The following is a 227,585-nucleotide window of genomic DNA, read 5'->3' as shown; positions in this document are numbered from 1 at the left end:
GGGGATCAGGTGCAGCTCACCGACCCCAAGAACAAGCGCCACACGATCACGCTCAAGCAGGACGGCGTCTTCCACACGCACAAGGGCGCCATCCCGCACAGCGACCTGATCGGGCAGCCTGAAGGTTCCGTCGTGCGGTCCTCCGGCGGCACCGCCTACCTCGCCTTCCGCCACCTCCTGCAGGACTACACGCTCGCGATGCCGCGCGGCGCGGCCGTCATCTATCCCAAGGACGCCTCGATGATCGTCGGCATGGCCGACGTCTTCCCCGGCGCCCGGGTGATCGAGGCCGGCGTCGGCTCCGGCGCCCTGACCTGCTTCCTGCTGCGCGCCGTCGGCCCCGAGGGCCACGTGACCTCCTACGAGCGCCGCGAGGAGTTCGCCGAGGTGGCCCGCAAGAACGTGGAGAAGTTCTTCGGCGGCCCCATCGACGACAACTGGCGCCTGGTCCTCGGCGACCTGGTCTCCTCGATCGACGAGGCCGACGTCGACCGCGTCATCCTCGACATGCTCGCCCCCTGGGAGTGCGTCGACGCCGCCGCCAAGGCCCTCACGCCCGGCGGGGTCATCTGCTGCTACGTCGCCACGACGACCCAGATGTCCAAGACCGTGGAGGCCATTCGCGATCACGGGTGTTTCACCGAGCCTCATGCGTGGGAGACCCTGGTTCGCGACTGGCATGTCGAAGGGCTCGCGGTTCGTCCCGATCATCGGATGATCGGCCACACCGGTTTCCTCGTCAGCGCCCGCCGCATGGCAGACGGAGTGACGCCGCCACCGCGACGCCGCCGACCGAAGGGAACCACCGAGGAACTATGACAATTTGGCCACGAGGGTGCGTTGGTGCGTGACACGGGAACAGATCGCCGTGTTCATATGCTGGGAGTATTAAACGCACCATTGGGGATTATTCACCGAATACTGCATGTCACTCGACGAACACTACCCGGCCAGGTTACGGAGGGGCCCGAGATAGGTAAGGTCCTAAGTAGTCGCCCTCGACTGGGAAGGAGGTGACGGGGCGTGGCAGCTCGCGATGATGCTGAGGCTCGAGCCGCGCAGCGCGAACGGGAGGTCGCTGATCTTTCAACACAGGTCTCCTTCCTCCAGGAGGAGATCACCGCGCTGAGGCGGAAGCTGGCCGAGTCACCCCGTCAGGCCAGGGTCCTCGAAGAGCGTCTCCATGAGGCACAGGCGAATCTCGCGGCCGTGACAGGCCAGAACGAGCGCCTGGTGGCCACACTCAAGGAGGCCCGGGACCAGATCGTCGCTCTCAAGGAGGAGGTCGACCGGCTGGCGCAGCCGCCGTCCGGCTTCGGCACCTTCCTTGAAGCCCGAGAAGACGGCACGATCGAGGTGTTCACCGGAGGGCGCAAGCTCCGGGTGAACGTCAGCCCCGCCGTCGACACCGACTCGCTGAGGCGTGGCCAGGAGGTCATGCTCAACGAAGCACTCAACGTGGTCGAGGCGCTCGGCTACGAAGAGGTCGGCGAGATCGTCATGCTCAAGGAACTGCTGGACGAGGGCAAGCGGGCCCTGGTCATCTCGCACGCCGACGAGGAACGCGTCGTGCGACTGGCCGACTCGCTGGTCGGCCAGCCCATCAGGGCCGGTGACTCGCTCCTGCTCGAACCCCGCTCCGGCTACGTCTACGAGCGCATACCCAAGTCCGAAGTCGAAGAGCTCGTGCTCGAGGAGGTCCCCGACATCTCCTACGAGGAGATCGGCGGGCTCATGCGGCAGATCGAGCAGATCAGGGACGCCATCGAGCTGCCCTACCTGCACGCCGACCTGTTCCGCGAGCACAAACTCCGTCCCCCGAAGGGTGTGCTGCTCTACGGCCCGCCCGGCTGCGGCAAGACGCTCATCGCCAAGGCGGTCGCCAACTCCCTGGCCAAGCAGGTCGCGGAGAAGACCGGCCAGTCCGGCAAGAGCTTCTTCCTCAACATCAAGGGCCCGGAGCTGCTCAACAAGTACGTCGGCGAGACCGAGCGGCACATCCGCCTGGTCTTCCAGCGGGCCCGTGAGAAGGCCTCCGAGGGCACCCCGGTGATCGTGTTCTTCGACGAGATGGACTCGATCTTCCGCACCCGAGGCTCCGGCGTCTCGTCCGACGTGGAGAACACCATCGTCCCTCAGCTGCTGTCGGAGATCGACGGCGTCGAGGGCCTGGAGAACGTCATCGTGATCGGCGCCTCCAACCGCGAGGACATGATCGACCCCGCGATCCTGCGGCCGGGCCGCCTGGACGTGAAGATCAAGATCGAGCGGCCCGACGCCGAGGCGGCCAAGGACATCTTCTCCAAGTACCTGCTGGCCGAGCTTCCCCTGCACCCCGACGATCTGTCCGAGCACGGCGACTCTCGCGAGGCGACCATCCACGGCATGATCCAGAGTGTGGTCGAGCGCATGTACACCGAGAGCGAGGAGAACCGCTTCCTCGAGGTGACCTACGCCAACGGTGACAAGGAAGTCCTCTACTTCAAGGACTTCAACTCGGGCGCGATGATCCAGAACATCGTCGACCGCGGCAAGAAGATGGCCATCAAGCAGTTCCTGGAGAGCGGTCAGAAGGGCCTGCGGGTGCAGCACCTGCTCACCGCCTGCGTCGACGAGTTCTCCGAGAACGAAGACCTGCCCAACACCACCAACCCCGACGACTGGGCCCGCATCTCCGGCAAGAAGGGCGAGCGGATCGTCTACATCCGCACGCTGGTCTCCGGCAAGCAGGGCACCGAGGCCGGCCGTTCGATCGACACGGTCGCCAACACCGGTCAATACCTGTAGGGAACCGTCTGGAAAGGGCCGCGCGGCCGTCCGCGCGGCCCTTTCCACGCCCGCGGCGGGGCGCATGCCGGGAGAAGGGCGCGCGACACGCGTCATCCGCCGTACAAGCCGCCTCGATGAGGCGCACACTGGGGCCTGTGACAGTCCGTAAACGGGTGGACGTCCGTGTCGAAGGCGTCGTCCAGGGCGTGGGCTTCCGCCCCTTCGTGTATTCGCTGGCCAGCAGGCTGGGCCTGGCCGGGCGCGTGCGCAACGACGTCGACGGGGTGTTCATCGAGGTCGAGGGCGCTTTGGCCGGGGTCGAGGAGTTCCTGACCGCGCTGGAGCGCGACGCGCCGGCCCTGTCGGAGATCGAGAGCGTCACCGTCGTCAGCGGCGCGCCCGCGGGCCACCGGGGCTTCTCCATCGCCGCCGGCGACCCGGCGGGCCCGCGCCGCGCCCTCGTCCCGGCCGACCTCGCCACCTGCGACGACTGCCTGCGGGAGCTGGCCGATCCGGCCGGCCGCCGCCACCGCTACCCGTTCATCGCCTGCGCCAACTGCGGGCCGCGCTTCACCGTCGTGCGCGGCGTGCCCTACGACCGGCTGCTGACCACCATGGCCGGGTTCGCGATGTGCGCCGAGTGCTCGGCCGAGTACCACGACCCGGGCGACCGCCACTTCCGCGCCGAGCCCGCGTGCTGCCCCGCCTGCGGCCCGTCCCTGCGCCTGCTGGACGCGCGCGGCACCGAGTTGTGCGGCGACCCGGTCGCCGCCTGCGCGACCCTGCTGCGGGCCGGCCGCGTCGTCGCCGTCAAGGGCCTGGGCGGCTTCCACCTGGCCGTGCCCGCCGCCCACCAGGAGGCCGCCGCGGCCCTGCGGGCCCGCAAGCACCGCGCGGAGAAGCCGTTCGCCGTCATGGTCGCCGACCTCGACCAGGCCCGCCGCCTGTGCGCGGTCGACGGGCAGGCCGCCGCGCTGCTCACCGGCCGCGCCCGCCCGATCGTGCTGCTGCCCCGGCTGCCCGGGGCGCCGGTCGCCGACGCGGTCGCGCCGGGCAGCCGCGACCTCGGCCTGATGCTGCCCTACACGCCGCTGCACCACCTGCTGCTCGCAGAACTGGCCGAGCCCATGGTCCTGACCAGCGGCAACGTTTGCGACGAGCCCATCGCCCACGAGGACGCCGACGCGGTCACCCGGCTCGGCGGCATCGCCGACGCCTTCCTCGTCCACGACCGGGCCATCCACGTCCGCGCCGACGACTCCGTGCTGCGTCCGTGGTCCGGCGGGCACACCGTGTTGCGCCGCGCCCGCGGTCACGTGCCCGAGCCGCTCACGCTGCGCCGTCCCGCGCCCCGCCCGGTGCTGGCCTGCGGCGCCGAGCTGGGCAGCACCTTCTGCCTGGTACGCGGCCGGCGCGCGTTCCTGTCCCAGCACATCGGCGACCTGGACGACCAGGAGACCCTGCGGTCCTTCGTCGAGGGCATCGACCACTTCTGCGGCCTGTTCGACATCCGTCCCGAGGTCGTCGCCCACGACCTCGACCCCGGCTACCTGTCCACCAGGCACGCCCTGGAGCTGACCGGTGTCGAACTCGTCGGCGTCCAGCACCACCACGCCCACATCGCCTCCTGCCTGGCCGACAACGGCGAGACGGGCCCGGTGATCGGCGTGGCACTCGACGGGCCCGGCCACGGCCTCGACGGCACGCTGTGGGGCGGCGAGTTCCTGCTCGCCGACCTGGCCTCCTGCCACCGGCTCGGCCACCTGGCCCTGGTCCCGATGCCCGGCGGGGCCGCCGCGGTCCGCCAGCCGTGGCGCATGGCCGCCGCCTACCTGCGCGACGAGCACCCCCACCTGGACGTCGTCCGCCGCAACGCCGCCCACTGGCCCGACGTGCTCGCCCGGACCCGCACCGGGCTCGGCGCGCCCATGACCTCCAGCGCCGGTCTCCTGTTCGACGCCGTCTCGGCGCTGCTCGGCATCCGGGACACCGTCACGTACGAGGGGCAGGCGGCCGCCGAGCTCGAACAGCGCGCCGACCCGTACGAGACCGGCTCGTACGCGGCGACCATCACCGAGGGCGACCTGCTCGTCGTGCACGCCGCCGACCTCGTACGGGCCGCCGCCGCCGACGTCGCGGCCGGGATCGGCCCCGGGGCGATCGCGGGCCGGTTCCACAACGGCGTGGCCGACGCGGTCGTGCGCTGCTGCGTCATGCTCAGGGACGGCACGGGCCTGAACACCACGGCGCTGTCGGGAGCCGTCCTGCAGAACGCGCTGCTGCTCGAACGGACCGTCGAGCGCCTGCGCGCGGCCGGGTTCCGGGTGCTCACCCACACCCGGGTGCCGCCCGGCGACGGCGGCCTCAGCCTCGGCCAGGCCGCCGTGGCCGCCGCCCGCGACCGCTCCTCGTGACACCGGCCCAGGTGTCCGGGCAGGGCGGCCGGCCCGTCCTAGCATGGCGATCATGCACTTCTTCAACCCCGGCCGCACGCCCTACGCCGAACGCGACCGCGAGCTGATCGGCGTCGGGCACGCCCGGCAGGCCCGCGCGCACTTCGCCCGCCATCCGGCCTACCGGCCCACACCGGTGCACACCCTGACCGATCTGGGCGGGGCGGGCACCGTCCACGTCAAGGACGAGAGCGGCCGCATGGGCCTGGGCAGCTTCAAGGCGCTGGGCGGGGCCTACGCCGTGCACCGGCTGTCCGAACGCGACGGCGGCGGCACCACGTACGTCTGCGCCAGCGCCGGCAACCACGGCATCTCGGTCGCGGCCGGAGCCAGGGAGCTCGGCGCGCGCTGCGTCGTCTACCTCAGCCGGCAGGTCCCCGAGCCGTTCGCGCACCGGCTGCGCGCCCTGGACGCCGAGGTCCGCCGCGAGGGCGACGACTACGACGCGAGCCTGGCCGCCGCCCTGCACGCCTCCCAGGAGCACGGCTGGCGCCTGGTCGCCGACACCTCCTGGGAGGGCTACGACGACATCCCCCTGGACGTCATGCGCGGCTACACCGTCCTGTTCGACGAGATCGAGATCCCGCCCACGCACGTGTTCGTGCAGGCCGGGGTGGGCGGGCTGGCCGCCGCCGCGGCCGGGTACACCCGCGACCGGTGGGGCGAGCAGCCCAGGATCGTCGTGGTCGAGCCGGACGGCGCGCCCTGCCTGCTGGAGAGCGCCCGCGCGGGCGAGCCGCTGCACTCGGCAGGGGCACCCACCCGCCTGGGCAGGCTCGACTGCCTCGAACCGTCCCTGATCGCCTTCGACCTGCTGAGCCGCCAGGCCGACCTGTTCGTCACCGTCGCCGACGAGGAGGCCGCCGAGGCCGCCGCCCTGCTGGCCGAGCGTGGGGTGGCCCTGTCGGAGTGCGGCGCGGCGGGGGCCGCAGGGCTGCTCGCCCTCGACCCGGGCACCCGCGAGGCGATCGCCCTCGGCCCGGCCTCGCGCGTGTTGCTGGTGGGAACAGAGGGACCTGTGGAACCAAAGTGATCACAGGGTCGTCAAAAGGGCGTGCACCAAGCTAACCGGCCAAAGCATGCTCGGGGAGACGGCCGGTTGGCCGAACTCGACCTGCTGCGCTTCATCGCCGCCCTGGCGGTCGTCGCCTTCCACTATCTGGTGGCCTTCGCCTCGGTCTGGGGGGCCAGGCCCGCCGCGCTGTTCCCCCCGCTCGCGCCCTTCGCCGGGCTGGGCATCCTCGGCGTCGAGCTGTTCTTCGTCATCAGCGGGTTCGTCATCCTCATGACCGTCTGGGGGCGGGGGCTCGGGGCGTTCGCCCGGTCGCGGCTGGTGCGGCTCTACCCGGCGTACTGGCTGAGCCTCGGCGCCGTGGCGGCCCTGTACGGGCTGACCGGCGCCACCGCGCTGGACCCAAAACTTTCACCACGCCAGTACCTGGTGAACGCCACCATGTTCCAGCGGCTGTTCAAGGTGGCCGACGCCAGCGGCGTCTACTGGTCGCTGTGGGCCGAGCTGCGCTTCTACCTGCTGATCGCGATCCTGGTGATCGTGGGCGTCACGTACGGGCGCGTGCTGGTCTTCTCGGGCGTCTGGCTGGCCGCCGCGCTGGCCGCGAGATTCGTCGGCGACGACGTGCTGAACGAGATCCTCATGCCCGACTACGCCCCCTACTTCGTCGCCGGCATGGCCCTGTATCTCATCCACCAGAACCGCAAGGCCCTGCTCCCGTGGCTGTACGTCGCCGCCGGGTACGCCATGGCCATCCCCGCCGCGCTGGGCCGCGTGCACCGCCGGATCGACGCCGCCGGGTTCAAGAACATGCCCGTCACCGACACCGGCGTGATCGTCACCATCACCCTGATCTTCGCCGCCATGGCCCTGGTCGCCCTCGGCCTGATCCGGCTCAAACCCTCCAGGACGCTCACCGCGCTGGGGGCCACCACTTACCCGCTTTACCTCTTCCATGGGGTCACCGCGGCGGCGCTCATCCCGCTGCTCACCGGCGACCTGCCCCCCTGGGCGGTGGCCCTGGTCACCACTCTGGCCGCCGTCGTGCTGTCGTATCTGATCTACTCCTTTGCCGAACGGCCGATCCAGCGACTACTCAAGCCCCGCAGATCCCCGCAAACCACAACAAGCTCCGCCGTACAGATTGAAAAGGCGTCGGTGCCATAACTCTGTGGCCTCGGGGCACTGTGAAGGGCATAGGCTCGGGCATATAAACGGCGGATAGGCAGATCCGGACGAACAGAGGGTGTTGCATGACGGTGCGTCGGGTGATGGGCATCGAGACCGAATACGGCATCTCCGTACCAGGTCAGCCAGGCGCCAACGCGATGGTGACCTCCTCCCAGGTCGTGAACGCCTACCTGGCCGCCTCGGCGGCCCGCGCGCGCAGAGCGCGATGGGACTTCGAGGAGGAGAACCCGCTCCGCGACGCGCGCGGCTTCGACCTGGCCCGCGAGGTCGCCGATGCCAGCCAGCTCACCGACGAGGATCTCGGGCTGGCCAACGTCATCCTCACCAACGGGGCCAGGCTCTACGTCGACCACGCCCACCCGGAGTACTCCTCGCCGGAGTGCACCAACCCGCGGGCGGCGGTCATCTGGGACAAGGCCGGCGAACGCGTCATGTACGACGCGGCCACCCGCGCCTCGGCGATCCCGTCCAACGCGCCGATCCAGCTCTACAAGAACAACACCGACGCCAAGGGCGCCTCCTACGGCTGCCACGAGAACTACCTGATGCGGCGCGCCACGCCGTTCGCCGACATCGTCCGGCACCTGACGCCGTTCTTCGTCTCCCGGCAGGTCGTCACCGGCGCGGGCAAGGTCGGCATCGGCCAGGACTCCCGCGGCGAGGGTTTCCAGATCAGCCAGCGCGCCGACTTCTTCGAGGTCGAGGTCGGCCTGGAGACCACGCTCAAGCGGCCCATCATCAACACCCGCGACGAGCCGCACGCCGACCCCGAGAAGTACCGCCGGCTGCACGTGATCATCGGCGACGCCAACATGTCGGAGATCTCCACCTATCTCAAGCTGGGCTCCACCGCGCTCGTCCTGGCCATGATCGAGGAGGGCTTCCTCACCCGCGACCTGGCCGTGGAGAACCCCGTCCAGTCGTTGCGGGCGGTCAGCCACGACCCGAGCTGCCGCTACGAGATCCCGATGCGCGACGGCCGCAGGCTCACCGCCGTCCAGCTCCAGATGGAGTACCTGGAGCAGGCCCGCAAGTACGTCGAGGAACGCGGCACCGCCCAGGACGAGATGAACAAGGACGTCCTCGACCGCTGGGAGTCGGTGCTCACCCGCCTGGCCGAGGACCCGATGCAGCTCTCGCGCGAGCTCGACTGGGTCGCCAAGCTGGAGCTCCTGGAGGGCTACCGCACCCGCGACAGCCTGCCCTGGTCCCACCCGAGGCTGCAGCTCGTCGATCTCCAGTACTCCGACATCCGTCCCGACCGCGGCCTGTACAACCGGCTCGTGGCGCGCGGCCGCATGCAGCGCCTGATCAGCGAGGAAGAGGTCGAGCGCGCGGTCGAGCTGCCGCCGACCGACACCCGCGCCTACTTCCGCGGGCGCTGCCTGAGCCAGTACAGCGAGTCGGTGGCCGCCGCCTCCTGGGACTCGGTGATCTTCGACATCCCCGGCCGGGAGTCCCTGCAGCGCGTGCCCACGCTCGAACCGCTGCGCGGCACCAAGGCGCACGTCGGCGAGCTGTTCGACCGCTGCCGCACCGCGGCCGAGCTGGTCGCCGCGCTGACCGGCGGCGGGGAGTAGACCGGGCCCCGGGCCGCCCCGGGGCTCACAGCAGGCCGATCCCGAGCGTCAGCGTGCCCACGGCCAGCGACGCGCCGCCCGCCGCGGTCAGCCAGATCAGCCGGTTGGGCTTGGTGTCGCGCGGCCGCACCACCGACAGGAAGAAGCCCAGCGGCATCAGGATGGGCGCGGCGACGATGAGCGTCCGCGTCAACGCCTTCACGCCGTCCGGAAGGCTCGCCTGGTCCACGTACAGCATCGCGACCAGGCTGAACAGCACCAGGACGCCCGCGTGCGCGTGCCCGGCCCGCCACAAACCCCTGCGGACGGGGTTGTCCAGGTAGCCCGGTTCGTTGCGCATGAGGAAACGCAGCAGCGTCACGCCGCCGAACGCGACGCCGGGGACTGTGATGAGGAGCACACCTGCCGTGCTCAGCGAAGAAGGTGACATGTCGGGATCTCCTTGTGTATAGGTGGATCCATTATTGGATAGGAGTGCTATCCAGTCAAGCCGCCAAGATCGCAGGGTGTTCGACGCGAAATGTCGTCCGGTTCGGGGAAGATATGCCTTAGAGGCAGTCCCCCAAGCGGAGGTAGGACATGGCAACCAAGGACACCGGCGGGCAGAAGCAGACCGGCCGGCGTGAGGCCGAAGTTGAGGAGACCGAGGCCTCGGCGGCGCCGGACGTGCAGGAGCGACAGGAGAAGCTCACTGACGATGTCGACGCGATCCTGGACGAAATCGACGAAGTGCTCGAAGAGAACGCAGAGGAATTCGTGCGTTCCTATGTGCAAAAGGGTGGCGAGTAGGGCCAGTAGGGCCTTGTCCTCACCGCTCTGACCATGGGGAAGGATGAGCCCCGGCCGGCCCGGCCGGGGCTCATTCCTCGGGCACCGCTTGGTCAGGCGCCGTGTAGTCAGGTGCCGTGTAGTCGACCGCCACGCCGAGGAGCCTGACCGGGCGGTCGAGCTCGAAGCGGCCCAGCACGGCGAGCGCCGCCTCCGTCAGCGCGCCGGGATCGGCCGTGGGCGCGGCGAGCGTGGCCTGCCGGGTGCGCGTCAGGAACGGGGCGAAGCGCACCTTGACCGTCACCCGCGCGCAGAGACGCCCCGCCGCCACCGCGTCGCGGGCGACCTGCCCGGCGAGATCGGCCACCTGGCCGGCGATGGCGTCGCGATCGTTGAGGTCACGGGGGAACGTGGTCTCGCAGCTGTGACCGCGGGCCACCCAGGGAGTGGTGACCACCTCGGCCTCGCCCCTGCCCAGAGCCAGATAGTGGTACCAGGGGCCGTTGACCGGCCCGAAGACGCGGGCCAGCGCGGCCGGGTCGGCGGCGGCCAGGTCGGCGACCGTGCGCAGGCCGAGCCCGGCGAGCTTCTTCGCCGTACGGGCGCCGATGCCCCACAGCGCGTCCGTCGGCCGGTCGTTCATCACCTCCGCCCAGTTCTCGCCGGTCAGGCGGTAGATCCCGGCGGGCTTGGCGAACGCCGAGGCGAGCTTGGCCTGGTGCTTGTTGTCGCCGATGCCGACCGAGCAGCTCAGCATGGTGCGGTCGAGCACGACCCGCCGCAGGTCGGCCGCCAGCGCCTCGGGGTCGTCGGCCGTGGCGCCGACGAACGCCTCGTCCCAGCCCCAGACCTCCACGAGCACCGGCAGCTCGCGCAGGGCGGCCATGACGCGCTCGGAGGCGGCCTCGTAGGCGGGCGGGTCGCTGGGCAGGAAGACGGCGTCGGGGCAGCGCCGCAGCGCGGTGCGCAGCGGCATGCCGGAGCGCACGCCGTGCTCGCGGGCCTCGTAGGTGGCGGTCGCGGCGACCGTGCGGGGCTGGGTGGGGTCGCCGGAACCGCCCACCACGACGGGCCTGCCGCGCAGCTCGGGACGGCGCAGCAGCTCGACGGCGGCGATGAACTGGTCGAGGTCGACGTGCAGGATCCAGGACCTGGCCATGGGTCCAGTATGCGGGCCGGGGTCACAGCAGCCGGTCGTCGCGGTAGACCAGGGCGCGGCGCGGCACGGCCCAGCGGGAGGCGCCGAGCGGCGGCTCCTCGCCCTCGGGCACGACGGCCTGGATGAGCGCGTCCGGGGACTCCAGGGTGATGAGGGTGTGGGTGCCCATGTTCTCCAGGACGGAGACGACCCCGGGGAAGGCGTCGGGGCGCTCGGCGGGGGACAGGTCCATGTACTCCGGGCGTACGCCGTACGTCACGGCGGCGTCGTCGTCCGGGGCCAGGCCCTCGGGCAGGGGGCGCAGGGCGCCGGCCACCTTGAGCCCGGAGCCGGTGACCTGGGCGGGCAGCAGGTTCATCGGGGTGGAGCCGATGAAGGAGGCCACGAACGTGGTGGCCGGCCGGTGGAAGATCTCCGCCGGGGTGCCGACCTGGATCATCGAGCCCCTGGACATGACGGCGATACGGTCGGCGAGCGCGAGCGCCTCGGCCTGGTCGTGGGTGACGAACACGGTGGTGACGGCCAGCTCCCGCTGCAGCCGCTTGAGGAAGGTGCGGGCCTCCAGGCGCAGGCGGGCGTCGAGGTTGGACAGCGGCTCGTCGAACAGGAACGCCGCCGGATGGCAGGCGATCGCGCGGGCCAGCGCCACCCGCTGCTGCTGGCCGCCCGACAGCTCGGCAGGACGCCGCAGCAGCAGCTCGGTGAGGCTGAGCCGGGCCGCGACCTCGGCCGCCTTCTCCGCCCGCCGGGCGCGCGGGACCTTCTTGATGCGCAGCGGGTAGGCGATGTTGGCGATGACGTCCATGTGGGGGAAGATCGCGTAGTCCTGGAAGACCATGGCGACGTCGCGCTCGCCCGGCGGCAGCGCGGTGACGTCCTTGCCGTTGATGGCGATGGTCCCGGAGGTGGGGGTCTCCAGGCCGGCGATGCTGCGCAGGAGGGTGGTCTTCCCGCAGCCGGAGGGGCCGAGCAGGGCGAAGAACTCGCCGTCCGCGACGGTGAGCGCGAGGTCGTCGAGCGCGCGTACGCCCCCGGGGAACACCTTGGTCAGGCCGTGCAGGGAGATCAACGCTTGATTCCTCCGTGGAAGCGGAAACCGTACCGCTGGGAGACGAACAGGTACATCAGGACCACCGGCAGGGAGTACAGCAGGGAGAAGGCGGAGATGAGGTCGAGCCTGGGCGCGCCGCCCTCGGTGTAGAGCGTGTAGAGGATGATCGAGCCGGGCGCCTTCTCGGGGTCGCGCAGCAGGATGAACTGGAACAGGAACCCGCCCCACACGCTGGCCAGCGCCCACACGGCGATGGTGGCCAGGCCGGGACGGACGAGCGGGACCACGATGTGCCGCAGGATCTGCAGCGACGAGGCGCCGAAGACCCGGGCCGACTCCTCGTAGGAGGTGGGCGTCTCGTCCATGAAGTCCTTCAGGATGAAGATCGCGGCGGGCAGCAGCCCGGCCGAGACCACCAGGATGACGCCGAGATGGGTGTCGATGAGGCCGAGCCGGGTGGCCAGCTCGAAGATCGGCACCATCGCCGCGGTGCCGGTCACCACGGACGACAGCAGCAGGAGCAGGTAGAGCAGCACGTCGCGGCCGGGCAGCCGCACCCGCGACAGCGCGTAGGCGGCCAGCGCGGACAGGACGACGACCAGCACCGCGGCCCCGCCGCCCTGGATGAGGGAGTTGCGGATCGAGCCCAGCGCGTACGGGTTGTCCAGGACGGCGGCGAAGTTGCGCAACGTGAACTCGGGGATCGACGTGGTGATCGTCGGCGTGTCGTCGAAGGGCGCGCTGGCCAGCCAGAGCATGGGCAGGGCGAAGAAGGCCAGGACGACGGAGACGAAGACGGTCGCGGCCAGCCGTCCGAGCGTATGACGGATCATGCGGGCGGTCCTCCGGCGGCGGCGGCCCGCGTGCGGCGACGGCCGCGCAGCAGCCGCAGGTAGGCCAGGGCGAAGACGAGGTTGATCAGCAGGATGAGGAAGGAGATGGCGGCGCCGACGCCGAGCTGCCCGTCCTGGAGCGCGACGCGGTAGACGTACACGGGCAGGATCTCCGAGCGGCCCTCGGGCCCGCCGCCGGTCAGGACGAACGGCGTGAAGTCGTTGAACGTCCACAGGCTGATCAGCAGCAGGTTCGTCAGGACGTGCCGCCTGATGGTCGGCAGCACCACGTCGCGCAGCTGCTGAGGCACGCTCGCGCCCGCCAGCCGGGCGGTCTCCAGGTGCGAGGGCGGCACGTTCTCCAGGGCGGCCGAGTAGAGCATCATCGAGAACGCGGTGCCGCGCCACACGTTGAAGACGACGATCGACAGCAGCGGGTAGTCCAGCAGCCAGGCGAACCCGGGCGTGTGCAGCAGGGCGTTGAGTGTGCCGTCGTCGCGGTCGAGCAGCGCGAACCACAACATGCCGACCACGGTGCTGGGCAGGATCCACGACAGCAGCACCGCGCCCTCGACGACCCTGCGCAGCGGGCCGGTGCGGGAGCGCAGGATCCAGGCCAGGGCGAACCCCAGCCCGGCCTGCCCGACGACGGCCGAGCCGCCGACGTACAGCAGGGTCAGCCACAGCGAGGACAGGAAGCGCGGGTCGGCGAGCGCGGCGGTGTAGTTGTCGAGCCCGACGACCTGGGGGTCGGCGGCGGCCAGGCCGGTCAGCCGGTAGTCGGTCAGGCCGAGGTAGATGGTCCACAGGGCGGGGAAGAGCAGGAAGACGCCGATCAGGACCAGGGCGGGCAGGACGAACGCGACCGCCCTGCCCCGGCCCAGCCCCGCGGCGTCAGCCGCCGACGTTGGCCGCGCCACCGACCAGTCCCTCCAGCTTGCTCTGGTACGCCGCGGCCGCCTCGTCCGCGCTCCCGCCGCCGACCACGGCCGCGGTGGCCTCCTGCAACGCGGTGGAGACCTGCGGGTAGACGGCCAGGCCCGGACGGTAGGCGGTGATCGGCAGCACTTCGTCGGCGACGTACTTGAGCATGGGGTCGGCGGTCAGCACCTCTTCGTTGACGTCGGTACGGGCGCTGACGCGGGCCTGCCCGGCCAGCTGCGACTTGGTCGCGGCGGCCGAGTGCATGAAGGCCAGCAGTTCCCAGGCCAGTTTGGGGTTCTTGGAGAAGGGGTTGAGCACGCGTACGGCCCCGCCGGACATGCTCACGAAGTCCTGGCCGCGGATGCCGCCGCCGGGCTGTCTGGCCGGGATCTTGGCGTAGCCGACGACCTGGTCGCGGTCGGGCATGGGGGCGACCCCGGCCTTGGGCTCGATGACCGAGCGCCAGAAGTAGTCGCTCTCGGCCAGGATGGCGATCTTGCCGGCGGCGAACTGGGCGAAGGACTTGTCGCGGCCCTTGGCCTCCTGCTGGAGCTTGGGGTCGCCGAGCCCGCTGCCGCCGTAGACCTGCTGGTAGAAGCCCAGGACGTCCTTGACGGCCTGGGAGGCGCCGGTCCACTTGCCCGAGCCGTAGATCTCCGACCCGGCGCCGGCCAGCAGGGGGAGCACGCCCTGCATGGTGGTGGCCTCGCCCATGGCGGTGCCGGCGTCGATCTGGATGGGCGTGGGCACCCCGGCGGCCTTGAGCTTGGCGCCGGCGTCGAGGATCTGCTGCCAGCCGGTCGGCTGCCAGGTCTCGGGCAGCCCGGCCTTCTTGAACAGCGCCTTGTTGTAGAACAGCACGCGGCCGTCGGTGCCCTGGGGCAGGCCGTACTTCTTGCCGTCGAAGATGCCGAGGCCCTGGACGGCCTGCGGGATCTGCGACCAGCCCTCCCACTGCTCGACGCCGGCGCCGCCGACCTCGGTGAGCGGCTTGATGTATCCGGCCTGGGCGAACTCGCCGACCCAGATGCCGTCGAGGTCGATGACGTCGGCCCCGGTCCGGGACTTGAGGTCGAGAGCGATCTTGGTCTTGTACTGCTCGTCGTCCACGCCGTTGCCCTGGAAGAGCACCTTGACGTTCTGGTGGGTCTTCTCGAACTCGGGGATGACCCACTTCTTGATCCAGGCGGCGGACTCGGAGTTCTTGCCGCCCTCGATGGAATTGGCGGTGATGGTGAGGGTGATGCTGCCCCCGGACTGGGTGCCGGAGCCGCAGGAGGTGAGCGTCAGGACGGCGGCGGCCGCGACGAGCGCGGGCCGGCTGGGGAGTCGCAAGTCGGCCTCCTGTTCAGGACGTGCAGACATACCGACAATCGCACGGGGTGTAGCGGGCGTAAAGAAACGATCTGATGAACGGTTCGCCGTGAGCTGATCGTGGGAAGTGCAGACAGCGACGCAACATGAGTAGGGTCGGCCTAGAGACACTGATGTTGGGAGGGAGTCGCGTGGCACCTAACAGGGATCTGCCCGTCGGCCTGGTGGACCAGCTTTTCCGAAACTCAGGGAACTCCTCGTTCACCGAGTTCGTCGGCTCGTACGCGCCCGAGTTGCTGCCGCAGCGTCACCAGGCGCTGGCCACTCCGATCGGCGACCAGGTCCCGCACGCGACGACGATCGTGGCGGCCACCTTCGCGGGCGGCGTGGTGATGGCGGGCGACCGGCGGGCCACGTCGGGGAACATCATCTCGCAGCGTGACATCGAGAAGGTGTTTCGCGCCGACGACTACTCGTGCATGGGCATCGCGGGCACGGCCAGCACCGGCATCGAGATGGCCCGGCTCTACCGCGTCGAGCTGGAGCACTACGAGAAGATGGAGGGCCGCACGCTCTCGGTGGCGGGCAAGGCCAACCGGCTGGCCACCATGATCCGCGGCAACCTCGGCATGGCGATGCAGGGTCTGGTGGTGGTGCCGCTGTTCGCGGCCTACGACCCCGACCGCGACCAGGGCCGCATCTTCAGCTACGACGTGGCCGGCGGGCCCTACGAGCGTGACAGGTTCGACGCCATCGGCTCCGGCTCGATCTTCGCGCGCGGCTCGCTGAAGAAGCTCTACCGCGACGGCGCCTCGGCCGACGACATGGTGATGACGGTGATCCAGGCCCTCTACGACGCGGCCGACGACGACTCGGCGACCGGCGGGCCCGACGTGTCCAGGAAGATCTGGCCGATCGTGTCGGTGATCGACGCCGACGGCTTCCGCAGGCTGACCGATCAGCAGGTGGCCGCCCAGGTCGAACAGATGCTGGAGGCTCGGATGATCTCGCCCGACGGCCCCATCGCCCCGCTGCGCTAGAAAGGACCACTGCCCGTGTCCATGCCTTTTGGATATGCGTCCCCTGAGCAGATCATGCGGGACAAGGCCGACTACGCGCGCAAGGGCATCGCGCGGGGCCGGTCGGTCGTCGTCCTGCAGTACGTCGACGGCATCCTGTTCGTGGCGCCCAACCCGTCGCGGGCGCTGCACAAGATCAGCGAGATCTACGACCGCATCGGGTTCGCCGCCGTCGGCCGCTACAACGAGTTCGAGGAGCTGCGCCTCGGCGGCATCCGCTACGCCGACATCAACGGCTACACCTACGACCGCTCCGACGTGACCGGCCGCGGCCTGGCCAACCTCTACGCCTCCAACCTGGGCCGCATCTTCACCGAGTCGATCAAGTCGCTGGAGGTGGAGGTCGTCGTCGCCGAGGTCGGCGACACCCCCGACGGCGACGCCATCTACCGGCTGACCTTCGACGGCTCGGTCTTCGACGAGCACGGCTTCGCGGCCATGGGCGGCCAGGCCGACGCCGTGGCCGGGCGGCTGAAGGAGCGCTACCGCGAGTCGATGTCGCTGGCCGAGGCCCTGGAGGTGGCGCTGGCGGCGCTCACCGAGCCGGGCGGCGAGCGTCCGCCGGTCGCGCAGCTGGAGGTGGCGGTGCTCGACCGCAACCGCGAGCACCGCAAGTTCCTGCGGCTGACGGGCGCGCGGCTGGAGCACCTGCTCGCCCAGACGACGACGCCCACCACGACGCCCTCCCCGCCGGCGGAGTCCGCCTCGGAGCCGACGACCCCGCCGACGACCCCGCCGGCGCCCCCGACCGGTCCGCCCACGGGCCCTGAGGGCGACGTGGACGACGGGTCAGGGCCGCTGTAAGCCCCGAAGACCACCGCGACAGGGCGGGGGCCGCCACGGCTGCCCCCGCCCTGTTCCGTGCGGGCGGCCGGCGCGCTGTGTGACCTGTATCACTGACGCGACGGTGAACCGTGGGGCGCGAGGTGGGATCTCAGCAGACGTGAACACTTCGATGCGCACCCTCCTCGCCGGCGGCACCGCCGCCGCCGCGCTGCTGGCCTCAGGCGTCGCCACCGCCGCCACCGCCGCCGCCGCCACCGCGTCCGCCACGACCACCTCGGCCACCGCCGCCACGACGGTCACCACGGCCTACCCGACGTACAAGAAGCCCGCGATCTTCGGCACGAGCTTCCAGGCCGACCCCGGCCACGACTTCACCAAGGGCATCCACTCCCGCCACAACGGCATCCTGCGCGGCTGGATCACCGACGTGCGCGACGGCGTCGCCGAGTACGAGCCCATCAAGTGGAAGCGGTCCAAGCAGACCGAGGGCTACTTCGTCGGCCCGCCCGAGGGCGACGTGACGGCCTACGCCTCGCCGATCGCCAAGGACGTCGTCTTCCTGTCCGCCTACGGCTGCAAGCCGGTGATGGCGGCCATGACCGTCGACCGCGACACCGGTCTGGGGGCCAAGCGCTGCCCCGCGTCCGTGCTGGTCAAGCGGCACGACAAGCAGCGGCAGCCGTCCCTTGTCACGGTGTACCAGGGCAAGATCGTCAAGGTGCAGGAGATCTACACCCCGTGACCAGGCTCCGCGCTTCGCGGGGGCGGGCGCGGACCTGGTAAAACCCACCCAGCAAACCTGGCAAATGGGACGTCCGCCGGAAAACACCTGTGAAGATCTCTCCCGATCGCCGATCCGTGGGCATAGTGTGAGGTGATGGATCGTCGCATCTTCGGGCTGGAGAACGAGTACGGCGTGACCTGCACGTTCAGGGGACAGCGCAGGCTGTCCCCCGACGAGGTCGCGCGCTACCTGTTCCGGCGGGTCGTGTCCTGGGGCCGATCGAGCAACGTCTTCCTCCGCAACGGCGCACGTCTCTACCTCGACGTGGGCAGCCATCCTGAGTACGCAACACCCGAGTGTGACAACGTCATCGAACTCGTCACCCACGACAAGGCGGGCGAGCGCATCCTTGAGGGCCTTCTCGTCGACGCCGAGAAACGCCTGCGCGAAGAGGGCATCGCGGGTGACATCTATCTGTTCAAGAACAACACCGACTCGGCCGGCAACTCCTACGGCTGCCACGAGAACTACCTGGTGGGCAGGCACGGCGAGTTCGGCCGGCTGGCCGACGTGCTGATCCCGTTCCTGGTGACCCGGCAGATCGTGTGCGGCGCGGGCAAGGTGCTCCAGACGCCGCGCGGCGCCGTCTACTGCGTCTCGCAGCGGGCCGAGCACATCTGGGAAGGCGTCTCCAGCGCCACCACCCGGTCCCGGCCGATCATCAACACCCGGGACGAGCCGCACGCCGACGCCGAGCGCTTCCGCCGCCTGCACGTGATCGTCGGCGACTCCAACATGAGCGAGACCACGATGCTGCTCAAGGTCGGCGCGACCGACCTGGTGCTGCGCATGATCGAGGCCGGCACGGTGATGCGCGACCTGTCCCTGGAGAACCCGATCAGGGCCATCCGCGAGGTCTCCCACGACATGACCGGCCGCCGCCGGGTGCGCCTGGCCAACGGGCGCGAGGCCTCCAGCCTGGAGATCCAGCAGGAATACCTGTCCAAGGCGCAAGACTTCGTCGACCGGCGCGGCGGCGACGCCATCACCCGCCGGGTGCTGGAGCTGTGGGAGCGCACGCTGCGCGCGGTCGAGACCGGCGACCTCGACCTGGTCTCGCGCGAGATCGACTGGGTGACCAAATACCAGCTCATCGAGCGCTACCGCAAGAAGTACGACCTGCCACTGTCCTCGCCCAGGGTGGCCCAGCTCGACCTGGCCTACCACGACGTCCACCGCAAGCGCGGGCTGTTCTACCTGCTGCAGAAGCGCGGCTCGGTCGAGCGGGTGGCCTCCGACCTGAAGATCTTCGAGGCCAAGTCGGTGCCGCCGCAGACGACCAGGGCGCGCCTGCGCGGCGAGTTCATCCGCAAGGCCCAGGAGAAGCGGCGCGACTTCACCGTCGACTGGGTTCACCTGAAGCTGAACGACCAGGCCCAGCGCACGGTGTTGTGCAAGGACCCCTTCCGCAGCGTGGACGAACGGGTCGACAAGCTCATCGCGGGCATGTGAGGAACGGGCCGGGGTGTGGTGTTTACCTCGGCCCTACCTCGATGTCAGGTAGGGTGACGCGAATCTGACGTCTTTTCCGAGGGAAATCCATGCGCCGCGCTCTGGCCGTACTGGCAGCCGTGCCTTTGATCTTCTTCGCCGCCGCGTGCGGCGACACCGACGCCGGGGCGAACGGAGGCGCCGCCACCAGCACCGGCTCGGCCGGGCTCAAGGTCACCGGGAACGTGGGCGCCAAGCCCACGGTGACCTTCCCCGCCGGCTCGCCGGCGACGAAGTCCTCCTACCAGGTGATCCAGCCGGGCACCGGCCCCGAGGTCAAGACCGGCGACAAGCTGATCGTCAACCTGACCGTCTACAACTGGGACGGCAAGGGCAACGCGATCCAGGGCTCCTCCTACGACACCAAGCAGCCCGAGACGGTGCCGGTCAACGAGCAGCTCCCGAAGGTGCTGCAGGATGGCTTCACCAAGGTCAAGCACGGCGGCCGGCTGCTGGCGGTGCTGGCCAACGACTCGGCGCCGCAGGGGCAGGCCACGGCCGGTACGGAGCCGACCAAGGTGTTCGTGCTCGACGTGGTCGGCGCCCGGCCCGCCGCGCTGAAGGCGGCCACGGGCAAGGAGACCGGCCAGAGCCTCAAGGGTGTCAAGGTGGTCAACCCGGGTGGGGACAAGGCCCCCACGCTGACCACCAAGACCGACGAGAAGCCGTCCAAGGAGCTGGTGGTCAAGACCCTCATCGAGGGCACCGGCGCCAAGGTGCAGCCCAACCAGACGCTCTCGGTCCACTACACGGGCAAGATCTGGGGCACCGACAGCCAGTTCGACTCCAGCTGGGAGCGCGGCGAGCCGGCCGAGTTCCCGCTCGCCAACGTCATCCAGGGCTGGCAGAAGGGCCTGGCCGGGGTGCCGGTCGGCAGCCGGGTCGTCATGAGCATCCCGCCGGACCTCGGCTACGGCGACCAGGCCCAGGACAAGATCCCCGCCAAGAGCACGCTGGTGTTCGTGGTGGACGTGCTGGCGGCCTACTGACGGGCGATCTCCTGACGGGCGTCCCGACGACGCGGTAGCATCTCGTGGCCCGGTGGCCTCTCGCCGCCGGGCCGCTTCGCCGTGGGAGGACCGATGCGCCGCCGTACGATCGTGCCGCCGCTGGTGCCGCTGCTCCTGCTGGCCGCCGGCTGCACGGGTGCGACGGCCGGTGACCTCGACCTGAAGGTGGGTGGCGCGTTCGGCGCCAGGCCCACGATCGTCTTCCCCGCCGGCAGGCCCGCCGCCGATCTGAAGGTCGAGGAGCTGACCACGGGCGGGGGCGACCGGCTGGGCGACGACGACGTCGCGATCGTCCAGTACACCGCGCACGTGTGGGACGGCCGCGACAACCGCCTGGTCGACTCCAGCTTCACCCGGGGCACCCCGGCGGCCTTCCCGGTGGGATCGTTGCTGCCGGGGCTGGACCGGGCGCTGCGCGGCCGTACGGTGGGCAGCAGGGTGATCGCGGCGATCCCGCCGGGGGAGGGCTTCGGCACGAGCCCGCCGAGGGGCGTCGGGCCCGCCGACGACCTGTTCTACGTCGTGGACATCCTGGGCGCCCACCGCAAGGGCGCCTCGGTCAAGGGCGCCGGCGGGTCGCTGGCCGGCGTGCGGGTGAGCGGTGGCGACCGTCCCGGGTTGTCGATCCCGGCCACCACGCCGCCGCGCGCCTTCGCCTCGAAGGTGCTCAGGCGGGGGAGCGGGCGCCCGGCGCAGTCCGGGCAGCTCCTGGTCACCCAGTACGAGGGCGCGATCTGGGCCCGGCGGCGGGTCTTCGACGCCACCTGGCCGGCCGGCCTGCCGAAGGCGTTCAAGATCGGCGACGGCACCGTGATCAAGGGGTGGGACAGGGCGCTGGTCGGGGTGCCGGTCGGCAGCCGGGTGCTGATGATCGTCCCGCCCGCCTACGGCTACGGCGCGCCGGGCCACCCCGCGTACGGGATCAAGGGCTCCGACACCCTCGTGTTCGTCGTGGACGTCCTGGCCGCCTACTGAGGCTCCGTAGACTCCGGCTGTGAGCAGTGACGACGACCTGCAGGCGCTCGGCCTGCTGCACGACCCCGTGCGCCGCCGCCTGTACGAGGCCGTGACGGCCGGCGGGGGCGACGTCGGCAGGGGCGAGGCCGCCGAGGCCGCCGGTGTGTCCAGGACGCTGGCCGGCCACCACCTCGACAAGCTCGTCGAGGCCGGGCTGCTGGAGAGCGGCTTCCGTCCCCAGGACAGGAAGGGCCCCGGCAGCGGCCGCCCGGCCAAGGTCTACCGCAGGGCCAAGGGCGAGCGGACGGTCAGCCTGCCCCCGCGCGACTACGCAACGCCCGCCTCGGTGCTGGCCGACGTGGTGGAGCTGCTGGGCGCCGAGGAACAGGCCGAGCGGGTGGCCCGACGGGCGGGCGCGCGCATCGGCAGGGAGCGGTCCGGCGAGCCCGTCGGCCGCGTGCTGCGCGAGCGCGGCTACGAGCCCTACGACGAGGGCGGCGCGCTGCGGCTGCGCAACTGCCCCTTCCACCTGCTGTCCCAGGAGCAGCCGCTGCTGGTGTGCTCGATGAACCTGGCGCTGTGCCAGGGGCTGCTGGAGGGCATGGGCGAGGACCCGGGCAGGGCGCGGCTGGATCCGAGGCCGGGGGAGTGCTGCGTCTCCCTCTCTAAAACAAATGAAGATTGACATAGAAGCCGCGGTGATGATGTGCTGAGCCCCATGCATCTGGCCCAGCTCAACGTCGCGCACCTGCGCGCGCCCATCGACGCCCCCGAGCTCGCCGAGTTCGTCGACCTGCTCGAACCCGTCAACGCCGTCGCCGACGAGGCCCCCGGCTTCGTGTGGCGGATGAAGGAGAGCGAGAGCGACCCGACCGCCACCGTGGTGCACGACTACGGCGACCACCTGCTGATCAACTTCTCGCTGTGGGAGTCGCTGGAGACCCTCTGGGACTTCGCCTACCGCAGCGTTCACCTGGGCGTGCTGCGCCGGCGCAGGGAGTGGTTCCTGCGCGTGGCCGAGCCGTACATGGTGATGTGGTGGGTGCCCGAAGGGCACATCCCCTCGCTGGCCGAGGGCATGCGGCGGCTGGAACGCCTCAAGACCGAGGGGCCCAGCCCCGAGGCGTTCACGTTCAAGGACTCCTACGACAGCAGCGAGGCCGCCAGCCTGCCCGCCGCCGCCGAGGCCAGGAAGTAGGTCAGGTCCTCCTCCAGGCCCCTGCCCATGGTGGACAGCTTCACGGGCGCGGCGCGCAGCGCCTCGTGCAGGCCGTCCACCGGCACCGGCACCAGCCGGTGCCGCGCCGCCAGCGGCTCGGCCTGGTCGCGCACCCGCTCGCCGAACGCGCCGGGCAGCTCCGGCAGCGCCACGTCGGCCGGCGTCAGCGCGACCCGGCCGTAGGCGGTCAGGGAGTGGTGGGAGAGGCCGACGTGCCGCTCGCGGGCGTCGCCCTCGCTGACCCGCAGCGCCGCCACCGGACGGCCGCGCAGCACCCCGGCGGCGTTGACCGCCTCGCCCGCCGACACCCCCGAGAAACCCCACCGGGTGCCCGTGCCCAGGTTGCCCGGGCCCTGCGCGACGACCGCCACGTCGGCCGCCAGAACGTGCCTGGCCGCCAGCAGCCCCGTGTGCACGGTGACCGTCTCGACGTCGCCGCCGAACGCCTGGCCCGTCGTCACCACCCCGGCCAGCCAGCCGACCTCGCGCAGCCGGGCCGCCGACATCGAGAACCAGGCGGGCAGCGCGCCGCCGTCCTGCATCACGTACGCCACCCGCAGGCCGGGGTCGCCGTCGTACAGGCCGGCCAGGATCGGGGCCAGCGCGGAATGCAGATCGGCCACGATCACCGGCATCCCGGCCAGGTCGTCGGCCTCGCTCAGGACGTCGTGGAACTCGGAATCCTGCTCGTCGGCGCCCAGCACCGTGGCCTGCAGCGGGGTGTAGCGCGCCTTCACCAGGTGGCCCGGTCCCCGCGGATCTTGCGGCAAACGGTTCGGGACGGCCACCACCATGGCGTAACCTCCCGTACCGAGACCCATCGCGAGTGCGGTCGTGTTGAGCAGCACCTCGTCGCCGGGTTCCGGGCGGCCCACCAATGGGGGGTAGGCCAGTGCCCGGCACTCACCTTCGGGGACGGCGACATCCAGCTCCACCGCTCCCGGCCACTCGCGTCGGATCCGGACAACCTCGCCCTTGCGCCATCTGATCACGGGGGCAGGGTAGCGTCGATGAAGGAGGAGTGAGGCAGATGTCGCGCCGTAAGACCGAGCGGTTGCTGAATCTGGTGATCTGCCTGCTCGCCACCCGGCGCCCGCTGTCGGCCGAGCAGATCCGCCAGGCGGTTCCCGGCTACGACCGCGACGGCGACGAGGCGTTCCAGCGCATGTTCGAACGCGACAAGAACGAGCTGCGTGAGATCGGCATCCCCATCGACGTCGTACGCGACCCGTGGGAGGACGAGCCGGGCTACCGCATCGACCCCCAGTCGTACGAGCTGCCGGAGATCACCCTGGAGCCCGACGAGGCCGCCGTGCTCGGCCTGGCGGCGCAGGTGTGGCAGCGGGCCAGCCTGGCCGAGGCCGCCTCGGGGGCGCTGCTGAAGCTGCGCGCCGCCGGCGTGGCCACCGACGAGCCGGTCGGCGGCCCGATCGGCGGCGGCGCCCTGGAACTGCGCGTCGACACCCGCGACCCGGCCTTCCCCGCCCTGTGGGACGCCGTGCGCGACCGCCGCGTGGTGCGCTTCGACTACCGCGCCTCCGGCAGCGAGACCGTGCGCGCCCGCACCGTCGAGCCCTGGGGCGTGGTCAGCCGGCGCGGGCGCTGGTACCTGGCGGGGTTCGACCGCGACCGCGACGCGCCGCGCGCCTTCCGGCTCAGCCGCATCGCCGGCCCGGTCACCGCCGTCGGCCGCCCCGGCGCCGTCGAGGTGCCCCACGGCGTCGACCTGCGGGCCATGGTCGGCTTCCCCGAGGAGCCGATGGACGAGCGCGTCGCCGTCATCCGGGTCCGCCGGGGCGCCTGCGAGGGCCTGCGCCAGCTCGCCAGGGCCGTGCGCCCGCGCGAGGACGGCTGGGACGAGGCCGAGCTGCCCTTCGCCGACCCCGAACGCCTCGCGGGCTGGATGGCCAGCCTCGGCGCCGACGTCGAGGTGGTCGAGCCTCCTGACGCCCGCGAGGCCGTCATCCGCCGTCTGAAGGGAGCCCTGGCATGAGCGGTTCGGCTGACCGGCTGCCCCGGCTGCTGGCGCTGGTGCCGTACCTGATGTCCCATCCGGGGGCCCAGGTCGGCGAGGTCGCCGAGGTGTTCGGGCTGAGCGAGAAGCAGCTCATCGACGACCTGCAACTGGTGTGGATGTGCGGCCTGCCCGGCCACACCCCCGGCGACCTCATCGACGTCTCCTGGGACGGCGGCGAGATCATCATCGACAACGCCGACACCATCGCCAGGCCGCTGCGCCTGGGCGTCGACGAGGCCAGCGCGCTGCTGGTCGCGCTGCGCATGCTGGCCGCCACGCCCGAGCTGGCCGACGTGGCCGCCGGCGACGCGCTGCCGCGCGTGGTGGCCAAGCTGGAGCGCGCCGCGGGCGAGGGCGCGGCCACCGTCAGCAGCCAGGTCGCCTTCGACGTCGAGGCCGCCCCCGACGCCCTCGGCCGGGTGCGCGAAGGGCTGACCGGCCGGCGCCGGCTGTCGCTGCGCTACTACGTGCCGGGGCGCGACGAGGTCACCCCGCGCGAGGTCGACCCGACCCGGGTCGTGGTCGTCGACGGCCGCACCTACCTGGAGGGCTGGTGCTACCGGGCCGAGGCGATGCGGCTGTTCCGGCTCGACCGGGTGCTCGGCGTCGACGTGCTCGACGTGCCGGCCGACCCGCCGGCCGAGGCCGAGCCGATCGACGTCACCCGGGGCGTCTTCCGTCCCTCGCCGACCGACGAGCTGGTCGAGCTGGAGGTCAGCGCCGCCGGGCGTTGGGTGGCCGAGTACTACCCGTGCGAGGAGGTCACCGAGCTCGGTGAAGGACGGCTGAAGATCACGTTGCGGGCGCGTGACGAGGACTGGATCGTCAAGCTCGCGCTGCGGCTGGGCGACACCGGCCGGGTCGTCTCCCCGCCCCGGATGGCCGAGACCGTGCGCGGGGAGGCCGAACGGGCTCTGGCCCTGTACGCTCAGCAGTCATGACGTGGATCTTCTCGGCCGCCGGGCTGGTCCTGGCCGGGCTGGCCGTGCTCGGTTTCGCGGGCGCGAGGGCCGCGGCCGCGGCACGTGCCCTGAAGAGGGAGGTCGCCGCGGCGAAGGCGCGTCTGGAGCCGGGGCGGGCCAGATTGACGCCTCGGGGAGATGAGACCACGGCCCTCGGGGGCGTACCATCGGGGCTGAAGACCGGCACTCGCTGATAAAAGGACGTTTCATGTCGAACCTTGGAGTTCCCGAGCTCCTGATCATCGCAGGCGTGCTCGTCCTGCTGTTCGGTGCCAAGAAGCTGCCCGACGTGGCCAGGGGCGTCGGCAGGTCGCTGCGCATCTTCAAGTCGGAGACCGCCAAGCTCCGCGAGGACGACGACGACACGCCCCACACCACGGTCCAGGCCCAGCCGGCCCCGGCCCCGGCCCAGCAGCCCGCGCCGCAGCCGATCACTCCCGCCCCGGCCCCCGCTCCCGCCGCCGCCCCCGCGCTGTCGGCCGAGGAACAGGCCCGCCAGCTAGAGGAGCAGGCCGCCCGCCTGCGCGCCAGCGCCGCCGCCCAGGCCGACAAGCAAGGCTGACCCCCCTTCCTCCTCCTTCACCCCTGGACTGCGAATGGCGCTGCTCAAACGGTCGAGCGATTCCGGATCGGCCCCCGACCCCGAGGGCCGGATGCCGCTCATGGAGCACCTGCGCGAACTGCGCAACAGGTTGCTCATCTCGGTTCTCGCGGTGGTCCTGGGCATCGTCGTCGGCTGGATCCTGTTCGACCCGGTGTGGGAGGCGCTGCGCGCGCCCTACTGCGAGACGGTGCAGTCGCGCCAGCTCAACGGTCACTGCAGCCTGGTCTACAACGGCATCTTCCAGTCCTTCTTCATCACGCTGAAGGTCTCGGCGATGGTGGGCGTCGTAGTGGCCTCACCGGTCTGGCTCTACCAGATCTGGGCCTTCGTCACCCCGGCCCTCTACCGCAACGAGAAGCGCTACTCGATCGCGTTCCTCGGTCTGGCTGTCCCGCTGTTCGTGTTCGGCGCGGGTCTGGCCTACGTCATCATGGACACCAGCCTCGGCATCCTGCTGAGCTTCTCGCTCGAGGACACCGTCGCGACGATCTCGATCGACGAGTACCTCGACTACGTCCTGATCATGTTGTTGATCTTCGGTGTGTCGTTCGAGCTGCCGTTGCTGCTGGTCTTCCTCAACGTCATCGGCGTCCTGTCCCACGCGACCGTCAAGAAGCACCGGCGTACGGTGATCTTCGCGATGTTCGTGTTCGGGGCGGTCATCACCCCCGGCGGCGACCCGCTCACCATGATGGCGCTGGCCGCGCCGATGATCATCCTGTACTTCCTGGCCGAGCTCTTCATGTACGTGCGCGAGCGCCGCAGGCCCGCCGGTGACGACTTCTCGCACCTGTCCGACGACGAGGCCTCACCCCTGGCGGACGCCCCGCCGGACGCCCCGCCGGACGCCGAGGATTCCGGCGACGCCCGATAGGCGATAGGTTCCGGGCGTGGCCCCCCAAATCGCCCTGCTCGTCAACCCCGCCGCACGCGGTGGGCGCACCCTGCGACTGCTCGAACCCGTCGCCCGCCGGTTGCGGGCCGGCGGCGCCGAGCTGTCGGTGATCGTCGGCGCCGACGCCGCCGACGCCCTCGAACGTGCCTGCACCGCCGTCGCCGAGCGCCCCGACGCGCTGGTCGCCTTCGGCGGCGACGGGCTGGTCCATCTGGCCGTCCAGGCGGTGGCGGGCACCGACGTGCCGCTCGGCATCATCCCGGCCGGCACCGGCAACGACTTCGCCGCCGCCCTGGGCCTGGCCCACCGCGACCCGCTGGCCGCGGCCAGGACCGTGCTGCGGATGCGGGCCCGGCCGGTCGACGCGGCCCGCGTCCGGGCGGGGGAGTCGGAGGAGCTGTTCGCGGGGGTGCTGTGCTGCGGCTTCGACTCGCGCGTCAACGAACGCGCCAACCGGCGTACCTGGCCGCCCGGCAGGGGCCGCTACCTGGTGGCGGTGGCCGAGGAGCTGCGCGCCTTCCGTCCGATCCCGTTCCGGGTCACGCTCGACGACGGCGAGGTGGTCGAGCAGGAGGCGATGATGGTCGCCGTGGCCAACACCCGCTCGTACGGGGCCGGCATGCGCGTGTGCCCCGACGCCTCGCCCGACGACGGCCTGCTGGACGTGATGATGGTCGGCGCGGTGTCCAAGGGCGAGTTCCTGCGCGTCTTCCCCGGCGTCTACCGGGGCACCCACGTGGGCCATCCGGCGGTGTCGGTGCGGCGGGCCCGCCGGGTCACGCTGGAGGCGGCCGACGTGGTGGCCTACGCCGACGGCGAGCGCGTGGGGCCGGTGCCGGTCACCTGCGAGATCCAGCCGGGCGCCCTCCGCGTGATCACTTGATCTACAATGTAAAGGCTGTTCGCCGCGGGCCGAGTGCGCCGGGACGGACCGGAATGGCGATTTCGGTAGGCTGACGGGTATGACAACGCCAGCGGAACGCTACGCGGCCTTCCGTCAGAAGCACGGGGACGACGGAGGGGCGCTGCGATCGTTCCGCGGCCTCTACGACTTCGAGCTCGACGACTTCCAGCTCGACGCCTGCCGGGCCCTGGAGGCGGGCGACGGCGTCCTGGTGGCCGCGCCCACCGGGTCGGGCAAGACGGTCGTCGGCGAGTTCGCCGTCCACCTGGCCCTGGAGCAGGGCCGCAAGTGCTTCTACACCACCCCCATCAAGGCGCTGTCCAACCAGAAGTACAACGACCTGGTCAAGCGCTACGGCACGGCCAAGGTCGGCCTGCTGACCGGCGACAACAGCGTCAACGGCGAGGCCCCGATCGTGGTCATGACCACCGAGGTGCTGCGCAACATGCTCTACGCCGGCTCGGCCACCCTGGCCGGGCTCGGCTTCGCCGTCATGGACGAGGTCCACTACCTGGCCGACCGCTTCCGCGGCGCGGTGTGGGAAGAGGTCATCATCCACCTGCCGGAGTCGGTGCGCCTGGTGGCGCTGTCGGCGACGGTCAGCAACGCCGAGGAGTTCGGCGAGTGGCTGGGCGAGGTGCGCGGCGACACCACGGTCATCGTCGACGAGCACCGGCCGGTGCCGCTGTGGCAGCACATGATGGTCGGCAACCGCATCTACGACATGTTCATGACCGACGACCTGACGCTGCGCATCAACCCCGCGCTGATGCGGGTGACGCGCGACGCCGAGCGGCTCATGGCCGGGCGGCGCGGGCGCGGCGGCTACGGCAAGGTCCACCGCTCACGGCCGCCAGACCGGGCCCAGGTGATCGAGAAGCTCGACTCCGAGGGGCTGCTCCCGGCGATCACGTTCATCTTCTCGCGCGCCGGCTGCCAGGCGGCCGTGCAGCAGTGCCTGCACGCCGGGATCCGGCTGACCACCGACCGCGAGCGCCACGAGATCAGGCAGCTCGTCGACGAGCGCACCGCCCACCTGCCCGACGAAGACCTGGCCGTGCTGGGTTACCTGGAGTGGCGCGACTGCCTGGAGCGCGGCCTGGCGGCCCACCACGCGGGCATGCTGCCGGCCTTCAAGGAGGTCGTCGAGGAGCTGTTCACCCGCGGCCTGGTCAAGGCCGTCTTCGCCACCGAGACGCTGGCGCTCGGCATCAACATGCCCGCGCGCAGCGTGGTGATCGAGAAGCTCGACAAGTGGAACGGCGAGACCCACGCCGACCTCACCCCGGGGGAGTACACCCAGCTCACCGGGCGGGCCGGGCGGCGCGGCATCGACGTCGAGGGGCACGCGGTCGTGCTGTGGCAGGTGGGCATGGACCCGCTGTCGGTGGCCGGGCTGGCCGGCACCCGCACCTACCCGCTGCGCTCCAGCTTCCAGCCGTCCTACAACATGGCCGTCAACCTGGTGGGCCAGTTCGGCCGCGAGCGGGCCCGCACGCTGCTGGAGGAGTCGTTCGCGCAGTTCCAGGCCGACCGGGCGGTCGTGGGCCTGGCCAAGCAGCTGCGCAAGCACGAGGAGGCCCTGGAGGGCTACCAGGAGGCCATGACGTGCCACCTGGGCGACTTCCCCGAGTACGCCGCGCTGCGCCGGCGCCTGTCGGACCGGGAGGCCGAGCTGTCCAAGCAGCGCGGCGCGGCCCGGCGCGCGGCCGCCGTGCGCTCGCTGGAGGCGTTGCAGCCCGGCGACGTGATCCGGGTGCCGGGCGGGCGCAGGGCGGGCCTGGCGATCGTGCTCGACCCCGGCCGCAACCCGCGCGGCTACGGCCCGAGCCCGCTGGTGCTGACGATCGGCAAGCAGATCAAGAAGCTCGACCCGGCCGACTTCCCGGTGCCGGTCGAGCCGCTGGAGAAGCTGCGCATCCCGAAGAACTTCAACGGCCGCTCGCCGAAGGAACGCGCCAACCTCGTCTCCACCCTGCTGGCCAAGATCGGCGACCGCGACCTCGGCAAGCCGGCCAGGGCGCGCGACCACTCGATCGACGACGATGAGGTCGACGAGCTGCGCCGGCGCATCCGCCAGCACCCCTGCCACGGCTGCGACGAGCGGGAGGACCACGCACGCTGGGCCGAGCGCTTCTACAAGCTGCAGCGCGAGACCGAGGGGCTGCGCCGCCGCGTCGAGGGCCGTTCCCACGTCATCTCGCGCACCTTCGACCGTATCTGCGCGGTGCTGGAGCAGCTCGGCTACCTCGACGGCGAGACCGTCACCGACGAGGGCCGCCGTCTGGGCCGCCTCTACACCGAGCTCGACCTGCTGACCGCCGAGTGCCTGCGCGGCGGCCTGTGGGAGGAGCTCGAACCGGCCGAGCTGGCCGCGTGCGTGTCGGCGCTGGTGTTCGAGTCGCGGCAGTCCGACGACGCGCGCCGTCCCAAGATCCCGGCCGGGCGGGCCCAGGACGCGCTGTCGTCGATGATCCGGCTCTGGGGCGAGCTGGAGGGCATCGAGTCCGACCACGGGCTGTCCACGATCCGTGAGCCCGATCTGGGGTTCGCGTGGGCGGCGTTCCGGTGGACCAAGGGCCACAGCCTCGACGCGGTGCTGATGGAGGGCGTGGCCGGCAACGAGCTGGCGGCGGGCGACTTCGTACGGTGGATCAAGCAGCTGATGGATCTGCTCGGCCAGCTCGGGAACGCGGCCCCCGAGGGCAGCAAGATCAGGCAGACCGCGGGCAAGGCGATGGACGCGATGCGGCGCGGAGTGGTGGCCTACTCCTCGCTCACCTGAGTCTCCCCGCTCACCAGAACCTCCTGGCTCACCTGAGCGTGCGGGAATGCCCGGGAAGGGCGGGTGGATCCGGCTGGATCCGCCCGCCCTTCGGGTTTTCCCGATTAGGTGAGAACCAGTTCTGAGTAGCATCTTTGAGCCTTCCGTGACCGCTATTAGCGAATTTAGCGATTTACGGCTCATTTAACGGGCCTTCAGAAGTGCCTTTGTGGCCGGGATTCGCCGGTCAAGTCTTGTATTAACAGCCGAACTTCTGGTGATTTGCGGCGAATTCCGGGGTATCGTCCCTTTTGTCAAATGGAACAGCCATACGGGGGAGGAAGATATGGCTAGCAACCAGCTGACCCAGCCCGGCTTCCAGGAGAACTGGCGCTGCCGTCGCCGCCGGTGGTACCGCCGCCGCTGCTGCAACTACCGCAGGTGGTGGGGCTGGGGGTGGTAGAGCACACCCGTGAGAGCCGGCGGCCCAGCCGCCGGCTCTCCCTTGCGCTCTCCGGCCGCGAACTCGCTCCCGCAGTCTCTATTCGCCGAACCTTTCGCGAGTTCTGGCCGGACACGAAAGGCCTGCGCCGGTTTTTCGCGTGTGGCGTGGTGTTCGCCGTCCTCGCGGCGCTCTGTGAGGTCGCCGCGATCCGCCTGTTCGGGCACATCACCGACGACGTGCTCGCCACCCGGGATCTGGACGCCTTCTGGGCGCCCGCCTTCACCTGGCTCGGGCTCGCCGCCTTCGCCGGGGTGACGTCCTTCGTCGGGACGTACGCCACGGCCTACGGCGCCGAGAGATTCCTGCTGACCCTGCGCGACCGCGTGTTCGCGCACATCCAGACCCTGTCGCCGGACTTCTCGGAGAACCGGCGGCTCGGCGACCTCATGGCCCGGCTGACCGACGACATCCAGGCCATCGAGGAACTGATCGGCTCCGGCCTGGTCAAGCTGTTCACCACCGCGGCCAGCGCGATCTTCTTCGCCGGCGCCGCCTTCTTCATCCGCTGGGACCTCGCCCTCGTCACGATGGCGCTGATCCCGGCGTTCCTGGTCGTCTCGAAGCTCTTCGCGGCCAGGTTCAGGACGGCGGCGGCCCGCGAGCGGCTCAGCAACGGCGCCATGAACAGCGTGCTGGAGGAGGGCCTGGCCAACCAGGCGCTCGTCCAGGCCTACAACCGGCAGGGGGCCGAGTCCGGGCGCCTGCACGGCGAGGGCCGCCACTGGCTGCGCGCCAATCTGTCCCAGGCCTGGCTGTCGGGGCTCTACCAGCCCGTCGTCCAGGTCATCGAGACGATCTGCCTGATCGTCGTCATCGGGTTCGGCGCCTGGGAGATCGTCTCCGGACGGCTCACCCTGGGCGGCCTGCTCGCCTTCGCCGCCTACCTGGCGATGCTCTACCCGGCCGTGCAGAGCCTGGGGGAGCTCGCGCTGACGGTGTCGGAGGCGGCGGCGGGGTCCGACCGCGTGATCGAGGTCCTGCGCGCCCGTCCTCTCGTCACCGATCCCGAGGGGGCGGTGGCGCTGCCGGGCCGGGCCGAGGGACGGGTGGAGTTCGACGGCGTCGGCTTCACCTATCCGGGACGCACACGGCCCGCCCTGCGCGACGTGTCGTTCACCGCCGGGCCCGGCGACCTGATCGTCTGCACCGGGCCCAGCGGGAGCGGCAAGTCGACGCTGGCCAAGCTGCTGCTGCGCTTCTACGACCCGGAGCAGGGACGCGTCCTGCTCGACGGCCGGGACATCAGGGGCCTGACGCGGGAGTCGCTGCGCGACAACGTGGCGATCCTGCACCAGGAGACGCTGCTGTTCTCGGGGTCCGTACGCGACAACATCGCCTACGGCCGGCCGGGCGCCTCGCTCGACGAGGTGATCAGGGCGGCCGAGGCGGCGGGCGTGCACGACTTCGTCAAGCTGCTGCCCCAGGGGTACGACACCCCGGTCGGGCAGCGGGGCCGGCTGCTGTCCGGCGGCCAGCGGCAGCGGATCGGGATCGCCAGGGCCATCCTGCGCGACGCGCCCGTCCTGGTGCTCGACGAGCCGATGACCGGCCTGGACGACGCCACGGTCGCCCAGGTCATGAAGCCGCTGCGGCGGCTGATGGCCGGGCGCACGACCATCCTCATCACCCACGACCTGCGCCACGTGCCGGAGGGCGCGCGGGCAGTGGAACTGGAGCCGGTGCCGCGCGAGGAGCGGATCAGGCTCAAGCGCGTCGGCTCGCTCGGACTCAGGCCGCGCCTGACGGCACCGCCCTGACGGCCCGCCCCGAAGGTGGGCACGCGGGGTCCCACGCGGCCGCCCCTCCTGGCTCCGGCCAGGGCGGGCGGCCGCGCCACGCCGGGCTACCGCCCGGTAGAATCGGAGCCCTCCCTCCGCTTGCCGAAGGCAGGTTCCCCTTGGGCGACGACCACAGCTCCGCCCGGCCGTTACGCGCCGACGCCCGCCGCAACCGCGAGCGGGTCCTGCAGATCGCGCAGGAGGCGCTGGCCGCCGACGGGCTGACCATCTCCCTCGACGAGATCGCCCGCCGCGCCGGGTTCGGGGTCGGCACCGTCCACCGGCACTTCCCGACCAAGGAGGCGCTGCTGGAGGCGGTGCTGCTGGGCCGGGCCGAACGTCTCGTGGCCGACGCCCGCGCGCCGGCCACCGCCGAGGACGCCGGGCGCGCCTTCTTCGGCTGGTTCTGCCGGGTCGCCGAGCAGGCCGCGGCCAACCAGGCGCTGTGCGACCTGCTGGACGGCCGGGCGGGAACGGGCCTGCGTCCCGGCTCGCCCCTGGAGGCCGACTTCGCCGACGCGCTCGGGTGGCTGCTGGCCCGCGCGCAGCGCGCCGGGGCCGTACGCCGCGAGTTGTCCGCCGACGACGTGCGCGACCTGCTGCGCGGGGCCCTGGCCGCCGAACGCCACGCGCGGGCCAGGGGCGCGACCGGGCGGATGGCCGCCGTGATCTGCGACGGCATGCGCGCCGGGGCCGACTGACCGGCCGGTCAAGCCGGTGTCGTCATATGGCTACAGATCGTCACCCCAGGGGCAGTTTCCCGGCTGAACCCGGCGGACATCCCCAAGGCGTAGGAAAAGGATCCACGCGCGTCGCGCCGGGGTCCGGTCAGCTCGGGAGGTAGCCCGTGTTCGCTCTCATCGCCGCCCTGTTCTTCCTGCTCGCCCTGATCTTCGACATCGCCGGCACGGCCGTCGGCAACGTGCTCACCGCGGGCACGCTCACCACCGCCGGGCTGCTGTGCGTCGCCCTCCACCTGCTGGGGGTCGGCGCGGGATGGTCGCCACTCAAGCGGTGAGCGAACGCCACCGGGGGCCGCGCGAGGTCGTCCGCGCGCGGCCCCACGCCGTGCCGCCGTACTCGGCCCTCAGGCCAGGGTGAAGCGGACCTCGCGGGTGGCCGGGTCGGCCTGCGTCAGGCGTACGGTGACCCGCTCGCCCAGGGGCAGGACGCCGTCGCAGCGGGCGATCACGGCCGGCTCGACGAGCTGCACCTGGCCGCCGCCGCGGCGCTCGTCCACGTCGATCACCATCGCCTCGAACGCCTGCCCGATCCGCTCCCGCAGCAGGAACGCCTCCACCAGGTCCACGCAGGCCCGGTCGACCGCCCCGGCGCGGCGGCCGGTCGCCGACATGATGTCGGGCAGCAGCGGCAGCGCGGCCCGTACGTCGGAGGGCACCGGCTCGCCCGCGGCGACCGCCAGGCACACCTCGGTCGCGTACCGGTCCACCAGGCGCCGCAGCGGAGCCGTGACGTGCGCGTACGGCGCCGCCACCGCCGCGTGCTCGGCCAGCTTGGGCGGCGCGCCGTCGAAGGCCGCGTAGCCGGCGCCGCGCAGCAGCACCTTCGACTCCTGGAGGAACGCCGCCTGCTGCGGGTTCTTCGGGTCGAGATCGTGCACGACCTCCCCGTATCCGGCGCCCTCGGGCCACGGCACGCCGAGCGCCTGCGCGACCCTGCGCACCTTGGCCAGGTCGTCCGGCTGCGGCGCGGGCAGCACGCGCAGGATGCCGATCTCGGCGTCCAGCATCATCGAGGCGGCGGCCATGCCGGTCAGCAGCGAGATCTGGGCGTTCCACGCCTCGGCGGGCAGCGGGACGCGGAACTCCAGCCGGTAGCCGCCGTCGTCGTCGCGGACGACCTCCTGCTCGGGCGTGGGCAGGGTGACCCCGCCGCGCGCCCGCTCCAGCCCCAGCCGCAGCGTGCCGATCTCGGCCAGCAAACTCAGAGTGCCGTCGGCGGTGGCGGTGTCCACGGCCGCCTGCACGTAGGCGTAGTCGAGCCGCTCGCGGCTGCGCACCCGGGCGCGCCGCACGTCCGCGCCGACGATCCGGCCGTCGGAGTCGAGGTCGACGCGCCAGACCGCGGCCGGCCGGGTCGCGCCGGGCAGCAGGCTCGCCGCGCCCTCCGACAGCACCTTGGGCTGCAGCGGCACCCTGCCGACCGGCAGGTAGACCGTCTCGCCCCGCGTACGGGCCTCGGCGTCGATCGGGCCGCCGGGCCGGACGAAGGCGCCGACGTCGGCGATGGCGTACCAGACGCGGTAGCCGTCGCGCAGCCGTTCCAGGTGCAGGGCCTGGTCGAGGTCCATCGAGCCCGGTGGGTCGATGGTCACGAACGGCACGTCGGTCAGGTCTTCGGCGTCAAGCCTGGGCACCTGCGCCACCCAGTCGGCCTCGTCGAGCACGGCCTGCGGGAACCCGGCGGGCAGCCGCTGCTCGCGCAGCACGCGGTCGAACCCGTCCTCCAGCCTGGCGGGGATCGGGCCAGGAACCTGAATCATCGACACGCCCACAACCTACTCAAGGCGGGCGTACCGTTACGACTGGGGCGTCAGGTGTGCGTCGAGGCCGGTGATGCGCAGCAGGCGCTTCATGTTGGGCGGGACGTTGGCCAGCCGCAGGTCGGTGTGCCCGCGGGCGGCCTGGTTGTGCAGGGAGACCAGGATGCCCAGCCCGGCCGCGTCGATGAAGGACAGGCCGCTCACCTCGATGACCACGGACATGTCCGGCCGCCGCGCGCGCCCGGCCTCCTCCAGCACGCCGAGCAGGTGGCCGCGGACGGCCTCGGTGGTGGCGATGTCGAGCTCGCCGGACAGGGAGACGGTCACGGTCGTGTCGTGGCGGCTGGTGGTCAGGTGAAGAGAATCCATGTCGGCTCCCCGCTGTTGGTCCGGGCGGGGGAAGTGCTGCTGACTACGGGGACCCGCCCCTGGCCGAAGGCGCCGGATGCCATGGTGCGTCACGCAGCGCTACGGTCTGTTTCCGAAGAGGAGTGTACATGTCCTCCTGTCCGGGCTCGCTGAGCAGGCCCCCCTCCTCTCCACCGCCACCCGGGTGTCCGGAAAGTCCGTACGGCCCGTCACGGTGGGCCCTCGCCGCGCCGCCGGGTAACGTCTCATTTCGCGTGATATTTCATGTGAATTATCGAGATAGAGGAGCGTGACGTGCCCCCCGTCATCCTTTCCGCGGCCGGCTCGGCCCTGGTGCTCGACGACTCCGGCCCCGGGCTGCCGCGGGTGCGGCATTTCGGCGCCGACCTCGGGGCGGTCACCGGCACCGGCCTGCTGCCCGCCTTGCTGTCGCTGACCCCCACGCTGCCGCTGCTGCCCGGCCAGGACGAGTCCTGGTTCGGCCGGCCGGGGCTGTCCGGTGACCGGGCCGGCGAGCACTGGCCGGTGCGCTGGACCGCCGAGGGCGTCGAGACGGAGGCCGAGCCGGGCGCCGGCGGCCGGTTCACGGTCGCCGCCGTGGACGCCGAGGCGGGGTTGCGGCTGCTCAGCGAGCTGGTCATGGACGCCTCCGGCGTCGTCAGGATGCGGCACACGGTGACCAACACCGCCGCCTCGCCGTACCGGGTGCAGGGGTTGACCTGCGCGTTGCCGCTGCCCGCGCGGGCGGGGGAGCTGCTGGACTTCACCGGGCGGTGGGCGCTGGAGAAGGTGCCGCAGCGCAGGGAGTTCGCGCAGGGGGTGTGGTCGCGGGAGAGCCGCCGCGGCCGTACGGGCCACGACGCGACCGGCCTGCTCGTCGCCGGTACGCCCGGCTTCGGCTTCCGCGCCGGCGAGGTGTGGGCCGTGCACGCCGGGTGGAGCGGCGGCCACGTCCACTACGCCGAACGGCTCGTCGAGGGCCAGGCCGTGCTGGCGGCCGGCGAGCTGCTCGAACCCGGCGAGATCACCCTCGCCCAGGACGAGAGCCACACCACCCCGTGGGTCTACTTCACCTGGTCCGGCAGCGGCCTGGACGAGGCGAGCGGCCGCCTGCACGACCACCTGCGCGCCGCCCGCCCGCTCCCGGTACGCCCGGTCACCCTCAACAACTGGGAGGCCACCTACTTCGACCACGGCCTCGACCGGCTGCGCGACCTGGCCGACAAGGCGGCCGCCGCCGGCATCGAACGGTTCGTGCTCGACGACGGCTGGTTCCGCCACCGCCGCCACGACCGCGCCGGGCTCGGCGACTGGTACGTCGACGAGGGGGTGTGGCCCGACGGCCTGCACCCGCTGGCCGAGCACGTACGCGAGCTGGGCCTGCAGTTCGGCCTGTGGTTCGAGCCCGAGATGGTCAACCCCGACTCCGACCTGGCCCGCGCCCACCCCGACTGGATCCTCGCCCGCGCCGCCCGGCCGCCCGCGCTCTGGCGCAATCAGCAGGTGCTCGACCTGGCCCGGCCCGAGGTCTACGACCACCTCCTCGACCGCCTGGACACGCTGACCCGCGAGTACGCGCTCGACTACATCAAGTGGGACCACAACCGCGACCTGGCCGAGGCCGTCCACGACGGGGCGCCCGGCGTGCACGCGCAGACCGCGGCGGCCTACCGGCTGATCGACGAGCTGCGCCGCCGCCACCCCGGGCTGGAGATCGAGTCGTGCTCGTCGGGCGGCGCCCGCGTCGACTACGGCGTCCTGGCCCGCACCGACCGCGTCTGGGCCTCCGACAGCAACGACGCCCTCGACCGGCAGGCCATCCAGCGCTGGACCGGGCTGCTGGTGCCGCCGGACCGCATGGGCTGCCACGTCGGCGCGCCCCACGACCACATCACCGGCCGGGCGCTGCCGCTCGCCTTCAGGGCGGCGACCGCGATGTTCGGCCACATGGGCGTGGAGTGGGACCTGACCTCGGCGAGCCCGGAGGAGCTGGAGGAGCTGGGCGTCTGGATCGCGCTGCACAAGCGGCTGCGGCCGGTGCTGCACGCGGGCCGGGTGGTGCGGGCCGACCACCCCGACCCCTCGGCGCTGCTGCACGGGGTCGTGCTGCCCGAGCGGGCCGTGTTCGCCTGCGTCCAGCTCACCAGCCGCCTCACCGTCAGCCCCGAGCCGCTGCGGCTGCCCGGGCTCGACCCGGCCGCGCTCTACGAGGTGCGCGCCGCGGGGCCGTTGCCGGAGGGCGCGGGGCTGCCGCAGTGGGTGTTCGCGCCGGCGCGGCTGCCGGGCGCGGTGCTGGCCGAGCTGGGGCTGCCCGGCCCCGCCCTGCGCCCGGCCTCCGCGCTGGTCTTCGAGCTCGAACGGGTGACCCCGGCAGCACAGGACTAGCCGAGGTCGTACGGGTGGCCCGGGGGCGGCGGGGTCAGTCGAGGTCCAGGTCCGAGCCGCCGAACCGGTCGCGCAGGAAGCGGCCGTGGTCGCGCAGCGCCTGCTCGTCACCCCGGTGGACGGCGTCGGCGACCTCCCGCAGGCGGCGTCCAGGAGGGCGAGCTGGGCCAGCAGCTCCTCGTGGGCGCTGCGCTCCCGGCCGGCCCGCCGGGTCAGGGCGTACCCGCGCGGCAGGTTCGCGTACGCCTCCAGCCCGGCCGGCAGGGAGCCGCGGATCGTCCGGGACACCACGTGCAGCTGGTCGGGGGAGGCGGCCAGCTGCTCGGCCCGGCCCAGCACGCCCCCGACCACCTCGGCGATCCCCTCCACGGCCGCGTGCACGTCGGCGGGGAAGCGGCCCTCGATCCGGCGCAGCAGCGCGTCGAGGTCCGCCCGCAGCGCCGACGTCCCGACCTCGGCGTGCGAGATCCGCAGCCGCTCGGGCGGGGCCAGCAGGGCGCCCGCACCGTACAGGGCCGCCACGACCACCGGCCAGAACGCGCCCGCCGCCGCGATCCGCGACCACGACACCCGGCCCTTGTCCCAGCCCAGCTCCCGCGCCTTGGCGGGCTTGAGTCCGAGCACCACCGGGGAGCATGGCCGCGCGGCGGCGGGTCGCAGCGGTGGTCTCGGCGGCGTTCTCAGTGACGTTCTCAGCGGCGTTCTCAGTGGGTGGCCGGGCGCCAGGGAGTGTCGGCGGGGGAGGGGCGCCAGGCGGCCCAGTCGATGCGTACGCGGTCGGGCCGGGCCGGGTCCACCTTCACGGGCAGCACCGCCCCCGGGACCACCAGGCCCATGGGGACGCGCGGCAGCGTCTGCCGGTGGGTGACCCGGTAGGCGGGGCCCTCGTCCGGCTGCACCACCAGGCCGAAGCTGACGACGGGCTGGTCGTTGACCGTCATGTGGGTGTCGGCCATCGACTCCACCACGGCCGGCGCGGGAATCCCGGTCGCCAGGAGCCGCTGCCCGTTCCTCGCCATGATCAGGAACGGCACGCCGACCGCGGCCGTGATCAGCGTCGTCCCGGCGATGATCGCCACAGCCAGCAAGGTTCCCGTGGTCACTGTGCTTCCCCAGTTCTGTCCTCCGCCCGGCGCGCGGGCGGCTCGTTCCGTCGGATCTCGAAGGAGTTTCTAGCCGGGACGGCTTGATCACCACTTGATCGCCGGTTGCAGGATCCCGGCGTCTACCTGGTTTATTTCACATGTAAAACACCTGGTAATCTTTTAGGGATGACCAGCGCCCACCGATCCCCAGCCCTGCCGTTCCCGCAGTCCCTGCCGTCCGGGCGTCGGGCGCGCCTGCCCGTACGCGCCGCGCTGCGCCTGGGGCCCGTCGGCGACATCTGGCACAAACCCGCACTCAGCGCCGTCGTCGCCCTCGCCGTCCCGCTGCTCGCCCTCCTCTGGGCCGGGCGGCTCGACCTGGTGCCGTACGCCGCCGCCGGCTCGATGTGCGCCCTGTACGGGCACGGACTGCCGTACGCGGCCCGTGCCAGGGCGCTGGCCTGGGTGGTGCTGGGCATGCTGTCCGGCACGGCGGTCGCGCTGGCCACCTCGGCCCTCACCGACTCGGTCGCCGTACGGGTGGCGGTGGCCGCCCTGCTGGCCGGGCTGCACAAGGCGGCCTGCGACGCCACCCGGATCGGGCCGCCGGGGAACGTCGTGCTCACCTTCGTCGCCGCCGGTGCGGCCTTCGTACCGCAGCAGCTGGGCGACGTGCCCCCGCACGTGGGCCTCGGGGCGCTCGGCGGGCTCCTGGCCTGGACGGTGGGCATGGCCCCCGGCCTCCTGCGCCCCGACGGCCCCGAACGCGTCGCCGTCGCCCGCGCCCTCGAATCCACCGCCCGCCTCCTCCGGACCACACCGGTGACCGGTGACCTCCCCAGGGACCGCGAGGCCCACGAGGTGCACCAGGCGCGTCATGCCGCCGCGGCGGCGGTCAATGCCGCCTGGCAGACGCTCCTGCGCTCCGGCGTCCCCGCCCGGCGCCGCGACACGCTGTCCCGGCTGCTGATCCGCGCGGAGTCGGCCGGCGCGGGGGCCGCCGGGGAGCCCGGTACGGTCCCCCCGGGCACCACTCGGAGGGCCACCGCCGACGAACTGACCGGCTGGGCCCACGACCTGCGCAAAGGCCGCCCGCTGCCGTCCCTCCCCGAGGCCGCGCTGGCCGCGGACGAGCGCGCCGAACTCGCCGGCGTCACGGCCGAACGGGGCGAAGCGGTCGAACGAGGGGAAGCGGTCGCCGCGACCGAACAGACCGAAGTGGCTGAACGGACCGAAGGGGTCATCGCGGCCGAAGGAGGCGGGCCGGGCAACGCGGCAGCGCCAGGGGGAGCGGCGTCCGAGAGGGCGGCGTCCGAGAGGGCGGCGTCCGCAAGAGCCGTGTCTACGGGAGGGCGGCGTGGTGGGTGGGGTGGCGTTGTGCGGGTGGGCGTTGAGGTGGGGAGACGGTGGCGGGTCGTGGCGATGGTGTTCGCCGGGGCCGCCGTGGCCGGGTGGGGGTCGATGGCACTGGGGGTGGGCAGGCCGTACTGGGCGGTGGTGACGGCGGCCGCCGTGTTCGCGGCCAACACGACCCTCTCCTGGAGCCGCGCGATCCAGCGCGTCGTCGGCAACCTGCTCGGGGTCGGGCTGTTCACCCTGGTGGCCCCCGTGACCCGGCTGGGGGCGGTGGCGCTCGTCGTGGCCGTCCTGGCGCTGCAGTTCGCCACGGAGGCGGCCATCACGCGCAACTACTGGCTGGGGAGCGTGTTCGTCACGCCGATGGCCATCCTCATGAGCGAGTTCGCCGGGACCCGTCCGGTGGCCGAGCTGGTGGCCGACCGGTGGCTGGACACGTGCGTCGGCGCGGCGGCGGGGCTGCTGGCCTGCGTGCTGGTCCCCGACAGGCGGGCGGCCCGGCGCGTACGGGCGGGGCTCGTACGCCTGGAGCGGATCCTGGACGGGACGCCGGAGCCGCGGGAACGGGACCGGCTGCGCGCGGCGCTGGTGGAGGTCCGCGACGCCGCCGACGTCGCGGCGGGCGAGTGGTGGAGCGGCGCGCTGCCCCACGAGCGCATCGCCGCCGCAGAACGCGCGGGCCACCGCAGGCTCGCCACCCTGTACGCCTGACCGCTCCGCCACGCCCGCGCGGCGCCCCCGAACCCAGCTCCCTCGGACGCCGCTCTCCGGGACGCCGCTCCCCCTGACGGCCCCGGCGCGTACGATCGGAGCCACCGGAAGATCGGCACGAGGAGAGGACCGAGCACGTGGAGGATGCCGTCGCGAAGGCGTTGCGGCAATGGCGGCAGGTTCTTCCCGACGCCGACCTCGACACGATCGCCGTCATCGGCAGGCTCAACCGCTGCGCCGCGCTCCTGCAGCAGGCCGCCGACGCCCCGCTCGGGCGCGCCGGGGTGAGCCGCCCGGAGTACGACCTCCTGTGCGCACTGCTCCGGGTCGGCGGCGAGCTGACGCCGGGCAGGCTGGCCCGCGAGACGTTCGCCTCGGGAGCCGCGGTGACCAAGCGCGTCAGGCGGCTGGAGGAGATCGGGCTGGTGGCCCGGCGGGTGGACGAGCGCGACCGCCGCGTCGCCCACCTCTCGCTGACCGGCCGCGGCAGGGAGCTGATCCTGCGCCTGCTGCCCGAGCAGCTCGACTACGAGACCGAGCTGCTGGCCGGGCTCCCCCGCGACCGCGAACGCCAGCTCGCCGACCTGCTGGCCGACCTGCTGCTCGTCCTGGAGGGCCGCCTCGGCGGCCTGCTCGGCTGATCCCGTCTCGGGCGAGCCGGGCACCGGTCCTGCCCGCCTGCTCGGCTGATCCCGTCTCGGAGGAGCCGGGCACCGGTCCTGCCCGCCTGCTCGGCTGATCCCGTCTCGGAGGAGCCGGGCGCCGCTCCCGCCCGCCTGTCCACCCCTGTCGGACGAGGGTGGTCCGGGGGGTGAGTTCCGGGTGGCGGACGGACGGAAGAGGCGGGGAGCGGGGTTAGGGTGGCCGCGTGCATATCGACGAATGGCTGCAAGCGATCCCCGCCGCCTGGTTGTGCGCGATGGTCGCGCTCGTGATCGGCGTGGAGAGCCTCGGCATCCCGCTGCCCGGCGAGATCGTGCTGGTCAGCGCCGCCATTCTGGCCGCCAAGGGCGTGGTCAGCCCGGTCGCGGTGGGTGTGTGCGCGAGCGCCGGGGCGATCCTGGGCGACTCGGCCGGTTACGCCATCGGGCGCAAGGGCGGCCGCCGGCTGTTCGAACGGCTGGGCAGGCGCTTCCCCCGCCACTTCGGCCCCCGCCACGTCGCCAAGGCGGAGAACTACTTCCACCGGTACGGCGTCTGGGCCGTGTTCGTCGGCCGTTTCATCGCGCTGCTGCGCATCCTCGCCGGGCCGCTGGCCGGGGCGTTGCGCATGCCGTACTGGCGGTTCGCCCTGGCGAACGTGCTGGGCGGGATCGTGTGGGCGGGCGGCACCACCGCGGTGATCTTCTATCTCGGGCTGGTGGCCGAGAAGTGGCTGAAGGGCTTCTCCTGGGTCGGGCTGGCGGTGGCCGTGCTGTTCGGCATCGGCACCACGCTCTACCTCAAGCGCCGCGCGGCCTCAGCGCTCGATGAGGGTGACCTCGAGGGAGTAGTGCGAGGCCCGGTAGACGTGTGAGCCGTGCTCGACGGCCCGGCCCTGGTCGTCGTACGTCGTCCTGATCATGGTGAGCAGCGGCGCGCCGCGGCGCTCGTCGAGCAGCTTGGCCTCGACCTGGCCGGCGGCGCGGGCCCCTATGCGCTGGTTGGCCACCCGCATGCGCACGCCCGCGCCGCGCAGCAGCTCGTACAGGCCGCGGCCCTCAAGGTCGGCGGGGGAGAGCGGGGCCAGCCCCAGCGGGAGCCAGTTGTGCAGGACGGCGAGCGGCTCGCCGGCGGCGAAGCGCAGGCGTTCGAGGTAGAGGATCTCGGTGCCGGGCTCGACGCCCAGGATGGCCGCCTTGTCCTCCTCGACCGGCCGCGGCTCCAGCACGAGCACCTGCGTGGCCGGCTCCTGGCCCGCGCGGCGCAGGTCGTCGTAGAGGCTGGTCAGCTCGACCGAGCGCTTGACCTGGCCGTGGACCACCTGCGTGCCGACGCCGCGCTTGCGCACCAGCAGGCCCTTGTCCACGAGGTATTGGATCGCCTGGCGGATCGTCGGCCTGGACAGGCCGAGCTTGTCGGCGAGCAGGATCTCGTTGTCCAGCCGGGAGCCGGGCGTCAGGTCGCCACGCCGGATCGCCTCGGCGATCTGCTCGGCCACCTGGAAGTAGAGCGGCACGGGGCTGGATCGGTCCAGGTCGATGGCCAGGTTCGGGGTCATGCTGATCAGCCTAACCGAGGTAAGAATGTCCAGACAAATAGCGGGCGGCGAGCAGCGCGGGCAGCTCGGTGAGCGAGGTGAGGCGGGGGAATCCCTCCGGCGCGGCCTCGGTGCCCAGCCGGTCGATCCACACCGAGGGCATGCCGGCCGCCGCCGGGCCGCGTACGTCGTTGTCGAGGTCGTCGCCCACCAGCAACACCTGCTCGGGCGGCAGCCCGAGGGCCCGCGCCGCCGCGGCGTAGCAGTCGGGGGACGGCTTGAAGTGCCCGCCCAGGCGCTCGCCGGTCAGCACCGGGCCGACGTCGAGGCCGATCGCGCGCATCTTCGCCTCCTGGACGCCCTGCGACCCGTTGGTCAGGATCCCGAGCGTGTAGCCCCTCAGCCCGGCCAGCGCCGGGGCCACGTCGGGGTAGGCGGCCCAGCCGCGCCGGTAGTGCTCGGCGTAGCCGGCGTAGGCCGCCTCAAGGTCGGCGGGCGCCTCGACGGCCAGCTCCCGGCACAGCGCGCGCACGCGGCGGCGGCGCTGCTCCTCCAGCGAGCACTCGCCCGCCTGCCAGGCGGCCAGGTGGGGGATCTCCAGCGCCGCCCACAGCGCCGCGACCTCGGCCAGGCGCGGATGGCCGGGGGCCAGCGCCGACGCCCACGCGATGATCGCGGCGTCGGCCGCGCCGCGATGGTCGAGCAGGGTGCCGTCGAGGTCGAACAGGATGCCCTTGATGGTGCGGCTCACCCGGCGAGCATATCGGCGGCGACGCGGGCGGCCGTCTCGCGCGGCGGGTAGCCCAGGGTCAGGCCGCGCACCGAGCGCGGCGCGCCGGCGAAGCGTGCCTCGGCGTGCTCGCCCAGCACGTAGGCCAGGGCGGGGGACAGGCCGCGGTGCGACTCCAGCGCCGCGACCTCCGCCTCGGCCCGCTCGGCGGGCAGGGCCTCGCGGTAGTCGGCGATCAGGGAGTCGAGGTCGAAGAGCCGTTCGTAGGGCTCGGTGGTGCCCGCCACGACCCTGACGCCCGCGCCTTCGGCGCGCGCCCGGTAGACCAGGCCGGTGCCGCCGCTCCTGGCGAACCAGCGCAGCGCGTCCTCGACGGGCAGGGTGAAGGTGCCGTACGGCTTGCGCCCGTACAGCAGGGCCTCGGCGACCCAGCGGTCGCACCACCGCTCGTCGCGGTACGGCGTCGGCGACCCGGGATCGCAGCTCAGCCCCTGGGCCAGCACCGGGTTCCAGGCCGAGACCAGCGGGCTGCTGAAGCGCGGCATGCGGGGGCCCAGGCAGCGGCTCAGCGCGTAGCCGTACCAGACGGTGACGACCTCGGTCCGCCGCTTGGGACGACGGCGCTCGTAGGCGCCGTTCATCACCTGGCCGTCGGGATGGCGCCAGGGGCCTGGCTCGGTGCCGTCGTCTGCGGGGACACGGGGGGTGCGGTAGTCGGGATTGAGCGTCCACGCGTCCGCCACAGTGTCGGCTCCCTTCGGCGTCGGGGTCGCGGCAAGACCATCAGAGTGACTCATCGTGCAACACCCGTCACGGTGAATCAATGAACCGGGTGTGAACGATGATGTTTGTCATCAGTGGTCCTTGCGGTACTGGCCCGCCTGCCGGATGTGGTCGATCATGACGCGTTCTGCGGCGTCGGCGTCGCCCGCCTCCAGGGCGGCCAGCAGCTCCTCGTGGGCCCGGAGCTGCCGCCCGGCCCGCGCCGGGTCCAGCCACAGCGACGCCTCGGCGGGCACCGGGACGCCGTTGCGCACCGACCTGGCGTGCGCGCCGAGGAAGGCCGGGCCGCCGATGTCCACGATGCTCAGGTGGAAGCGGCTGCTCTGCTCGGCCAGCCGGTCGTGCCGGCCCTGCTCGGCGTCGGCGGTCATCTCGCGGTGCAGGTCACGCAGCCGGGCGAGGTCGTCGGCGGTGATCCTGGCCGCGGCCAGCCGCGCGCCCAGGCCCTCGACGACCGCGCGCAGGCCGTAGTACTCGGCCAGCGCGTCCTCGCCCAGGTCGATGACGGTCGCGCCGTGGTGGGCCTCGTAGCTGATCAGGCGGTCCTTCTCCAGGCGGCGCAGCGCCTCGCGCACCGGCGTGATCGAGACGCCGAGTCGCCGGGCCACGGCTCCGGCGCGCAGGGCGGTGCCGCCGGGGATGCGGCCGCCGCGGATCTCGTCGAGCAGCACGTTGTAGACGTAGTCGGCCTTGCTCATGGGCGGCGTGGGCTGGCTGGCTGTCATGTCCCCAGTCTCTCGCACGGGCCGGTCGCGGCTATGACTTATTTCTTATAACTTACAAACTATGACAAGTCTCGCCGACCTGCGGGTCATCGACGCGGCGACGTTGTTCGCCGGTCCCTCCGCCGCGATGATGCTGGGCGACTTCGGCGCCGACGTCATCAAGATCGAGCACCCGCGGCGCGGCGACCCCTCGCGCGGCCACGGCGCCTCGGTGGACGGCGTCGGCCTGTGGTGGAAGTCGCTGTCCCGCAACAAGCGCACCGCCGCCGTCGACCTCTCCCGCGCCGAGGGCCAGCAGATCCTGCGCCGCCTGGCCGAGCGCTCCGACGTGCTGATCGAGAACTTCCGTCCCGGGACGCTCGAACGCTGGAACCTGGCCCCCGAGGAGCTGCTCAAGGTCAACCCGCGGCTGATCGTGGCCCGGATGACCGGGTTCGGGCAGATCGGCCCGATGTCCGGGCAGCCGGGGTTCGGGACGCTGGCCGAGGCCATGAGCGGGTTCGCGGCCATGACCGGCGAGCCGGACGGCCCCCCGACCCTGCCGCCGCTGGCCCTGGCCGACGGCATCGCGGGCCTGGCCATGTCGTACGCGATCATGGTGGCCCTGCACGCCCGCGCGGCGACCGGCCGCGGGCAGGTCGTCGACCTGGCCATCATCGAGCCCATCCTGGGCCTGCTCGGGCCGCAGATGACCGCGTACAAGGCGCTGGGGGTCGTGCCGCGGCGCACCGGCAACCGGTCCAGCAGCAACGCGCCGCGCAACACCTACCGCACCCGCGACGGCCGCTGGCTGGCGATCTCCACCAGCGCCCAGCCCATCGCCGAGCGCGTCGTCACCCTCGTCGGGCGGCCCGACCTGGTCGAGCAGCCCTGGTTCGCCAGCGGCCACGGCCGCGTCCAGCACGTGGACGAACTGGACGAGGCGGTCGCCACCTGGATCGCCGCCCGCGACGCCGACGAGGTCATCGCCCGCTTCGAGGAGGCCCAGGCCGCCGTCGCCCCCATCTACGACGTCACCGACCTGGCCCGCGACCCGCAGTACGCCGCGCTCGGCACGTTCGTCGAGCTGCCGGACGAGGAACTGGGCACGGTCACCCTGCAGAACGTGCTGTTCCGCCTGTCGGAGACGCCCGGCGAGATCCGCTGGCCCGGCCGCCCGCTCGGCCACGACACCGACGAGGTGCTGGGCGAGCTGGACTACCCGGCCGAGACCGTCGCGGCCCTGCGCGAGGCCGGGGTGATCGCGTGAACGCCCCCGTCACCTGGCTGTACGTGCCCGGCGACCGCCCCGGACGCTTCGCCAAGGCCGCCGCCTCGGGCGCCGACGTGGTGATCATCGACCTGGAGGACGCGGTCGCCCCCGACGCCAAGGACGCCGCCCGCGCCAACGCCGTCGCCTACCTGCGCACGCCCAGGCAGGCCGGGCCGGCGATCCACGTCCGGGTCAACGACGTGACCACCGCGCGCGGCCTGGACGACCTGGCGGCGGTGGGCGAGCTGGCCGACGCCGTACGGCTGCCCAAGGTCGACTCGCCCGCCGCGCTGGACGCCCTCCCCGGCACGGCCCCCCTGTACGCGCTGCTGGAGTCGGCGGCCGGGATCGTCGAGGCCCGCGCCGTGGCCGCCCACCCGCGCGTGGCCGGCGTGGCGCTGGGCGAGCAGGACCTGGCGGCCGAGCTGTCGATCACCGACGAGAACGCCATGAACCACCTCAGGCTGCAGGTCGTGCTCGCCGCCGCCGCCGCGGGCCTGCCACCGGTGCCCATGTCGGTCTATCCCGACATCAAGGACGAGGACGGGCTCGTCGCCTCCTGTCGGGCCGGCCGCGCGCTCGGCCTGTTCGGCAGGACCGCCATCCACCCCGGCCAGCTCCCGGCGATCCGGCGGGCCTTCCGCCCCACCGAGGAGGAGACGGCCAGGGCCGCCGAGATCGTCGAGGCGGCCGAGCGGGCGGGCGCGGGCGCCGGGGCGGTCGCCCTGCCCGACGGCCGTTTCGTGGACGCCCCGATCGTCGCCAGGGCCCGCCGCGTGCTGGACCTGGCCCGGCGACTCGCGACGGCGGACGAGCAGGCGGGTTAGCAGGCGGGTCGGCGGGCGGGCGGGCGGGTCAGCGGGCCGGGTACCAGCGGACCTGCAGCTCCTCGTCCTCCGGGGCCGGGCCGGGCAGGTCGCGGTGGGCGGGCGGCACCCGCAGCGAGTCCATCATCAGCGCCAGGTAGCGGTGGCGGAGCTGGAAGGTGCGCTCCTCGTCGCCGAGCTTGATCGAGGCGATCTGCTCGAACAGCAGCGCGATGTCGGCCACCGTGACGTCGGCCCGCAGCACGCCCGCCTCGACCGCCCGGTGGTGCAGCCGGGTGGCCAGGTCGCCGGCGCGGACGGCGTCGTGGTATAGCTCCTCGGTCGGCTGGAAGGTGCCGGCCAGCTTGATCGTCAGGGAGTTGGTGTCGGCGTCCACGATGCCGCGCAGGTAGGAGGCGAACGCCTCCCAGGGGTCGCCCTGGTCGTCCATCGCCTGCTGGGCCACGGCGACGTAGAGCTTGAGCCCGTCGCCGCACAGCTTCTGCAGCAACGCCTCCTTGCTGGGGTAGCGGCGGTAGAGCGCGCTGATCCCGACGCCCGCCCTCTCGGCCACGGCCGCGATGGGGGCGCCGGGGTCGGCGGTGAAGACCGCCCGGGCCGCCTGGAGGATCAACTCGTCGTTGCGGGCGGCCTGAGCCTTGCGGCCGCTCATGGGTGCGCTGGTCATGCCTTCAGCATACGGGAACGAATGATTCCGTTCTACTATCGGTGGAGATCGAAATGCTGGTCCGTATGTCTATACAAAGAGATCACAGTGCGGTAGAACCAGGCTAGCCCGTTGGTCTTGGAGGTATCCGATGAGACGTACCCCGATCGTGCTGGCGCTGGCCGGCGTACTCGCCCTGACCAGCTGTTCCTCCTCCGCCGAGCAGGGCGCGCAGAGCGCCGCGCCCGGCCCGGCCGCCGCTCCGGCGGCCGGTGGCGGCAACTTCGCCGTCATCACCCACGGCGGCGCCGGGGACGCCTTCTGGGACGTGGTCAAGAACGGCGCCGAGGCCGCCGGCAAGCAGTACGGCGTCAAGGTCACCTACCAGGGCGACGGCGACCCCGCCAAGCAGTCGCAGCTCATCGACCAGGCCGTCTCGGAGAAGGTGGACGGCCTCGTCGTGTCCATGGCCAACCCCGACGCGCTCAAGGAGGCCGTCGGCAAGGCCGTCGCTGCCCGGATCCCGGTCGTGACCATCAACTCCGGGGCCGACTCCTCCAAGGCGTTCGGCGCCATCACCCACGTCGGCCAGTCCGAGGACGTCGCCGGGCGCGGCGCGGGCGAGCAGCTCAAGGCCGCCGGCGTCACCAAGCTGCTGTGCGTCGTGCACGAGGCCGGCAACGTCGGGCTCGACCAGCGCTGCAAGGGCGCCGAGCAGACCCTCGGCGGCACGGTCGAGCGCCTCCAGGTGGACGTCGCCAACCTCGCCGACGTCACCTCCAAGGTCACCGCCAAGCTGCAGTCGGACAAGCAGGTCAACGGCGTGCTCGCGCTCAACCCGGCGGTCGCCGTGGCGGCCCGCGACGCGATCAGGGACTCGGGCTCGCAGGCCAAGCTCGCCACCTTCGACCTGTCGGGCGACGTGGTCGCCGCGATCAAGGACGGCGAGATCCTGTTCGCCGTCGACCAGCAGCAGTACCTGCAGGGCTACCTGCCGATCACGTTCCTGAAGCTCTACAAGGACAACCTCAACACCGTCGGCGGCGGGCTGCCGGTCAACACCGGGCCCGGGTTCGTGACCAAGGACAACGCCGAGCAGGTGGCCAAGCTGGCCGAGGCGGGCACCCGATGATCGGCCGCGAGCACGAGAGGAGCCGCCGATGATCGGCCGCGAGCACGAGAGGAGCCGCCGATGATCGGCCGCCGGGACCGGGAGGGCCGCCGATGACGGCCGCTCCCGCGCGGGCCGACGAGCGGGTCGCCCGGGTCGGCCTGGCCCGCCGCCTGATCGTCCGGCCCGAGCTCGGGGCCGTGGTGGGGCTGGTCGCGGTGTTCGCGTTCTTCGCCGCGCAGTCGGAGGTGTTCCGCTCGCCGGCCGGCGTCGCCAACTGGCTCGACCCGGCCGCCACGCTCGGCATCATGGCGGTCGCGGTGGCGCTGCTCATGATCGGCGGCGAGTTCGACCTGTCGGCGGGCGTGCTGACCGGCACCAGCGGGCTGATCCTGGTCACGCTGGCCACCCGCTACGGGTTCGGCGTCTGGCCGGCCATGCTGGCCGGGCTGGTCGTGGCGCTGGCCGTCGGGTTCGCCAACGGGATGCTGGTGACCCGCACGAAGCTGCCCAGCTTCATCGTCACGCTGGGCACGTTCCTCATGCTCCAGGGCGTCAACCTCGGCGTCACCAAGGCCGTCACCGGGACCGTGCAGGTCGGCGGGCTGCGCCGGGCGTCCGGGTTCGAGGGCGCCGGCGCGGTCCTCGCGGGCACGATCCAGATCGGCGGCACGTCCTTCCGGGTGGCGATCCTGTGGTGGATCGCGATCACCGCGCTGGCCACGTGGGTGCTCATGCGCTCCAGGCCGGGCAACTGGATCTTCGCGGTGGGCGGCGACGAGCAGGCCGCGCGGGCGGTCGGGGTGCCCGCGGCCCGGACGAAGATCGCGCTGTTCATGACCACGTCGGTCGCCGCCTGGCTGGTCGGCTCGATCCTGGCCCTGCGGTACACCTCCGTCCAGGCCAACATCGGCATCGGGCAGGAGTTCATCTACATCATCGCGGCCGTCATCGGCGGCTGCCTGCTGACCGGCGGGTACGGCTCCGCCGTCGGCGCCTCCATCGGCGCGGTGATCTTCGGCATGGCCGACAAGGGCATCGTGTTCCTGGGCTGGGACGCCGACTGGTTCAAGTTCTTCCTCGGGGCCATGCTGCTGCTCGCGACGCTGGCCAACCGCCTGGTCCGGCGCTATGCCGAGGAGGTGCGGCGGTGATCCTGCAGACCCGGGACATCGGCAAGACGTTCGGCTCGGTGCTGGCCCTGCGCGGGGTGTCGATGGGCGTGGCGGAGGGCACGGTCACCTGCGTGCTCGGCGACAACGGCGCCGGCAAGTCCACGCTCATCAAGATCCTGTCCGGGGTGCACCAGCACGACACGGGGTCGTACCTGGTGGACGGGGCCGAGGTGCGCTTCGCCAGCCCGCGCGAGGCGCTCGACCGCGGGATCGCCACCGTCTACCAGGACCTGGCGATGATCCCGCTCATGTCGGTCTGGCGGAACTTCTTCCTCGGCTCCGAGCCGCGCAAGGGCCCGGCCTTCGACGTGGCCAGGGCCCGCCGGGTGGCGGCGGAGGAGCTGCGCGCGATGGGCATCGACATCCGGGACGTCGACCAGCCCGTCGGCACGCTGTCGGGCGGCGAGCGGCAGTCGGTGGCCATCGCCAGGGCCGTGCACTTCGGCGCGCGCGTCCTCATCCTGGACGAGCCCACCTCGGCGCTGGGGGTCAAGCAGGCCGGCGTGGTGCTGCGGTACATCGCCCGCGCCCGCGACCGGGGCCTCGGCGTGGTGTTCATCACCCACAACCCGCACCACGCCTACCCGGTCGGCGACCGGTTCCTGCTGCTCAACCGGGGAACCAGCATGGGCGAGTACGCCAAGGCCGACATCGGCAAGGACGAGCTGACCGCCCTGATGGCCGGCGGCGCGGAGCTGGAGGAGCTGGCCCATGAACTCCGGCGCGAATGAGGGCCGCTTGAGCGGAATTTGACGGAACCGGGCGATCGGATCGAGGTAAGCCCAGGCAGGAACCGGATGGACGACTGACAACCGGGGACGGCCACCATGACGACGATGATCAGCAAGCAGATCGTGCTGGAGAAGGCGGCGCAGGAGTTCGCCGATGCCAACGCCAAGCGCCCCTTCATCTACGAGCTGCCGCCCGAGCAGGGCCGCGAGGTGCTGGAGAAGCTGCAGTCCGACCCGGGCGTGCCCAGGCCGGAGGTGGACGAGGAGTGGATCCAGGTTCAGGGCGGCCCGACGGGCGTCGTGCCGGTGCGCATCGTCAAGCCCAAGGGCGCCACGGGCACGCTGCCGGTCATTTTCTACATCCACGGCGCGGGATGGGTGTTCGGCTCGGCGCACACGCACGACCGGCTCGTCCGCGAGCTGGCCGTACGGACCGGCGCCGCCGTCGTCTTCCCCGAGTACGACCGCGCGCCCGAGGCGAAGTACCCCACGCAGATCGAGCAGAACTACGCCGCCGCCCAGTGGGTGATCCAGCACGGCGCGGAGAAGGGCCTCGACCCCTCCCGCATGGCCGTGGCCGGCGACTCGGTGGGCGGCAACATGTCGATCGTGCTGACGCTGATGGCCAAGGAACGCGGTGACGTGCGGCTGCTCGGCCAGGTGCTCTTCTACCCGGTCACGGACGCGAACTTCGACACCGAGTCCTACAAGCAGTTCGCCACGGGCTACTACCTCAACCGGGACGGCATGAAGTGGTTCTGGGACCAGTACACGACAGATCCGGCGCAGCGCGCGGAGAGCCACGCCTCGCCGCTGCGCGCGAGCGACCAGGAGCTGCGCGGCCTGCCGCCGGCCCTGGTGCTGAACGGCGAGGCCGACGTCCTGCGGGACGAGGGCGAGGCGTACGCGGCCCGGCTGCGGGAGGCGGGCAACGACGTCACGGCGGTGCAGTTGGCGGGCATGGTGCACGACTTCGCCATGGTGGACCTGCTGCGCGACACCAACGCCAACAAGGCGGCCATGAGCCTGGCGGTCGCCAAGCTGCGCGAGTGGCTCAATCCCTGATCTACAGCGTAAAGATACCTGCATTCCGCGCTACCCATACGGTGAGAAAGAACCATATTTCACCGAGACAAAGGAGTACGGAAGCGTGGCACGCGACGCTGTCTGGGCCGTTATTACCGGCATGTACGACGCCTACGCGCGAGGCGACAGGCAGGGCATCGACCGGCTGCTCCACCCGGAGGCCACGATCTGGGACTCGGCCGAGCCCGGCCTGATCACCAGCAGGCGGCAGCTCGACAGAGTGCGCGACGCGCGGCCGTCGGACGGCCCGGCGGAGACCTCCGTCCGGGCCATCGACGAGATCGTGGACGTGTGGGGCGACACCGCCCTGGCCAGGTACCTGCTGCAGGTGGACTTCGAGCACGGCGACCCCGAGCTCGTCCGGACGACGAGCGTGCTGCGCCTGGTGGACGGCGAGTGGAAGATCGTCCACGTGCACGAGAACACGCTCTGACATCGAGTGCGCGGCGCGGTCCGGCGGCCCGGGGCAGTGCGCCGCGCACAGCCGGACCGGCCCCGGCCGGGCGCGGCGCACACCGAGGCGGAAAGGGGAGGGCCCTATGGTGCGGCAATACTCCCCGCCCCCCTCCCAGGAGCCTCGCATGACCGCCACCGACGCACCGACGCTGCCCATCGGGGCGGCGTTCGACCGGATGCCGTTCTCCCGCCGGCACGTGCTCATCGCGCTCGCGCTGTTCATCGCCTTCGTCATCGAGTCGTGGGAGCAGCTCGCCCTGGTCTACGTCTCCGGCGACCTCGGCCCGGCGTTCGGCATCGACGAGGCCGGGATCGGCGTCGTGCTGTCGGCGGTGGCGTTCGGCATGATCCCCGGCGTGCTGGTCTGGGGGCCGCTCGCCGACCGCATCGGGCGCAAGCCGACCGCGTTCTGGTCGCTGCTGGCCTACGGCGTGATCGCGCTCGCCTCGGCGTTCGCGCCGAACATGGCGACGCTGGTCGCGCTGCGCGTCGGCTCAGGGCTCGCGCTGGCCGGGGTCTACACGATCACCTTCCCGCTCTTCCTGGAACTGCTGCCCACCAGGCACCGGGGCCGGGCGGCGGTGTACCTGTCGATCGGCTGGCCCATCGGCATGCTGGCGGCCATCGCCGCCTCGGTGACGCTCGGCGGCCTCGGCTGGCACGTCGTCGTGATCGCCAGCGCGGCGGCCGGGCTGTGGGCGTTCGCGATCAGGGCGTGGGTGCCGGAGTCGCCGTACTGGCTGGCCTCCCGCGGGCGGCAGGAGGAGGCGCGGGCGGTGCTGCGCACCCTGGGCAGCCCCGACGCCGAGGCGACGTTCACGGTGGCCGGAACGGTGGCGAGCGCGCGCGCCGGCAACCCCATGGACCTGCTCCGCGGCCGGCTGGCCCGGATCACCGTGCTCATGCTGGCGCTCAACTTCGTCTTCAACTGGGGCTACTGGGGGCTGCAGACCTGGCTGCCGACGCTGCTGCAGGCCAAGGGCCTGTCGCTGTCGGCCTCGCTCGGCTTCGCCGCGCTCAGCGCGCTGATGATGATCCCCGGTTACGTGAGCGCGTCGCTGCTGACCGGCCGGTTCGGCCGCAAGAAGGTCTTCCTGTTCTACGTCGTCGCGGCCGTGCTGGGCGGCCTGTGGTTCGCCACCGCGAGCAGTCTGACCGGCCTGTACCTGGGCAACTTCGTCCTGTCGTTCTTCAGCCTGGGCGCGTGGGGCGTCTGGAACACCTGGAACGGCGAGTTCTACCCGACCGCCCTGCGCGGCACCGGCTACTCCTGGGCCACGGCCTCCCAGCTCGTGGCCACCACGGTCGCGCCGTCGGCCGTGGGCGCGCTGCTGGCCCACGCCACCGGCTTCACCGCGACGATGCTGGTGATCAACGTGTTCATGGTGGCCACGGCGCTGCTGGCGGTGCCGCTGCCCGAGACCGAAGGGCGCGAGCTGGAGTGATCCTCGGCGTCGCGCTGGACGGGCCGTCGCCGGCGGTGGTGGCCGTCGGCGACGGCACGCCGCCGTCGGGTGCGGTACGCGCCTGCGTGGCGGTCGACCTCGACGGGATGCCGCGCGCGCCGGTGGCCGCGATCCGGGTGGGCGGCCCGTGCCCGCCGGTGCTGCGGCCGGTGGCCGATCCGGGGGTGGCGACGATCGTGCGCGGCGGGCACAGCCTGACCGGCCGCCCGCTGGCGCCGCTGGACACCGACGCGGTACGCGAGTTCGCCGCCGGCTGCGGGCTGATCGACTTCGCCGTGACGGCGACCGGGTCGCCCATGCTGGCCGACCACGAGCTGGCGGTGGCCGCGATCATCGCGGCGGAGGTGCCCGCGGCCAGGATCACGCTCTCGTACGAGTTCGGCCGCCCCGGCCTGCGGGAACGCGAGGCGCACGCGATCAGGAACGCGGCCCTCGGCCCCGAGGCCGGCCGGGTCGCCGACCGGGTGGCGCGGGAGCTGCCCGGGGTGCCGCTGTTCTTCGCCCGGTCCGGCAGCGGCCTGGTGTCGGCGCACTACTTCCGCAGGTACCCGCGGGCCTGCGACCGCGGCGGGACGACCAGCCTGCGCCGCGGCCGGGCCGCGCTGGCCACGGCGGACCCGGCGCCGTTCGAGGTGATCGAGTCCGGCGGCGCGGGCGACGACCTGCTGGTCGCCGCCTACGGAGCCGCGCTCGCCCGCCCCGAGGCCCAGGTGGAGCGCATCGTGCAGGCACGCGGCCGGGCCGAGCTGGACCGGGCGCTGCAGGACGCCAGGGACGAGGCCCTGACCCGCGTGGTCAGCGCCGGCGCCGCCCCCGGCTTCGCCCGCATCGCCGAGACCATCGTCAACCCCCTGTCCTACCTGCCCGACGGCTTCTACCGGGTGCGCGTCACGGCGGAAGGCGCGACGCCGTGACCCGGCTCGTCGGCCCCGATGAGCTGCGCCGCTTCTCGGCGGGGTCGCGGCTGTTCGCCACGGGCGCGGGCGAGTCCTCCTACAGCCTCACCTTCGCCTGGGCGGAGTCGGTGCTCGGCGACGGCGTCGAGCTGGCCGCGGCCGGCGAGCTGGACCCGGGGACGTTGTGCATGGTGGTCAGCCTGGTCGGGTCCACCACCGCGCTCGGCGAGCAACTGCCCGCGGGCGACGAGCCCGTACGGGCGGTGCGGGCGCTGGAGCGGCGGCTGGGGGAGCGGGCCGGGGCCGTGGTGGCGCTCAACCTGGCGGCCGAGAACGCGCTGATCCCGCTGGTCGCCGCGGCGGCCCTGGGCGTGCCGCTGGTCGACGGCGACGGGACGGGCCGGGTGTTCCCGCTGGTGGAGCAGACGACGTACACGCTGGGCGGGCTCAGCGCGACCCCGCTGGCGCTGGCCGGGGCGTCGGGGGAGCTGGTGTTGCTGGAGACCGCGGGCGGCCGGGTGGAGGAGCTGCTGCGTCCCGTCGTGCTGGCGGTGGGCGGGTGGGCGGTGGCCGCCTGTTACCCGATGGCGGCGGGGGACCTGGCCCGGGTGCTGGTGCCGGGCACGGTCAGCCTGCTGCTGGCGGCGGGGGTGCCCGGCGCGCCGCGCTCGGCGGCGGCCCCGTACGGGGTGCGCACGCTGTGCGCGGGCCGCATCCTGGCCGTCGAGGGCAGCAGCGGGCACGGCGCCGACGTGGCCATGCCCTCGCTGCCCTCCAGCATCGTGGTGCAGGAGTCGGCCGGCCTGCGCAGGCTCGTCCGGCTGGAGGCGCACAACGAGATCGTGCTCGCCCTGGCCGACGGGGCCCCGGTGGCGATGGCGCCGGACCAGATCTGCATGATCTCCTCCGCCGACGGCCTGGTCGTGGACGTCGACAAGGCGGCACCAGGCATGGAGGTGGAGGTCATGGTGGTCAAGGCCGCGCCGGTGTGGCACACGGACCGGGGGCTCGCGCTGGGCGGGCTGCGGGCCTTCGGGATCCCGTTCGAGCAGCGGGCGGAGTCGACGTGAGCGGGCTGCGCGAGCCCGGCTGGGAGGCGCCGGTCACGGTGGCGGAGCTGGTCAACACCGGCCCGCTGGCCGGGGCCCGGATGTACGGCGCCGGCGACAACCCCGTGCACCAGGTCCGCATCGTGGACGACCTGTCGGTGTTCGGCGCGGTGGCGCCGCACACGGCGGTCGTGCTGATCGGGGCGGCGGCCGGGGGCGGCTGGGCGGTCGAGATGGCCATGCGCCGGGCCTGGGAGCAGGCGGCGGCCTGCGTGATCGCGCCGTCGGGCGGCCTGAGCGCCGGGTCGGGCGAGGTGCTGGCCGAACGGCTCGGCGTCACCCTGATCTTCGTGGACGAGGATCCGCTGATCGTCGCCGTCCGGGTCGCCTCGGCGGCCTCGCGTCCCGAGGCGGCCCGCACCCAGCTCGTGGCCCGCTGCGCGACCCGGCTGGCCGACGCGGGCCCGTCGGCGCGGCGGGTGCTCGGGGTGCTCAACGCCGAACTGCCCGGCACGTCGGTGGCCTTCCTCGACCGGTACGGCCTGCACGTCGCCGGCCGCCAGAGCGCCGCCCGCGCGCCGGGCGACCACGAGCCGGCCCGGCCGTCGGGGGCCCGCTGGGCGGCCGAGGTCGAGGTGCCCGGCCAGGACGGCCCCGCGCTCGGGACGCTGGTGGCCGCCGGGACGTCGCGCTCGCCCGGCTGGCCCGCGGTCGTGCGGACCGTGCTGGGCCTGGCGGTGGCGCCGCTGGCGGCGTGGGCGGCCCAGGAGCGCCTGCGCGCCTCGCGCGACTTCGCCCTGCAGTCGGCGCTGGCCCGGCGGCTGCTCGCCGAAGGACGGCCCGCCCACGAGCCGGCCGGGGACGGCGGCATCTGGCTGGAAGGAGCACCGGCCGAGGCGGTGGCGCTGGGATGGGCGGTGCGCGGGGCGCTGACGGCCTACCACGTCCGCCCGGTGGGGGCGCTGGCCGACGACGGGCCGCTGGTCCAGGCGCTGGTCACCGCGGCCCTGGGCCAGGTGCCGGTGCTGCGGCGCGGCGAGGGCTGGGCCGGTTGGTCCTCCGCGCCGCCCGGCGAGCTCGCCGAGCACCTGCGGCACTGCGTGCGGGGCATGCCGTGGCCGTGCGCGGCCGGGGTGGGCGCCGCCGTGGAGGGGCTGGAGGCGGTGGGGGAGTCGCTGCTCGGCGCCGAGGCGGCGGCGTTCGTGGCCGGCGCGGGCACGGTGGCCCGCGCCGACCGGATGGGTCCGGCCGAGCTGCTCGGCGCGCTCCCGGCGGGGGTGCTGCGCGCGCCCGCGGCCGTCGTCCTCCAGCCGCTGCTGGCCGTCGACAAGGACGGCACGCTGCTGGTGACGCTGGCCGCCGTCCTGGACGAGGGCGGCGCGCTCAAGGCCGCCGAGCGCCTGGGCGTGCACCGCAACACGGTCACCACCCGCCTGGAACGCATCAAGGCCGCCGGCTTCGACCTGGACGACGCCGCCACCCGGCTGGCGCTTCAGCTCGCCTGTCATGTGCTGCTGCGCTGAGCCGGGCGCGGCGCCCTGAGGTCAGTAGCCCCTGGTGAGACGGACGCCCGCGCCGACCTTGCGCCGGGTCCCGACGCCGTCGAGGAGGTTGCCCGACGAGGCGACCGACATCGACTCGCCCTCGCCCTTGGCCAGCAGGAGGCCGGCCAGGCCCGCGGTCAGCGCCGCGGAGCCCGCCAGAAGGCGCGTTCGTAACGTGATCACGGAAGTCCCCTCGTGAAGATGGTCATGACGGGGACACGGCCTCCCCAGGCCACGCGTGCCCCCGCGTTGTCGATCATCTTCACAGACCGGAGAACAATCCGTGCGATTTTCGGTCGAATGTGGATCAGTTTTCGATCATGCTCTCGGCCAGGTCGGCGGCCCGCGCCTGCGGGGAGCGGCGATCGGCGGGGCCGTAGCCGCCGCCTCCGCCCGACTCGCAGCGCAGCACGTCACCGGCCGACACCGGCAGGGCGTTGACCTTGAGCATCTCGCGCTCGCCCGCCGTGCCCGGATTGAGCGTCACCCGCGGGGGAGCGCCCGCCGCGCCGCCGGCCAGGCCCCACGCGGGCGTGACCGAGCGCTCGAACCACAGCGACAGCGAGGTGTCGCCGCAGAACTCGTACTCGCGCACCACGCCGTCGCCGCCGCGCCACTGCCCGGCGCCGCCGGTGCCCGGACGCAGCTCGTAGCGGCGCACCCGGACCGGGAACAGCGTCTCCAGCACCTCGATGGGCATGTCCCGCAGCGAGCCGTTGACGTTGTTGATCAGGCAGGACTCGCCGTCGCCGCCCTCCCACGCCCCCCAGCCGCCGACCGTGGCCTCCTGGGAGACGTACAGCTTGCCGGTACGCGGGTCCCTCCCGGTGAACTGCACGATCATCGAGTCCCCGTACGAGGCCGCCGCCGCCTTGCCGGGCAGCGCCGGGGCCAGCGCCTTGACCACCAGGTCGATGAGCAGCCCGAGATGGGAGTAGTAGTACTGGCACGCCGCCGGGGCCCGCGCGGCCAGCATCGAACCCGGCCGGGTCTCGACGCTCAGCGGACGGAAGGAGCCCCCGTTCAGCGGCACGTCCCCCGACACCAGCAGCTTGTACCCCACCCGCACCGCCGCCACGGCCTGCGCGGCGCCGCAGTTGACCGGCCCGAGCGCCTGGTCGGCGCAGTCGGTCAGGTCCACGTGCATCGACTCGCCCGACACCGTGACCGTCACCTTCACCGGCAGCGGCGTGTCCAGGTCGATGCCGTCGTTGTCGAGGAAGCCGGACGCCTCGTACACGCCGTCGGGGATCGCGGCGATGGCCCGGCGTTCCATGCGCTCGGTCTGGGCGAAGATCTCGTCCCGGGCGGCCATGACCGTCTCCAGGCCCCAGCGCGAGACGATCTCCCGCAGCCGCCGCTGACCGGTCATCGCGCAGCTCACCTGCGCCCGCATGTCGCCGAGCGTGGCGTGCGGGAAACGCACGTTCCTGGCGATCACCTCGTGCGGGTCGCGGCACGGCCGCCCGCCCGCGTACACCTTGACCGGGCCCAGCCGCAGGCCCTCCTGGAAGATCGACGTGGAGTCCATCGAGCCGCCGGGGTCCTTGGAGCCGACGTCCAGCCAGTGCGCCCGCGAGGCGGCGAACCCGGCCAGCTCGCCGTCGGCGAAGATGGGGCCGTAGACGGTGACGTCGTTGAGGTGGGTGCCGCCGATGTAGGAGTCGTTCAGCACCCACACGTCACCCTCCTGCCACACCTCGCGGCCGTACATGCGCTCGGTCTCGCGGGTGCACACCTCCAGGTTGCCCAGGAAGATCGGCAGGCCGGACGACTGCCCGAGCACGTTGTGGTCGCGGTCGAGCAGCGCCACCGCGCAGTCCTTGGCCTCGTAGATCACGGGCGTGTACGAGCTGCGGATCAGGGTGGTGTTCATGTCCTCGGCGGCCTGCAGCAGGGCGCACCGGATGATCTCGGTCGTCACCGGGTCGATCACTGGGTCGATCATTGGACGTCCACCTTCACGATGAGGAAGCCGTTGTCGTCGACGCCGGCCACGCAGCCCGGCGGGATGACCGTGGTCGCGGTCTCCTCGACCACGATCGCGGGCCCGGCGAACGAGCCGGACAGGCCCGACCGCCGCAACACGGGCGTGCGGTGCACCACGCCGTCGAAGATCACGTCCCGGACGGTCGCGGCCGTCTCCTCCGGCGGTTCGGCGGTCGCGGCGGCGGCGCGCGGGAACGAGCCGAACCCGGTGCTGCGCAGCATGACGAACTCGACCGGCGCCTCGGGGGTGGCGTGGCCGTACCGGCCGGTGTGGGCCTCGGCGTAGCGGGCCGCGACCGCGTCGAGGAAGACCGGCTCGGCGGGCTCGGCGGCGTCGCGCAGCGGGATGGTGAGCGTGTAGTCCTGGCCCTCGTAGCGCATGTCCACGGCGTGCTCGACCCGGCGCCGCTCCTCCGGGACGCCCTGCCCGGCCAGCGCCTCCAGCGCCTCCCGCTCCAATGTCACCAGATTTCGAGACATGTCGCTGCCGTCGAGCGTGCCCTGCGGCCGGAAGTACGGCCGCGTCAGATCCCGGCGCACGTCCGCCTCCAGCATCCCCCAGGCCGAGAACGCGCCCGGGAACCGCGGGACGACCACCTCGGAGATGCCCAGCTCGCGGGCGATGAACACCGCGTGCATCGCCCCCGCGCCGCCGAAGGCGACCAGCGCGAACTCCCGCGGCTCCACCCCGTGCTCGACCGTCAGCGTGCGGATCGCCTGGGCCATCTTGGCGTTGGCCACGTCGCACACGCCCTCGGCCAGCCGCAGCGGGTCCAGGCCCAGCTCCTCGGCCAGCGTGACCACCGCCGCGCCGGCCGCCTCCTCGTCCAGCGTCATCAGCCCGCCCGCGAACCAGGCCGGGTCCACCCGGCCGAGCACCACGTTCGCGTCGGTCACGGTGGGCCGCGTGCCGCCCCTGCCGTAGCAGGCCGGACCGGGCACGGCCCCGGCCGACTCCGGGCCGACGCGCAGCGCGCCCGCCTCGGCGTAGGCGATCGAGCCGCCGCCCGCGCCGATGGTGTGCAGGTTCACGATGGGCATCAGCACCGGGTAGCCCTCGACGCGGGCCTCGGCGCTGACGTCGGGCCGCCCGTTCACCACGAGCGAGACGTCGAAGGAGGTGCCGCCCATGTCCACGCAGATCGCGTTCTCCCGGCCCAGCATGCGGGCCGCGGCGACCCCGCCCATCGTGCCGCCGACCGGCCCCGACAGCAGGGTCTGCAACGGCCGCCGCATCGCGTACGAGGCGTTGACCAGCCCGCCCGACGACTGCATCACGTGCACCGGCACCGGCAGGCCGCGCTCGGCGAAGCGCCGCTCGATCCTGGACAGGTACCCGCGCACGACCGGCCCGGTGTAGGCCTCCAGCACGGCCGAGGAGGTGCGCTCGTACTCGCGCCACTCCCGCGCGACCTCGTGCGAGAGCACCACCAGCACGTCCTCGCCCAGCTCGGCGCGCAGGATCTCGCCCGCCCGCAGCTCGTGCGCCGGGTCGGCGAAGGAGAACAGCAGGCAGACGGCGACGGCGTCGAAGCCCTCCTCGCGGGCCCGCCGCGCGGCCCGCCGCACGGCCTCCTCGTCGAGGGGTTCGAGCTCGCGGCCCCGGTAGTCCAGGCGGCCGCCGGCCTCCATGACGTCCCGGGGTGGCACGAGCGGCGACGGCTTGCGGTAGCGCAGGTCGAACATGCGGTCGCGGTTGCCGCGGGCGATCCGGTAGACGTCCCCGGCGCCCCGGCTCGCCAGCAGCAGCACCCGCGCGCCCTTGCGCTCCAGCAGCGCGTTGAGCCCCTGGGTGGTGCCGTGCACGAAGAACGAGATGTCGGCCGGGTCGTCCACGACCCGGCCGAGCGCGGCGAACACGCCCTCGGCCAGGTCCCCCGGCGTGGTGGGCGCCTTCGAGGCGGTGACGGCCCCCGTGCGCTCGTCGTAGCGGACGACGTCGGTGAAGGTGCCGCCGATGTCCATGGCGACGCGATAGGTCATGCGCCGCACCGTACGCGCGGGACGGCGTCGCGATCATGTGCATCCTGCACAGGGGAGGGGCGCCTCCCGTGCATCCCGCTCAACCCGGTCCCACCGGGGCGGGCGGCCAACGAATCTACAACGTAAAGGAGGTAGCCTGACGGACGTGTCCCAGCCGTACCTCACCCTCGCGGCCGGCGTCGAGCACGAGACCGAGGTGCGCCGCTCCCGGTTCGTCTGCGCGCTGGCCCCCGCCCGCACCGTCGAGGAGGCCGCCGCCTTCATCGCCGCCCGCCGCCGCGAGCACGCCGGCGCCACCCACAACTGCACCGCCTACGTGATCGGCGGGCGGCTGCAGAAGGGCGACGACGACGGCGAGCCCGGCGGCACGGCGGGCACGCCGATGGTCCAGGCGCTGGTCGGCCGGGGGTTCAACGACGTGGTCGCGGTGGTCACGCGCTATTTCGGCGGCGTGCTGCTGGGCGCGGGCGGGCTGGTGCGCGCCTACGGCGGAGCGGTGACAGAGACGCTCGACCTGGTGGAGCCGGTGCGGATGGTCCCGGCCAGGCTGGTGAGCGTCCGGGTGGCCCACGACCAGGCCGGCCGGGTCGAGAACGACCTGCGCGCCTCCCGCTACGCGCTGCGCGAGGTGACCTACGCGGCCGGGGTGACGTTCGCGGTGGCGGTGGGGGAGGACGAGGTGGAGGCGTTCGGCGAGTGGGTGGCCGCGCTGACGGCCGGCCGGGCGCGCGTCGAGGTGGGCGAGGGCGTGCACGTGCCCGGCTGAGGCCGGTCAGCCCTCCAGCGCGTACTGCATGACGCGGAACTTGGCCTGGGCCTCGGCCAGCTCGGCGGCCGGGTCGGAGTCGCCCATGATGCCGCCGCCGGCGAACAGCCGGGCGCGGTTGCCCTCGATCAGCCCCGAGCGCAGGGCGATGCCCCATTCGCCGTCGCCGTGGGCGTCGATCCAGCCGACCGGGCCCGCGTAGCCGGCGCGGTCCATGCCCTCCAGCTCGCGGATGACCTTGATGGCGGTGTCGGTGGGGGTGCCGCCGACGGCGGCGGTGGGGTGCATGGCGGCCACCACGTCGAGGACGGACGCGCCGTCGGCCAGCCGCCCGGTGACGTGGCTGGCCAGGTGCTGGACGTTGGGCAGCACGAGGAGCTCGGGCTCGTCGGGGGTGTCGAGCGAGGCGCAGAGCGGGGCGAGGGTCTGGCGCACGGAGGCGATGGCGCACTCGTGCTCGTGGCGGTCCTTCTGGGAGGCGAACAGCGCGGCGCCGCGGGCGACGTCGTCGGCCGGGCCGGTGCCGCGGGCGGTGGTGCCGGCCAGGACGAGGGACTCGATCTCCTGCCCGGTGCGGCGGATGAGCAGCTCGGGGGTGGCGCCGACGAGGCCGGCCACGGAGAAGGTGTAGCACTCGGGGTAGCGCCGGGCCAGCCGGGTCAGCAGCAGGCGCACGTCGATGGGGTGCTCGGCGGTGGCGAGCAGGTCGCGGGCGAGGACGACCTTCTCCAGCTCGCCGTCGCGGATGCGGCGGGCGGCCCGGGCGACGACGTGCTCCCATTGGGGCGCGGTGAGGCTGCCGTCGCCGTAGCTGATGCGGCCGGGCTCGCGGATGGGGCTGAACGTCTCCAGCGGGGCCTCGCCGACGGTGGTGAGCCAGGCTCGGCCGCCGCGGCGGGCCAGGACGGCCCGGGGGACGACGAGCACCGACCCGGGGACGTCCTCGTCGAAGGTGAAGCTGCCGAAGGCCACGGGGCCGGAGCCGGAGCCGGGGGCGCGTCCGGCGTCGTCGGCGGGCGCGTCGCCGAGGACGGTGCGCAGCCACTCGCGGGCCCAGGCGAAGCGGCCGGGGCCCGGCGGCACGGCGACGCGGGCGGCCTGACCCCATCCCACCAGGCCCTCGCCGTTCCTGATCCAGGCGTAGGGCGCCGTCTTCGGGAGGGATGCCAGCAGGTCACCGGGGTCGCCGACGGGGGTGGTGCGAACCGGTAGCGGGCGGGTTGTTCCGAGCGCGACACTCACTCAACACACTCTATGCGGGAACTGAACACGTTCGACTCGGACCCCCGTGAATGCGGTGTTACTACCCGCCAACCAGGAAAAAACCGGATCTTGACCTGTGATGTGGGCAACCTGGTCGCGTACGGACTGTCAAGCGGTGATAGGAAGACGGTCCTGAAATGGCAGACCTCGCCTGAAGGTCATGGTGCCGTCTTGATCGACTCCCTACCTTGGGGCCATGATCGGTCGTCTGTCCCCTGTCGTCACCGCCGTCCTCGTCCTGGCAGCTTCAGGGCCCGCGCAGGCCGTCGCCGCAGCTCAGCCCGTCCCCGAGACGATGGCGGCGCTGGGCGACTCGATCTCCACGGGCTTCAACTCCTGCGGCTGGTACGTCTCCTGCGCGGCCCGTTCCTGGGCGGCCGGCGACAACGCGGAGGTGGGCAGCCACTACCTCCGGCTGCGGCGGCTGGATGGAACGCTCCACCGCGAGAACTTCGCCGTGCCGGGTTCGACGAGCGCCGATCTGCTCGGCCAGGTGAATCGGGCGATCGAGGCGAAGGCCGATTATGTGACGATCCTCATAGGAGCCCAGGACGCGTGCAAGCGCACCGAGCGGGAGATGACGCCGGTCGCGCTTTACCGTCAGCGGATGGACGCCGCGCTGTCCGCGCTGCGCGCCGGCATGCCGCAGGCCAGGGTGTTCATCGCCAGCGTTCCCGACCTGCGGCGGCTGTGGCAGGTCGGCAAGGACAACCCGCTGGCCCGTACGTTCTGGACCATCGGGAAGGTCTGCCAGACCATGCTGGCCGACCCGGCCTCGACGAAGCGGGCCGACGTCGAGCGCCGGGCCCGGGTGCGGGCGCGGGTGATGGCCTACAACCGGGAGGCGGCGCAGGCGTGCGAGGCCATGGGGCCCTCCTGCGACACCGACGAGGGCGCGATCTTCTCCTTCCCGTTCACGCTCGGCCACGTCAGCAAGTGGGACTTCTTCCACCCCAACCTCGCCGGGCAGAAGGCGCTGGCCGAGCAGACGTTCGAGCACGGGTTCACCTGGGAGGACCCGCGCTAGCGGCACTGCGCGAGCATGGCGTCCTTGTCGGCCCTGGTCACGGGCAGGTCGTACTTGAGCGCGACCTGGGCGAAGCGGGTGACGTACGCGCAGCGGACGCTGCGCTGGGGAGGCAGCCAGCCGGCCGGGCCCGAGGCGTCCTTCTCCTCGTTGGCGCGGCCGTCGACGGGTAACAGGTTGAGCGGGTCGTTGGCGAAGTCGAGCCGTTTCGACATCGGCCAGCGCGGCGCGCCCATGCGCCAGCCGTAGTTGAGCGGCACGACGTGGTCCACCTGCACCTCGTCGGCCTGTGTCTTGTGCCAGGAGATGAGCCGGCCGGTGTAGGGGTCGGTCAGGTCCATGGCGACGACCTCGCAGCTCGACCCGGGCCGGTACTCGACGCCGGTGCCGTCGCGGGCGAGCAGGTCGTCGCGGGTGCGGCAGCCGTTGCGGGCGTAGGGGACGCCGGTGGCGGTGTCGGCCCAGTTCTCGCCGTACCGGCTGCGGGCGTAGCCGGTGTTGGGGCCGCGGCCCTTGACGCGTAAGCGGGCGATGAGGGTGCGCGCTCTCGCCTTGTCGTCGTGGGTGGAGACGGGGGCGAGGCCGGGCAGCGTGCCGCTGGCGTTGCTCAGGGGGCTGGCGGCGGTGGCGGCGGGGCTTTTGGCGGTGCCGACGAAGGAGACGACGATGATCGCCCCGGCGAGCAAGGCGATGACGTCCTTCGTGCTCAAGGAGCCCTCCGTGGTTCCCGTGGGCGAAGTTGTCTAGAGAATTCCCGGCATTCCTGGATTTGACACGGGAAGGCTTCCCTGACTGATCGTCCCCGCGGTGTCGCCTCACCGCTTCCCGGCGTCCCACCTCGCCCGCACTCCCCGTCCCTGCTACGGGAACACGTTGCCGATCGCCGGCGCGGTCGCCCGGATCTCCAGCCCGTGGGGTGGTCCCTCGCGGGGACGTCCCGGGCCGGTGGAGTTCACGGCCCGGGATGACGCCCCTCTAGGTCAGGGGTTCGGCGGCCGCGGTGGCCTCGGCGGGCTCGGGAGCGGGCCGGGGCGGGCGGACGTACGTGCCGTTGCGGCGGGCCACCAGTTCGGCCAGCAGTTCGTCCCACTTCTGGCCCACGGCGTCCACGTCGTAGGTCCGCGCCGTCTCCAGGGCCCCCGCCGCCAGTGACCGGCGCAGCGTCTCGTCCTCGATGACCCGGATGACGGAGGACGCCAGGTTGGCGTTGGTACGGGGCTTGACCAGCAGCCCGTCCACCTCGTCGGTGATCATCTCCTTGGGCCCGTGCGGGCTGTTGAAGCTGACGATGGCCAGCCCCTTGGCCATGGCCTCCAGGATCGTCATCGGGAAGCCCTCGTGCCGCGAGCTGAGCACGAAGATCGACGCCTTCTCCAGCTCGGCCCCCACGTCGCTGGTCGGGCCCGGCAGCTCGACCTTGCCCTCAAGCCCGGCCTCGACGATCTGCGCGGCCAGGTTCTCCTGCTGCGGCCCGGCGCCGAAGATGCGCAGCTTCCAGTCCGGATGCGCGGCGGCGACGGTCTCCCACGCGGTGATCAGCCGGTGGAAGCCCTTGAGCCGGGTCATCCGCCCCACGGCGACGACGACCTTGGCGTCGAGCGTGGACAGCCCGCCGGTCATCGGCGGGACGGCGTTGGGGATGCGCGCCAGCTTCTTCGGCTTCTTCGGCAGCGCGCTGCGGTAGTCGCGCAGGTCGGCCTTGGTGAGGGTGACCAGCGCGTCCATGCGGCGGTACCGCCACTTGATCAGCTTCTGCATCGGCTCGGCCTGGGTGCGCAGGGCCACGTGCTCCTGCCCGATGGTGATCACGCCCGGCTGCGCTAACTGCGCCATGGCCAGGTTGAGCCCGGGACGGGTGGCCATGAGCACGCCGCTGTCGAGCGAGCGGATGTAGCGGGCCAGCTTGTAGTCGGTCCACAGGGTGAAACGGTGGTAGGCCGTCTCCTCCGGAGGCATCAGCTTGCTGGGGAACTTCGACAACATCGCGCGCAGCGGGTCGGCGCTCGGCTTGAGCCGGTCGTCGAGGAACCGGAAGCGCACCCGCTGATCGATCGGGAAGAACGGCTCCTCGGCCTCCTTCAGGATGCTGACGATCTCGACGTCGTGCTTGTCGGCCAGGTAGCCGGCCAGGTTGAACACCGTCCTGATCGTGCCGCCCATGCCGTTGGCGTGCAGGAGCAGGATCCGGATGCGGTCGGTCGACGGGGGTGGCGCGTTGCGTGCCTTGCGGCGGTTGTACCCCCGGTACAACCGGACCATCGCCGACTTCCCCCTGCGTGCCAGTGCGCGCACCTGGACGATCCCCCTTGTGCTCGGTTGCAAGTCGCGAACGCGCGGGACCGGTCGTCAGGCCGCGCGCGGGCGGAGTGCACATGTCATCCCCTGTGCGCTTTCCCCGCCTATGATCTTTAGACGCCGGACAGGTTCCTAAGGTTGCATACCCGGCCGATGCGACGGATCCGGCGTATGTGGCAAATGTTCGGCAAGGAGACTCAGGGCGACGTCGATGGCCCTTTCGAGCTGCGTGTCCACGCCCCTGGCGTAGTCCTGCGGGGTGATGTCCACCTCGATGTCGGGATCGGTGCCGTAGTTCTCCACCTGCCAGCCGACGTCGTCGAAGGCGAAGGAGAACTCCGGCTGCGTGGTGACGGTCCCGTCGGCGAGCCGGTGGCGCGGCCAGATGCCGATCACCCCGCCCCAGGTGCGCCTGCCGACCAGCGGGCCCAGCTTGAGCAGCTTGAAGGTGTGGCTGAAGATGTCGCCGTCCGAGCCCGCCCACTCGTTGGTGATGGCCACCAGCGGCCCGCGCGGCGACTCCGGCGGGTACGGCTCCGGATCCCCCCACCGCGGGTAGTCGTAGCCGAGCCGCCGCCTGGCCAGCTTCTCCAGCAGCAGCGCCGAGACGTGGCCGCCGCCGTTGAAGCGCACGTCCACGATGAGGGCGTGCCGGTCGTACTCGGCCAGGAAGCCCCGGTGGAACTCGCCGAACCCCTCGGTGCCCATGTCCGGGACGTGCAGATAGCCGACCCGGCCGCCGGAACGCTCGTGGCACTCGGCCCGGTTGAGGTTGACCCAGTCGCGGTAGCGGGCCGGCTGCTCGTCGGCCAGCGCGCGCACGGTCACGGTGAAGACCCGCTCCTCGCGCCGCAGGGTCAGCTCGACCTCCTCGCCCGCCTGGTTGACCAGCCGCTCGTTCGGGGTGGCCGCGCGGCCGATGGGCGCGCCGTTGATGGCCAGCACCGCGTCCCCCGGCCGTACGTCGAGCCCCAGCCGGTTCAGCGGCGAGGTGGCCTCCGGGTCCCACACGTCGCCGGTGACGATCGCGTGGACGTGGTAGACGCCGTCGCGGAAGTCCCAGTCGACGCCCAGCTTGCCCTGGCTGTAGTCGGGCCCGGGGCGGTACTCGCCGCCGCTCTCGTAGGCGTGGCTGGTGGCCAGCTCGCCGTGCAGCTCCCACAGCAGGTCGGAGAACTCGCCCCGGGTGGTGACCCGGTCCACCAGCGGCTCGTAGCGCCGGTAGACGGCCGGCCAGTCGACGCCGGCCATGTCCTCGGTCCAGAAGTTCTCCCGCTGCAGCCGCCACGCCTCGCGGAACATCTGCCGCCACTCCGACTCCGGCGCCACCGACACCTTGATGCGCGTCAGGTCGATCCAGCCGCTCTCGCGTCCCGGCGGGTCGTCGTCGTGCTCGGGCACCTCGCCGGCCTTGACCACGCGCAGCCGGCTGCCGGCCCGGTACAGCAGCGTCTTGTGGTCGCGGCCCAGCTCGAACGCGCTGACCCCGTCGGCGAACGTCTCGTTCCTGCCCTTGGCGAAGTCGTACAGGTGCAGGGTGTTCTCGCCCTCCAGCGGGCTGGTCAGCAGCAGCGCCTTGCCCTTGAGCCCGGCCACGCCCTCGTAGCGGCCCTCCGGCAGCGGGAAGGCGGTGACACGGCCGGCCAGCCCGTCCAGGTCCACCCGGACGGCCTCCACCGGCTCGTCCTCCTCCTCGTCCTTGCCGTTGAGCGGGCGCCGTCCGGGCACGAACGGGTCGGGCGCGTCGGCCCGCAGCGCGATCGCGTACGGCCGGGTGCCCAGCGGGAAGCCCAGGTCGAACTGCAACTGGTCGTAGACGGGCGAGAAGACCCGCTGGCCGATGAAGTACAGGTAGCGGCCCTGCGGGTCGAAGGCCGGCATCGAGTCCTTGAGCACCGGCTCGGAGGCGGTCACCGTCCGGCCGGTCTCCGGGTGGTGCAGCTTGATCGCGGTGGTCTGGGCGTTGAGCGGCCCGGCGTAGGCCAGCCACTGCCCGTCGTGCGACCAGGCCGGGTCCTCGGGCGGCCCGTGCGGGTTGCGTTCCACCAGGGTGGCCGCGCCGGTGGCCAGGTCCAGCAGGTGCAGCTCGTGGCGGTGGTTGACCACGGCCACGCGGTCGTGCGCGGGGTCGGGGACCAGCTCGTTGATCCGGCCCAGCCTGGCCACCTCGACGCCGCAGCCGCCCTCGTGGCCCTCCAGGATGACCAGCGTCTCCTCGTCGCACTCGCCGCTGGCCGCGGCGATCAGCCGTACGCCGTCGTTGAGCCAGGTCAGGAAGCGGTAGCGGACGCCGTCCGGCTCGCCGTGCTGGCTGACCGGGCCCTCCCAGTCGGCCATCGCGTACGCCTTGCCGCGCGAGGTGATCGCCAGCGCGCTGCCGTCCGGGCTGAGGGTCGCGCTGTCGAGGTACTCCTCGGCGTCGACGAACCGGCGGTTGCGCTGCGTCCTGGAGCTGGCCAGCCGCACCTCCAGCCGCCTGGGCCCCTCGCCCGGCTCCAGCAGGTACAGGTCGGCGCCGGCGTGGTAGACCAGCCGGTGGCCGTCGCTCGACAGGTTGCGCGCGTAGTAGTCGTCGTGGTGGGTGTGCTTGCGCAGGTCCTGGCCGTCCGGCAGGCACGAGTAGACGTTCCCGACCCCCTCGTGGTCGGACAGGAAGCAGATCCGCCGCTCGCTCCAGCAGGGCGAGGCCAGGTTCCCCGGCAGCCGGATCAGCCGCCTGAACTCGCCGCCGCCGTCGGTGTCGATCCACAGGTCGCCGACCGTGCCGCCGCGGTAGCGCTTCCACCGCGCGGGGTCGGCGGTGTTGCGGCCGAGCACGATCATCCCGTCGGGGCCGTGGGCGATCGAGTTCGCCGGTCCGTACGGCAGCCGCTGCGGCACCCCGCCCGGCGCCACCCGGTGCAGCCATTTGCGCCCGGCGAACGGCTGGGACTGGTCGCTGGCGTAGAGGATGCGGCCCTCGTGGTCCCAGCCGGTGACCGTGCAGCGGGCGCCGTGGAAGGTGACCCGGCGGGCGGCGCCGCCGACGGCCGGCATCACGTACACCTCCTCGGGGCCCTCCTCGCGGCCGACGAAGGCGATCTGGTCGCCGCGCGGGGAGATGCGCGGGTAGCCGGCCTCGGCCGCGCCCGCGGTCAGGCGGAAGGCGCGGCCGCCCTGGGCCGAGACCATCCACAGGTCGTCCTCGGCGGCGAAGACCACCACGTCCTGAAAGACAGTGGGAAAGCGGAGATAGGCCGACATGTGCGCAGCTCCTCCTCCACCGGACAGCCGGGGGCCGCCGGCCCCCGGCTGCGCGATTCACCTCACGGGGGTCATCCCTCGTCGGTCCTTCTCGTTTCCTTCTTGGTCTCCTTGGCCTGCCGGCTGGTCTTGATGGCCTGTTTCTTGGCCTTGCCCGACTTGGTGGCAGGTTTCTTCTTCGTGTCAGCCATCGATTTCCCCCTGAAACGGTTGCGCCCGATTGGCACACTATGGCGGTTAAATACCCATCTATCCCCGATAACCGACATTTCGCCTATCGTGTGCTAATCGGGCGATCGCCGGACGGCCGCGACCACCACACGCCCTCGCCGTGCGACAGGCCCGGCAGCCGCCGCTCGGCCTCGTGCACCGCCGCCGCCGGGATCTCGCCTTCGAGCACCCACGTCTCGGCCCGCCTGCCGGTGCCGTCCAGGGCCGCGCCCAGCCCGGCCAGGGCGGCCGACACGGTGGCGAAGGCGTCGGCGGGCACCTCCAGCTCGAAGCGGTGGCACGGCTCGTACACCCTGGTCCCCGCCCTGCGCAGGGCCTCGGTGAGGACGGCCCGCGCCTGCCCGCGGAAGTCGCCCGCCACCGTGATCGGGGAGGCGTACCCGGTCGCGGTCAGCGTGACCAGCACGTCGGTGACCGGCCACCCCCGCGGCCCCGCGCCCAGGGTGCGCCGCACGCTCTCCTCGATCGCCCGGTGGAAGGCCAGTGGCAGCGAGCCCAGGTCCACCTCCAGCCGGTAGAGCACGCCGCAGCCCGGCGCGGCCGGCTCGACACGCAGGCCCACGGTCGCCATGAACGCGCCCCCGGCCTGGCGCATCTCCTCCCTGGCCGCGCCGGTGCCCGACGGGCGTTCGAAGTAGACCGGGCGGCTGGGCTCGAACTCGGCCTCGACGCCGAAGTCCCTGGCCAGGGTCTCGCCGATGACCTCCTTCTGGACCTCGCCGTACAGCAGGACCGACGTCTCGCCGCCGGCCAGCGTCCGGGTGCCGATCAGGGGATCCTGCTCGGCCAGCGCGACGAGCGCGGCGTGCAGGCGCGGCTCCTGGCCGGGGATCCGGGGGCGTACGACGGTCTCCAGGCTGGGCGGGGTGAAGTGGGCCTGCCCCTCCGGGCCCGGCTCGCCCAGCCGGTCGCCGACCCGGATCTCCGGCACCCCGCGGACCGTGGCGATGTCGCCCGCCACCGCCACCCGCGCCCCTGACCCCACCACGGCCACCCCGCTCGGCCGCCCCTCGTACGCGTGGACGCCCCCGCCGGGCTCCCGGCGCAGGAACGTCACCCGCTCCCGCGCCCGCAGCTCCCCGCCGCGCAGCCGCAGATAGGCCACCTTCTCCCCGGCCCGCCCCCGCTCCACCGCGAACACCGCGCCCGTCGTGGTCGTCGTGGTGCGGTCGGCGGCTTCGTCCGAGCCGGCCGGCGGCTGGGGGACCGCGGGCAGCAGCCGGATCGCCCCCAGCAACTCGGCCACCCCCTGGCCGGTGATCGCCGACCCGAACGACACGGGATGCGCCTCACCCGCCGCGCACTGCGCCGCGAGCGCCCCGCGCACCCGCCCCGCCCCCGGAACCACCCCGTCGACCAGCAGCTCCAGCAGCCCGTCATCCCCCTCTGCCAGAACCTCGGCAGCCTCGGCCTCGCGCGCCTCGACGTCGCGCGCCTCGGCCTTGCGCCCTTCGGCCTCGCCGTTCTCGGCCGCCTCCGCCTTGCCGGTCTCCGCCTCGACGGGCCCATCGGCCCGCACCACCTCCTCCGAGCCGCCGCCCGCCGCCCCCGGGCAGGGCACCCCCCCGAAGGCAGGCGGAGCGAAGGCGAAGGGACGGGTGGCGGCGCCCGGCCCGCCGATGCCGCGAACCGTGTTCAACGGGACCGCCCGCGGCGACAACCATCGTCGGATCTCGGCGAGCACCCCCGCCTCCCGGGCCCCCACCCGGTCGATCTTGTTCACGAAGATCAGCGTGGGCAGCCGCAACCGCCGCAGCGTCTTCATCAGGACCCGCGTGTGCGGCTGCACGCCCTCCACGGCCGACAGCACCAGGACGGCGCCGTCGAGCACGCCGAGCGCGCGTTCGACCTCGGCCACGAAGTCGGCGTGGCCGGGGGTGTCCACGAGGTTGACCCGCAGGTCGCCCATGGTGAACGAGGCGACGGCCGATCGGATGGTGATGCCGCGGCGGCGTTCGATCTCGCCGCTGTCGGTCTGCGTGCTGCCGTCGTCGACGCTGCCGAGGCGCTTGATGGCCCCGGTCTCGAACAGCAGCCGCTCAGTGAGGCTGGTCTTGCCCGCGTCCACGTGCGCGAGGATGCCGATGTTCAGGATGTGCATGAGTGGTGGAGCCCTCGAGAACTCTCGTGCCAATGGGGGGCTGGAAGATCTCTGGGCGGCGCCGCATCTCATGCTCCTGAACGTCGTCCGGCAAGTGCCCGGTCATCCTGTCACCGAGGCGGACCGACCGGCCACCGATTTAAACCGGGTCACAATAGCCGAAGCTGCTCCGGCTCGGCGACCGCGGCGGCGATCGGGCGGGGCGGCACGCGGCGGGCCATGGCGGGGGTGGCCCTGCCGACGCCGTGACGTTCGGCCAGCTCCCTGACCTGGGCCACGACGCGGTCCTGGTAGGAGGCGGGGGCGTAGGCGCCGCGGCCGTACAGCTCCAGGTAGCGCGGCACCAGGCGCGGGTGCTCGCGCCCGAGCCAGCTCAGCCACCACTCGCGCGCGCCGGGCCGCAGGTGCAGGACGATCGGCGCGATGTGGGTCGCGCCGGCCTCGGCGATCTCCTTGACCGTGCGGTCGAGCTGGGCGGGGGAGTCGGTCAGGTACGGCAGGATCGGCGCCATCAGCACCCCGCACGCCACCCCGTTGTCGTTGAGCGTGGCGCACGCCTCCAGCCGCCGGCGCGGGTTGGGCGTGCCGGGCTCGACCTCGCGCCACACCGCCTCGTCGACGAAGCCGACCGACACGCTCGTGCTCACGTCGGTGACCTCGGCCGCCTCGGTGAGCAGGTCGAGGTCGCGCAGGATCAGCGTGCCCTTGGTGAGCACCGAGAACGGGTTCGCGGCGTCGCGCAGCGCGGCCAGGATGCCGCGCATCAGCCGGTAGCGGCCCTCGGCGCGCTGGTAGCAGTCGACGTTGGTGCCCATGGCCACGTGGTGGCCGCCCCAGCGGGCCGCGGCCAGCTCCTTGCGGGCCAGCTCCGCCGCGTTGACCTTGACGACGATCTTCGAGTCGAAGTCGGCCCCGGCGTCGAGGTCGAGGTATTCGTGCGTCTTGCGGGCGAAGCAGTAGACGCAGCGATGCCCGCAGCCGCGGTAGGGGTTGATCGTGTACTCGAACGGCACCCGGCTCGCCCCCGGCACCCGGTTGATGATCGACCGGGCCTGCACCTCGTAGAAGGTCATCCCTCTGAACTCGGGCGTGTCGAACGTACGGGTGACCGCGCCGCGGGCGAACAACGGCACGGCCGGATCGGCCTGACCTGGCCCGGTCAGGCGCAAGTTGTCCCAGCGCATCCCATGATTAGAACAAAAGTTCGAGCGTGATCGCAAACCGAAAGAGGCGGTAATTAGGGGGTCATGCCATGGCTAATGATCTTCATGGTTGGGGAGGAACACGCCACAGAGCTTGCGTTCCGGAGGTGCGTCTATGGCCTGGTCGCAGGACGAGGAGCGAATGCTGGCCCAGATCGAGCAGCACCTCGTCGATGACGATCCACGTCTCGTCGCCCGGCTCGAGTCGTTCAACGAGCGGGCCCGTCGCGGCGAGGCGAGGGCGAAGGGGCAGCCGGGCAGCAGGAGGCCGCGCCGGTCGACGGTCATCATCGTGATCAGCTGGGTGCTCATCGCGACGCTGGTGGCCACCCTGCTGATCATGGTGCTCCAGCACGAGGCCGCCACCGCCGTGGCCCTGGCCGCCTCGCGCTGACCGCTCCCGGATCACGTCCGGATCACGTCCGGATCGCGTCCGGATCCGGTGACGCTCAGGCCGTGCGGACGGTCGGCTCGTGGCGTACCGGGAAGTTGACCGAGGCGGCGATGAAGCACGCCTTGTGGGCGTCCTCGTGCAGGCGGGCGGCGGTCTCGGCCATCTCCGGTGCGGCCACGGTCACCTCGGGGCGGAGCACGACCTCGGTGAAGTGGCCGCCGGCGCCGTTCTCGGCCATGGTGCCCGCCGCGCGGTCGGCGTACGCGGTGACCACGACGCCCGCGTCGGCGCACAGGTGCAGGTACCAGAGCATGTGGCACTGGGAGAGCGAGGCGACCAGCAGCTGCTCGGGGTTCCAGCGGGCCGGGTCGCCCCGGAAGGCGGGGTCGGAGCTGCCCGCGATGACCGGCGGGCCCTCGGCCGACAGGTCGTGGTCGCGGCCGTATATGCGGTAGTCGCTGGTGCCGGTGCCCTTGTTGCCGGTCCAGGTCACGGTGACGGCGTACGTGTGGTGGCGGGTCATAGGGGTTCGTCCTTGCTGTGGGTGACGGCACGGGTGTCGAACACGTGCTCGCGGGCGATGGCCGCCGCGTCCTGCGGCCGGGCCTCGGTGATCGCGGCGAGGAGCTGTTCGTGCTGGCCGGAGACGTGCGCCGGACGGGACGGCGGCGCCAGCGAGCGCAGCGTGGACACCTGGATCTGGTCCCACACGCGCTCCAGGGTGTGCAGCGCGATGACGTTGGCCGCCAGCTCGGCGATCCGCCGGTGGAAGCGGCGGTTGAGCCCGACGGCCTCGCCGAGGCGGCCCTGCGCGGTGGCGGCCGCCGTGGCGTCGGCCACGTCGCGCAGCGAGGCCAGGTCGGCGGGGGCGATGCGGCCCTCGCCCTGACGGACGGCGGCCAGCTCGGCCGTGAGCGCCTCCAGGGCCGCCCGCACCTGGTAGGCGTCCTCCAGCGCGGACGCCTCCAGGGCCACGACGACCACTCCGCGCCCGGCCGGGCGCACCAGCCCGTCGGCCGTCAGCGCCCGCAGCGCCTCGCGGACCGGAGTGCGGCTCATCTCCAGGGTCGCCGCGACCTCCATCTCGGTCAGCCGCGCCCCCGGCGGGTAGGTCCCGTCGAGGATCAGCTCCCGCAACCGGCTCCAGGCCACATCGCTCTGCACGGACGCGACTCTAGCGCTTTGCATACATTGCATGCAATGGATGGCCCTGTGAGCCCGTACGGTCGAGGCAGGAAGACTCAGAGGCCCTTGAGGAAGGTGGCCGCCACCGGGGCCGCGATCTTGCCGCCCGTGCCGCCGCCCTCCACGACCACGGCGAAGGCCACGTCGCCCTTGAAGCCCATGAACCAGGCGTGGGTGTCGAGCTTGTCGCCGGTGCCGAACTCGGCCGTGCCCGTCTTGCCGTGGGTGCCGGCGGGCAGGCCGCTGCCCCGGGCGGTGCCCTTGGAGACGACGGCCGCCATCATGCTGTGCAGTTGCTCCTTGACCCCCTTGGGCAGCGCCTCCTCGCCGGCCTTCTGCTTGAGCGAGGGCACCAGCGTGGGCGGACGCCAGGTGCCGTCGGCGATGGCCGCGGCCACCGAGGCCATCGACAGCGGGCTCGCGGTGATCCTGGCCTGGCCGAAGGACTCGGCGGCCAGCTCGGCGTCGGACTGGGCCCTCGGGAAGCTGGCCTTCGTGGCGGGCACGCCGATGTTGAGCGGCTGGTTGAAGCCGACGCCTTCTGCCGTCTTGAGCAGCTTGTCGGCGCCGAGCCGCTGTTCGGCCAGCGGCGCGAAGGTGGTGTTGCACGAGTGGGCGAAGGAGTCGAGGAACGACAGCGAGCCGAACTCCTCCTTCTCCGAGTTGCGGATCTTCAGCCCGCCCACGGTGGCGTACATCGGGCAGGTGACCTTGTCGCCGGGCGACATGCCGGCCGCCAGCAGGCCGATCGCGGTGACCGCCTTGAACGTCGAGCCCGGCGGGTAACGGCCGTCGAGGGCCCGGTTGAAGCCGCCCTGGTTGTTGACCACGGCCAGGATCTCGCCCGTGGAGGGCCGGATGGCGACCATGGAGGTGGGCTTGGGGACGTCCTTGACCGCGGCCACGGCGGCCGCCTGCGCCTGCGGGTCGAGCGAGGTCTCGACGGGCTTGCCGTCGGTGCCCTCGATCGTGGCGAGCGTCTTGCCGCCGAGCTGGATCTGTGTGGTGGGGGTGCCGGCCAGCCGCTTCTGGAACGTCTCCTGCAGGCCGCCGCGCCCGACGGCCTGCCCGGGCTTGTAGGAGGAGCCGAGCTTGGCGACGTCCTTCTTGGTGGCCTTGTCGAGGTAGCCGACGAGCTGCTGCACCGAGCCGCCGGACGTGCCGGCGTCGATGCGGCCGCCGTCGGCGTCGGTGATCCCGGCCCGTTGCGGCCAGTTCGTCTTGATGCCGAACGTCGCCCCCTGGGTCATCTGCGGGTGCAGCGCGGTGGGCCGCCAGTCGACCTTCCACGCGCGGTCGGCCACCACGAGGTCGATCTGCCCGTCGTAGGACCAGGAGCCGATGTTCTTCAGCGCCAGCGTCGCGGTGTAGGGGACCCGCGCCCGGCCGTCGCCCTCGACGATCTGCCCCAGCTTGACCGTGGCCGACTCGACGCCGAGCGCGGTGCGCTGCTGGTCGTAGGCGGTGAGCTGCTGCGGCGTGGCCAGCTCGGCGGTCATGGCGGTCTTGTCGCCCGCCTGCCAGGCGGCGGCGAAGCGCTGTGCCGTCTCGCCCGGTGTGCCCTTGGTGCGTAGCAGGTAGTAGGCGCCCCCGCCCGCGGCCCCCGCCACGAGCACGGCGGACACCGACACGATCGCGATGGTACGGCCCCGCGCCACTGGTCAGCCCCCTGGTCCTCGACGACAGGTGTCAGAGCCTAGCGGTGATCCATCAGGTCGTCCCATTGGAAGCCTTGTGGCTGGAGGCGTAGGCGGGCACGTACTCCTGCCCGGACAGCTTCTGGACGGCCTCCATGATCTCGTCGGTGACCCGGCGACGGTCGCGCGCCTTGGTGTGGTCGCCCTCGAAGCGCATCGGCTCGCCGATGGAGATGCCGATCTTGGCGGGCCTGGGCACCTTCGACCCGACCGGCAGCACCTTCTCGGTGCCCGTGAGGGCCACCGGCAGCACGGGCGCGCCCGTCCTGAGCGCCAGCCAGGCCACGCCGACCTTGCCGCGGTAGAGGCGGCCGTCGGGGGAGCGGGTGCCCTCGGGATGGATGCCGAACAGCTCGCCGCGCTCCAGCAGCTCGGCGGCGGCGTCGAGCATCGCCTGGGCGGCGTGGGCGCTCTCGCGGTCGATCGGCAGGCTGCCGCCGAGCCGCATGAAGAAGCCGGAGACGGGGTTGCCGTCGAAGTACTCGTTCTTGGCGGTGAACGTGACGTGCCGGGGCAGCAGCGCGGGCAGCAGGAAGGAGTCGAGCACGGAGAGGTGGTTGGCCGCCAGGATGGCCGGGCCGACCCTCGGCACGTTCGCGGCGCCGGTGATGTGCGGCCGGCACATCGCGTGGGCGAGCGGCGCGGCGGCGAACTTGACCACTTCGTACAGCAACGGGCTCTCCTGGATCATGGGCAGTCGGCCTTGCCACCCTAAGGCAGCGGGACGCCCGGAAAGCTTTAAGGCCGATGTGGTGGTCGCCTCCTCGGCGAGATGCACAACACGGTTCCAGCCGAACGGTATTCCGTGAAGGCGGTAATTTGCGGCCCGGGGGACACAGCCACATCGGCATTTCCGAGTTAAGCACAGCCTCTGGCGTTGGAGGTAATCGTGCCCGCCGCATGGGACGCGCGTGACCTGCGCGCCGGGGCTCACGGCCGTGCCGGGCCGTCCGCGAGCAGCGCGAAGGCGTGTTCGGCGGCGCGTACCGCGTCGGCCTCGGCCTCGGGCAGGGGGCGCCCCTCGGCGAGCTGCGCCCAGGTGCGGCGGGCGAGCACCCGCTGCACGGCCAGCACCTGCGCGGCCAGCAGCGTGGCGGTCAGCTCGTCCATGGTCTCGGCCAGGGCCTCGGTCAGCTCGGCCTCGTCCTGGGTCATGTGGTGGAACAGCCGCACGGCCAGGCTGGGGGTGTCGAACACCATGCGGTGGAAGGCCAGCACCTCGGGGTGGTCGTTGAGGCCGGTGACCGGGTCGTGGGCGGCCAGGCCGTCGAGGTAGTGGCGGCGCAGCGCCGCGACCGGGTGCTCGCTTGGGTCTCGTCCGCGCACCACGCGGGCGGCCTCGCCCTTGTGGTCGGCGAACCGGTGCAGGACGAGGTCCTCCTTGGTCGGGAAGTACTTGAACAGTGTCGGCTTGGACACCCCGGCCGCCGCCGCGATCTCGGTCACCGGCACCTCGTCGAAGCCGCGTTCCAGGAAGAGCGCGATCGCCGCCGTGGAGATGGCCTCGTGCACCCGCTGCCGCTGCAGCTCCCGCAGTCCTGTCATGCCTACAGCCTAGCAAAGTGTTAACCTGGTCAATGGCTTAACCGAGTTAACACTTTTGGGGTGTGCATGGGAACGCTCGACGACGAACGGCGTCACCTCGAACGGTGCAGGGCAGGGCTGCGCAGGATGCTGGAGGGCGCGCGCGAGAACGTGATCGTCGGCGAGACCGTGGCCGGTGACCGCTACAGCGCCGAACGGCTCGGCCGCCACCTCAAGAGCCTGGCCAAGGAGCTGAGCGAGGAGCCCGACGGGCCGCCGTTCTTCGGCCGGCTGGACTTCGGCCAGGAGTCGGCCGAGCACCGCGGGCGGTCGTACCACATCGGCCGGCGGCACATCACCGGCGAGCACGGCGGCCCGCCCGTGGTGATCGACTGGCGCGCGCCCGTGGCGCGCGCGTTCTACCGCGCCGGCGCCCGCGATCCCCAGGGCGTCGAGGTACGCCGCCGTTTCGGCTGGTCGGGCAGCACGCTGACCGGCTTCGAGGACGAGTGTCTGGGCGCGGGGGAGGAGGGCGGCGGCGCGCTCCTGGCCGCCGAGATCGAACGCCCGCGCGTCGGCCCGATGCGCGACATCGTCGCCACCATCCAGCCCGAGCAGGACGACCTCGTCCGCGCCGACCTGGACACCACCATCTGCGTGCAGGGCGCCCCCGGCACCGGCAAGACCGCCGTCGGCCTGCACCGGGCCGCCTACCTGCTGTACGCCCACCGCCGGCGCCTCGAACGCTCCGGCGTCCTGGTGCTCGGCCCGAACCGGGCCTTCCTCGGCTACATCTCGGCCGTGCTGCCCGCGCTCGGCGAGGTGGACGTCGAGCAGACCACCCTCGAAGGGCTGCTCGGCGCCTACCCCGTACGGGCCGCCGACTCCGCTGCGGCCGCGGCGGTCAAGCACGACGCCCGCATGGCCGAGGTGCTGCGCCGCGCCCTGTACGGCCGCATCCGCAGGCCCGCCGAGCCCGCCGTGGTGGCCGACGGCTCCTACCGCTGGCGCGTCGGCGAGGACGAGCTGCGCCGCATCGTGGAGGACACCAGGCGGGCCGCGCTCCCGTACGGGGTCGGCCGCGAGCGGGTCAGGGCCAGGATGGTGGCGGCGATGCGCCGGCAGGCCGAGGCCCGCGGCCAGACGTGCAACGCCGCCTGGGAACGCCGGATCGGCCGCGCGGTCGCCCCTGCGCTCGACGCGACCTGGCCCGCCGCCCGCCCCGAGGACGTGCTGCACGAGGTGCTCAGCGCCCCGCCCGAGGGCCTGCTGACCGACGCCGAACGCGCCGCCCTCGCCTGGCCCCGCCCGCCGCGCGGCGTCAAGAGCGCCAAATGGACCGACGCCGACCTGGTGCTGCTGGACGAGCTGGCCTGCCTGCTCGAACGCCCCCGCGGCTACGGCCACGTCATCGTGGACGAGGCGCAGGACCTGTCGCCCATGCAGTGCCGCGCCGTGGCCAGGCGCAGCGAGCACGGCTCGCTGACCGTGCTCGGCGACCTGGCCCAGGGCACCACGCCGTGGGCGGCCGGGTCGTGGCCGGAGCACCTGGAGCTGCTCGGCAAGTCCGGCGGCCGGATCGTCGAGCTGACCACCGGCTTCCGCGTGCCCGGCGTGGTCGTGGAGCTGGCCAACACGCTGCTGGCCGCGCTCGACGCCGACGTCCCGCCCACCCGCTCCTACCGCTCCGACGGCAGGCTGCGGGTCATCGCGACGGCCGGGCTGGAGAAGGGGGTCGTGGAGGCCGTACGGGAGGCTCGCGGGTTCGAGGGGTCGATCGGGGTGATCGCGGCCGACGCGCACGTCGAGGCGATCACGTGCGCGCTCTGGAACGAGGGGCTGGACGTCGGGGAGCGGCTGAGCGTCCTGCCCGCCTCCATGTGCAAGGGCCTGGAGTACGACCACGTCGTCCTGGCCGAGCCGGCCGCCGTCGCCGCCGGGCCGCGCGGCCTCAACCGCCTGTACGTCGCCCTCACCCGCGCGGTCTCCCGGCTCGACGTCGTCCACGCCGAACCCCTTCCCCCTCAGCTTTCCCGCCCGTCATAAGCCCTCTGAAATGGGCAGATGTCTGGACTCGGCGGCTCGACAGGCCCACGGCTCTGGTGTGTGATGTGATTCACTTCACGAGGGAGCCGGAAGATGACCGCTTCGCAAGACCCGCCGCCAGGCGACGACGAGCACACACGTGAAGGGCGCCGGCCGCAACCGCCGCCCTACGGCCGGCCGCCGCAGCAACGGCAGGGCACCCAGATCCTGTCGATCATCGGGTTCGTCAGCGCCGCGGTGGCCATCCTGTTCATACCGATCCTGTTCGGTCTGGCCGGCATCGTGCTGGGCATCGTCGGCCACACCCGTGGCGAGCCCCTGGGCAAGTGGGCCGCCATCGCCGCCGCGGCCTGCATGGTCGTCGGCATGGTCCTCGGCGCGCTGGCCACGCGCGCGCTGGGCTCCTGACCCGCTGTGCCCGCGTGAATCCGCCGTCGCGCGGGCACAGGGAACGCCCCGCGGTGGGAGTCTCCCGTCTGTTCCACCACGGCCCTCCGGGCGGCCGGGCTCGTTCTTCGTCGTGCCTAGCGACGGCCGCGGCCGGCCAGCTTCACCACGGCCGGCACCAGAACGACGAGGACCGCCGGCAGCATGAGGATCACGGTGGAGCCGATGGTCATGACCTGCTCCTCGTTGAGCGGAACATCGCGTTCGTCCTCACGGTGAACCGTCGCTCCTCGCTTCGATGAAGTGTCAAGCCGCCACTCCTTCGCGGGCACGGTTGTCGCTGTGGACCAGTCCGTTCACCTGCCCTGGCCTGGTAGGACATCAGACGGAACCGATATCCCGTCGACACGGCTGTCGCCGCCCGCCTAAGTTGCAGATCATGACAGAGAGCCCCGCCGGCGGTCGGTGCGACTGCGGCGCAGTTGCCGGCCCGCTGGGCGCATGCGTGGACTACTACCACGCCGTCCTCTCTGAGGAGCAGGCCGATCCGCACATGTACAGGTGGCACGCGCCTGTCGTCTGCGCGTATCTCCTGCAGCATCCTGCTGGAGCCCACGAGAAGTACCTCGACGGTCAGTTCCGCCAGTTGCAGCTCTTCCTGGACAAGGGCCTCGACGCGCTGCTTCGCGTGGCGGCTCATCAGGTGGCGCGGAACAATCACAGGGCGCGGGCGGGCTACGACACGAGCCCGTTGGCGGCGTACGAGCCACTCCCGCCGGGCGGACCTCCCGGGCACTTCCGCGCCACGTTCTGCGGGTTGCCGTTCAGGGACGGCAGCTTCGTGTCCGACGGGCACCTGACCTACGGACACCGCATCGAGACCATCGCCGAAGCGACTGTGGACTCCTGGAGATCTCTCCGGGCCTGAGGGCTCATCCCCGGAGGCGGAACGCGTCACGCCCTCGGAGCACCATGGGGGAGATGATCTCCTCTCCTGCCACCGGAGGGATGCGAGGTTCGGGTCGGAGGCGGCAGGGTTCCGGCGGGCCAGGTTCGCGGTCTGGCTCGTCAGGTTCTCGTCCAGTGGGGTTGGGCGACGTCGAACACCCGCTGTTCGCGTCCGCGCAGCGCCACCTCGGCGAACTGCCACAGGATCGCCCCGGTCGGCGCGTGGATCACGATGTCCGGGCCGAGCGGCATCTGCAGCAGCTCGCCCTGCCAGCGCGGCACCCCGGGCGCGAGGAAACGTTCCAGCGGGACCGCGTGCACCGAGGCCACCTCGTGGGCATCCCCCACCGGCTCCTGCCGGCCCCCGAACGCCACCACAGGAGTGATCACGAACCCGGAGTCGGCGACGAAGTCGTCGAGCAGCCCGGCCACCTCCACGCCGGTCACCCCGACCTCCTCGGCCAGCTCCCGCAGCGCCGCCTCCACCGGCTGCTCGCCCTCGTCGAGCCGCCCGCCGGGCAGCGCCCACTGCCCGGGGTTGCGTCCGCGCGCCGCCCTGCGGATCAGCACCGTGTACGGGACGCGCCCGGCGTCCTCCAGCACGCACACCGTCACGGCCGCCCGGCGCACACCTGAGGCGGGCGGCACCTCCCGGCGGTCGAAGGCGGCGAGATGAGCGGTGACCTGCTCGCGCAGCGCGTCGATCGGGGGCAGCATCCCCTCAGGATCTCACGCCACCCCCACCCGGCCACCGCACCGGAACGCGGGACGCCGGAGGCGTCAGGAGAGGCGGGCCACTCCTTCCAGGAGGCGGGACACGTCCGAGTGGTCGTTGTAGTGGACCAGTCCCGCGCGGACGGCGCCGCCCGAGTCGCGCAGGCCCAGGGCGCCGGTCAGTTCCCAGGCGTAGTTGTGGCCGTTCCAGACGTTCACCCCCAGGCCGGCCAGGTGCTCGGCGACCTGGCGCGGGGTGTGGCCGGCGACGGTGAAGTAGGCGGTCGCGGTGCGCCGGGCGGGCTTGCCGTGCAGGGTGACGTGGGGCATCGTCTCCAGGCCGGTGATCAGGCCGGCGAACAGCTCCAGCTCGTGCTCCTCGGCGGCGGCCATGGAGGCGAGGAGACGTTCGCGGCGGGTGCCGGAGCCGGGCACCATGGCGGCCAGGTGGTCGACGGCCGCGGTCACCCCGGCCAGGTCGGCGAACGCGGACGTACCCGTCTCGAACCTCTCCGGCACGGTGTCGGGAGAGGGGCGTAACTTGGCCGGCCGGACCGTCTCCAGCAGGGCAGGGTCGGCCACGACGGCCCCCACGTGCGGCCCCGACCATTTGTAGGCGCTGGTGGCGTAGAGGTCGGCGCCCAGCGCCCGCATGTCCACCGGGCCGTGGGGGGTGGCGTGCACGCCGTCCACGTACAGCAGGGCGCCCGCGCGGTGCGCCAGCTCGGCGATGGCGGGCAGGTCGGGACGGGTGCCGAGGATGTTGCTCGCCGCCGTCACCGCGACGACCTTGGTCCGCTCCCCGATGAGGCCGGCGTACTGGTCGACCGGGAGTTCGCCGGTCACCGGGTCCACCTCGGCCCAGCGGACGGCGGCGCCCGTCTGGGTCCAGGGGCGTACGTTCGCGTCGTGGTCGAGCCTGGAGACCACCACCTCGTCGCCGGGGCCGGTCAGCGCCCTGGCCAGCCGGTACGTCAGCGTCGTCATGTTCGGGCCGAGGATCACCCCGTCGGGATCGCCGCCGACCAGGTCCGCGACGGCGGCACGGCAGGCGGCGACGATCTCGTCCGCCCGGTGGCTGGCGGGAAAGGCCCCGCCCACGTTGCCGAGCCCGGCCCGGTAGGCGCCGGAGATGGCGTCGATCACCGATTGTGGCGTCTGGGTGCCGGCCGCGCCGTCAAGGTAGGCGAAGCCATCAGAAAGCGCAGGATAGGAGGAACGTACGGACTCCAGGGGGAAAGGCATGATAAGTAGATGCTCACCCTCAGAGACCTCAACCGCGCCACCTTGGCCAGGCAGCACCTCCTCGCCCGGCACAGGGGGCAGCCGGCCGACATCGTGCACCGGCTGGCCGGGCTGCAGGCGCAGGAACCGCGGCCGCCCTACCTGGGGGTGTGGACGCGGCTGGAGGGGTTCGTGCGAGAGGACCTGCACGACTCGCTGCACGCCGGCGGCCTGGTGCGGGCGACGATGATGCGGGCCACGCTGCACCTGGTGACGGCGGATGACTTCGCGGCGTTCCGTCCGCTGCTGCGTCCCATGCTGGCGGCCGCGGCGCGCCGGTTCGAGGGCGTCGACTTCGAGGCCGCCGCCGCGGTCGCCGACCGGCTGCTCGCCGACGGGCCGCTCACGTTCAACGAACTGCGGCCCCTGCTGCTGAACGAGTTCCCCGGCGCGGACGAGCGGGTCCTCGGGTACGCCGTGCGCATGATGACGCCGCTGGTCATGGTGCCGACGCAGGACCGGTGGAGCTTCCCTCGCGAGTCCGCCTTCGGCCTGCCCGGCGTCGAACTGGACCCGGCGCCCAGCATCGAACGCCTGGTCGAGCGGTACCTCGCCGCGTTCGGGCCGGCCACGCCCGCCGACGTACAGACCTGGTCGGGGCTGGGCGGGCTGCGGACCGTCATGAAGGGGATGGACCTGGAGAGGCTCGCCGACGAGAGGGGACGCGAGCTGTTCGACCTGCCCGGCGCGCCGCGGCCGGGGGGCGACGTGCCCGCGCCGGTGCGGTTCCTGCCCGACTTCGACAACCTCGTCCTGGGGCACGCCGACCGTACGCGGGTGCTGGCGGACGAGTTTCGGCCGCTCGTCGCGACCAAGAACCTGCGGATCAAGGCGACCTATCTGGTGGACGGGTTCGCGGCGGGGACCTGGCAGATCAAGCGGTCCGGCAAGAAGGCCAAGCTCATCATCAGCCCCTTCGCCGTGCCGACGCCCCTGGACGTCCTGGAGGAGGAGGGACTGGCGCTCCTCGCCTTCGCCGAACCGGACGCCGCCGACTACACCCTCGAACACGCCCCACCGAACTGACCACCCCAAGTACGCCCTCCCTCGGGGGCACTTGCCGCTCCTTGCCCTCGGCTGGTTCATGGACCGTTGGTGCGCTCGTTCCCACCCCACCTTCCTCGTCGGCGGAACTGTCGGTGGCGTGTGGGACCTTGAGAGCGGCGTGATGGGGAGCCGGCCGAAGAGCTCTACGACGACCTCGTCACGGAACGCCTGACCAGGGCCGAGGTGAGCATGGGCCGCATGCCGCGCGGCGGCCGCTGCGTGGCGGCCTCGACGGGGTGGTGTGGGGCGTCTTGTGCCTGCGGTCCAAACGGGATGGGGGGCGGTTTTGTGGGTGGTGGCCCTCATGGGTGCTGTGTTCGTGTCTGGTGACCGCGCGCGTTCGTCCGGAGATCGCCGCAGACGCACCGCCCCGCACAGCACGGCGACATCTGCTCGGTGTGTGCCCTGTCGCAGTCGGGCGTCTTCTGGAGTGCCGTGGGTCGGAGGGGGTGGCCAAGAGGTGACGGGCTTGGGGTGCTGGTCAGGGGGCAGATGCCGGGGGCGGCCCAACTGTGATCGGCGTTCCGTCGAAGCCGCGTTCGAGGAAGCGTTGGGTAGCCTGGTCAGAGACGGCCCTGCCAGGCCCCGCTTCTTCCGTTCCCTCATGCCTTGAAGGTTCCGACGCCTATCGGCCCGCTACGTTCCCCCGCCGGCCCTGCCCGCAGGCCGGCTCAGTCACTGAGCGTCCACCCAACGCGAGCGAGGAGAGAATTTTGTCCCAAGCAGCAGAGGTTCTCGAACTGGACGACACCATCGCCGACGGTGGCACGGCCGTCGGCGCCGACTCGGTCAAGACCTATCTGAAGGAGATCGGGCGCGTCCCGCTGCTCACCGCCGAGCAGGAGATCGAGCTGGCCAAGCGCATCGAGGCCGGCCTGTTCGCCAGGGAACGGCTCGACAGCGACCCCGGCCTGCCCTCCGAGTTGCGTGCCGACCTGGAGTGGATCGCCGACGACGGCCTTCGTGCCAAGCGCCGCATGCTGGAGGCCAACCTCCGGCTCGTCGTCTCCATCGCCAAGCGTTACACCGGCCGGGGCATGCTCTTCCTCGACCTGATCCAGGAGGGGAACCTCGGCCTGATCCGGACGATCGAGAAGTTCGACTACCGGCTCGGCTACAAGTTCTCCACCTACGCCACCTGGTGGATCAAGCAGGCCATCACCCGTGCCATGGCCGACCAGGCCCGTACGATCCGCATCCCCGTGCACATGGTCGAGCTGATCAACAAGGTGGCCCGGGTGCAGCGCCGCCTGCAGTCCGACCTGGGCCGCGAGCCCACCCCCGAGGAGATCGCCGCCGAGACCGATCTCGACGTCGAACGGGTGGCCGAGGTGCAGAGCTACGGCCGGGAGCCGATCTCGCTGAGCACGCCGCTCGGCGAGGAGGGCGACAGCGAGTTCGGCGACCTCATCGAGGACACCGAGGCGGTGTCCCCGGCCGACGCGGTGTCGTTCACGCTGCTGCAGCAGCAGTTGCACAGCCTGCTCGACCAGCTCTCCGAGCGTGAGGCGGGCGTGATCACCATGCGCTACGGCCTGGCCGACGGCAAGCCGCGTACCCTCGACGAGATCGGCCGCGTCTACGGCGTCACCCGTGAGCGCATCAGGCAGATCGAGGCCAAGACCATGTCCAAGCTCCGCCACCCCTCCCGGGCCATGGCGCTGCGCGACTACCTGAGCTGACCGTTCGAGCCCGGGAGCACCACGTGACGCGCTGAGCAGGGGCTCGCCGTGTGGACGTGGAGCGTCACCGCCCTGTCGACCGAACCAACCGCCGCAGCGCCGGCGAGACCAGCGACAGGCGCGACCTCCGTCCACCTTGGCGACGGCCACCCCAGCACCGCGTCACGCCACGGCCCGCCGCCCGGCGCCCGCACGCCCGCGTCCAGGATAACCCGAGGTCAGGGGCCTGGCGCCAGAGGAACCCGAGGCCCGAAGCCGGGGAAGCACGGGCTGCGGGATTGCAGGGGGAGAGCCATAAGGGTGGGAAAGAAGGGGTAAACGGGGGATCATCAGTGAGGCGAGCTCGGAGCGCACCCGATGGGCCGGACCTACTCTGCCCAACGTGAAACGCTCCCGTACGAGCCTCGTCCACCAGGCCGCCTACGCGTTCCGGCACCCCCACAGGATCGCCCCCCACCTGCGCCGGCTGGCCCGCGACGCCTGGTTCAGGCTCCGCACCCACGACCACGTCGCCTACTACCGCGCCGTCATGAGGTCCGACACGGCCCGTGACCCCGAGGGCGCCGTGGGCTCGCACAAGCACCGGCGCTGGCTCGCCCTGGGACGCATGCAGTTCGACTACCTGGTGGAGCACGGGCTCAAGCCCGACTGCCGGATGCTGGAGATCGGCTGCGGGAACCTGCGCGCCGGCCGCCTGTTCATCGGCTACCTGTTCACCGGCAACTACTACGGCATCGACATCTCGCCCGACATCCTGCTGGCCGCCCAGGACACGATTGAGAAGCACGCTTTGCAGGACAAGCTGCCGTACCTGGCGCCGGTGCGCGACCTGCGGCTGGCGTTCCTGCCGGACGAGTACTTCGACGTCGTCCACGCCCACAGCGTCTTCTCGCACTCGCCGATCGAGGTCATCGAGGAGTGCTTCGCCCACGTGGGCCGGGTCATGAAACCGGACGGCTGGTTCGACTTCACCTTCGACAGGACCGAGGGGCAGGAGCATCACGTCCTGCGCGAGGACTTCTACTACCGCACCGAGACGCTGGTCGAGCTGGCCCACCAATACGGGCTCAAGGCGACGTTCATGGACGACTGGGAGCAGGGCCCACATAAACAGTCGAAAATCCGCATCACCCGGCGATAACCTCTCGGAGAGTGAGAGACCTCCGCCTGTTGCCCAAGGCCCACCTGCACGTCCACCTGGAGAGCACCGTACGGCCCGGGACCGTGCGCGAGCTCGGCGGCCCGCCCGAGCCCGAAGGAAGGTTCACGAGCTTCCGCGAGTTCGCCGACCAGCGGGCCAAGGTACGCGACCTGCTGCGCACGCCCGAGCACTTCCGGCGCGTCGCCCTGGAGTTCTGCGAGGACGAGGCCGCCCAGGGCACCCGCTACGTCGAGGTCACCTTCACCGCCGCCGCCCACGGGGAGCGGCTGGGCGCGCCGGAGATGCCGCTGGAGGCGGTGCTCGACGGCCTGGCCGAGGGCAGGCGGTACGGCATCGAGTCCAGGGTGCTGCTCGACCACTCCAGGCGGCGGCCCGTGGAACGGTTGTGGCGGACGTACGAGCTGGCCACCCGCCACGACGAGGTGATCGGCCTCGGGCTCGCGGGCGACGAGGCATATCCGCTCGCGCCCTTCGCCGAGGTGTTCGCCGCGGCCGGGGACGCGGGCCTGCACCTGGTGCACCACGCGGGCGAGGCGGCCGGGCCGGCCAGCATCCGCGAGGCGCTGGACCTCGGCCGCACCGAGCGGCTCGGCCACGGCATCCGGGTGCTGGACGACCCGGCGCTGGTGGCCGAGGTGCGCGAGCGCGGCGTCCCGCTGGAGGTCTGCCCCACGTCGAACGTCCTGCTCGGGCTCGTGCCGTCGCTGGCCGAGCATCCGCTGCCGCGCCTGCGCGAGGCGGGGCTCGCGGTCACGGTCAACACCGACGGCGAGACGGCACTGGCCGACGAATACCAGCGGCTGCGTGAGGTCTTCGGGTACGGCGACGACGTCCTGGCCGAGCTGGCCCGCGCGTCGATCACGGCTTCCTTCGCTCCCGGCGCGCTCAAGACGGACCTGCTGGCCGCCGTCGACACCTGGCTCCACTGACCTGCCCGTTCCGGCGCGCCCGCCAGGTGCGGCGATCTCCGTCACATCGTGGAATAGTTGGCGAATCTACGACCGTTGCGAACGGAGGTGGCGCGAACGCCACGACAGTGGCAGGCCGCGGCATGGATGGTCCGGGGCCGACCGCCCGACCGAAGGAGCAGCGTTTGCGTACCGACCCGGCAGACTTACGACTCAGGACCGCGTCGGCGGTCTATCCCGCGGGCATGCTGGCCTCGCCGCCCCGCACGCTGATCGACATCCTCGACGAGACCACCCGCCGCCACCCCGAGGCGCCCGCGCTGGACGACGGCGCCGTGTGCCTGGACTACCGGTCGCTGCGCGCCGAGGTCGCCCGGGTCGCCGCCGGCCTCGCCGCGGCCGGCGTCGGGCGCGGGTCCAGGGTCGGCGTGCGCATCGCCTCCGGCACCGCCGAGCTGTACGTCTCCATCCTCGCCGTGCTCGCGGCCGGCGCCGCCTACGTCCCCGTGGACGCCGACGACCCGGACGAACGTGCCGAACTCGTCTTCGCCGAGGCCGCCGTGGACGCCGTCCTCACCGGCGGCCCACCCACACGGGTCCGAAAACCGGCACAGGCCGCGGACGCGAAGGCGGCGCAGGTCCGAACGGCGGTGCGTGAAGCGCCCACCCCGGACGACGACGCCTGGATCATCTTCACCTCCGGCTCCACCGGCAGGCCCAAGGGCGTGGCGGTGACCCACCGCTCGGCCGCCGCGTTCGCCGACGCCGAAGCCGGACTCTTCCTCCAGGACCGGCCGCTCGGCCCCGGTGACCGGGTGCTGGCCGGGCTGTCGGTGGCCTTCGACGCCTCCTGCGAGGAGATGTGGCTGGCCTGGCGGCACGGCGCCTGCCTGGTCCCCGCCCCCAGGGCGCTCGTGCGCACCGGCATGGACCTGGCCCCCTGGCTGGCCGAGCAGGGCGTCACCGCCGTCTCGACGGTGCCCACGCTGGCCGCGCTCTGGCCCGCCGCGCACCTCGACGGCATCCGGCTGCTCATCTTCGGCGGCGAGGCGTGCCCGCCCGAGCTCGCCGAACGGCTGGCCGTCCCCGGACGAGAGGTGTGGAACACGTACGGGCCCACCGAGGCGACCGTGGTGGCCTCGGCCGCCCGGCTGACGGGGGAGGGCCCCGTACGCATCGGGCTGCCCCTGGACGGCTGGGACCTGGCCGTGGTGGACGGCGCGGGCGAGCCGGTCGCCATGGGTGAGACCGGCGAGCTGATCATCGGCGGCGTGGGCCTGGCCCGCTACCTCGACCCGGTCAAGGACGCCGAGAAGTACGCGCCGCTGCCGTCCCTGGGCTGGGAGCGCGCCTACCGCAGCGGCGACCTCGTCCGGGCCGAGCCCGAGGGCCTCGTCTTCGCCGGCCGCGCCGACGACCAGGTGAAACTGGGCGGACGCCGGATCGAGCTCGGCGAGGTGGACGCCGCCCTGAACGCGCTGCCCGGCGTCACCGGCGCGGCCGCGGCCGTCCGGACTGCGGGCGGCGGGCACCAGGTGCTCGTCGGCTACGTCGTGACCGGACCCGGCTTCGACGCCGGACGGGCCCGCGAACTGCTGGCCGGCTCGCTGCCCGCCGCGCTCGTGCCCCGCCTGGCCCCCGTGGACGCGCTGCCCACCAGGACCTCCGGCAAGATCGACCGCGACGCGCTCCCGTGGCCGCTGGACGGCCCGGCGGACGCGGCCGACGGCCTGAGCCCGACCGAGGCGCTGCTGGCCGAGCAGTGGGCCGAGATCCTGGGCGTGCGTCCGGACGGGCCCGGCTCGGACTTCTTCGCCGACGGCGGCACCAGCCTGGCCGCCGCCCGCCTGGTCTCCGTGCTGCGGGCCACGCACCCCGACACGGCGGTCGGCGACGTCTACGCGCACCCGACCCTCGCCGGACTGGCGGAGCTGCTGGCCTCCCGAGGCGGGACGCCGGCCCCCGCGCACGCAGAGGCGGCCCCCATGCCCGCGCGCGCCGCGCTGGCGCAGACCGCGCTCATGATCCCCCTGCTCACCGTGGGCGCGCTGCGCTGGGTCGTGCCACTGGCCGCGCTCGGCAACGTGCTCGCCCCGCCGTGGGCGCCGACGTTGTCGTGGTGGTGGGTGACGCTGGGCGCGCTGGCGTTCGTCACCCCCATGGGACGCATGGGCCTGTCGGCGGCGGTCGCCCGGCTGCTGCTGCGCGGCGTGCGTCCCGGCGCCCACCCGCGCGGCGGCGGCGTGCACCTGCGGCTGTGGTTCGCCGAGCGGTTCGCCGAACGGCTCGGCGTCCCCGACCTGGCCGGCGCGCCCTGGATGGCCTGGTACGCCCGCCTCCTCGGCGCCACCGTCGGCCAGGACGCCGACCTGCACTCGCCCCCGCCGATCACCGGCCTGCTCAAACTGGGCCGGGGCGCCTCCGTCGAGCAGGAGGTCGACCTCGCCGGCCACTGGTACGACGGCGACCTGCTGCACGTCGGCGAGATCCGCATCGGCGCGGGCGCCACGGTCGGCTCCCGCTCGACCCTGCTGCCCGGCGCGCGCGTCGGCAAGAACTCGCAGGTCGCCCCCGGTTCGGCGGTCGCCGGGACGGTTCCGTCCGGTGAGCGCTGGGCCGGCGTCCCGGCCTTCCGCCAGGGCAAGCCGCGCCGCTCCCGCCCGGCCGGGCGCGCCGCCCGGTCCCGCCCGTGGGTCGCGCTGTACGGGGTGAGCGCGATCCTGCTCAGCCTGCTCCCGGTGGCCGCCGCCGGCGCCGCGCTCGCCGTCCTGGCGGCCTTCGCCGGGGACGAGCCCACGCTCGGCGGCGCGCTGGCCGCCGCCCTGCCCGCCGTGCCGCTGGCCACGGTCGCCGGAATGGCCGTCTTCGCGCTGGTCACGCTGGCCGGCGTGCGGCTCCTGGGCTTGGGGTTGAACCCGGGGCACCACCCGGTGCACAGCCGCCCGGCCTGGCAGGCGTGGGTCACCGGCAGGCTGATGGCCTCGGCCCGGGTGTGGCTGTTCCCGCTGTACGCCAGCGTCCTGACTCCCGTCTGGCTCCGGGCGCTCGGCATGAAGGTGGGCCGCGGCGCCGAGCTGTCCACGGTGCTCGCCCTGCCCACGATGACCTCCGTCGGCGACGGCGCGTTCCTGGCCGACGACACCATGGTGGCCCCGTACGAGCTGGACGGCGGCTGGATGCGCCTGGCCTCGGCCCGGATCGGCAAGCGCGCCTTCCTCGGCAACTCGGGCATGACCGCCCCCGGCCGCAAGGTGCCCAAGGACGGCCTGGTCGGCGTGTTGTCGGCGACGCCCAAGAAGGCCAAGTCGGGCTCCTCGTACGTGGGCATGCCGCCCATGGAGCTGCGCCGCACCGCCGAGGAGGCCGACCGCAGCAGGACCTACGACCCACCCGCGCGGTTCAGGGCGGCGCGGGCGCTGGTCGAGGTGTGCCGGGTGGTGCCCGCGATGGGCGTGGTCGCGCTGGCCGTCCTGGCCGTGGCGGCCTTCGAGTGGCTCGCCGCAGGATACGGCTTCGCCGTGGCCGCCGCGCTGGGCGGCCTGGTCGTGCTGGCCGCCGGGGTGCTCGCCGCGGCGGTCGCGACGGCCGCCAAATGGGCGCTGGTCGGCCGGATCTCGGCCGGGAACAGGCCGCTGTGGAGCTCGTTCGTGTGGCGCAACGAGCTGGCGGACAACTTCGTCGAGGTGCTGGCGGCGCCCTGGTTCGCCCAGCCGTGGCTGGGGACGGCCCCGCTGAACGTGTGGCTGCGTTCCCTCGGGGCACGCATCGGGCGTGGGGTCACGTGTGAGACGTACTGGCTGCCGGAGGCGGATCTGGTGACACTGGGCGACGGCGCGTGCGTCAACCGGGGGTGCGTGCTGCAGACGCACCTGTTCCACGACCGCGTCCTGAGCATCGACACGGTGACGCTGGAGGCCGGCGCGACGCTCGGTCCCCATGGCGTCGTCCTGCCCGCCGCGCGGGTGGGCGCCGGCACGACGGTCGGGCCGGCGTCCCTGGTGATGCGCGGCGAGGCGCTGCCCGGCGGCAGCCGGTGGTTCGGCAACCCCGTCTCGGCGTGGCGATGACGTCGTACTTCCCGGGGCACGGCGACCACCGGTACGCGGTCGAGCACTACGAGCTGGCGCTGCACTACCGGGTCGCGGCCAACCGGCTCGACGGCACGGCCCGCCTGACGGTCTCGGCCGCCGAGCCGCTCGGCGACCTGGGCCTCGATCTCGGCCACTTCCGCGTCTCGGGCGTCACCGTGGACGGCCGGGCCGCCCGCCACAGCCACGGCCAGGGCAAGCTGCGACTCAGCCTGCCCAGGCCGCTGGCCGCCGGGGCGCGGGCCGTCGTCGAGGTGCGGTACGCGGGCACGCCCGTGCCGGTCCGCAGCCCGTGGGGCGGGCTCGGCTGGGAGGAGCTGACCGACGGCGCGATCGTGGCCGGCCAGCCGATCGGCGCGCCCTCCTGGTTCCCGTGCAACGACCGGCCGGACGACAAGGCGTCCTACCGGATCTCGGTGACGACGGCCCCGGCGTACCAGGTGATCGCGAACGGCGTGCTCACCGCCAGGCGGCGGGCGGCCGGGACCACCACGTGGGTCTACGAGCAGGCCGAGCCGATGGCGACGTACCTGGCCGGCGTGCAGATCGGGCGCTACCAGCTCTCGGAGGTGGCCGGGACGCGGCTGGCCCATCCCGCGCGGCTGGCCGCCCGCGTCCGGCACGACTTCGGCCGGCAGGGCGAGATGATGACGCTGTTCGGCGAGCTGTTCGGGCCCTACCCGTTCAGCGGCTACACCGTCGTCGTGGCCGACGACGATCTGGACATCCCGGTCGAGGCGCAGGGCATGTCGATCTTCGGCAGGAACCACGTCGACGGCGTGCGCGGCTCCGAGCGGCTGGTCGCGCACGAGCTGGCGCACCAGTGGTTCGGCAACAGCCTCACCGTGGCGCGGTGGGCCGACATCTGGTTGCAGGAGGGGTTCGCCACGTACGCGGAGTGGCTGTGGTCGGAGCGGTCGGGCGGCCCGCCCGCGGACGAGCACGCGCTGCGCTGGCATCGCAGGCTCGCCGCGCTGCCGCAGGACTTCGTGCTGGCCGACCCCGGCCCGGTGGCGCTGTTCGACGACCGCGTCTACAAGCGCGGCGCGCTGACCCTGCACGCCCTGCGCCGGGCCGCCGGGGACCAGGTGTTCTTCGCCGTCCTGCGCTCCTGGGCCGAGAGCCGCCGGTACGGCAGCGTCACCACGGAGGAGTTCGCCGCGCACGCCGAGCGGCACGTCCCGGCCGCCGCCCTGCTGACGGCCTGGCTGCGCGACCGGCCCCTGCCACCGGTGGCGGGCGGCACCCTGACCCGCGACCGCGGCGCCTGACGGCATCGCCGAGGCGGCGCTGACCTGGTCGGACGGTCGTCGGGGTGGCGTCGCGGGGACGGGCGCGTTCGCTCATAGCCTGGTCGCATGGTGACCCGGCTCGCTACCTGCAACCTGTGCGAGGCCATGTGCGGCCTCCGCGTCGACCTGGACGGCGACCGGATCACCGGCATCCGCGGCGACGAGGACGACCCGCTGTCGGCAGGCCACCTGTGCCCCAAGGCGGTGGCCCTGCGGGACGTGCGCGAGGACCCCGACCGGCTGCGCCGTCCCGTGGTCCGCACCGCCGACGGCTGGCGCGAGATCCCCTGGCCGGACGCGTTCGACCTGGTCGCCGCCAGGCTGGCCGGGACCCGCCTGGTGCACGGCGCCGACGCCGTGGCCCTCTACCTGGGCAACCCGGTGGTCCACAGCCTGGGCGCGCTGACGCACGCGCCGCCGTTCGCCCGCCTGCTGGGCACCCGCAACCGCTACTCCGCCGCCTCCCTCGACCAGCTCCCGCACCAGTACGTCGCCCGCCACCTGTACGGCAGCCAGTGGCTGCTCCCCGTGCCCGACATCGACCGCACCGCCTACTTCCTGGCCTTCGGCGCCAACCCGGCCGTCTCCAACGGCAGCGTGATGAGCGCGCCCGGCGTCGTCCGGCGCATCCGCGACCTGCGCGCCCGCGGCGGCCGGATGGTGCTGTTCGACCCGCGCCGCACGGAGACCGCCCGCCTGGCCGACGAGCACCACTTCGTCCGCCCCGGCACCGACGCCGCGCTCATCCTGGCCATGGTCGGCCTGATCATCGCCGGGGGAGCCGCCCGTCCCGCGCCCTACGTGGACGGGCTCGACCGGCTGGCGCCGGCGCTGGCGGCGTTCACGCCGGAGCGGGCCGCGGCGGTCACCGGCGTACCGGCCGAGGTGATCACCCGGATCGCGGCCGAGTTCGCCGCCGCCCCCACCGCCGCCGCCTACGGCCGGATCGGCGTGTCCACCCAGCGGTTCGGCACCCTGTGCCAGTGGGGGATCCAGCTGCTGAACCTGGTCACCGGCAACCTCGACCGGCCCGGCGGCACGCTGATGAGCAGGCCGGCCGTCGATCCGGTGGGCAACCGCCTGATCGACCCCGGCCACGAGGGCAGGTGGCGCAGCCGGGTGCGGGGCCTGCCGGAGTTCGGCGGAGAGCTGCCCGCCGCGGCGCTCGCCGAGGAGATCCGCACGCCCGGCGAAGGGCAGGTGCGGACGCTGGTGACCATCGCCGGGAACCCGGTGCGCTCGGCCCCCGGCGGGCACGAGCTGTCGCGGGCGCTGGCCGGACTCGACTTCATGGTCAGCCTCGACTTCTACGTCAACGAGACCACCCGGCACGCCGACGTCATCCTCCCGCCCACCGACCTGCTCGAACGCGATCACTACGACCTGGTCTTCAACCTGGTCGCGGTCCGCGACCACGCCCGCTACACCCCGGCGGTGCTGCCCAGGACGCCCGGCGCCCGGCACGACTGGGAGATCCTGCGCGAGCTGGCCCGGCGCTACCGCCGCCTGGTCCGCGCCGGCTCACTGGGCGACCGGCTCGTGCTGCGGCTCTCGCCGGAGCGGATCGTGGACCTCGGGCTGCGGGCGGGGCCGTACCGGCTGAGCGTCGCGCGGTTGCGCCGCCACCCGCACGGGCTGGACCTGGGCCCGCTCAAGCCCAGCCTGCCGGGCCGGCTGCGCACCCCGGGCCGCCGCGTCGAGGCCGCGCCGCCCGTCCTGCTCGCCGGTCTGGCCCGCGCCCAAGCCGAGCTCCTGGCCCTCGGACAGGCCCGCGACGAGCTCCACGCGTCCGCGCCCGGCGGGCTCCCGGCCGGGCCGCGGGCGGACGGCCTGCTGCTGATCGGCCGCCGTCACCTGCGCGACGACAACTCCTGGCTGCACAACTCCGCCCGGCTGGCCAAGGGCCGCCCCCGCCACCACCTGCTCATGCACCCCGACGACCTGCGCGCCCGCGGCCTCACCGACGGCGCGCCGGTCCGGGTGCGCTCCCGCAGCGGCGAGGTGACGGTGGAGGTCAGCGCGAGCGAGGACGTCATGCCCGGCGTGGTCAGCCTGCCCCACGGCTACGGCCATGACCGGCCGGGCGTGCTGCTGTCGGTCGCGGTCACCCTCGGCGGCGCCAGCGCCAACGACCTCACCGACCCCCACCTCCTGGACGAGCTCACCGGCACGGCCGCGCTCAACGGCGTGCCCGTCACCGTCGAGCCGGTCAGGTGACGGGCACGATCTCGGCGCGGGTCAGGACGCCGTCCTCGACGGTCAGCAGCCCGAGGGTGCCATGCGGCTGGCGGCGGCGGTCGGTGGGGGAGCCGGGGTTGAAGATGCGCAGCCCGTCGCCCGACTCGTCGAGCGGGATGTGCGAATGGCCGAAGACCACCAGGGCGGCCCCGGGGAAGCGGCGGCGCATGCGGGCCAGGCGGCCCTTGGCGGGCCCGCTGTCGTGGATCATCCCGATCCGCAACCCCTCCAGGGTCAGCTCCAGCGTCTCCGGCGCCACCACGTCGGGGCCGTCGTTGTTGCCCTTCACCACGTGCACCGGGGCGTAGGCGGCCAACTCGTCGAGCACCGCGCGCACGCACACGTCGCCCGCGTGCAGGATGACGTCGGCCGTGCGCAGGTGCTCGGCCACCCGGGGCGGGCAGGAGCGCCACCGGCCGGGCGCGTGGGTGTCGGACAGCGCCACCACGTTCATCCGGGTGTCATGCCCGATCCGCGGGCAGATCCTCCAGCCAGGACCGCCAGGCCGGGGCCTGGCCCGCGGGGTCGCCGAACAGCAGATGCATGGCGAGCATGCTGCCGCCGATGCCCTGGACGAACCGGTAGAGGGCGTCGGGCGTGCGGACGCCGACGGACTGGGCGTTGCGGAAGTAGACCACGCCCTGGACCGGCGGCAGGCCGGGCGGCGTGAGCCGGACGGCGTCGCCGGGCTCAAGGGGGCCGCCGAGGGCGGCGTACAGGGACTGCCAGGCGCGCGGCCAGTCGCTCACCGGCGGGCCGGACTCGGTGAGCGGGGTCGCGGCGCGGCCGGCGAAGTGGCCGAGGTACTCCGTCAGCGTCGCGAAGAACAGGGCCAGGCCCGTGGACATCGCCTCGTACTCGTGCTCCCAGTCGTCGCCGGGCAGGAAGCCGCTGGTGACCATGCGGACCATGGTGCTGCCCCGGCCGCGGCCCTCCAGCAGGAACTCGTAGGCCACGAACCGGCCGTCGGAGCCGGGGACGCCGGAATGGGCGAAGCGCTTGAGCGGCTCCTCGGCGGTCACCCTGGACTCGGGCAGCTCGACCCCGGCGAACGCGGTGTGGATCGCGCCGCCCTCGACCTCGTTGCGGCCCATGAACCACGAGTCGATGCCCGGCCCGGTGGTGATGGCCTCCCACACCTGCTCGGGCGTCGCCTCGACCAGGGCATCGAGGGGGATCTCGAACTCGTGCCCCACCTCAGGACGCCTTCTTCACGGACGGGTGCACGGCGACGATCAGCCGATGATCCCGCCCGCCTTCCGCGGATTCGTCATGATATTTGCTGACCAGCGATGTCACGCACTGCGCCAGCTCCTCGGCGAACGCGGCCCGGTCGGCGGCCGAGGCGAAGCGCACCTCGCCGTCGATGGCGAACGTGGCCACCTTCTTCTGCGCCTTGGCCGCGCCGGTGATCAGCGTGCCCACGTCGCGGACGAGCTGCGCCGCCAGGGCCAGCAGCCAGCGCGCCGACAGCCGGTCGGGCGACCTGGCGGGATCGGGCTGCACGGCGGCCAGGGCGGTGGGGGAGATCACGAAGGAGGCGGCCGTGGCCTGCATCACGCGCTCGGTGACGTTGCCCTTCCTGCGCTCCTCGACCAGCTCGACCAGCCCGTGGCGTTCGAGCGTGCGCAGGTGGTAGTTGACCTTCTGCCGGGCCAGGCCCACCTTGGCGGCCAGGGACGTGGCAGAGCCCGGCTCGACCAGCTCGGCCAGCAACTTCGACCGCATCGGGTCGAGCGACGCCTCGGCGGCCGCCGCGTCTTCGATCGCTGCCACTTCGTACATGCCTGAACGATCGCACCGAAAAAAATCGTTGTCAAGCCAGCCCGGCGGCCTTGCCCTCCAGATAGCGCTGCTCAGGCAGACTGAGCGTACGCCGGGCCGCCTCGCGGAAGGCCAGCGCCGCCCCCTCGGCGTCACCCTCCATCTCCAGCAGATGGGCGCGTACCGCGGCCAGCCGGTGGTGCCCCGCGAGCCGGTCGTCGGCGGCCAGCCCGTCGAGCAGGTCGAGCCCGGCACGCGGGCCGTGCACCATGGCGGCGGCCACGGCCTGGTTGAGCCGGACCACCGGGTTGTCCTCCAGTCCCGCCAGCACGCCGTAGAGTGCCAGGATCTGCGGCCAGTCGGTCTCGGCGGACGTGGGCGCCTCGTCGTGCACGGCCGCGATCGCCGCCTGCAACTGGTACGGGCCCAGCGCGCTGGTGGCCAGCGCCTTGCTGACCAGCTCGACGCCCTCCTCGACCAGCCGCCGGTCCCACAACGAGCGGTCCTGCTCGGCGAGCGGGACCAGCGACCCGCCCGGCCCGGTGCGCGCCGTCCGCCGCGCCTCGGTCAGCAGCATGAGCGCCAGCAGCCCGGCGACCTCGCCGTCGTCGGGCAGCAGCCGGCGTACGAGCCGGGTCAGCCTGATCGCCTCGGCGGTCAGCTCGGGCCGCTGCAACTCGGGCCCGGAGGTGGCGGTGTAACCCTCGTTGAAGATCAGGTAGAGCACGTGCAGCACCACGCGCAGCCGTTCGGCCCGCTCCGGCTCCGGCGGCGGCCCGAACGGCACCCCCGTGGACCTGATGCGCTGCTTGGCCCGGCTGATGCGCTGGGCCATCGTCGCCTCCGGCACCAGGAACGCCGCCGCGATCTGCGCCGTGGTCAGGCCGCCCACGGCCCGCAGCGTGAGCGCGAGCTGCGAGGGCTCCGACAGCGACGGATGGCAGCACAGGAACAGCAGCGTCAGCGTGTCGTCGCCGGCCGGCGTGCGCTCCTCGCCCGGCGCAGGCTCGACGAACTCGTCGGCCGGGACGGCGACCGCCGCGCTCTCCTCCCGCCGCCGGCGCGCGCTCTCGCTGCGGAAGTGGTCGATGACCCGCCGGGAGGCGACCGTGATCAGCCACGCCCGCGGGTTGTCCGGCACGCCCTGGTCGGGCCACTGCACGGCGGCGTCGAGCAGGGCCTCCTGGACGGCGTCCTCACAGGCGTCGAACTGCTCGTAACGGCGGACGAGCACGCCGAGCACCTGCGGCGCCAGCTCACGCAGCAGCCCTTCGATCACTCCGCCACCTCGTCGATGACCGGCCGCACCTCCATGGCGCACAGTCGCGCGTCCGGCCAGCGCGCGGCGATCTCGGTGGCCCGCTCGACGCTCGCGCAGTCGACGATCAGATAGCCCGCCAGGTACTCCTTGGCCTCCAGGAAGGGCCCGTCGGTGACGGTGGGCACGCCGTTGCGCACCACCACCGTCTTGGAGGAGGCGGGGTCGCCCAGCGCCTGGCCCCCGGCCAGCTCGCCGTTGGCCTCCAGCTCCGCCATGAGCGCGTCGACCTCGGCCATGACCTGGTCGAAGCCGTCGGCGACGGCCTGCTGGGCGGCCGGGTTGCTGTAGATGAGCAGCATGTATTTCACCTGCCTCATCCTAGGGTTCCGGGAAATCCGGCCGGGTCAGGGCCGGGCAGGTTCGGCGGTGGCAGGGCGGCTTCCGCCGGGTCGGAGGCGTGCGAGACGAGCGGGCCGGGTTGCGGGCCGTCCGGGACGAGGGTGCCGGATGGCTGGTCGTCCGCGACGAGGAGAGCGGGTTGCGGGTCGTCCGGGACGAGGAGGGCCGGTTGCGGGTCGGGCGTGGTCCGCACGCTCATCTGCAGGCGTAACCGGCTGCCCTGCGGGCTCTGGTCGAGTTCGACGTGGTCGCACAGGTGCTGGATCAGCCACAGGCCGAAGCCGAACCCCGCCGAGTGCGCGCGGCCGTGTTCGGCGGCGGCCAGGTGGGCGGCGCTGAGCCAGCCGGCGTCGTCGGCGATCTCCACGGTGACGCCGCCCGCGTCGTTGCGGGCGACCACGGTGCCGGTGCCGCCGCCGTGGTCGAGGACGTTGGTGACCGCCTCGTTGACCGCCAGCACGAAGTTGTCCAGGCGCTCACCGGACAGCCCGCCGCGGCCGGCGTGCTCGCGTACGAGGCGGCGGATGGCGTCGAGGTCGGTGCTGATGGGACGGCGTAGCTCCGGTTCCATGGCCATGGTCTGATCAGTCCTGCCTGGGTGTGGCGTGGCGGGTCACCCGGCTTTCGATGCTTACCGGGCGGGAGCCCGGCAAACCCGCGAAACCGCCCGGGACCGGCGTCCCGGGGCCCGGCCTCGACGAGGGCGGTCACTGGAGGCGGGCGCCGATGACGCACGTGTCGTCGTCGGTGTCGGAGTTGCTGTGCGTGAGGAGGTGGTCGAGGCGCTGTTCCAGGGTGGCCGCGGGCTGCCGGGCGAGGTCCAGGAGCCGCTGCTGGGACTCGTGCAGGTTGACGTCCCGGCGTTCGATCAGGCCGTCGGTGTACATGAGCAGGATGTCGTCGGAGGCGAGCTGGACGTGCGTCTCCTCGTACTCGGCCTCGGCGACCGCCCCGAGCAGCAGGCCCTTGGTCAGGTCGAGCTCCCTGGCCTGACCGTCGCGGACCAGGATGGGCGGCAGATGCCCGGCCCTGGCGTAGCGCAGCACGCGGGTGCGGGGGTCGAACAGCCCGCAGATCGCGGTGGCGGTGACGTTCGCGGTCAGGTGGTGGGCTACCAGGTTGAGCCAGGTCAGGAGCTGGCCCGGCCCGGCGCCGGTGGCGGCCAGGCCGCGCAGCGCGTTGCGCAGCACGACCATGCCGGTGGCCGCCTCGATGCCGTGCCCGGCCACGTCGCCGACCGACAGCAGGATCTGCTTGGTGGGCAGCACGACCGCGTCGTACCAGTCGCCGCCGACCAGGTGCTCCTTCTCGGCCGGACGGTAACGTACGGCGATCTGCAGGTCGAACGCCTCCAGCGGCTCCCGGCTCGGCGGCATGATCGCCTGCTGGAGCTGCAGGGCCAGCCGGTTGCGCTCGGCGGCCTGCTGCTCGGTGTGGGCGAGCTGGTCGCGGGTGGCGGCCAGGGCGACCTCTGTCCAGTGCTGAGAGGAGATGTCCTGGTAGGCGCCGCGGATGGACAGCAGCAGGCCGCTGTCGTCGAAGACGGGCTCGGCGACGACCCTGATGTGCCGTACGGTGCCGTCGGACCGCTGGAGCCGGTAGGCGGTGGAGGCCGGGCGGCGGTGGTGCAGGACGGCGCGGACGAACCGGCCGATGGCCACGGCGTCATCCGGATGGGCGTGCGTGGCCAGGTGTTCGAGCGGGATGGGCGGCTCGTCGGCGGCCATGCCGTACAGGTCGTGGAGCTGGGCGCTCCAGACGATCTCGCCGGTGAGCAGGTTCTCCTCGAAGCCGCCGATGCGCCCGAGGCGCTGGGCGTGCTGGAGCAGGTTGGCGAGCTGGGCGTCCTGGTCCTGGAGCCGCCAGATGAGCAGCACCCCGTCGCCGAGCCGGATGATCGCGATGCCGGCGACGGTGTGCAGCGGGATCTGGTCCACCAGGGCCGTGATCGTCATCTTCTCGGCCCTGAAGGTCTCGCCCGTGGCGTGCACGTGCTCGATCCTGGCCAGCAGCGCCCCCTCCTCGGCGGCCAGCGGGTACGCCTCCAGGAACAGGCTCCCCACGACCTCGCCCCGCGGCCGACCTGCCGGGTCGAGGAAGCGGGGGTTGGCGTGCACGATGCGGAAGTCGGTCAGCCGGCCCTCGGTGCCCAGTTGCGGGCGCAGCACCAGGGCCGCGTCCGGCAGCGCGTCGGCCAGGTCGATCAGCTCGGGCAGCACCTGCGGCTCGTGGACGGCCTGGTCGGTGGTCTCGAAGGTGTGGGCGCACAGGTCGGCCAGCACCTCGATCTGCTTGATGACCCGCGGGTCGGGCCGCGGCATGGCGTGCGGCCAGCCGATCTCCAGCACGCCCAGGATCCGGCCGCCCGTCCCGGCCGGCGCGGTCGCCCGCGCGCCGGAGGTCTGGCGCTGCCCGATCGAGGGCAGGCCGACGGCGGCCAGGTCGTCCAGCCACACCGTGCCGCGGGCCAGCAGCGCGCGGCGGGCCGGCGTGGCCACGCCCGGCGGCACGTAACGCCAGCGCCTGGCCTCCTCGTCGGCCAGCCCCGCGTAGCCGGCCAGGGTGAGCGACGCGTCCGGCCCGGCCTCCCAGATGGCGACGGTCGTGGCGCCCAGCGCGGACAGGGCGTGCTCCAGCAGCGACTGCGCCACGGCCTGCGCGTCGGTGGCGGTCAGCGCCCCGTTCTCGGCGGTACGCAGCCGCACCGCCACCTCCGCCGACTCCTCGGCGCGGGCCGAGCTCAGGAAGTCGCGCGCGGCCTCGCTGATGCGGTCGTGGGCGGCCTGGTTGATGATGTCGGCGGCCAGTTCGAGCTGCGTCACCCCCGCCTGGTCGGCCAGGGTGGCGAGCTGCCTGGCGGCGGCGGCCAGACTGCACTGCAGGCGCTCGACCAGCACGCCCTTGGCCACCTCGACCAGGGCGCGGCCCTCGGCGGCCCGCTGGGCCTCCAGGATCTGGTTGTGCAGGCGGTCGACCGTCGCGGCCAGGCGGCCGAGATTGGGCGGCTCGGGACGCTCCGGCGGCACGGCCGCCGGATCCTGCGGGTGGTGCACTGCGTTGCTCCTTGGGGGGACGGGTCAGGCGCCGAGCCAGTGACGGATGCGTTCGACCAGATGGTCGGCCTCGACCGGCTTGGTCACGTAGTCGCTCGCGCCGGCGGCCAGCGCCTTCTCCTGGTCTCCCGGCATCGCCTTGGCCGTGACCGCGATGATGGGCAGGTCGGCGTACTGTGGCATCGCGCGGATGCGGGCGGTGGCGGTGTAGCCGTCCATCTCCGGCATCATCACGTCCATCAGCACCAGGTCGATCCGCGGGTGGGCGACGAGCGTGTCGATGCCCTTGCGGCCGTCCTCGGCGTGCAGCACGTCGATGCCGTGCACCTCCAGCATGCTGGTCAGCGCGAACAGGTTGCGCGCGTCGTCGTCGACGATCAGCACGGTCCGGCCCGTCAGCGAGGTGTCGATCTCGGCGCCGGTGAGCTGGTTGACGTTCCCGGCCCTGATCAGCGGCAGCACGTCGCCGGGCTGGTCGGCGGTCAGGTGCAGGGCGATGCGCTCGCGCAGCTCGTCGAGGCTGGACAGCAGCTCCAGCGGCTGTCCGCCCTCGCGCGCCTGCAACGGCACCGCCTGCTGGGAGCTGGCCCGCCAGTTGTTGTAGGCCAGCACCGGCACCGAGTTCAGGGCCTGGTCGCCGTCCATGGCCTCCAGCAGGCGGTAGGCGGTCTGGTCGGGCAGGTCGAGGTCGAGCACGATGCAGTGGCAGGGGTCGGCGGCGAGGGTGGCCGCTGCCTCCTGCGCTCCGGCGGCCGTGACGATCTCGATGATCTCGTCCTTGCTCGGCGCCAGCTCCGTCACCACGCTCTCGGCCACGTGTGACAGCAGGCCCTGCGGGCGCTCCTCGATGACGAGCAGGCGGCGGGGCTGCGGCTGGTGGGACCTGGCCGGGGCGGGCGCGTCCTGTCCGGGCGTCGTGGCGCGGGTGGCCCCGACCATGACCGAGGGGTCGGCGATGGCCTTCTTCGGGGAGAGCCCGATGAAGTCCGGCCGGGCGATCGGCAGGTAGAGGGTGAAGACGCTGCCCTGGCCCGGCGTGCTCTGCGCCCCGATCGCGCCGCCGAGCAGGTGGGCGATCTCGCGGCTGATGGACAGGCCCAGGCCGGTGCCGCCGTACTTGCGGCTGGTGGTGCCGTCGGCCTGCTGGAACGCGCCGAAGATGGCTTCGAGCTGCTGGGCGGCGATGCCGATGCCGGTGTCCATGACGCGCAGCGCGATGGCCGCGCCGTGCTGGCGGACCGAGGCGGGCAGCTCGTCCTGGGCGGCCGGTTCGATGCGCAGCTCGACGCTGCCGGTCTCGGTGAACTTGACCGCGTTCGACAGCAGGTTGCGCAGCACCTGGCGCAGGCGCGAGTCGTCGGTCACGACCTCGACGGGGATGCCGGGGGCGTTCGTGATCGTGAAGTCGAGACTCTTCTGCGAGGTCATCGGCCGGAACGTGGCCTCGACGTAGTCGAGGAGCTGGCGCAGCGGCACGCGTTCGGGGTTGATGTCCATCTTGCCCGCCTCGACCTTCGACAGGTCGAGGATGTCGTTGATCAGCTGGAGCAGGTCGGAGCCGGCCGAGTGGATGATCTCGGCGTACTCGACCTGCTTGGCCGTGAGGTTGCGCGTGTGGTTCTGGGCCAGCAGCTGGGCCAGGATGAGCAGCGAGTTGAGCGGGGTGCGCAGCTCGTGGCTCATGTTGGCCAGGAACTCGCTCTTGTACGTCGAGGCCAGCGTGAGCTGGTGGGCGCGGTCCTCCAGCTCCTGCCTGGCCTGCTCGATCTCCAGGTTCTTGGTCTCGATGTCCTGGTTCTGGCGGGCCAGCAGCGTGGCCTTCTCCTCCAGCTCGGCGTTGGAACGCTGGAGCTCCTCCTGCTGCTGCTGCAACTCCTCCGACCGGGCCTGCAACTCGGTCGCGAGCCGCTGCGACTCGGCCAGCAGCTCGTCGGTGCGGGCGTTGGCCACGATCGTGTTGAGGTTGACCCCGATCGTCTCCATGAGCTGGTCGAGGAAGGCCCGGTGGACCGGCGTGAACGCCTGCACCGAGGCCAGCTCGATCACGCCGAGCACCTGCTCCTCGACCACTATCGGCAGCACGACCACCGAGGCGGTCTCGATCGTGCCGAGACCGGTCGAGATCCGGACGGACCCGGAGGAGACGTCCTCGACGGCGATGACCCTGCGGCTGCGGGCGGCCTGGCCGACCAGGGCCTCGCCGAGCCGGAACCTCGTGGGCCTGCCGGGGTCGGCCGGGTAGCCGTAGGCGCTGATGAGCTGGAGCTCGTTCTCCTCGGCCAGGAAGAACGCGCCGTACTGGGCGCTGACCAGGGGGGCCAGCTCGTTCATCACCAGCTCGGCCACGGCCGCCAGGTCGCGGTGGCCCTGCATGAGGCCGGACATGCGGGCGAGGTTGGACTTGAGCCAGTCCTGCTGCTCGTTGGCCGTCGTGGTCTCGCGCAGCGACTTGACCATCGAGTTGATGTTGTCCTTCAGGTCGGCCAGCTCGCCCTCGGCGTCGACCGTGATCGACCGGGTCAGGTCGCCGGAGGTGACCGCGCTGGTGACCTCGGCGATGGCGCGGACCTGGCGGGTCAGGTTGGCGGCCAGCTCGTTGACGTTCTCCGTCAGCCGCTTCCAGGTGCCGGACACGCCCTCGACCTCGGCCTGGCCGCCGAGCCGTCCTTCGCTGCCGACCTCGCGGGCGACGCGGGTGACCTCGGCGGCGAACGAGGAGAGCTGGTCGACCATCGTGTTGATGGTGGTCTTCAGCTCCAGGATCTCGCCGCGGGCGTCGACGTCGATCTTCCTGGTCAGGTCGCCCCTGGCCACGGCGGTGGTGACCTGGGCGATGCTGCGCACCTGGTTGGTCAGGTTGTCGGCCATCGAGTTGACGTTGTCGGTGAGGTCCTTCCAGGTGCCGGCCACGTTCGGGACGCGGGCCTGGCCGCCGAGCTGGCCCTCGGTGCCGACCTCGCGGGCCACGCGGGTGACCTCGTCGGCGAACGCGCTCAGCGTGTCGACCATGGTGTTGATCGTCTGGGCGAGCGCCGCCACCTCGCCCTTGGCCTCGACGGTGATCTTCTGCGACAGGTCGCCGCGGGCGACGGCGGTGGCCACCTGGGCGATGCTGCGCACCTGGCTCGTCAGGTTCGACGCCATGACGTTGACGTTGTCGGTGAGGTCCTTCCAGGTGCCCGACACACCCCGGACGGTGGCCTGGCCGCCCAGGTTGCCCTCGGTGCCCACCTCGCGGGCCACCCGGGTGACCTCGTCGGCGAAGGCCGACAACTGGTCGACCATCGTGTTGATGGTCTCCTTCAGCTCCAGGATCTCCCCACGGGCATCGACCCGGATCTTCTGCGTCAGGTCGCCCTTGGCCACCGCCGTGGTCACCTCGGCGATGCTGCGCACCTGCGCCGTCAGGTTGTCGGCCATCACGTTGACCGACTCCGTCAACGCCTTCCACGTGCCCGACACGCCCTTGACGTCGGCCTGGCCGCCCAGCCGCCCGTCCGTGCCCACCTCGCGGGCGACGCGGGTGACCTCGTCGGCGAAGGAGGACAACTGGTCGACCATCGTGTTGAGGGTGTTCTTCAGTTCCAGGATCTCACCCCGCGCCGAGACCGTGATGCGCTGCGACAGGTCACCCCGCGCCACCGCCGTGGCCACCTGGGAGATGTTGCGCACCTGGTCGGTCAGGTTGCCGGCCATGAAGTTCACCGAGTCGGTCAGGTCACGCCAGGTGCCGGCCACACCCTCCACCTCGGCCTGGCCGCCCAGCTGCCCCTCGGTGCCCACCTCGCGGGCGACGCGGGTGACCTCGTCGGCGAAGGACGACAACTGGTCGACCATCGTGTTGACGGTGTTCTTCAGCTCCAGGATCTCCCCGCGCGCGTGCACGGTGATCTTCTGCGACAGATCGCCCCGCGCCACCGCCGTGGTCACCTGCGCGATGCTGCGCACCTGATCGGTCAGGTTGCCGGCCATCGCGTTGACCGACTCGGTCAGGTCCTTCCAGGTGCCCGACACCGACGGCACGTCGGCCTGACCGCCCAGCCGCCCGTCGGTGCCCACCTCACGGGCCACCCGGGTCACCTCGGAGGTGAACAACGACAGCTGGTCGACCATGCCGTTGAACACCGAGGCGATCTCACCGAGCAGCCCGTCGGCGTCCTCGGGCAGGCGGGTGCGGAAGTCGCCGTCCCTGACCGCCGTCAGCCCGCCGAGCAGCTGACGCAGCCGAAGCTCGCCGACCTCGGCGCCCCCGGACGCGGAACGGGAGCCGCCGGTCATCGCTTCGCTCATGTCACCCTCGTGTCCTACGACGTTGTAAGGACTGTCCCGCGGCGACCTCGCGAACGGCTCCCATCAGGAGACCATGAGCAAGGTCATTGACGGGACAATCGTGGTTGTTGTCCATCCGGATTCTAGAGCCGGTGCCCGTGATCCTCAGCCCGGTGCGCCGGCGTGCGGCGGAGACGCGGACAGGTCACGACGACTCGCGGAGGCTGTCGGGGCGCTGCGTGCCCATCGCGGCCACGGCGTCGCCCACGTCCTCGTGCACGGTCAGCGAGGACCACACGCCGGTGACCTGCAACACGCGCGCGGGCAGCTCCTGCACGGCGGCCAGGCGAAGGACGCCGCCCTGTTCGAGCACGGCGGCGTCGAGGCGTAACAGCACGTGCAGGCCGCGGCTGTCCATGAAGGTCAGGCCGCCCAGGTCGAGCACCATTCCCTCCCCCGGCCGCCGGTGCCGGTCGGTGAAGGACTCCAGCCGCGGTGAGCTGGAGGAGTCGAGCTCGCCCGTCACGGTCACCAGCACGCCACCCGGCAGGTCGCGGCAGGTCAGGGTCAACGGGGTCACGGTGCCTCCGCGAGCCGGGCAGCACGAAGGCCCGTCCGGCCGGAAGGGCAGGCCGACGGGTGCGGGAGCGGACGGAGGAGGTCAGGCATCACGGGCCGGCGGTGGGATCGGCTCAGTCACGTGACCTGCGCGGTCGCCCGCGGGGGCCGGCCACCAGGACTGTGCCGGCTCTCGATCGCCTGGCCTGCGGCCATGGCCTCGCCGCCGTCGCATGGTGGTGCCGCTACGGCCGGAACTCAATCGCGATCATCTCCTCCCGGGCCGCGGCGATCCGTGCTCGCTCCAACCCTTGGCCCTTCGGGGGTCGCGGGTCAGCACGCGCAGCGAAGAATTCGGCTCACTCCCATCCATGGAACGAAACACACACAAGGCGGTCAGTCGCGGCGTGGCCCGGCCGAGGCGTGCAGGGTGTCGCCGGGGGCGCAGCCGAAGGCGGCCCTGTAGAGCTGGGCGAACCGCCCCGGATGGAAGAAGCCCCAGCGGGCGGCGACGGCGGTCACCGTGGTGGTGGCGGGATCGCCGGTCTTCAGCTCGGCGTGCGCGCGGGCCAGCCGGGCCTGGCGCAGGTAGCCCAGGGGGGTGGTGCCGAGGTGCCGGCGGAAGGCGTACTGGAGGGCGCGGGGGGTGACCCGGGCGGCGGTGGCGATCTCGTCGAGGCCGATGGACAGGTCGGCGTGGTCGTCGATGAAGGCCGTGGCGCGGCGCAGCGCCTCGGGCCCGGCGCCGCCGGGGATCGCGGCGGCGCCGGCGTTGGTGGGCAGGGTGGTGAGCACGGTGGCGGCCAGGAGCTGACCGGCGGTGGAGACGACGAGCGGTTCGGCGGCCAGCTCGGGGTCGGCCATGACGCCGTCGCGCAGGTAGGCGAGCGTGCGGCGCAGATGGCGGCCGGCGGCGTGGGAGACCGGACGGTGCCCCACCAGCCGCACCGGCTCGGCCCTGCGGCCGGGCAGCGTGCCGGCCACCTGCTGCAGCAGCGCGGGGTCGAACATGATGATGTCGTAGCGCGAGCGGCGGATCTCGCCGGCGTAGGGCAGGTCGTGCGGGGCGAACAGCACCGTGTCGCCCGGGCCGAAGACGTCGTCCGGCTGACCGGCGACCTGCTGGGCGATGGTCCCGGTCTCGACCGAGCACAGGCACACCTTGCCGAGCGGGTTGACGTCGTAGCTCATCGCGTATTGGAGGTGGAGCCGGTCGATGCTGACCGGGCCCATGACCTGGCGCGAGATCCGGGTGCGGGGGTTCTTCACGTCGGAGCCGATGCGCATCTTGGCGTATGCCTTGCTGAGGAACTCCTCCGTCTGGCCGATGTCACGGCTGTCGAAGACCTCTGGGCCCATCGGACCACCTCTTTCCGGTCGGGGGAGACCGCGTCCGCCGCGGCCCGTGCCGATTCTCCCAGGCGGCTACGACAACGGCCCGGACGGCGGCGACAAGACCCTCTGCCTGGGGCGATCCGCGTTTGGTATACCATTTTCCAGGTGACTTCCTGGACAATCGCCAACGTGCGCCCCTGGGGCGGCGCGCCCGTGGACCTGACCATCGACGGTACCCGGATCACCGGCGTGCTCCCGGCAGGGACGGCCCCGCCCACCGGCGATCCGATCGACGGCCGCGGCCTGCTCGCCCTGCCCGGATTCGTCAACGCCCACGCCCATGTCGACAAGAGCTGGTGGGGGCGGCCCTGGGTGTCGTACGGCGGAGTGGCGACCACGCAGGGCCGGATCGAGCACGAGCGCGCGGAACGCGACCGGTACGGCATCCCGGGCGTCGAAGGGACCGTGGCGGTACTGCGGGAGTTCCTGCGGCACGGCACCACGGCCACCCGCACCCACGTGGACGTCGACCTCGGGGTCGGGCTGCGCGGCATCGAGGCCGTCCGCGAGGCCGCGCAGCGCCTCGGCGGGGCGATCGACGTCGAGATCGTGGCCTTCCCGCAGGACGGCGTCGTCCGCCGGCCGGGCGTGCTCGACCTGCTCGACCAGGCCGCGCGGGCGGGCGCCACCAGCATCGGCGGCATCGACCCGGCGAGCATCGACCGCGACCCGGTCGCCCAGCTCGACGGCCTCTTCGAGATCGCCGAGCGCCGCGGCGTCGGCCTGGACATCCACCTGCACGACGGCGGAGAGCTCGGCGCGTTCCAGTACGAGCTGATCATCGACCGCACGCTCAGGACGGGCCTGCAGGGCAAGGTCACCGTCTCCCACGGCTTCGCGCTCGGCGAGCTGGCCCCCGGACGGCAGCGCGGCCTGCTCGACGACCTCGCCTCGGCGGGCATCTCCTGGACGACGGTCGCGCCGGTGCGCACCGCGCCCCTCCCGTGGCGGGGCATGGCCGAGCGCGGCATCGGCCTCGGCCTCGGCACCGACGGGATCAGGGACCTGTGGTCGCCGTTCGGCGACGGCGACCTGCTGCGCATCGCCCTCGGGTTCGCCCGGCTGCACGGGCTGCGCTCCGACGACGAGCTCACCGCCGCCGTGGAGCTGGCCACGACCAAGGCGGCGCCGTTCGTGCACCGGGACCGGCACGACCTCGTCCCGGGGGCGCGGGCCGACGTCGTGCTCATCGACGCCGAGAACGTGCCGGACGCGCTCGTGCGGGTGCCGCCGCGGGCGCTCGTGGTCGCCGGCGGCCGGGTGGTCGCCCGCGACGGCGAGCCGCTCCTGGAGGCCTGACGATCCCCGTCAGGGGCGGGCGCGGTCGTGTTCCTGCCGGTCCGCGTGCTCCCTGGTGAGGCGGCCGCCGGTCTCCTCGTGCCGGGCGACCAGCTCGCCGACGCGGGCCACGTCGCGGTCGGCGACCGCCTCGTAGAGCTCACGGTGCTCGTCGGCGACGAGCTGGAGGTCGTCGTGCCGGCCGAGCAGCCAGCGCATCCGGCTGCGCAGCACCTGCCCGAGCTCGACCAGCAGGTCGTTGCCCGCGATGGCGGTGGCCGTCTCGTGGAAGTCGGCGGCGGCGCGCCGGGCGCGGATCGCGTCGCCTGCGGAGGCCGCCCGCAGCTCCGCGTCGAGGTCGGCGCGCAGCCGCCGCAGGCCCTCGGCGTCGTGCCGCCGGGCGGCGAGCCGGAAGGTGACGGCCTCGAACGCCGAGCGCACCTCCAGCAGGTCGGCGATGTCGCGGGCGGTGAACTCGCGCACCACGGCCCACGTGCGGGGGCGCAACGTCACCAGGCCCTCGGCGGCCAGGGTGGCCAGGGCGTCGCGCACCGGCACCCGGCTCACGCCGAGCTCGGTGGCCAGATCGCGTTCGACGAGCCTGCTGCCCGGCGGGCGCACGCCGTCGAGGATGTCGTCGCGCAGCCGCCGGATGACGCGTACGGACTCGGGCTCGAACCCGGCTCCTGCCATCATGCCCTCAGTCTCCCATCGGCGCCGCGCCGGACGGGCCGTCCGCCTCCCCGGCGTCCTGCCTGGTGTCGAGGTGTCGCGCCTGCTGCTGGAGGTGGGCGAGCATGACCTTGCCCGCGGGCGTCAGGGCGCGCGCGCCGGGCAGGGTGGCGCCGACCGAGCGGCGTACGGACGGCAGCGGCACCTGGAGTTCCAGGAGCTGGGGGTCGGTCCTGACGAAGAGCGCGGGCAGCGCGGCGATCATGTCCGTGCCGAGCAGCAGGGAGCGGATCGTCAGGATCGAGGTGCATTCGGTGCGGTCGGGCGGCAGCGGCAGCCCGTTGCGGTGGAACACCTGCTCCAGCTCCCGCCGCAACGACGTCTGCTCCAGCGGCAGGATCCAGGGGTAGGCCAGCAGGTCGGTCAGGGCGCGGGCCTGCGCGGCCGGGTGCCCGGCGCGGGCGACCAGCAGCACGGGCTCGTTGTAGAGCGGGATCTGCCGCAGGTCGGGACGGTCCTCGATCGGGTTGAGCCGGCCGAGGATCAGGTCGAGGTCGCCGCCGGTGAGCTGGGGGACCAGCGAGTCGAACGTGCCCTCCTTGACGATCACGGTGATGCCCGGCCGCTCGGCCTTGAGGGCGGCGATCGAGCGGGGGAGCAGCACGTTCGTGGCCGCCAGCAGGGTGCCGACGGTGACCGTGCCGGCCGTGCCGTCGGCCAGGCCCGCGATGCGCTCGCTCGCGCGGCGCAGCTCGGCCTGCACGGCGCGGGCGTGGTCGATGAAGGCCTCGCCGAAGAGGGTGGGCGTGACGCCGCGCGACCCGCGGGTGAACAGCTCCACCCCGAGGATCTGCTCCACCTCCCGCAGCCCCCGGGTCACGGCGGGCTGGGCCAGGTGGAGGTGCTCGGCGGCGCGCAGGACACCGCCCTGCTCGGCGATGGTGGTCACGAGCACGAGGTGCCTCAGCTTGAGCCGGCCGCTCAGCAGGTCCAGCGGACGAGATATCACGAAATCATCATATGACCAGGGCGAACATGCCCTATTTCGCTATGTCGGCGGGAACCGGCTGGTCGCCCAGGCGTTCGGCGTCGTTGCGGGGGATCAGCAGTGCGGCGACCAGGCTGATGACCGTCACCACGGCCAGGTAGGCGGTGATCGACAGAGAGCTCCCGGTGGAGGCGAACAGCGAGGCCGCCACCAGCGGCGTGATCCCGCCGCCCAGCAGCGAGGCGAGCTGGTAGGCCACCGACGTGCCCGAGTACCGGATCGCGACCGGGAAGAAGCTCGCGGTCAGCGTGCCCTGCGGCGCGTGCGTCATGGCCAGCACCGCGCCCATCACCAGCATGAACAGCGCGATGAGCGTCCTGTTGCCGGTGTTGACGACCGGCAGGATCGCCAGGGCGCCGGCCAGCAGCACCACCGAGCCCCAGGCGAAGACCGAACGCAGCCCGTGCCGGTCGCCGAGGTGCGCCCACAGCGGGGCGGTGACCAGCCACACGGCGGCGCCGCCGATGACGCAGCTCAGCAGGAACGTCCGCGACAGGCCGGCCGCGGCCTCGCCGTAGCCGAGGATGTAGACCATGAAGATGTAGGCCAGCGCGCTGTTGCCGATGATCACGCCGATGGTGTGCACCACCTCGCGCCAGTGGTCGCGCAGCACCACCGCGATCGGCAGCTTGACCGGCTTGCGCCGCTCGACCAGGTCGGCGTAGTCGGGGCTCTCCTCGATGCGCAGCCGCAGGTACAGGCCGACCGCCACCAGCACGATGCTGAGCAGGAACGGCACCCGCCAGCCCCAGGCCATGAAGCTCTCCTCGCCCAGCAGCGAGGACGTGCCGAGGAAGACGGCGTTGGCGCAGAGCATGCCCGCCGGGGTGCCCATCATCGGGAACGCCCCGAACAGGCCGCGCCGGCCCTTGGGGGCGTGCTCCATCGTGAGCACCACCGCGCCGCCGAGCTCGCCGCCCAGGCCGATGCCCTGGGCGACGCGCATCACCACGAGCAGCACCGCCGCCCACACGCCCATGCTGTCGTACGTCGGCAGCACGCCGATCAGCGTCGTGCCGATCCCCATGATGAGCAGCGAGACGACGAGCGTGTTGCGCCGCCCGATCCGGTCGCCGAAGTGGCCGAAGACGATGCCGCCGAGCGGGCGGGCGAGGAATCCCACGGTCATGGTGCCGAAGGAGGCGATGGAGCCGGCGACCGGGTCCATCGCGGGGAAGAACTGCTTGTTGAAGACGAGGGCCGCGGCGGTGCCGTAGAGGAAGAAGTCGTACCACTCGATGGCGGTGCCGATGAAGGCGGCCCGCGAGACGCGGCGGGCGGCCAGACGGCGATCTGTGTCCATCACTCTGTGCCTTCCAAATGAGGGTACGGAAGAGGATGCACGCTGGGGGTATGCCAGAACGAATACCTGTTCGGTCGGCAGGCATAGCAGAACCGATATATAACGAAATAAGGATGGTCGGGCGATATTTCGGTATTGGACTGTTATGGCGGGCGATCAGCAGAATGTCGGCCATGAAGCCCGCGCACTACGTCAACGGCGTCTTCACGACGGCGGGGACGGACTTCCCCCTCATCTCGCCCGTCGACGGACGCACCGTCGGGGCCGTCCCCGAGGCGTCCCGCGAGACCGTGGACGAGGCGGTCAGGGCCGCCCGCGCCGCGCTCGACGGCCCCTGGGGAGCCGCCTCCACCGAGGAGCGGTGCGCGTACCTGCGCCGGATCGCCGACGGGATCGAGGCCAGGTTCGAGGAGTTCGTCGAGGCCGAGGCCGCCGACACCGGCAAGCCGCGCGAACTGGCCGCGACGGTCGACATCCCGCGCGCCGCCGGCAACTTCCGCGCCTACGCCGACCTCGCCTACGGCCGTCCCGAGCGGGCGTACTCCACCAGCGTCCCGGCCTGGAGCGGCAGCGGGGAGGCGCTCAACTACACCGTGCGCCGCCCGCTCGGCGTGGTCGCCGTCATCTCGCCGTGGAACCTGCCGCTGCTGCTGCTCACCTGGAAGGTCGCGCCCGCGCTGGCCGCCGGGAACGCCGTCGTGGCCAAGCCGTCGGAGGAGACCCCCTCGACCGCCACGCTGCTGGCCGAGGTGATCGACGCGGCGGGCCTGCCGGCCGGCGCGTTCAACCTGGTCCACGGCCACGGCGCGGGGGCGGCCGGCGAGCACCTGACCGCGCACCCCGGCGTGGACGCCATCGCCTTCACCGGAGCCTCGGCCACCGGCAGCGCCATCATGCGCAACGCCGCCGCGCACGTCACCCCGGTCTCCTTCGAGCTGGGCGGCAAGAACCCGGCCCTGGTCTTCGCCGACGCCGACCTGGAGGAGGCCGTCGAGGGCACGATCCGCTCCAGTTTCACCCACTCCGGCCAGATCTGCCTGTGCACCGAGCGCGTCTACGTCCAGCGCCCGATCTTCGAGGCGTTCACGCGGGCGCTGGCCGAGCGGGCGAGGGGGCTGAGCGGCTACGGGCCGATGATCTCGGCGCAGCACCGCGACAAGGTGCTGTCCTACTACCGGCTCGCCGTCGAGGAGGGCGCGACGGTGCTGGCCGGGGGAGGGGTGCCGGAGTTCGGCGACGTCCGCGACGGCGGCTTCCACGTCGAGCCGACCGTGCTCACCGGCCTGCCGCCGCACGCCAGGACCGTCCGGGAGGAGGTCTTCGGCCCGATCTGCCACGTGGCGCCGTTCGACGACGAGGACGAGGCCGTCCGGCTGGCCAACGACAGCCCGTACGGACTGGCCGCCACCGTGTGGACCACGGACCTGTCGCGCGCCCACCGCGTGGCGCCCCGGATCCAGGCCGGCATCGTCTGGGTCAACTGCTGGAACCTGCGCGACCTGCGCACCCCGTTCGGCGGGGTGAAGGCGTCCGGCATCGGGCGCGAGGGCGGCGAGTACTCGCTCGACTTCTTCTCCGAGCCCGTCAACGTGTGCGTCAAGATATGAGGACAGAAGTGACAGACAACCATCGCGCCGCCGCCGCGCGGCTGCTGGAGGCGTACGCGTCCGGCCGCCCGTGCGAGCCGGTCCGCGACCTGGTCGACGGCCTGGAGGCGGCCTACGCGGTGCAGAGCCTGCTCACCGAGCGCTGGGTCGGCGAGGGCAGGCGGATCACCGGCCGCAAGATCGGCCTGACCAGCAAGGCCGTGCAGCGGCAGCTCGGCGTCGGCTCGCCCGACTTCGGCGTGCTGTTCGCCGACATGGCGGTGCCCGACGGCGAGGAGATCCCCGCAGGGGCGGTGCTCCAGCCGCGCGCCGAGGCCGAGGTCGCGCTCGTACTCGACCGCGACCTGCCGCACGAGCGCCACACGGTCGCCGACGTGATCGCCGCGACGGCGTTCGCGCTGCCCGCGATCGAGGTCGTCGGCAGCCGCATCCGCGACTGGGACATCACCCTGGCCGACACCGTCGCCGACAACGCCTCGGCCGGCCTGTACGTGCTCGGCACCCGCCCGGTCCCGCTGCGCGACGTGGACCTGCGGCTGGCCGGGATGGTCATCGAGCGGCGCGGCGAGCAGGTCTCGACCGGCGTCGGCGCGGCCTGCCTGGGCCACCCGCTGCACGCCGCGGTCTGGCTGGCCGACACGCTGGCCGCGCTCGGCCGTCCGCTCCGGGCGGGCGACACCGTGCTGACCGGGGCGCTCGGCCCCGTCGTCCCGGTGCGGCCGGGCGACGTGCTGGAGGCCCGCATCGACGGGCTCGGCGACGTCCGCGCCGCCTTCGCCGCCGACGACGAGAAGGAGAACCGGTGAACGCGCTCGCGCAACGCCTGGACGAGGCCACCCTGTCCGGCCGCGCCATCCCCCGCCTGACCGACGAGGCCGACCTCGACGTGCCCGCCGCGTACGAGGTGCAGCGCGCCCTGATCGAGCGGCGGCTGGCCCGCGGCGAGCGGATCATCGGCGTCAAGATGGGCTTCACCAGCCGCGCCAAGATGGTCCAGATGGGTGTGGACGACGTCATCTGGGGCTTGCTCACCGACGCCATGCTCGTCGAGTCCCGCCTCGACACCGCCGGCCTGATCCACCCGCGGATCGAGCCGGAGATCGCGTTCCTGCTGGACCGCCCGGTGCGCACCCCCGCCGACGTGGCCTCGGCCGTCGGCGGCGTCGCGGTCGGGTACGAGGTGCTCGACTCCCGCTACGAGGGCTTCAGCTTCACCCTGCCCGACGTCATCGCCGACAACGCCTCGGCCAGCGGCTTCGGCGTCGGCCCCTGGCGCCGCCCGCAGGACGCCGGCGACCTCGGCAACGTCGGCCTGGTCATGGAGATCGACGGCCGCCAGGTCGCCGGCGGCTCGTCGGCGGCCATCCTCGGCCACCCGCTGCGCGCGCTGACCGCCGCCGCCCGGCTGACCAGGGCCGCCGGGATCGAGATGGAGGCCGGCTGGATCGTCCTGGCCGGGGCGGCCACGGCGGCCGTGCCGCTGCCCGCCGGGGCGCACGTACGCGTCGGCGCCGCCGCCCTCGGACACGTGGAGGTGACCACCCGATGAGCGACGACGCGCTGCTGGTCGAGGGCAAGGCCCGGCCCCGCGGCAGGTTCCCGCACGTCAAGCGGGCCGGCGACTTCGTCTTCGTGTCCGGCACCAGCTCACGCCGCCCCGACGGCTCCTTCGCCGGGGCGAGCGCGGACGAGCTGGGCACCACCAGCCTCGACATCCGCGAGCAGACCAGGGCGGTGATCGAGAACATCGCAGACCTGCTGGCCGCCGCCGGAGGCGGCCTGGACGACGTGGTGAACGTGACCGCGTACCTGGTCAGCATGAACGACTTCGGCGGCTACAACGAGGTCTACGGCGAGTACTTCGACGAGAGCGGCCCCGCCCGCACCACGGTCGCCGTCCACCAGCTCCCGCACCCGCACCTGCTGATCGAGATCTCCTGCATCGCCCTCATCCCGCAAAGGAGCCCGGCATGATCCCCCCCTTCAACCTGAACAAGTGGATCGACGAGCACCAGGACCTGCTCAGGCCGCCGGTCGGCAACGCGCAGATCTGGCAGGACGCCGACCTCATGGTGACGATCGTGGGCGGGCCCAACCAGCGCACCGACTTCCACGACGACCCGATCGAGGAGTTCTTCTACCAGCTCAGGGGCGGCATGGTGCTGCGGGTCATGGAGGAGGAGGGCAAGCCGCCGGTGGACGTGCAGATCGGGGAGGGCGACGTCTTCCTGCTGCCGCCGCACGTACGGCACTCGCCGCAGCGGCCGGTGCCCGGCTCGATCGGCCTGGTCGTCGAGTTCGCCCGCCCGCAGGGCGCGCTGGACGCCTTCGAGTGGTACTGCGTCAACTGCCACCGCCTGGTCCACCGCGCCGAGGTGCAGCTCCAGTCGATCGTCGACGACCTGCCGCCGGTGTTCCGCGCCTTCCACGAGGGCGACCGCACCTGCCCCCACTGCGGCGCCGAGCACCCCGGCAAGGACTGGCCCGAGCATCTGCGGCCGGTGGTCCGGTGACCATGATCGACGTGCACGCGCACGTCTTCCCGCGGATCAGCCGCGAGGAGGCGAGGATGCTCGCGGGCGCCGGCGAGCCGTGGCTGCGCGACGGCATGATGATGAGCGGCGAGGACGACTACCGCCCGGTCACGCCGGAACTGTGGGACCCCGGGGCCCGCGTGGCCGCGATGGACCGCACCGGCGTGGACGTGCAGGCGGTCTCCTCGACCCCGCTGCTGTTCGGCTACGCGGCCGACCCGGCCCGCGCCGCCGAGTGGTGCGCCCTGGTCAACGACCGCGTGCTCGACCACTGCGCGCAGGCCCCCGACCGGCTGCTGCCGCTGTGCCAGGTGCCGCTGCAGGACGCCGCCCTGGCCGCCAGGACCGTCACCGAGGCCAAGGCGGCCGGCCACCGCGGCGTGCACATCGGCAACCACGTCGGCCCGCGCAACCTGGACGACCCCGACATCGTCGCCTTCCTCGCGCACTGCGCCGAGCAGGACATGCCGGTGCTCGTCCATCCCTGGGACATGCTCGGCGCCGACCGCATGCGCGGCCACATGATGCCGTGGCTGGTCGGCATGGCGGCCGAGACCCACCTCGGTATCCTGTCGCTGATGTTGTCCGGGGCGTTCGAGCGGCTGCCGAGCTCGCTGCGGCTGTGCTTCTGCCACGGCGGCGGCAGCTTCGCCTACCTGCTGGGCCGGGCCGACAACGCCTGGCACCACCGCGACATCGTCCGCGAGCACTCGCCGCGGCCGCCGTCGGCCTACACCGACCGCTTCCACGTGGACTCGGCCGTGTTCGACCCGCGCGCCCTGCGGCTGCTGGTCGAGGTGATGGGGGCCGATCGGGTCATGCTCGGCACCGACTTCCCGTTCCCGCTGGGGGAGCAGGAGCCGGGCGCGGTCGTGCGCGCCTGCGCCGAACTGGACGACGAGGGCCGCGCCGCCGTCCTGGGCGGCAACGCCGCCGCCTTCTTCGGGCTCGCGGGATGACGGTCGCCGGCACGCCTCTCGGGGCGCTGCGCGGCGTCCGGGCCGGCGGCGTGACCACGTTCAAGGGGGTGCGTTACGCCGCGCCCGCCCGCCGCCTCGCCGCGCCGGAGCCCGCGCGTCCCTGGCAGGGCGTCGCGGACGCCCGCACGCCCGGCCCGCCCGCGCCGCAGCGGCCCGGCCGCATGGCGTGGGTGCCGGGCCTGGAGATCGACCCGGCCACGTCGGCCGAGGACTGCCTGTTCCTCAACGTCTGGACGCCCTCCACCGAGGGGCGCCGTCCGGTGCTGGTGTTCCTGCACGGCGGCGCGTTCGTCTTCGGCTCCGGCGCCCAGGCGATGTACGACGGTACCGCGCTCGCCCGCGACCACGGCCTGGTCGTGGTGACCGTCAACTACCGGCTCGGCCTGCCCGGCTTCTGGCACGGCGACGGCGTCCCGGCCAACCTGGGCCTGCGCGACCAGATCGCCGCCCTGGAGTGGGTGCGCGGCAACATCGCGGCCCTCGGCGGCGACCCGGCGAACGTCACCCTGGCCGGGCACTCGGCGGGCGGAACCTGCGTGCTGGCCCTGATGACGTGCGCGCCCGGCCTGTTCGCCAGGGCCGCGGCGATGAGCCCCGTCCCGTACGGGTTCCGCACGCCCGGCCAGGCCGCCGACTGGACCGCGGCGGCCCGCTCGGCGCTCGGGGCGGACCCGTACGCCGTGCCGCTCGCCGACCTGCTGGCCGCCGAGGAGGCCGCCGTCCGCGCCTGCGGCCCGGCCCCGGACGGCCTGCTGCCCGCCGCGCCCGTCGTGGACGGCGACCTGCTGGCCCGCCACCCGGTGGAGGCCTTCCGCGCGGGCGCCGCCGCGCCGGTCCCGCTGCTGGTGACGACGACGGCCGAGGAGACCCGCCTGTTCAGCGCGATCGGCCAGGACGGCCTGGACACCGGCGCCGTCTTCACCGGCCCCGCCCAGGAGATCGTCGAGGCCCACCACGGCCCCGCCGAGCACCGGATCTGCGGGCACCGCTCGCCGATGAGCCACGGCGGGATCGAGCTGGGCGCCTGCCACCTGGTGGACGTACCCCTCTACCTCGGCACCCACGGGACGCCGCTGACCGGCACTGGCCCGCACGTGGAGGCGCTGGCACGCTCGATGAGCACCGGGTTCGCCCGGTTCTGCCGCGGCGGCGACGGAGAGGGATGAACGGGTCGCGTCGAGCCCCCGGCCGGGCCTTCAGGGCGCCTCGGGGGTGGTGAGGGGGTGGCCGGGCAGGGGCGTCGAGAGGATCATGGTGCTGGACGGCGGGCCGTAGACCGCCAGGCGGTCGATCAGGTCCTCGAAGGCCACCATGGAGACCGCCACGATCCGCAGGATGCTGCACACGTCGCCGGTGACCCGGTGGATCTCGCGTACCTCCGGCCAGCCGGCCACCTCGGGGTCGCGCAGCACGCAGCGCGCGCCGTAGCAGGACATGCGGATGAAGGCCGAGACCGGCCAGCCGGCCTGCACCGGATCGACCGTCGCGTGGTAGCCGGTGATCACCCCCGACTCCTCCAGCTTCCGTACGCGGTCGGCCACCGCGGGCGGGGACAGGTGGATCCGGCGCGACAGCTCCTTGAGGGAGAGCCGGGCGTTGTCCTGGAGCTCGCGCAGCAGCTCCCAGTCCGTCTCGTCCACGATCACACCTTCCGTTCGTAAACCCGATATCGGGATTCATCCCGAAATATAAGTCTATATCGCGATATAGGCGTTCATATGGCATTCCTTCTCCATCTTCCCGACGCCATCATTGGGAGGGCAAGCAACGAGAAAGGCATGCGCGTGGACGCGACGCGACAGTTACCGGCACTGCGGCCGACCACGGCGGAGGAACGCGCCGAGAGAGCCAGGACCACGGGCGGCGCTCCCACCCTGGACTTCGAGACCCGCACCCCCTACGACGCCTACGTCCGCACCGACGTGCTGCACGAGCTGCAGCACCCGATGAGCGACGACGCGGGCGAGATGTCGTTCCTGATGATCACTCAGGTGATGGAGCTGTACTTCAAGCTCATCGCCTTCGAGCTGCGCAACGCGCAGGAGCGGCTGCGGGCCGACGACGTGTGGGCCGCGCTGGACCCGCTGCGCCGTACGGCGCTGCACCTGGAGGGCCTGAACGCGAGCTGGCGCGGCCTGCGCTGGATGACCCCCGCGGACTTCAACCGCTTCCGGGACGAGCTCGGCGAGGCCAGCGGCCTGCAGTCGGCGATGTACCGGCACGTGGAGTTCCTGCTGGGGCTGAAGAACCCGGCCCTGCTGCGCCCGTTCAGACGCCAGGACAGGACCCACCGCGACCTGCTCACGACCCTGGAGTCGCCGAGCCTGTGGGACGACGCCATCGCCCTGCTGGCCCGCCACGGCCACGACCTCCCCCGCGAGCTGCTGGAGCGCGACTTCGCCGCCGAGCACGAGCCGCACCCGGCCGTCGAGCGGGCCTGGGTCGAGGTGTACGGCGACACCGGCCCCGGCAACGCGCTCCGGCTGCTCGGCGAGGCGCTGACCGACGTGGCCGAGCTGTTCGGCGACTGGCGGTACCAGCACGTCACAGCCGTCCGCCGGTCGATGGGCGCCAAGCCCGGCAGCGGCGGCTCCAACGGCCTGGCCTGGCTGGAACGCAGCATGGCGCGGGTGATCTTCCCCGAGCTGTGGTCCGCCCGGACCCACATGTGAAGGGCGGACCACGCGTGATCGACGACTGGAAGCCCGCCGAGCAGGACGCCCTCCGGCGCGACCGCGACGACCCCGGCCACCGCGAGCTCTTCCTGATCCCGCCCGGCGGCGGCGGCCATCCCGAGTGCGCCTACTTCGCCGGCAACTCCCTGGGCCTCCAGCCCCGGGCGACCGCGGCGGAGCTGGCCGAGGACCTGGAGGCATGGGCCCGGCTGGGAGTGGAAGGACATCTGGAGGGGATCCGCCCCTGGCTGCCCTATCACGAGCTGCTCACCGGACCGGCCGCCCGGCTGGTCGGCGCGCTGCCCGAGGAGACCGTGGTCATGAACTCGCTGACGGTCAACCTGCACCTGCTGATGGTCTCGTTCTACCGGCCGCGCGGCGCGCGGACCCGGATCCTCATCGAGGACACCGCGTTCCCCTCCGACAGCTACGCCGTGCGCAGCCAGGCCCGCCTGCACGGCCTCGACCCGGACGAGACGGTGATCCGGCTGCGCGACGGCCAGGAGGTGCTGGACTTCCTGGACCGCGAGGGCGACACGGTCGCGCTGGTCCTGCTGGGCGGCGTCAACTACCTGACCGGCGAGCTCCTGGACATCCCGGCGATCACGGCGGCCGGGCGGGCGAGCGGCGCGGCGGTCGGCTGGGACCTCGCGCACGCCGCCGGGAACGTCCCGCTGGAGCTGCACGCGTGGGGGCCGGACTTCGCCGCCTGGTGCTCCTACAAGTACCTCAACTCAGGGCCCGGAGCCCTCGGCGGCGTGTTCGTCCACCAGCGGCACCTGGGCGACCCGGCGCTGCGGCGGCTGGAGGGCTGGTGGAGCACCGAGCAGGCGACCCGGTTCGAGATGGCGCCGGTCTCCCGCCCGCCGGCCAGCGCCGACGCCTGGCAGATCTCCAACCCGCCGATCCACGCGATGGGCCCGGTACGCACCTCGCTGGGGCTCTTCGACCGGATCGGGATGACCGCCCTGCGGGCCCGCAGCGTACGGCTCACCGGATACCTGGAGAGCCTGCTCGACCGGATCACCCCCACCAGGCCGATCGCGTTGATCACGCCGCGCGACCCCGGCCGCCGGGGCTGCCAGCTCTCCCTGCGCGTGGAGCGCGGCGGCGCGGCCGAGCTGACCCGGCGGCTGCGCCACGAGCACGGCGTGATCGCCGACGCCCGGGAGCCGGACGTCGTCCGCCTGGCGCCGACGCCCCTGTACTCGACCTACCACGACTGCTGGCGCGCCGCCGTCGCGCTGGCCGAGTGCGTCAAGGAGGAGCGATGAACGTCACCGTGGTCGGCGCGGGCCTCACCGGCTGCCTGCTCGCCTGCTACCTGGCCCGGCGCGGCCTCGACGTGACCGTCTACGAACGGCGGCCCGACCCGCGCACCGGCCTCGCGCCGCGCGGCCGGTCGATCAACCTGGCCATCTCCGAACGCGGCCTGGACGCGCTGCGCCGGATCGGCCTGGAGGAGAAGATCATGGCCGACGCGCTCCCGATGCGCGGCCGGATGATCCACCCGGTGCAGGGGCCGCTCGACTTCCAGCCCTACAGCCACGACGGGGTGCGTTCGATCAACTCCATCAGCCGTGGCGCGCTCAACAACACGCTGCTGGACGCCGCCGAGTCCGCGCCCGGCGTGAAGATCTTCTTCGGGCACCGGCTGACCGGCCTCGACCCGGCGACCGGCGCGATGGTCTTCGAGACCGCCGACGGCCCGGTACGCGCGGCGGCCGGCGTCGTGCTCGGCGCCGACGGGGCGAACTCGGCCGTACGGGGCGAGCTGCTGGCCCACCGGGGCATCCACGAGAGCCTGGACTTCCTCGGCCACGGCTACAAGGAGCTGACGATCCCGCCCGTGGACGGCGAGTTCGCCTTCGACCCCGGCGCGCTGCACATCTGGCCGCGCGGCACCTCGATGATGATCGCGCTGCCCAACCCCGACCGCTCCTTCACCTGCACGATGTTCTGGCCGACCGGCGGCACGTCGAGCTTCGCCTCCCTGAGCAGCCCGGCGGCGATCGAACGCCACTTCCGCATCCACTACCCGGACGTGCCCCCCCTCGCGCCCGGCCTGGTACGGGAGTACCTGGACAATCCGGTCGGCCTGCTCGGCACCGTCCGGTGCGCGCCGTGGCAGGCGGACGGCAGGGTCGGCCTGATCGGCGACGCGGCGCACGCCATCGTGCCCTTCTACGGCCAGGGCGCCAACTGCGGTTTCGAGGACGTGACCGTGCTGGACCGGTGCCTGACGGAGACCGGCGGCGACTGGGCCCGCGCGCTGCCGATGTTCGACCGGCGGCGCAAGGACGACACCGACGCGATCGCCGAGATGGCGCTGGCCAACTTCGTCGAGATGCGCGACAAGGTCGCCTCCCCGGTCCACCGGCTGACCCGGAGCGTCGAGCACCGGCTCGAACGCGCGCTGCCCGGCCGCTACGTGTCGCGGTACGAGCTGGTGTCGTTCTCCACGGTGCCGTACACGCAGGTCAGGCGGCGGGTGCGGCGGCAGCAGCTGGCGCTGGCCGGGGCCGGGGCCGCGCTGCTGGCGGCGGGCGCGGCCGGGATCGCGCGGCTGTGGTCCCGACGGCCGGCCCGGAGGTGACGGTGGAGAACCGGGCCGTCCTGACCCGCCCGGCCCCGGGGCCCGTCCGCGCCCTGCGGTACGGGCCGGACGCCGACCAGGTGATCGACCTCTGGCCGGACGAGGGGCCCGTGGTGGCGCTGGTCCACGGCGGGTTCTGGCGCCCGGAGTACGACCGGACGCACCTGCGGCCGATGGCCAACGCGCTGCACCGGGCGGGGTACAGCGTGGCCGCCGTCGAGTACCGCCGCAAACCAGGCGACCCGGCGGCGACGGTCGCGGACGTCCGGGCCGCGGTCGGCCTCCTCCGGCCGTCGGTGGTCGTCGGTCACTCGGCAGGCGGTCACCTCGCCCTGTGCGCCGCGCCGGCCGGGGCCGCCGTCCTCGCCCTGGCGCCGGTCGCGGACCTGCGGCTCGCGGCGCGGCTGGGGCTCGACGACGGCGCGGTGACCGACTTCCTCGGCGGGCCGCCGGACGACCATCCCGGCCTGGACCCCGCCCGGCTGCCGGACCCGCCGGGCCCGGTGGTGATCGTGCACGGCACGGCGGACGGGCGCGTCCCCGTCGGGGTCTCGGAGTCGTACGTGGCGGCTCATCCGGCGACGTCGCTGGTGCGCGTCCCGGGGGCGGGCCACTTCGTGCTCATCGACCCGGAGAGCCGCACGTGGCCGCTGGTCGAGCGGGAGCTGACCGCCCTCCTGCCCGTCTGACCGGCGGTGCGCCCTGCGGCACTCCGACGGCGGGTCGTGGCCGCGGCCGCTGTGCGGGAGCCCAAGCCGGGGACGCCGTTTCTGCCCTGGCGACGAAGCCTGCGGTGCGCCCCGGTGAAAGCCTGTGACGATGACGAACGTCTACATCTCCATCGACATGGAAGGCGTGGCGGGCATCGCCACCATGGACCAGGTCGTCCGGGGCGGACACGGCTACCCGCGGGCGCAGCGCCTGATGACCGCCGAGGCCAACGCCGCCATCGAGGGCGCGTTCGCGGCCGGGGCCGCCGGCGTCCTGGTCAACGACAGCCACGGCACCATGGACAACCTGCTGCACGAGGAGCTCGACCCACGCGCCCGGCTGATCTTCGGCACCCCCAAGCTCGACTGCATGGCCGAGGGCATCTCGGCCGAGCACGACGTGGCACTGTTCCTCGGCTACCACGCCGCCGCCGGGTCGCCGGGCGTGCTCGCCCACACCTTCTCCTCGCACTTCTACGAGGTGCGGCTCAACGGCGCGATCGTCTCGGAAGCCGAGGTCAACGCCTTGCAGGCGGCCGCCGTCGGCGTGCCGGTGGGGCTGCTCACCGGCGACGACGTCATCTGCGGCGTCGCGGGCAAGGTGTTCCCCGGGGTGCGCACGGTCGCCGTCAAGATCGCTCACGGGCACACCGCGGCCGACAGCCTCTCGCCGGTCGAGGCACGACGGCTGATCAAGGAGGCGGCGGCGGAGACCGTGCGCTCGGCCGGTGAACTGAAGCCGGTCGAGCTGCCCGCCGTGCTCGAACTGGAGATCGACATGCCCACCGCCCCCGCCGCCGAGCTGGGCGCGCTGGTGCCGGGCGTGCGCCGGATCGCCGACAAGACGCTCGCGGCCACCTTCACCAACCCGAGGGAGGTGCTCGGATGCGTGACGACCTGCTACCACCTGGCCGCCGATGCCATGATCGCCAGGATGGCCCTGTACGGCAGACCAACCAGATAGCTCTCAGGTTTGCCGCTCCGGACAAGCGTTTTGAAGCCGGACATCCGGATACTTGAGCGATGGATCTTGAGCAGGTAGAACGCGCGCTCGACGCCCTTCCCGGCCTCCGCCCCGGCGGGCCGGGTCTGGCGGTCGGGGTCTACGCCGACGGCAAGGTGCTGCACACCGCGGCGAGGGGCGTGGCCACCGTCGAGTTCGGCGTCCCGATCGACTCCCGTACCCGCTTCGACATCGCCTCCATCAGCAAGCAGTTCACCGCCGCGTGCCTGCTGCTGCTGGCCCGCGACGGCAGGCTGAGCCTGTCGGACGACGTCCGCGGGCACGTCCCCGAACTGCGGCTCGACGTGCCCGTCACGATCGACCAGTGCCTGCGGCACACCGGCGGCCTGCCGGAGTGGTACGGCCTGCAGGCCGTCACCGGCGTCCCGTTCCCCCTGATGGACGAGGAACGCCTGATGAAGATCGTGGCGGGAATGCGCCGGACCACGTTCGAGCCCGGCACCCGCTTCTCCTACTCCAACACCGGCTACGTCCTGGCCGCCGTCGTGGTCCGGCGGCTCACCGGCCGGTCGCTGGCCTACTTCGCCCGCGAGCGGTTGTTCGGCCCGCTCGGCATGGACGACACCGTCTTCCGCGACGACGCCTCCGTCCCGCTGCCGCGCCTGGCCTACGGCTACGACGGCGCGGGCGCGCGGGCCGACACGCAGGAGAGCGCGGTCGGCGACGGCGGCCTGGTGACCGGCGTCGCCGACCTGGCCCCGTGGTTCGGCTTCCTGGCCGACGGCCGGGTCCTGGGCGCCGACGTGCGCGCGGCACTGCTGGACCGGACCGTGCTCGCCGACGGCACCGTCCTGCGGTACGCGCGCGGCATCTGCCACCTGACCGCCGGGAACCTGCCCGCGTACGGCCACGCCGGCGGCATGCACGGCTACGTCGGCAACCTGCTCCACCTGCCGGAGCCCGGCCTCGGCGTGGCCGTCCTGACCAACCACAGCGGCCTGGACCCGGTCGGACTCAGCCTCGGCCTGGCCCGCGCCCTCACCGGCCAGGACCCGGCCCCCCGGCCCGCCCCCGCCCGCCGGGCCGACGCCGAGGCGGCGCGGCCCGCCCTGCTCGGGCCCTGGCACGACCCGGAGACCGACGCCACGCTCACGCTCGAACCCGCCGACGACGGCGGGATCTCCCTGACCGGCGCCAACGACATGGAGCTCGCCCTCGACGACGACGGCCGCTGGTACGCGCAGGTTCCGGCCGGCCGGATCTGGCTCGTGCCGGAGGACGGGCGGCTGCTGCTCGGCCACGACGGGTCGATCCGGTGGCCGCACGCGTACGAGCCGTGCGACCCGCCGGGGGAGGAGCCCGTCCCGCGGGGCGCCTGGCTCAACGACGAGACGGGCGTGCTCGCCGTGATCGACGAGGGGACGCTGCGCGTCGGCCTGACCTTCCAGGCTCCCGTCGCCCCCGCACCCGCCGGGACGTGGCGGGCGGGCCCCTTCACCCTGCGCCTCGACGCGGACGGCGACCTGCTGCTCAGCGGCTTCGGCCTGCTCGGTCTGCGCTTCGCCGCCCAGCCCGAGGGCACCGCCCCCGTCGGCGTCCCCCCTGGCCTGGTCTAGGGCCGTGTCGGCCTGCAGCACGAGCCGGGGTGCGCAGAGTTTGGCTGCCGGGTCAGTGAACGGAGGAGGTCGGGCTTCTGGCGTCCGACTATCCCCCCGCTCATTCACCGAGGTGGTTCCAGGACATCCGCAACCGCGCTCGCCAGGCCCGCGACGGGCGCCCTGCTCCTGCTGGCGACGGGCTGCGCCGGAGCCGCGAGCTCCGGCGTGGCCCCGACACGCTCCGCTGGGCCATGGGGAACGCCCCCAACAGCCTCGACATCGCCCACGGCTTCAACGACGCCTCCACCACCGTGCAGTTCGCCGTCCTCGACACGATGGTGGGCATCGGCCCGGACGGCCGGGTCGTCCCGCGCATCGCCGCGTCCTGGACCCACCCCGACCCGCGCACGTACGTCTTCACCCTGCGCGAGGGCCCGAGGTTCAGCGACGGCACGCCGGTCACGGCCGAGGACGCCGCCTACTCCCTGACCCGCCACCTCGACCCCGCCGTGACCTCGCAGGCCGCCGGCTACGTCACGCAGGTCAAGAAGGTCGAGGTCACCGGCCCGCGCACGGTCGAGGTCACCCTCGGCAAGCCCAGCCCCACCTTTCTGGCCACCGCCGCGCTGGCCTGGCAGATCGTGCCGAGGAAGCTGGCCGGCAAGCCGTACAGCGCGAGGAGGCTGATGCGGGGGAGGAGACGGCCGTCGTACCAGGCGCGTCGAAGCAGTGGTGACCGTTCCGCGGCGCCCGGCTCCGGTGACGCCCTCGTTCAGAACAACTGGGGGTCGATCCAGACGCCCGTCGTGTCGCCGTGGCACTGCTGCGTACTGGTGGTGCTCACCACGATGGAGACCTGGATCGCGTCGCGGACGTCCACGTCCACCTTCTTGACCTGTCCCAGCCCGACCGACTTGCTGAACACCGTCCGCCGGTCGGCCTGGACCGAGAACTTGAGAGGGCGGGCGACGGGCGACGTGTCGGCCACGCCAATTGACGCCGTCAGCCGGGCATATTTTCTGCCGGTCACAAATGTCACGCTGAAATTGTCGTTCAGATAGCACGGCGAGGCGGAAAGCACTCTGTCGTAGGTCTTTCCGTTCACCTGTAAGGGATCCTCTCCCCAACCTTCCTTGTCGTCGTCGGTGATGGCCGGCTGATCGACCAGGGAGAACGACTGTGACTCGGCCGAGGCCGAGGCCGAGGCCGACGGCGACGGCGCCGAGGTCGGCGTGGAAGACCCGGCGGACGGCGACACGCTCGGTGACCTGCTGCTCGTCACCTCCGCGTCCTGGCCGCCGGCCGTGAAGACGACAGTGATCACGGCGGCGGCCACTGTCGCGACGGCCCCGATGACCGCCACGCGAACCGCTTCCGACATGCGAGACTTCTTCGAATCCACCAGCGTAGCCGTATCACAGGTCGTGCCACCGCCGCCTTGATTATCGACAATGCCGAACGCCGGGCCGCGGCCGATCCGCGAGAATGGCATTCCTGCGGTGCGGCCGGTCGAAATTGCCGCCCCTGCCCGCACCGGCGCGTGATGGCGACGTACGCAAGTCCTCCGCCGAGGGTGTGCCGGGCGCCGAAGCGCCGGCGTCCGGCGGCTCGATGAAGTCATGCCGGCGCGACGTCCTGCGTCGACACGGGTTCGCGGATTCCGGCGTCGGCTCTCGCGCCGGCCCGGTTCAGGCTCCGGCGGGGCCGGGGTGGCCGCCGAGGTGCGGCGAAACGCCGGGGCCCGAGTGGTCAGGCGGCGGAACCGGCGTGGTCGGGGCGTTGGGCGGCGTCGTCGGTGCGGGCGCCGGACAGGATGGCGTCGAGCAGGCCGGGGTAGCGGGCCTCCAGGTCATCGCGCCGCAGGACGAGCAGGTTCTCCCGCCCCGAGGGCCGCTGCCAGATGACGCCGCTGTCGCGCAGAACGCGCCAGTGGTGCGTCATGGTCGACTTCGCGGTGATCCCCAGCGTGTTCAGGACGCTGGTGCAGTTGTGCTCGCCCCCGGCGTCGAGGACGCGTACGACGGACAGGCGCACCCCGTTCCCCAGCGCCGACAGCACGTCTTCGATCCGGATCTGGTCACGGTCGGGATGACGGAAAGCCATGGTTCAACTGTACCGCGACTGTCGAACAATCCTTCCGTCATCTGGCATAGTACGACTGTACTTAAATCGTCGTACGGTCGTTTCGTGCGGCGGCGGGCTTCCCCGTGCCCGCTCCCCGGCTCCCTCCGAAGGGCGTTCCATGTCCACACCATCCCCGCTGCCCGCAGCCGTCGCGGACGGCGTCAAGCCGCGACTCGGCTGGACCCTGGCGTTGCTCGCCCTGGCCCAGCTCATCTACGCGCTCGACCTCAACATCGTCTTCGTCGCGCTCCCGCAGATCGGCGCCGACCTGGGCTTCCCCGGCCAGACCCAGCAACTCGTGGTCAGCGCGTACGTCGTCTTCGCCGGCGGCTTCCTGCTGTTCGGCGGCCGGGCGGCCGACCTGCTCGGCCGCCGCCGCGTCTTCGTGCTCGCCCTGGCCATCTACGCGCTGTCCTCGCTGGCCGGCGGCCTGGCCGGTGGTCCCGTCGTCATCATCGTCGCCCGCGCGGTCCAGGGCATCGGCGGGGCGCTGCTGCTGCCCTCGACGCTGGCGCTGCTCAACAGCCTGTTCGCCGAGGGGCCGCAGCGCAACCGGGCGCTGGCCGTCTGGGGCGGCGCGGGCGCCAGCGGGCTGACGATCGGCGCGCTGCTCGGCGGCGTCCTCACCCAGAACTTCGGCTGGCCCGCCGTCTTCTTCGTGAACGTCCCCCTGGCCGGGCTGGTCGCGCTGGCCGCCCTGGCCGTCATCCCGCGCGACCCGGTCAGGCGGGAACGGCGCAGGTTCGACATGCCGGGGGCGCTCACCGTCACCGGCGGATCCACCCTGCTGGTCTTCGCCCTGGTCGAAGGGCCCGAACTGGGCTGGGGCAGCCCTCTGGTCGTGGGCGCGTTCGCGCTGGCAGCCGTACTGCTGGTGATCTTCGCGCTGGTCGAGGGACGCAGCGCGGACCCGCTCATGCCGTTCCGGCTCTTCCGCAACCGCAGCCTGACCGTCGGCATGCTGGTCACCTTCGTCTACATGGCCACGTTCGGCGTCCTGCCGTACTTCCTCACCGTGCTGCTGCAGAGCGTCCACGGTTACAGCGCCCTGGAGACCGGGCTGGCCTTCCTCATCCCCTCGCTGGCCATCGCCGCCGGCACCCAGAGCGGCGAACGCCTGGCCACCCGGATCGGCACCCGTACCACGCTGCTGATCGGCTTCGCCGCCGGCGTCGTGGGGACCGCCGTCCTGGCTCTCGGCTTCGACGCCGACGCCGGGTACGGACTGCTGATCCCCGGCCTCGTCGTCTCGGGCCTCGGCCAGGGCATCGTCTGGACCGCCATGTGGATCGCCGCCGCCACCGGCACCCCCGCCCATGAGCAGGGCGTCGCCAACGGCATCGCCTCCACCGCGCTCAACATCGGCAACGCCATCGGCCTGGCCGTCTTCGCCGTCATCGCCGACGTGGGCACCGAGGGCAAAACCGGTCAGGCCCTTCGCGCCGCCACGGCGGACGGCGAGTTCCTGGTCGTCCTGCTCACCGCGGCGGCGATGATCGCCGGCCTCCTGATCACTCTCACCCTGCCCCGCCGCCGGCGCCGGTCGATCAGTGCTTGTGAGCCTCTTCCAGGGACGCCCCCGCCAGCCGCGCCTTGACCATGCCGGTGAAGGAGGAGCAGGCGAAGACGTTCTCGTGCGGACAGGCCATGCCGTGCGCGATGGCGGTGCGCGCCACCTGGGCCCGGGCGATGCGCTCGTCCAGTTCGTCGAGCTTGCGCCGGTACAGCTCCCGCCAGCCGTCGCCCGGCTCGGACCGGGCCGCGAGAAACGTCCTGACCTCGCGCAACGTGAGGCCGACCTCGCGCAGCAACAGGATCACGGCGACCAGCTCGGCCGCCGACGGCGGATAACGCCGCTGCCCCGAGACGCGCTCCGGCTCCGGGATCAGGCCGAGCTCCTCCCAGTAACGCAGGGCGGAAGTGGCGACCCCGGTACGCTCGGCCAGCTCGCCGATCGTCAACTGCTCACTCATGGGACGTCAAGCATACGTGAGCCCCCTGGATCGGATCATGCCCCCGCCACCGGGCGGATCCGCGGCCTCGGAATTGGGAGGCGCTCGGCGGGCCGGCCATGGGGATCAAGCGAACCCGTCACCGCGTGCGGCACCCCGACCCGCCACCACGACGATGGCCCGCGCGTCGCCTGGGCCATCGTCAGCTCCGGAGCACACCATCGGCCGCCGAGGCGGGTGGCGGCGCTGCGGCGCAGTTGGTGCAGGTCGAGCCCGGCTCACTGCCGGGCATGCCTGGACCTCCGCCGCCCCCACGGCGCGCCGAGCCGCCATGGCACCCGCCGCGAGGGCGACTACGACCTCGATCGGGTCCGACCGAACCGACCATGCCCCGCTCGACGCCGAGCCGCCCTCGCCCGCGGTCTCAGAGTGACCGCCTCCCCATCACCCTGACAGACCGCCCGCGAAGATCGGCGGAACCCTGTCCCGCCACGGCATCGCCCGTTCCAGGTGCGCGGCAACCTGGAACAGCAGGTCTTCGTGCCCGTACGCGGCGGCGAGCTGCACGCCGATGGGCAGCCCGCTCGCGCTCTGCCCCAGCGGCAGGCTGATCGCCGGCTGTCCGGTGGTGTTGAACAACTGCGTGAACGGCCCGAACCCGGACAGTGTCTCCAGCCATCCCCGCAGCGTGTGGCCGGGATCGTCGTACCGCAACGTGCCGTGCGGCACAGGGAGGCGGCCGAGGGTGGGCGTGAGGAGCAGGTCGTATCGGGTGAAGAAGGCCGCCGCCGACCGGGTGATCCGGTTCTGGGCGTCGAAGGCGGCCAGCATGTCCAGCGCGGTGGCCTGCCTGGCCGCCTTCAGGAACTCCCGCGAGACCGCCTCCATCCTGGCCTCGTCGGGCTGCCGTGGCGCGAGCAGGCAGGGGGAGGCGAGCCCGGCGGCCTCGATCAGCCACGCCCTCATGGCGTCCTCCCGGTCGACCGCCGGGCTCGCCTCCTCGACGACGTGCCCGGCCTGCTCCAGCACGTGGGCCGTCGCGACCGCCGCCGCGGCGACTTCCGGGTCCACGTCGGTGCCCATCCAGGAGGTGATGGTCAGCGCGACCCGCAACCGGCCCGGGTCCGTCACGAGCTCCCGCGCGTACGGCCGACGCGGAGGAGGCGCGGTGTACTTGTCGCCGATGCCCGGCCCATGGACCGCGTCCAGCAGGCGGGCGGCGTCGCGGACCGTACGCGTGAGCACGAACTCGTCCGCCATGCCGAGGACCAGCTCACCGGTCTCCGGGCCGCAGGGGCCACGCCCACGGCTCAGCTTGAGCCCGACCAGCCCGCAGCAGGCGGCCGGGATCCGGGTCGAGCCGGCGCCGTCGCTGGCGTGCGCGACCGGCACGGCCCCGGCCGCCACCAGGGCCGCGGCGCCGCCGCTCGACCCGCCCGCGGTACGGCCGAGGTCCCAGGGGTTGCGTACGGGCCCGTAGCGCACGGGCTCGGTGGTGAAGCCGGCGCACAGCTCAGGCACCGTGGTCAGGCCCAGCGTGACCAGGCCGGCGGCGCGGAAACGTGTCATCAGGTCGGTGTCGCGCCTGGCGAGGACGCCGGGATAGGCCCGGCTCCCCAGCGTGAACGGCACCCCTTCGGCCACCGGCCCGTGATCCTTGATGAGGAACGGCACCCCCGCGAAGGGCCCGTCGGCGGCGTGGTCGAGCGCCGGCGAGAACACCGGCAGCGCCAGCCCGTTGACGTGCTCGTCAACCTGCGCCAGCGCCTGGCGGGCGGCCGTCTCGACCTCGCCGGCGCCGGCCTCGCCCGTCCTGATCAGGTCGCGGAGGCCGGTGGCGTCGTACCTGGCGTACTCATGGATGTACATGGAAAGTCCTTCTCCGGGCGCGCTCGGGCGCCCGCACGTCGATCGTCTGAGGGAAGAGTCAGGGAGTTGCCGACAAGGGGGTGACGGCTCCTGGGCCGTCCCCCTGCCGGTGATCGACGTGTTCCTATGCTCGGTACATCACCGGCCATGCTCGCAGTGACCGGCCCGGAGGTCCACCGAGTTTTCCGCCGGGGGGGGGGCAGGCGAAGTGGTCTGAACGCCCGCCAGGGCGGGCTGCAGGCCGCTCGGTGGTGATAGGTAGACAGCGTCATCTCCGGTAGGTATCTTCTCCGGGTCCCGCCCGACCTGTCCGAAACCGGAACCGGCGCCACCTTCGCCGCCGAAAGTGCGCGTCAGGCCAGGTGACCGCACCCCGCATCCAAGGAAGACGCTTCGTGACCGACATCGTCCCGCTGCGGAAGAATGTGCGTTTTCAACTGCTATGGGTCGGCAGCGCGGTCTCCGAGCTGGGGTCGGAGCTCACCAGGCTCGCCATGCCGTTGCTGGTGCTGGCGCTCACCGGCTCGCCCGGGTTGGCGGGCATCGTCGCCGGCGCCCGCACTGTCGCCTTCCTCGCGATCCAGATGCCGGCCGGCGTCTGGGTGGACCGATGGGACCGTCGCCGCACGCTCATCACGGCCCAGGGCCTCCAGGCGATTGCCTCCGCACTGCTGACGGCGCTCATCATCACCGGTCATGTGCAGGTCTGGCAGTTCATCACACTGGCAGTGCTGGACGGGCTGTGCGTCGCGTTCATCGGTCCCGTCCAAGAGACGGCGATCCGCGGCATCGTCCCCACGGGCCAACTGCACAGTGCCTACGCGCAGGAGGAGGCCCGTACCCACGCGGCCGGTCTGATCGGCCCTCCGCTCGGCGGCCTGCTGTACGGCCTGGGACGGGCCGTGCCCTTCGTCGTCGACACCCTCACCTTCATTGCCGCCACGCTCTTCTACGCTCTTGCCAAGGTGCCCCGCCGCCCGGCGGGCGAGCCGCCGACCTCTGCGCGAGATGACGGCGAGCAGCAGCGGCCGATCCGGCCCAGCATGCGCCGGGAAGCGGCTGAGGCCATCGCGTGGCTGTGGCGCCGGCATGGCCTGCGGGAGGTCACCGCAGCGGTGATGATCCTCAACCTGCTGGGCGGAGCGTTCCTCATCCCGCTGATCGTGCTCGTCGGCGAACGCGGCGGTGATGCGCGCGTCACCGGCACGGTCCTGGCCGGCCTCGGTATCGGCGGACTGACCGGTGCGTTGCTGTCGGGCCGCATCAGCAGGCTCCTGCCTCCCGGCAGGCTCCTGCTGGCCGTCGTCACGCTCTTCGGTGCCGCGCTGGCGGCCACGGCACTGCCCTGGGGGGCGTGGTGGCCGATGATCCCGTTGGTGTTCATCACCTTGTCGACGCCCTCACTGAACGTGGTGATGGGCGTGGTGATCGCACGAATGGTGCCGGAAGCGATGCTCGGCCGGATGGGCGCGGTCCTGGGCATGGGCGCGATGGCGCTCAAGCCCCTCGGGCCCGTCCTCGGCGGGGCACTGGCTGCGACACTGGGCGGCGCGGCGGCACTCATCGTGCTGGGCGGGCTGCTCGGCCTGACCGCCGCTGTAGCCGCACTCAGCCCGCAGTTGCGCCACTTCACCGGAGAAGCCTCCACAGCCGGAGACGACATCTCAACCGGCGACAAGGCCCCGCACGCCCCCGCCTAGGCCAGGACCAGCGCCTGGCGCCCTGCAGCGTCTCGCGTTCTTCGGAGAGGGCGGACTTTCGCCAGATCGCCGCTCAGCCAAGGGCACGGTTGACGGCCGCGACGTAGCGGTAGAAGGCTTTCGTACGGTTGGCGGGGTTCTCGACCCAGGCGCGAGCCAGCTTCCCGCCGTCGAAGAACCGCTCCCGCTGGCCCCGGCTGATCTCCAGCTGCACGCCCATGCCTCTGCGGTTCCTGTTTGCGATGTTGCGGGTGCTCGTGCCGCCGATCTCCGTGGGCACGGACGCCGCGACGGGGAACCCGGCGGCGCGCAGCTCGGCCTTCACCTTCTTGATCAACGCCGTGTCTCGTCCACCGACGTAAGTGGTCGCGCCGGTGCCTGCGGCGGCGTGCCAGGAGATGGTGTAGTCGACCCCCGTCACCACCGCGAGCGCCTTGGGTTCGTCGAAGTGCGTGGCGGTGATGTGCAGAGCGCTGTTGCCGGAGGCCTTGATGCCCTCGAACGAGTAGTAGGCGTGCCTGCGGCCTGCAGCCTCGTCGGCGAGCTGCGACGTGGGCGCCTCGATGGCGCCGCCGTGGATGGCGATGTGCGCCACCCGCGCCCCGCGGGGTACGCGCTGGACGCGGCGATAGTCCCTGCCCTCGGTCTCTTGGGCGGAGAGCTGGGCGTAGCCGGCGTAGACATCGCGCGCGCTCACCTGCACCGTGGACACGGCGTGCGCGGCGGGGGCAAGGCCGATCACGAGCAGGCCCGCGACGGCGATGGACAGCGTCTTCTTCACATCAAACCTTCCGACGATCTTCCTGGGCCGCCATCATGCCAGGTACGCGTGACCATCTCGACTCGCGGGATCGCCCCGGACCCCCACCCCGGCCTGCGAACAGCGGTGCTGCAGCAGGTATCGGCTATAGGCGTGTCGCGGTGCGGACGAGGCCGGCGACGGCTTTGGATCTGCTGTGTGGCGGCCAGGCGATGACGGTCGTGACGGCCGGCGCGTCCGGTACCGGCACGATGGCGTGGTCGTCGCGTAGCCGGTCTCGGAGCGACTCGGGTACGACGGCGCAGGCCAGTCCGAGCGCGATCAGTTGGAACAGTTGGGTATGGTCGCGCACCTGCGGGCCGGGGCCGTCCGGATGGCCGCCATCCCGTCGGGGCCAGCGCGGCAGGGGCAGGTCCGTCTGGGCGTTGACCTCGGCTGACGACAGATACGCCCGGTCGGCGAGGGGATGACCCTTGGGCAGGACCACGACCTGCTGTTCGGTGTGCAGATCCTCGGTGTCGAATCCCGCTGTCGTGTCGTAAGGCCGGTGGAGCAGAGCAACGTCGGCACGCCCGGTGCGCAGCAGACTTTCCGGCTCGCCCGGCCCGCACAGCATCACCTCGACTGCCACTGAGCCCGGTTCGGCGGCGTAGGCGTGCAGAAGCTTCGACAGGAGTTCCCTGGACGCTCCGGCCTTGGTGGCCAGGACCACACCGGGCTGGTCAGCCGCGGCGCGGCGGGTGCGGCGCTCGGCGGCTTCGACCGCGTCGAGCGCGAGCCGGGCCTCCCGTAGCAGCACCGAACCGGCCTCGGTCAAGGCGATGGCGCGAGAGGTGCGGTGCAGGAGAACGACTCCGAGCCGCCGTTCCAGCTGCTGGATCGCCCGCGACAGTGGTGGTTGCGCCATCGAGAGCCGTTGTGCCGCACGTCCGAAGTGCAACTCCTCGGCTACGGCGACGAAGTATCGCAACTCCCGCGTCTCCACCGGCTCAGCGTATCCGGCGCTGACCACGGCCGATACCCGTGCGGTATCGCCGCCCACCTGACCGGTCTTGGACGCCCCACCCGAGTCCGCAACATGATCGACGGCATGAGTGAACGGACGATCGCGCTGGTGACCGGCGCGAACAAGGGAATCGGATACGAGATCGCGGCAGGCCTGGGCGCCCTTGGCTGGCGAATCGGTGTGGGCGCGAGGGATCGACAACGCCGCGACACCGCGGTCGAGAAGCTGCGCGCGGCCGGGACCGATGCGTTCGGCGTGCCGCTCGACGTCACCGACGACGAAAGTGTCGCCGCCGCGGCCGAGCTGATCGCCGGCCATGCCGGAGGGCTCGACGTCCTGGTCAACAATGCCGCGATCACCGGCGGTATGCCACAGACACCGACCACGGTCGAGCCCGCGACCGTGCGAGCTGTCGTGGAAACCAACGTGATCGGCGTCATCCGGGTCACCAACGCGATGCTGCCGATGCTGCGCCACTCGGCATCACCGCGGATCGTCAACATGTCCAGCAGCGTCGGCTCGCTCGCCCTGCAAACCACGCCGGGCATCGACATGGGCCGGGTTCCCGCCGCCTACCTGGCCTCGAAGACCTTCCTCAACGCCCTCACCATCCAATACGTCAAGGAACTGGGCGACACCAACATCCTGATCAACTCCGGCTGCCCCGGCTTCACCGCCACCGACCTCAACGGTTTCCAAGGCGTCCGCACACCACAACAGGGTGCGGCCATCGCGATTCACCTCGCAACCCTGCCCGACGACGGACCGACCGGCGGATTCTTCGACGACGCCGGAACGGTGCCCTGGTAACAGCCACACCAGCACGAACCATCCCGTTCTCGACGTCGGCCGCGCATCGCGCGCCACAGGAGAAGCAAGGCAATGACAAAGGCAGTCAGATACGACGAGTTCGGTGGAATCGAGGTGTTGCGGGTCGACGAGGTCGACCGGCCCGTGCCGGAGAGCGGGCAGGTCCTCGTGCGGGTCAAGTCGAGCGGATCGACACCATCGCCGATTTCGCGGCAGCCGCGAAGTACGGAGTCAAGACCGAACCCGGAACCAACGCCAGGCCGGGCGCCGAGGTGCTTGCCGAACCGGCCGCCCTGATCGCCGGCGGACACCTCGAAGCCCCGATCGCCGACGTCTACCCGCTGACGCGGGTCCGCCAGGCCTGCACCGAACTCGAACGCCGACACACCCACGGCAAGATCGTGCTCAGACCCTGACCGGCACCATGCAACGCAGCGCGCTCAAGGCTCTGCCCAGGTGCGGTGAACCGGAGCCCTGAGGCGCGATCGTCCTGGTCCGGCAGGAGGAGAGCGTCGCGGGCGGGTGAACCGCCGCGGCGGGGCCCGTACGCCGGGCTGGGGCCAGAACACCAAGCACCAGGCCCTCATGGAGGCCATCTCCTTCAAGTTCCAGCCCGCCAGCAAGCCCGCCGCCCACGCCTGAACGCTCGGCACGGAAGCTCCCGCCGCCCTTGCCTGAACGCTCGCGCAGGCCCGGAGAGGTGGCCCGCCGGAAGGTGGTGCGGGTGAGGGGGCAGGGCCGGGTGGCGCGGGTGAAGGCGTCGGCTCAGGGGGACGGGGCGGGGGCGGGGCGGGTGAAGGCGCCGGCGGATGCCGCGAGTGCGGTCGTTCGTGCCGCCTGGTCCGGGAGGTCTGGGTCCGGGGGCGTGCGGAGGAGCACCAGGTGGTGGTAGAGCGGCGCGGTGGCGGCCACGAGCAGCCGCCGCGCGTCGGTGTCCGCCGGAAGCTCGCCCCGCTCGACCGCCCGCCCCACGATGACCTCGCACCGGCTGTATCGATCCTCCCAGAGCCGTCGCAGCCCCCGGGCGGCCTCCTCGGAACGGAACGAGGCGGCGATCAGGGCCGCGGCGATCGACGGCTGCGCGGTCAGGGCCGCCTGGTTCTCGTGGTTGAGCGCGGCCAGGTCGCCCAGCAGGGACCCGGTGTCCTGGGGCTGCCAGTCGTCGTCGCCCGTCGCCTCCAGGACGTCGGCGAGCAGGCCGCCGACGTCCCGCCAGCGCCGGTAGACCGTCGCGCGGTGCACGCCCGCGCGGGCCGCGACACCGTCGAGGGTCAGATCGTCGTAGCCGCGTTCCCCGAGCTCGGCGCGGACCGCGTCGAGAACCTGCGTACGGATGCGCCCGGTACGGCCACCCGGACGGCGGCGCGGACCGGACGACGGGCTCTCGGACGTCATCGCTCCCTTTCCCGTTTGCGAGGCGGACGGCGACATGACACCATCTTAATGTACAAGTTGTCGCATTAGTAGCGGCGGAAGGAAAGATCCATGAACGCCCACGTCCCCGCCGACCCCACCGTCGTGCACCCGATGCCCGGCCAGCCGCGGGTGGCGCTGCTGCGGCCGCTGGTCAAGTCCCCGCTGATCGAGGTGGGGGAGTACTCCTACTACGACGACCCGGACGACCCCACCGCGTTCGAGACCCGCAACGTGCTCTACCACTACGGCCCGGAGAAGCTGGTCATCGGCAGGTTCTGCGCGCTGGGCACCGGGGTGCGGTTCATCATGAACGGCGCCAACCACCGCATGGACGGCCCCTCCACCTTCCCCTTCCCCACCATGGGCGGCTCGTGGTCCGACCACTTCGACCTGCTCACCGGCCTGCCGAACCGCGGTGACACCGTCGTCGGCAACGACGTCTGGTTCGGCTACGGCGCGACGGTGCTGCCCGGCGTGCGCATCGGGCACGGCGCGATCATCGGCGCCGGCTCGGTGGTCACCTCCGACGTGCCCGACTACGGGATCGTCGGCGGCAACCCGGCCCGTCTCATCCGCACCCGTTACCCCGCCGAGGACGTCGCCCGACTGCTCGCGCTGGCCTGGTGGGACTGGCCCGCCGAGCACATCACCGAGCACGTGCGCACGATCATGTCGGGCAGCGTCGCCGACCTGGAGGCCGCCGCCCCGGACACCCACCGCACCTGACCCGCCGCCCGGCACGCCGCGCAGAACCCGAAATGAGTGATCGTCCATGTCCAGCCGCCGCGCTCACATCGCCATGGTCGGCATCCCCGCCGTCAGCCACGTCCTGCCCAGCCTGGAGATCGTCCGCGAGCTGGTGGCCCGCGGCCATCGGGTGACGTACGCCAACGACCCGGCGGTCGGCGACCTGATCACGGACACCGGCGCCGAGCTGGTCCCCTGCTCCTCGACGCTGCCGGTCGCCGACAACAACTGGCCCGACGACCCGATCGCGGCGATGAGCCTCTTCCTGGACGACGCCGTCCAGGCGCTCCCGCAACTGCGCGCCGCCTACGACGACGACCCCGCCGACCTCTACATGTACGACATCGGCGCCTACGCCGCACGAGCCCTGGCCGAGCGGCAGGGCCGTCCCCTCCTGCAGTTGTCGCCGACGTTCGTGGCCTGGAAGGGCTACGAGGAGGAGGTGGCGGCGTCGCTGTGGCAACTGCCGGGGGCCGACGCCTACCGGGCCGGATTCGCCCGCTGGCTCGCGGAGTCCGGCGCCGCCACCACCGACGTGGACGCCTTCTCCGGCCGTCCGCCGCACACGCTGGCCCTGATCCCGCGGGCGATGCAGCCGCACGCCGACCGGGTCGACACCGGCACCGTGACCTTCGTCGGCCCCTGCCACGACGCGCGCGGGCGGCAGGACGGCTGGACCCGTCCCGACGGCGCCGCGAACGTCCTGCTGATCTCCCTGGGGTCGGCCTACACCCGGCAGCCGGAGTTCTACCGCCAGTGCCTGGCGGCCTTCGGCGACCTGCCCGGGTGGCACGTCGTCCTGCAGATCGGCAAGTACACCGACGCGGCGGAGCTGGGCGAGATCCCGTCCAACGTCGAGGTGCACCCGTGGGTCCCGCAGCGGGCGATCCTGGACCGGGCCGACGCGTTCGTCACCCACGCGGGCATGGGCGGCTGCTGCGAAGGGCTGCTGGCCGGCGTGCCGATGATCGCCGTGCCGCAGGGCGCCGAACAGTTCGCCAACGCCGACCGGCTCGTGGAGCTGGGCGTGGCCCGCCGCATCGACACCCCGGACGCCACGGGCGAGACCCTGCGCGCCGCCCTGAACGAGCTGGTCGCCGACCCGGAGGTGGCCCGCCGCCTGACGCGTCTGCGGGCCGAGGCGCGGGCCGAGGGCGGCACCGCCCGCGCCGCCGACCTCGTCGAGCAGATGCTGGACTGAGCCGCCGGGCCGTGCGACGAGTGTGGCCGCCGGGACGCCACGTGGTAGGTACTCTCCGCATGGAGTTCTTCTGCTACCACCGTGATCGTCCCGGCTCGGGTGCCCTGCGCGCGGAACTGCTGGAGGCGCACTGGTCCTACATGGACCGCTACGAGGCCGAGCTGATCGCCCGCGGCCCGACCTTCGACCGCGACACCGACGCCGCCACCGGCAGCGTGCACATCGTCGACCTGCCCGACGTCGCCTCCGTGCGGGCGTTCGCCTTCGACGAGCCCAACTACCAGGCCGGGGTCTACCGGGACGTGATGGTACGCCGGTGGCGCAACGTGCTGGGACGCACCATGTGGGAGTTCCCCGGCGGCCTGGAGGGCGGCAACCGGTATCTGGTGCTGGGCCTGGGCTCCGGGCAGCCCGCCGACCTCGTCCCGCCGGCCGACGGCGACGAGCTGATCGCGTACGGGCCGCTGCTGTCCGACGACGGCGCCACCTGGGTCGGCACCGCGCTACTGGTCCGGGCGCCGGACGCGGACGCGGCCCGTGCCGTCCTGACCGCCGACCGGTACGCCGACATCGAGGTGCACGACTGGGGGTTCGGCGGCCGCCGCTGACGACCGCCGACCATCAGGCCGTCAGACGGCCTCGGTGGGCCCGGCGGCTTCGAGCGCGTCGGCCCTGGCGTCCCGGAGCCCTTCCACCACGGTGACGGCCCGGGTGACGTGGTCGTGGACCGTCACCAGCTCCACGGTGCCGGTGATCTCCAGCAGCCGGGCCACCGTGGGCCGGAGGCCCGCCAGGTGCACGTCCACGCCGTGGGCGCGGGCCAGCGTGGCGGCGGCGAGCAGGACCGACAGGCCGGAGCTGTCCAGGAACGCCAGCCGGCCGGCGTCGATGATCAGGTGCTCGTCCAGACTGCGGCGCACCTGGTCGAGGTAGGTCTCCAGGTGGCCGGAGGCGGTGGCGTCAACCTCGCCGGCCACCGTGATCACCGTGATTCCCGGCAGGTAGCTGCTGGCCAGGTGCATCACAACCGCCCCACATCATCCGACAGTCGATCAGGCGAGGCGCTCCGGGCCGCTGCGATGGCCTCGTCCACGCCGGCATGGACGTGCAGCGTGTCCCACACGCCGGTGATCTGGAGGATGCGGGCCGGGATGTCCCGCACGGCGGCCAGGCGCAGGCTGCCGCCCGTGCCGTTGACGTCGTCGTGTGCCCGGACCAGCACGTGCAGGCCGGTGCTGTCCATGAAGGTCAGCTCGCTCAGGTCGAGGATCAGGGATCGGCCGGGTCGATGGGCGTCGCGGATGGCGGACTCCAGGCGATCGGCGTTGGTGGCGTCGAGCTCACCGGAAACCGTGACCAGCACGCCGGCCGGGACCGGCCGGCAGCTCATGTTGAGCACTGACATGGCGGCCTGGTGGCGGCGCTCGGCGCGACGGCAAGGTACGTCTGGGCGACGGACATCTGTTGTTCCCCAAGTGGGCCTGGCCGGTCGGGACGGCATCGAGCCGTCCCATGACCAAGGTTAGGGGCGAAGCTGGTTACAGGAAAGAGGTTTCGTCATAGGATCTTCAGGTAACCGTTCCCGTCCGCCCCGCGGATCGGGGGCGTCCAGGCAGAGAAAGCGGCAGAGGCTGTGCCCGACCCTGAAGAGCACCCGGCGACATGGACGTTCCTGACCCATCACGCCCGCGTGCTGGTGGAGATCGCCCGTGATCCCGACGTGCGGCTGCGCGACATCGCCGCCCGCGTCGGCGTCACCGAACGCACGGTGCAGAACATCGTCTCCGACCTCTACCAGGCCGGCTACCTGGCCCGGGAGCGGATCGGCCGCCGCAACCGCTACAGCCTCGACCTCGACCGGCAGTTCCGCTACCCGACCGAGGCCGGGCTGCCCGTCCGCCTGCTGATCGACATGTTCACCGCCCACGACCTGCCCGGCCAGGACGGCTGACCCGCCGGGGCGGGCGTTCCGAGGGCGCGCGGGGTCGCTAAGCTGCGCGTATGGCGCGGATTCTCCTCCTGCATTCGATGTACGGCCTGCGGCCCGCCGTCCACCAGGCCGCCGACAGGCTCCGGGAGGCGGGGCACGAGGTGCACGTCCCCGACCTGTACGACGGCCGCGTCGTCGACACGCCCGAGGAGAGCATCGCGATCAAGGAGGAGATCGGCAGCGAGGAGCTGCTGAAGCGGGCCATCGCGGCGGCGGCCCCGCTGTCCGGCGACGGCCTGGTGTACGCGGGCTTCTCCCTCGGCGCGGCCATCGCCCAGAACCTCGCCCTGGGCGACGAGCGTTCCCGTGGGCTGCTGCTCATGCACGGCACCTCCGACATGGCCGAGGACGCCGCCGCCGACGACCTGCCGGTGCAGCTGCACATCGCCGACCCCGACTTCTACGAGCCGGTCGACTGGCTCAACGCCTGGTACCTCCAGATGCGCCGGGCGCGGGCCGACGTTGAGGTCTTCCGCTATCCGGGAGTCGGCCACCTGTTCACCGACCCCGGCCTGCCCGACCACGACGCCCCGGCGGCCGAACGCGCCTGGGCCGTCGCCCTCGACTTCGTCGCCGGCCTATGACCCCTGCCAGAGCCGTGATACGACCCCGGCCGCCACGGGTAGTGGCCGGGGATGAGGTTCGGGGGCTGGGAAGTGCGACCGCTGGGCGGCTGGATGGGCTGCCTGGCGATGATCCTGATCTCGCTGCTGCTGTCGATCGTGCTGACGGTCGTCGTCAACTGGCTGCGCTGACCAGCCCCGCGGACGTCAGGCCAGCGGCGTGACGTCGAGCCGTCCGCCGTCGCACACCTGGCCGGCGTCGAACGGGACGTTCACGTACGACTGCTCGTCCGGCGGGATGACCAGCAGGCGGGCCGCGCTCGGGCAGCGGGTCTCGTCGCCGGTCTCGACGACCGTCCAGTGCAGCGTCGTACGGGCGCTGCCGCCCGGCTTGACGGTCACCTGATGCTTGGCCCCGGCGGTGCGGCGCACGCGGGTGCGGAGGGCGTCGCCCTGCTTGTCGATCATGATCAGGCCGGGGTGGCCGTACAGGGTGCAGGTGGTGCGTGAGCTGTTGGTGAACACCAGCGGCGCGTTCCGGTTGCCGGCGCCGGCGTCGATCGTGCCCAGGCGCACCTGGAGCTGGGCGGCCGAGCAGCGGCGGACGGGGGCGGACCGGCCGGCCAGCGCCGGCGCGGCCCCGCCCGCCAGCAGCAGCCCGGCCACGAGCGTGGCGGTGGTGAAGCGTCTCATGTTGTGTTGGACGCGGGAAACGCGGCGAAAGTTATGGCCGGCCGTCACCTCGTCCGTTCACGGTTGGTGACGACGCGGTCCCCGGCGGCGGGAAGGCCGTGATCAGCAGGCGCCGGCCGCCCTCGTGCAGGCCGTCCCAAGGGAACCAGGTCTAGGGCACGCGGATGCGGTGGCGGCGCACGGGCACTCACACCCAGGACAGGCGGCCGAAGGCGCTCACCCTCCTGAAGGGCCGCGTACTTGATCAAACAGTGGGAAACCAGAACGGAGGGGGTCCGGTGGGACCCCCTCCGCTCCGGCCCTCAGTCACCCCCCGGGTTGCGGGGCACTGGGCGGATCGTCATCCGATCCGCTGCCATAGAGCCGGTACGACGTCGGGCGTCCAGTCCGGTTGCGAGGTGTGGGCGATCACGCAGCGGTAGCGGACACCCTGGTAGGTGACCTCGTCGCCGGCGTTGTAGGCGTGCCATTCCTGCCACGTGTCACCGCCGCCGCCGTTCACCGTCAGCGAGAACGACGTGCCGTGGCCGGCGGCGCCGTTCGCGTTGAGGGTGATCGTGTACGTCTGCGCCGGCGTGCCGGCCGACGTGGTCACCGTCACCGTGGACGACTCGCCCGAGTTGATGGACGACGGGCTGAACGTCACGGTCGCGCCCGGCGGCACGCCGTCGGCCGCCAGCGTGAGCGGGATCGGCCGGCCGGTGGTGACCTGCGTGCTCAGCGTGGTGGTCGCCGTCCCGCCCGCCTGGACGGTGGCCGACGACGGGTCGGCGGCGACGGTGAAGTCGCCGGCCGGCGTGCCGCCGGTGACCGTGAGCGCGTAGCTCGCCGTCTGCGTCTGGGCCGTGCCGGCGGCCGTCACCGTGATCGGGTACGTGCCGTTCTTCGCCGTCGAGGCGACGGTGAAGGTCAGCCTGGACGACTGGCCCGACTGGATCGTGGCCGGGTCGAAGGCCGCGGTGACGCCGTTCGGCAGCTTGGTGGCCGACAGCGTGACCTGCTGGGGCTGCCCGCCGGTCGTCGCCGTGTTCACCGTGGTGACCGCGGTGCCCCCGGCCGTAGCGGTGCCCGCCTCGGGGTCGAGCCGGACGGAGAACGCGTCCGGGTCACCCGGCCGGGAGACGGTCAGGGTGTAGTTCGCGGTCTGCGTCTGGGCCGTGCCCTGGGCGATCACCTGGACGGTGTACGTCCCGGCCGCCACGGTGGACGCCGTCGCGATCGTCAGAGCCGACGACTGGCCCGACTGGATGGTGGCCGGGTTGAACTGAGCGGTCACGCCGGCCGGGAGCGTCCCCGTCCTGAGCTGGACCTGCTGGGCGTTGCCGCTCGTGGTCGTGGTGGTCAGCGTCGAGGCGGTGCTGCCGCCCGCGTCCACCGACCCCGAGGCCGGGCTGAGCGCCAGCGAGAACTGGTCGAGGATCGGCCGGTTGACGGTGAGCGAGTAGTTCTGCGTCTGCGTCTGGGCCGTGCCCTGCGCGATCACCTGCACGGTGTACGCCCCGGGAGCCGCGTTCGCCGCCACGTTGAGGGTCAGCGTGGAGGACTGGCCCGACTGGATGGTGGCCGGGTTGAACTGCGCGGTCACGCCGGCCGGGAGCGTCCCCGTCCTGAGCTGGACCTGCTGGGCGTTGCCGCCGGTCGTCACCGTGGTCAGGGTGGTGGTGGCCGAGCCGCCCGGGTCGGCAGCGCCGGAGCCGGGGCTGACCTGCAGCGAGAAGGTGTCCGGGTTGGCCACGCAGCTCGGGTCGCCGGTGGCCCGGACGCTCACGGCGTCCCAGGCGGCCTTGACCGCGTTGAACTCCACGCAGCTGTTCGGGAACAGCGACTTGGCGGCGTTGAGCGAGGCCACCCGCGCCTTGGCGTGGGTCCACGGCTGCGTCTTGGCCTGCAGCGTGCCCATGAAGATCTTGCCGGCCTTCTGGATGCCGATGCCGGTCACGGATGAGGGGCCGCCGGAGCAGATCGGGCTGGAGGGCTTGCCGCCGCCGGGGTTGTTGCCCTCGGCCAGCAGGTAGAACCAGTGGTTCTGCGGCCCGGCCGCCGCGTGCACCTCGGTGTTGGGGATCGAGGAGCTGTAGCAGTTGGGGTCGCCCACCTGGGACGGGTTGTACATGTACCGGATCGGGCCGTTCCCGACGAGGTTGACCTCTTCGCCCACCTGGTAGTCCGGCGGGTCGTTCGGGTTGTTGGCGTAGGCCTCGGTCAGCGCGCCGAAGATGTCGCCCGTGGACTCGTTCAGGCCGCCGACCTCGTTGTTGCCGTTGTCGCCACCGGGGGTGTTGGTGAAGACGGAGTGGCCGAACTCGTGGCCGACGACGTCCATCGGGGTGGCCTGCTGGTTGCCGGCCTGGTTGTGGCCGAAGGTGGTGTACGAGCCGTTCCAGAACGCGTTGACGTCGTTGAGGCCGACGCGGATGGGGAACGAGCGGCCGTTCCCGCTGTGGCCGTTGCGGCCCAGCCAGTCCCGCAGCATGTTCCATTCCATCTGGGCGGCGTACAGCGCGTCCACGCAGGCCGTCTCCAGGTCGGTGCCCGACCCGTTGCCCCAGGAATCGGTGCTCTTGGTGTAGGCCGTCCCGCCCTGGCCGCCGCACTGGAGGCCGGGCCTGGTGGCGTCCACCATCCGGTACGAGCCGGCGGAGCCGCTGGTGTCGATCGTCACCGTGCCGTCGTAGAAGCCGCGGCCGGTGCCCTCGTGCACCTTGTCGAACTTGTCGATCAGCGAGCCGGAGCGCGCGTCCACGAACACGTCGAGGACGCTGGGCCTGCCGGTGGCCGTCCGCCCGGTGACCTGCACCCGCCAGGCCAGCCTGGGCGTGGCGGTGGTCGCGTGGACGACCAGCTCGGCCGGGGTCAGCTCGTCCACGTCCGGGAGGAGGGCTCGGGCGGTGGCCGCGGCCTGCCCGCCGGTCACCGACGGCTCGACGCCGATCTTGATCTTGGCGGTCTGGCCGGTGACCACCTGCTGGATCACCTGTCCGGCCCGGTCGGTGCCGACGACGACCTCGCCGCCGTAGACGGGCAGGCCCTTGTACGTGCGTTCGTAGGTCAGATATTGCAGGCCGTAGGTTCCGGCGATGTTGGCCGACAGAGTGAAGGCGTCGCCGGAGCCCTTGTGCAGGCGTCCGGCGTCGGCGGCGAGTGCCGCGTCGGCGTTCACTTTCGCGCGGTCGCGCGATTTGGGGTCCGCGGGGGCGAACGCCGGTGGTTCGGCCTTGGCGATGGTGGTCGCCGCGGTGGATAAGTGCGCCTTCGACGTGGCGCCGGCGGCGCCCGTCATCGGGACGGTCAGGGCCGCCGCCGCCAACACGGCGATCGCGCCTGACTTGAACGTGCTGTTCACTCTGGGTGACTCCTCTCACATGTCCCCGGGGGGTGTGGGGATCGAAGGAGCCCTTTGGCTGGGGCTTGCTTAAAGTTGCCACCCAAGGTCGTCAGGCGAACAGCTCACAACTTTCCATAACGCCACGGTATGCCGGGTGCACCGGGAGATCCGGGTTCGCAAATCCTTGATCTTCATCAAACGGACGCTGATATCCTCCGAAAAAGGGCGGGCTCGAAGGGCGGTGGGCGCACGGTGGCCAAGGCTAGGGGCGTCCTGCTGCCCGCCTACGTGGCCGCGGACGAGTCCGCGTCGATGGGGCCGTACCACCACGCGCGGGCCGAGACGACGGTCCAGGTGGCGACCCGCCGGGAGTTCGCCTTCGTGGCCCTGCCCAGCGCCGACATCGGCACGGCGATCGCCGAGTTCTTCCACGCGCTGACGGCCGGCCTGGTCGCCTCCGGCCGGGCCATGGCCCAGGGCGACCCGCAGCTCGTGGTGAACCGGCCCGAGCAGTTCCGGCTGGCGATCGACGAGGTCTGACACCGCGTACGGACGCAGGAGGGCACGTGCAGCACGCACCGGAGCAGGCAGGCGGGATCCGCGTCTGGGAGCGGGTCGTGGTCGACGTGCCCGGCCCGGAGTTCGAGCCGGCGCCGCCGCGCCCGCAGGGAGGCACGTGCCCCGACGCCGAGTGCGACGGGTGGTCCACCCCCGAGATGACGCTGCGGTCGGCCTCGGTCCGGGGCGAGCGGCACCGCTACTACCGCCAGCCCCGCCAGGACGCCGCCTGCGCCGTGCTCCACGAGCAGACCGGCACCGTGGTGTTCGCCGTGGCCGACGGGCTGTCCGGGGCGTCCGCCTCGACGGTCGGGGCCTCGGAGGCGTGCCGCGCGGCGGTGTGGGCCGTCCACGCCCAGCTCGACGAGGGCCGTGCGGCCCCCGATCTCGTGGCGGTCCTCCGGCACGCGGCCGGGACGCTGCACCGGCAGGCCGCGGCGATGTTGCGGCGGGAGCCCGACCTGGCCCAGGTCGAGGAGTTGCTGGCCACCACGCTCGTGGCCGGCACGGCCCGCGCCGGCGCGCACGGCGTCGAGGTCTCGCTGATCCGCGTCGGCGACTCCGGCGCCTGGGCGCTCGACCTGGCCGGATCCCGGTTCCTGCCCCTGTTCGAGCTGAAGACGGACGGCGACGTGGTTCCCACCTCGGTCACCGCCCTGCCCAGGGTGCCCGAGCGGCCCGAGCGGTGGTCCGGCACGCTGGCGCCCGGCCAGGTCCTGCTGGTGGGCACCGACGGCTTCGGCGATCCGCTGGGAGACGGGGACGGCCAGGTGGGCGCGCTGTTCGCCGCGCACCTGGCCGCGCCGCCGTCCCCGCTGTGGCTGGCGCACCTGCTCGACTTCTCCCGGGAGACGTTCGACGACGACCGGACGCTGCTGGCCCTGTGGCCGAGGGGCGCGGCCCGATGAGCGGCACGGACCGGGCGGACCTCGTCCTCGGCCGGCGTCTCGGGCAGGGCGGCCAGGGCACGGTCCACGAGGTGCCCGGCCGCCGCATCAACGGCCAGTGGGACGTCGCCTACAAGGAGTACGACCCCGCCGTCCTGCCCCACCTCGACGCCGGCGTCCTGACCGAGATGGCCGGGCTGATCGGCCGGCTCCCCGGATGGGACGCCGCCTGGCTGTGCGACAAGACCGCCTGGCCCGCCGAGGTCGTCGAGTCCGGGGGCGAGGTCCGCGGCTTCCTCATGCGGTCGGTGCCCCACCGGTTCTCCGTCGGCCTGCGGACGCTGTCGGGGACCGAGCGCCGGCCGGCCACGATGGAGTTCCTGCTCAACGACGACGCCTACGTCGGCGGCATCGGCCTGCGGATCAGCGACCGCGACCGCCTGCTGCTGCTGGCCGACCTGGCCGACACGCTCGCCCGCCTGCACGCGATGGACATCGTCGTCGGCGACCTGTCGCCCAAGAACCTGCTGTTCGCCACGGAGGGCTCCCCGGAGTGCTTCCTCATCGGCTGCGACGCGATGCGGCTGGCCGGGGCGGAGGCGTTACCGCAGATGGAGACGCCCGACTGGCAGATCCCCGCCGACGAGCCCAAGGGCACCCCGCAGGGCGACGCCTACAAGTTCGCGCTGCTGGCCGTCCGGGTCCTCGCCCGCGACCAGACCTCCACGGACCTCGGCCGGCTGGCCGCCGCCGGCCCCGGGCTGGCCGACCTGGCGGCGGCGGCGCTCCACGGGCCGGCCGACCGGCGGCCTGGTCCGGAGCGGTGGGCGGGGGAGCTGCGGCGGGCCGCGTCGTCGGCCTCGACCGCGCCCACCCTCGTACCGCCGCCGGGCCCGATGCGGCCGGGCCCGATGCGGCCGGGCCCGATGCCGTCGGGCCCGATGCCGTCGGGCCCGATGCGGCAACCTCCCATGCCGCCGCCTCCTTCCGGGCCCATCCCGCCGCCTCCCTCCGGGCCCGCGGGGCCGCCCCCGCCCGGCACCGGCCTCAGCACGGGGATGAAGGTCGGCCTGGGGGCCGGCGTCGGGGTGATCGGCGTGGTGCTCGCCGTGGTCGGCGCGGTGGCGGTGGTCTCGGCGGTGAAGGGGCTCGGCCGGGAGAGCGGGGAGAGCCTGCTGACGGCGGCGTCCTCCGGCACGCCGGCCGTCCCCACGCCCTGGCCGTCGCCGTCCTCCGGCTCGCCGTGGCCCACTGAGCAGCCCACGGAGACACCCAGCGAGACACCCAGCGAGACACCCACTGAGACGCCCACGCTCGACCCGCCCACCGACGAGCCGTTCGACCCCGGCGACCTCGACCGCCAGGACACCGACCCGACCCCGCTCACGCCCGGCGCCCTGCTGCCCGACTCCTTCACCACGGCCAAGGGCGTGCGCTACACCCTCCGGTCGAGCGGCGTGGACAAGTGCCCGGACGCCTACCACGCGGCCAACGTCCGCTCGGTCCTGCGCAAGGCGCGCTGCTCCAAGATGGTCAAGGGCTCGTACGTGAACCCGGGCGCGCCGGCGAACAAGCGGATCATGGTCTCGGTGTGGGTCGTGCCGCTGAAGAACGACGGCCGCGCCGACACCGCGTACGCGCGGCTCGACGACGCCTACGCCGACGCCTGGGGGATCGTGTGCCCGAGGAAGGGCCCCGGCTCCGGGTTGTGCCACTCGACGAGCTGGAGCAGGGCCCAGACCTGGGGATGGGTCGGCTACACCCACCGCTACCTGCTGCACACCATGGCCGTCTACACCAACCGCGCCAACGCCACCAGCACCCGTCCCTGGCTCAAGGACGCCTCCAAGGCGGCGTACAAGGAGATCGGGCCCATGGTCTACCAGGACGGGAACTGACGCGTCAGTCGCGGCGGTTCAGCACCGAGTGGCGGCGCCCGTAGGCGAAGTAGATCACCAGCCCGATCAGGAACCACACGACGAACCTGAGCCAGGTCAGCGGCTCCAGGAACGTGATCAGCCAGATGGAGAAGAGCACCCCGATCGCCGGCACCACCGGCATGCCCGGCATGCGGAAGCCGCGCGGCAGGTCGGGACGCCGGTAGCGGAGCACGATCACCGCCGCGCAGACCACCACGAAGGCCAGCAGGATGCCGATGTTGGTCAGCTCCGCCGCCTCCCTGATCGGCAGGAACCCGGCGATGAGCGCCGAGGCGACGCCGACGATCCAGGTCACCCTGACCGGCACGTGCCGTACGGGGTGGAGCTTGGCGAACCAGGACGGCAGCAGCCCGTCGCGGCTCATCGCGAACCACACGCGGGTCACGCCGAGCATGAAGGTGAACATGACGGTCAGGATGCCGACGATGGCGCCGACCGCGATGACGCCGGCCAGCCCCGACAGCCCGACGGAGGCGAACGCCGAGGAGAAGCCGCTCTCGGGGTCGATGTCCTGGTAGTTCTGCATGCCGGTGAGCACGAGGCAGGCCAGCACGTACAGGACCATCGAGATGGCCAGGGAGTAGAGGATGGCCTTGGGCATGTGCCGCTGGGCGTCCTTCGACTCCTCGGCGGCCGTGCTCATGGCGTCGTAGCCGAAGACGGCGAAGAACACGGTGGCCGCGCCGGTCACCGCCCCGCCGAACCCGAAGGGGAAGAACGGCGTGTAGTTCTCGGTGCGGACGTAGAAGAAGCCCACCACGATCACCAGCAGCACCACCGCGACCTTGACCATGACGACGAACGTCTCGAACCGGGCGGCCGACCGCATCCCGAGGTTGAGCAGGAACGCGATGAACAGGCACAGGATGCCCGCGAACAGGTCGACGACGTGCCCCGGCCCGGTGCCCGGCGCGCCGAGCATCCAGGCGGGCAGGTCGATGCCGAGCTGGCCGAGGAGGAAGCCGAAGTAGCCCGAGATGCCGATCGCCACGACCGCGACGATGGCGGTGTACTCCAGCAGCAGGTCCCAGCCGATGAACCAGCCGACGATCTCGCCGAGCACGGCGTAGCCGTAGGTGTAGGCCGATCCGGCCTTCGGGATCATGCCGGTGAACTCCGCGTAGGAGAACGCGGCGGCGGCGCTGGCGATGCCCGCGATCAGGAAGGAGATCACGACGGCGGGCCCGGCGGTCTGGTTGGCGACGGCGCCGGCGAGCGCGAAGATGCCGGCGCCGATGATGCCGCCCACCCCGATCGCGGTGAGCTGCCAGAGCCCGAGCACGCGGTTGAGTTCACCCTCGTGCTCGGTGGCGATCTGTTCTACCGGTTTGCGGCGGAAGATTCCGGACCCGCCGCCGAAGCCTCGCGCAGACGTCATGGCGGGGTCCTGCCCTGACAGGATGCCCGCCATGCGCATGACGGCGGAAGTCGGACGGGCCGGCCAGGGGGGAGTCGGCCCGTCCGCGACCTAGCCGGCGCGTCCCACGGTGACCCTGGCGCCGGCCTCGGTGGCGTTGCCCGCCCGGTCGACCGCCCGGTACGTGACCGTGTACACCCGGTCCTCGCCGCCGTCCCGCTCGGCGCGCAGGGCGAAGGAGGTGTCGGCGGTGCCGTAGGCGGCACCGCGGACGTCGTCCTCGGCGTCGCCCTGGGAGCTGGTGATCGAGACCAGGGTGACGGTGACCGGCCCGGCGTCGGCCGCCTTCAGCGTGACCTGCACCGGTGCCGGCTTGTGGTTCGGCGGCCACAGGCGGGCGGGGTCCGGCGTGACGGTCAGTGTGGGGGCCGTCGTGTCGATCCGTACGGTGACCGTCCTGGGCTCCTCGACGTTGCCCGCCCGGTCGGCGCTGCGGAAGGCGAGCTCGCTCTCCCCTTCGCGGTCCACCCGCACGGGGGCCGTGTAGGGCTGCCAGGGGCTGTCGCCGAGCCGGTACTCGGTGCGCTCGACGCCGGAGCCCGCGTCGGCGGCGGTCAGGACCACCGTGACGGGCCCGTCCGACCAGCCGGAGGGCACCCCGGACGCGGTCGTCACCGGCGGCTCGCCGTCCTCGGCCCCGGGGGCGGAGTGGATCTTGAAGCCGTCCACGATGAAGTACGAGCCGTCCTTCTTGACGCCCTTGAGCGTGTGCGGGCCCGGCGCCAGCCCGGTCTTGGTGTAGACGACCTTCTGGTACTCCCGGGTCGGGTTGCCGTTGTCGATGGTGGCGTCGAGCTTGCCGTCCAGGTAGAGGTCGACCTTGCCCTCGTCGGAGTTGACCTGGGCGATGTACTCGACGCCGGTGCCGTCGAAGGCCAGCTCGAAGGAGTCGCCGTCGGTCTGGGTGGCGTGCAGGTCGTCGAGGGTCGAGCCGCCGCCGCCGCGCCGGTCGTTCTTCCAGTCCCAGCCCTGGCCGGTGTAGGTGACGCCGGAGACGTTGTCGATGGTCTCCACGCCGTACGCCTTGGTCAGACTCAGGTCCGTCAGCGCCTGCGCGCGCCACACCTTCAGCGGCACGGGCCGCCCGGCGGGCGTGCGGTTGTAGACCTTCCAGAAGCTGTCGCGGTCGGTGACCTTCGTCCCGGCGATCTCCCTGATCACGTCGCCGGTCCGCAGCCCCTGCCCGTGGGCGTGGGACCCGGCCGGGACGGCGGCCAGGAACAGGCCGTCGTAGTCGGTGAGCCCGACCGAGGACTTCACCTCGTCGCTGTGGACCTCGGTGACCGTCGCGCCCATGAGCGGCTCGGCCAGGTTGCCGATCGTCATGCCGGTCTCGGGCTCGCGCCAGGTGAGCGGCGGCGGCGTGGGCGAGCCGGGCTTGCCGAACCCGGTCATCGGGAACGGCTGGAAGCCCAGCGCCAGCGCGGGGGAGCCGGCCTTGAGCGTGTAGTCGAGCTTGGCCGGGTCGGCGTACGGGCTCGGCCCCTCGAACAGCGGGTCGGCGACGACCGAGCGGGTGTCGAGCCCGCGGGCCCGCCAGGCGGAGGTGATGTCGGCGACGGGCTTGCCGTTGTTCCAGAACAGGTTGTCGTCGTAGACGGTCTTGCTGGTGGACGGGTCGCTCTGGATGAAGTCGTAGGGGTCGTCGGTGACGAAGATGTTCTTCTCGACGACGTCGCCGTTGCCCTCGTAGGAGACGTGGAAGTGGCCGCCGCCGTTGACGAAGATGTTGCCGCGCACGGTCCTGAAGAAGCCCTCGCGCAGCTTCACCCCGCCGTTGAGCAGCAGGTTCCCGGTGACCTCGTAGTTGGAGGAGCCGTCGTCGAGGTCGACGTCCCAGTGGGAGGAGTGCCGGATCCGGTTGTGCCGGATCTTCGTCGTCTCCATCGCGTCGAGCTTGGCGTACGCCTTCTTCTGGGCGTCGCCGGTCGTCAGCGGCCAGAACCGGTCGCGGCCCCAGCTGTTGATCGGCCCGTGGTCGGAGGTCTCCTCGACGCAGTCGAAGATGTCGTTGTCCTCGATCACGTGCCCGCCCCACGTGCCGTCGTTGATGTCGACGCAGGCGCGCGGGCCGTCGTGCACGGTGTTGCCGGAGACCGTCACCCGGCGGCTCATCGAGATCTGCACGCCCGAGCTCTGCTTCTCGAACCGGCCGTTGCGGGTCATGTGGTTGCCGCTGATGGTGATGTCGCGCGGGTAGTCCTCGGTCTTCGGGCCCGGCGTGGTGTCGGTGATCGTGCGCCGCATGTCGTCCCAGGTGGACGGCTCGCGGACGGCCGCCGGCGAGCCGACGACCGCGACGTCGCTGGCCCCGGACTCGCGGAACTCGCCGCCGGAGACGACGTTGCCCTCGGCGTACCCGTCCATGAAGACGGCGTTGCCGCCGACCTGGTCGAACCGGGCGTCACGGATGGCGACCCGCTGGGTGTTCTTCAGGTAGACCGCGCCGGCCCGGACGATGGCCCAGTCGCCGAGCTGCAGCTTCTCGTACGGGCGGCTGAACAGCGTGCGGTGGGTCTGGGTGAAGGTGAACCCGGTGAAGGTGAGGTCGTGCACCGGCGAGGAGGGCGAGTCGCCGACGACGCGCACGAGCTCCTCGCGTTCGGCGGTCTCGACGCGGGCCTCGGCCGGGTCGAGACCGGCGGGCGGCTGGAGGTACAGGCGGCCGGCGTCCTTGTCGTAGAACCACTCGCCGGGGGCGTCCAGCTCCTCCAGGACGTTCTCGACCATGCGCTTCTGCGGGTGCAGGCCGTCGCCCCGGTTGTTGTCGCCGACCCACTTCAGGATCGGTTCGCCGCCGTCGCCGACGCCGGTCACCTTGAAGGAGTTCCCGCCCCATTCGCCCTGGTGCAGCCCGCGGACCAGCGCGGTCGTGGGGTTCTTCCAGCGGGCGACCCGTGCGGGGGAGATCGCGTCGGCGGCGTACCCGTCGAGCACGGCGACCTTGGGATCGGCGTTGGGGTAGCGGGCCAGGACCTGCCGCGTGCCGTCGAGGAAGAGCTCGTCGAAGTCGAGGCCCGCGCCGATGTCGGCGACCAGGGTCTCACCCTGGTACGGGGTCCAGGCGGGGGTCAGCCGGCGTCCGCCGCTGAGCACGACCTGCTCGCCGGCGGCCGCCTCGTAGACGGCCCCGGAGTCGGCGGGGGTGAAGGTCAGGGGCGCGGCGAGGTGGTAGACGCCGCCGCGCACCCGTACCCGGGGCGGTTCCGGCGCGTCGGGCAGGGCCGCGCGCACGGCGCGCTGGGCGCGCTCGATCGTCCTGAACGGCGCCGCCTCGGTGCCGGCGGCGGCGTCGTCACCGTCGGGGGAGACGTGGAAGACGGTGCCGGCCGCGTGGGCGGAGGCCGGGGTGAGGGCGGTCAGTCCGGTCGCGGCGAGAGATGCCGCGAGGAACAGCCGCCAGGGCTTGCCATGGCGCACAAGGGCCTCCAGTCGGGGGATGGCCCTCATTGTGGCCAACCCCTCCAGGGAAGGCGATCACGTCAAGGTCACGTTTCATCCGATCTATCAAGGTCTGTAGTCACCGCCTGGGGAAGAAACTGCGCTCGAATCCCTTTTTTGATCTCCTGGTGATCGGATCTCTGTCGCTCGCGCGCTCACGTAGGAATGCGGAAGGAACCTTGCCGCATCACCTCGTACGGTGAAGGGCGACGCACCGAGGAGGAATTCGTGATCGAACTGTCGTGGCCGCAGGTCAGCGCGAGGCGCCTGGAGCGCGCCCACCTGGCCGCCCCCGCCCCCGCCCCCGCCGCGGACAAGGGCCAGGCCGCCGTCGTGGCCGCCATGTGCGGGGCGCACGCCCAGGTCATGTCGGCGGCCGAGCTCTCGATCGCCCTGCGGCTCGGCGGGGTCACCCGCGCCCACGTGCGCGAGGCGTTGTGGGGCGAGGAGGCCCTGGTCAAGACGCACGGGCCGCGCGGAACCGTGCACCTGCTCCCGGCCGCCGACCTGCCCATGTGGCGGGGCGCGCTGTCGTCGATGCCCGCCGGGCCCACCGGACCCGAGGGCGTCCGGCTGACGGCGGAGCAGATCGGCCAGGTCGTCCAGGCCGTCCGCGACGTGCTGTCCGTGGCCGACATGACGATCGACGAGCTGAGCGAGGCGGTCGTCGCGGCCACCGGGCCGTGGGCGGGCGACCTCGTCGTACCCGCGTTCCAGGGCATGTGGCCGCGCTGGCGGCAGGCGATGACCGTGGCGGCGCACCGGGGAGCGTTCGTGTTCGGGCCGGCCAGGGGGCGCAAGGTCACCTACCGCGCCGCGCCGGACGTGCCCGTGCCGGCGGACGGGCGGGCCGCCCTGGTCAAGGCCTACCTGGCCGCGTACGGGCCGGCCACCTCGGCCCAGTTCGCCCAGTGGGCCGGGGCGCCGGGGCGGTGGGCGGCTGAGGCGTTCGCGTCGGTGGAGACCGAGGAGGTGCTGTTCGACGGGCGTCCGGCCCGGGTGCTGGCGGGGGACACGGCGGCGCCGGACGGGCCGCCGCGCGGTGTGCGGCTGCTGCCGTACTTCGACGCGTACCTGATCGCGGGCCGGCCGCGCGAGCTGCTCTACCCCGGCCGGGCCTGGCAGCGGGCGCTGGCCGGCGGGCAGGCGGGCAACTTCCCCGTGCTGCTCGTGGACGGCGAGGTACGCGGGGTGTGGCACCAGCGGCGCTCCGGCAGCAGGATCGACGTCACCGTCGAACCGCTGTGGGGCCTGACCGCCGCCCAGCTTCGCGAGCTCGACGAGCAGGTGGAACGGGTGGGGGAGATCCTGGAGGGCAGGCCGCGCCTGACCATCGGCCAGGTGACCGTGGGCGCGCACGCCTGAGCCTTCCTGGACATAGTGTCCAAACTGGACATAAGATCCGGCACGTGACAGAGACGGATGCCCGCGTGCGGCTGTGGTCGCCGGTGTGCGAGGCGGTGGCGGCGCTGCTGGCCCCGTACGCCGAGGTGATCCTGCACGACGTCCGCGGCGACCGGGTGCTGGGCGTGTGGAACCCGATGTCCGGGCGCGGCCCCGGCGCCCCCTCGCTGCTCGGCGAGCTGGACCGGCTGGACGCCTCGCCCGGCGGCGTCTACGGCCCCTACGAGAAGCTGCTGGCCGACGGGCGGCGGCTGTCGTCGGTGAGCGCCGTGCTGCGCGACCCGGGCGGCGAGCCGTCCGCCGTGCTCTGCGTGAACCTCGACCGCACCCCGCTGGAGCAGGCCGCGGCGCTGCTGGCCGCCTTCGCCGCGCCCTCGGCGCCCCGCCCCGAGGCGCTGTTCGAGCATGACTGGACCGAGCGCGTCCAGCAGATCGTCGGCGCCTACGTCCGCGAGCACGGCCGGCCGGTGGAACGGCTGACCCGCGCGGACCGCCTCGCCGTGATGGCGGAGCTCGACCTGGCCGGGGTCTTCGCCGTCCGGCGGGCCACGTCCGTCGTCGCGGGGGCGTTGCGGACCTCCCGCTCCACCCTCTACGCCCTGCTCGCCGAGCTCAGGAGGAGACGACCTTGACCCGACTGCCCGACTTCCGGCTGGAGGTCTACTTCTCGCGCTGGGAGTTCACCGCCCGGCACCACATGGCCGCCTCCGACGCGCAGACCATGACCATGGCCGACCTGCTCGCCCTGGCCGGCGACGACGACAGGCACGCCTGGGAGACGCTGTCGCTCGGCTACACCGAGACCTTCGGCGAACCCGGGCTGCGCCAGGCCGTCGCGGACACGTACGAGCGGGTCGCCGCGGACGACGTGATCGTCTTCGCGGGCGCCGAGGAGGCCCTGTACCTGGCCATGCAGGTGCTGCTCGGCCCTGGCGACCACGCCGTGGTGGTCACGCCCTGCTACCAGTCCGCCGAGACGGTTCCGGCGGCGTTGTGCGAGGTGACCGGCGTTGCGCTCGACCCCGGCCGCGACTGGGCGCTCGACCTCGACGCCGTGGCCGCCGCCATCCGGCCGAACACCCGCGTGGTGTCGGTCAACTTCCCCAACAACCCGACGGGCAAGGTCATCGGCGCCGCCGACCTTGCCCGGCTGGCCGAGCTGTGCGAGGAGCGCGGCGTCCACCTGTTCAGCGACGAGGTCTACCGCGGGCTGGAGCTCGACCCCGCCCGTACGCTGCCGCAGGCCGCCGACCTGTCGCCGACGGCGCTCTCGCTGAACGTCACCTCCAAGTCCCTCGGCCTGCCCGGCCTGCGCATCGGCTGGATCGCCTGCCGCGACCGCGAGCTGCGCGCCCGCCTCGAACGCGCCAAGCACTACACGACCATCTGCAACTCCGCGCCCAGCGAGATCCTCGCCCGCATCGCGATCAAGGCGCGGGAGACCATCCTGGAGCGCAACCGCGGGATCATCGCCGCCAACCTGCCCAGGTTCGAGGCGTTCTTCGGCGAGTTCGGCGACCTGTTCGAGTGGCGGGCGCCCGACGGCGGCTGCGTCACGTTCCCGCGCTACCTGGGGTCCGACGGCGTCGAGGTGTTCTGCGCCGAGCTGGTCGAACGGGCCGGCGTGCTGCTGCTCCCCGCGGGCGTCTACCGGTCGGAGCTCACGCCCACGCCGGACGACCGGTTCCGCCTCGGCGTGGGCCGCGCCGACCCCGGAGCGGCCCTGGAGGCCTGGGCCTCCTTCCTCAAGGGGCGCTGACCGTCCCGGCGGGCCCCGGCGCGCGGCTCAGCCCGCCTCGACGGCGGCCTCCACGCCGTCGAGCAGCACGGTGAGCCCGACCGTGAACGCCTCGTTCACCTTGTGCTCCAGGTACGGCTCGCCCTCGCCGGGGACGCCGCCCTCGCTCTCCACCCAGGCCACCATGGGGAAGCGGGCCGCGAACCCCGGCGCGACCTCCTCCAGCAGGCGTGAACGGGTGTGCCACCACTCCTCGTCCGACACGCCGGTGGCCGAGGGGGCCTGCCGGGACTCGGCGACCGTCCTGGCCGCGCCGCGGACGAAGTCGAACAACAACGAGACCACCCCGCGCAGCCGGGGCGGGCGCAGGCCGGTCTCGCGCAGGATCGCGACCAGGCTCTCCAGCAGCGCGAACTCGTTGGGGCCGAGCACCGGCCGGGCCTGCGACACCTGGAGCACCCAGGGGTGGCGCTGGTAGAACTCCCACAGGTGCTCGGCCCACGCGGTGACCGCCGCCCGCCAGCCTCCGGCCAGGTCGTGGCCGGTGGGCAGCTCGCCCAGGGCCTTGTCGTACATGAGGTCCACCAGCTCGCCCTTGCTGGGGACGTAGGTGTAGAGGGCCATGCCGGTGCGGCCCAGCCGTTCGCCGACCTTGCGCATGGACAGCGCGGCCATGCCCTCGGCGTCGGCGACGGCGATGGCGGCGTCGACGATGACGTCCACGCTCAGGCCCGGCTTGGGGCCGGGACGCGACTCGACCGGCTCCTCGGTCCGCCACAACAACGCCATCGAACGGCGCGCGTCCCCCTGCCCGGCGAAGACGACCACAGTACCGACACCCCTCTGCCGTGGATCTCTTTACGGCAGAAGATATCAGCGGCCGGGGCCCTGCCCGGGGCCGCCGCGGGGACGCGCCGATCCCGGCACCCTCGCGGGGCGCCGGGATCGAGGTGTGTGAGGGGGCCGGTCCTAGACGCCGACGCCCGCGCCCGGGCCGTAGCCATGGCCGATCCAGTTGCCGTTGCCGCTGCCCGGCCAGTTGTGGCGGTCGTGGTCCTTGTGCTTCCAGCCCCAGCCCTCGTCGTCGGAGTCGAAGCCGTGCTCGCCGCCCTTGCAGGCGTCGGCGTCACGCGTGCCGGCGAACCTGCCCTCCTTCGTGACGTGGTGGTACGTGGAGTCGTCGTTCGTTCCGAGGCTGCAGTTGTCCGGGTACCAGTGCCTCTCGTCGTTCCAGGTGTCCGCGGCGGCCACGCCGGCCATGCTGAACACCGTGGCCGCGACGAGCAGCGCACCGCCGGCGGCGATGAGGTTACCTCTCATGAGCTCCCCCTGTAATCACGAAGTGACATCGGCCATCACTATACGTAGCGATCTTGGACGGCTTCCGCTGCGCCACACCTGGTTTCTCCCAACAGCGGGCCCCCGACCAGCAAACTCCCGGACACCGGCGGCCCCGGCCTGGCAAGGGTTCACGGGCCGCCGGCTCACCGCGCTTCAGGTCACGAACCCGCCGCGCTCAGGCGAAGAACTCGGCCAGCGCCGGCGCGAGCACATCCGGTCCGACGTCGTGGAACCCGCCCGGCAGACGGCGGTGCCGCGCCCCCGGCACGGTCCCGGCGACCGCCACCGTGGACGCGTGCAGACGCTCCGGACTGGCCTGGCTGTCGACGAGGAGCGTGGGCACGGTGACGGCGGCGTACCAGGACAGCACCGCCGCGCCGCCCCTCCTTGACCAGCCTGTCCAGCTCGTCGCCCAGCCCGGCGTCGTCGCCGAGCGGCGGCGGCTCGAACAGCGCCAGCCTGGCCATCGGCACCCCGGCCGCGGCCGCCTCCAGAGCCAGCACCGCGCCGGAGGAGTGGCCGAAGACGCGTACGTCGCCTCCGGCCCGCCCGATCACGGCGGTCAGGTCGTCCACCTCCCGCGCCACGGCGAAGTCCGCGCCGTCGGCGCCGTCGCCGCTGTCGCCCCGCCCGCGCCGGTCATAGGTGAGGACGGTGAAGCCGCGGGCCGGCTCGGCCGCCAGCGGCCCGCCCGGCCCGAGCCGCGGAAGCACATCGCGCCGTCCACCAGGACGACGGCGGGCCCCTCGCCCACCTGGTCGTAGGCGATGCGGGTGCCGTCACCGGAGATGACTGTGTTCATCGTTGTCCCTTTCCGTTCAGTTCCGATGCCCTGCCGACGAACGGAACCCGCCGGGACAGACACCTTCGTTCAGCTGTCTTCAGGAACGAGCAGCACCTCGGCGCCCATCGGCAGGTAACCCGCCGCCAGGAAGGCCCGTACGCTCGCGGCGTTGCCCGGCGCGATCTGCGCCCACAGCGGGCCGGGCGCCAGGTGCCTGGCCGCCGTGGCCAGCGACCTGCCGAGCCCGCGCCCGCGGTGCTCCGGCTCCACCTCGACGGCCGCCTCCCAGCGGCCCGCCACGCCGCGTCCCAGCGTGACCAGGCCGCCGCCGTCGCCCGTCACCCACACGCGCACGGCGTCCCGGTGGCGGCGGGCCCGGACGACCCGCGGATGGTCGCCGGCGGTGAGCTCCTCCAGCGGCAGCGGCGGCGGCCCGGGGAGCGGCGCGGCCGCCGCGAGCAGGTCCAGGTTGCCGGTCCGCCGGCCGGTCTCGGCCTCCATCGCCGTCAGGAACGCCGGCATGAGCGGGGCCGACAGGTCGCCGGCGGGCAGCAGGGCGTGCACCCGCGCCGGATCGACGTCGGCGAAGACCAGCGTGTGGGCGGTGAAGGCGATGATCCCCGCGTCGCGCTCCGACGGCTGGGGCAGGACGGTCACGGTGCCGTCGGGGGCGGGCGGGCGGCCCGCCGCCGCGTCCGCGAGAAGGTCGGCCAAGGTCTCCATGCCCTCATTCCAGCAGAACGATCAGGCGGAGGACGCGCCCTCCTCCGAGGCGGACCGCACGGCGGCCAGGTAGGCGTGGATGGCGTCCCGGTTGCGGGACAGGCAGTCGATGCGCTGCTGGATGCGGCCCGCCTCCGCCTGCAGCAGCTCGGCCAGCTCGGGCGTCAGGCACTCCGGGTGCAGGTGGATCTCGTCCGGCCTGGTCAGGAACGGCAGGATGCGGCGGATGATCTCCGTGGTGAGGCCCGAGTCGAGCAGGCCGCGGATCTGCTGGACCCGGTAGACCGCCGGCTCGGGATAGTCCCGGTAGCCGTTGCCGGCGCGGTCGGGGTGCAGGAGGTCCTGCTCCTCGTAGTAGCGGAGCATGCGCGTCGGCACGCCCGTACGCTGGGACAACTGTCCGATCTTCATGCTTTCCTCGGAGATTTGCCTTCACACTGATGTGAGGGTTTCAGCATAGGCGGCATGTCTCCTGCGAAACTCCCGTGGGCGGGTTTGCTCGCGCTGTTCACGGCGGCGTTCACGGCCGTGATGACCGAACTCCTCCCGGCGGGCCTGCTGCCGCAGCTCGCCGCCGCCCTCGACGTGCCGGAGGGAACGGCCGGCTTCCTCGTGACCGCCTACGCGGTCGCCGCCTTCCTGGCCGCGATCCCGCTGACCGCGCTGCTGCGCGGGCTGCCCAGGCGGCAGGTGCTGGTGGCCGCGCTCTGCGGGTTCGCGCTGCTCAACGCGGTCACGGCGGTGTCGTCGTCGTACCCGGTGACGTTCGGGGCGCGGGTGGGCGCGGGGGTGATGGGCGGCATCCTGTGGGCCATGCTCGTCGGGTACGCCGCCCGCATGGTCCCCGCCGAGCGGCGCGGGCGGGCCATCGCGATCGTCTCGGCCGGGATCACCGTGGCCTTGTGCGCGGGCATCCCGGCGGGGACGCAGCTCGCGGCGGCCGTCGGATGGCGGGCGGCGTTCGGGTCGCTGTCGGCGGTGGCGCTGGTCCTGGTGGGCTGGGTCCTGTGGAAGGTGCCGCCCTTCCCCGGCGAGCCGGCGGCGCGGCGGGTGCCGCTGCGACGGGTCGCGGTGATCCCCGGCGTCAGGACCGTGCTGGCGGTGACGCTCCTGGTGCTGCTGGGGCACCAGGCGATGTACACGTACCTGGCGCTGTTCGCGGAGCGGGCGGGGTTCGGCCGGCCGGGGACCGTGCTGCTGGTGTTCGGCGTGGCCACGGTGGCGGGCATCTGGGTGGTCGGCGCGGTGATCGACCGGCGCTCGCGGGCGACCCTGCTCGCGGTGCTGGCCGCGGTGGCCGCGTCCATGTCGGCCCTTGGTCTGTACGCCGGGTCCGCCGGGGTGCTGCTGGGCGCGGTCGCGTTGTGGGGCATGGCGTTCGGGGGAGCGCCGACGCTGCTGCAGACCGCGCTGGTCGCCGCCTCGGGGCCGGACAACGCCGACGTGGCCACGTCGATGCAGACCACCGTCTACAACGCGGGCATCGCGGCCGGGTCGCTCACCGGCGGGCTGGTGCTGGAGGGCGCGGGGGCGGGCGCGCTGCCGTGGACCGCGCTCCCGGCGGCCCTGGCCGCTCTCGCCGTCGTGGCCGCCGCCCGCCGGCACGCCTTCCCTGCCCCCGGCGGCCTCGCGGTCAGAAGCCGTGCCTCGACAGCGGCGCGACCAGCTCCCGCTCCTCGTACGACAGATGGGACAGCAGTGCGTCGCTGAGCAGGTCGACGGCGGCGCGCAGGTCGTCCAGGCCGCCGGGCTCGCCGACGAAGGCGACCAGCGTCCGGTCCACGCGTTCGATGATCTTGTGGATGGCCTCGTGCTCCTCCTGGAGGCGGTCCAGCACGGGCGCGAGCCCCGGCTCGGCCCGGCGCAGCTTCGGGAAGACCATGCTGTCCTCGCCGGTGTGGTGCATGGTGACGAGCCTGCAGTACGACTCGCAGTACGCCCCCAGCGTCCAGTTGTTCTGCCGCATCGTCATGGTCGCGATCTGCGAACGGGCGGCGCCCGCGTCGATCGTGCCCGCGGCCACCTGCTCGACGAGGTCGCGGAGCTGGGCCAGCTCGGCGCGCAGGTGATCGTGCACGTCCACGAGGTGCTGCCCGGCGGCCTGCTCCGGCGGGGTGTGGCGGCGGCCGGGGTCGGGGTCGGGCGCGGTGGGGCGGGTGGCCTCGTCCCAGACGCGGGTGCCGGCGTGGGTCCCGATGCCGGTCCCGGTGCGGTGTTCCGGCGACGGTTCCGGCGACCGCCCGCGTCCGGCGGCGACCAGCTCGCGTACGGCGGGGGCGGTCTCGGCGGCGAAGCGCTCGATCTGGCGCGCATCCCCGGACATGAGGATGAAGACGCTCACCCCGTGGACGAGGGCCAGCTCGGCGAGCTGCTCGGCGGGCAGCGGCTCGCCCAGGTTGAGCAGCCGCCGCACGTCGGACGGCGACCGTCCGGCCTCCGAGGCGGCCTCGTCGATGACCGCGTTGCCCTCGGCCAGCGCCGTGGTGTCCTTGAAACGGGGGAGCGAGGGCAGCCAGCCGTCGGCCAGCCGCCCGGTGAGCCGGAGCATGCGCGGCTTGTACGCCCCGATCCAGATCCCGATGTCGTGGGCCGGTCGCGGGCCGCGCTTGAGCCCGTCCACCCGGTAGTGCTCGCCGCGGTGGTGGACGCCGCCGCGCGTGCCGGTGTCCCAGATCGCGCGGATGATCCCGATGCCCTCCGCCAGCGCGTCCACGGCCTCGGCCGGCGTGTGCCGGGGGCCGCCCATGGCCTCGATGGCGTCCCAGTACCCGCCCGCGCCGAGCGCCAGCTCGAACCGGCCGTGGCTGAGCAGGTCGAGGCTGGCCGCGGCCTGGGCGAGCACCGCGGGTGGGCGCAGCGGCAGCGGGTGCACGTTGCCCGCCAGCCGGATGCGCTCGGTGCGCGCGGCGACGAAGCTGAGCAGCGTCCAGGTGTCGAGCAGGGCGGGCTGGTAGGGGTGGTCCTGGAAGGTCACCAGGTCGAGCCCGGCGCGCTCGGCGAGCTGGGCGAGGGCCACGACCTCGTCCGCCTGCCCGGCGGCCGGGACGAGGTTGGCGCTGAACATCAGGTCGTGACCGTAGTCGGGCATGAGGGGCTCATCCATTAGTTGGCTGTACGAACTGTTGGTGTCGCGAAGTAAATTTAGTTCGTGCCGCCAACTACTGTCAATTACACTGGTCGCATGGTCGCCACCGAAGCGCCCGGCCTGAGCCTCACCGAGGCGCTCGTCCGCCTGGCGCACCTGGTCCAGCAGGTCTACGGCGAGGTCAGCAGGGAACACGACCTGACCCCGCAGCAGGCCCAGCTCCTGTGCCTGCTGGTCGGCGGGCCCATCGGGATGACCGGGCTGACCCGGGCGCTGCACCTGGAGAAGTCGAGCCTGACCGGGCTCGTGGACCGCGCCGAGAAACGCGGGCTGGTGGCCCGGGTGCGCGACGAGCGGGACCGCCGCGCCTGCCTGATCGAGCTGACCTGCGCGGGCGCGGAGATCGCGGTGCGCGCCCACGACGGGGTGGCGGCCCGCCTGGAGACGCTGGCCGCCGGCCTGCCCACGGCGCACCGCGACCTGCTGGCCGGGGTCATCGGGACGATCCTGGCCGAGGACACCGACCGTACGGGCCGCACCTGGGCCGGCCTGGAGCCCGGCCGCTGATCGGGCCGCTGATCGGGACCGGCCCGGCCTGGTCATAGGTGATCTTCACCCCGGCGACCCGCTCCCGCCGGGGGGTGGGAGCGGGTCGCGTTCGCCACGGGCTCGGCGTCAGGCGTAGTCGGGGGTCATGACGGCGGCCAGGGTCAGGTGCGGGGCGGCCTGCTCCGGGTGGCCCTGGCGGTGGAGGGTGCGGCCGAGGAGGTGGCGGGCGTAGGAGTCGTCGGGCGCGTCGGCGACCAGGCTCTCCAGGGCCGTACGCGCCCGGCCGAGCTGGGCCGAGGCGAAGTACGCCCGAGCCGCCAGCAGCCGCACCCCGCGATCCGTGCCGTGCTCGTCGAGCAGCGGGCGCAGCAGCGTCAGCGCGCCGAGCGGGTCGCGCTGGTCGAGCAGCGACTCGGCGAACCGCAGGCGCTCCACCTCGGCGGGCAGCCGCCTGGCCGGGTGGGCGGCGGCGTCGGTCAGGAAGTCCCTGATCACGTCCGGCGGCTGGGCCCCGGCCAGGGCGCGGTCGCCCGCCACGATGGTCGGCGACGTGCGCACGCCCTTGGCCTTGCCCGTGAGCAGCAGCTCGCGCACCAGGCCGGCGCCCCGCCCGTCCCACGGCACCCCGGCCTCGGCGGCGATCGCCGACAGCACAGCCGGGTCGCCGATGTCGCGGGTCTCGACGAAGTGCGCCGACAACACCCGCTCGACCACGGTCGACTGCCGCGCCGCGCCGCCCGTCTCGTACGCCACGGCGATCAGCCGGTGCGCCTCCAGCGTGTTGGGCCGCCAGGCCGCGCCCCACTGCTGCCCGAGCCCTTCGCCGGCGGCGATTCCGGCCACCCGCACCCGGTTGTCCGCCGGGGACGGGCCGGGCGAGCAGGCCCGCAGCGTCTCCTCGACCATGGGGTCGCGCAGCGCCGCCGCCAGGGGCTCGGCCTTCGCCGGGGCCGACGGATCGATCTGGTACGGCCGCCAGACCATCTCGACCGGCTCGCCCTCCCAGGACGCGAGGGCCTTCTCCAGCCGCCGCTTCCCGATGTGGGCCCATCCGCAGACCACGTCCGCCCAGACTTCGATTCGCATGACCGGCAATCTATGCGACAACTGTCGATTAATCAACATGTGTCGTATAGTGGCGGCGTGAACCCGGAGGATCCGCGCGCGCGGCGTACGCGTGCCCGTCTCAAGGCCGCCGTGCTGGAGCTGGCCGTCCGGCAGGAGCTGGGCAGCATCACCATGTCCGCGCTCGCCCAGCACGCCGAGGTCAACCGCGCCACGATCTACCTCCACTATCCGGACGTCGACGCGCTGGTCACCGACGCCATGGAGGACGCCGTCACCGCCGTGGCGCGGGCGGCCGCCCTGTGCCCGCTCGACGCCCCCCGCGACCGGCCGCCGGCCCCGCTGGCGGAGCTGTTCGACCACGTCGCCGACAACGCCACCCTGTACGAGCGCATGCTCGGCGGCCAGGGCAGCGCCCGCTTCGCCGCCCGGATGCGCGAGCGGCTCACCGAGGAGCTGACCGGCCGGTTCGCCGCGGGCGGCCGCCCGGCGGGGTTCGAGGACGTGCCCGCCGACGTGCACGCCGCCTTCCTGGCCGGGGCGCTCATCGGGGTGATCACGCACTGGGTGTGCGGCGGGCGGCGTGACTCCGCCGCGGCCCAGTCGTTCTGGCGCCTGTTCCGGCCTCCGGTGCCCGGCTGAGCTCCGCTTCCGCCTTGATACGCTGCGTCGCGACATCGCTGGACAGATGGGGGTTCGCCCGCGTCTCGCAGGGGCCGCGCTCCTCGCCCGAAGCGGTCGCCCGCCCCTTCCCGACACCGCCCGACCGCCAGGACGACACGATGACCATCCTCCCCGACGAGCTCAGGACCGCTCTGGACGCGGCCCTGGCCCGCTACGCGCCGCACGACCTGTCCCGCGCGATGGAACAGCTCACCGAGCGCTACCGCACCGGTCCGTCCGCCGCCGCGCCGCACCTGCGCACCCCGGCCGACATCGCGGCCTACGCCGCCTACCGCATGCCCGCCACGTACGCCGCCGCGGGCACGGCCATGCGCCAGGCCGCCGCGATGACCCCCGGCTTCGCGCCGCGGACGCAGCTCGACGTGGGCGGCGGCACCGGGGCGGCGGTCTGGGCGGCCGGGCCGGTCTGGCCCTCGCTGGAGCGCGTCACCGTCGTCGAGCACGACCCCCAGATCATCGAGCTCGGCCGGCGGCTGGCCAGGACCGCGCCCGTACGCGACGTCACCTGGCGGCGGGCCTCGATCGACCCGGGGCTCGACCGGCCCGCGGCCGACCTGGTCACCATGTCGTACGCCCTGAACGAGCTGCCCCCGCAACGGCACGCCGACGTCGTGCGCTGGCTGGCCGGGGACGCGACGATGGTGATCGTCATCGAGCCCGGCACCCCCGCCGGCTACGCCAACATCGCCACCGCCCGGCAGGCGCTGGCCGGCTGCGGCCTGACCGTCGTCGCCCCCTGCCCGCACGACGGCCCCTGCCCGATCCGGCAGGGACGCGACTGGTGCCACTTCTCCGTACGCCTGCCGCGCACCTCCCTCCATCGCCGCGTCAAGTCGGGCACGCTCGGCTTCGAGGACGAGAAGTTCTCCTACGTGGCCGCCGTACGGGGGGAGTGGCCGCGGGCGGCGGCACGCGTCCTGCGCCACCCGCAGAAGCGCAAGGGCATGGTGTCGCTGAGCCTGTGCACCGGCGACGAGGGCCTGCGGGACGTGGTCGTCTCCAAGCGGCAGGGCGAGCTGTACCGGCTGGCCCGCGCCGTCGAGTGGGGCGACGACTGGCCCGCCGCCGACTGACCGCCGCCCGGCGGTAGGGTCGGCGGAATGGATCAGGATGAGGTGCTGGCGCTGTTCGACCGGCAGTCGCGGCGGGAGGCGCGCCCCGACGGGCCGGACGCCAGGGTCGAGCGGGACGGCGACGTGGTCCGCCAGGTCGGGCCGCCGCACGCGTGGAACGGCGTCCTGTGGTCCGGCCTCGACGAGGAGAGCGCCGACGCGGCCGTCGCCCGGCAGGTGCGCTTCTTCGGCGACCTCGGCCTGGGGTTCGAGTGGAAGCTGTACGCCCACGACCGGCCCGCCGACCTGGCGGACCGGCTCCTGGCCGCCGGGTTCGCCGCCGAGCCCGCCGAGACCGTGATGGTGGCCCGGATCGCCGACCTCGACACCGGGGTCGAGCCGCCCGACGGCGTGCGCCTGGTGCCGGTCACCGACGCGGCGGGCGTGGAGTCGCTGGCGAAGGTGCACGAGCTGGCCTTCGGCGCCGACAGCCGCCGTCTCCGCGACCACCTGCTGGAACGCCTGTCCGACGACACCGTCGTCCCCGTCCTGGCGGTGGCCGGCGGCCGGCCGGTGAGCGCGGCCCGGCTCGACCTGCCCCCCGGCACGAGCTTCGCCGGGCTGTGGGGCGGCGGCACGGTGCCGGGCTGGCGGGGGCGCGGGCTCTACCGGGCGCTGATCGCCTGGCGGGCGCGGCGGGCCGCCGAGCGCGGCTACGACTACCTCCAGGTCGACGCCTCCGACCAGAGCCGGCCGATCCTGCTCGGGCTCGGGTTCGTCCCGCTGACCACGACCACGCCGTACGTGCGGTCCTGAGTCCGCCGGTACCCTGGGCACACCCCGTCGTGACAAGGAGAGCGTTGCCCGAGAGGACCCCGCGCGAGCTCGGCCTGCTGGCCGACTGCGAGAGCTGTTTCGGCCTGTGCTGCGTCGCCCTGCCGTTCGCCGCCTCGGCCGACTTCGCCGTCGCCAAGGACGCCGGCCGCCCCTGCGTCAACCTGCGCGACGACTTCCGCTGCGGCATCCACGCGCAGCTCCGGCAGCGCGGGTTCCCCGGCTGCACCGTCTTCGACTGTTTCGGCGCCGGGCAGAAGGTCTCCCAGGTCACCTTCGAGGGCCGCGACTGGCGTGCCGCGCCCGAGACGTCCGGGCAGATGTTCGCGGTGTTCCCGGTCATGCGGCAGCTGCACGAGCTGCTGTGGTACCTCGCCGAGGCGGTGACCCTCGACGCCGCCGCGGAGATCGCCCCCGAGCTGCGGGCGGCGTACGAGGCGACCGAGCGGCTGACCCGCGAGAGCCCCGGCGTCCTGGAGCGGCTCGACGTGGCCGCCCACCGGGGTGAGGTCAACACGCTGCTGCTGCGTACGAGCGAGCTGGTCAGGGCCGGTCGGCGGGGCAGGGAGCACCGCGGGGCCGACCTGATCGGCGCCGACCTCAAGGGCGCCGACCTGCGCGCGGCCAACCTGCGGGGCGCCTGTCTCATCGGCGCGAACCTGCGCGGGGCCGACCTGCGCCTGGCCGACCTGATCGGCGCCGACCTGCGGGGCGCCGACCTGTCCGGGGCCGACCTCACCGGCTGCGTCTTCCTCACCCAGGCCCAGGTCAACGCCGCCAAGGGCACCCCCGCCACGAGGCTGCCCGCCTCCCTGACCCGCCCCGCCCACTGGACGGCCTCCGCCGGCGAGCCGGCGCCGCGCGGCCGGCGAGGCAGGGCCGGATCCCGCGGCGGGCAGGGCCGCCGCGGCTGATCTGAAAGGGACATGTAGTATCCCCTTTCATGCGCATGGGTGAAGGCGTCGAGTGGGGGCTCCACTGCTGCCTGGTGCTGGCGTGGTTGGAGGACGAGGCCCCGCTGCCCACCGGACGGCTGGCGGCGCTCTTCGAGCTGCCGCCCGTCTACCTCAAGAAGCGGCTCCAGGCGCTGGTGCGCGCGGGCATCCTGGCCTCGGTGCCGGGCGCGCAGGGCGGGTTCAGGCTGGCCAGGCCGCCCGCCCGGATCACGCTCATGGACGTCGTGGCCGCGGTCGAGGGCCCGGACGAGGTGTTCAGGTGCACCGAGATCCGGCAGCGCGGCGCGGGGGCCGAGGCGCCCGCCCGCGAGTTCGCCCAGCCCTGCGGGGTCGCGGCGGCCATGCGCCGGGCCGAGCTCGCCTGGCGGCGCGAGCTGGCCGCCCAGACCGTCGCCGACCTCATGGCCGCGGCTCCGGCGAACGCCCCCGACCGCGCGCGTCGCCATTACGAACGCCTTCGCGGCTGAATTCGACCCCCGCCCTCAGGGCGCACACGTGGAAGGAGAATCGGGATGTTGAATGTCCCGAATAAGACGGAGTCCCAGGGGCTCGCCCCGATGCTGGTGCTGGCGCTCGGGACGTTCGCGGTGGGGACGGACGCGTTCGTGGTGGCGGGGTTCCTGCCGGACATGGCCGCGTCGCTGGAGGTCACCGAGGGGGCGGCCGGGCAGTCGGTGACGGTGTTCGCCGCGGCGTACGCGGTGCTGTCGCCCGTTCTGGCCACCGTCGCCGCGCGGGTCCCGCGGCGGGCCCTGCTGGTGGCCGCGCTGGTCGTGCTGGGGCTGGCCAACCTGGGGTCGGCGCTGGCGCCGTCGTTCCCCGTGCTGGTGGTCACCCGGGTGCTGGCCGCGGCGGGGGCGGCGGCGTACACGCCGGGCGCGGGCGCGGTGGCGGCCACTCTGGTGCGGCCCGAGCTGCGGGCGCGGGCGCTGGCCGTGGTGGTGGGCGGGCTGACGGTCGCGACGGCGCTCGGCGTGCCGCTCGGCGACCTGGCCGGCGAACTGCTCGGCTGGCGGTACGCGCTCGGCGCGGTGGCCGTGGCCTGCCTGGCGGTCGCCGCCGGGGTGTACGCCGTCATGCCGGTCCTGCCGGGCGCGCCGCCGGTGCCGCTGCGTACCAGGCTGAACGTGCTGAGGCGGCCGGCGGTGACGGCCATCCTGCCGCTCACCGTGCTCGGGATGGCGGCCAGTTACACGGTCTACGCCTACAGCGTGCCCGCCCTGCGCGCCGTGGGCGTGGACGGGACGGCGGGCATGCTCTTCCTGTACGGGCTCGGCGCCGTCCTCGGCAACCTGGCCGCCGGGTACGCCACCGACCGGTGGGGCGCGCACCGGGTGCTCCCGGCCGCGTACCTGGTCATGGCCGTCAGCCTGGGGCTGCTCGGCTGGACGGCGGCGGCCGGCGCGGCGGCCCTGCCCGGCATGTTGCCCGGCGTGCTCGTCGGCGTGCTGGTCCTGGGGTGGGGTGCGAGCAGTTGGTGCCAGACGCCGCCGCAGCAGCACCGGCTCATCTCCGCCGCCCCTGGGGAGGCGCCGCTGGTGGTCTCGCTCAACTCCTCGGCGATCTACGCGGGGATCGGCGCGGGCACGCTGCTCGGCGGGCTCACCCTGCCGTCGGGCGCGGCCTTCACGTACGGGACCGGCGCGGTGCTGGCGGCCGTCGCCCTGGTGTTCGCCCTGGCCACCAGGAGGACGGGCGGCGCCACCGGCTGACCGGCGCGGCCCCCGCTCGACGCACGCCGGACACGCCGTCCGCGCCGCCGCCCTGCTCGCCCGCCCCGGGCCCTACCTGCTCGCCCGCCCCGGCGCCTGGGCCCGACCGGCGGGCCCGGCGGCCGGAGCGGCGGCTCAGCGCCTGCGGGGCTTGGTCCGCGTGGTCGAGGGGGCCTTCCGCGGCAGCGACTGTCTCGTCAGAGGGCTCGTCGACGGCCCCTCCCAAGGTGCCCCCGCCGCCGCCGACGGCCCCTCCCAAGGTGCCCCCGCCGCCGCCGACGGCCCCTGCCAACGTGTCCCGGCCCCCGCCGACGACCCCTTGCCGCCGCCGGGATCCGCGCCGTCGAGGGACAGGATGCGTCCCTGGAAGGTGGGGTGCTTGGTCTCCCAGTACCGCCAGCCCTCCACCCTGGAGGGCACGTTGGCGATCCCCGAACCGACCTGGAAGTTCCGGCAGGTGCCGAGTACCGACCAAGCCGACCAGCCGATGCGGTAGCCGAAAACGCGGTACCACATATTGCCGTACATCCCTTTACTGATGGTCCGGCTGTATTCGTGGCCGGTGAAAACCATATGCCGCTCTTCGAGGTGCGGCAGCCCCATTTTGCGGAGGTTGCGGACCAGATCACCGGTCGTGATCGAGAATTGCTGCTCGTTCTCCGTCTCCCGGAACGCCCTCACCTCGTATTCCCGCGTCACCGTCACCGTGATGGTCCCGCCGGGACCGTCGATGTAGCGGGTGCGGGGTATGAAGAAGTTCCTCGGCGAGAGGGAATAGATCTTGTAGAAGGTGTGCGGGTCGCAGCGCCCGCCGTCGTCCGCCCGTGCCGCCGGGACCGGGATGAGGACGAGCGCCGTCGAGAGCGAGCCGCGCGCGGCCACTCGCGTCATGGTCCGCCCAAGACGACGCGCTGTCGACTGGGAGGGGTTGATGACGGCTTTTGTTCGCATATCGGGTGAGAACACGTACCGTTCCTTTCGGAATGCAGCCTTTAGTCGCTACCCGAACCCGTAGACCGGAATGCGGCCTTTCCGTACAGCGAGCAGGGCATCTAGACCGGTACGATGTTTACACTTGCCACGAATCGCTCATCGACGCCACACCGAAAGCGCATTCCCGGTGACCGGCAAGTTTCAGTCGTAGAAGTGCCATGGCCCAGGACCGGGCGCGCCTTCTCACATCGAGTAGGCGCCGGAGGCGAGGGCGACGATGCCGACGACGGTCTTCAGGAGCGTCGTTCCGGGGTGCATGGTGATCGCGATGCGGATGTCCTGCTTCTTCCCGGCGAGCCAGACGCCGGGGTGGAGGAAGACGAGCTTCGACAGGACCGTCCAAGGGGCCCAGAAGTGGTACACGGAGAAGCCGCAGCAGGAACAGCTGGAGCGGGAAGAGCACGACCGCGAGGAGCTTGGCGACCAGGCCCTTCGGCCGGGCGGCGGCCGGGGGCCGCGTTGCTGTGTCCATGCCGAGAATCGTGGCCCCGCGAACCGACACGGGCCTGACCGGGCCCTGACGCGGCTTCGAGGGCTCGGGCCGCCCGTGTCAGGCGGTGCTGTCGCCGAGGGACTCGAGCAGGTCGCGAAGGGTGGCGGCCAGTTGTTCGCGCCGCCGTCCGGTGAGCGCCGCCAGCAGTCTCTGCTCGGTCGCCAGGTGGTCGGGCAGCGCGCGGTCGATCAGCGCGAGCCCTTCGGCGGTGAGCGTCACGTGCACGCCGCGCCCGTCGGAGTCGCTGGGCGTGCGCCGCACCAGCCCCCGCGACTCCAGCCGGTCGAGCCGCTGGGTGACGGCCCCCGAGGTGACCATGGAGGCGCGCATCAGGGCGGCGGGGGTCAGGCGGTGGGGCGGGTCGCTGCGCCGCAGCGTGGCCAGCACGTCGAACGAGGCCCGGTCGAGCCCGTGCTCGGCGAACGTACGGCCCAGCTCTGCCTCGATCAGCCGGGACAGCCGGGACAGCCGCCCGATCACCGCCATGGGGGAGACGTCCAGGTCAGGACGCTGGGCGTGCCACTGCCTGAGGATGTAGTCGACCTGGTCAGCCACCTTCGTAGCCTACAAGTGTCTTAGCGGTGAGGAAAATCACCTGGCTGGATCGTCCGGCGTTCGGCTAATTTGTCTTAGTGCTAAGTAATCGAACGGGAACCGTCCTGCTGACCGCCCTCACCCCCGCCATCTGGGGGACCACCTACCTGATCACGACCGAGCTGCTGCCGCCCGGCCGCCCCTTGCTGGCCGCGTTGATCCGGGCCCTGCCGGCCGGGCTGATCCTGATCGCGATCACCCGCCGGCTGCCCGAGGGGAGCTGGTGGTGGCGCGCCCTGGTGCTCGGGGCGCTCAACATCGGGTTGTTCTTCGCGTTGTTGTTCGTGGGCGCGTACCGGCTGCCCGGAGGGGTGGCCGCGACCGTCGGCGCCATCCAGCCGCTGCTGGTCGCGATGTTGTCGGCGGGGTTGCTGGGGGAGCGGGTGACCTGGCGCGTCGCGCTCGCCGCGGCGGCGGGCGTGGCCGGGGTGAGCCTGCTGGTGCTGCGCGCCGACGCCCGGCTCGACCTGCTGGGCGTGGCCGCCGCGCTGGGCGGCGCGGTGGTGATGGCGGTCGGCGTCGTGCTCAGCAAGCGCTGGAGGTCGCCCGCCCCGCTGCTGGCCACCACCGGATGGCAGCTCGCGGCCGGCGGCCTGCTGCTCGCCCCGGTCACGTTCCTCGTCGAGGGGCCGCCGCCCGCGCACCTGACCGGCGCGAACCTCGCCGGGTACGCCTACCTCGCGATCATCGGCTCGGCCCTGGCCTACACCCTGTGGTTCCGGGGCATCCGCGAGCTGTCGGCCACCAAGGTCACCTTCCTCGGGCTGCTCAGCCCCGTCGTCGCCACCGCGCTCGGCTGGCTGGTGCTCGGCCAGCGGCTCACGCTCGCGCAGGTGATCGGCGCGGTCGTCGTGCTCGCCGCCCTCGTCGTGGCGCAGATCCAGCCCGTACGGCACCGCGCCGCGCCGGAGCCGCTGGCCCGCGTGCCCGCCGGCGAGAAGCGGTGATCGCGTCCGCCGCTAGGATCGGGGCGAGGAGGCCGGAATGAGCGTGAAGGCGTACCCCGTCACCGGGCCGGTGGCCGAGCACGGCGAGGGGCCCGTGTGGTCCGGCCGCTGGGGCGGGCTGCGGTGGGTGGACATGCTCGCCGGCGACGTGCTCGCCCTCGACGACTCCGGCGGCGTGCGGCGGCGGCACGTGGGCAAGGTCGCCGCGGCCCTGCGCCCGCGCGTGACCGGCGGCTACGTGGTCGCCGGCGAACGCGAGCTGCTGCTGGCCGACTCCGACGACCTCGACGCGCCGCTGCGCCCGCTCGGCCAGGCGTGGAGCGACCCAGGCGTGCGCATGAACGACGGCGGCTGCGACCCCCAGGGCCGCTTCTACATCGGCAGCATGCCCTACGACGAGACCCCCGGAGGCGGCTCCCTCTACGTGGCCGGGCCGGACGGCGCGCTCAGCCCGGTGCTCACCGGCGTGACCGTCTCCAACGGCCTCGACTTCAGCCCCGACGAGAGCCTGGCCTACTACGCCGACACCGCCACCGGCCGGGTGGACGTCCTCGACCACGACCCGGTGGGCGGGCTCACCGGGCGCAGGCCGTTCGTGACGATCGACCCCGGCCAGGGCGCGCCCGACGGGCTGACGGTCGACGCCGAGGGCGGGGTGTGGGTGGCGCTCTGGCAGGGGTTCGCCGTGCACCGGTACACCCCCGACGGGCGGCTCGACGCCGTGGTCGGGCTGCCGGTCGGCAAGGTCACCGCGGTCACGTTCGGCGGCCCCGGCCTCGACCGGCTGTTCGTCACCACGTCGAGGCTCGGGGTGGACCCCCGGGAACAGCCGGAGGCCGGGGCCCTGTTCGCGGCCGACCCCGGCGTGCGCGGCCGGCCGGTGCTGCCCGCCGCCCTGTGACGAGGGCGCCCGACGGTCAGCGGGGACCGGCACGTTGCCGCCGCCGGACGGAGGCCGCGATACTCCCTGCATGATCGGTCATATCGGCATCAACGTCCCCGACATGCGGGCGGCCAAGGAATACTACGACGCCCTTCTTCCGTACCTCGGCTTCAAGGAGTTCTTCAGCAGCGAGGAGGAGATCGGCTACATGCCGGCGGACGACAAGCCGGGCACGTACCTGTTCCTCTACCCCTCGCTGGAACCCGGCGACTACTCGCGGCACCGCACCGGGCTGCAACATCTGGCGTTCGCGGTGCGCAGCCGGTCCGCGGTGGCCGAGGCGTACGCGCGGGCGGTGGAGCTCGGCTCGGAGGTGCTGCACGAGCCCAGGGAGTTCCCCGAGTACCCGCCGCCCTACCACGCCGCGTTCTGGCTCGACCCGCACGGCGTCATGCTGGAGGCCGTCTGCCACCACGACCGCGACTGACCTGCGCCGATCCAGGTCCCGCGCGGCTGGACGGCCTCCGCCGGGGAAGGTTCCCTGTCGGTGCCGCCGTACGACGTGCGGGCGTGGACCGGTGTGCGATCTTCAGGTACGAGGGGGCGAGGGCTAGCCTGGAGCGTGAGTCCCGCACGGGCCCGGCGGCCGGCCGGGCGTGGACGACGCGCGGCCCGATGTCATGATGTCCCCGACGCTCGACCGGGAGGAAACGATCGTGGGGCCTTTCGCGGGCGGTGGGCTGCCCCCGGACGACGTCGTCGTGGCGGCGTTGCGCGCCGGGGACGAGTCGATGTTCGCCGCGCTCCTCGACACCTGGTCGCGGGGGATGTTGCGGGCGGCCAGGTCCTACGTGTCCACCGACGACTCGGCCGAGGAGGTCGTGCAGGACACGTGGCTGGCGGTCATCGGCGCCATCGACGGGTTCGAGGGGCGCTCCTCGGTCAAGACGTGGGTCTACCGCATCCTGGTCAACACCGCCAAGAAGCGCGGCCTGCGCGAGAGCCGCACCCTGCCGTGGAGCGCGTTCGAGCCGCCCGCCGAGCCGGCCCAGAAGGAGCACGGCCCGACGCCGGAGGGCGCGGTGCTGGCCTCGGAGGCCCGCGGCCTCATCGGGGAGGCGCTGGCCGGGCTGCCGCCCCGGCAGCGGATCGTGATCACCCTGCGTGACCTGGAGGGGTGCACGTCCGAGGAGGTTTGCGAGATCCTGGAGATCTCGGCCGCCAACCAACGAGTGCTCCTGCACCGGGCAAGAGCCACGGTCCGGGACCGGCTCGAAGGCTACTACCAGTCCGTGAAGCGGTCAGAATAGGTTAAACGGTTCAACGTTCAGAGGTGAGGCGGTCAACGTCGTGAAGCGGTTCACGTGCGACGAGCTGGTGGAACTCATCACCGCCTATCTTGACGACGCTCTTGACCAGCCCGAACGCGAGAGGTTCGAGGCGCATGTGGCGTCCTGCGCCGACTGCGGGCGGCAGCTCGGCCGGTTCCGCGAGACCGTCCGGGCCCTGCGCGAGTCCACGCCGGAGCGCAAGCTGTCCGACGGCACGCGCGACCGTCTGATGTCCGCCTTCAGGGCCCGCCGCCATCGGGGATGACGGCCCGGCTCCCGCACAGATGGGTGCGAAAGGGGCAAATTTAAACAGATCGCCAGATTTCATGTAACGCTGGCGGGCCTCGCGGGTCTGTAGACACATGCGCCACGCGATGACCGGCCCGGCGGCCGGCGGGTCCGGCGCCTCGGAAGCGGCCGGCCGGCCGCTCCGGGGCGTGCCGGAGGTGGAGGAGTTCGCACGCCGGTGCTTCGCCCCGGCCCCGGGCGACCGGGTGGGGGCCGAGCTGGAGTTCCTGGTCTTCGACCGGGCGGACCCGGCGCGGCAGGTGCCGATGGACCGGGTCGAGCGGGCCGTCCCGGCGCTGACCGGCGGGAGCCGGGTGACGTACGAGCCGGGCGGCCAGATCGAGCTGTCGGGCCCGGCCGGGCCGCCCGCCGAGGCCATCGGGCGGCTGGCCGCCGACGTCGCCGCCGTACGCGCTGCGCTCGGGCGGGACGGGCTGGTGCTGGCCGGGGTGGGGCTCGACCCGCTGCGCCCGGCCCGGCGGCAGCTCCGCCAGCCGCGCTACGACGCCATGGCCGAGTTCCTGGGCCGCCCGTACGGGCCGCTGATGATGTGCTCGACCGCGTCCGTCCAGGTCAACGTTGACCTGGGGGAGCGGCCGGCGGCCCGGTGGGAGCGCGCCCGGCTGCTCGCGCCGGTCCTGACCGCGGCCTTCGCCAACTCGCCGCTGAGCCGCGGACGACCCTGCGGCTGGATGTCGGGCCGTCAGGCCGTCTGGGAGAACCTCGACCCGACCCGGACCGCCCCCGTCGACGGCTCCGGCGACCCGGCGGCGGCCTGGGCGGCGTACCTGCTCGACGCCCGGCTCATGCTCGTCCGCGAGGACGAGCGCCGCTACCGCCCGGTCGGCGACGGCTCCACCTTCCGCGACTGGCTCGACGGCGCGGGCGAGCGCCCGCCCACCCCCGACGACCTGGCCTACCACGCCACCACGCTCTTCCCGCCGGTCCGCCCGCGCGGCTGGCTGGAGATCCGCTACCTCGACGCCCAGCACCCCGACGACTGGCCGGTGTGCGTCGCGGTCACCCACGCCCTGATCGCCGACGACCGCGCCGCCGACGCCGCCCTGGCCGCCGCCGAGCCCGTCGCCGGCCTGGCGGACGTGGCCGCCAGGTGCGGCCTGACCGACCCCCGGCTCGCCCGCGCCGCCGAGGCCGCCTTCCGCGCCGCCGTCGAGGCGCTGCCCCGGCTCGGCGTGCCCCCCGGCCTGGTCGCCGGCGTGTCCGGCTTCGCCGCCCGGTACGTGAGCGCCGCCCGCTCCCCGGCGGCCGACCTGATGGACCTGATGACCGACCCGGTACGGCGGCTGCCGGCCTGGCTGAGCGGAGAAGGACGGGCATGAACGACATCAAGGAACGCATCGCCGCCGAGCTGACCGCGGTGCGCGACCGTTCGCTGACCTACACCGAGGCCGAGGACGGCCTGCTGCTGCGCCAGCACTCCCCGCTGATGTCGCCGCTGGTGTGGGACCTCGCGCACGTCGGCAACTACGAGGAGCTGTGGGTGCTGCGCGAGGCCGCCGGGATCACGCCGCTGCGCCCCGAGATCGACGACATCTACGACGCCTTCAAACACCCCCGCAAGGACCGTCCCACCCTGCCGATCCTCGGCCCCGACGAGGCCAGGAAGTACATCGGCGGCGTCCGCGGCCGGGTGCTCGACGTCCTGGACGCGATCGACCTGGAGGCGGCCGCGCCGCTGCACCGCGACGGGTTCGTGTTCGGCCTGGTCATCCAGCACGAGCACCAGCACGACGAGACGATGCTGGCGACCTGGCAGCTCTCCCGGCAGCCCGGTCTGGTCCGCGACGGCGACCTGCCGCCGGGCCGCGGCACCGGCCCCGACGAGGTGTACGTCCCGGCCGGCCCCTTCCAGATGGGCACCGGCACCCTGCCCTGGGCCTACGACAACGAGCGCCCCGCCCACCGGGTGGACCTGCCCGCCTACTGGATCGACCGGCTGCCGGTCGGCAACGCCGCCTACGTCGCGTTCGTCGAGTCCGGCGGCTACGACGACCCGCGCTGGTGGCGCCCGGACGGCTGGCGCTGGCGGCAGGAGAGCGGAGCCGCCGCGCCGCTGTTCTGGACCCGCGAGGGCGGCACCTGGTGGCGCACCCGTTTCGGCCGCGCCGAGCCGGTCCCGATGGACGAGCCGGTCCAGCACGTGAGCTGGTACGAGGCCGACGCCTACGCCCGCTGGGCGGGGCGGCGGCTGCCGACCGAGGCCGAGTGGGAGAAGGCCTGCGGTTGGGACCCGGAGGCCGGGCGGGCCCGCAAGTACCCGTGGGGCGACGAGGATCCCCGTCCGGACCTGGCCAACCTCGGTCACCGGGCGGCCCGGCCGGCCCCGCTGGGCGCCTACCCCGCCGGGGCGAGCGCGTACGGGGCCGAGCAGATGGTGGGCGACGTGTGGGAGTGGACCGGGTCGTGGTTCCGGCCCTATCCCGGGTTCCGCAGCTTCCCGTACAAGGAGTACAGCGAGGTCTTCTTCGGGCAGGATTACCGGGTGCTGCGCGGCGGCTCGTGGGCGGCCGACCCGGCGGCGGTGCGGACGACGTTCCGGAACTGGGACTACCCGATCAGACGGCAGATCTTCACCGGCTTCCGCTGCGCCCGCGACGCCGAGCGGGCCTAGATGTGCCGGCACGCCGCCTGGCTGGGCGCCCCGCGCGCGCTGACCACGCTGATCCACGAGCCGGCGCACGGCCTGCTCGCCCAGTCGTACGCGCCCCGGCGGCAGCGCCACGGCACGGTCAACGCCGACGGCTACGGCATGGCCTGGTACGACCCCGCCAGGCCCGAGCCCGTGCGCTACCGCCGCGCGATCCCCATCTGGGCCGACGCCAACCTGCCCGCGCTCGCCGAGATCGCCCGCTCCCGCTGCCTGCTGGCGGCCGTGCGGTGCGCCACGACCGGCATGCCGGTCGAGGAGAGCGCCACCGCGCCGTTCGCCGGGGGCGGCTGGCTGCTCAGCCACAACGGCCGGGTCGAGCGCGACGCGGTCATGGACCTGGCCGACGACCTGCCCGAGAGCCCCTGCGACGCGGCCTGGCTGGCCGCCGCCGTGTTCGCCCGCGGACGGGCGGGACTCGGCCTGGCCGCGGCGCTGGCCGACGTCGTCGTGCGCGCGGGGGACAAGGACCCCGCCGCCCGCCTGAACCTGCTCGCCTGCGACGGCACGGCGCTCGCCGCGACCGTCTGGGGCGACACCCTCTTCTTCCACGCCGACCAGGACGGCGTGTACGTGGCCAGCGAGCCGCTGGACGACCGGCCGGGCTGGCAGGCGGTGCCCGATCGCAGCCTGCTGACCGCCACGCCGGACGACGTACGCGTCCAGCCGTTGTGACCTTCTGAAGGAGGATCCCGTGCCCGTCATCCAGCCGACCGTCCGTGTGATCAACCATCTTGACCCCGGCTACCTGCGGCAGTCGCTCGAACACGACGTCAGGACCGGGTTGACGGCCACGCCGAAGTGGCTGCCGCCCAAGTGGTTCTACGACGAGGCGGGCAGCGACCTGTTCTCCCGCATCACCCGGTTGCCCGAGTACTACCCGACCCGCCGCGAGCTGACGATCCTGCGCACGCGGGCGGCCGAGATCGCCGCGGCCTGTGGCGCGGACACGCTGGTCGAGCTGGGGTCGGGCACGAGCGAGAAGACCGTGATCCTGCTGGACGCGCTCACCGGGGCGGGCACGCTGCGCGCGTACACGCCGGTGGACGTGGACGCCGTCACCCTGGAGGCGGCGGCGCGCCGGCTGGGCGGGCGCCACCCCGGGCTGGAGGTGCGGCCGGTGTGTGCCGACTTCGAGCGGCACCTTCGGCTGCTGCCGCGATCGGGCAGGCACATGGTGGCCTTCCTCGGCGGCACGATCGGCAACCTCGAACCGGCCGCCCGCGAGCTGTTCCTGAAGGAGGTGCGCGGCACCCTGCGGCCCGGCGACACGTTCCTGCTCGGCGCAGACCTGGTCAAGGACACCGGGCGGCTGGTCGCGGCCTACGACGACGCCGCCGGGGTGACGGCCGCGTTCAACAGGAACGTCCTGCGCGTGGTGAACCGGGAGCTGGCGGCCGGGTTCGAGCCGGAGGCGTTCGAGCACGTCGCCCTGTACGACCAGCGCAACGAGTGGATCGAGATGCGGCTGCGGGCCACCCGGGACATGCGGGTGCCGGTCGGCGCGCTCGGGCTGACCGTCGCCTTCGCCGCGGGGGAGGAGATGCGGACCGAGATCAGCGCCAAGTTCCGGCTGGAGCCGCTGGGGGAGGAGCTGGCCGCGGCCGGGTTCACCGTCCTGCGCTCGTGGACCGACCCCGACGGCGACTTCGGGCTGCTGCTGGCCGGGGCGTGATCGCCGAACGCTGGCGGGCCGCGCGCTCGGCCGGACCGCCCGGCCACCTGGACGCGGCCGGCTGCAACGTGCCCAGCGACCGCGTGCTGGCCGCCACGGTCGAGCACCTGCGGCGGGAACGCGAGCACGGCGGGTACGCCGCCGCGCCCGGCCTCACCGCGCCCAGGTCGGCACTGGCCGCCCTGACCGGCGCGGACGCGGCCGACGTCGCCTTCCTGGAGAGCGGCACGGCCGCGATGGCGGCGCTGCTCGGCGGCTGGCGCCTGCCGCCGGGCGCCCGGGTCGGCTTCACCCGGTCGGAGTACGGCAGCACGCTCATGCTGCTGCGCCGCCTGGCCGCCGAGCGCGGCTGGACCCTCGCCGAGCTGCCCGCCGACGACGACGCCCGCCTCGACCTCGACGCCCTGTCCGCCGCCCTGCGCCGCGGCCTGGACCTGGTCACCCTCCCGCACCTGCCCTCCCACCGGGGGACCGCGCAGCCGGTCCGGGAGATCGGCCGCCTGTGCCGGGAGGCCGGCGTGCCCCTGGTCCTGGACGTGTGCCAGTCGCTCGGCCACCTGGACGTCACCGGCGCGACGGCCGCCGCCTACGTCGGCACCTCGCGCAAGTGGCTGGCCGGGCCGCGCGGCGTCGGCTTCCTGATCGTGCCCGGCCTCACCGACGACATGGACGCGGCGGCCCCCACGCTCGGCGGCCACGTGTGGCTGGACGACCCGCCGCGCACCGGGCCGCTGCCCGGGGCCGCGCGCTACGAGAGCGCCGAGTCGGCGGTCGCGGCGCGGGTCGGCCTCGGCGTCGCCGTCCTGGAGCACCACGCCCTGGGGCCGGACGCGGTCCGCGCCCACCTCGCCGAGCTGGGCGCGGCAACCCGGCGCACGCTCGACGGCAGGGGCGGCTGGCGGGTGGTGGAGCCGTACGACGAGCCGACGGCCGTCGTCACCCTCCGCCCGCCCGACGGCGGCGACGCCACCAGGACCGGCGCGGCGGCGGCCGAGGCCGGCCTGCTGGTGGGGGTCGCGCCGGTCGCCCGCGCCCCGCTCGACCTGCGTGAGCCGGTGCTGCGCGTCTCCCCGCCCCCGGGCACCCGGCAGGAGACCCTGGACGCCCTGGCCCGCCTCCTCGACGGGCGCTGAGCGGGAGGCCGAAGAGGGACGTCAGAGCGGAGGGTCGGTCGAGACGCGGGGGTCAGAGCAGGCGGTCGAAGCCCACCGTCAGATGCGCGGGCCCGCGCAGCGACGCGCTGTGCCGGTACGGCGGCGGGTCGGCGGCCAGCTCCGGCCCGACCAGCCTGCTCACCAGCGCGCCCAGCGCGGCCCGCGCCTCGATCCGGGCCAGCGGCGCACCCACGCAGTAGTGGACGCCCCCGCCGAACCCCAGGTGCTGGTTGTCCCGGCGCGCCGGGTCGAAGCGGTCGGCGCCGGGGAAGCGGGCCTGGTCACGGCTGCCCGAGGCCAGCAGCAGAGCCACGTCCGCGCCCTGCGGGATGGTGACCCCGGCGATCTCGATGTCGGCCAGCGTCGTGCGGGTGCGGAACTGCACCGGCGGGTCGTAGCGCAGCACCTCCTCGACGGCCGGCACGATCAGGCCGGGGTCGGCGCGCAGCCGCGCCAGCGCCTCCGGGTTGCGCAGGAACGTCAGCATGCCGTTGGTGATCAGGTTGACGGTCGTCTCGTGACCGGCGATGAGCAGCAGGGCCATCGTCGCGATGATCTCCTGGGGGTCCATGCGCTCGGCCTCGCCGTCGGTGAGCAGCGCCGACAGCAGGTCCTCCGACGGGCGGGCGTGCCGCTCGGCGGCCAGATCGACCAGGTACGCGCGCAGCTCCGGCGCGGCGGCCTCGGCCTGCCGCACCTCCTCCTCCGACAACCCCTCGGGCGGGTCCAGCGTACGGGCCAGCGCCGAGGCCCAGCCGTGGAAGCGCGGCTCGTCCTCCTTGGGCACGCCGAGCAGCTCGCAGATCACCGTGACCGGCAGCGGGTAGGCCAGGTCGTCCACCACGTCCATGGAGTCCTGGCCGGCGCGCCGGTCGAGCAGCTCGGCCACCAGCGACACCACGTGCTCACCGAGCCGGTTGATCCGCTCGGGGGTGAAGTGCCGCATGACGATCCGCCGCAGCCGGTCGTGGTCGGGCGGATCGAGGAAGATGAACGCCGGTTTCCGCGAGTCCTGCCCGTCCTGGGTGTTCTGTCCGGCCATCAGCCTGCCGGAGGCGCCGAACGAGCCGGAGCCGCTCCTGCTCTTGCGCTCGTCGGAGCTGATCCGCGGGTCGTGCAGCAGCGAGACGATCTCGGCGTACGTGCTCACCGCGTACAGGTCGTCCCCCTGGCGGGCGACGGGCGTCTCGCGCAGCCGGGCGTACAGCGGGTACGGGTCCGGGCGGCTCGCCTCGTCCAGGACCTGCGCGAACAGGCTCTGCGTCACCTGGTGGGCCATGGTCGTCCTCCGGCTCTCATTCCAGCGGCGGCGCGGTCAGCGGCGAGCGGGGGTCGCGCTCGCGCGGCACCTCGCGCGCGGTCGGGCCCTGCCCGGTCACCGCGGCCGTCGGGCTGTGGGTGGACTGGCCGTCCACGGCCAGGCCGGCGGGCACCGGGAGCAGCGTGCGCGGCCCGTCGGCGGCCCGCAGGTCGGGCGGGAAGGGCGCGGCCGCCTCGATGAGGTCGGCGTAGGCGGGCAGCGCGCGCGGCGCGTCCACCGCGACCGCCGCCACGCACCGGCCCTGGCGGCCGAAACAGGCCACGAAGCGGCGCTCGGCCACCGAACCCTGCGTGACCACCACCTCGTCGGCGATCGTCGGCAGCCCGACGGACTTGATGCTGACGCCGAACTGGTAGGACCAGAACGCCGGCAGCCCCCGGTGCGGGCGCGGCCGGTCGGCGACCATGTTGTGCGCGGCGGTGGCCGCCTGGCGCACCGCGTTGTCCCAGTGCTCCACGGCCAGCAGCAGGCCGTCGTAGTGCGGGTGCGGCCAGCGTGCCACGTCGCCGGCCACGAACACGTCGGAGGTGACGATCGCGTCGGCGTCGAAGGCCCGGCAGGCGGCGTCGCACACCACCCCGCGCGCGTCGGCCGCCAGGCGCGACCCGGCCAGCCATTCGGTGTTGCGGACGGCCCCGAGCGCCACCACCGCGATCTCGACGGGCAGGACGTCGCCGTCGGACAGGTGGGCCGCGCGCAGCCGGCCGTCCGCGTCGCCCTCCAGCGCCATCACCGTGGTGTTCACCCGCAGGTCCACGCCGTGCCCGCGGTGCAGCTGGGCGGCCACGCTCCCGGCCGCCGCGCCCAGGGCGCCGGACAGCGGGGCCGGGCCGCGTTCGGCGACCGTCACGGCCAGGCCCATCTCGCGGCAGACGGAGGCGATCTCCGAGCCGGTGAACCCGCCGCCGATGACCAGCACCCGGCTCGGCCCGGCGGCGAGCGCGGCCCGCAGACTCGCCGCGTCGTCGCGCCCGCGCAGCGTGAACACGCCGCTCAGGGCCGCCTCGGCGGGGTCCGGCCAGGGCCGCGCCCGGGTGCCGGTGGCGATCAGCACCCGGTCGAAGCCGATCTCGCGCCCGCCGGCCAGGCGTACCTGGCGGGTGCGCAGGTCCAAGCCGGTGGCGGGCTCGCCGAGCAGCCAGCGCGCCCGCAGGTCCTCTGCCATGACGAGCGCGGTGCGCGCGGGCGAGGCGCGTCCGGCCAGCACCTGCTTGGACAGCGGCGGCCGGTCGTAGGGCTCGTACGGCTCGTCGCCGATCAGGGTCAGCTCCCCGGTGAAGCCCTCGGCCCGCAGCGTCTCGGCGGCCCGCAGCCCGGCCAGCGAGGCGCCGACGATCACCGCGCTACGCATGGTCGTCCGGCGAGTAGGCGATCGCCTGCACCGGGCAGGCGGCGGCGGCCTCCCGTACCTGTTCGCGCATCGCGTCGGCGGGGGCGTAGTCGTACTCGAGGGACTCGGCGCCGTGGAAGCGGAAGACCGCCGGCGCCGCGAACACGCACTGGCCGTAGCTCAGGCAGCGGTTCAGATCGACGAGCACTCTCATGTCCGCCACGTTACGAACGGCAGCTCCAGCCACGTTCCAACCTGATCCCAAGTTTTCCTGATTTGCGAAACCTAGGACTCCTAGGATAAAACCTAGGAAGGTTAGGTTTGACACTGCGGAGGTGGATCATGATGGCTCGGGCAGGTCTGACGGCGGACCGCGTGACGGAGGCGGCCGGGGAGCTGGCCGACGAGGCCGGGTTCGACAATCTGACGGTCTCGGCGCTGGCGCGCCGCTTCGGCGTCGCGGACGCCAGCCTCTACTCCCACGTCAGGAACCTCCAGGACCTGCGCGTACGGGTGGCGCTGCGCGCCGCCCGCATCCAGGCCGACGCCCTGACCACGGCGGTCGCCGGCAAGGCGGGCAAGGACGCGCTGGCCGCCTTCGCCGCCGCCTACCGCGACTTCGCCCTGACCCACCCGGGCCTGTACGAGGCCACCCAGCTCCGGCTCGACCCCGAGATCGTCGCCGGGTGCGCCGACGTCCAGCGCATCTTCACCACCACCAACGCGGTCGTGGCCGCGTACGGGCTGCCCGAGCCGGCCCACACCGACGCCATCCGGCTGCTCCGCAGCACCTTCCACGGCTTCACCAACCTGGAGGCCCGCGGCGGCTTCCAGGCCGCCCGCGACGTCCGGCAGTCGTGGGAGGCGATCATCGACGCGCTCGACAGCGCCCTCGGACATTGGCAGGTGTCCCCATGACCGACACGACCTCCCGCGCGACCGCGCCCCCACCCGGCCTCGACCGGCGGCTGCTGACGGTCGCCGGGGTGCTCACCCTCGGCGCGTTCACCGCGTTGCTCGACGGCACCGTCGTCGGCGTCGCCACGCACACCCTGGCCCGCGCGCTCTCCGCCGACCTGGCGGCCACCCAATGGGTGACGACCGCCTACCTGCTCGCCCTGGCCGCGGTCATCCCGGCGACCGGGTGGGCGGCCCAGCGGTTCGGCGCGGGAACGGCCTGGACCGTCTCGCTCGCGGTGTTCCTGGCCGGCTCGATCCTGTGCGGGTCGGCCTGGTCGCTCGGCAGCCTCGTCGCCTTCCGCGTCGTGCAGGGGGCCGGGGCGGGCATGTTGTTCCCGCTCAGCCGGATCATCATCGCCGAGCTGGCCGGGCGCGACCGGCTCGGCCGGATGATGGCGCTGATGGCCGTACCCGCCGTGTTCGCGCCCGTCCTCGGGCCGGTCGTCGGCGGCGTGCTGCTGGAGACGTTGTCGTGGCGGTGGGTGTTCCTGGTCAACGTCCCGTTCGTGGCGGCGGGCGTCGTCCTCTGCCTCCTGCCCGCCCTGTTCCTCCCGTCCTCGAAAGCAGGCACGTCATGAACCCCGTCACCGAGAACGTGATCCGCTCGTCCTTCGTCAACTGCTCCAAGGGCGAGACCCGCAGGCTCACCGTCCCCCGGGGGCTGCCCGAGCTGCCCTGGCCCGACCTCGACTTCCTGGGGTGGCGCGATCCGGGGGCGCCCGAGCGCGCGTACCTCGTGGCCGAACGCGGCGGCGCGCCGGTCGGCGTCGCGCTGCGGCTCGGCCAGGAGGTGCGCAGGAGCTTCACCAAGAGCACGCTGTGCTCGGTCTGCGTGACCCCGCACGCCGGGACCGGGGTCGCGCTGTTCACCGCGCCCCGGGTCGGCGCGGCGGGGCGGCAGGGGAACACGGTAGGCGCATATATGTGCTCCGACCTGGCCTGCTCCCTGTACGTGCGGGAGCTGAAGCAGACCGAGCTGGGCGTCCGGTTCGAGTCGCTGACCGTCCCCGAACGCGTCGCCCGCGCCGCGGCCAACCTGGACGCCTTCCTCGACAAGGTGCTCGACGACACCCTCGCCTGAGGGGGTGAGGGCTGGAGGGGGCGGCGTCCAGCTCGCGCCGCAGGGTGGGAAGGGCCACCCGCGGCGTCGGCCGGTCCGTCTGCGCCGCCGGGACGCACGACGGTCGTCCCGGGCGCCCGACGCCGGCGCGGAACGTCGCCCTTGACTTGGACCCCCGGGAAGGCCGCCCGGTTCCCCGCTTCGGGAACCGGCGTCCTTCCCGATCGGGGGGCCGCCGGGGAGCGGCAAATTGTCGGGCCCGCCTGCGACACTTCCCCGATGCTGATATTGGAACTGTTGCGACCCACGTTGCGGGCCGCGTGGGGGCCCGACACCTGCGACACCGCGGCGCGGGAGGAATGGCGGCCCGGCAACCCCGCCAGAGGGCAGTGCGGGATAACGGCCCTGGTGGTCCACGACCTGCTCGGGGGAGACCTGATCCTGGCCGAGGTGCACGCCGACGGCGTCAAGGTCGGGCATCACTACTGGAACCGCCTGCCCGACGGCACCGAGATCGACTTCACCGCCGACCAGTTCCACCCGGGCGAAGTCGTCGTGAACCCCCAGGTCCAGCAGCGCCCCCCGGACGCGCCGCGCCGGTGCCGCGAGGAGTACGAGCTGCTGCGGCACCGCGTCGTCACCGCGCTGTCCGGCCCGCCGCCCGCCTGATGCGTCATGTGACGCCATAGTGACGTCATCACGGATTGCGATGGCGTCACTTCGCGTGTCATGATGGCGTCATGGACCTTGCCCCGTATGTGGACCAACTCCGGCGCGAGCTCATGCTCGCCGCCGGCACGGGCGGCGAGGAAGCTCGTGCGCTGACCGAACGCCTCGCCGCGACGTTGGCGTCGGCCGCCCGGCTCGCCCTGCTGGAGGCCCTGTCGGCCGCCGCGGACGAGATCACCCAGGACCTCGCGCCCGGCTCGGTCGAGGTGCGCCTGCGCGGGCGCGACCCCGCCTTCGTCGTGACGCCACCGCCTGCCGCCCGCCCGTTCCCGGAGGACGGCGAACCCGTCGCGGGCGTGACCACGCCGCCCGCGCCGCCGCCGCCTCCACCGCCGCCCGCCCCGCCGTCTCCCGACGCCGACGAGGGCGGCACGTCCCGGATCTCGCTCCGGGTCCCCGAGGCGCTCAAGCCGCGCATCGAGGAGGCGGCCGCGCGCGACGGGCTGTCCGTCAACGCCTGGCTGGTCCGCGCCGTCTCGGCGGCCCTCGACCCCGGCGACGCCGCCCGCCGCGCCACCCGGCGCCCGGACCGGCAGAGCGGCAACCGCTACAGCGGCTGGGTGCGCTGATGACCATGCCGACCGACGACAGGGAGACCGGAATGCCGGCCTTCGACACGCCCCGACCCATCGTCGTCCTCCTCGACCTCGGGACCGCCGCCGTCCGCGTCGTCGCGGGCGACCGCGCCGACACCGTGGTCGAGGTCCGCCCGAGCGACGAGTACAACGACGCCGACGTGCAGGCGGCCCGGCACGTCCAGGTCCATCACGCCGACGGCAGGCTCACGGTGGCCGCCGACAAGGAGCAGGCCGCGCCGGTCCTGGGCTGGGGGCTCTCGCTCGGCAAGCTCGTCGAGTCGCCCGCCGACTGGGCGCGTTCGCTGCTGCTCGGCACGGGCTCGGTGGACGTGACGATCGAGCTGCCGGCCGGGTCCCGCCTCGACGCCAGGACACCCGGGAGCGTCTCCTGCCGCGGCCCGCTCGGCGAGGTGACGGTCACCACCACGTACGGCGACATCCGCGTCGAGGAGGCCGGCCGGCTGCGCCTGAAGAGCGCGCACGGCAACATCTCCGTCACCCGCGCCCGAGGGCACGCCGAGGTCACCACGAACCACGGCGACATCCGCGTCGGCGAGATCGACGGCACCGCCGCGGTCAAGACCGCCCACGGCGAGGTGCGCATCGGCGAGGTGACCGGCGAGCTGCGGCTCAACAGCGCCCACGGCGACATCACCGTGGACCGCCCGCTGGCCGGCGTCGTCGCCAAGACCGCGTACGCCGGTGTGCAGATCCACGAGATGTCCTCCGGCACGGTCGTCATGGAGACCACCGGCGGCGGCCTGGACCTCGGCGTCCGGGAGGGCACCGCCGCCTGGCTGGACGTCAGCTCCAGGTACGGCACGGTCGACGTCACCCTCGACCCCGGCGACGACCCCGGCGACGCTGAGCGGATCGTCGAGGTCCACGCCCACACCACCCATGGCGACATCGCCGTCCACCGTTCCTGACGACCGAGGAGACCGACATGCCTGACGCGATCGTGGCCGAGGGTCTGACCAAGAGGTACGGCGACGTGGCCGCCCTCGACGGGATGGACCTGACCGTCCCGGAAGGGACGGTGTTGGGGCTGCTGGGCCCCAACGGCGCCGGCAAGACCACCACGGTGAGGATCCTCACCACGCTCCTGCGACCGGACGCCGGCCACGCCACGGTGGCCGGGTTCGACGTCGTGCGCGACGCCCCCCGGCTGCGCGCCCACATCGGCGCCTCCGGCCAGTACGCCGCCGTGGACGACCACCTCACCGGCGCCGAGAACCTGGAGATGGTCGGCCGCCTCTACCACCTGGGCACCGGGCGCAGCCGCGAGCGCGCCCGCGAGCTGCTGGAGCGCTTCGACCTCACCGACGCCGCCGACCGCCCGGTGCGCGGCTACTCCGGCGGCATGCGCCGCCGCCTCGACCTGGCCGGCGCGCTGGTCGCCAGCCCGCCCGTGCTGTTCCTGGACGAGCCCACCACCGGCCTCGACCCGCGCGCCAGGATCGGCCTGTGGGACGTCATCGCCGAGCTCGTCCGGGAGGGCACCACCGTCCTGCTCACCACCCAGTACCTGGAGGAGGCCGACCGGCTCGCCGACCGCATCGCGGTGGTCGACCAGGGCCGGGTGATCGCGCGCGGCACGGCCGAGGAGCTGAAGGACCAGGTCGGCGGCGACCGCATCCAGCTCTCGGTGACCAGCGCGGCGAACCTGGAGACCGCCGCCCGCGCCCTGGCGCCGCTGGCCCTCGGGGACGTGCAGATCGACGCCGCCGCCCTGCGGATGACGATCCCGGTGACCGGCGGCGCGGCCGCGCTGACCCAGGCGCTCGGCCGCCTGGCCGCCGAGCGGATCCCCGTCCGCGACGCCGGGCTGCGCCGGCCCACCCTGGACGACGTGTTCCTCACCCTCACCGGACGCCAGGCCGACGACAAGACCAAGGAGACCGTCCGATGAACGCCCTCCAGCTGGCCGCCTCCGACGGCCTGACCATCGCCAGGCGCAACGCGCTCAAGATCCGCAGAGCCCCCGACCTGCTGGGCGGCGTGATCATGCTGCCCATCGTGTTCGTGGTGCTGTTCACCTACGTCTTCGGCAGCATGATCGAGCTGCCAGGCATGTCGTACGGCGAGTACCTGCTGCCCGGGATCTTCGTCATGACGATCGTCACCAGCGCGCAGATCACCGGCTACACGCTGACCCAGGACCTCCAGAAGGGCATCTTCGACCGGTTCCGCACCCTGCCGATGTCCCCCACGGCGGTGCTCACCGGCCAGACCATCAGCGACGTGATCATGAACGTCACCAGCATCGCCACCATGGCGCTCGTCGGCCTGCTGGTCGGCTGGCGCGTCCACAGCTCACCGGCGCAGGCGGCCCTCGGGTTCGCGATGCTGCTGCTGTTCTCCTACGCCTTCTCCTGGGTGACGGCCACGGTCGCGCTGGCCCTGCGCACGCCCGAGGTGTTCAACAACATCGCCACCCTCACGTCGTTGCCGCTGGTGTTCCTGTCCAACGCGTTCGCCGACAGCGCGCGCCTGCCCGGCCCGCTGCGGCCGATCGCCGAGTGGAACCCGGTCTCCACGCTCGTCCAGGCCGCGCGTGAGCTGTTCGGCAACACCAGCGCCGCACTGCCCCAGCCCGGCGCCTGGCCGCTGCGGCACGCCGTGCCGATGTCGCTGCTGTGGTCCGTCGTGCTCCTGGTCGTGTTCGTGCCGCTGGCCACGCGGCTGTACAAGAGGGCCGTCAGCCGATGAACATCGTCCCGGGCAACACCGTCTTCGGCAACACCGTCTCGGGCAACACCGTCTCGGGCGTCGACCGCGAGCGCGCGGTCGAGCTGGTCCAGCAGGCGTACGCGGAAGGCCGGCTCGACCCCGCCGAGCTGGAACGGCGGCTCGAACTGGCGCTCACCGCCACTTCCTCGCGCGACCTGGAGCCCATCGTCGCCGACCTGCCCGACCAGGCGGTCCGTCTCGCCTCCACCGGCGGCGGCGTCACGCGGACCGGCGACTGGGAGGTCCCGCGCCGGCTGTGCGTCGACTCCAAGTACGGCAAGGTGCGGCTCGACCTGTCGCGGGCCCACATCCCGTACCCGCGGATCGAGATCGAGCTCCGCCTGGCGTACGGCAGCGCCACGATCATCCTGCCGGTGGGCGCCACGGCGAACACCGACGGGGTGCGTTCCGAATGGGGACGCGTGACCTGCAAGGTCCCCGGCCGTCCCCACCCGGGTCACCCGCACGTCCAGGTGACCGGCGACCTCCCTTACGGCCGCCTCGTCATCCGCCCCGCCCGCCGATGACGTGCCCGTTCCGCCCGGACTGGTTCGTCATGTCGCCCTTGTCGTCCATGGCTGGATTTCTGGGCATCGTAGGGGAAGGCCGGCCGCCGAGGGCTTGTCAGGGGGTTCGCTCGGTCGTGCGGTCTACGGGGTCAGGTGTCTGTGCAGGAAGTCGAGTTGGAGGAGGAGCATGCCCTCGAACACGTCCTCGTCGGAGGTCGGGGCGTGGGAGGCGCCGGACAGCGGGAGGACCTCGTGCGGGCGTCCGGCGGCCAGCAGTGCGGACGACAGGAGGAGCGTGCCCGCCGGGAACACGTTGTCGTCGGACAGGCCGTGGATGAGTTGCAGGGGCCTGGCCAGGGTGTGCGCCTCGACCAGGGTCGAGCAGGCGTCGTAGCGTTCGGGGTGGCGGCCGGGGTGGCCGAGGAAGCGTTCCCGCCAGTGGGTGTCGTACAGGCGCTGGTCGCTGACGCCGGCGCCGGCGACGGCGGCGTGGAAGACGTCGGGACGGCGCAGCACCGCCATGACGGCCAGCGTCCCCGCGAACGACCAGCCGCGCATCGCGACCCGGCGCAGGTCCAGCTCGGTGTGGCGGGCGGCGACCGCGTGCAGGGCGGCCACCTGGTCCTCCAGCACGGGGCCGAACATGTCACCGTGCACCTCGCGCTCCCAGTCGGGTCCGCGGCCCGGCGTGCCGGCCCCGTCGGTGACCAGGACGGCGAACCCCTGCTCGGCGAACCACTGCGAGACGAACATCATCGGCGCCTGCTCGTCGGTGACCCGGCGGGCGGCCGGTCCCGCGTACGGGTCCAGCAGGACGGGCAGCGCCGGGTCACCGGGGCGGTGCCAGGAGGGCAGGTGCAGGTGGCTGCGCAGCCGGCGCTCGGTGGTGACGAGCGACAGACGCCGCAGCCCCAGCACGGGCCGCTGCGCCACGGACGCCACCTCGACCCCGGCCCGCGCGGCCAGCGCCGCCGCCTCGACCCCGGCCGGCCTGGCCCGCGCCGCCTCGGGGCCGGAAGGTGCCCGGCGTTCCACGCGGGTGCGTTCGCCCGGGTGTTCGGCGGTGCGGGTGACGTGGACGAGGGTGCCCGCTCGCCGCGTCCCGCCGTGCACGCCCGGGGTGACGCTGAGCCGCCGGATGCCCGTCGCCGGGCTGTGCAGCCACAGGTGTGTCTGGACGGGGTCGTCGGAGGCGGTGAACAGGACGTCGTCGCCGTCCACGCCGAGGACCGCCTCCAGTTGCAGACCGGGCGGCGTGACCGGGACGCCGTCCACGGTGAGCCGCCGCGTGCCGTCCAGGTCGGCGTGGGCGACCAGGCGGCCGGAGCCCGTACGGGCGGGCGTGCCGGGGACGAGCCGCACCCAGCGCGGATCGTGCTGCTCGGCCAGCAGCCGCGTACGGCCGGAGTCCGGGTCGGCGGCCAGCACCCGGACCGTCCGCTGGTCCCTGCTCTGCACCGCCAGGTACGGTCCGTGGGCGTCCCAGCCCGCCGCCGTCACGTACTCGAAGGCGGTCCGGTCCCAGTCCACCTCCACGCGTCCGCCGTCCGGGCGGGCGATCCAGAGGGTGACGTCGGCGTTGGCGGTGCCGGCCGCCGGGTAGCGCACGGCACGGGGCGGGCGCGCGGGCTCGGAGGGGTGGCCCACGTGCCAGAGCGCGACGCGGGACTCGTCCACCCGGGTCGTCAGCAGGCAGGCGCCGTCGGGCGACCACCAGTAGCCGCGGGTGCGTCCCATGGAGGCGGACGCGGCGTACTCGGCGACGCCGAACCGCACGTCCGGGCCGTCGGGCTCGGCCACGGCGCGATCGTCCGCGCCGTCGGCGCCGATCACCCGCAGCGCGCCGCCGGAGAGGTAGGCGACCAGCCGCCCGGACGGGTCGGGGCGCGGGTCGCGGGCCCCGGCGGGCACCGGGAGCGGGCGGGCGGCGCCGGTGGCCACGTCCACCGCCCACAGCGTGCCCGCCAGGGTGAACACGGCCAGGGTCGTCGCGTCGTCCGTGGCGTAGGAGCCGATCCCGTGGGCGTCGCCGCCGGTCAGCGCGGCGGGGTCGGCGAGCAGCCGTTCCTCGCCCGAGGCGGCGTCCATCGCCCACAGGCAGGTGGCCGGGTCGTCGCCGGCGCGGCTGCGCAGGAACAGCACGGAGGAGCCGTCCGCGGAGACGGTGAAGGCCGAGGGGGCGCCCAGGGTGAAGCGCCTGGTGCGGGCGAACTGCCTGGGCAGGCTGATCTTGTCGTCGTCGTGGTGCGGCATGCGTGCCTGGTTTCCTCTCACTGCGGTCGGGCTTTCGGGCACAGCAAAAAGCGCACACCGTAACGGTGTGCGCCTGGTCTGTGTCAGGTGATCGGCGGGATCTCTCGCGCGGCTCCCGCGGCCGCTTCCTGCTCGCCGGGACGATGCCCGCGGTCGAGCTCAGCGACATTTTACTACATGATCATCGGGCGCGAAGATCCCCGGAGGGCGCCCGCGTCCCGCGAAATCTGCTCTGGTACTGTGACGGTCTCTGGCCGAGATCGTCCTTGGGAGGTGAGACCCATTACCGCTTCGTCAGGCTGGGGCTCCCTTCCGGCACACGTGCGGCCCGCCGGGGCCAGGTGACCGCGGGGAGCGCCCATCGGCATTCCGAAAGGCTCTCCGTGCACTCCTCCCCGATCCCCATGTCCGTCGTCGTCACGCGGCTGCGCGCCGCCGGCTGCGTCTTCGCCGAGGACGAGGCCGAGCTGCTGGTCTCCACCGCCCGTACCGCCGCCGAGCTGGCCGAGATGGTCGAGCGCCGGGCCGGCGGGCTGCCCCTTGAGCACGTCCTGGGCTGGGCCCGGTTCTGCGGGCTGCGCATCGCCGTCGAGCCCGGCGTGTTCGTGCCGCGTCCGCGCACCGAGTTCCTCATCCGTCAGGCCGTCGCGCTGGCCCGCCGGGCCGGCCGGCCGCCCGTCGTCCTCGACCTGTGCTGCGGCACGGGCGCGATGGGGGCCGCGGTCGCGGCGGCGCTGGGGGAGGCCGAGGTGCACGCCGCCGACCTCGACCCCGCCGCCGTGCGCTGCGCCCGGCTCAACCTGCCCGGCGGGCACGTCCACCAGGGCGACCTGTACGACGCCCTGCCCGCTTCGCTCCGCGGCCGCGTCGGCATCCTGATCGCCAGCCCGCCCTACGTGCCCACCGAGTCGGTCGCCCTGCTGCCGCCCGAGGCCCGCCTGCACGAGCCGCTGATGGCGCTCGACGGCGGCGACGACGGGCTCGACGTGGTGCGCCGGGTGATCGCGGGGGCGTCCGGCTGGCTCGCGCCGGGCGGCCACCTGCTGGTGGAGATCAGCGAACGGCAGGCGGCGGCCACCGTCGAGGCCGCCGTGGCCGCGGGGCTGTCGGCGCGGGCCACGGTCTCGGAGGAACTGGACGCCACCGCCGTCGTCGGCACCCGTCCCGCCTGAGGGGTTCTACCGCGGCGACCGGGGGGGGCGGGCAGCGCGGTGCCCGGCGCGCCGGAGCGTGCCGGGCACCGCCCGCGTCCCTTCTTACGGACGCTGCGGGCGGGTGGGGTTGGCGGTGGTCCCCGTGGTGCCGGTGGTGCCGGTGGTGCCGGTCGTGCCGGTGCCCGTGGTGCGGGTGGTGGACATGTGCTCAGCCGTCCCCACCGGGTTGCGGCCCTTGCGCAGGCCCGCCAGCCCCAGCAGCCCGAGCAGCCCCAGCAGGCCCCACAGACCGCCGTTGCCGCCGCCCTCTTCGTGTCTGGTCTCGGTCGGTTGCGGGCTCGGCGTCGCCTGGCTCTGGACGACGGGCGTGTCCGCCACGGCGGTGGCGGCCGGGGCCAGCACCAAGCAGAATGCCATCCCCAGGCCGGTGAGCGTCTTGCGCATGTGGGTTCCCCCGGATCCGGCGGCTCTCAAGGCGGAGAGGCCGCCTGTCGCGCCTCCCGGGCGACGGCCCGGAAGGTTCCCCCGAAATGGAGCGAGAACTCCATACTCGCTGGTAGACCTACCCCCACCCACAGAAACAATCCCCGCAAACCAGGACATACCGCCACGTACGAGACGTGAGGTGTGTCAGGCGATGGCCGCCAGGAGGCCGGTCAGCGCGTCGGCCTGCGCGAGCCCGCTGGACGCCGCGATCTCGTCCAGGGTCTGCGCCGGGCGCACCTCGCTCAGCCGCACGTCGCCGTCCGCCGTGACGGTGAAGCCGTGCACGGCCGGATAGGGCAGGCTGTTGTAGGCCCACGGGGTGGAGAAGTAGTAGGCGCCGGTGTCGTACAGCACGACGATGTCGCCCTCGGCCAGCTCCGGCAGCTCCCTGGCGTGCGCGACCACGTCCCCGGCGAAGCAGCACGGGCCCGCGACGTCCTGGGCGAGCAGGGGGCCGTCCTTGGGGTCGCCCGCCGGGCCGTACGCGCCGACCCGCAGCGGCCAGGCGTCCGGCATGAGCACCGTGCGGGTGGCCACCTGCGCGCCCGCGTGGGTGATCGCCACCTGCCGCCCGCCCGCGTCCTTGGTGTACTCCACCAGCGCCGCGACGAAGCCGTTCTTGGCCAGCAGCGACCGGCCGAACTCGGTGACCAGCGCGTACCGGCCGTCGAACAGCCCGGGGACGGCCGCGCGCAGCGTGGCGACGTAGTCGGCGTAGGTGGGGGCGATCTCGTCGCCGTCGAAGTTCACCGGCAGGCCGCCGCCGATGTCGATGCCGGTGATCTGCCGGACGCCCAGCGTCGCGTTGATCTCCTCGGCCAGCCGGTACGTCTCGGCGATGCCCGCCGCGATCAGCTCCAGCGGGCACCCCTGGGAGCCGACGTGCGCGTGCAGGCGGGTCAGCCAGGGCCGTTCGGCGAAGGCGCGGACCACGGCCTCGCGCGCCCCCGGGTCACGCAGCGCGACGCCGAACTTGGAGGTGGCGGTAGCGGTGCTCATCGCGCCGATCGTCCCGGTGCCGACCTGCGGGTTCACCCGCAGCCCCAGCACCGAGGCGGAGTCCGGCGCGCGCAGCTCGTCGATGCGGCGCAGCTCGTCGAGGCTGTCGGCGTTGACCGCGACGCCCAGCGAGAGGGCCTGGCGCAGCTCCTCGCGGGTCTTGGCGGGGGAGTCGAAGACGATCGTGCCCGGTGCGAACCCGGCGTCCAGCGCGATCCGCAGCTCGCCGGGGCTGGCGACCTCGCACCCCATGCCCGACGCGGCGAGCAGCCGCAGAACGGGGATCAGGGACGCGGCCTTGGCGGCGAAGGTGTGCAGCACGTCCGGAACGTCGCCGAACGCCTCGTGCAGGGCCCTGACCGAGTCCCGCACGCCGGCGGTGTCGAGGAAACCGGCGACGGGCTCACCGGGGCCGAGCGCGCCGGCGCGTACGGCGTGGCGCAGCACGTGGGCGGCGCGTTCGGCGGTGGTGCCGCGGGCAGGGGCGGGCGCCAGCGTGGCACTGCTCTGGATCACGTCCAAGGCTCCTGGATGCATCGGGAAAGAGGGAGTTTCGGAGGGGGGCCAGTCGAGATTCGGGCATGACCGCAGGCCGCGTCTTCATCTGATGGGCCAAAGCCCGCCTCCGGCTTTGTCCGACCGGCCAAGAAAACCCGGAGCCCCAGGTCAGGCGGCCAGGCGGACGGCGAGGGTCAGCAGCAGGCGGGTGTCGGGATCGTCGAGATCGACGCCGAAACGCTCGCGGACGCGGCGCAGCCGGTAGCGCAGGGTGTTCGGGTGCAGGACCAGCCGGCGGGCGGCCCGGCCGACGTCCCCGGCGGCGTCGAGGTAGGCGGCGATCGAGCGGACCAGCTCGCCGCCCGCGGCCAGGTCGGTGCGCACCAGGTCGTACACCGGGCCGCTGCCGCGTTCCCACACCGGGCGGACGGCGTCCAGCACGCGCAGCACGTCCAGGGCCGGGCCGAGGTCGGCCGCCAGGGCGTGGCGCGGGCCGGCGTCGCGGGCGCGCAGGGCCCGTACGACCAGGTCGGCCTCCTCCCGCGAGCCCGTCGCGACCAGCGGCGAGGCGGCCACCGAGCCCGCGCCCACCCACACCGGGGCGGCGCCGGGCGTCGCGGCGGCCAGCCCGTCCAGCTCGCGGGCCAGCCCGAGCACGTCCCGCTCGTCACCGCCGCGCACCGGCACCAGCGCCAGCACCCGCCCGGTCTCCCGCAGCACCCGCACCCCCGTACGGTAGGAGGCCGCGTGTAGCGCGATCACCTCCAGCACCCGCTCCCCGGCCGACCCCGGGGCCGCCGCGCCCTCGCCCGGCGCGTCGGGGCCGGTCTCGGCGATCACGACGGCGCAGCGCAGGTCGGGCGGCAGGCCGAGGGTCCAGGCGTGGGTGCTCATGTCGCCCTCGCCGGTCAGCAGCCCGCGCAGCGCGTGCTCCTCGCGCAGCCGCGCGCCGCTCTCCCGCAACCGGTGCTGCACCAGGTACGGCACCGCCACCTCCGCGGCCCGGCTCAGGGCACTGGCCGCGTTGGGCGAAAGGCTGCGGCCGTCGGCGGCGGCCCAGATGGAGCCCAGCATCTCGCGCCCGCTCCGGATGGCGATGATCAGCCGCTCGGGGGTCTCGCCGTCGGCGGGCCGGTGGATCACCTCGCCGGAGGACCACAGGGTGCGCAGCAGGCCGCTGCGGCGCAGCTCGTCCACCCGCCAGTCGGGCACCCGGCCGCCCAGGATGGTGGAGCGGCGCAGCTCGTCGGCCTCCGGCCCGGTGGCCGAGTGCGCCAGCACGCGGAACTGGGTGTCCTCGATGGTGATCGAGCCGCCGGTGAACTCGGCGACCACCGACGCCAGCGCGGCCAGCCCGCCGCCCGCCGTGGCCTCGGCCATGCGGTCGCCGCGGCCCGCCTCGCCGTAGGCGGCGGCCGAGCGCAGCAGGGTCGCCACGTCGTCCCAGTCGGCCCACTCGGCGCGGGCCAGCAGGGCGATGCCGACCTGCTCGGCCGTGGCGAGCGCGTCGTCGGCCAGGTCCTCGCCGGCCCGCACGACCACCGCCGCGGCGCCGCGCCGCGCCGCCTCGCGGATGGAGGCCGTGGCCGCGCCGGTGGAGTGGAACAGCCCAGCGGCCAGCACGATCCGGCCCGCGTACGAGCGGGCCGGCCCCTCGTCGCCGATGATCATCCCGGACACGTGGACGTCCTGGCCCGAGGGCGCGAGCAGCAGCCGCAGAACGCCGCCCTCGTCGAAGGCGAGCAGCTCGCGGAGGGTGATTTGCCCCCGTTTGTTCATGACGGGGAGCATACGCAGGCGGCGGCACCTGGCAGGCTGGGGGCCATGCGATTCGGCGTACGCCAGTTCGAGCGCCTGGCCTGACCTCCGTGCCACCCGGCCCCCGCCTTTGTGCCGGGTGGCACGTTCCAGGGAAGGCCGGAGGTCAGGCGGTGACGAAGTCCGCGACGACGATCGTGGCGTCGTCCTTCGGGGCCGCGGCGGCCACCTCGTCGTACAGCCGGTCCAGGCAGGCGGCGGGGGACGGGCCGACGGCGAGCAGTTCGGTCAGGCGATGCTCGCCCAGCGCCTCGACCACGCCGTCGGTGACGACGGCCACGCGGTCCCCCGGCCGCAGCGGCACGGTGCCGATCTCGGGGTTCAGTGTGGAGGCCAGGCCGATCGCGCGCAGCAGCGGGCCGTCGCCGAAGGAGTGCGACGCGGTGAGCCGGCGCGGCTTGCCGCCCTTGGAGCAGTGCCAGATCGCGCCGTCGCCCACGTGGGCGAAGCGCAGGCACGGCGTCTCGCCGGGGACGAGCACCAGCAGGTCCAACGTCGTGACCAGCGCCGGCCTGGACGGCGTGCGCAACGCGGCCCGCCGGACGGCCCGATGGGCGGCCTGGGCGCACTCGTCCATGTCCTCCGCCCGCCGGACGGCGTGCGGCGGGCGGGCGGCGACCACGGCGCCCAGGGCCAGGGCGGCCGCCGTGTGCGCGACCTCCGTGCCACCCTGGCCGTCGGCCAGCGCGATCAGCCGCTCCTGGACGACGTAGGCGTCGGTGGGGTGGCCGTGCGAGCCGTCGTACGTGCCGCCCGCGGTCACCAGACGGGGCCGCGCCGCGGGCATGCCCGGCGGCCAGCCCCCGCGGCGGCCGCGTACCGCCATCACGGAGAGGCAGCCGAGCAGAATCGAGATCGAGAAAACAGTCATGATCGTCCCTCCCGTCGCGCGCGACGACACGTGTCCAGTACATCCCTCTTGCGGCGGATGCGACTGACGGCTGATCGGCCGTCGTGGCGGCACGACGGCCGATCAGCCGTCATGTCGCGCGGGGTCCGCGCGGCCCACAGTGAGCAGGGCGGCGAACGCGCACCGGAGAGCCACCGGCCCCCGAGGAAGAGCCATGGAAACAGCCGACCGTCAGCACGGGAACAAGCCTGTTCAAAGTCGATATTGTGAGATCCGTCCTGTGCTCTCTTCGCGGGCGGATCGCACATGGCTCACCCCGGCTCCACGAGTCTCGCCGAGAGGCTCGACACCAGATACGACTCCGCGACCCGGCAGCTCGACAAGGCCGTCGCGCGTACCGCCGCGGGCGCGCGCGGCGCCGTCGGCCTGGTGTCGGTGGTCGCGGCGGCGCTCGGCGCGGTCCCGCCGGTCTCGGTCGCGTGGCTGGCGCCCGTCCTGGCGGCCGGCCTGGTGTGGACCGGGCTGTACCTGCGCCGGCTGCGCCGCGAGGAGCCGCTGCCGCACTGGCTGGTGGCCGGCGACGCGGCGACCACCGTGGCGGCCTGCCTGGCCCAGCGCCACCTCGTGCCCGTCGAGGCGTTCGACGCCGGGTCGAGCTGGATCGCGGGGCTGGTCAGCATGACGATCATCGTCACCGGGGTCACCTGGCGGCCCCGGGTCGCCGTGCCCGCCGGCCTGGCCGTGGCAGGGGCGTACCTGGCCGGGGTGCGGCTCGCGGCGCCGTCCCAGGACGTGGCCGGCACGCTGGGCATCCACCTCGTCCAGCTCCTGGCGATCGCGATGCTGATGACGCTGCTGCGCCGCTCGGCCGCCTCCGCCGACGCGTTCCTGCGCGGGAGCGCGCGGGCCGAGATCGCCCTCATGGTCGAACGCCTGCGCCGCGAGGACGAGCTGCGCCAGGTCGCCAGCATCCACGAGACCGCCCTGCACACCCTGACCATGGTCGGCCTCGGCACCTACGACGAGCCGTCGCCCACCCTGCGCTCCCAGGTGCGCACCGACCTCGCCGCCCTGGAGAAGCTGCGCGACCGGCCACGCCCCGAGGCCGCCCCCATCGCCCTGGACGCCCTGCTCGACGAGGTGGCCGGCCGCGTCCCCGGCCTGGACGTACGCCGCCGGCTGACCCCGCAGACCGTCCCCGGCGACGTCGCCGAGCACTTCGCCCGCGCCGTCACCGAGGCCCTGGCCAACGTCGCGCGGCACGCCGGCGTGGCCGAGGCCGTCCTGGTCTCCAGCAGGCACGACGGCGAGATCCGGGTGGAGGTCGCCGACGCGGGCCACGGGTTCGACCAGGACCGCCTGCCGCCCGACCGGTTCGGCGTGCGCGGCTCGATCCTCGACACGATGAACGCGCTGCGCGGCGGCGGCGCCCGGATCTCCTCCGGCGACACCGGCACGCGGGTGAGCATGTGGTGGCGGCCGTGACCGACGACATCGAGCAGGTCGCCCAGCGCTACGCCCGCTACACCGCGCTCGGCGCGGCCGTCATCGCGGGATTCTGGCACACCGGCTACGACCTCACCGTCACCGTCACGGGCTGGAGCTCCTTCCGCTGGCCGGCGCTCGCCGCGGCCGCCTGGGCCCTCTACACGGCGGTCGGCGTGATCGCGGGGCTGTCCCTCGCGCGCACCTCGCGCGGGCCGGACCGCGTCCTCGGCCTGGCCGTCGCGGCGCTGGCCGCCGACGTCGCGGTGATCGTGGCCTGCCGCCCGCAGGACCTGCTCGGCATCAGCGACTGGGGATGGGGGTCGGTCGGCTGGCTGGGCGTCATGCTGGCCTGGAACCGGCCGCGCTGGCGGGCGGAGCTGGGCGCGTTCCTGGCCGTCAACGCCGCCGTCATGCTGGCCGCGATGGCCGTGGCCGGGACGCTCGACCGGGTCTCGATCGCCAAGTACCTGGTGGTCGTCGTCGGCGGCACCACCATGCAGCTCGGCTACACGGCCGGCTGCGCCCTGCTGCGCGCCCGCGCCGAGGACGCCGTGCTGCTGGCCCGCAGGCTCGCCGCCGACGGCGCCTGGCGGGAGTCGGCCAGGAGCATCCACGCCGACCGCATCCGCCGGTACGCCGCCATCAGGGACGTGGCCGAGTCGCTGCTCCAGCAGCTCGCCGACGGCGCCGACCCCGGCGACCCCAGGGTCCGCGAGGACTGCACGGCCGGGGCCATGCGGTTGCGCCGCCTGATCACCGAACGCGAGGACGTCCCCGACGCGCTGGTGGCCGCCCTGCGCGAGCGCATCGACGCGGCCGAGCGGCGCCAGGTGCTGGTGACCGCGCCGCCGTTCGGCGAGAACCTGCCCGCGCTGCCCGATGGCGTGCGGGAGGATCTGCTCAGGGCGCCCGTCCTGGCGCTGGACGGCGCCCGCTCGCGGGCCAGGGTCACCGTGTCGGCGATGTCGGCCATGGTGAGCGTGGCCGTCGTCGCCGACAACGACGACCTGCCGGTCAGCCCCACCCCGGTGCGCGAGCCCAGCGGGGTCGTGGTCACCTACCAGCGCCAGGGAGGGGAGGTATGGGTCAACAGCATCTGGCAGCGCCCGTGACGGTCGCCCTGGTCGAGGATCACCAGGTGGTGGTGGACGGCGTGCGCTCCTGGTTCGGGCCGGGCAGCGGCGTGGAGCTGGTCGCCCAGGGGCCCACGATCGAGTCGGTCCGCGGCGTGCCCGCCGACGTGCTGCTGCTCGACCTCAACCTCAACGGCACGATGGTCGCCGACCGGGTGGGCGGGTTGTGCGCGGGCGGCCAGCGGGTGATCGTCTTCTCCGAGCACGAGGAGCCCGAGATCGTCCGCGCGGTGCTGGACGCGGGCGCGTCGGCGTTCATCGGCAAGGGACGCGCCACCCGGGAGTCCTGCCTGGAGACGATCATGGAGGTGGCCGCCGACCGGCCGTCCGTGACGCTGCCCATGGCCCAGGCCATCGCCACGGACGAGGGCCCGCACCGCCCCCAGCTGTCGGACAAGGAGCGGGCGGCGCTGCTGTTCTGGTTCCAGTCGATGTCGAAGGCGTCGGTCGCGGCCCGCATGGGCATCAAGGAACGCACCGTGCGCCAGTACATCGACCGGGCCAGGGTCAAGTACGCGGCGGCCGGCCGGCCCGCGCCGACGAAGGAGAAACTGCTCATCTGCGCCATCCAGGACGGCCTGATCCGCCCCGACGAGGTCGGGATCTACACCTCCCACGCCCGCCAGGGCCCGCTCTCCTGACGCCCCGGCCCCTCACCGGGCGAGCCCGCGTGATCATCTCCGGGTTCGTCATGACTTCCGCACGCCCGAGGCGGATGCTAGCTTTCGCCCGTGGAGTCTGAGTACGGCCGACGGCCCGCCGCGGACCTGCCGCGGCAGCCCGCGGCGTTATCCCAGGGCCCGGGCTGACGTGCTCCTCGACGCCGTCTACCTGCTCGCGGCCCTCGCCCTGATCGTGGCCAACGGCGTCTTCGTCGCGGCCGAGTTCTCCCTCGTCACCGTCGAACGCGGCCAGGTCCGCCAGCTCGCCGAGGACGGCGACCGGGGCGCCCAGGGCGTCGAGGCCGCGGTGCGACGGCTGTCGTTCCACCTGTCGGGCGCCCAGCTCGGCATCACCGTCACCTCCCTGCTGCTCGGCGTCGTGGCCGAGCCCGCCATCGCCGACCTGCTCGACCCGCTGCTCGGCGGCGTCCCGGTCGTGCCGGTCGTGCTGGCGATCGCGCTGTCCACGGTGGCGCAGATGGTGCTGGGCGAGCTGGTGCCCAAGAACGCCGCCCTGTCCCGGCCGCTCGCGGTGGCCCGGCTGGCCACGCCGCCGCAGCGGGCGTTCTCGGCGGCGTGCGGGCCGCTGATCCGGCTGTGCAACGCGGTGGCCGACGCGATCGTCCGCCGGCTCGGCGCCGAGCCGCAGGAGGAGCTGGCCTCCGCCCGCTCGCCCGAGGAACTGGGCCTCCTGGTACGCCTGTCCGCCGAGGCCGGCGTGCTCCAGCCCGGCACCGCCGCCATGCTCCAGCGGGCCCTGCGCTTCGGCGGCAAGACCGCCGCCGAGGCCATGACACCCCGTACGGACTGCGTGACCGTGCCGGGCACCACCAGCGTCACCGAGTTCCTCAAGCTGGCCAGGAGCCGCCGCCACCTGCGCATCCCGGTCTGCGGCGCGGAACGCGACGACATCCTCGGCATCGCCAGCGTCCCCGGCGCCTGCGCGGTGCCCCCGTCCGAACGCGACACGACCCAGGTGGCCGCGATCGCCAGGCCCGCCCTCCAGGTGCCGGAGACCCTGCGGCTGGAGGTCGTCCAGGAGCGCCTGGCCTCGGCCCGCGCCGAGATGGCCGTCGTGATCGACGAGTACGGCGGCCTGGCCGGCGTCGTCACCGTCGAGGACCTGGTGGAGGAGCTGATCGGCGACATCGCCGACGAGTACGACCTGCCCGAGGAGCACTCCGACGAGCCCTCGCCCGTGCTGCTCCCGCCGGGCGCCTCGGTGGGCCTGCCCGCGCTGCTGCGCCCCGACGAGGTCGAGGAACGCACCGGCTTCCGCATGCCGGAAGGCCCGTACGAGACGCTCGCCGGGCTGGTGCTCGCCGCGCTCGGCCGCATCCCCGACCCGGGGGACGAGGTGGCGGTGCGCGAGTGGGTCCTGCGGGTGGAGGCCATGCGGGGACGCCGGATCGAGCAGGTCACGCTGACCGCGCCGCGCCAGGCGGGGGAGTGGCCGTGAGCCTCGCCCAAGGGCTGGTCATCGTGCTGCTGCTGGCCGTCAACGGCTTCTTCGTGGGCGCGGAGTTCGCGCTCATCTCCGCCCGCCGCACCCTGATCGAGCCGCGGGCGCGCGAGGGCTCGCGGCGGGCACAGGCCGTGCTCGCCGCGATGAACGCCGTCCCCACCATGCTGGCGGCGGCGCAGCTCGGCGTGACGCTGGCCTCGCTCGTGCTGGGCGCGGTGGGGGAGCCGGTGGTGGCCGGGGCCGTAGGGCCGCCGCTGGCCGCTCTGGGGCTGCCCGAGCGCCTGGCCCATCCGGTCGCCTTCGCGCTGGCCCTGCTGCTGGTGGTCGCCGCACACGTGATCATCGGCGAGATGGTGCCGAAGAACCTGGCGCTGTCGGCGCCCGACGTGGCCGCGCTGTGGCTGGTGCCGCCGCTGTTCGTGCTGGCCAGGGCGACCCGGCCGCTGCTGACGCTGGTCAAGGCCATGGCGGGGGTGGTGCTGCGGCTGCTGCGCGTCCCGTCGGCCGAGGAGGTCCGTACGGTCTACACCTCCGGCGAGCTGCCCGTGCTCATCGAGGAGTCGCGCCGCCACCGCCTGCTCCGCCAGGACGAACGCGACCGCCTGATCGCCACCCTCGCCCTGCACGCCCGCCCGGTCGGCTCGGTGATGGTGCCGATGAGCGAGGTCGTCAGCGTGCCCGAGACCATCGACAGCGCCGGCCTGCAACGGTACGCCGGCCGCCACGGCCACTCCCGCTTCCCCGTGCACGGCGACGACCCCGCCGAGCTGCGCGGCTACCTGCACGTCCTGGACGCCCTGAACGGCCACGGGGCCCGCGAGCCGCTGCCCGTACGCGCCCTGCCGCAGGTGCCCGCCACCGCCACCCTGGCCCAGGTGCTGGCCGTCATGCGCGCCCGCCGCGCCCAGCTCGCCGCCGTCGCCGACGAGTCCGGCCAGGTGCTCGGCGTCGTCACCCTGGACGACGTGCTCGGCGGGATCCTGACTGGCTGACGAAGGGGTCTGTGCGAGATCATGGAGCAGGGCCGCCGCGCGGCCGGGGAACTCGCCGAAGGGCTGCGCTCGTGACGAGGATTTCGCTGATCGTGCCGTGCTACAACGCGGCCAGGACCCTGCGCCTCTGCCTGGAGTCGGTGCTGGCCCAGACCCGCCTGCCCGACGAGATCGTGGTCGTCGACGACGCCGGCTCCGACGGCTCGGCGGCCATCGCCGAGGAACTGGGCTGCCGGGTCGTCCGCCTGCCGGACAACCGCGGCGTGTCGGCGGCCAGGAACGCCGGCGTCGAGCACACGACCGGCGACGTGATCTTCTTCCTGGACAGCGACGTGGCGCTGCGGCCCGACGCGGTCGCCAACGCCGTCGCGGTCCTGGAGGCAGATCCGGGCGTCGGCTGCGTGCACGGCGTCTACGACACCGAGCCGCTCATCGACGACGGCCCGGTGGAGTGGTACCGGCTGCTGCACCAGGTCCACTGGCGGCGCCGGCACCTGGGCGAGGTCAACAGCGTCGTGTTCGCCCTGGCCGCCATCCGCCGCGAGGTGCTGGCCGGCGCCGGCCGGCTCGACGAGAGCCTGCGCGACTGCGAGGACGTCGAGTACAGCAGCCGCCTGGCCGTCCGCACCCGGATCGTGCTGACCGACACCGTGGTCGGCCGGCACGACGAGGGCCACCGGTTCCTGCCCGTGTTGTCGGAGCAGTGGCGGCGGGCGCTGCCGCTGATCCCGCTCGCGCTGGCCACGGCCAGGCGGGGCGCGGCCAAGCCGGAGAACGCCAACAGCCGCGCCGGGATCCTCGCCTGCGCGATGGCGCTGGCCTGCCTGCCGCTCGGCCTGTTCGCGCCGGTGTTGTTCGCGGTGCCCGTCGCGCTGGTCGGGTGGTTCGTGGTGGCCGATCCAGAGCTGCTGCGGTTCGTCCACCGGCAGCGCGGCACCGCCTTCACCGCCTACTTCATGGCCGTGCACCTGGCCGTGCACGTGGTGCTGGTCACCGGCCTGGCCATCGGCTCCCTGCGCGTCCTGCGGGGCAGCCCGGCCTGACCCTCAGGAGGCGGGCGGCTTGAGAGCCGCCCGGTAGACCTCGGCCGTCGCCGCCGCCGCCCGTTCCCAGCTCAGACCCTCCCGGACGAACCGCTCGCCGCGCTCGCCCAGCGACCGCCGCAGCGCCTCGTTCGACATGACCTCGATCACCCCGCGCGCGATGTCGGCCGGGTCCCCGGCCCGGACGAACCGCGCCGCGGGCCGTCCGGGCTCGTCCCCGAGGAAGATCCGCGAGAAGCCGTCGCCGAGCACCGTCGCCCGTCCCAGCGCCATCGCCTCGGTCGCCACCAGCCCGAACGGCTCGAACAGCGAGGGGAACACGCACGCGTCGGCCAGCTCGTAGTACTCCAGCAGCTCGCGGCCCGTGACGAAGCGGCCCGAGGTCAGCACCCGTCCCCGCAACCCGGTCGCGGCCACGATGCGCCGGACGCCGGCCTCGTCGCCCTCCCCGACGATCAGCAGCCGCAGCCCCGGCACGGCGGCGGAGGCCACGCGCATCGCCTCCAGGAGCTGGTAGACGCCCTTCTGACGTTCGATCCTGCCCACGAAGAGCAGCACCCGGTCGCGCTCGGACAACCCCAGCCGTTCCCGCAGCGCCGCCGCGCCCTCGCGCAGCGCGGCCCGGTCGAAGGCCGGATCGGCGACGACCCGCTCGTACGTCCCGCCGAGCGGCACCACGTCGATCGGCGTGTGCCGCCACCCCGCGGCGAGAAGCTGCGCGCGCACCTCCGGCGTGGCCACCACCACCCGCCGCGAGATCCGGGCCAGCCGGCGTTCCAGCGCCGCGAACACGTTCAGCGGGTCGCGGATGGTGCGCTGGGCCGCCACGCCGTACTCGGTGGTGTGCACGTGGAAGACCACCGGCAGCCGCAGCAGGTAGTGGCAGAGCAGGCCGGCCAGGAAGTTCGTCGAGTCGTGCACGGCGACCAGGTCCGGCCGCGTGCCGCGGCGCAGCCGCCGTACGTACCGCCAGTTGCTGGCCACGACCTGCGCCGCCAGCAGCAGGAACTCGGCGCGGCGGGTGCGGTTGAGCCGCCGCCCGCGGGCGCCGGGCAGCCGGACGCGCGGCCGGTGCACGGTGACGCCGTCCACCCGCTCGTCCACGGGCAGGCCGCCGACGTTGAGGGTGTGGACGGTCACCTCGTGGTCGCGGGCGAGGTATGGGCTGATCAGCTCGACGTACCGGCCGAGCCCCGCCGTGACGTTGGGCGGGAACTGGTTGACGACGCAGGCGATTCTCATGAGGGGTCCTTGAGGTAGACACGCGCGGCCGCCACGGCCACGACGGCCAGCAGGAGAAGGTTGGCCAGCGCGAACCCGGTCAGGCCCCCGGCCAGCCCGTGCCACCGGATGCACCAGGCGGGCACGGCCAGTGCGACCGGCGCGCCCGCGAGCAGGCAGCCGACCAGCACGCGGGCGCCGCGCACCCCGTCCATGGATAGCGCCACCGAGTACAGGTTGAACGCCGTGTGCGTCCCGATGCCCAGCGCCGACAGCGCCATCAGCCCCGTCGAGTACGGGTACTCGCCGCCCATCAGCAGGAAGAACACCGTGCTCGCGGCGAAGGAGAAGACCGCCGTCACCCCCGCCACGGCCGGGACCAGCCGGGCGATCCGCCGCATCAGCAGCGGTTTGTCGGCGGTCGCCATCCTGGGCAGCAGCACCAGCAGCACCCCGTCGGTGAACACCACGCCGAGCAGCCGCTTGGGGAAGCCGTTGTAGACCGAGTACACGCCGACGTCGGCCGGGGGCGCCCAATGGTTGAGGAAGATCACGTCCACGCCGAACAGCACGCCGGTCAGCGCGGCGATGGCCGTCACGTACGCGCCGTGCCGGTAGAGCGAGCGGGCCAGCCGTCCAGAGAACGCCCGCGGGCGCACCCCCGCCCCCGCCGTCGCCGCCACCGCGAACGCCACGTTCGTCACGATCAGCGCGACCAGGTACGGCTCGGCGTCCCTGATCCCCAGCACCAGCAGGCAGAAGCAGGCCGCGCCCAGGTAGGCGACCGCGACCGCCAGCCGGAGCCGGGCCACCCGCGCGAACCTGCCCAGCCCCCGCAGGAACCCGTCCGCGAGCTGGTTGACCGTCATCGACACCGCCAGCGCCAGCCCGTAGGCCAGCGTCGGGACGTCCACGTTCAGCGCGGACGTCAGCAGCGGCGCCGCCGCCAGGCCCAGCGCGGCCAGCCCGGCGCTCATCGCCAGCGTCGCCGCCAGCGCCGTCGTGACCAGCGCGGGACGCTCGCCCGGCGCGGCCCTCGGCAGCTCCTGGAGCATGACGTAGTGCAGGCTCGTCAGCATGACCACGGTGACGATCAACGCGATCGACAGCACCACCGTGAAGTGACCGAACGCGCTCGCCCCCGCCCCGCGCGCGACGACCAGCGTGGTGGCCGCCGCGAGGCCGCTGGCCGCCGTGCTCACCAGCGTCGGCCCCGCCGCCCACCGATGGCCCTGGACGAGGCTCGCCGCGCGGCCCCTCAGCCCGGGCACCGCGCGTACGCCCGCCGGGCGAACTCCAGGTCGTCGGCCGTGTTGACGCCGCGCGCCTCGGCCGGGTCGTCCACCGGCACGACCGTCACCGGCCAGCCCTCGGCCCGCGACAGATGCGTCAGGAACGGCAGGAAGTTCACCTCGCCGGTGGCCGCGCCGCGCGCCCCACCCGCCGTGCCCGCCGCGTACCGCTCCCACGCCTCCCGCAGGCCCGCGGTGGCCAGGCAGAACACGCCGATGTCGCTGAGCCCGCCCGGACGGCACTCCTCGCCCTCGCGCGACTGCCGCACCCGTACGAGCTCGCCGCCGGCCAGCTCGTACTCCACGTACGGGTCCTCCATCGGCACCAGCGGCAGGGTCAGCCCCTCGCCCGGATGGGCGGCGACGACCCTGCGCACGGTCCGCGCCGACAGGTTCGCCTGGTCGCCCCAGACCACGAGGATGGTCTCGTACCCGGCCCAGTGCCCGGCCGCGCCGAAGATCGCCTCGCCCATCCCGGTCGGCCGTTCCTGCACGCTCACCGACACCCCGGGCGTCCCGGCCACCAGCTCGCCGAACGGGCCCGCGCCCGCCGGGGACACGACGACGTGCACGTGCCGGGCCGGTGGGCGCAGCCGCCGGTGCAGCACGTCCCACACGGTGACGCCGTCGGCCAGGCCGATCATGATCTTCGGTAGGTCGTGGCCGAGCCGCGTCCCACGCCCGGCGGCCGGGATCACCGCGCACACCCGCCGTTCACTCACCTCGCCGATCACCTCTCCAGCAGGGACACGATGTGGTCCAGGTCCGGTGCCGCGACCGCGCCGGGCGCGGGCTCGGCGGTGTGCACGTGCAGCGTCGTCAGGCCCGCGCCGACGGCCGAGGCCACGCCGTGCGCGGAGTCCTCCAGCGCGACGGCCGCGGCGGGACGCACGCCCCAGCGGCGGCAGGCAGCGCCGTAGAACCCCGGGTCGGGCTTGCTCACCGGCACGTCGTCGGCGGTCAGCACGTCGCGCACCGGCAGCGGGCACGCGGCCAGCACCCGTTCCACCGAGGCCCGGCTGCCGCTCGTGACCAGGTAGGCCGCCCGGCCCGCCGCGTCCAGCGCGGCCAGCAGGCGGCGCGCGCCGGGGAACGGCCGCACCAGGCCCGCCTCGACGTAGGCACGGTAGAGCCGCTGCTTGTGCCGCGCCAGCCGATCGGCCGCCTCCGGGTCGCCGGTCAGCCGGGCGGCCACCGCGGCGGTGCTCGCGCCCGCGTGGTCGGCGTAGCGGAAGGTCTCCAGCGCGGCGGGCGCGTGCTCGGCCAGGGCGTGGCGGAAGGCGGCCTCGTGCGCAGGGGACGAGTCCACCAGCGTGCCGTCGAGGTCGCACAGCCAGACCGTCCAGGGCGGCATCCGGCTCACCCGGCCCGCGCCAGCGGCGTCTCGCCGAGCACCGCGAGCAGCGCCTCGGCCGTACGCGGGCCGCGGTGGGCGCCTGGCCTGGCCGGGTCCTCCAGGTCGGCGCTGATCCAGCGGGCCCCCGCCCACGAGCCCCGGTCCAGCACGCAGGCCGGGACGGCGGGCCCGGCCGCGCCCCGGCCGCTGAGCACGTGCGTGATCGTGGCCCGCTCGTTGCCCGGGTCGCCCAGGTAGGCCAGCGTGCGGTCCACCAGGTCGGTGGCCGTCAGCCCCTGGACGTCGTGGTCGCCGCCGACGTTCACCACGAACACCCTGGCCGCGGCCCGGCTTTCGGACACCGCCTCGGCCAGGCCCGGGGTCAGGTAGCTGGGCAGCAGCGAGGAGTGGGGGGTGCCGGGGCCGTACACGACGAGGTCGGCCTCGGCCAGGGCCCGCAGCGCCTCGGGGTTCGGCGTGACGTCGGCGGACCGGCGCGCCAGCAGCTCGCGCACCCGCCCGGCCGGACGGCCCGCCAGCGCGGCCCGGTCGGCGGCGGTCAGCGGCTCGCGCAGCAGGAACAGCCCGGTGATGGTCCCGGCGTCCTGCGGCGCGACGATGTCGGCCTCGTCGGCCAGCACCCGGCCGTCCTGCTTGAGCGCGACGAGGTAGGCGTTCTCGCCGCCGGTCACGTTCAGCAGCCGCACCGGCGAGCCGAACGTGCGCGCGCACGCCCGTACCGCCGCGTTGAAGTCCTCGCCCAGCCGCAGGTACGCCCCGGCGAACACGAGGTTGCCCAGCGCGCAGTCGGCCAGGTCGAGCCCGCCGGGGCGGGCGGCCAGGCGTTCGGCGACCACCCGTAGTTCCCGCGCCGCTCCCGCCAGGCCCGTCGCGGCGACGGCGTCGGTCAGCTCGTCCAGGGCGGCCGGGGTGGTGCCGGACGGGAGCCGGCGTTCCAGCAGCGTGTGGCGCGGGTCGCCGGGGTCGAGGTGCAGCAGGAGGTTCTTGCGGAAGTCCGACGGGCCCAGCATGCCCGGCAGCCAGCGGCGCAGCGCGCCCGTGGACAGCCCGTTGTCGTAGCCGTTGACCAGCAGGGACAGGCTCGTCCCCGGGGTCCGCAGCAGCGCGCGGGCGATGCTGGCCCCGCCGCGCCCGCCGCCGAACAGGGCCACCGACACCCGGCTCATCGCACCTCCTCCAGCGAGGAGCGGCCCAGCGGGAACGGCGCGAGCGGCGCCCGCAGCACGCCCCGGCGCAGCAGCCACCGGCGCAGCCCGAGGTAGCCGACGAACAGCGCCCGGTCGCGCGCCCCCCGCCAGAACCGCCAGCCCCGGCTGCCGCCGCCCCGCTCGCGGTGCTCGATCGGCAGCTCCTCCCACACGTGCCCCAGCTCGGCCACGCGGGCGGTGATCTCGGTCGAGCAGTTCATCCCCGCCGACTCCAGCGGCAGCGCCCTGAACAGCGGGCCGCGCACCACCTTGAAGATCGAGTTGAAGTCGCGGTAGCGGGTGCGGTGCAGCAGGTTGCTGACCGCGCCGCTGGCCGCCGACCCCCACCGGTACGGCAGGCTGTCGGCCTTCCTGACCCGCGCGCCCGAGAAGGCGGGCCCGCCGCCGGCGTGGATGCGTTCCAGGAACGCGTCGAGGTTGGCGATCGGGAACTGGCCGTCGGAGTCGAGCAGCACCACCCAGTCCAGCCGGGTGCGCGCGACGGCCGCGGCGATGGCGGCCCCCGCGCCCCGGTTGCGCTCGAAGGTGACGACGACGAGCTGCGGGCAGTCCTCCCGCAGCTCCCGCAGGATCTGCCCGGTCGCGTCGGAGCTGCCGTCGTCGCACACGACGATCTCCCACGTGCCCACTCCCGGGTGGTGCTCCAGGTAGTCCCGCCATTCCGTCACCGCGGCGGCGATGTTCTCGGCCTCGTTGTACGCGGGTGCCGCCACGGATACGTCGACGGCCGGCCTGTTCGGCAAGGGGTCACCTCCTCCCGGTGGCGTCCGTGTCGGCGCCGGCCCCGGTCAGGCGCCCGATCCAGCGGTCCAGCGGAAGCAGGTTGATCCCGGCGATGACCGGGACGTGCGCCAGCGTGAACACGATCGCCCCCCAGAACGGGATCGGCCCGCCGGTGAACAGGTTGATGTGCGGGGCGTCGATCCGGTCGGGGATCGCGACCGGGTTGACCACCTGCCACATCACGTCGAGGAAGCCCGAGAACACGATCAGCACCCCGCTCGCCATGATCTTCAGGCACCGGCCCGGCGAGCCGCCCCCGATCCGGTACGCGGCGGCGACCGTCAGCACGATCCCCGGGTAGAGCAGCAGGTACAGGTGCGTGTAGAAGTTGTCGCCCTGGGCCCGCGCGCCGTCGCCGTAGTAGAACCAGCTGATCCTCGGGATGAGATAGCCGGTCAGGAACACGAACGGCACGTACAGCAGCCAGTGCAGGCGCGGCGACACCCAGGGGAAGAACGCGATCGCGCAGCACAGGCAGGCGAAGGCGAGCAGCTTGGCGGCGAGCTGCCAGGCCGCGTCGATCTCGCGGGCGTGCGGGGTGGCCAGCCAGACGAAGGCGAAGCCGGCCGCGCCGACGGCCAGGGCGATCCACCAGATGTGGGCGGCCCAGGGGCGCGGGGCGTCGAGCAGGGGGTCGGGATGGTTCACTACCGGTCCTCGTTGGGCGTCATCGAAGGGTCACGGGAGCGCTCCCAACGCAGTATGTCACCTGTCCCCGCGACGCCCAGCGCAATAGCAGATAACGGACCCACCGGAACTTGCGGACGGGCTGACTAACGGTAGTGCCCGCCTGAAAGTCCAGCTCAACGCCCATGAGCCGGAGGATGGAACGATTCACGGCACGAGTGACCGCAGAGGGCCTGCCTGCGATGTCAAGGGCCGGCGTCGGGATCGGACGAAAGGTCTTCCGTCCGGCGCTTTTTAAGTGAAACTTGGACCGCATTCGGATAAGTGCAGCTCAGAGAGCTTTCCTGGGGGTTGGGAGCGCTCCCGCGACTTCTCATCTTTCGGGCCCGTAATGCCTATTTCGGGCAAGCTGAAACGGTCGGTGAGCTTCCTGGCACGGCCCGGTGGCGGTCGGCCGCGAGCAGGCCCACGGCCAGGTAGAGGCCGCACGCGACGTCCCAGGCCGGGAGCACGTGGTTGACCGGGCCGTCGTGGCCGGCGGAACCGGTCACGTACGGCAGGCCGAGCCCGGTGTTGACCGTGTAGTCCACGGCGGGACGGCCGTCGCGGTGGCCGAGCAGCCGCGCGTACACCAGGTCGGGGCGGCGCGCGGCCAGCTCCTCGTACGACAGCCCGGCCCGCGGCGGCGCGTCGGTGAGCACCGTGCCCGCGGCGACGGCCAGGTCGGCGACCAGCTCGCGCCCCCGCTCCGAACGCAGGTCCACGGTGACCGAGCGCTTGCCCTTGTTCAGCCCCGCCCAGTAGAGGCTGCGGCCGGAGGGGGCGATCGGCCAGCGCCGCGCGTCGGGCCCGCCGCCGACCGGATCGACGCGGACGACCTCCGCCCCGAGCTGGGCCGGCGTCATCCCGCCGAGCGGCGCGGCGACGAAGCTGGACAGCTCCACGATCCGCATCCCGGCCAGCGGTGCGGCATGATCGTCCGGCACGGCCACCTCCACGTCGATCCGCCGATCCTACGCGCGGACGCCGGTCCAAATGATCTCGCCGGAAGTTCTGGTAACAAACATTTCCCGAAATAACCGGTCTGCCCCATTGTCATTAACTGGAATTGTTGGAACATATGGTCTGAGTCACGAGTGAAGTCCAAAGATCGCCTACCGCAAGAAGGTGGCGGCGAGGGGAAAGGGGCAACGCTCATGCGCCAGCGTGCTGTCCGCAACTTGGCCAGGCTGGGCACGGCGCACGCCAGGATCACGCGGATACTGGACGCCGCCGCCGGCGGGAAGAACAACTTCCTCGCCGATCGAGACCTGGTCCGTCATTTCGATCAAGTAACTCCCGTCGCCACCACCGCGGCCCGTGCTGTTCTTGAATACCTGTCGCGGGTGATCCGTCACTTGGCCGCTGTCGAAGGCGTGGACCAGTTCATGATCGTGGGAAGCGGGGTGCCGAACGGCCCGTCGGGCGGCAGCCGCCTGCACGAGGTGGCCCGCCTGACCTCCGCCGGCCCGGACGTCCGCGTCGTGTACGTCGAGAGCGACCCGATGGCCCTGACGCTGGCCCAGGCCACCATCGAGCCCTTCTGCGACCTGGTGCGCGTGGTCGACGGTGACGTGCGGGAGATGGACGAGATGCTCGGGGACCCGGTGGTGCGGACGTTCCTCGACTGGGACAGGCCGATGGCGGTGCTGCTGCTGTCGGCCCACAGCCTTGACGACGAATGCGCCCGTACCGTGATCAAGCGCTTGCGTCACGCCGCCCCCGAGGGCAGCTTCCTCGGACTGCTGCACATCACCTTCGACGGCGTGCCCGCGGAGCTGGCCCCGGCCGTGCGGGGCATGCTCACCATGACGTTGCCCGGCCTGACCGTGCGCACCCGGGAGGAGGTCGCGGACCTGCTGGACGGTCTCGACCTGGTGGCGCCCGGCCTGGTATGGGTGCCCGAGTGGCGTCCGGCCGGGGATGAACCGGCCTGCGCGGACGCCCCCAGCTCCTCCGGCAACTACGGAGCCGTGGCCCGCATCCCCTGACCTCCCACGGGTGGCCCCCGCGACGCAGAACGGCTGCCGCGGGGGCCGAGTCATGTCGGCCTGGGCTCGGGGGCCTCCCGTCATTCATCACCATGTGAAAACCTCGGGTGAGAACCCCTGTAATGGGTAGTGAACACCATCGCTCAGCCGGGCGGCGGTGTCGTCCCTGCTCGTACCGGTTGGGGGTGCGTCACGAGCCGGCCGCTGCTAGGACTTTCCTTTCCGATCGTCGGCGGAGTGATGAATAGGTGGCCCGTTATGTGGAAAAATGTCGGACCAGCGGCTTCGGTATTCCATGGCCGCTCCGCGACACCGCTTGAAGGTGCGGTCATGGACGACTCGGCATGGCACATCGAGGAGGCGTCCCTGGTGCTGGTGGAGGCGACGCTCGACGCCATGGCGGCGCTGGGGGACCTGTCGGTGCCCCGCCTGCGGGTGCTGCTGGCGGTCGACCGGCACGGCCCGATGAACCTCCGCTCCCTCGCCGGCCGCCTGGACATGTCGTTGTCGGCGGCCGGCCGGGTCGTCGACCGCCTGGACACCGCCGGCCTGCTGAGCAGGGCTCCGGCCGCCCACAGCCGCCGGGAGATCCGCATCAGCACCACCCCGGCCGGCCGGGAGGTGCTGGAGCGGCTGCGCGCCGCGCGGCGGCAGCGCATCGGCCAGGCGCTGGAGAAACTGCCCCCGGACGACCGCAGGACGCTCGTCCACGTGTTGCGGCGGCTGACCGAGGCGGCCGACTCCTGATCACCCGATCCGCCGACATATCCCCTTTTTAAAGAAATTTCGGTCGATAGACCTAATGGTGTTTTCGGTGGCGGCGAAAAGTTCTCAGGGAACTAACACATTCCATATGGACACTGTCGCATGCTAGAAACAGTCGTCTGACTGCGCGCATCACTTTCAGTCGATTCGCCGGTGTCCGGGGGCTCGGGAAAGGGCCGCATTCCGGCTGGGCCGGCGCGATACCCACAGCGTCATCTCCACGTAAGGGGGTCATGTGTCGTGCCTGGCGGAATACGCATGCATCTGACACGAGCCGAACGCGCCGCCGACACGGCGGCCGCACGGTTGCTGGCGGCGGGCACCCAGCTCCTGCGCGCCGACACCACGCCCGACCGGCGGGCGGTGTACCGCGGCGAGGACAAGGTCAACGACTCCCCGTACCGGCGTCGATGGGCGCACGACAAGGTGGTGCGCTCCACCCACGGGGTGAACTGCACCGGCTCGTGCTCCTGGAAGGTCTACGTCAAGGACGGCCTGATCACCTGGGAGACCCAGCAGGCCGACTATCCCAGCGTCGGCCCCGACCGCCCCGAGTACGAACCGCGCGGCTGCCCCCGCGGCGCCGCCTTCTCCTGGTACACCTACTCGCCCACCCGGGTGCGCTACCCGCACGCCCGCGGCGTCCTGGTCGAGTTGTACCGGGAGGCCAGGGCGCGCCTGGGCGACCCGGTCGCGGCCTGGGCCGAGATCACCACCGATCCCCGCAAACGACACCGCTACCAGTCGGCGCGCGGCCAGGGCGGCCTGGTCCGGATCGAGTGGGACGAGGCGCTGGAGATCGCGGCGGCGGCCCACGTCCACACGATCATGACGTACGGGCCCGACCGGGTCGCCGGGTTCTCGCCGATCCCGGCCATGTCGATGGCCTCGCACGCGGTGGGCGCCCGGTTCATGTCGCTGATCGGCGCGCCGATGTTGTCCTTCTACGACTGGTACGCCGACCTGCCCGTCGCCTCGCCGCAGGTGTTCGGCGACCAGACCGACGTGCCGGAGTCGGGCGACTGGTGGGACGCGGCCTACCTCATGCTGTGGGGGTCCAACGTCCCGGTCACCCGCACCCCCGACGCCCACTGGGTCACCGAGGCCCGCTACCGGGGCCAGAAGGTGATCGTGGTCTCGCCCGACTACTCCGACGCCACCAAGTTCGCCGACGAGTGGCTGCACCCGCATCCCGGCACCGACGGCGCGCTCGCCGTCGCGATGGGGCACGTCATCCTGCGCGAGTTCTTCGCCGAACGGCAGGCCCCGCACTTCACCGGGTACGTCAGGCGCTTCACCGACCTGCCCTTCCTGGTGGACCTGGAGGAGCACGACGACGGCGGGCTGCGTCCCGGCAAGTTCCTGACCTCGGCCGACCTGGGCGGCCAGGAGGAGATGGCCCGCTGGCGGCCGATGATCCTCGACTCCGCCTCCGGCCGCCCGGTCGCGCCCAACGGCACGCTGGGCGACCGCTGGAGCGCCGAGCAGGGACGCTGGAACCTCGACCTGGGCGACCTCGACCCGCTGCTCACCCTGCACGCGCCCGGCTGCGACAGCGCCGAGGTGGTCCTGCCGCGCTTCGACGAGCCCGGCGTCGTCCGCAGGGGCGTGCCGGTCCGGCGCGTCGGCGACCGGCTCGTCACCACCGTCTTCGACCTGCTCATGGCCCAGTACGGCGTCGCCCGCCCCGGCCTGCCGGGCGTCTGGCCCACCGGCTACGACGACCCCGACGCCCCCGGCACCCCGGCCTGGCAGGAGCGCATCACCTCCACCCCGGCCGCGCAGGCGATCAGGATCGCCAGGGAGTTCGCCGCCACCGCCGAGCGCACCAACGGCCGGGCCATGATCGTGATGGGCGCGGGGACCAACCACTGGTTCCACTCCGACACCATCTACCGCTCCTTCCTGACGCTGCTGCTGCTCACCGGCTGCCAGGGCGTCAACGGCGGCGGCTGGGCCCACTACGTGGGCCAGGAGAAGGTCCGGCCGCTGGCGGGCTGGCAGCAGTTGTCCACCGCGGCCGACTGGGTGCGCCCCTCCCGCCAGATGGCCGGCACGCCGTACTGGTACATCCACACCGGCCAGTGGCGCTACGAACGTTTCTCGGCGGGAACGCTGTCCAGCCCGGCCGGGCCCCGCCGGTTCGCCGGGCGGCACACCGCCGACCTGGTGGCGCAGTCGGCCCGGCTGGGCTGGATGCCCAGCTACCCCACCTTCGCGGCCAACCCGCTCCACCTGGGCCACCTCATCCGCGACAGCGGCGAGGACCCGGCCCGCTGGATCGCCGGCGAGGTGGGGTCCGGACGGCTGGCGTTCGCCTGCGAGGACCCCGACGCGCCGGAGAACTGGCCGCGGGTGCTCACCGTCTGGCGGGCCAACCTGATCGGATCCTCGGCCAAGGGCAACGAGTACTTCCTGCGCCACCTGCTGGGCGCGTGCGACAACGCCACCGCTGAGGAGGCGCCGCCGCCCGACCGTCCGCGGGAGGTCACCTGGCGGGAGGCGCCGCGCGGCAAGCTCGACCTGCTGCTCGCCCTCGACTTCCGGATGACCTCCACGACGCTCTTCGCCGACCTGGTGCTGCCCGCCGCCACCTGGTACGAGAAGCACGACCTGTCCAGCACCGACCTGCACCCGTTCGTGCACGCCTTCACCCCGGCGATCAACCCGCCCTGGCAGGCCCGCACCGACTTCGACATCTTCCACTCCCTGGCCCGCAAGCTGAGCGAGCTGGCCGCCGGCCGCCTCGACGTCGCCCACGACCTGGTGAGCACCGCCCTCCAGCACGACACGCCCGGCGAGATCGCCCAGCCCGGCGGCGGCGTCCCCGACTGGCGCGAGAGCGGCGCGGCGCCCGAGCCCGGCCGCACCATGCCCGCCGTGACGCTGGTCGAGCGGGACTACACCGCGATCGCCGACAAGCTGGCCGCCTTCGGCCCGCTGGCCGAGCGGCAGGGCATGACCGTCAAGGGCGTCACCGTGCGGCCCGTCCCCGAGTCGGCCTGGCTCGCCGCGCGCTGCGGCACGGCCGCCGGCGGCCCCGCCGAGGGCCGTCCGCTGCTGGACAGCGACGTCAAGCTGTGCGAGGCGGTGCTGGCGCTGTCGGGCACCACCAACGGCAGGATCGCCGCCGAGGGCTTCGACCGGCTCGCCGAGCGCTGCGGCCCCGGCTCGGGGCTGTCGGAGCTGGGCGCGTCGGTCGCCGGGCACCGCACGGTGTTCTCCGACACCCAGGACCGGCCGGTGCCGGCCGGGGCCAGCTTCGAGTGGTCGGGCGCGGAGGGGCACGACCGCCGCTACGCGCCGTTCACCATCAACACCGAGCACCGCAAGCCCTGGCACACGCTCACCGGCCGCCAGCACTTCTACCTCGACCACGACTGGATGGCCGAGCTGGGCGAGCAGCTTCCGGTCTACCGGCCGCCGTTGGACCTCGACGCGCTGGGCGAGAGCCTGCCCGCCGCGCCCGACGGCGGCAAGGCGGTGAACGTCCGCTACCTCACGCCGCACTCCAAATGGTCGATCCACTCCGAATACCAGGAGAACCTGCTCATGCAGACGCTGGCCAGGGGCGGGCCCGTCATCTGGATCAGCGTCGAGGACGCCGCCGCCATCGGGGTGGCCGACAACGACTGGATCGAGGCCGTCAACGTCAACGGCGTCGTGGTGGCCCGCGCCGTGGTCTCCCACCGCATGCCGCCTGGCACGGTGTTCATGTACCACGTCCAGGAACGCCTGGTGAACGTGCCCAAGTCGCAGGCCACCGGCCGGCGCGGCGGCGTGCACAACGCGCTCACCAAGCTCCTGGTCAAGCCGACCCACCTGATCGGCGGGTACGGCCAGCTCTCCTTCGCCCCCAACTACTACGGCCCGACCGGCAACCAGCGCGACGCGGTGACCGTCGTCCGCCGCAGGGATCAGGAGGTGCGTTACTGATGCGACCGATGGCCCAGATCGCCATGGTGATGAACCTGGACAAGTGCATCGGCTGCCACACCTGCTCGGTGACCTGCAAGCAGACGTGGACCAACCGGCCGGGCACCGAGTACGTCTGGTTCAACAACGTCGAGACCCGCCCCGGCCAGGGCTACCCCCGGGGCTGGCAGGACCAGGAGCGGTGGCGCGGCGGCTGGCGGCTGCGCCACGGCCGCCTGGTGCCCCGCGCCGGCGGCCGGCTGCGCCGCCTGACCACGCTCTTCGCCAACCCCGACTTCCCCGGCCTCGACGACTACTACGAGCCGTGGACCTACGACTACGACAACCTCATCAGCGCGCCGCTCGGCGACGACGTGCCGACCGCGCCGCCCCGCTCGCTGATCGACGGGCGGCCCACCGCCGTCACCTGGGGCCCGAACTGGGACGACGACCTGGGCGGCGGCCCGGAGCAGCTCGCCGCCGACGTCGTCCTGCGCAAGGTGAGCGACACCGTGCGCCTGGACTACGAGCGGGCGTTCATGTTCCACCTGCCGCGCATCTGCGAGCACTGCCTCAACCCCTCCTGCGTGGCCGCCTGCCCGTCGGGGGCGATGTACAAGCGCATGGAGGACGGGATCGTCCTGGTCGACCAGGACCGGTGCCGGGGGTGGCGCATGTGCGTGTCCGGCTGCCCGTACAAGAAGGTGTACTTCAACCACCAGACCGGCAAGGCGGAGAAGTGCACCTTCTGCTACCCGCGCATCGAGGCGGGGGAGCCGACGGTCTGCTCCGAGACGTGCGTCGGCCGCCTGCGCTACCTCGGGGTCATGCTCTACGACGCCGACCGCGTCGGGGAGGCCGCCTCCGTACCGGAGGAGCGTGACCTGTACCGGGCGCAGCTCGACTGCTTCCTCGACCCCGCCGACCCCGAGGTGGTCGCCGCCGCCGAGGCGGCGGGCATCCCGCACGACTGGCTGGAGGCCGCCCGGTGCTCGCCCGTCCACCAGCTCATCACCGAGTTCAGGATCGCGCTGCCCCTGCACCCGGAGTACCGCACCATGCCCATGGTCTGGTACGTCCCGCCGCTGTCGCCCATCGTCGACGCGCTGGCCGAGACCGGGCACGACGGCGAGGACGCGGGCAACCTGTTCGGCGCCATCGGCTCGCTGCGCATCCCGGTCGGCTACCTGGCCGAGCTGTTCACCGCGGGCGACCCGGCCCCGGTGGAGGCCGCGCTGTGCCGCCTGGCCGCCATGCGCTCCCACATGCGGGCCCGCAACCTCGGCGACGAGCCGGACCCCGGCATCGCCGCCGGGACCGGCCTCTCGGCCGCCGACCTGGAACGCATGTACCGCCTGCTCGCCCTCGCCAAGTACGACGAGCGGTACGTCATCCCCACCGCCTACGTCACCTCCGACCACGCCGGGGACGCCGGATGCAGCCTGGACGCCCCCGGCGGCCCCGGCATGCTCGCCGAGAGCTTCCACAGCGCCCCGGTCACCAAGGACGAACGGCTGCGCGGCCGGGTCAACCTCCTCAACTGGGACGGCAAGGGCACGCCAGACGGCCTCTTCCCGTCCAGGGGCGAGGCGGGCGAGTGAACCGGCACGCGTCCCGCCTGATCCACCAGGCCGCCTCCCTCCTGCTGAGCTACCCGGGGGAGGACTGGACCGCCCGCCTCGACCTGGTACGCGCCGCGCTCGGCGGCGCGGATGGCACGGGGGGCGCCGCCGCGCAGCGCCTGCGCGGCTTCTGCGCCGAGGCGGCGGCCCTGCCCGCGCTCGACGCCGGCGCCGCGTACGTGGCCACCTTCGACCGCAGCGGCCGCCGCACGCTCCACATGACCTACTACGGCGACGGCGACACCCGCAGGCGCGGCGAGTCCCTCCTGGAGCTCAAGACGCTCTACCGCGACCACGGCTGGCAGCCCGGCACCGGCGAGCTGCCCGACTACCTGCCGGTGATGCTGGAGTTCGCCGCCCGCGTGCCCGGCCCCGGCGGCCGGCTGCTGCGCGACCACCGGCCCGGCCTCGACCTGCTGCACACCGGCCTGACCGCCCGCCGCAGCCGCTACGCCGCCGTCGTGGAGGCCGTGCTGCTGACGTTGCCCCGCGCCACGTCCGCCGACCGCCGGACCGTGGACGAGCGGACGGCGCTCGGCCCGCCCGCCGAGCGGGTCGGCCGTACCGTCCTGCCCGAGGTTCCTGGAGGAGTCCGCTGATGAGGCATCTCAACATCGCCCTGTGGGGCGTGCTGCCCTACGTCGTCCTGGTGCTGTTCGCGGCCGGGGCGGCCTGGCGCTACCGCTACGACCGGTTCGGGCTGACCACCCGTTCCAGCCAGCTCCACGAGAGCCGCCTGCTGCGGGTGGGCGGGCCGCTGTTCCACTTCGGGCTGCTGTTCGTGATCGTCGGTCACCTCGTCGGCCTGCTCGTCCCCGAGCGGTTCACCGAGGCCGTGCACGTGACCGAGCCCATGTACCAGCTCAACGCCCTGGTGGTCGGCGGGCTGGCCGGGCTGGCCACCGTGACCGGGCTCGGCGTGCTGGTGTGGCGGCGGCTGCGCGTGCGGGCCGTGCGGCGGGCCACCGGCCGTTCCGACCGCGTCCTGTACCCGGTGCTGGCCGCCGTGCTGCTCGCGGGGCTGATCGCCACCCTGCTCGGGCCGTCCGGCCACTACGACTACCGGCTCGGCGTGTCGGTGTGGTTCCGCAGCCTGCTCGAACTGGAGCCGGACGTGGACGCCATGGCCTCGGCGCCGTTCGTCTTCCAGGCGCACACGCTGCTCGGCCTGGCCCTGTTCGCGCTGTGGCCGTTCAGCCGGCTGGTCCACGCCTTCGCCGCTCCCGTCGCGTACCTGGCCCGGCCGTACATCGTCTACCGCTCCCGCGGTGGCGCCCTGCCCCGATGAGCGCCGAGGCCGCCGCGGACGGTGCGGAGGGAGGCGGAGTCCGGGAGCGGGGGGCGGTCAGGGCGCGGGTGGCGGGCGCGTGCGCGGTCGCCGGGAAGGCCGCGGTGTGCATCAGCGTGCCCGCCCTGGTCGCCTGGCTGGCCCACCAGCCGTTCGTCTTCCCCTCCCTGGGGCCGACGATCTACCTGGTGCTCACCGCGCCGGGGGCGCCCGCCGCCGCCCCCCGCCGTACCGTCGCCGGGCACGCCATCAGCGCCGCCGGGGGCTACCTGGCGCTCACCGTCACCGGGCTGACGCGTACCGCGCCGGACCTGGGGCACATCGACGGCCGCCGGGTGCTCGCCGTCGTCATCGCGCTGTCCTGCACGACGCTGGGCATGCTGGCCACCGACAGCTCCCACCCGCCCGGCGGCGCGACCACGCTCATCGTGGCGCTCGGCTTCCTGCGCACGCCGCTGAATCTGGCCGTCCTGCTCACCGCCGTCGGGCTCACGACCCTCGTCCTGCTCGCGCTGGGACGCCTGCGCCCCTGCCGCATGGTAACTTCGCAGAAGAAGTTACTTCTTGCAGGATTTATCTTCCACAAGAGGGAGAACAGGAAGTGAGGATCGTGTGCCGAACATCCCCGACCCGTCCGACGCCGGGCGGCGCTACCGCCGCTACCTGAGCGCGGTCATGCTGCACGGCCACGCCGGCGCCAAAGCCTGCGGCCTGGGCGCCACCGACCTGTACGCCCTGAACATCCTCGAACTGGCCGGCCCGATGACCCCTGGCGAGCTCGGCACCCGCACCGGCCTGACCACCGGCCCGACCACCCGGCTGATCGACCGGCTGGAGCAGGCCGGGTACGTCCGCCGCGTCCCCGCCCCCGACGACCGCCGCAAGGTGATCGTCGAGCCGGTCGGCAAGCCCGCCCAGCTCGACCAGGTCATGGCCCCCGTCCGGCAGAAGATCGGCGACATCCTCGCGGAGTACCCGGCCGAGCACCTCGACGTGCTCCTCGACTACTTCGACCGGGCCGCCCGCGCCTACCAGGAGGCCGCCGAGCAGCTGCGCTCCGGCTCCTGACCCGGCCCGCGCGCCGGCGCAAGCCCGCGGCGGGTCAGCGGAAGTCGGAGATGCGCAGCACCGCCAGCATGTCCGTCGCCCGCGAGCCGGTCGAGAAGGACGCCTCCACCCCGACCCAGCCGCGGAAGGCCCCCGTGTCGTCGATGATCTGCATCAGCGGCTTGACGTGGGAGTTGCCCGTGTAGCAGAACTCGCCCCGCTCCATCGCCAGGCACGTGCACCAGTGCCACAGCGTGTCGCGGCGGTCGGACTTGGAGATCGTCGTCAGGTAGTACTGGATGGAGCTGACGTTGGCCCGCGTCCCGCCGCCGTACTTGGGGCAGCCGCCCGACTTCTGGCACGCCCCCCGCGAGGACGGCTGCAGGTAGGTCAGGCACGAGGTGGTCGCCTTGCAGGAGCGGAAGGAGGAGTGGCCGAACGGCTGGTTGCCGGAGTTGACCAGCGTGCCGCTCGCCCAGCTCGTCAGGTCCTGCCGCAGCGAGCCGGGGAAGGCCCGCACCGAGCTCATCGCGCGCCGGGTGCCGATCGCGGCGTTGCTGCCGTAACCGTAGCCGTGCGTGGCCAGGCTGCTGCCCTTGAGGTCGAGGCGGGCCAGCTTGCCGTCGGGCGAGGTGCGGACGTACCACTGCTCGGTCCAGGTCTGGGCGATCTTCCACCGGATGGTGAGCACGTTGCCCGCCAGCGTGTACGTCCCCGTACGGGTCTCGCCGGGCCCGCCGGTGTAACCGCCCGCGGTGAGCACCTCGCAGCCTCGCGGGCGCGTCGCGACGCCGCCGGCCTTGGTGGTGCAGCTCGGGTCGGGCACGGTGCCGGTGCGCTGCCTGGCCTTGGGGAAGCGCTGCCACCACAGGTACAGGGCGGCGCTCACCGTGCCGTTCGCGGCGAAGCGGTAGGTGCCCAGGCGCACCCAGTTCTGCCGGGAGGCGGCCTGGAGATGGCCCTGGGAGACGACGAAGGTGGACTTGCCGCCCGGCAGCGGCGCGGCGGCGGCCGTGGCAGTGGCGGTCGCGGTGGTCGCGGTGGTGACGGCGGTCACCGGCTGGACGGGCAGGAGGGCGAGGGCGAGCACGAAAGAGAGGACTGCCGCTGCGGTACGCATGGAGATGCTCCGTAGGCTTGCGGGCGTTGGCCGATCGTCAACGGCCCACCGTATTCCGGCCTGACCGGATCTGTCCTTGAAACGCGGTCAAGAGCGATCTGACACCGCTCGACGTCCGCCCGTGAGGGCCACGCCCTAGGATGAGGGGGTTCCAGATCCCACGAGGAGGTTGATCATGTCGTTCCCACCGCCCGGCATGGTTCTCGGCGACGCCCCGGCGCGCACTTCCTCGCGGGAGGCCGCCACAGGCTGATCCACCGCGTCGAAGTGCTCTTCATGGCCATCACTGGTTCGATCATGAGGAGCCCTGAGTGCTCGAGATCCGCTGGACCGAAGACGGCGAGGCCCGGTCGGCCCGCTGGCGTTCCGAGAACGGCTCGCCGCCGCCCGCGCGCGTGGTGCTCGCCGACGACCGCCTGGCCGCCGCCACCGCGTACCGCCTGGCCTGCGAGGGCACGGCACTGCTGTGGCGCGGCGACTTCCACGCCGCCCGCCGCCTGCTACGCGCCATGACCCGCCGAGCCGACCACCACGCGACCACCAACACCTCACCGGCGACCGACTCCTCACTCGCACACGCCTTCTACCGGCAGCGCCAGGCCCGCTCGCGGCGGGCCGTCACGCTGGGCCGGCTGCTGGTGCCGCTGGACCCGGACCACACCGTCCCGCTGCGGCGCGCCCCCGACGTGCGGCGCGCCTGCGCGGAGGTCTACGGCCCCGGGACGGAGGCGTCGGTGACCTCGCTGCGCGAGCTGCTGGGCATCATCGGTGCGTACGAATGGCGCAGGAAAGGCGTCGAGGTGCCCGCCCTGAACGACCGCATCCACCCCCACTACGGCGTCTTCTCACCGGTGCGCGGCGAGTACGTCGACCTGGTGGCCAGGGCGCCGCTGGTCTCGCGCGCCGGGGCGTTCGACGTCGGCACCGGGACCGGCGTGCTCGCCGCGGTCCTCGCCCGCAGGGGCGTCGAGCGGCTCGTGGCCACCGACCGCGACCCGCGCGCCGTGGCGTGCGCCCGCGACAACCTGCGACGGCTGGACCTGGACGGTCGCGTCGACGTCCGGCACGCCGACCTCTTCCCGCCCGGACGCGCGCCGCTCGTCGTCTGCAACCCCCCGTGGCTGCCGGCCGAGCCCGCCTCGCCCCTCGACCACGCGGTCTACGACCCTGGAAGCCGCATGCTGCGCGGCTTCCTCGACGGCCTGGACGAGCACCTGGAACCCGAGGGCGAGGCGTGGCTGATCCTGTCGGACCTGGCCGAACGGCTGGCCCTGCGGACCCGCGCCGAACTCCTGTCCGCCTTCGCGACAGCGGGCCTCCGGGTCGTGGGCCGTCTCCAGACCCGCCCCCGCCACCCGCGCGCCTCCGACGAGTCCGACCCCCTGCACGCGGCCCGCGCGAGCGAGATCACCTCCCTCTGGCGCCTCCGCCGCACCTGATCCCACCCACTCCCGCCCCCCCCGAAGGCCGGAGCCCGGCCGCACGGAGCGGACCCGCCTGCGGCCGGGGCCGCCTGGTCGCACGGGACGAGCGAGTCCTGCCGGGGCCGGGGCTGCCCGGTCCGCACGGAATCATCGCGGTCCCCCGTGCGGCCCGGACCGTTCGGTTGCACGGGATCTTCACCTGGTGTGCCTGGGATCTGCGAACTTGTCTGGTTGGCTGGGCGCATGATCGACATCGACCCCGCCTCCCGTCCGGACCCGATCGCCTACCTCGACCACGTCGCCTCGACAGACGCCGGCAAGGGCTACAAGCGGCAGGTCCTGGACCTGCTGGACCTGCGGCCCGGCCAGACCGTGCTCGACCTGGGCTGCGGCCCGGGGACGGACCTCGCGGCCATGGCCGACGCCGTCGCCCCCGACGGACGGGTGATCGGCCTCGACCGCGACCCGGTGATGGTCGCCCAGGCCCGAGCCCGCCTGGCCGGACGGCCGCTGGTCGAGGTGCGTCCCGGCGACGTGCACGCGCTGCCGGTCGCGGACGGGAGCATCGACCGGGCCCGTACCGACCGGGTGTTGCAGCACGTGGACGATCCGGCGCGGGTACTGGCGGAGTTCCGCCGGGTGGCCCGTCCGGGGGCGCGGATCGTCATGGCCGAACCCGACTGGGAGGGCCTGCTGATCGACTCGCCGCGCCCGGACGTGGGCCGGACGCTGACCCGGTTCATCGCCACCGAGATGATCCGTCACGGCACGCTCGGCCGCAGCCTGGCCCGGCTGTGCGCGGAGGCGGGCCTCGCGGTGCGGTCGGTGGTGACGGTCGCGCCGGTCTTCCGCGACATCGCCACCGCCGACCAGGTCCTCGGCCTGCGTCGCAACCTGGTCAGGGCCGTCGGCGCCGGGTACCTGGAACCCGGCGCCGAGGAGTGGTTCGACGACCTCGCCTCGCGACCCTTCCTGGCCTCGGCCCTGCTGTTCCTGGTCACGGCCGAGGTGGAGTGAGTGACGTGCCGTCCCTGGCGGTGGCGGAGGCAGGGGGAGCGTCGTGCCTTTCCCCGATGGCGGGCGGGTGGGGGAGGGTCAGGTGATGCGGAGAGGGAGGGTGCGGGGGCCGCGTACCTGGCCCGTCGCCCAGGTGACGGCGTCGGGGTCGGCGAGGGTGAAGGTGGGGATGCGTTGGAGCCAGACGTCGAGGGCGGTGCGGAGTTCCATGCGGGCCAGGTG

The 227,585-nt window shown here is 73.0% G+C and carries 210 protein-coding genes and 3 pseudogenes (1 of these 213 running past the window's edge); 127 read left to right on the top strand and 86 right to left on the bottom strand.

From position 1 onward, the window contains the following. The 6 genes from ACIHAD_RS31370 to dop form a co-directional block, all read left to right on the top strand. A protein-coding gene (locus ACIHAD_RS31370) for a tRNA (adenine-N1)-methyltransferase (RefSeq protein WP_397358267.1) crosses the window boundary here: on the top strand, positions 1–819 show its 3' portion. Its footprint begins 33 nt before the window's first position; the window shows 819 of its 852 coding nt (coding positions 34–852); its start codon lies beyond the left edge, outside the window; it ends in the stop codon at positions 817–819. Between the two features lie 204 nt (positions 820–1,023). Continuing rightward, complete coding sequence (arc, locus tag ACIHAD_RS31365) at positions 1,024–2,787, top strand: proteasome ATPase (protein ID WP_397358266.1); 1,764 nt, start codon at positions 1,024–1,026, stop codon at positions 2,785–2,787. A 137-nt stretch (positions 2,788–2,924) separates the two neighbouring features. Beyond that, positions 2,925–5,183, top strand: a complete 2,259-nt coding sequence (gene hypF, locus ACIHAD_RS31360) for a carbamoyltransferase HypF (protein WP_397358264.1) — start codon at positions 2,925–2,927, stop codon at positions 5,181–5,183. 52 nt (positions 5,184–5,235) lie between these two features. Continuing rightward, the gene (locus tag ACIHAD_RS31355) at positions 5,236–6,255 is read left to right on the top strand and encodes a pyridoxal-phosphate dependent enzyme (protein ID WP_397358263.1); all 1,020 of its coding nucleotides are present in this window, start codon (positions 5,236–5,238) and stop codon (positions 6,253–6,255) included. Positions 6,256–6,321: 66 nt separating this feature from the next. After that, positions 6,322–7,401 (top strand): acyltransferase family protein, encoded by a 1,080-nt coding sequence (locus tag ACIHAD_RS31350; RefSeq protein ID WP_397358262.1) that lies wholly within the window; start codon positions 6,322–6,324, stop codon positions 7,399–7,401. A gap of 86 nt (positions 7,402–7,487) precedes the next feature. Then, complete coding sequence (gene dop, locus ACIHAD_RS31345; RefSeq protein WP_397358261.1) at positions 7,488–9,005, top strand: depupylase/deamidase Dop; 1,518 nt, start codon at positions 7,488–7,490, stop codon at positions 9,003–9,005. Between the two features lie 25 nt (positions 9,006–9,030). Here dop and ACIHAD_RS31340 read toward each other — a convergent pair whose 3' ends face one another. After that, on the bottom strand, positions 9,031–9,435 hold the full coding sequence (locus ACIHAD_RS31340) for a hypothetical protein (protein ID WP_397358260.1): 405 nt from the start codon (positions 9,433–9,435) through the stop codon (positions 9,031–9,033). Positions 9,436–9,584: 149 nt separating this feature from the next. Between ACIHAD_RS31340 and ACIHAD_RS31335 the strand changes: the two genes are divergently transcribed. Next, positions 9,585–9,794, top strand: a complete 210-nt coding sequence (locus ACIHAD_RS31335; RefSeq protein WP_132622197.1) for a ubiquitin-like protein Pup — start codon at positions 9,585–9,587, stop codon at positions 9,792–9,794. Positions 9,795–9,864: 70 nt separating this feature from the next. On the opposite strand, the gene ACIHAD_RS31330 is transcribed toward ACIHAD_RS31335, so the two are convergent. Genes ACIHAD_RS31330 through ACIHAD_RS31310 form a run of 5 tightly spaced genes read right to left on the bottom strand, consistent with a single transcriptional unit; the run spans position 9,865 to position 15,075 of the window. After that, positions 9,865–10,932 carry a DNA polymerase IV gene (locus ACIHAD_RS31330; protein WP_397358259.1) on the bottom strand — a complete coding sequence of 356 codons (1,068 nt, stop codon included), beginning with the start codon at positions 10,930–10,932 and terminating at the stop codon, positions 9,865–9,867. 22 nt (positions 10,933–10,954) lie between these two features. Further along, positions 10,955–12,001: an ABC transporter ATP-binding protein gene (locus ACIHAD_RS31325; RefSeq protein ID WP_397358258.1), complete on the bottom strand. Its 1,047-nt coding sequence runs from the start codon at positions 11,999–12,001 to the stop codon at positions 10,955–10,957. Beyond that, positions 11,998–12,816: a carbohydrate ABC transporter permease gene (locus ACIHAD_RS31320; RefSeq protein WP_397358257.1), complete on the bottom strand. Its 819-nt coding sequence runs from the start codon at positions 12,814–12,816 to the stop codon at positions 11,998–12,000. The genes ACIHAD_RS31325 and ACIHAD_RS31320 overlap by 4 nt, the downstream gene beginning before the upstream one ends. After that, positions 12,813–13,736 carry a carbohydrate ABC transporter permease gene (locus ACIHAD_RS31315; protein ID WP_397358256.1) on the bottom strand — a complete coding sequence of 308 codons (924 nt, stop codon included), beginning with the start codon at positions 13,734–13,736 and terminating at the stop codon, positions 12,813–12,815. The genes ACIHAD_RS31320 and ACIHAD_RS31315 overlap by 4 nt, the downstream gene beginning before the upstream one ends. After that, positions 13,711–15,075 (bottom strand): extracellular solute-binding protein, encoded by a 1,365-nt coding sequence (locus ACIHAD_RS31310; RefSeq protein WP_397358255.1) that lies wholly within the window; start codon positions 15,073–15,075, stop codon positions 13,711–13,713. The genes ACIHAD_RS31315 and ACIHAD_RS31310 overlap by 26 nt, the downstream gene beginning before the upstream one ends. A gap of 170 nt (positions 15,076–15,245) precedes the next feature. Here ACIHAD_RS31310 and prcB point away from each other — a divergent pair, with 170 nt between their 5' ends. From prcB to ACIHAD_RS31270, 8 genes are all read left to right on the top strand, one after another. Further along, positions 15,246–16,094, top strand: coding sequence for a proteasome subunit beta (gene prcB / locus ACIHAD_RS31305; RefSeq protein ID WP_397358254.1), 849 nt, complete (start codon positions 15,246–15,248; stop codon positions 16,092–16,094). A gap of 21 nt (positions 16,095–16,115) precedes the next feature. Beyond that, entirely contained in the window at positions 16,116–16,937 is an 822-nt protein-coding gene (prcA, locus tag ACIHAD_RS31300) for a proteasome subunit alpha (RefSeq protein WP_397358253.1), read from the top strand. Between the two features lie 139 nt (positions 16,938–17,076). Continuing rightward, complete coding sequence (locus ACIHAD_RS31295) at positions 17,077–17,661, top strand: hypothetical protein (RefSeq protein ID WP_397358252.1); 585 nt, start codon at positions 17,077–17,079, stop codon at positions 17,659–17,661. Positions 17,662–17,796: 135 nt separating this feature from the next. After that, positions 17,797–19,155: a Pup--protein ligase gene (pafA, locus tag ACIHAD_RS31290; protein WP_125642647.1), complete on the top strand. Its 1,359-nt coding sequence runs from the start codon at positions 17,797–17,799 to the stop codon at positions 19,153–19,155. A gap of 119 nt (positions 19,156–19,274) precedes the next feature. Next, complete coding sequence (locus ACIHAD_RS31285) at positions 19,275–20,183, top strand: FKBP-type peptidyl-prolyl cis-trans isomerase (protein WP_397358251.1); 909 nt, start codon at positions 19,275–19,277, stop codon at positions 20,181–20,183. A 93-nt stretch (positions 20,184–20,276) separates the two neighbouring features. Beyond that, the gene (locus ACIHAD_RS31280; RefSeq protein ID WP_397358250.1) at positions 20,277–21,179 is read left to right on the top strand and encodes an FKBP-type peptidyl-prolyl cis-trans isomerase; all 903 of its coding nucleotides are present in this window, start codon (positions 20,277–20,279) and stop codon (positions 21,177–21,179) included. Between the two features lie 19 nt (positions 21,180–21,198). Further along, positions 21,199–21,846, top strand: coding sequence for a helix-turn-helix transcriptional regulator (locus ACIHAD_RS31275; protein ID WP_397358249.1), 648 nt, complete (start codon positions 21,199–21,201; stop codon positions 21,844–21,846). Between the two features lie 33 nt (positions 21,847–21,879). Next, positions 21,880–22,359 (top strand): DUF3291 domain-containing protein, encoded by a 480-nt coding sequence (locus ACIHAD_RS31270; protein ID WP_397358248.1) that lies wholly within the window; start codon positions 21,880–21,882, stop codon positions 22,357–22,359. Here the strand turns inward: ACIHAD_RS31270 and ACIHAD_RS31265 are convergent. Further along, the gene (locus ACIHAD_RS31265) at positions 22,305–23,372 is read right to left on the bottom strand and encodes a DUF3866 family protein (RefSeq protein WP_397358247.1); all 1,068 of its coding nucleotides are present in this window, start codon (positions 23,370–23,372) and stop codon (positions 22,305–22,307) included. The two genes, ACIHAD_RS31270 and ACIHAD_RS31265, sit on opposite strands and share 55 nt — an antisense overlap. A 38-nt stretch (positions 23,373–23,410) precedes the next feature. On the opposite strand from ACIHAD_RS31265, the gene ACIHAD_RS31260 reads away from it, so the two are divergent. From ACIHAD_RS31260 to ACIHAD_RS31215, 10 genes are all read left to right on the top strand, one after another. Next, positions 23,411–24,373, top strand: coding sequence for a helix-turn-helix transcriptional regulator (locus ACIHAD_RS31260; RefSeq protein WP_397358246.1), 963 nt, complete (start codon positions 23,411–23,413; stop codon positions 24,371–24,373). Beyond that, a complete protein-coding gene (locus ACIHAD_RS31255) occupies positions 24,370–25,338 on the top strand; it encodes a helix-turn-helix transcriptional regulator (RefSeq protein ID WP_397358245.1) in 969 nt (322 codons plus the stop codon). The genes ACIHAD_RS31260 and ACIHAD_RS31255 overlap by 4 nt, the downstream gene beginning before the upstream one ends. After that, positions 25,335–25,553 (top strand): hypothetical protein, encoded by a 219-nt coding sequence (locus tag ACIHAD_RS31250; protein ID WP_397358244.1) that lies wholly within the window; start codon positions 25,335–25,337, stop codon positions 25,551–25,553. The genes ACIHAD_RS31255 and ACIHAD_RS31250 overlap by 4 nt, the downstream gene beginning before the upstream one ends. Before the next feature lie 14 nt (positions 25,554–25,567). Then, the gene (gene tatA, locus ACIHAD_RS31245) at positions 25,568–25,921 is read left to right on the top strand and encodes a Sec-independent protein translocase subunit TatA (protein ID WP_397358243.1); all 354 of its coding nucleotides are present in this window, start codon (positions 25,568–25,570) and stop codon (positions 25,919–25,921) included. A gap of 34 nt (positions 25,922–25,955) precedes the next feature. Then, a complete protein-coding gene (gene tatC / locus ACIHAD_RS31240; RefSeq protein WP_397358242.1) occupies positions 25,956–26,837 on the top strand; it encodes a twin-arginine translocase subunit TatC in 882 nt (293 codons plus the stop codon). A 16-nt stretch (positions 26,838–26,853) separates the two neighbouring features. Next, on the top strand, positions 26,854–27,741 hold the full coding sequence (locus ACIHAD_RS31235) for a diacylglycerol/lipid kinase family protein (protein WP_397358240.1): 888 nt from the start codon (positions 26,854–26,856) through the stop codon (positions 27,739–27,741). 79 nt (positions 27,742–27,820) lie between these two features. Continuing rightward, a complete protein-coding gene (locus tag ACIHAD_RS31230; protein WP_397358238.1) occupies positions 27,821–30,547 on the top strand; it encodes a DEAD/DEAH box helicase in 2,727 nt (908 codons plus the stop codon). Between the two features lie 588 nt (positions 30,548–31,135). Then, positions 31,136–32,788 (top strand): ABC transporter ATP-binding protein, encoded by a 1,653-nt coding sequence (locus ACIHAD_RS31225; RefSeq protein ID WP_397358236.1) that lies wholly within the window; start codon positions 31,136–31,138, stop codon positions 32,786–32,788. Between the two features lie 140 nt (positions 32,789–32,928). After that, positions 32,929–33,510, top strand: a complete 582-nt coding sequence (locus ACIHAD_RS31220) for a TetR/AcrR family transcriptional regulator (RefSeq protein ID WP_397358235.1) — start codon at positions 32,929–32,931, stop codon at positions 33,508–33,510. A gap of 146 nt (positions 33,511–33,656) precedes the next feature. Next, a complete protein-coding gene (locus tag ACIHAD_RS31215) occupies positions 33,657–33,827 on the top strand; it encodes a hypothetical protein (protein WP_352331507.1) in 171 nt (56 codons plus the stop codon). A gap of 69 nt (positions 33,828–33,896) precedes the next feature. On the opposite strand, the gene ACIHAD_RS31210 is transcribed toward ACIHAD_RS31215, so the two are convergent. Beyond that, complete coding sequence (locus tag ACIHAD_RS31210) at positions 33,897–35,312, bottom strand: RNB domain-containing ribonuclease (RefSeq protein WP_397358346.1); 1,416 nt, start codon at positions 35,310–35,312, stop codon at positions 33,897–33,899. A gap of 36 nt (positions 35,313–35,348) precedes the next feature. Beyond that, positions 35,349–35,681, bottom strand: coding sequence for an STAS domain-containing protein (locus ACIHAD_RS31205; protein ID WP_397358234.1), 333 nt, complete (start codon positions 35,679–35,681; stop codon positions 35,349–35,351). 294 nt (positions 35,682–35,975) lie between these two features. On the opposite strand from ACIHAD_RS31205, the gene ACIHAD_RS31200 reads away from it, so the two are divergent. Further along, entirely contained in the window at positions 35,976–38,066 is a 2,091-nt protein-coding gene (locus tag ACIHAD_RS31200) for an alpha-galactosidase (protein WP_397358232.1), read from the top strand. 704 nt (positions 38,067–38,770) lie between these two features. Here ACIHAD_RS31200 and ACIHAD_RS31195 read toward each other — a convergent pair. Next, positions 38,771–39,169: a DUF3592 domain-containing protein gene (locus ACIHAD_RS31195; protein WP_397358231.1), complete on the bottom strand. Its 399-nt coding sequence runs from the start codon at positions 39,167–39,169 to the stop codon at positions 38,771–38,773. A gap of 168 nt (positions 39,170–39,337) precedes the next feature. On the opposite strand from ACIHAD_RS31195, the gene ACIHAD_RS31190 reads away from it, so the two are divergent. The 3 genes from ACIHAD_RS31190 to ACIHAD_RS31180 all read left to right on the top strand — a co-directional run bounded on the left by ACIHAD_RS31190 (position 39,338) and on the right by ACIHAD_RS31180 (position 42,734). Beyond that, positions 39,338–41,218, top strand: a complete 1,881-nt coding sequence (locus ACIHAD_RS31190) for an FUSC family protein (protein WP_397358230.1) — start codon at positions 39,338–39,340, stop codon at positions 41,216–41,218. A gap of 137 nt (positions 41,219–41,355) precedes the next feature. Beyond that, positions 41,356–41,859: a MarR family winged helix-turn-helix transcriptional regulator gene (locus tag ACIHAD_RS31185; protein ID WP_397358229.1), complete on the top strand. Its 504-nt coding sequence runs from the start codon at positions 41,356–41,358 to the stop codon at positions 41,857–41,859. 227 nt (positions 41,860–42,086) lie between these two features. Next, entirely contained in the window at positions 42,087–42,734 is a 648-nt protein-coding gene (locus ACIHAD_RS31180; protein WP_397358228.1) for a DedA family protein, read from the top strand. Here the strand turns inward: ACIHAD_RS31180 and ACIHAD_RS31175 are convergent. The 4 genes from ACIHAD_RS31175 to ACIHAD_RS31160 all read right to left on the bottom strand — a co-directional run bounded on the left by ACIHAD_RS31175 (position 42,678) and on the right by ACIHAD_RS31160 (position 45,635). Further along, positions 42,678–43,418: a GntR family transcriptional regulator gene (locus ACIHAD_RS31175; RefSeq protein ID WP_397358227.1), complete on the bottom strand. Its 741-nt coding sequence runs from the start codon at positions 43,416–43,418 to the stop codon at positions 42,678–42,680. The genes ACIHAD_RS31180 and ACIHAD_RS31175 overlap by 57 nt on opposite strands. A gap of 10 nt (positions 43,419–43,428) precedes the next feature. Next, positions 43,429–44,148 (bottom strand): HAD family hydrolase, encoded by a 720-nt coding sequence (locus tag ACIHAD_RS31170; RefSeq protein ID WP_397358225.1) that lies wholly within the window; start codon positions 44,146–44,148, stop codon positions 43,429–43,431. Then, complete coding sequence (locus ACIHAD_RS31165; protein ID WP_397358224.1) at positions 44,145–44,870, bottom strand: hypothetical protein; 726 nt, start codon at positions 44,868–44,870, stop codon at positions 44,145–44,147. The genes ACIHAD_RS31170 and ACIHAD_RS31165 overlap by 4 nt, the downstream gene beginning before the upstream one ends. 111 nt (positions 44,871–44,981) lie before the next feature. After that, positions 44,982–45,635: a GntR family transcriptional regulator gene (locus tag ACIHAD_RS31160; protein WP_397358222.1), complete on the bottom strand. Its 654-nt coding sequence runs from the start codon at positions 45,633–45,635 to the stop codon at positions 44,982–44,984. A gap of 61 nt (positions 45,636–45,696) precedes the next feature. On the opposite strand from ACIHAD_RS31160, the gene ACIHAD_RS31155 reads away from it, so the two are divergent. After that, positions 45,697–46,884: a CaiB/BaiF CoA transferase family protein gene (locus ACIHAD_RS31155; protein WP_397358221.1), complete on the top strand. Its 1,188-nt coding sequence runs from the start codon at positions 45,697–45,699 to the stop codon at positions 46,882–46,884. Further along, positions 46,881–47,714: an HpcH/HpaI aldolase/citrate lyase family protein gene (locus tag ACIHAD_RS31150; RefSeq protein ID WP_397358220.1), complete on the top strand. Its 834-nt coding sequence runs from the start codon at positions 46,881–46,883 to the stop codon at positions 47,712–47,714. Before ACIHAD_RS31155 ends, ACIHAD_RS31150 begins: the two co-directional genes overlap by 4 nt. Before the next feature lie 28 nt (positions 47,715–47,742). Here ACIHAD_RS31150 and ACIHAD_RS31145 read toward each other — a convergent pair whose 3' ends face one another. Continuing rightward, complete coding sequence (locus tag ACIHAD_RS31145; protein WP_397358219.1) at positions 47,743–48,381, bottom strand: TetR/AcrR family transcriptional regulator; 639 nt, start codon at positions 48,379–48,381, stop codon at positions 47,743–47,745. A gap of 130 nt (positions 48,382–48,511) precedes the next feature. On the opposite strand from ACIHAD_RS31145, the gene ACIHAD_RS31140 reads away from it, so the two are divergent. From ACIHAD_RS31140 to ACIHAD_RS31100, 9 genes are all read left to right on the top strand, one after another. Next, a complete protein-coding gene (locus ACIHAD_RS31140) occupies positions 48,512–49,492 on the top strand; it encodes a sugar ABC transporter substrate-binding protein (RefSeq protein WP_397358218.1) in 981 nt (326 codons plus the stop codon). Between the two features lie 92 nt (positions 49,493–49,584). Further along, on the top strand, positions 49,585–50,625 hold the full coding sequence (locus ACIHAD_RS31135) for an ABC transporter permease (RefSeq protein ID WP_397358217.1): 1,041 nt from the start codon (positions 49,585–49,587) through the stop codon (positions 50,623–50,625). After that, positions 50,622–51,377 (top strand): ATP-binding cassette domain-containing protein, encoded by a 756-nt coding sequence (locus ACIHAD_RS31130; RefSeq protein ID WP_397358215.1) that lies wholly within the window; start codon positions 50,622–50,624, stop codon positions 51,375–51,377. Before ACIHAD_RS31135 ends, ACIHAD_RS31130 begins: the two co-directional genes overlap by 4 nt. 105 nt (positions 51,378–51,482) lie before the next feature. Further along, positions 51,483–52,442 carry an alpha/beta hydrolase gene (locus ACIHAD_RS31125; RefSeq protein WP_397358214.1) on the top strand — a complete coding sequence of 320 codons (960 nt, stop codon included), beginning with the start codon at positions 51,483–51,485 and terminating at the stop codon, positions 52,440–52,442. 85 nt (positions 52,443–52,527) lie between these two features. After that, the gene (locus tag ACIHAD_RS31120; RefSeq protein WP_397358213.1) at positions 52,528–52,896 is read left to right on the top strand and encodes a nuclear transport factor 2 family protein; all 369 of its coding nucleotides are present in this window, start codon (positions 52,528–52,530) and stop codon (positions 52,894–52,896) included. Between the two features lie 148 nt (positions 52,897–53,044). Beyond that, positions 53,045–54,364 carry an MFS transporter gene (locus ACIHAD_RS31115; RefSeq protein WP_397358212.1) on the top strand — a complete coding sequence of 440 codons (1,320 nt, stop codon included), beginning with the start codon at positions 53,045–53,047 and terminating at the stop codon, positions 54,362–54,364. Then, complete coding sequence (locus ACIHAD_RS31110; RefSeq protein WP_397358211.1) at positions 54,361–55,299, top strand: hypothetical protein; 939 nt, start codon at positions 54,361–54,363, stop codon at positions 55,297–55,299. The genes ACIHAD_RS31115 and ACIHAD_RS31110 overlap by 4 nt, the downstream gene beginning before the upstream one ends. Continuing rightward, positions 55,296–56,351: a DUF917 domain-containing protein gene (locus ACIHAD_RS31105; RefSeq protein ID WP_397358210.1), complete on the top strand. Its 1,056-nt coding sequence runs from the start codon at positions 55,296–55,298 to the stop codon at positions 56,349–56,351. The genes ACIHAD_RS31110 and ACIHAD_RS31105 overlap by 4 nt, the downstream gene beginning before the upstream one ends. Continuing rightward, positions 56,348–57,853 carry a PucR family transcriptional regulator gene (locus tag ACIHAD_RS31100; RefSeq protein ID WP_397358209.1) on the top strand — a complete coding sequence of 502 codons (1,506 nt, stop codon included), beginning with the start codon at positions 56,348–56,350 and terminating at the stop codon, positions 57,851–57,853. Before ACIHAD_RS31105 ends, ACIHAD_RS31100 begins: the two co-directional genes overlap by 4 nt. A 21-nt stretch (positions 57,854–57,874) precedes the next feature. On the opposite strand, the gene ACIHAD_RS31095 is transcribed toward ACIHAD_RS31100, so the two are convergent. The 3 genes from ACIHAD_RS31095 to ACIHAD_RS31085 all read right to left on the bottom strand — a co-directional run bounded on the left by ACIHAD_RS31095 (position 57,875) and on the right by ACIHAD_RS31085 (position 61,846). Then, the gene (locus ACIHAD_RS31095; RefSeq protein ID WP_397358208.1) at positions 57,875–58,057 is read right to left on the bottom strand and encodes a hypothetical protein; all 183 of its coding nucleotides are present in this window, start codon (positions 58,055–58,057) and stop codon (positions 57,875–57,877) included. 124 nt (positions 58,058–58,181) lie between these two features. Beyond that, positions 58,182–59,822 carry a hydantoinase B/oxoprolinase family protein gene (locus ACIHAD_RS31090; protein ID WP_397358207.1) on the bottom strand — a complete coding sequence of 547 codons (1,641 nt, stop codon included), beginning with the start codon at positions 59,820–59,822 and terminating at the stop codon, positions 58,182–58,184. After that, positions 59,819–61,846: a hydantoinase/oxoprolinase family protein gene (locus ACIHAD_RS31085; RefSeq protein WP_397358206.1), complete on the bottom strand. Its 2,028-nt coding sequence runs from the start codon at positions 61,844–61,846 to the stop codon at positions 59,819–59,821. The genes ACIHAD_RS31090 and ACIHAD_RS31085 overlap by 4 nt, the downstream gene beginning before the upstream one ends. 145 nt (positions 61,847–61,991) lie before the next feature. Between ACIHAD_RS31085 and ACIHAD_RS31080 the strand changes: the two genes are divergently transcribed. Further along, positions 61,992–62,612, top strand: a complete 621-nt coding sequence (locus ACIHAD_RS31080) for a YigZ family protein (protein WP_397358205.1) — start codon at positions 61,992–61,994, stop codon at positions 62,610–62,612. 6 nt (positions 62,613–62,618) lie between these two features. Here ACIHAD_RS31080 and ACIHAD_RS31075 read toward each other — a convergent pair whose 3' ends face one another. Further along, positions 62,619–63,854, bottom strand: coding sequence for an isochorismate synthase MenF (locus ACIHAD_RS31075; RefSeq protein ID WP_397358204.1), 1,236 nt, complete (start codon positions 63,852–63,854; stop codon positions 62,619–62,621). A gap of 217 nt (positions 63,855–64,071) precedes the next feature. Between ACIHAD_RS31075 and ACIHAD_RS31070 the strand changes: the two genes are divergently transcribed. Then, the gene (locus ACIHAD_RS31070) at positions 64,072–64,902 is read left to right on the top strand and encodes an SGNH/GDSL hydrolase family protein (RefSeq protein WP_397358203.1); all 831 of its coding nucleotides are present in this window, start codon (positions 64,072–64,074) and stop codon (positions 64,900–64,902) included. On the opposite strand, the gene ACIHAD_RS31065 is transcribed toward ACIHAD_RS31070, so the two are convergent. The 5 genes from ACIHAD_RS31065 to ACIHAD_RS31045 form a co-directional block, all read right to left on the bottom strand. Beyond that, positions 64,899–65,612, bottom strand: a complete 714-nt coding sequence (locus ACIHAD_RS31065; RefSeq protein WP_397358202.1) for an HNH endonuclease family protein — start codon at positions 65,610–65,612, stop codon at positions 64,899–64,901. The genes ACIHAD_RS31070 and ACIHAD_RS31065 overlap by 4 nt on opposite strands. A 265-nt stretch (positions 65,613–65,877) precedes the next feature. Beyond that, entirely contained in the window at positions 65,878–67,194 is a 1,317-nt protein-coding gene (locus ACIHAD_RS31060) for a glycosyltransferase family 4 protein (protein ID WP_397358201.1), read from the bottom strand. A 135-nt stretch (positions 67,195–67,329) separates the two neighbouring features. Then, positions 67,330–70,440, bottom strand: a complete 3,111-nt coding sequence (locus tag ACIHAD_RS31055; RefSeq protein ID WP_397358200.1) for a S41 family peptidase — start codon at positions 70,438–70,440, stop codon at positions 67,330–67,332. A 274-nt stretch (positions 70,441–70,714) separates the two neighbouring features. Beyond that, on the bottom strand, positions 70,715–72,772 hold the full coding sequence (locus ACIHAD_RS31050; RefSeq protein WP_397358199.1) for a GTP-binding protein: 2,058 nt from the start codon (positions 72,770–72,772) through the stop codon (positions 70,715–70,717). 149 nt (positions 72,773–72,921) lie between these two features. Then, positions 72,922–73,956: an Rv2578c family radical SAM protein gene (locus ACIHAD_RS31045; RefSeq protein ID WP_397358198.1), complete on the bottom strand. Its 1,035-nt coding sequence runs from the start codon at positions 73,954–73,956 to the stop codon at positions 72,922–72,924. 133 nt (positions 73,957–74,089) lie between these two features. Between ACIHAD_RS31045 and ACIHAD_RS31040 the strand changes: the two genes are divergently transcribed. Beyond that, positions 74,090–74,368 (top strand): DUF3040 domain-containing protein, encoded by a 279-nt coding sequence (locus ACIHAD_RS31040; protein ID WP_357710281.1) that lies wholly within the window; start codon positions 74,090–74,092, stop codon positions 74,366–74,368. 55 nt (positions 74,369–74,423) lie between these two features. Here the strand turns inward: ACIHAD_RS31040 and ACIHAD_RS31035 are convergent, their stop codons facing one another. From ACIHAD_RS31035 to ACIHAD_RS31015, 5 genes are all read right to left on the bottom strand, one after another. Beyond that, complete coding sequence (locus ACIHAD_RS31035) at positions 74,424–74,891, bottom strand: OsmC family protein (RefSeq protein ID WP_397358197.1); 468 nt, start codon at positions 74,889–74,891, stop codon at positions 74,424–74,426. After that, positions 74,888–75,532: a GntR family transcriptional regulator gene (locus ACIHAD_RS31030; RefSeq protein WP_397358196.1), complete on the bottom strand. Its 645-nt coding sequence runs from the start codon at positions 75,530–75,532 to the stop codon at positions 74,888–74,890. Before ACIHAD_RS31030 ends, ACIHAD_RS31035 begins: the two co-directional genes overlap by 4 nt. A gap of 77 nt (positions 75,533–75,609) precedes the next feature. Next, positions 75,610–77,184 carry a penicillin-binding transpeptidase domain-containing protein gene (locus ACIHAD_RS31025; RefSeq protein ID WP_397358194.1) on the bottom strand — a complete coding sequence of 525 codons (1,575 nt, stop codon included), beginning with the start codon at positions 77,182–77,184 and terminating at the stop codon, positions 75,610–75,612. Positions 77,185–77,263: 79 nt separating this feature from the next. Further along, entirely contained in the window at positions 77,264–77,923 is a 660-nt protein-coding gene (locus ACIHAD_RS31020) for a lysophospholipid acyltransferase family protein (RefSeq protein ID WP_397358193.1), read from the bottom strand. Between the two features lie 257 nt (positions 77,924–78,180). Next, positions 78,181–78,795, bottom strand: coding sequence for a TetR family transcriptional regulator (locus tag ACIHAD_RS31015; RefSeq protein WP_397358191.1), 615 nt, complete (start codon positions 78,793–78,795; stop codon positions 78,181–78,183). 66 nt (positions 78,796–78,861) lie between these two features. On the opposite strand from ACIHAD_RS31015, the gene ACIHAD_RS31010 reads away from it, so the two are divergent. The 3 genes from ACIHAD_RS31010 (at position 78,862) to ACIHAD_RS31000 (ending at position 82,135) form a co-directional block, all read left to right on the top strand. Continuing rightward, a complete protein-coding gene (locus tag ACIHAD_RS31010) occupies positions 78,862–80,820 on the top strand; it encodes a HelD family protein (protein WP_397358190.1) in 1,959 nt (652 codons plus the stop codon). A gap of 93 nt (positions 80,821–80,913) precedes the next feature. Continuing rightward, the gene (locus ACIHAD_RS31005) at positions 80,914–81,228 is read left to right on the top strand and encodes a hypothetical protein (RefSeq protein WP_397358189.1); all 315 of its coding nucleotides are present in this window, start codon (positions 80,914–80,916) and stop codon (positions 81,226–81,228) included. A gap of 418 nt (positions 81,229–81,646) precedes the next feature. Further along, positions 81,647–82,135: a DUF5946 family protein gene (locus ACIHAD_RS31000; RefSeq protein WP_397358188.1), complete on the top strand. Its 489-nt coding sequence runs from the start codon at positions 81,647–81,649 to the stop codon at positions 82,133–82,135. A gap of 140 nt (positions 82,136–82,275) precedes the next feature. Here ACIHAD_RS31000 and ACIHAD_RS30995 read toward each other — a convergent pair whose 3' ends face one another. Both ACIHAD_RS30995 and ACIHAD_RS30990 read right to left on the bottom strand, forming a co-directional pair. After that, complete coding sequence (locus ACIHAD_RS30995; RefSeq protein ID WP_397358187.1) at positions 82,276–82,872, bottom strand: NUDIX hydrolase; 597 nt, start codon at positions 82,870–82,872, stop codon at positions 82,276–82,278. Between the two features lie 63 nt (positions 82,873–82,935). After that, positions 82,936–84,114: a cysteine desulfurase-like protein gene (locus ACIHAD_RS30990; RefSeq protein ID WP_397358186.1), complete on the bottom strand. Its 1,179-nt coding sequence runs from the start codon at positions 84,112–84,114 to the stop codon at positions 82,936–82,938. A gap of 9 nt (positions 84,115–84,123) precedes the next feature. On the opposite strand from ACIHAD_RS30990, the gene ACIHAD_RS30985 reads away from it, so the two are divergent. The 7 genes and pseudogenes from ACIHAD_RS30985 (at position 84,124) to ACIHAD_RS30955 (ending at position 96,549) form a co-directional block, all read left to right on the top strand. Further along, positions 84,124–85,179 (top strand): winged helix DNA-binding domain-containing protein, encoded by a 1,056-nt coding sequence (locus tag ACIHAD_RS30985; protein ID WP_397358185.1) that lies wholly within the window; start codon positions 84,124–84,126, stop codon positions 85,177–85,179. Positions 85,180–85,979: 800 nt separating this feature from the next. After that, positions 85,980–86,882: pseudogene (locus tag ACIHAD_RS30980) on the top strand (RNA polymerase sigma factor); the annotation flags it as partial. Positions 86,883–87,264: 382 nt separating this feature from the next. Further along, entirely contained in the window at positions 87,265–88,023 is a 759-nt protein-coding gene (locus ACIHAD_RS30975; RefSeq protein WP_397358184.1) for a class I SAM-dependent methyltransferase, read from the top strand. A gap of 11 nt (positions 88,024–88,034) precedes the next feature. Next, positions 88,035–88,973, top strand: coding sequence for an adenosine deaminase (gene add, locus ACIHAD_RS30970; protein WP_397358183.1), 939 nt, complete (start codon positions 88,035–88,037; stop codon positions 88,971–88,973). A 164-nt stretch (positions 88,974–89,137) separates the two neighbouring features. Continuing rightward, complete coding sequence (locus ACIHAD_RS30965; protein WP_397358182.1) at positions 89,138–93,019, top strand: Pls/PosA family non-ribosomal peptide synthetase; 3,882 nt, start codon at positions 89,138–89,140, stop codon at positions 93,017–93,019. After that, positions 93,016–94,311 (top strand): M1 family metallopeptidase, encoded by a 1,296-nt coding sequence (locus tag ACIHAD_RS30960; RefSeq protein ID WP_397358345.1) that lies wholly within the window; start codon positions 93,016–93,018, stop codon positions 94,309–94,311. Before ACIHAD_RS30965 ends, ACIHAD_RS30960 begins: the two co-directional genes overlap by 4 nt. A gap of 87 nt (positions 94,312–94,398) precedes the next feature. Continuing rightward, entirely contained in the window at positions 94,399–96,549 is a 2,151-nt protein-coding gene (locus ACIHAD_RS30955; protein WP_397358181.1) for a molybdopterin-dependent oxidoreductase, read from the top strand. Here the strand turns inward: ACIHAD_RS30955 and ACIHAD_RS30950 are convergent. From ACIHAD_RS30950 to ACIHAD_RS30905, 10 genes are all read right to left on the bottom strand, one after another. Further along, on the bottom strand, positions 96,542–97,024 hold the full coding sequence (locus ACIHAD_RS30950; RefSeq protein ID WP_397358179.1) for a metallophosphoesterase family protein: 483 nt from the start codon (positions 97,022–97,024) through the stop codon (positions 96,542–96,544). The two genes, ACIHAD_RS30955 and ACIHAD_RS30950, sit on opposite strands and share 8 nt — an antisense overlap. Before the next feature lie 7 nt (positions 97,025–97,031). After that, positions 97,032–97,766: an SRPBCC domain-containing protein gene (locus ACIHAD_RS30945; RefSeq protein ID WP_397358177.1), complete on the bottom strand. Its 735-nt coding sequence runs from the start codon at positions 97,764–97,766 to the stop codon at positions 97,032–97,034. Position 97,767: 1 nt separating this feature from the next. Beyond that, positions 97,768–98,355, bottom strand: a complete 588-nt coding sequence (locus ACIHAD_RS30940) for an ArsR/SmtB family transcription factor (RefSeq protein ID WP_397358176.1) — start codon at positions 98,353–98,355, stop codon at positions 97,768–97,770. Between the two features lie 31 nt (positions 98,356–98,386). Next, complete coding sequence (locus ACIHAD_RS30935) at positions 98,387–99,613, bottom strand: RNA polymerase sigma factor (RefSeq protein WP_397358175.1); 1,227 nt, start codon at positions 99,611–99,613, stop codon at positions 98,387–98,389. Next, positions 99,610–99,954: a YciI family protein gene (locus ACIHAD_RS30930; RefSeq protein ID WP_397358344.1), complete on the bottom strand. Its 345-nt coding sequence runs from the start codon at positions 99,952–99,954 to the stop codon at positions 99,610–99,612. Before ACIHAD_RS30930 ends, ACIHAD_RS30935 begins: the two co-directional genes overlap by 4 nt. Before the next feature lie 14 nt (positions 99,955–99,968). Beyond that, positions 99,969–100,571 (bottom strand): ATP-binding protein, encoded by a 603-nt coding sequence (locus tag ACIHAD_RS30925; RefSeq protein WP_397358174.1) that lies wholly within the window; start codon positions 100,569–100,571, stop codon positions 99,969–99,971. Between the two features lie 130 nt (positions 100,572–100,701). Further along, positions 100,702–103,047 (bottom strand): SpoIIE family protein phosphatase, encoded by a 2,346-nt coding sequence (locus ACIHAD_RS30920; protein WP_397358173.1) that lies wholly within the window; start codon positions 103,045–103,047, stop codon positions 100,702–100,704. A 24-nt stretch (positions 103,048–103,071) separates the two neighbouring features. Further along, on the bottom strand, positions 103,072–107,325 hold the full coding sequence (locus ACIHAD_RS30915; RefSeq protein ID WP_397358343.1) for a HAMP domain-containing protein: 4,254 nt from the start codon (positions 107,323–107,325) through the stop codon (positions 103,072–103,074). 196 nt (positions 107,326–107,521) lie between these two features. Continuing rightward, positions 107,522–107,896 carry an STAS domain-containing protein gene (locus ACIHAD_RS30910; RefSeq protein ID WP_397358172.1) on the bottom strand — a complete coding sequence of 125 codons (375 nt, stop codon included), beginning with the start codon at positions 107,894–107,896 and terminating at the stop codon, positions 107,522–107,524. 374 nt (positions 107,897–108,270) lie between these two features. After that, the gene (locus ACIHAD_RS30905; protein WP_397358171.1) at positions 108,271–109,233 is read right to left on the bottom strand and encodes a helix-turn-helix transcriptional regulator; all 963 of its coding nucleotides are present in this window, start codon (positions 109,231–109,233) and stop codon (positions 108,271–108,273) included. A 141-nt stretch (positions 109,234–109,374) separates the two neighbouring features. Between ACIHAD_RS30905 and ACIHAD_RS30900 the strand changes: the two genes are divergently transcribed. Then, positions 109,375–110,568: an amidohydrolase gene (locus ACIHAD_RS30900; protein ID WP_397358170.1), complete on the top strand. Its 1,194-nt coding sequence runs from the start codon at positions 109,375–109,377 to the stop codon at positions 110,566–110,568. Positions 110,569–110,577: 9 nt separating this feature from the next. On the opposite strand, the gene ACIHAD_RS30895 is transcribed toward ACIHAD_RS30900, so the two are convergent. From ACIHAD_RS30895 to ACIHAD_RS30885, 3 genes are read right to left on the bottom strand one after another with little or no spacing between them, the layout of a single operon-like run. Next, the gene (locus ACIHAD_RS30895) at positions 110,578–111,243 is read right to left on the bottom strand and encodes a GntR family transcriptional regulator (protein WP_397358169.1); all 666 of its coding nucleotides are present in this window, start codon (positions 111,241–111,243) and stop codon (positions 110,578–110,580) included. 4 nt (positions 111,244–111,247) lie between these two features. Continuing rightward, positions 111,248–112,228 (bottom strand): LysR substrate-binding domain-containing protein, encoded by a 981-nt coding sequence (locus tag ACIHAD_RS30890; RefSeq protein WP_397358168.1) that lies wholly within the window; start codon positions 112,226–112,228, stop codon positions 111,248–111,250. A gap of 31 nt (positions 112,229–112,259) precedes the next feature. Then, positions 112,260–113,570 carry an MFS transporter gene (locus ACIHAD_RS30885; protein WP_397358167.1) on the bottom strand — a complete coding sequence of 437 codons (1,311 nt, stop codon included), beginning with the start codon at positions 113,568–113,570 and terminating at the stop codon, positions 112,260–112,262. Between the two features lie 173 nt (positions 113,571–113,743). Here ACIHAD_RS30885 and ACIHAD_RS30880 point away from each other — a divergent pair, with 173 nt between their 5' ends. From ACIHAD_RS30880 to ACIHAD_RS30850, 7 genes are read left to right on the top strand one after another with little or no spacing between them, the layout of a single operon-like run. Continuing rightward, on the top strand, positions 113,744–115,177 hold the full coding sequence (locus ACIHAD_RS30880) for a 2-hydroxymuconic semialdehyde dehydrogenase (protein WP_397358166.1): 1,434 nt from the start codon (positions 113,744–113,746) through the stop codon (positions 115,175–115,177). A gap of 8 nt (positions 115,178–115,185) precedes the next feature. Then, on the top strand, positions 115,186–115,983 hold the full coding sequence (locus tag ACIHAD_RS30875; protein WP_397358165.1) for a 2-keto-4-pentenoate hydratase: 798 nt from the start codon (positions 115,186–115,188) through the stop codon (positions 115,981–115,983). Continuing rightward, the gene (locus ACIHAD_RS30870) at positions 115,980–116,726 is read left to right on the top strand and encodes a 2-keto-4-pentenoate hydratase (protein WP_397358164.1); all 747 of its coding nucleotides are present in this window, start codon (positions 115,980–115,982) and stop codon (positions 116,724–116,726) included. The genes ACIHAD_RS30875 and ACIHAD_RS30870 overlap by 4 nt, the downstream gene beginning before the upstream one ends. Continuing rightward, complete coding sequence (locus ACIHAD_RS30865; RefSeq protein WP_397358163.1) at positions 116,723–117,151, top strand: RidA family protein; 429 nt, start codon at positions 116,723–116,725, stop codon at positions 117,149–117,151. Before ACIHAD_RS30870 ends, ACIHAD_RS30865 begins: the two co-directional genes overlap by 4 nt. Continuing rightward, the gene (locus tag ACIHAD_RS30860; RefSeq protein WP_397358162.1) at positions 117,148–117,690 is read left to right on the top strand and encodes a 3-hydroxyanthranilate 3,4-dioxygenase; all 543 of its coding nucleotides are present in this window, start codon (positions 117,148–117,150) and stop codon (positions 117,688–117,690) included. The genes ACIHAD_RS30865 and ACIHAD_RS30860 overlap by 4 nt, the downstream gene beginning before the upstream one ends. A gap of 2 nt (positions 117,691–117,692) precedes the next feature. Next, a complete protein-coding gene (locus tag ACIHAD_RS30855; RefSeq protein ID WP_397358342.1) occupies positions 117,693–118,670 on the top strand; it encodes an amidohydrolase family protein in 978 nt (325 codons plus the stop codon). After that, a complete protein-coding gene (locus ACIHAD_RS30850; protein ID WP_397358161.1) occupies positions 118,667–119,857 on the top strand; it encodes a carboxylesterase family protein in 1,191 nt (396 codons plus the stop codon). Before ACIHAD_RS30855 ends, ACIHAD_RS30850 begins: the two co-directional genes overlap by 4 nt. Before the next feature lie 30 nt (positions 119,858–119,887). Here ACIHAD_RS30850 and ACIHAD_RS30845 read toward each other — a convergent pair whose 3' ends face one another. Beyond that, on the bottom strand, positions 119,888–120,334 hold the full coding sequence (locus ACIHAD_RS30845; RefSeq protein ID WP_397358341.1) for an Lrp/AsnC family transcriptional regulator: 447 nt from the start codon (positions 120,332–120,334) through the stop codon (positions 119,888–119,890). Positions 120,335–120,469: 135 nt separating this feature from the next. On the opposite strand from ACIHAD_RS30845, the gene ACIHAD_RS30840 reads away from it, so the two are divergent. From ACIHAD_RS30840 to ACIHAD_RS30810, 7 genes and pseudogenes are all read left to right on the top strand, one after another. Continuing rightward, entirely contained in the window at positions 120,470–121,363 is an 894-nt protein-coding gene (locus tag ACIHAD_RS30840) for a tryptophan 2,3-dioxygenase (RefSeq protein ID WP_397358160.1), read from the top strand. A gap of 14 nt (positions 121,364–121,377) precedes the next feature. Further along, positions 121,378–122,640 (top strand): kynureninase, encoded by a 1,263-nt coding sequence (kynU, locus tag ACIHAD_RS30835; protein WP_397358158.1) that lies wholly within the window; start codon positions 121,378–121,380, stop codon positions 122,638–122,640. After that, a complete protein-coding gene (locus ACIHAD_RS30830) occupies positions 122,637–123,962 on the top strand; it encodes an FAD-dependent oxidoreductase (RefSeq protein ID WP_397358157.1) in 1,326 nt (441 codons plus the stop codon). Before kynU ends, ACIHAD_RS30830 begins: the two co-directional genes overlap by 4 nt. Next, on the top strand, positions 123,935–124,651 hold the full coding sequence (locus ACIHAD_RS30825) for an alpha/beta hydrolase (RefSeq protein WP_397358156.1): 717 nt from the start codon (positions 123,935–123,937) through the stop codon (positions 124,649–124,651). Before ACIHAD_RS30830 ends, ACIHAD_RS30825 begins: the two co-directional genes overlap by 28 nt. Before the next feature lie 130 nt (positions 124,652–124,781). Next, on the top strand, positions 124,782–125,636 hold the full coding sequence (locus ACIHAD_RS30820; protein ID WP_397358155.1) for a M55 family metallopeptidase: 855 nt from the start codon (positions 124,782–124,784) through the stop codon (positions 125,634–125,636). A 59-nt stretch (positions 125,637–125,695) separates the two neighbouring features. Next, positions 125,696–127,252: a serine hydrolase domain-containing protein gene (locus ACIHAD_RS30815; RefSeq protein WP_397358154.1), complete on the top strand. Its 1,557-nt coding sequence runs from the start codon at positions 125,696–125,698 to the stop codon at positions 127,250–127,252. A 233-nt stretch (positions 127,253–127,485) separates the two neighbouring features. Continuing rightward, positions 127,486–127,869, top strand: a pseudogene (locus tag ACIHAD_RS30810) (ABC transporter substrate-binding protein); the annotation flags it as partial. Between the two features lie 137 nt (positions 127,870–128,006). Here the strand turns inward: ACIHAD_RS30810 and ACIHAD_RS30805 are convergent. Together ACIHAD_RS30805 and ACIHAD_RS30800 are read right to left on the bottom strand one after the other, a co-directional pair. Beyond that, the gene (locus ACIHAD_RS30805; RefSeq protein ID WP_397358340.1) at positions 128,007–128,615 is read right to left on the bottom strand and encodes an NPCBM/NEW2 domain-containing protein; all 609 of its coding nucleotides are present in this window, start codon (positions 128,613–128,615) and stop codon (positions 128,007–128,009) included. A gap of 368 nt (positions 128,616–128,983) precedes the next feature. Next, on the bottom strand, positions 128,984–129,337 hold the full coding sequence (locus tag ACIHAD_RS30800) for an ArsR/SmtB family transcription factor (protein ID WP_397358153.1): 354 nt from the start codon (positions 129,335–129,337) through the stop codon (positions 128,984–128,986). Between the two features lie 139 nt (positions 129,338–129,476). On the opposite strand from ACIHAD_RS30800, the gene ACIHAD_RS30795 reads away from it, so the two are divergent. Further along, positions 129,477–130,955 carry an MFS transporter gene (locus ACIHAD_RS30795; RefSeq protein WP_397358152.1) on the top strand — a complete coding sequence of 493 codons (1,479 nt, stop codon included), beginning with the start codon at positions 129,477–129,479 and terminating at the stop codon, positions 130,953–130,955. Here ACIHAD_RS30795 and ACIHAD_RS30790 read toward each other — a convergent pair. Next, on the bottom strand, positions 130,906–131,331 hold the full coding sequence (locus tag ACIHAD_RS30790; RefSeq protein WP_397358151.1) for a MerR family transcriptional regulator: 426 nt from the start codon (positions 131,329–131,331) through the stop codon (positions 130,906–130,908). The two genes, ACIHAD_RS30795 and ACIHAD_RS30790, sit on opposite strands and share 50 nt — an antisense overlap. 423 nt (positions 131,332–131,754) lie before the next feature. After that, complete coding sequence (locus ACIHAD_RS30785; protein ID WP_397358150.1) at positions 131,755–133,179, bottom strand: amidase; 1,425 nt, start codon at positions 133,177–133,179, stop codon at positions 131,755–131,757. 395 nt (positions 133,180–133,574) lie between these two features. Here ACIHAD_RS30785 and ACIHAD_RS30780 point away from each other — a divergent pair, with 395 nt between their 5' ends. After that, entirely contained in the window at positions 133,575–134,879 is a 1,305-nt protein-coding gene (locus ACIHAD_RS30780) for an MFS transporter (RefSeq protein WP_397358149.1), read from the top strand. A 73-nt stretch (positions 134,880–134,952) separates the two neighbouring features. Here ACIHAD_RS30780 and ACIHAD_RS30775 read toward each other — a convergent pair whose 3' ends face one another. Continuing rightward, positions 134,953–135,660 carry a poly-gamma-glutamate hydrolase family protein gene (locus ACIHAD_RS30775; RefSeq protein WP_397358148.1) on the bottom strand — a complete coding sequence of 236 codons (708 nt, stop codon included), beginning with the start codon at positions 135,658–135,660 and terminating at the stop codon, positions 134,953–134,955. A gap of 124 nt (positions 135,661–135,784) precedes the next feature. Further along, on the bottom strand, positions 135,785–136,624 hold the full coding sequence (locus tag ACIHAD_RS30770) for a LysR family transcriptional regulator (RefSeq protein ID WP_397358147.1): 840 nt from the start codon (positions 136,622–136,624) through the stop codon (positions 135,785–135,787). A 93-nt stretch (positions 136,625–136,717) separates the two neighbouring features. Between ACIHAD_RS30770 and ACIHAD_RS30765 the strand changes: the two genes are divergently transcribed. Together ACIHAD_RS30765 and ACIHAD_RS30760 are read left to right on the top strand one after the other, a co-directional pair. Then, entirely contained in the window at positions 136,718–137,455 is a 738-nt protein-coding gene (locus ACIHAD_RS30765; protein ID WP_397358146.1) for an SDR family oxidoreductase, read from the top strand. Further along, positions 137,422–137,871 carry a zinc-binding dehydrogenase gene (locus ACIHAD_RS30760; protein WP_397358339.1) on the top strand — a complete coding sequence of 150 codons (450 nt, stop codon included), beginning with the start codon at positions 137,422–137,424 and terminating at the stop codon, positions 137,869–137,871. The genes ACIHAD_RS30765 and ACIHAD_RS30760 overlap by 34 nt, the downstream gene beginning before the upstream one ends. A gap of 349 nt (positions 137,872–138,220) precedes the next feature. Here the strand turns inward: ACIHAD_RS30760 and ACIHAD_RS30755 are convergent, their stop codons facing one another. Further along, positions 138,221–138,850 carry a TetR/AcrR family transcriptional regulator gene (locus tag ACIHAD_RS30755; protein WP_397358145.1) on the bottom strand — a complete coding sequence of 210 codons (630 nt, stop codon included), beginning with the start codon at positions 138,848–138,850 and terminating at the stop codon, positions 138,221–138,223. A 90-nt stretch (positions 138,851–138,940) separates the two neighbouring features. On the opposite strand from ACIHAD_RS30755, the gene ACIHAD_RS30750 reads away from it, so the two are divergent. The 3 genes from ACIHAD_RS30750 to ACIHAD_RS30740 are packed head-to-tail and all read left to right on the top strand — an operon-like array spanning position 138,941 to position 141,427. Next, positions 138,941–139,597: a CatB-related O-acetyltransferase gene (locus tag ACIHAD_RS30750; protein WP_397358144.1), complete on the top strand. Its 657-nt coding sequence runs from the start codon at positions 138,941–138,943 to the stop codon at positions 139,595–139,597. Positions 139,598–139,643: 46 nt separating this feature from the next. Beyond that, positions 139,644–140,819: a macrolide family glycosyltransferase gene (locus ACIHAD_RS30745; RefSeq protein ID WP_397358143.1), complete on the top strand. Its 1,176-nt coding sequence runs from the start codon at positions 139,644–139,646 to the stop codon at positions 140,817–140,819. 41 nt (positions 140,820–140,860) lie between these two features. Further along, complete coding sequence (locus ACIHAD_RS30740; RefSeq protein ID WP_397358142.1) at positions 140,861–141,427, top strand: YciI family protein; 567 nt, start codon at positions 140,861–140,863, stop codon at positions 141,425–141,427. A gap of 21 nt (positions 141,428–141,448) precedes the next feature. Here ACIHAD_RS30740 and ACIHAD_RS30735 read toward each other — a convergent pair whose 3' ends face one another. Then, the gene (locus tag ACIHAD_RS30735; protein ID WP_397358338.1) at positions 141,449–141,841 is read right to left on the bottom strand and encodes an STAS domain-containing protein; all 393 of its coding nucleotides are present in this window, start codon (positions 141,839–141,841) and stop codon (positions 141,449–141,451) included. Then, entirely contained in the window at positions 141,841–142,224 is a 384-nt protein-coding gene (locus ACIHAD_RS30730; RefSeq protein WP_397358140.1) for an STAS domain-containing protein, read from the bottom strand. Before ACIHAD_RS30730 ends, ACIHAD_RS30735 begins: the two co-directional genes overlap by 1 nt. 228 nt (positions 142,225–142,452) lie before the next feature. Here ACIHAD_RS30730 and ACIHAD_RS30725 point away from each other — a divergent pair, with 228 nt between their 5' ends. Together ACIHAD_RS30725 and ACIHAD_RS30720 are read left to right on the top strand one after the other, a co-directional pair. Next, positions 142,453–142,770, top strand: a complete 318-nt coding sequence (locus ACIHAD_RS30725; protein WP_397358139.1) for a helix-turn-helix transcriptional regulator — start codon at positions 142,453–142,455, stop codon at positions 142,768–142,770. A 50-nt stretch (positions 142,771–142,820) separates the two neighbouring features. Then, positions 142,821–143,393 carry a dienelactone hydrolase family protein gene (locus ACIHAD_RS30720; protein ID WP_397358138.1) on the top strand — a complete coding sequence of 191 codons (573 nt, stop codon included), beginning with the start codon at positions 142,821–142,823 and terminating at the stop codon, positions 143,391–143,393. A 186-nt stretch (positions 143,394–143,579) separates the two neighbouring features. Here the strand turns inward: ACIHAD_RS30720 and ACIHAD_RS30715 are convergent, their stop codons facing one another. After that, complete coding sequence (locus ACIHAD_RS30715; RefSeq protein WP_397358137.1) at positions 143,580–144,065, bottom strand: DUF4232 domain-containing protein; 486 nt, start codon at positions 144,063–144,065, stop codon at positions 143,580–143,582. 340 nt (positions 144,066–144,405) lie between these two features. Further along, positions 144,406–147,408: a M4 family metallopeptidase gene (locus ACIHAD_RS30710; RefSeq protein ID WP_397358136.1), complete on the bottom strand. Its 3,003-nt coding sequence runs from the start codon at positions 147,406–147,408 to the stop codon at positions 144,406–144,408. 234 nt (positions 147,409–147,642) lie between these two features. On the opposite strand from ACIHAD_RS30710, the gene ACIHAD_RS30705 reads away from it, so the two are divergent. From ACIHAD_RS30705 to ACIHAD_RS30695, 3 genes are read left to right on the top strand one after another with little or no spacing between them, the layout of a single operon-like run. Then, positions 147,643–147,930, top strand: a complete 288-nt coding sequence (locus tag ACIHAD_RS30705; protein ID WP_397358135.1) for a hypothetical protein — start codon at positions 147,643–147,645, stop codon at positions 147,928–147,930. Between the two features lie 26 nt (positions 147,931–147,956). After that, positions 147,957–148,856, top strand: a complete 900-nt coding sequence (locus ACIHAD_RS30700) for a protein phosphatase 2C domain-containing protein (protein ID WP_397358134.1) — start codon at positions 147,957–147,959, stop codon at positions 148,854–148,856. Next, a complete protein-coding gene (locus ACIHAD_RS30695) occupies positions 148,853–150,733 on the top strand; it encodes a hypothetical protein (protein ID WP_397358133.1) in 1,881 nt (626 codons plus the stop codon). The genes ACIHAD_RS30700 and ACIHAD_RS30695 overlap by 4 nt, the downstream gene beginning before the upstream one ends. 4 nt (positions 150,734–150,737) lie before the next feature. Here the strand turns inward: ACIHAD_RS30695 and ACIHAD_RS30690 are convergent, their stop codons facing one another. Together ACIHAD_RS30690 and ACIHAD_RS30685 are read right to left on the bottom strand one after the other, a co-directional pair. Continuing rightward, entirely contained in the window at positions 150,738–152,153 is a 1,416-nt protein-coding gene (locus tag ACIHAD_RS30690; protein WP_397358132.1) for an amino acid permease, read from the bottom strand. Between the two features lie 90 nt (positions 152,154–152,243). Then, positions 152,244–155,612 carry an OmpL47-type beta-barrel domain-containing protein gene (locus ACIHAD_RS30685; protein ID WP_397358131.1) on the bottom strand — a complete coding sequence of 1,123 codons (3,369 nt, stop codon included), beginning with the start codon at positions 155,610–155,612 and terminating at the stop codon, positions 152,244–152,246. 249 nt (positions 155,613–155,861) lie between these two features. On the opposite strand from ACIHAD_RS30685, the gene ACIHAD_RS30680 reads away from it, so the two are divergent. From ACIHAD_RS30680 to ACIHAD_RS30670, 3 genes are read left to right on the top strand one after another with little or no spacing between them, the layout of a single operon-like run. Then, entirely contained in the window at positions 155,862–156,998 is a 1,137-nt protein-coding gene (locus tag ACIHAD_RS30680; protein ID WP_397358130.1) for a winged helix DNA-binding domain-containing protein, read from the top strand. A gap of 44 nt (positions 156,999–157,042) precedes the next feature. Continuing rightward, complete coding sequence (locus tag ACIHAD_RS30675) at positions 157,043–157,669, top strand: transcriptional regulator (RefSeq protein ID WP_397358129.1); 627 nt, start codon at positions 157,043–157,045, stop codon at positions 157,667–157,669. Continuing rightward, a complete protein-coding gene (locus ACIHAD_RS30670) occupies positions 157,666–158,796 on the top strand; it encodes an aminotransferase class I/II-fold pyridoxal phosphate-dependent enzyme (protein WP_397358128.1) in 1,131 nt (376 codons plus the stop codon). The genes ACIHAD_RS30675 and ACIHAD_RS30670 overlap by 4 nt, the downstream gene beginning before the upstream one ends. Before the next feature lie 27 nt (positions 158,797–158,823). Here the strand turns inward: ACIHAD_RS30670 and ACIHAD_RS30665 are convergent, their stop codons facing one another. From ACIHAD_RS30665 to ACIHAD_RS30640, 6 genes and pseudogenes are all read right to left on the bottom strand, one after another. Further along, a complete protein-coding gene (locus ACIHAD_RS30665; protein WP_397358127.1) occupies positions 158,824–159,603 on the bottom strand; it encodes a TetR/AcrR family transcriptional regulator C-terminal domain-containing protein in 780 nt (259 codons plus the stop codon). A 141-nt stretch (positions 159,604–159,744) separates the two neighbouring features. Then, positions 159,745–160,095, bottom strand: coding sequence for a hypothetical protein (locus ACIHAD_RS30660; protein ID WP_397358126.1), 351 nt, complete (start codon positions 160,093–160,095; stop codon positions 159,745–159,747). A 196-nt stretch (positions 160,096–160,291) separates the two neighbouring features. After that, positions 160,292–160,486, bottom strand: coding sequence for a hypothetical protein (locus ACIHAD_RS30655; protein ID WP_397358349.1), 195 nt, complete (start codon positions 160,484–160,486; stop codon positions 160,292–160,294). 4 nt (positions 160,487–160,490) lie between these two features. Next, a pseudogene (locus ACIHAD_RS30650) lies at positions 160,491–160,829 on the bottom strand (alpha/beta fold hydrolase); the annotation flags it as partial. A 158-nt stretch (positions 160,830–160,987) separates the two neighbouring features. Next, positions 160,988–161,623 carry a GNAT family N-acetyltransferase gene (locus tag ACIHAD_RS30645; RefSeq protein WP_397358125.1) on the bottom strand — a complete coding sequence of 212 codons (636 nt, stop codon included), beginning with the start codon at positions 161,621–161,623 and terminating at the stop codon, positions 160,988–160,990. A 21-nt stretch (positions 161,624–161,644) separates the two neighbouring features. Beyond that, entirely contained in the window at positions 161,645–162,034 is a 390-nt protein-coding gene (locus ACIHAD_RS30640) for a MerR family transcriptional regulator (RefSeq protein WP_397358124.1), read from the bottom strand. Between the two features lie 54 nt (positions 162,035–162,088). Here ACIHAD_RS30640 and ACIHAD_RS30635 point away from each other — a divergent pair, with 54 nt between their 5' ends. Continuing rightward, on the top strand, positions 162,089–163,333 hold the full coding sequence (locus ACIHAD_RS30635) for an MFS transporter (RefSeq protein WP_397358123.1): 1,245 nt from the start codon (positions 162,089–162,091) through the stop codon (positions 163,331–163,333). On the opposite strand, the gene ACIHAD_RS30630 is transcribed toward ACIHAD_RS30635, so the two are convergent. After that, complete coding sequence (locus ACIHAD_RS30630) at positions 163,257–164,726, bottom strand: LLM class flavin-dependent oxidoreductase (protein ID WP_397358122.1); 1,470 nt, start codon at positions 164,724–164,726, stop codon at positions 163,257–163,259. The two genes, ACIHAD_RS30635 and ACIHAD_RS30630, sit on opposite strands and share 77 nt — an antisense overlap. A gap of 78 nt (positions 164,727–164,804) precedes the next feature. Here ACIHAD_RS30630 and ACIHAD_RS30625 point away from each other — a divergent pair, with 78 nt between their 5' ends. Beyond that, complete coding sequence (locus tag ACIHAD_RS30625) at positions 164,805–165,275, top strand: MarR family winged helix-turn-helix transcriptional regulator (protein WP_397358121.1); 471 nt, start codon at positions 164,805–164,807, stop codon at positions 165,273–165,275. A 108-nt stretch (positions 165,276–165,383) separates the two neighbouring features. Here ACIHAD_RS30625 and ACIHAD_RS30620 read toward each other — a convergent pair whose 3' ends face one another. Continuing rightward, positions 165,384–166,343: a DsbA family protein gene (locus tag ACIHAD_RS30620; protein ID WP_397358120.1), complete on the bottom strand. Its 960-nt coding sequence runs from the start codon at positions 166,341–166,343 to the stop codon at positions 165,384–165,386. Between the two features lie 57 nt (positions 166,344–166,400). Here ACIHAD_RS30620 and ACIHAD_RS30615 point away from each other — a divergent pair, with 57 nt between their 5' ends. The 6 genes from ACIHAD_RS30615 to ACIHAD_RS30590 all read left to right on the top strand — a co-directional run bounded on the left by ACIHAD_RS30615 (position 166,401) and on the right by ACIHAD_RS30590 (position 171,560). Next, positions 166,401–166,964 (top strand): TetR/AcrR family transcriptional regulator, encoded by a 564-nt coding sequence (locus ACIHAD_RS30615; protein WP_397358118.1) that lies wholly within the window; start codon positions 166,401–166,403, stop codon positions 166,962–166,964. Positions 166,965–167,104: 140 nt separating this feature from the next. After that, positions 167,105–168,079, top strand: a complete 975-nt coding sequence (locus tag ACIHAD_RS30610) for a small ribosomal subunit Rsm22 family protein (RefSeq protein WP_397358117.1) — start codon at positions 167,105–167,107, stop codon at positions 168,077–168,079. Between the two features lie 27 nt (positions 168,080–168,106). Next, positions 168,107–168,874 (top strand): GNAT family N-acetyltransferase, encoded by a 768-nt coding sequence (locus tag ACIHAD_RS30605; protein WP_397358116.1) that lies wholly within the window; start codon positions 168,107–168,109, stop codon positions 168,872–168,874. A 44-nt stretch (positions 168,875–168,918) separates the two neighbouring features. Further along, positions 168,919–169,806, top strand: coding sequence for a pentapeptide repeat-containing protein (locus ACIHAD_RS30600; RefSeq protein ID WP_397358115.1), 888 nt, complete (start codon positions 168,919–168,921; stop codon positions 169,804–169,806). Positions 169,807–169,835: 29 nt separating this feature from the next. Then, positions 169,836–170,315 carry an RrF2 family transcriptional regulator gene (locus ACIHAD_RS30595; RefSeq protein WP_397358114.1) on the top strand — a complete coding sequence of 160 codons (480 nt, stop codon included), beginning with the start codon at positions 169,836–169,838 and terminating at the stop codon, positions 170,313–170,315. Positions 170,316–170,360: 45 nt separating this feature from the next. Then, a complete protein-coding gene (locus tag ACIHAD_RS30590) occupies positions 170,361–171,560 on the top strand; it encodes an MFS transporter (protein WP_397358113.1) in 1,200 nt (399 codons plus the stop codon). 135 nt (positions 171,561–171,695) lie between these two features. Here the strand turns inward: ACIHAD_RS30590 and ACIHAD_RS30585 are convergent, their stop codons facing one another. The 3 genes from ACIHAD_RS30585 to ACIHAD_RS30575 form a co-directional block, all read right to left on the bottom strand. After that, positions 171,696–172,526 (bottom strand): hypothetical protein, encoded by an 831-nt coding sequence (locus ACIHAD_RS30585; protein ID WP_397358112.1) that lies wholly within the window; start codon positions 172,524–172,526, stop codon positions 171,696–171,698. Positions 172,527–172,736: 210 nt separating this feature from the next. Then, entirely contained in the window at positions 172,737–172,916 is a 180-nt protein-coding gene (locus ACIHAD_RS30580; protein WP_397358110.1) for a hypothetical protein, read from the bottom strand. A 187-nt stretch (positions 172,917–173,103) separates the two neighbouring features. Beyond that, a complete protein-coding gene (locus ACIHAD_RS30575; RefSeq protein WP_397358109.1) occupies positions 173,104–173,601 on the bottom strand; it encodes a MarR family winged helix-turn-helix transcriptional regulator in 498 nt (165 codons plus the stop codon). Between the two features lie 77 nt (positions 173,602–173,678). On the opposite strand from ACIHAD_RS30575, the gene ACIHAD_RS30570 reads away from it, so the two are divergent. The 10 genes from ACIHAD_RS30570 to egtE all read left to right on the top strand — a co-directional run bounded on the left by ACIHAD_RS30570 (position 173,679) and on the right by egtE (position 182,565). Further along, positions 173,679–174,587: an EamA family transporter gene (locus ACIHAD_RS30570; RefSeq protein WP_397358108.1), complete on the top strand. Its 909-nt coding sequence runs from the start codon at positions 173,679–173,681 to the stop codon at positions 174,585–174,587. A 37-nt stretch (positions 174,588–174,624) separates the two neighbouring features. Continuing rightward, positions 174,625–175,488, top strand: coding sequence for an SMP-30/gluconolactonase/LRE family protein (locus ACIHAD_RS30565; RefSeq protein ID WP_397358107.1), 864 nt, complete (start codon positions 174,625–174,627; stop codon positions 175,486–175,488). 70 nt (positions 175,489–175,558) lie between these two features. Further along, entirely contained in the window at positions 175,559–175,957 is a 399-nt protein-coding gene (locus tag ACIHAD_RS30560) for a VOC family protein (protein WP_397358106.1), read from the top strand. A 229-nt stretch (positions 175,958–176,186) separates the two neighbouring features. Beyond that, positions 176,187–176,780, top strand: coding sequence for an RNA polymerase sigma factor (locus ACIHAD_RS30555; RefSeq protein ID WP_397358105.1), 594 nt, complete (start codon positions 176,187–176,189; stop codon positions 176,778–176,780). Positions 176,781–176,820: 40 nt separating this feature from the next. Beyond that, positions 176,821–177,066 carry an anti-sigma factor family protein gene (locus tag ACIHAD_RS30550; protein WP_397358104.1) on the top strand — a complete coding sequence of 82 codons (246 nt, stop codon included), beginning with the start codon at positions 176,821–176,823 and terminating at the stop codon, positions 177,064–177,066. A 97-nt stretch (positions 177,067–177,163) separates the two neighbouring features. Next, positions 177,164–178,429 carry an ergothioneine biosynthesis glutamate--cysteine ligase EgtA gene (gene egtA / locus ACIHAD_RS30545; protein WP_397358103.1) on the top strand — a complete coding sequence of 422 codons (1,266 nt, stop codon included), beginning with the start codon at positions 177,164–177,166 and terminating at the stop codon, positions 178,427–178,429. Then, on the top strand, positions 178,426–179,721 hold the full coding sequence (egtB, locus tag ACIHAD_RS30540; RefSeq protein ID WP_397358102.1) for an ergothioneine biosynthesis protein EgtB: 1,296 nt from the start codon (positions 178,426–178,428) through the stop codon (positions 179,719–179,721). The genes egtA and egtB overlap by 4 nt, the downstream gene beginning before the upstream one ends. After that, a complete protein-coding gene (gene egtC / locus ACIHAD_RS30535; RefSeq protein WP_397358101.1) occupies positions 179,722–180,432 on the top strand; it encodes an ergothioneine biosynthesis protein EgtC in 711 nt (236 codons plus the stop codon). A 19-nt stretch (positions 180,433–180,451) separates the two neighbouring features. Further along, positions 180,452–181,432: an L-histidine N(alpha)-methyltransferase gene (gene egtD, locus ACIHAD_RS30530; protein WP_397358100.1), complete on the top strand. Its 981-nt coding sequence runs from the start codon at positions 180,452–180,454 to the stop codon at positions 181,430–181,432. Beyond that, positions 181,429–182,565, top strand: a complete 1,137-nt coding sequence (gene egtE / locus ACIHAD_RS30525; RefSeq protein WP_397358099.1) for an ergothioneine biosynthesis PLP-dependent enzyme EgtE — start codon at positions 181,429–181,431, stop codon at positions 182,563–182,565. Before egtD ends, egtE begins: the two co-directional genes overlap by 4 nt. Before the next feature lie 52 nt (positions 182,566–182,617). Here the strand turns inward: egtE and ACIHAD_RS30520 are convergent, their stop codons facing one another. Genes ACIHAD_RS30520 through ACIHAD_RS30510 form a run of 3 tightly spaced genes read right to left on the bottom strand, consistent with a single transcriptional unit; the run spans position 182,618 to position 185,451 of the window. Further along, positions 182,618–183,865 carry a cytochrome P450 gene (locus ACIHAD_RS30520; RefSeq protein WP_397358098.1) on the bottom strand — a complete coding sequence of 416 codons (1,248 nt, stop codon included), beginning with the start codon at positions 183,863–183,865 and terminating at the stop codon, positions 182,618–182,620. 16 nt (positions 183,866–183,881) lie between these two features. Next, positions 183,882–185,258, bottom strand: a complete 1,377-nt coding sequence (locus ACIHAD_RS30515) for an NAD(P)/FAD-dependent oxidoreductase (RefSeq protein ID WP_397358097.1) — start codon at positions 185,256–185,258, stop codon at positions 183,882–183,884. Beyond that, positions 185,251–185,451 (bottom strand): ferredoxin, encoded by a 201-nt coding sequence (locus ACIHAD_RS30510; RefSeq protein WP_397358096.1) that lies wholly within the window; start codon positions 185,449–185,451, stop codon positions 185,251–185,253. The genes ACIHAD_RS30515 and ACIHAD_RS30510 overlap by 8 nt, the downstream gene beginning before the upstream one ends. A gap of 131 nt (positions 185,452–185,582) precedes the next feature. On the opposite strand from ACIHAD_RS30510, the gene ACIHAD_RS30505 reads away from it, so the two are divergent. The 9 genes from ACIHAD_RS30505 (at position 185,583) to ACIHAD_RS30465 (ending at position 191,824) form a co-directional block, all read left to right on the top strand. After that, positions 185,583–186,155, top strand: coding sequence for a TetR/AcrR family transcriptional regulator (locus ACIHAD_RS30505; RefSeq protein WP_397358337.1), 573 nt, complete (start codon positions 185,583–185,585; stop codon positions 186,153–186,155). After that, complete coding sequence (locus ACIHAD_RS30500) at positions 186,152–186,775, top strand: MFS transporter (protein ID WP_397358095.1); 624 nt, start codon at positions 186,152–186,154, stop codon at positions 186,773–186,775. The genes ACIHAD_RS30505 and ACIHAD_RS30500 overlap by 4 nt, the downstream gene beginning before the upstream one ends. Next, on the top strand, positions 186,772–187,278 hold the full coding sequence (locus ACIHAD_RS30495; protein WP_397358094.1) for an FBP domain-containing protein: 507 nt from the start codon (positions 186,772–186,774) through the stop codon (positions 187,276–187,278). The genes ACIHAD_RS30500 and ACIHAD_RS30495 overlap by 4 nt, the downstream gene beginning before the upstream one ends. 258 nt (positions 187,279–187,536) lie before the next feature. Continuing rightward, positions 187,537–187,926, top strand: coding sequence for a hypothetical protein (locus ACIHAD_RS30490; RefSeq protein WP_397358092.1), 390 nt, complete (start codon positions 187,537–187,539; stop codon positions 187,924–187,926). Between the two features lie 71 nt (positions 187,927–187,997). Next, a complete protein-coding gene (locus ACIHAD_RS30485) occupies positions 187,998–188,555 on the top strand; it encodes a hypothetical protein (RefSeq protein ID WP_397358091.1) in 558 nt (185 codons plus the stop codon). Then, the gene (locus ACIHAD_RS30480) at positions 188,555–189,493 is read left to right on the top strand and encodes a DUF4097 family beta strand repeat-containing protein (protein ID WP_397358089.1); all 939 of its coding nucleotides are present in this window, start codon (positions 188,555–188,557) and stop codon (positions 189,491–189,493) included. The genes ACIHAD_RS30485 and ACIHAD_RS30480 overlap by 1 nt, the downstream gene beginning before the upstream one ends. A gap of 17 nt (positions 189,494–189,510) precedes the next feature. Continuing rightward, the gene (locus tag ACIHAD_RS30475; protein ID WP_397358087.1) at positions 189,511–190,476 is read left to right on the top strand and encodes an ATP-binding cassette domain-containing protein; all 966 of its coding nucleotides are present in this window, start codon (positions 189,511–189,513) and stop codon (positions 190,474–190,476) included. Next, the gene (locus ACIHAD_RS30470) at positions 190,473–191,276 is read left to right on the top strand and encodes an ABC transporter permease (protein ID WP_397358085.1); all 804 of its coding nucleotides are present in this window, start codon (positions 190,473–190,475) and stop codon (positions 191,274–191,276) included. Before ACIHAD_RS30475 ends, ACIHAD_RS30470 begins: the two co-directional genes overlap by 4 nt. Further along, positions 191,273–191,824: a DUF1707 domain-containing protein gene (locus tag ACIHAD_RS30465; protein WP_397358084.1), complete on the top strand. Its 552-nt coding sequence runs from the start codon at positions 191,273–191,275 to the stop codon at positions 191,822–191,824. The genes ACIHAD_RS30470 and ACIHAD_RS30465 overlap by 4 nt, the downstream gene beginning before the upstream one ends. A 123-nt stretch (positions 191,825–191,947) precedes the next feature. Here the strand turns inward: ACIHAD_RS30465 and ACIHAD_RS30460 are convergent, their stop codons facing one another. After that, positions 191,948–194,059, bottom strand: coding sequence for a prolyl oligopeptidase family serine peptidase (locus tag ACIHAD_RS30460; protein WP_397358083.1), 2,112 nt, complete (start codon positions 194,057–194,059; stop codon positions 191,948–191,950). A 404-nt stretch (positions 194,060–194,463) separates the two neighbouring features. Between ACIHAD_RS30460 and ACIHAD_RS30455 the strand changes: the two genes are divergently transcribed. After that, on the top strand, positions 194,464–195,231 hold the full coding sequence (locus tag ACIHAD_RS30455) for a putative protein N(5)-glutamine methyltransferase (protein ID WP_397358082.1): 768 nt from the start codon (positions 194,464–194,466) through the stop codon (positions 195,229–195,231). A gap of 84 nt (positions 195,232–195,315) precedes the next feature. On the opposite strand, the gene ACIHAD_RS30450 is transcribed toward ACIHAD_RS30455, so the two are convergent. The 4 genes from ACIHAD_RS30450 to ACIHAD_RS30435 form a co-directional block, all read right to left on the bottom strand. Then, complete coding sequence (locus tag ACIHAD_RS30450) at positions 195,316–195,657, bottom strand: WGxxGxxG family protein (RefSeq protein ID WP_397358081.1); 342 nt, start codon at positions 195,655–195,657, stop codon at positions 195,316–195,318. A gap of 186 nt (positions 195,658–195,843) precedes the next feature. Continuing rightward, a complete protein-coding gene (locus ACIHAD_RS30445) occupies positions 195,844–197,214 on the bottom strand; it encodes a diaminopimelate decarboxylase (RefSeq protein ID WP_397358080.1) in 1,371 nt (456 codons plus the stop codon). Between the two features lie 150 nt (positions 197,215–197,364). After that, positions 197,365–198,975, bottom strand: coding sequence for a PucR family transcriptional regulator (locus ACIHAD_RS30440; RefSeq protein ID WP_397358079.1), 1,611 nt, complete (start codon positions 198,973–198,975; stop codon positions 197,365–197,367). A 145-nt stretch (positions 198,976–199,120) separates the two neighbouring features. Next, complete coding sequence (locus tag ACIHAD_RS30435) at positions 199,121–199,885, bottom strand: PP2C family protein-serine/threonine phosphatase (RefSeq protein WP_397358078.1); 765 nt, start codon at positions 199,883–199,885, stop codon at positions 199,121–199,123. 285 nt (positions 199,886–200,170) lie between these two features. On the opposite strand from ACIHAD_RS30435, the gene ACIHAD_RS30430 reads away from it, so the two are divergent. From ACIHAD_RS30430 to ACIHAD_RS30405, 6 genes are all read left to right on the top strand, one after another. Further along, positions 200,171–201,349, top strand: a complete 1,179-nt coding sequence (locus ACIHAD_RS30430; RefSeq protein ID WP_397358077.1) for a sensor histidine kinase — start codon at positions 200,171–200,173, stop codon at positions 201,347–201,349. Beyond that, complete coding sequence (locus tag ACIHAD_RS30425; RefSeq protein ID WP_397358076.1) at positions 201,346–202,464, top strand: hypothetical protein; 1,119 nt, start codon at positions 201,346–201,348, stop codon at positions 202,462–202,464. The genes ACIHAD_RS30430 and ACIHAD_RS30425 overlap by 4 nt, the downstream gene beginning before the upstream one ends. Next, positions 202,434–203,126 carry a sigma factor-like helix-turn-helix DNA-binding protein gene (locus tag ACIHAD_RS30420; RefSeq protein WP_397358075.1) on the top strand — a complete coding sequence of 231 codons (693 nt, stop codon included), beginning with the start codon at positions 202,434–202,436 and terminating at the stop codon, positions 203,124–203,126. The genes ACIHAD_RS30425 and ACIHAD_RS30420 overlap by 31 nt, the downstream gene beginning before the upstream one ends. 169 nt (positions 203,127–203,295) lie before the next feature. Continuing rightward, the gene (locus ACIHAD_RS30415) at positions 203,296–204,606 is read left to right on the top strand and encodes a hemolysin family protein (protein WP_397358074.1); all 1,311 of its coding nucleotides are present in this window, start codon (positions 203,296–203,298) and stop codon (positions 204,604–204,606) included. After that, positions 204,603–205,604, top strand: a complete 1,002-nt coding sequence (locus ACIHAD_RS30410) for a hemolysin family protein (RefSeq protein WP_397358073.1) — start codon at positions 204,603–204,605, stop codon at positions 205,602–205,604. The genes ACIHAD_RS30415 and ACIHAD_RS30410 overlap by 4 nt, the downstream gene beginning before the upstream one ends. A gap of 71 nt (positions 205,605–205,675) precedes the next feature. Beyond that, the gene (locus ACIHAD_RS30405; RefSeq protein ID WP_397358072.1) at positions 205,676–206,647 is read left to right on the top strand and encodes a glycosyltransferase family 2 protein; all 972 of its coding nucleotides are present in this window, start codon (positions 205,676–205,678) and stop codon (positions 206,645–206,647) included. 3 nt (positions 206,648–206,650) lie between these two features. Here ACIHAD_RS30405 and ACIHAD_RS30400 read toward each other — a convergent pair whose 3' ends face one another. The 8 genes from ACIHAD_RS30400 to ACIHAD_RS30365 all read right to left on the bottom strand — a co-directional run bounded on the left by ACIHAD_RS30400 (position 206,651) and on the right by ACIHAD_RS30365 (position 214,121). Beyond that, positions 206,651–207,889 (bottom strand): glycosyltransferase family 4 protein, encoded by a 1,239-nt coding sequence (locus ACIHAD_RS30400; protein ID WP_397358071.1) that lies wholly within the window; start codon positions 207,887–207,889, stop codon positions 206,651–206,653. After that, entirely contained in the window at positions 207,886–209,139 is a 1,254-nt protein-coding gene (locus ACIHAD_RS30395) for a lipopolysaccharide biosynthesis protein (protein WP_397358070.1), read from the bottom strand. Before ACIHAD_RS30395 ends, ACIHAD_RS30400 begins: the two co-directional genes overlap by 4 nt. After that, the gene (locus ACIHAD_RS30390; protein ID WP_397358069.1) at positions 209,127–209,882 is read right to left on the bottom strand and encodes an NTP transferase domain-containing protein; all 756 of its coding nucleotides are present in this window, start codon (positions 209,880–209,882) and stop codon (positions 209,127–209,129) included. The genes ACIHAD_RS30395 and ACIHAD_RS30390 overlap by 13 nt, the downstream gene beginning before the upstream one ends. Positions 209,883–209,890: 8 nt before the next feature. Next, the gene (locus tag ACIHAD_RS30385) at positions 209,891–210,514 is read right to left on the bottom strand and encodes an HAD family hydrolase (protein WP_397358068.1); all 624 of its coding nucleotides are present in this window, start codon (positions 210,512–210,514) and stop codon (positions 209,891–209,893) included. 5 nt (positions 210,515–210,519) lie between these two features. Beyond that, a complete protein-coding gene (locus tag ACIHAD_RS30380; RefSeq protein ID WP_397358067.1) occupies positions 210,520–211,683 on the bottom strand; it encodes a 2-phospho-L-lactate transferase CofD family protein in 1,164 nt (387 codons plus the stop codon). Beyond that, positions 211,680–212,468 (bottom strand): glycosyltransferase family 2 protein, encoded by a 789-nt coding sequence (locus ACIHAD_RS30375; RefSeq protein WP_397358066.1) that lies wholly within the window; start codon positions 212,466–212,468, stop codon positions 211,680–211,682. Before ACIHAD_RS30375 ends, ACIHAD_RS30380 begins: the two co-directional genes overlap by 4 nt. A gap of 4 nt (positions 212,469–212,472) precedes the next feature. After that, positions 212,473–213,156 carry a hypothetical protein gene (locus tag ACIHAD_RS30370; protein WP_397358065.1) on the bottom strand — a complete coding sequence of 228 codons (684 nt, stop codon included), beginning with the start codon at positions 213,154–213,156 and terminating at the stop codon, positions 212,473–212,475. Positions 213,157–213,530: 374 nt separating this feature from the next. Continuing rightward, positions 213,531–214,121: a CoA transferase gene (locus tag ACIHAD_RS30365; RefSeq protein ID WP_397358064.1), complete on the bottom strand. Its 591-nt coding sequence runs from the start codon at positions 214,119–214,121 to the stop codon at positions 213,531–213,533. 210 nt (positions 214,122–214,331) lie between these two features. Here ACIHAD_RS30365 and ACIHAD_RS30360 point away from each other — a divergent pair, with 210 nt between their 5' ends. From ACIHAD_RS30360 to ACIHAD_RS30325, 8 genes are all read left to right on the top strand, one after another. Next, positions 214,332–215,165, top strand: a complete 834-nt coding sequence (locus ACIHAD_RS30360) for an SAM-dependent methyltransferase (RefSeq protein WP_397358063.1) — start codon at positions 214,332–214,334, stop codon at positions 215,163–215,165. A gap of 330 nt (positions 215,166–215,495) precedes the next feature. After that, complete coding sequence (locus ACIHAD_RS30355) at positions 215,496–215,912, top strand: MarR family winged helix-turn-helix transcriptional regulator (RefSeq protein WP_397358062.1); 417 nt, start codon at positions 215,496–215,498, stop codon at positions 215,910–215,912. 276 nt (positions 215,913–216,188) lie between these two features. Beyond that, positions 216,189–219,866 (top strand): nitrate reductase subunit alpha, encoded by a 3,678-nt coding sequence (locus ACIHAD_RS30350; RefSeq protein WP_397358061.1) that lies wholly within the window; start codon positions 216,189–216,191, stop codon positions 219,864–219,866. Next, a complete protein-coding gene (gene narH / locus ACIHAD_RS30345) occupies positions 219,866–221,446 on the top strand; it encodes a nitrate reductase subunit beta (RefSeq protein ID WP_397358060.1) in 1,581 nt (526 codons plus the stop codon). Before ACIHAD_RS30350 ends, narH begins: the two co-directional genes overlap by 1 nt. Beyond that, positions 221,443–222,066, top strand: a complete 624-nt coding sequence (narJ, locus tag ACIHAD_RS30340) for a nitrate reductase molybdenum cofactor assembly chaperone (RefSeq protein WP_397358059.1) — start codon at positions 221,443–221,445, stop codon at positions 222,064–222,066. The genes narH and narJ overlap by 4 nt, the downstream gene beginning before the upstream one ends. After that, positions 222,066–222,755 (top strand): respiratory nitrate reductase subunit gamma, encoded by a 690-nt coding sequence (gene narI, locus ACIHAD_RS30335; protein WP_397358058.1) that lies wholly within the window; start codon positions 222,066–222,068, stop codon positions 222,753–222,755. The genes narJ and narI overlap by 1 nt, the downstream gene beginning before the upstream one ends. After that, positions 222,752–223,360: an HPP family protein gene (locus ACIHAD_RS30330; protein WP_397358057.1), complete on the top strand. Its 609-nt coding sequence runs from the start codon at positions 222,752–222,754 to the stop codon at positions 223,358–223,360. Before narI ends, ACIHAD_RS30330 begins: the two co-directional genes overlap by 4 nt. Before the next feature lie 7 nt (positions 223,361–223,367). After that, on the top strand, positions 223,368–223,823 hold the full coding sequence (locus ACIHAD_RS30325; RefSeq protein ID WP_397358056.1) for a MarR family winged helix-turn-helix transcriptional regulator: 456 nt from the start codon (positions 223,368–223,370) through the stop codon (positions 223,821–223,823). Between the two features lie 34 nt (positions 223,824–223,857). Here ACIHAD_RS30325 and ACIHAD_RS30320 read toward each other — a convergent pair whose 3' ends face one another. Further along, positions 223,858–224,922 carry a hypothetical protein gene (locus tag ACIHAD_RS30320; RefSeq protein WP_397358054.1) on the bottom strand — a complete coding sequence of 355 codons (1,065 nt, stop codon included), beginning with the start codon at positions 224,920–224,922 and terminating at the stop codon, positions 223,858–223,860. 311 nt (positions 224,923–225,233) lie between these two features. Between ACIHAD_RS30320 and ACIHAD_RS30315 the strand changes: the two genes are divergently transcribed. Beyond that, positions 225,234–226,361 carry a methyltransferase gene (locus ACIHAD_RS30315; protein WP_397358053.1) on the top strand — a complete coding sequence of 376 codons (1,128 nt, stop codon included), beginning with the start codon at positions 225,234–225,236 and terminating at the stop codon, positions 226,359–226,361. A 228-nt stretch (positions 226,362–226,589) separates the two neighbouring features. Beyond that, positions 226,590–227,363, top strand: a complete 774-nt coding sequence (locus tag ACIHAD_RS30310; RefSeq protein ID WP_397358052.1) for a methyltransferase domain-containing protein — start codon at positions 226,590–226,592, stop codon at positions 227,361–227,363. The last annotated feature ends 222 nt before the right edge of the window (positions 227,364–227,585 follow it).

The sequence above is a fragment of the Nonomuraea sp. NPDC052265 genome, assembly GCF_044547985.1.
GTDB lineage: Bacteria > Actinomycetota > Actinomycetes > Streptosporangiales > Streptosporangiaceae > Nonomuraea.
The sequence above is the reverse complement of the archived record's forward strand: the minus strand, read 5'-3'. Positions and strand labels throughout refer to the sequence as shown.

Bases quoted from the DNA above. Each gene is read 5' to 3' on its own strand.
- ACIHAD_RS30560 (WP_397358106.1), top strand. From the start codon at position 175,559: ATGATCGGTCATATCGGCATCAACGTCCCCGACATGCGGGCGGCCAAG.
- ACIHAD_RS30320 (WP_397358054.1), bottom strand. From the start codon at position 224,922: ATGCGTACCGCAGCGGCAGTCCTCTCTTTCGTGCTCGCCCTCGCCCTC.
- ACIHAD_RS31140 (WP_397358218.1), top strand. From the start codon at position 48,512: ATGAGACGTACCCCGATCGTGCTGGCGCTGGCCGGCGTACTCGCCCTG.
- tatA (WP_397358243.1), top strand. From the start codon at position 25,568: ATGTCGAACCTTGGAGTTCCCGAGCTCCTGATCATCGCAGGCGTGCTC.
- ACIHAD_RS30400 (WP_397358071.1), bottom strand. From the start codon at position 207,889: ATGAGAATCGCCTGCGTCGTCAACCAGTTCCCGCCCAACGTCACGGCG.
- ACIHAD_RS31230 (WP_397358238.1), top strand. From the start codon at position 27,821: ATGACAACGCCAGCGGAACGCTACGCGGCCTTCCGTCAGAAGCACGGG.
- ACIHAD_RS30350 (WP_397358061.1), top strand. From the start codon at position 216,189: ATGCATCTGACACGAGCCGAACGCGCCGCCGACACGGCGGCCGCACGG.
- ACIHAD_RS30515 (WP_397358097.1), bottom strand. From the start codon at position 185,258: ATGCGTAGCGCGGTGATCGTCGGCGCCTCGCTGGCCGGGCTGCGGGCC.
- ACIHAD_RS30490 (WP_397358092.1), top strand. From the start codon at position 187,537: ATGCTGATATTGGAACTGTTGCGACCCACGTTGCGGGCCGCGTGGGGG.
- ACIHAD_RS31320 (WP_397358257.1), bottom strand. From the start codon at position 12,816: ATGATCCGTCATACGCTCGGACGGCTGGCCGCGACCGTCTTCGTCTCC.
- ACIHAD_RS31250 (WP_397358244.1), top strand. From the start codon at position 25,335: ATGACGTGGATCTTCTCGGCCGCCGGGCTGGTCCTGGCCGGGCTGGCC.
- ACIHAD_RS30830 (WP_397358157.1), top strand. From the start codon at position 122,637: ATGAACGTCACCGTGGTCGGCGCGGGCCTCACCGGCTGCCTGCTCGCC.
- ACIHAD_RS30905 (WP_397358171.1), bottom strand. From the start codon at position 109,233: ATGGGCCCAGAGGTCTTCGACAGCCGTGACATCGGCCAGACGGAGGAG.
- ACIHAD_RS30855 (WP_397358342.1), top strand. From the start codon at position 117,693: ATGATCGACGTGCACGCGCACGTCTTCCCGCGGATCAGCCGCGAGGAG.
- ACIHAD_RS30380 (WP_397358067.1), bottom strand. From the start codon at position 211,683: ATGAGCCGGGTGTCGGTGGCCCTGTTCGGCGGCGGGCGCGGCGGGGCC.
- ACIHAD_RS31355 (WP_397358263.1), top strand. From the start codon at position 5,236: ATGCACTTCTTCAACCCCGGCCGCACGCCCTACGCCGAACGCGACCGC.
- ACIHAD_RS31005 (WP_397358189.1), top strand. From the start codon at position 80,914: ATGACCGCTTCGCAAGACCCGCCGCCAGGCGACGACGAGCACACACGT.
- ACIHAD_RS30565 (WP_397358107.1), top strand. From the start codon at position 174,625: ATGAGCGTGAAGGCGTACCCCGTCACCGGGCCGGTGGCCGAGCACGGC.
- ACIHAD_RS30455 (WP_397358082.1), top strand. From the start codon at position 194,464: ATGTCCGTCGTCGTCACGCGGCTGCGCGCCGCCGGCTGCGTCTTCGCC.
- ACIHAD_RS31175 (WP_397358227.1), bottom strand. From the start codon at position 43,418: ATGACCCCGAACCTGGCCATCGACCTGGACCGATCCAGCCCCGTGCCG.
- ACIHAD_RS30620 (WP_397358120.1), bottom strand. From the start codon at position 166,343: ATGCGAATCGAAGTCTGGGCGGACGTGGTCTGCGGATGGGCCCACATC.
- ACIHAD_RS30475 (WP_397358087.1), top strand. From the start codon at position 189,511: ATGCCTGACGCGATCGTGGCCGAGGGTCTGACCAAGAGGTACGGCGAC.
- ACIHAD_RS31050 (WP_397358199.1), bottom strand. From the start codon at position 72,772: ATGCACATCCTGAACATCGGCATCCTCGCGCACGTGGACGCGGGCAAG.
- ACIHAD_RS30795 (WP_397358152.1), top strand. From the start codon at position 129,477: ATGTCCACACCATCCCCGCTGCCCGCAGCCGTCGCGGACGGCGTCAAG.
- ACIHAD_RS30865 (WP_397358163.1), top strand. From the start codon at position 116,723: ATGAGCGACGACGCGCTGCTGGTCGAGGGCAAGGCCCGGCCCCGCGGC.
- egtB (WP_397358102.1), top strand. From the start codon at position 178,426: ATGAACGACATCAAGGAACGCATCGCCGCCGAGCTGACCGCGGTGCGC.
- ACIHAD_RS31055 (WP_397358200.1), bottom strand. From the start codon at position 70,440: ATGTCGGCCTATCTCCGCTTTCCCACTGTCTTTCAGGACGTGGTGGTC.
- ACIHAD_RS31255 (WP_397358245.1), top strand. From the start codon at position 24,370: ATGAGCGGTTCGGCTGACCGGCTGCCCCGGCTGCTGGCGCTGGTGCCG.
- ACIHAD_RS30470 (WP_397358085.1), top strand. From the start codon at position 190,473: ATGAACGCCCTCCAGCTGGCCGCCTCCGACGGCCTGACCATCGCCAGG.
- ACIHAD_RS30800 (WP_397358153.1), bottom strand. From the start codon at position 129,337: ATGGCTTTCCGTCATCCCGACCGTGACCAGATCCGGATCGAAGACGTG.
- prcA (WP_397358253.1), top strand. From the start codon at position 16,116: ATGCCTTTTGGATATGCGTCCCCTGAGCAGATCATGCGGGACAAGGCC.
- ACIHAD_RS31035 (WP_397358197.1), bottom strand. From the start codon at position 74,891: ATGACCCGCCACCACACGTACGCCGTCACCGTGACCTGGACCGGCAAC.
- ACIHAD_RS30440 (WP_397358079.1), bottom strand. From the start codon at position 198,975: ATGAACAAACGGGGGCAAATCACCCTCCGCGAGCTGCTCGCCTTCGAC.
- ACIHAD_RS31210 (WP_397358346.1), bottom strand. From the start codon at position 35,312: ATGATTCAGGTTCCTGGCCCGATCCCCGCCAGGCTGGAGGACGGGTTC.
- ACIHAD_RS31330 (WP_397358259.1), bottom strand. From the start codon at position 10,932: ATGGCCAGGTCCTGGATCCTGCACGTCGACCTCGACCAGTTCATCGCC.
- ACIHAD_RS30360 (WP_397358063.1), top strand. From the start codon at position 214,332: ATGCGCCAGCGTGCTGTCCGCAACTTGGCCAGGCTGGGCACGGCGCAC.
- ACIHAD_RS30735 (WP_397358338.1), bottom strand. From the start codon at position 141,841: ATGCACCTGGCCAGCAGCTACCTGCCGGGAATCACGGTGATCACGGTG.
- ACIHAD_RS31010 (WP_397358190.1), top strand. From the start codon at position 78,862: ATGGGAACGCTCGACGACGAACGGCGTCACCTCGAACGGTGCAGGGCA.
- ACIHAD_RS30720 (WP_397358138.1), top strand. From the start codon at position 142,821: ATGGCGCGGATTCTCCTCCTGCATTCGATGTACGGCCTGCGGCCCGCC.
- ACIHAD_RS30990 (WP_397358186.1), bottom strand. From the start codon at position 84,114: ATGCCTTTCCCCCTGGAGTCCGTACGTTCCTCCTATCCTGCGCTTTCT.
- ACIHAD_RS30450 (WP_397358081.1), bottom strand. From the start codon at position 195,657: ATGCGCAAGACGCTCACCGGCCTGGGGATGGCATTCTGCTTGGTGCTG.
- ACIHAD_RS30460 (WP_397358083.1), bottom strand. From the start codon at position 194,059: ATGCCGCACCACGACGACGACAAGATCAGCCTGCCCAGGCAGTTCGCC.
- ACIHAD_RS30430 (WP_397358077.1), top strand. From the start codon at position 200,171: ATGGCTCACCCCGGCTCCACGAGTCTCGCCGAGAGGCTCGACACCAGA.
- ACIHAD_RS31125 (WP_397358214.1), top strand. From the start codon at position 51,483: ATGATCAGCAAGCAGATCGTGCTGGAGAAGGCGGCGCAGGAGTTCGCC.
- narH (WP_397358060.1), top strand. From the start codon at position 219,866: ATGCGACCGATGGCCCAGATCGCCATGGTGATGAACCTGGACAAGTGC.
- ACIHAD_RS31340 (WP_397358260.1), bottom strand. From the start codon at position 9,435: ATGTCACCTTCTTCGCTGAGCACGGCAGGTGTGCTCCTCATCACAGTC.
- tatC (WP_397358242.1), top strand. From the start codon at position 25,956: ATGGCGCTGCTCAAACGGTCGAGCGATTCCGGATCGGCCCCCGACCCC.
- pafA (WP_125642647.1), top strand. From the start codon at position 17,797: ATGGATCGTCGCATCTTCGGGCTGGAGAACGAGTACGGCGTGACCTGC.
- ACIHAD_RS30755 (WP_397358145.1), bottom strand. From the start codon at position 138,850: ATGACGTCCGAGAGCCCGTCGTCCGGTCCGCGCCGCCGTCCGGGTGGC.
- ACIHAD_RS30925 (WP_397358174.1), bottom strand. From the start codon at position 100,571: ATGGCCATGGAACCGGAGCTACGCCGTCCCATCAGCACCGACCTCGAC.
- ACIHAD_RS31160 (WP_397358222.1), bottom strand. From the start codon at position 45,635: ATGACAGCCAGCCAGCCCACGCCGCCCATGAGCAAGGCCGACTACGTC.
- ACIHAD_RS30745 (WP_397358143.1), top strand. From the start codon at position 139,644: ATGTCCAGCCGCCGCGCTCACATCGCCATGGTCGGCATCCCCGCCGTC.
- ACIHAD_RS30520 (WP_397358098.1), bottom strand. From the start codon at position 183,865: ATGGCCCACCAGGTGACGCAGAGCCTGTTCGCGCAGGTCCTGGACGAG.
- egtA (WP_397358103.1), top strand. From the start codon at position 177,164: ATGCGCCACGCGATGACCGGCCCGGCGGCCGGCGGGTCCGGCGCCTCG.
- ACIHAD_RS30660 (WP_397358126.1), bottom strand. From the start codon at position 160,095: ATGAGAGGTAACCTCATCGCCGCCGGCGGTGCGCTGCTCGTCGCGGCC.
- egtC (WP_397358101.1), top strand. From the start codon at position 179,722: ATGTGCCGGCACGCCGCCTGGCTGGGCGCCCCGCGCGCGCTGACCACG.
- ACIHAD_RS30505 (WP_397358337.1), top strand. From the start codon at position 185,583: ATGGCTCGGGCAGGTCTGACGGCGGACCGCGTGACGGAGGCGGCCGGG.
- ACIHAD_RS31000 (WP_397358188.1), top strand. From the start codon at position 81,647: ATGACAGAGAGCCCCGCCGGCGGTCGGTGCGACTGCGGCGCAGTTGCC.
- ACIHAD_RS30860 (WP_397358162.1), top strand. From the start codon at position 117,148: ATGATCCCCCCCTTCAACCTGAACAAGTGGATCGACGAGCACCAGGAC.
- narI (WP_397358058.1), top strand. From the start codon at position 222,066: ATGAGGCATCTCAACATCGCCCTGTGGGGCGTGCTGCCCTACGTCGTC.
- ACIHAD_RS31090 (WP_397358207.1), bottom strand. From the start codon at position 59,822: ATGATCGACCCAGTGATCGACCCGGTGACGACCGAGATCATCCGGTGC.
- ACIHAD_RS30610 (WP_397358117.1), top strand. From the start codon at position 167,105: ATGACCATCCTCCCCGACGAGCTCAGGACCGCTCTGGACGCGGCCCTG.
- ACIHAD_RS30820 (WP_397358155.1), top strand. From the start codon at position 124,782: ATGACGAACGTCTACATCTCCATCGACATGGAAGGCGTGGCGGGCATC.
- ACIHAD_RS30590 (WP_397358113.1), top strand. From the start codon at position 170,361: ATGTTGAATGTCCCGAATAAGACGGAGTCCCAGGGGCTCGCCCCGATG.
- ACIHAD_RS30895 (WP_397358169.1), bottom strand. From the start codon at position 111,243: ATGATGGCAGGAGCCGGGTTCGAGCCCGAGTCCGTACGCGTCATCCGG.
- ACIHAD_RS30960 (WP_397358345.1), top strand. From the start codon at position 93,016: ATGACGTCGTACTTCCCGGGGCACGGCGACCACCGGTACGCGGTCGAG.
- ACIHAD_RS30385 (WP_397358068.1), bottom strand. From the start codon at position 210,514: ATGCCGCCCTGGACGGTCTGGCTGTGCGACCTCGACGGCACGCTGGTG.
- ACIHAD_RS30630 (WP_397358122.1), bottom strand. From the start codon at position 164,726: ATGGATGAGCCCCTCATGCCCGACTACGGTCACGACCTGATGTTCAGC.
- ACIHAD_RS30640 (WP_397358124.1), bottom strand. From the start codon at position 162,034: ATGAAGATCGGACAGTTGTCCCAGCGTACGGGCGTGCCGACGCGCATG.
- ACIHAD_RS31015 (WP_397358191.1), bottom strand. From the start codon at position 78,795: ATGACAGGACTGCGGGAGCTGCAGCGGCAGCGGGTGCACGAGGCCATC.
- ACIHAD_RS30695 (WP_397358133.1), top strand. From the start codon at position 148,853: ATGAGCGGCACGGACCGGGCGGACCTCGTCCTCGGCCGGCGTCTCGGG.
- ACIHAD_RS30330 (WP_397358057.1), top strand. From the start codon at position 222,752: ATGAGCGCCGAGGCCGCCGCGGACGGTGCGGAGGGAGGCGGAGTCCGG.
- ACIHAD_RS31280 (WP_397358250.1), top strand. From the start codon at position 20,277: ATGCGCCGCCGTACGATCGTGCCGCCGCTGGTGCCGCTGCTCCTGCTG.
- ACIHAD_RS31070 (WP_397358203.1), top strand. From the start codon at position 64,072: ATGATCGGTCGTCTGTCCCCTGTCGTCACCGCCGTCCTCGTCCTGGCA.
- ACIHAD_RS31205 (WP_397358234.1), bottom strand. From the start codon at position 35,681: ATGGATTCTCTTCACCTGACCACCAGCCGCCACGACACGACCGTGACC.
- ACIHAD_RS30850 (WP_397358161.1), top strand. From the start codon at position 118,667: ATGACGGTCGCCGGCACGCCTCTCGGGGCGCTGCGCGGCGTCCGGGCC.
- ACIHAD_RS30805 (WP_397358340.1), bottom strand. From the start codon at position 128,615: ATGTCGGAAGCGGTTCGCGTGGCGGTCATCGGGGCCGTCGCGACAGTG.
- ACIHAD_RS30465 (WP_397358084.1), top strand. From the start codon at position 191,273: ATGAACATCGTCCCGGGCAACACCGTCTTCGGCAACACCGTCTCGGGC.
- ACIHAD_RS30950 (WP_397358179.1), bottom strand. From the start codon at position 97,024: ATGAACGTGGTGGCGCTGTCCGACACCCACGCGCCCGGCCGGTGGCGC.
- ACIHAD_RS31335 (WP_132622197.1), top strand. From the start codon at position 9,585: ATGGCAACCAAGGACACCGGCGGGCAGAAGCAGACCGGCCGGCGTGAG.
- ACIHAD_RS30690 (WP_397358132.1), bottom strand. From the start codon at position 152,153: ATGACGTCTGCGCGAGGCTTCGGCGGCGGGTCCGGAATCTTCCGCCGC.
- ACIHAD_RS31260 (WP_397358246.1), top strand. From the start codon at position 23,411: ATGTCGCGCCGTAAGACCGAGCGGTTGCTGAATCTGGTGATCTGCCTG.
- ACIHAD_RS31270 (WP_397358248.1), top strand. From the start codon at position 21,880: ATGCATCTGGCCCAGCTCAACGTCGCGCACCTGCGCGCGCCCATCGAC.
- ACIHAD_RS31155 (WP_397358221.1), top strand. From the start codon at position 45,697: ATGACAAGTCTCGCCGACCTGCGGGTCATCGACGCGGCGACGTTGTTC.
- ACIHAD_RS30940 (WP_397358176.1), bottom strand. From the start codon at position 98,355: ATGTACGAAGTGGCAGCGATCGAAGACGCGGCGGCCGCCGAGGCGTCG.
- ACIHAD_RS30645 (WP_397358125.1), bottom strand. From the start codon at position 161,623: ATGGAGACCTTGGCCGACCTTCTCGCGGACGCGGCGGCGGGCCGCCCG.
- ACIHAD_RS30605 (WP_397358116.1), top strand. From the start codon at position 168,107: ATGGATCAGGATGAGGTGCTGGCGCTGTTCGACCGGCAGTCGCGGCGG.
- ACIHAD_RS31115 (WP_397358212.1), top strand. From the start codon at position 53,045: ATGACCGCCACCGACGCACCGACGCTGCCCATCGGGGCGGCGTTCGAC.
- ACIHAD_RS30915 (WP_397358343.1), bottom strand. From the start codon at position 107,325: ATGACCGGCGGCTCCCGTTCCGCGTCCGGGGGCGCCGAGGTCGGCGAG.
- ACIHAD_RS30840 (WP_397358160.1), top strand. From the start codon at position 120,470: ATGCGCGTGGACGCGACGCGACAGTTACCGGCACTGCGGCCGACCACG.
- ACIHAD_RS30435 (WP_397358078.1), bottom strand. From the start codon at position 199,885: ATGACTGTTTTCTCGATCTCGATTCTGCTCGGCTGCCTCTCCGTGATG.
- ACIHAD_RS30730 (WP_397358140.1), bottom strand. From the start codon at position 142,224: ATGTCAGTGCTCAACATGAGCTGCCGGCCGGTCCCGGCCGGCGTGCTG.
- ACIHAD_RS30310 (WP_397358052.1), top strand. From the start codon at position 226,590: ATGATCGACATCGACCCCGCCTCCCGTCCGGACCCGATCGCCTACCTC.
- ACIHAD_RS30480 (WP_397358089.1), top strand. From the start codon at position 188,555: ATGACCATGCCGACCGACGACAGGGAGACCGGAATGCCGGCCTTCGAC.
- ACIHAD_RS30885 (WP_397358167.1), bottom strand. From the start codon at position 113,570: ATGGACACAGATCGCCGTCTGGCCGCCCGCCGCGTCTCGCGGGCCGCC.
- ACIHAD_RS31135 (WP_397358217.1), top strand. From the start codon at position 49,585: ATGACGGCCGCTCCCGCGCGGGCCGACGAGCGGGTCGCCCGGGTCGGC.
- ACIHAD_RS30995 (WP_397358187.1), bottom strand. From the start codon at position 82,872: ATGCTGCCCCCGATCGACGCGCTGCGCGAGCAGGTCACCGCTCATCTC.
- ACIHAD_RS31145 (WP_397358219.1), bottom strand. From the start codon at position 48,381: ATGACCAGCGCACCCATGAGCGGCCGCAAGGCTCAGGCCGCCCGCAAC.
- ACIHAD_RS30880 (WP_397358166.1), top strand. From the start codon at position 113,744: ATGAAGCCCGCGCACTACGTCAACGGCGTCTTCACGACGGCGGGGACG.
- ACIHAD_RS31085 (WP_397358206.1), bottom strand. From the start codon at position 61,846: ATGACCTATCGCGTCGCCATGGACATCGGCGGCACCTTCACCGACGTC.
- ACIHAD_RS31190 (WP_397358230.1), top strand. From the start codon at position 39,338: ATGACCAGCGCCCACCGATCCCCAGCCCTGCCGTTCCCGCAGTCCCTG.
- ACIHAD_RS30785 (WP_397358150.1), bottom strand. From the start codon at position 133,179: ATGTACATCCATGAGTACGCCAGGTACGACGCCACCGGCCTCCGCGAC.
- ACIHAD_RS30495 (WP_397358094.1), top strand. From the start codon at position 186,772: ATGAACCCCGTCACCGAGAACGTGATCCGCTCGTCCTTCGTCAACTGC.
- ACIHAD_RS30790 (WP_397358151.1), bottom strand. From the start codon at position 131,331: ATGAGTGAGCAGTTGACGATCGGCGAGCTGGCCGAGCGTACCGGGGTC.
- ACIHAD_RS30815 (WP_397358154.1), top strand. From the start codon at position 125,696: ATGGATCTTGAGCAGGTAGAACGCGCGCTCGACGCCCTTCCCGGCCTC.
- ACIHAD_RS30625 (WP_397358121.1), top strand. From the start codon at position 164,805: ATGGTCGCCACCGAAGCGCCCGGCCTGAGCCTCACCGAGGCGCTCGTC.
- ACIHAD_RS30485 (WP_397358091.1), top strand. From the start codon at position 187,998: ATGGACCTTGCCCCGTATGTGGACCAACTCCGGCGCGAGCTCATGCTC.
- ACIHAD_RS30955 (WP_397358181.1), top strand. From the start codon at position 94,399: ATGGTGACCCGGCTCGCTACCTGCAACCTGTGCGAGGCCATGTGCGGC.
- ACIHAD_RS30420 (WP_397358075.1), top strand. From the start codon at position 202,434: ATGGGTCAACAGCATCTGGCAGCGCCCGTGACGGTCGCCCTGGTCGAG.
- ACIHAD_RS30985 (WP_397358185.1), top strand. From the start codon at position 84,124: ATGCTCACCCTCAGAGACCTCAACCGCGCCACCTTGGCCAGGCAGCAC.
- ACIHAD_RS30595 (WP_397358114.1), top strand. From the start codon at position 169,836: ATGCGCATGGGTGAAGGCGTCGAGTGGGGGCTCCACTGCTGCCTGGTG.
- ACIHAD_RS30355 (WP_397358062.1), top strand. From the start codon at position 215,496: ATGGACGACTCGGCATGGCACATCGAGGAGGCGTCCCTGGTGCTGGTG.
- ACIHAD_RS31045 (WP_397358198.1), bottom strand. From the start codon at position 73,956: ATGCGCTGGGACAACTTGCGCCTGACCGGGCCAGGTCAGGCCGATCCG.
- ACIHAD_RS30765 (WP_397358146.1), top strand. From the start codon at position 136,718: ATGATCGACGGCATGAGTGAACGGACGATCGCGCTGGTGACCGGCGCG.
- ACIHAD_RS30750 (WP_397358144.1), top strand. From the start codon at position 138,941: ATGAACGCCCACGTCCCCGCCGACCCCACCGTCGTGCACCCGATGCCC.
- ACIHAD_RS30930 (WP_397358344.1), bottom strand. From the start codon at position 99,954: ATGCTGCTCATCTACAGCAACCCGGCCGCCCAGCAGGCCGTCGCCGAC.
- ACIHAD_RS31040 (WP_357710281.1), top strand. From the start codon at position 74,090: ATGGCCTGGTCGCAGGACGAGGAGCGAATGCTGGCCCAGATCGAGCAG.
- ACIHAD_RS30510 (WP_397358096.1), bottom strand. From the start codon at position 185,451: ATGAGAGTGCTCGTCGATCTGAACCGCTGCCTGAGCTACGGCCAGTGC.
- ACIHAD_RS30715 (WP_397358137.1), bottom strand. From the start codon at position 144,065: ATGAGACGCTTCACCACCGCCACGCTCGTGGCCGGGCTGCTGCTGGCG.
- ACIHAD_RS30635 (WP_397358123.1), top strand. From the start codon at position 162,089: ATGTCTCCTGCGAAACTCCCGTGGGCGGGTTTGCTCGCGCTGTTCACG.
- dop (WP_397358261.1), top strand. From the start codon at position 7,488: ATGACGGTGCGTCGGGTGATGGGCATCGAGACCGAATACGGCATCTCC.
- ACIHAD_RS30500 (WP_397358095.1), top strand. From the start codon at position 186,152: ATGACCGACACGACCTCCCGCGCGACCGCGCCCCCACCCGGCCTCGAC.